Raw genomic sequence first — 230,686 nt, 5'->3', positions numbered from 1 at the left:
CCGGAGGAGGAAAACAGCATCAGCGCCTGGGTGAAGCAGATAGAAGGCTCCTGCTATATCTGTAACCGGTTTGCAGATACCTATGACAGATATATGGATACCTTTTTCTATATGTATAAGAGGGATGAGGAATTCCGTAAGAAGATAAAGGAAGGCAAGGGGTTCTGCCTGCACCATTTCGGGGATCTCTGCGAAGCCGGGGAAACCAGGCTTTCTGATAAGGAGAAAAAAGAATTTTATGACGATATGTTTGCTCTGATGGAGCGCAATATGGAAAGGCTTCAGGAGGATGTCAACTGGCTGGTAGAGAAATTTGATTACCGGAATAAGGATGCCGACTGGAAGAATTCCAGGGATGCTGTACAGCGCGGCATGCAGAAGCTGAAGGGCGGATACCCCGGGGATCCCGTTTATAAGATGAATAAATAAAGGATCCCAAGGATAAAGCTTGTGAAAATACCGTAGAGAATGACGGGACCGGCAATCGTAAAGATCTTGCAGCCGATACCAAAGACCTGCCCTTCCTTCTGATATTCAATGGCAGGGGCAGCAACGGAATTGGCAAACCCGGTGATAGGTACAAGGGCGCCGGCACCTCCAAATTTTACAAGAGGGGCATACAGGCCAAAGCCCGTTAAAAGGGCACTGACAAGGACAAGACTGATGGAGCAGAAGCTCCCGGCCATGTCCTTTTCCATTTGCAGGGTATTTTTTGCGTAATCAAGGAGCAGCTGCCCCAGGGTACAGATGAGCCCGCCGGTCAGAAATGCCTTCAGCATCTGTAAAATTAAATTGTGACAGGGGGTAACCTTTTTTACATAACTGGCATAATCCTTTTCCAGTGAGAGCTGTTCTTCTGACTTCTTTTCTTCCATAGCGATTGATCTCCATAATATTCATTTGTATTTCAGTATGTGCATTTTTGTAAAAAATATGTAAAGGAATATTTAGCTTAACTTAAGATTCTGGAAAAGAATGTGCCTTGTAGATTAACAGGGCAGATGCTACAATGATAGAAACAAATGAGAAATGAAGGTTAACTGGTATGGTCAATTTTGCGGGGATGGAATTTATATTCTATTTTTTTCCTGTTTTTTTACTGATATATCATCTGATCCCCATAAAATATAAGGATGTAGTTCTGCTTCTTGGCAGTTATCTTTTCTATGCATCAGGGGATCTGAAATATGTTCTTCTGCTTCTTTTGCTGACTCTTTGTAATTACTTTATGGGACAGCAGATCCATAAGCTTTCCGAAGGCTATAAAATGCATAGCTGGCAAAGGACAGAGAGGAAAAAAAAGCTTGCGTTCATTATCAGTCTGGATGTCACAGTGCTTCTTGTTTTCAAGATGCTTGCGGTTTTCGTGGACAGCAGCCTGTTTCCTCTTGGACTCAGCTTTTACCTGTTTAAGATGATCTCCTTTCAGGTAGATTATTACAGAGGGGAGATTTTCGAAAAGACATCATTCCTGTCAGTTGCTGTGTATTTTTCCCTGTTTCCCCAGGTGATCTCTGGTCCGATCATGCGCTATAATGAAGGAACTGAGCCGCAGAACAGAATTTACTGTCTTTCACAGCTTGAGGACGGCATGAAGTATTTTGCAGCGGGACTTGGCATGAAGGTACTGCTGGCAGACCGGCTGGCGATTCTGTGGAATGATCTGCAGATGATCGGCTATCAGAGTATTTCAACGCCGCTGGCATGGCTTGGGGCAGCAGGCTATTCCCTACAGTTATATTTTGACTTCTGGGGTTATTCCCTGATGGCATCCGGTATACTGGTATGTCTGGGCTTTGATTTTATTGAAAACTTTCATCATCCTTATGCATCAGGCAGTATAGGAGAGTTTTACCGGAGATGGCATATGACACTTGGGAGGTTTTTCAGGGATTATGTGTATATTCCGCTTGGAGGAAGCAGATGCAGGAAGAATAGGTTGATCCTGAATCTTATGATCGTATGGCTGATCACGGGACTGTGGCATGGAAACGGGCTGAATTACCTGCTGTGGGGCGCTGTGCTTGGTCTGTTTATCATGCTGGAAAAGCTGTTTTATGGGGAAAGGCTGAAAAAGCTTCCGGTGCTCCGGAATCTGTATGTTCTGTTTCTGATCCCGTTGACGTGGGTGATTTTTGCGATCACAGATCTGCACCAGCTTCTGATTTATTTTGGCAGGCTTTTCCCGGTATTTGGCGGCACAGGCATTGCAGTGAATACTGGAGATTTCCTGAAATATGCAGGAACCTATGGAAAGCTTTTCCTGGCAGGTGGACTGCTCTGTATTCCGGGTGTTTTTGATTTCCTGGAAAAGCACAGAAAGAATCCGTTCGTGATCGCAGGACTTCTGCTGATCTTCTGGTATTCGGTTTATTTTATGGCAAGCAGTGGAGAAAATCCATTTTTATATTTTCAGTTTTAAGGTGAGCAGGGATGAAACATTTGAAGGAAAGTCCGTTTTTCTTTTTGCTTTTGTTGTCGGGTATTTTATTTACCATACTGGCAGCGATCGGGAAAAATAACATATACCGGGATCAGCAGTATCATCCGGAAAAGGGACCGCTTCTGTCGATTCTGTTTACTGCCATGAATGAGGACATTTATCCCTGGCAGTTATTTACAGACGGGCAGGCGGTTGAGACAGAGGGCAGTGCTGCCAATCCGACAGAGGATAACCAGAATGGACAAAACGAAGGCCAAGCATCTGAAAGCGGTCAAAACACCGATGACACCTCTGACAGTGCAAAAGATACAGGTGAAGGAAACGACACAGCTTCTGGCAGTGATTCCGCAGCAGGAAATAGTACTGTCAGTGGAAATAACGCTGCACAGGAAAAGGAAGATGATGCTGCCGGTGGTATGCCACAGGAGGAGCCACCTTACGGTGAGAACAGACCGGAGCCTTTAAGAGGCAGTACGGAGGAAGAGTATTTAAGCCATATCTCAGCCGATATTTATGGAGATGCAGGAGTGCAGAAGGCTGCAGAATATCCTTTTGTGGCGGTAGATGAGAGCTACTTTGATGATGCCCTGTTTATCGGTGATTCCAGAACGGTCGGGCTCCATGATTATACAGATCTGTCGGAGCATGCGGATTTTCTCTGTAAGACATCGCTGACGATCTATAAGGTACTGGATGAGAATTTCAAGGACATGGGAACAGTAGAAGAGGTTCTCAAGAAAAAGCAGTATGGAAAGATCTATATCATGGTTGGTATCAATGAGCTTGGAAGAGGAACCACAGAGGATTTCATGGCAAAGTATACGGAGGTCGTGGACACGCTGCATGAGTGGGATCCGGATGCCAGGATCATCATTCAGGGCATTATGAAGGTGAGTAAAAAGAAGGATACAGAGGATAAAGTCTTCAATAACAGCAATATAACAGGAAGAAATCATGCCATTGCCACGCTGGCAGATAATTATCATATCTTTTATATTGATATGAATGAGGCGGTCTGTGATGAGGAAGGAAATCTGAATGCGGAATATACCCATGATCAGATCCATCTGCTTGGTATGTACAATGACCTTTGGAAGGATTTCCTGATGACGAAGGGAATCAGCGGATAGAAGGTACCGGAACTGCAGGATTTGTATTTCCGTGTATAAAAACCTCCAGATCAGAAAAACTACTAGAAAAGTAATTTGATCTGGAGGTTTTTTATGGACAGCTGGAAAGGTGCATTTTTTGAACAGGGAAGGCAGAGCATTAAAATTCCTGTGCCGGTTTATATCAGGGCAAGTGCCAGTATAGCAGGGAGCAAGGAGGGAGATGGACCCCTTGGCGATCTGTTTGATATGGTTGGAGTAGATGATAAATTTGGCAGTAATACATGGGAAGAAGCAGAAAGCACTCTGCAGAAGGAGACACTGCAGCTTGCCATAGGGAAGGCAGGGCTCAGTGGTGAGGATATCCGTTTCCTGCTTGCCGGGGATCTTTTGGCACAGTCCATGGCAAGCAGCTTTGGCCTTGCATCCTTCCAGATCCCGCTGATCGGCTTGTATGGAGCCTGTTCCACCTGTGGACTTTCCCTGGCCATGGCTGCGGCCCTGATTGTTGGCGGAATGGCACAGTATGTGGCCAGTGTGACATCCAGTCATTTTGCCAGTGCAGAAAAGGAGTTCCGTTACCCGCTTGGATATGGAAATCAGAGACCCCTGTCAGCCACCTGGACAGTAACGGGAAGTGGTGCCTTTATCTTGAGCAGCCTGAAGGGGAAAAAAGACAGAGCAGTGATCACAGGGCTTACGATAGGAAAGATCGTGGATCTTGGGATGAAGGATTCCATGAATATGGGAGCATGTATGGCACCGGCAGCATCGAGCCTAATCTGTCAGCATTTTGCAGACTTTGGAAGAACACCGGAGGATTATGACCAGATCATAACAGGTGATCTTGGCCTTGTAGGCCAGCGGGTGCTTCTGGATATGCTGGCTGAGAAAGGCTTTGACCTATCCGGAAAGCATATGGACTGCGGCATTGAGATCTATGATGAGAAGCAGGATGCCCACGCAGGAGGAAGCGGCTGTGGCTGCAGTGCAGTGGTACTGTCAGCGCTGATCTTAAAGAAGCTGGAGGAGGGCGAATGGAAAAGGGTGCTTTTTGTCCCTACAGGAGCGCTTTTAAGCAAGACCAGCTTCAATGAAGGCAAAAGCATACCGGGAATTGCCCACGCACTGGTGCTGGAGAGATGCTCGTAAGGGTGCTGGAAGGGAAAACGGAATGAAGAAAACAGGAAAGGGTATTATAAAACGTGTAGGCACCAGTCAAAATGGACATTGGGAAATACTCATGATACAATAAGTTCAGATACGAATCGAGCTGTATCGGAAAGAGGACTTATATATTGAAAAAAGCAGGAAAAAGAATCGGAATTATCATACTGGTGATTCTGCTGATCGTGGCAGCTTATCTGGTCTATGTCATGGTGTCCTATCACAGGCTGCCGGACAAGCTGACTCTTGAGGTCAACAGAACAGGGAATCAGGCAGCCTTTGAGGAGGATCGTCAGGTAGAGGTTGGAAAGTATTACTGGATCATGACCTATAATATTGGTTTTGGGGCTTACCGGAATGACTACAGCTTCTTTATGGACGGGGGCAGGAGCTCCTGGGCGAAGGACGAGGAGAGCGTGACTGCCGGCATCTGTGGAATGGGAGATATCGTAAATACAGTTAATCCTGATTTCGTGCTTATGCAGGAGGTAGATATTGATGGAACCAGATCCTATCATGTGAATGAGCTGGAGCTGATGAATCAGTTTGTGACAGGCTATTATTACACCTTTGCTGAGAATTATGATTCTCCATTTTTGTTTTTCCCGCCGTGGGAGCCTCATGGTGCCAATCAGGCAGGAATCGTGACCTATTCGCGCAGCGAGATCACAGATACGATGAGAAGAAGCCTTCCTATTTCCCAGTCCTTCAGCAGGTTCCTGGATCTGGACAGATGCTATTCCATTTCAAGGATCCCTCTGGAAAACGGAAAGAGCCTCTGTCTTTATAATGTACATCTTTCTGCATACGGGGCAGATGCTTCCGTCAGGGACGGACAGCTTGCCATGCTCTACGAGGATATGAAAGCAGACTATAAGGAAGGAAATTATATCATCTGTGGCGGTGATTTTAACCATAACATGAAACAGACTGTTATAGAAAATACGGATGAATGGGCACAGCCCTTCCCGAGGGAATCACTGCCGGAGGGCTTTAGGCTTGCCATTGACTCTGCCAAGGCAGAAGACATAGAGCATAACAGCTGCAGGGATGCAGGAGAGCCTTATCAGGAAGGACAGACACAGACCTATACCCTGGATGGATTTATTGTTTCTGACAATGTTGGCGTAAATTATTATACCAATATGGACTGGCGTTATGAGCTTTCTGACCATGATCCGGTATTAATGCAGTTTATGCTTCTGAAATCAGAATAAAAGAAGAGAAAAATGACATACTAGTCTTCAGAAAAAGGAAGGTAATGGTATGTCATCAAAGGTTTTATATTTAAAAGCAGAACAGAATGTGGAGGTAATGCAGGCACAGGTATGTGTAAAGGACATTGCCTCCGTTTACTGTTCTGACAGTAGCATCACTTCCAAGGTGAAGGCACTTAAGATTTATCAGTTTCAGGAGGAGAAAAGAAAACGACAGGTGATCAGCATTCTACGTGTGATCGAGCTGATCGAAAAGGAATGCCCGGCCGTTACAGTGGAGAGCGTAGGAGAAAATGCAACATTGATCGAACTGGTCAATGCGGGCCGACACAAAACCATGGCGCAGACGGTCAGACTGATTTTTGTCATGCTGATCAGTTTCTTCGGAACAGGCTTTACTATTATGGCATTTCACAATGACATCAGCATCAACAGGCTTTTTTCCAGGGTATATGAACAGGTCATGGGATATACGCCGCAGGGATATACCATTCTGGAGATTGCCTATTCCCTTGGACTCGCAGTAGGGATCATCATATTCTTCAATCATATTGGGGGCAGACGGCTGACAAAGGATCCCACGCCGATCGAGGTGGAAATGCGTGTATATGAAACAGATGTCAATAAGGCACTGATCGAAACGGCAGACAGGGAGGGCAAGACCATTGATGCTTCCTGATCAGATCCTTCTGGGGATATTTGGGTTTTCCTTTGGCCTGCTTTCCTCGGCAGGGGTATTTACCGTGCTTTCTTCTGTAGGGCTGATACCCAGGTTTGCTGGAAGGATGCATGTGGCAGATAAAGTATTTGCGCTGGAGGAGGCAGTGATTCTTGGCACGGTTTTCGGGTGCATTGCCAGTGTGTTCCCGGACTGCCTTCAGGCAGGAAGCTATCTGCTGTCCAGGGAACCCTTCGGGGAAGCTACAGCAGCAGTAGTCAGAGTGGCTGGAACAGTGTTTCTATGCTTTTACGGATTTTTTTCGGGGAGCTTTATCGGATGCCTGGCATTTGCCATTGCGGAGATGCTGGATTCCATTCCCATTTTTGCAAGGAGAATGGGGTTCCGGCATGGTCTTGGGATTGCCATAGCGGCAGCTGCTTTTGGTAAGCTCCTTGGCAGTCTGTTTTATTTTTCCAGACAGATCTTTCTGTCCGGGATGTAATAGTATTGAAAAAAGCAGAAAAGTTGATTAAAATGGATGTGCACATGTAAAGGAGGTGTGGAGATGCGTTCTATGGAATTCAAGATGGAGCGTCCGGGACTTTTGAAGGAAGGCGATCAGATCACAGTGACAGAGGGTGTTCTGCCAAGTAATTACTATTATACGATAGATCCTTCCCTTGCAATGTCACCCAATATTCCTTTCCGTGAGAGACTAAGGACAAGAGAAGGACGTGTCAGCGCTGTCATCCAGAATGAAAGAGGCTACTACGTCACCGCAGAATTTGATGAGTAGAGAAGGAGAGAAAAACATGTTACAGAAGATTTCAACAGATAAGGCACCTGCAGCGATCGGACCCTATTCCCAGGGAATTATTGCAAACGGTATGTTATATGCATCCGGTCAGATTCCGATCATTCCATCTACAGGAGAGCTGGAGACAGGGGATATCATTGCACAGGCAAAGCAGGCCATCGAAAATGCAGGAGAGATACTGAAGGCAGCAGGCACGGATTATGAGCATGTGGTAAAGACCACCTGCTTCCTTGCGGATATGGCAGATTTTGCAGCCTTCAACTGTGTATATGAGAAATACTTTACCGGGAAGCCGGCAAGAAGCTGTGTAGCCGTAAAGCAGCTTCCGAAGAACGTGCTCTGCGAAGTAGAAGTGATCGCCGCCCTGGAAGATTAAGTGATGACGGAGAAAAATGTGATTCTGATCGGGATGCCGGGAGCAGGCAAGAGTACCGTTGGGGTGGTGCTTGCCAAGAAGCTCGGGTATTCCTTTACTGATTCTGACCTGGTGATTCAGGAACAGACAGGAAGGCTTCTCTATCAGCTGATCGAGGCATATGGAGAAGAGGGATTTCTTGAAATTGAAAATAAGATCAATGCCACGCTTGTTCTGTCAGGTCATGTGATCGCTACAGGAGGCAGCGTGGTATACGGAGAAGAGGCCATGGAGCATCTGTCAGAGATCGGATGCGTGGTGTATCTGAAGCTTTCCTATAAGGAGCTGACAGAACGTCTTGGGGATCTGCATAAAAGGGGTGTGGTCCTGAAGGAAGGATATACACTGGAAGACCTTTACCGGGAAAGAGTTCCGCTCTATGAAAAATGGGCGGATATCACCATCACCTGTGATGGAAGGAATATCCGGGATATTGTAGAGGAGATCAGTGAAAAATACTTGAAGGAGTCATGGCAGCAATGAAAAAAGGTTCACTGAAAAGCAGTCTGTTTCTGTTTCTGGCAGCATTTATCTGGGGTGTTGCCTTTGTCGCACAGAGCGTCGGGATGGATTACATGGGTCCCTTCAGCTTTAACGGAGCCAGATTTATCCTTGGCGCCCTGGTATTGTTACCGCTTGTAGCCATAAGAAGGCAGAAGGCCATAAAGGAAGGAAAGGAAGGCGCACCCTTTGGGGTTACGCTGAGGGGTGGTATTCTCTGTGGTATTGCTCTTGGCAGTGCGGCACTGTTCCAGCAGTTTGGAATCATGTATACCACAGTAGGAAAGGCAGGATTTATCACTACACTGTATATTATTCTGGTGCCGATCGCCAGTATTTTCCTTGGGAAAAAGGCCAGTGGAAAGGTATGGATCGGGGCGGCTCTGGCAGCTGTCGGCATGTATCTGCTCTGTATGACAGAGACACTAAAGCTTTCAAGGGGAGATCTGCTTGTATTTATCTGTGCCCTGATCTTTACCGTACATATTCTGGTGATCGACCATTTTGCAGAAAAGGTGGATGGCGTGGAGCTTTCCTGTCTGCAGTTTCTGGTAGCGGGTGTGATCGGATGGAGCGGAGCCATTTTATTTGAACATCCTGTACTGTCTGACTTTATAGCAGGCATCGTACCGCTTGCCTATGCGGGAATTTTATCCTGTGGCGTGGCATATACGCTGCAGATCATAGGGCAGAAGGATCTGGATCCTACAGTGGCATCCCTGATCCTGAGCATGGAATCTGTATTCTCCGTTCTGGCAGGCTTCGTGCTCCTGCACCAGACACTGAGCCTGCAGGAGCTGTCTGGATGCATACTTGTATTTGCGGCAGTGATTCTGGTACAGCTGCCGGATAAAAAGAAAAAATAAGGATATGCTATATTCCAGCAGAAAGTGTTCCGGGTATGTGTCCGGGAAGTACCGGATGGAGATACGGACAGAAAGGATTTCAGGTATGGAATATAGCAAAGCATTTCTTATAGGTGGAGGGATCTGTGCCCTTGTGCAGATCCTGATGGAAAAAACAAAGCTGATGCCGGGAAGGATCATGGTGCTGCTGGTATGTCTTGGAGCAGTCCTTTCCTTTTTGGGCATTTATGATCCCTTTGTGGAATTTGCCGGTGCCGGGGCATCAGTTCCGCTTCTTGGGTTTGGACACGTTCTGATGAACGGAGTAAAGGAAGCCATAGGTGAGGACGGGATCATGGGATTATTTACAGGGGGCTTCCGGGCCGGAGCAGCAGGCTGCAGTGCAGCATTGATCTTCGGATATCTGGCAAGTCTCATTTTTAAACCGAAAATGAAAAAATAAGACAGGGAGGCAGCTACACATGATAAAGGAAAGGCTTGGAAAACTTAGAGAAGTGATGAAACAGGAAGGCGTGCAGTGTCTTGTGATCCCCACCTCAGACTATCATAATAGTGAGTATGTCAGTGAGTATTTTATGGCAAGAAAGTACTTCAGTGGCTTTACCGGATCGGCAGGGACACTGGTGGTAGCAGAGGATCAGGCAGCACTTTTTACGGATGGACGCTATTTTATCCAGGCAGCCAGAGAGCTTTCTTGCAGTGATATCACACTGATGAAAATGGGTGAGCCCGGTGTGCCTGCGGTGAAGGACTATATAAAAGAAATCCTGAAAAAAGGGCAGAAGCTTGGCTTTGACGGCAGAGTGGTCACAGCCGGAGAGGGAGAAGCGTACGAAAAGCTGGCAGAGGCTGCAGAAGGACGGGTCGTGTATGACAGAGATTTCTGCGGCATGGCATGGGAAGGAAGAACGCAGCTCGCCTTTACCCCTGTATATCAGCTTTCTGAAGCCTATAGCGGAGAGTCCTGCGAGGGCAAGCTTGCAAGACTTCGTGAAAAAATGAAGGAGAAGGGGGCAGAGATCCATTATCTGACCACGCTGGATGATATCGCATGGCTGTTTAACCTCCGTGCGGATGACGTGGAAAGCTGCCCTGTGCTCCTTTCCTATGCGGCGATCACAGAAACAGAAAGCTATCTGTTTGCCGGGGAGAAGGCATTTTCAGAGGAGATCAGGGAATATCTTGCGAAGAACCATATTATCCTAAAGCCTTATGAGAGCTTTTATGATTTTGTGGCAGCAAGAGGGATGGAAAATAAAGAGGAGAAGATCCTCGTGTGCAAGAACCGGATCAATTACCGGCTGTTAAAGGAGCTTCCGGAGAAGAGACTGATCGACAGTCCAAATCCTACCACGAGGATGAAGGCCGTCAAGAATGAAACGGAGCAGGAAAATCTCAGGAAGGCACATCTGATGGATGGCATTGCCGTGACCCGTTTTATGTACTGGCTGAAGAAGAACGTCGGAAAGATCCCAATGGATGAGATCAGTGTGGCAGAGCATCTTAAAAGCCTGCGGGCACAGAATCCTTCCTTTATAGAGCCAAGCTTTGAGACTATCAGCGCTTACGGAGACAATGGTGCGATCATTCATTACAGCGCAAAGAAGGATGCCTGCAGTACGATTCAGGCGAAAGGCATGCTCATGGTAGACAGCGGCGGTCATTATTATGAAGGAACGACAGACATTACAAGAACTTTTATCCTGGGAGAGATCACAGAGGAAATGCGACAGCACTTTACGCTGGTAGCAAGGGCGGTCATGCGCCTGAAGAGCCTTCGGTTTCTGAAGGGCTGCAGGGGAACCAATCTGGATCTGGCAGCCAGGGAGGTTTTCTGGCAGCAGGGACTGGATTATAAGCACGGAACCGGTCACGGGGTAGGTTATCTTCTAAATGTCCATGAAGGACCAAACAGCTTCCGGTATAAGGAGCTTCCAGGCAGTGATAATGACTGGGAGTTTGAAGAGGGAATGGTGACGACAGATGAACCCGGTATTTATATAGAAGGAAGCCATGGCATCCGTACGGAAAATGAGCTGCTCTGCCGGAAGGGTGAGCAGAACGGATATGGTCAATTCATGCACTTTGAGGATCTGACCTATGTGCCCATTGACCTTGACGGTATCGATCCTGCGGCTATGGAAGAAAGTGAAAAGAAAACACTGAATGCATACCATAAATCAGTATATGAGAAGCTGTCTCCTTATTTTGAAGGGGAAGAGCTGGAATTCCTGAAGAAGGCAACAAGGGAAATCTGACCCGGCCGGAGGATGGAAGCGCCGGAGGAAAGAAATCAGATCTTTGCTTGACGGATATCTCTTTTTTTGATAAGGTTGTATCTAAAGGATTTTTCGGGGAACGGGATTCATACTCCGGGAAATCAGTAAATACATACGGAGGAGATTGAGATGAGTAAAGCAAATGTAACTGTCGGAGATTCAGGTATCTTCGATGCAAAGCAGCTTGGCGTTCCCAAAATGCTGATTCTTGGTGTACAGCATATGTTCGCAATGTTTGGAGCAACAGTTATCGTTCCCGCACTGACAGGTCTGGATGTTTCCACCACACTGTTATTCGCAGGACTCGGTACACTGTTGTTCCATTTTTTAGCTAAAGGAAAGGTACCTGCATTCCTGGGATCCTCCTTTGCCTTTATCGCAGGCTATGCAGCGATTGCCCCTAACGGAGAGAAGGAGCTTCTCCCTTACGCCTGCTTTGGTGTTGCCTGTTCCGCTGTCCTGTATCTGATCCTGGCAGCACTGATCAAGGCCTTTGGAACCTCCAAGGTTATGAAATTCTTCCCACCTATTGTAACCGGACCTATTATCATTGCCATCGGTCTGAACCTCTCCCAGTCAGCGATCAATAACTGTGCAGCTAACTGGTGGATTGCAGTACTTGCCATTGTTGTGGTCATTGCCTGCAATATCTGGGGGAAGGGCATGATCAGGATCATTCCCATTATCATGGGTGTTGTCGTATCCTATGCAGTCGCAGCCGTAACCGGAAATGTGGATTTCACACCGGTAAAGGAAGCAGCATGGATCGGTTTCCCGATTCACTATGAAAGCACAGTATTCTCTGTTTTAAAGGGTGGAGATACTTCCCTGCTGATCACAGCAGCTATTACCATCATGCCGATCGCACTGGCTACCATGGTAGAGCATATCGGTGATATGTCTGCGATCTCATCAACCGTAGGCAAAAATTATATCAAGGATCCCGGACTTCACAGAACACTTCTTGGAGATGGTCTTGCAACCATGCTGGCTTCCCTGTTCGGTGCACCAGCCAATACAACCTATGGTGAAAATACCGGTGTACTTTCCCTGACAAAGGTTTACGATCCCGCAGTGATCAGGATTGCTGCTGTGTTTGCCATTCTCTTCTCCTTCTCACCGAAGATCGAGGCAGTCATTTCCTGTATGCCGACAGCAACACTGGGCGGTGTTTCCCTGGTACTTTATGGTATGATCTCTGCAGTTGGTGTCCGTAACGTAGTTGAGAATCAGGTGGATTTCGCGAAGAGCCGTAACGTGATCATCGCTGCTCTGATCCTGGTGCTTTCCATTGGTATCAACTTCAGTGCAGCAGGAGCGATCTCCTTCAGCATCGGCGCAGTCACAGTAAATCTTTCCGGTCTTGCTGTAGGTGCACTGACAGGTATCATTCTGAATGCAGTCCTTCCGGGTAAGGATTACACGTTTGATGACGACGAGCCCTCTGATACCGGTGTAAACTTCGAGGTATAAGAAGCGGATACAGACAAAAAAGCCTTCCTTAGGCGGTACAAATTAGGGATTTTATATCTTTAAGAAAATCGGCATAGTTTAGTGATTACGATTACTGGACTATGCCGTTTTTATTGATGGGATGTCGATGTTTGAAATTCGCCGATACAATTCCAGATGATTTTGATTTTTTGAACTCTATGACTATCCACACGTTCTGCCTTGTACACGATAATCTTTTCTACAAACTCTCTGATAATCTCTGCGTCAAGCTCCTGAATATCAGTATATCGTCTTACCAGGTCTAAAAAGTGTTTGGTATTAAGAACTATATCTTTTTCTGTTGCAAGCTGTGATTTAAGATCTGCAATACGTGCTTCAAGCTGTTTCTGATCATTCTCGTAGCTGACACTCATTTTAGAGAATCTCTCGTCAGATATTTTCCCTCTATATTATCCTCATAGAGCTTTTGAATAATGGTATCAAGCTTTGAGATACGAGTGGTTGCCTGCTCCAGTTCACGTTTGCCCTCACGCTGGCTTTTATTTAATGCTGTTGCAGATTTGCTCATTGCCATTTCCACTAACTCATCTTCATGTTCTCTGGCATAAGCAGGAATGCGTCTGATTTCATCCAAAAGGACTTCCTCAACGACCACATTTCTTATCTGATGGGAAGAACATCCGCCTTTTATCTTACGGTATGTGGCACATACAAAATGCTCCTTGTCATGCTCCCATCCTCGATGCCTTACCTGATAGAGCTTTGCTCCACAATCTGCACAAAAGAGCATTCTGGATAAAACTGGCATTTCTCCCATAGGAGTGAGCCTTCGGCGTCCTTCACGGATACTCTGTACAATATCAAAGGTTTCCTGGTCGATAATAGCTTCGTGATGATTCTCAAATATCTGCCAATGTTCAGGGGCATTTTGCATCTGTTTCATTGACTCAATATTTGTCTATTATTTACTTTGATTGGCTATGACTCTCTGGCGATGGAGCAGGGCCTCCGTAGAAGGATTTTCATTAACTACACCATAACTTTAGCACAGACAGATATAGAAGTCAGTATAAAATCTCACATAATGTTATAGAGAATGATAAAAATATGTAAAAAGCAGTTTCATTTTCTCACTTTTTGTGCTAATATATTCTTTGTGTTTTATGTGATTATAGGAGAAATGACATGTTTGGAACACGATTAAAAGAATTACGTAAGAAAAATGGATATACACAGGTTACTTTAGCGGAAAAATTAGGAGTTTCCGAAGGCACTATCGCTATGTGGGAAGTAGGTAAGAGGAAGCCTGATTTTGAAACGCTTTGTACACTATCGGAACTATTTGATGTTCGGACGGATTATATATTAGGGCAATCGGATGATGCATCTTCTGCTACACTATCAGCGGAAGCTATTGAAAAATTAGGAAAATGGTCAACAGAGGATGAACTGATGGATCTTATTAAGCTCTATCTTTCAATAGATGATTATGGTAAGCAGACTGTGGATTATTTAATAAAAACCGAAGCCGAAAGGTGCAGAAATCAGGGAACATCTGAGGATGTAAGTGGAATAGATATTATGGTCACTTTCAGGTCATAACCCCCTATTGCATTTTGCGATTTTGCACACGATGGGGAACGGCGGTTCTACGCTAACTATATATAGGATTAGATGATTTTTACAATGAAGTAATAGATAGACACCTATCAAATACTTTTGAATAGTTTTTTTGAAAGGAACTACATCATATGGAACAAAAACATGATATCGTCCTCTATCAGATAGATGATACCAATGTCTGTGTCAGTGTATATTTTGAAAATGAGACATTCTGGCTTACCACAAAGGCTATGGCTGAGCTGTTTGGTGTCAAGTCTCAGGCTATCACAAAGCACTTGGGAAATATCTATGAAGAGGAAGAATTAACTCGTGAGGCAACTTGTTCCAAAAAGGAACAAGTTCAAATTGAAGGTGGTCGTGAGGTAAAACGTAATCTTGATTTCTATAATCTTGATGCAATTATTGCCGTAGGCTACCGTGTAAATTCAAAAAAAGCGACTAAATTCCGCCAGTGGGCTACCAAAACACTGAAAGAATATATTACAAAGGGCTTTGTGCTCAATGATGATATGCTCAAGAACGGAAAACCTTTTGGCAAAGATTACTTTGACGAATTGCTGGAGCGTATCCGTGAAATCCGTGCCAGCGAGCGCAGAGCTTATCAGAAAATCACAGATGTATTTGAACAGTGCAGCTATGATTATGATAAGAATAGCGAAACCACAAGAGCCTTTTATGCATTTGTGCAGAATAAGCTTCATTTCGCCGTTACCGGTCAGACTGCTGCTGAGCTGATATTTGACCGCGCCGATGCAGAAAGGCCTACTATGGGACTAACCACATGGAAGGATGCTCCGGATGGCAAGATATTAAAAAGAGATATTGTTGTTGCTAAGAATTATCTCAATGAGAAGGAAATGTCCCGCTTAAACAGGCTTGTTACAATGTTCATTGATTATGCTGAGCTTATGGCTGAGGATGAGATTCTCATGAGCATGCAGGACTGGGTAGATCAGACCAATCAATTTTTAAGCAACAACAGGCGTAAGGTTCTTGAGGGTAAAGGAAGAATATCCCATGAGCAGGCTATCGAAAAGGCTGCAAAGGAATATGATATCTTCCGTGTGCGTCAGGATCAGGAATATGTATCAGAATTTGATAAACAAACCGAAAAATATTTCAAGGGTGAATGGTAAACAGCCGAGGTGGTAACCTTTCGTTACTGCCTCGGTTGCAATTCTTAGCTGCCATAGTGCTACCTCCGATTTAGATTTTCTTTGCTTCATACCACTTGAAAACGTTATTTATAAATATTCTCTAAAAATCCCTTAGTAGCACCGCCTTTTCTGGGAGGCTGTTTTTGTGTTAGAATAGAGAACAGTAGATTACATACAGAAAGAGGCAGATTATGAAACAATTACCGGAAGTAAACCAGGATATCAGGAGCAGGCTGAAGGATATTACCTGCTTTGCCCTAGATATGGATGGAACCGTTTATCTTGGCACGAAATGGATCGAGGGTGCCGTGGACTTTTTGAAGGCAGTGGAGAAGGCTGGAAAGCAGTATATCTTCCTGACCAATAATTCCTCCAAGGGGCCTGAAAACTATGTGGAGAAGCTGGCAGCCATGGGACTTATTGTGACAAAGGACAGGATCGTGACCTCCGGACAGGCGACAATTTCCTATCTGAAGAAGCACTATCCGGGAAAAAGGGTGTATCTTCTTGGAAACGATCTTCTGCAAAGGGAATTTCAGGAGGAAGGGATCCTTCTTGCAGAAAATGATCCGGAGGTGGTCGTGACAGGCTTTGATACCTCGCTGACCTATGAAAAGCTGTGCAGGGTCTGTGATCATGTCAGGGCAGGGCTTCCTTATATTGCAACCCATCCAGATTACAACTGTCCTACGGAGGATGGCTTTATCCCGGATATCGGCTCTTTTCATGAACTGATCCATGCATCGGCGTTCCGCTACCCTGATCATGTGGTAGGCAAGCCCAGTGGGGATATTATGGACTATCTGGCCGGACGCGCAGGAACCTCCAGGGCAGAAACAGCTATGGTGGGGGATCGTTTATATACGGATGTGGCAGCAGGTGTCAATAACGGTTATACCGGGATACTGGTGCTGAGCGGTGAGGCAACATTGGCAGATGCAGAAGAAGCTGAGGTCACACCGGATCTGATCTTTACCTCGGTGAAGGAGATGATCCCTTTTTTATAGAAAGGTGCAGAAAAAATGGCATTGCAGTTTTATTTTGGCTCTTCCGGAAGTGGAAAGAGCCACAGGCTTCACAGAGATATCATCACATGGGCGGAAAAGGAGCCGGGACGCAGCTTTCTGTTTCTGGTTCCCGATCAGTTTACCATGCAGACCCAGCTTGACCTGGTGAATGCCAGTAAGAAAAAGGGGATCATGAACATTGATGTACTGAGCTTTGGGAGACTGGCCCACAGGATTTTTGAGGAAACCGGTTTTACAACGGAAACGGTACTGGATGATACAGGAAAGAGTCTGATCCTCAGGAGGATCGCCGAAAAGCACAGGGAAAATTTAAGCGTGATCGGAAAGAATCTGAACCGGATCGGCTATATCCATGAGGTAAAGTCAGCTCTGTCAGAGTTCATGCAGTACGGTCTGACACCGGAGGATGTGGACGGGCTTGCCGGATTTGCAGGAAGAAGAGGAACCCTGTCCGGGAAGCTGAAGGACTTAAGTGAGCTTTACCGGGCTTTTCTTACCTGTAAGGAAGGAAAATTCATAACGACGGAAGAAACGCTGGAGCTTCTGACAAGGGCAGTGGAGCAGTCTGCCATTATCAGGGACAGTGTGATCATATTTGATGGCTTTACAGGCTTTACACCGATCCAGAACCGGCTGATCCAGCGTCTGATGGAGCTGACCGAAAGAGTCATCGTTTCCATAACAATCGATATTTATGATGACCCCTACAAAATGGCAGGGGATCAGGAGCTGTTTTATCTAAGCAAAAAGACGGTCCGGGATCTTTGCAGGCTGGCAGAGGAAGCCAGTGTAGAGAAGATGGAGGATGTCTATCTGAAGGAAGAGCCGGTATATCGTTTTTTACAGAACCCGGCACTGGCACATCTGGAGAAGAGTTTGTTCCGGTATCCTTTTGCCCCTTTTGCAGGAGAAACGAAAGCGCTGCAGCTCTCAGAATGTCTTTCTCCGGCAGGTGAAGCAAGAGCTGTGGCTGAAAAAATCCGTGAGCTGGTACTTTCTAAAGGGTACAGCTACCGGGATATTGCCGTTATCGTAGGCGATATGGAAACCTATGGAGATTATCTGGAACGGGAAGGGGAACGGTATGAGATCCCTATGTTCATGGACAGGACAAGGGGACTTCTGCTGAATCCCTTTATTGAATTTATAAGGAGCAGTCTGAAAATGGTGCTGACGAACTTTTCCTATGAATCAGTATTCCATTATCTGCGGAGCGGACTGGCAGGTTTTGAGGAGGAAGAGGTCGACAGGCTGGAAAATTATGTAGTTTCCCTGGGAATACGGGGAAGGAAGAGCTATCAGGAGGTCTTTGTCAGAAAAGGAAAAGGGATACCGGAAGAAAAACAGGCGTTATTTCTAGCTGGACTGAATGTAACAAGGGAAAAACTGATGCTGCAGATGATGCCCCTGCTTGAAAAGCACAGAAGTGCCGGGGAATATGTCAGAATGCTGTATGATTTTATTGTGCAGGCAGATATGGCAGCAAAGCTGGCGTCCTATGAGCAGTGGTTCCAGGAGAATGGAAGACCGGAAAAGGCACGGGAATATGCCCAGGTATACCGGTTTGTCATGGAGCTTTTAGAGCAGATCGAGGCGCTTCTAAAGGATGAGGAAATGTCTTTGCAGGAATTTACAGATATTCTGGATGCCGGCTTTGCCGAGATCGAGATCGGGATCATTCCGGGCAGTGTGGACAGGGTTGTCGTGGGGGATACCCAGAGGACCCGGCTGAAGCAGGTGAAGATTCTGTTTTTCCTTGGCGTAAATGATGGAAATATTCCAAAGAGTGGTCAGGGAGGGGGTATCATTTCCGATATTGACCGGGAATTCCTGCAGACCTCCGGCATTGAGCTGGCGCCTACACCAAGGCAGGAAATGTATATCCAGAGACTGTATCTTTATATGAATCTGACGAAGCCATCAGAGCGGCTGTATCTGTCCTATGCACGCTGTGGCAGTGACGGAAAGAGCATCAGGCCTTCCTATCTGATCTCCCTGATCGAGAGGATGTTTCCGGGTATTCATAAGGAATATCCGGACATGGTTACTTCAGTGACAGAAAGACTCTGCGGACCAAGGGACGGACTGCTTCTGCTGGCAGAAGGCCTGCAGGCATACAGGGAGGGAAGACGGGAGCATGAAAAGGAAACAGCAGCACTTCTGAAGCTGTACCGGCAGAGTGAGGATTACAGGGAGCTTGCAGAAGAGATGACAGAAGCGGCCTTTGCAGGATACTCGCATTCACCGCTCTCTGAACAGGTGGCCAGAGAAATTTACGGCACTATGCTGCAGAACAGTATCAGCCGTCTGGAGCGGTATGCAGCGTGTGCCTATTCCCATTTCCTGCAGTATGGGCTGCAGCTAAGGGAGCGGGAGGAATACAGCTTTGAACCGGCAGACCTTGGAAATATATATCATATGGTGCTGGAGCGTTTTGCAGGAAAACTTGCAGAGCATGGAAAAACCTGGTTCAATTTTGATGAAACAGAAGCAGATGCCTGGCTGAAGGAGGCTCTGCTGGAGAGCACAACCTCTTATGGAGAAACGATTCTTTACAGTAACGCCCGTTATGAATATATGACGGAACGGATCCTCCGGATTTTGAGGAGAACGGTCAGGACATTGAAGACACAGCTTCTTGGTGGTGCCTTTGTGCCTTCTCATTTTGAAATGTCATTTCAGAGAGTAGAGGATCTGGATGCAGTAAATATTGCCCTGTCAGAGCACGAAAAGATGAAGCTGAAGGGAAGGATCGACAGGATCGATACCTTTGAGGATGAGGAGCATGTTTATGTAAAGGTGATCGATTATAAGTCCGGAAACAAAAAATTTGACCTGGCAGCCCTGTATTACGGACTGCAGCTCCAGCTTGTTGTTTACATGAATGTTGCTGTGGAAATGGAGAAAAGGAGGAATCCGGGGAAGGAGGTAGTACCGGCAGCCCTTCTTTACTATCATGTGGCTGACCCCCTGGTTAAGGAGGAAAAGGAGTTGTCGCCGGAGGAAATAAATGACCGGATGCTGAAGGAGCTGCGGACAACAGGAATTGTCAGTGCAGAGGAACCGGTGGTGAGCCTTCTTGACAGAACCCTGTCCGGAAAATCCCTGCTGATCCCGGTAGAGCGGAAAAAGGATGGCAGCTTCTCTGCCTCCTCCAGTGTGGTATCAAAGGAGGATTACGAGGTGATCTCCGGTTATGTAAATGAGAAGATCAGACAGTTCGGACGGGAGATCCTTTCCGGGAATATGGCTGTCAATCCCTGCGAAATGGGACAGGGAACAGCGTGTACGTACTGTGCATACAGGAGTGTCTGCAGCTTTGATGAGAAGCTGCCGGGCTATCAGGTCAGGGAGCTGAAGGATGAGGGCAGAGATGCCATTATGGAAAAAATGAGGGAAGCTATGATGCAGGAAAAAGCCGGAGACAGATCCGGGAAGGGAGGAGAGCAATGGCAGTAACATTTACAGAGGAGCAGCTTAAGGCGATCACTCTCCATGACCGGAATATCCTGGTATCAGCGGCTGCAGGAAGCGGTAAGACAGCGGTGCTGGTTGAGAGGATCATACGGATGATCACCAGGAAGGAAGCTCCGGTCGATATTGACAGGCTTCTGGTGGTGACCTTTACCAGTGCTGCGGCGGCAGAAATGAGGGAGAGGATCAGCCTTGCCATAGAAAGGGCGCTGCTTGAGGATCCGGAAAATGAGCATCTGCAGAAGCAGAGCACTCTTCTCCACAATGCAAAGATCACGACCATTGACAGCTTCTGTCTCTTTGTGGTCAGGAATAATTTTAACGATATCGGGCTGGATCCTGCCTTCCGGATCGCAGATGAGGGTGAGCTGAAGCTGATGAAGCAGGATGTGCTGACAGAGCTTTTGGAGGAATGGTATCAGGAAGGCACAGAAGAGTTTCATGCCTGTGTGGAATATTTTACCGGAGGAAGCAGTGACAGGGCTCTCGAGGAATACATAGGAAAGCTGCATGGCTTTGCCATCAGTCATCCATGGCCGGAGGAATGGCTGAAGGAACGGGAAGAGGATTATAAAATAACAGACGTATCAGGACTGAAAGCCCAGGAATGGGTGGAGTATTTGTTAAATTATGTTTTAACATGTATAAGAGAAGACGCTGACAGGCTGCGTGAGGCGGTGAGGCTGGCAGAACAGCCATCAGGTCCCTGGTATTATGGTGAAATGCTGGAGAGAGAGGTGGAAATGCTGGAGGCTGTGGCCGGAAGGGACAGCTATCAGGCACTCGGAGAGGCTTTTTCCAGGATTCATTTTGACAGGCTGCCGGGGAAAAAGGATGACAGTGTGGATCCGGTCATCCGGGATCAGGCCAAGGAGATCCGGAATGCAGTCAAAAAGCAGATCGATGAGCTGCAGGAGAATTTCTTCCTGCTTCCGGCAGAAACAGTGATCCGCAGAATGCAGGAGGCGTCAGGACCGGTCAGGACACTGCTTGCACTGACCATACAGTTCCTGCACCGGTTTGAGGAAAAAAAGAGACAGGAAAATGTGATCGACTTCAGTGACATGGAGCATATGGCACTGCAGATCCTGCTTCAGAGAAAGGAGGATGGAAGCCTTGCTTCCACACCGGCTGCCAGGGAGTACCGGCAGTTTTTTGCTGAGATCCTGATCGACGAGTACCAGGACAGCAATCTGGTCCAGGAGCTGCTCCTTAAAAGTGTTTCCGGAGAGGAAGAGGACGCATTCAACCGGTTCATGGTAGGAGATGTCAAGCAGAGCATTTATAAGTTCAGACTGGCAAGACCGGAGCTTTTTATTGAAAAATACACCTGTTATTCTAATGATGACTCAGTGAGACAACGAATTGATCTGCATCAGAACTTCCGTAGCAGAAAAGAGGTTATCACCAGTATCAACCATGTATTTGAGAGGATCATGGGAGAAAGGATCGGCGGGATATCTTATGATGATGCGGCGGCTCTGTATCCGGGAGCTGTTTATCCGGAAGGGGAAGGGTATGGAACAGAAATCCTGCTGACAGAGAAGGATCAGAAGGGAGGACTGTCAGGCAGCGGATCAGAAGCGGTCATGATTGCTTCCCGTATCCGGGAGCTGCACAGGACACTGCAGGTACAGGACAAGGAAAGCGGCGGCCTCCGTCCGGTGAAATACAGTGATATGGTGATCCTTTTACGTGCTGTTTCCTCAACAGCAGAGGAATTCAGAGGAATCCTGGAGAAGGAGGGAATTCCGGCCTATGTGACATCACGGACGGGATATTTTCAGGCGGCTGAGGTACGGGAGATCCTGGCACTTCTGCAGGTCTTAAACAATCCCATGCAGGATATTCCGCTGTTTGGAACAATGAAATCCTTCTTTGGAAGATTTTCAGAGGAAGAGATTGCCGGGATCCGTGTGGCAGGGGAGCGTAGCAGTCTTCTGTATGAGGATCTGGTCAGGGGGGAGCAGGACGAAAAGGTTTCCGGTTTCCTTAAGAAAATCAGACGCTGGCGGAGAATGGCAGTGTATACCCCTATCCATAAGCTGATCCAGAGCATTCTGACAGAAACGGGGTACCTTGAGTATATCCAGGCAAAGCCTGGCGGAGACCAGAGAAGAGCCAATGTGGAAATGCTGCTGGTACGGGCGGCAGCATTTGAGAAAACAAGCTATTACGGACTGTTTCATTTCCTTAGGTATATGAAACAGCTTGAAAAGTATCAGGTCGATTATGGAGAAGCGGATGTACTGGATGAAAATGCAGATGTTGTCCGGATCATGAGTATCCATAAGAGTAAAGGACTGGAGTTTCCGGTCTGCTTCGTGGCGGGACTTTCCCACCGCTTTAACAGGACGGATATGAGCGGAAGCCTGATCCTGGATGTGGATATGGGAATCGGTGTGGACTATGTGCAGAGCAGGGAGCGGATCAGCAGCAGGACACTGCGGAAAAATGTGATCGCAACAAAGCTGAAGCTGGAAGCCTTGTCAGAAGAGATGCGTATTTTGTATGTAGCCATGACAAGAGCCAGGGAAAAGCTGATCCTGACAGCAGCGGTGTCTGACCTTGAGAAGCTAAAGAGTGCGATGAAACAGAGAGAACCATATGAAAAGGTGCCCTTTTCCGTGCTGGCATCGGCAGGCTCCTTCCTTGATTTTCTCCTTCCCTGCTTCAGGGCAGATGAGGTAACCTTTCTGGGCAGTGAAGAGCTGTTTACGAAGGAAGTGGAAGAAACCATACGAAATTATGACAGTAAACAGGAGCTTCTATTGTCCAGTGTGGATAATGAGATTATGACAGAAATGTCACAAAAGCTAAACAGAGCCTATCCCCATATGGAGCTGCAGCATCTCATTGTGAAGACGACGGTGTCAGAACTGAAAAAAGCCGGGATGGGTCATTTATCAGAAAGGTCAATCAGCGAGCTTTCCGGTGGTATGGCAGAAGGGAGAGAGGAGGGCTTTACAAGAGAGCTGTTTCCGCAGCCTGAGGTTACTCCTTATATTCCATCCTTTATCAGGGAACAGGAAACCATGTCGGGAACAGACCGAGGAACAGCCTACCATAAGGTCATGGAGCTGCTGGATCTTGCAGGGGTGCTGGCGTGGGAAGAGAAGATGGAACAGGAAGCTGCTTCGGGTGCAGGAGCAGATCAGAAGCAGCTGGGTGCGCAGCTTCAGGCGCTGTGTGAAAGCGGAAGGCTGAAGCAGGCAGAAAGAGATGCGGTGGCAGACCGCAAGATAGAGGCTTTTCTGAATACTGCCCTTGCCAGAAGAATGGCAAGGGCACAGCAGGCAGGGAAGCTTTACAGAGAGCAGCCCTTTGTCCTTGGACTTCCGGCAAACAAGCTGGGAGAGGATCTCCCGGAAGAAGAAACTGTGCTGATCCAGGGAATCATAGATGTTTTCTTCGAAGAAGAGGACTATATCGTGGTGGCTGATTATAAGACAGACCGGGTAGAAACATCAGAAGAACTGATCCGGCGGTATCAGGTGCAGCTTGATTATTATGCACAGGCACTTGAGCGTCTTACCGGAAAGCAGGTGAAGGAAAAGCTGATCTATTCCTTTGCCCTGTCAAGGGAGATCCGGCTTTGATGATAAGGCCGTCAGTGCAGGGATTCTAAAAATTTACGGATATAAGGAAGAGCAGCACCACAGGCAATCGGTATGCCGGCACAGGAGGCAGCGGATATAAAATGCCGGTCAGTTGGAAATGCACTCGCCTTTTGGATCTTTGATAATAATAGATCAATATCATTGTCTGTAATATAAGGAGCAATACTGCCACCGAGAATTACGTCATAATCAATAACCATGTGGAGATTATCTATTGCAATGGTCAGCGCAGAAAGATAAGAGAGCCAGCGTTCTTCATAGCTGTGCTCTTTTTTTCTCAGATGAAGGAAAAAATCCTCAAGAGTTTCATCCCCCTCAAGAAGGGCAGAAACAGAGCAGCAGGTTTCCATACATCCGCGCTTGCCGCAATAGCAGGGCTTTCCGTCTGGTATAATTGTCATATGTTCAAAAACACCACTTTTTAATTCACAACCCTTCAGAAATTTTCCATTTACGATAAGAGCACCACTCAGATTTTCCCGTATATGAAAGAATATTGCATTTTTCTTTTCCGGCTGCTGCCATAGCTCCAGGGTAGCTGCGGCCTCAGCATCATGGATCATTGTGCAGGGAAAGGGCAGATATTTGGAAATGGCACGTACGGTCAGACCGGTACAATTTAGGATTTTTCCATAGGTAACTGTTTTTCCATCCGCAGAGATCAGTCCCTGCAGTACGATACCGATACCCAGAATAGAAGAAGATGGGTATGCAAGTGAAGTCAGGAAATGAGTCAGCTTTTCACCCAGCAGTTCAAAATAATCCGGTGTATTGGAAAAGGGAACAGCGTATTGGATAGTGTGGAGCAGGGTTCCTCTCAGGTCAATAGCTGCCATGGAAAGCGTATTAAGACGGATTTCAATTCCGATGGAAATCCGGGCATCATAGATACAGGATATAATCTGCGCCTTACGTCCGCCTGTAGAAGCGAAGGAGCCATTTCTTTCGATCAGACCAGAGGCTTCCAGACTCTGCAGCTGCTGGGATACCGTTGGTAAGCTGAGCGTTAGCTGGTATGCAATGTCCTGCTTGGAAATACGTTGTGTTTTGTAGATCAGCTCATATACCCGCTTGCGGGTTATGGGATTTGGTTGACCATTCATAAGGTAAAAGCTCTCTTTCTAAAAATTATACCAATGCTTTGTTCAGGATAACACATCCTGTTACAAACAGCAAGCTTTGTGTATAGTGCACAAAAAAATATATATTTTTTTTGATTATATGTCATTGACTAATAAAAAATGTTCGTATAAACTTATAACATAAACTTTTGCAAAACGAATTTGCAAAAGCAGTTCACAAAAGCGGTTCAAAAAAAGGAGGGAAGCGAGTGGATACAGCAAGAGAGTTACCAAAAAAGATGAAAGCAATTGTTGCTTATGCACCGGGCGATTACAGATTTGAGGTCGTGGATACCCCAAGAGCAGGAGAGGGTGAAATGATCCTGAAGGTAGAAGCCTGTGGGATCTGTGCAGGTGATGTGAAGGCCTTCCATGGTGCAAAGAGCTTCTGGGGCGGTGATGGAAATCCTCCCTACATTAAGGCACCTATGATCCCTGGCCATGAGTTTGTTGGCAGGGTTGTGGAAATTGGTGATAAGGTCAAGGGAAACTGGAAAATTGGAGACAGAATCTGTCCTGAACAGATTGTTCCCTGCGGCGAATGCATGTTCTGTAAAACCGGAAGACACTGGATGTGTGAAAAGCACGATCTTTTTGGCTTCCAGAATAATGTAAATGGCGGTATGGCTGAATATGTACGTCTGACGAAGGAAGCGCTTCCATATCTGGTACCCGCAGATATGCCTGTTGAAAAGGCTGCTCTGATCGAGCCATATGCATGTGCATTTCATTGTGTGGACAGGGCACAGCCAAAGACGACAGACTTTGTGGTGCAGTCAGGAGCAGGAACACTGGGACTCGGAATGATCGGAGCCCTGAGACAGGCAAATCCTAGGTGCCTGGTAGTTTTGGATATGAACGATGAGCGCTTGAAAAAAGCAAAGGAATTTGGGGCGGATATCGTCATGAATCCGGGAAAAGAAGATGTGGTGTCTAAGATCAAGGAGATGACAGGCGGATATGGCTGTGATATCTATATTGAAGCAACCGGACATCCATCCAGTGTACAGCAGGGACTGGATTGTATCCGTAAGCTGGGACGTTTTGTTGAATTCTCTGTATTTGGAGAAAAGGTATCTGTGGACTGGAGCATCATATCTGACAGAAAAGAATTGGATCTTCTTGGTGTACATCTGAGTCCCTACTGCTATGACACGGTGATCGAATGGATTGACAATGGGAAGCTGCCGACTGCCGGAGTGGTAAGTCATAAATTCCCGTTAGAGAAGTGGGAAGAAGGATTTCATCTGGCACAGACCGGAGAAGATGGAGCAATGAAGGTTGTTCTGGTACCGGGAATGGAGGGATAGTATGCAGAGGATTCTCAATGATCCGGACAATATTGTAGACGAGATGCTGAGCGGCTTTCTGAAAGCAAATAGTGATATAGTAGAAGCCACGGAAAATAAGCGGGTTGTTAAAGCCAGATGCAAAGGCGAAGGAAAGGTTGGCGTGATCACCGGAGGCGGCTCCGGACATAAACCGGCATTCATTGGTTATGTTGGAGAAAATATGTGCGATGCTGCAGCAGTTGGTGAAATCTGTTCTTCCCCTACAGCAGTTGCCTTTCTGGATGCGGCCAAATGTGCAGATCAGGGAAAGGGAGTAGCCTGTCTCTATGGAAATTATTCCGGGGATAACATGAATGTAAAAATGGCTGTGAAAATGGCACAGAAGCAGGGCCTGACGATAAAGACAGTGATTGCCAATGATGATGTGGCCAGCGCTCCTAAGAATCAGAGAGAAAAGAGAAGAGGAGTTGCCGGGGAGATCTTTATGTGGAAATGTGGCGGTGCCAAGGCTGCAATGGGCGGTTCACTTGACGAGGTGATCAATGCAGCACAAAAGGCAATTGACCATACGAGGAGTGTTGGTATTGGTCTGACACCATGTACACTTCCGGCGGTGGGACATCCTAATTTTGAGATCAAGGATGGCACTATGGAGGTAGGGATAGGACACCATGGAGAGCCTGGAATAGAAGTGTGTGAGCTGGAAACGGCTGATAAAATGGCAAAGAGAATGACAGATATCATCCTGCCGGACTATCCTTTTGAAGCAGGTGATGAGGTTGCAGTGCTGATTTCCGGGCTTGGGGCGACACCGGTAATGGAATTGTATGTATTATACAATGAGGTGGAAAAGCTTCTGCAGGAAAAAGGAATTGCAGTCTACAGAGCATATGTGGGAAATTATTTTACATCATTAGATATGATGGGTGCAACGCTTACATTAATGAAGCTTGATGAGGAATTAAAGGAGCTCCTTGATATGCCTGTTAATACAGTAGGATTGAAGCAAAAAGGGAAGGAGAAGGGATGAAAGCGTTTCATAACAAGGATGGAAAGCCTGTTCTGATGAGGATGGTCAGTGGAATTAAAGAAAATAAGGATTACCTCGGTGAAATTGACGGCCTGATCGGAGACGGTGACCATGGGATGAATATGAATAAAGGCTTTAGCCTGTTTCAGCAGCGGTTTGAAAAGGAAACGTTTGATCTGAGTGAAGGCCTGAGAGAGCTGGGGATGATCCTGCTTAATGAAATCGGCGGTTCCATGGGTCCGATCTATGGAACTGTATTTATGGCAATGGCAGATGAAGCAGACGGAAAAGATGAGATTACAGTTTCAGATCTGTACCAGATGCTGGATCAGGCGAAAAAGGAGCTGGAAGAGCTTGTTGGAGCAAGAACAGGAGATAAAACGCTGATGGATACACTGACACCTGCAGTGGCAGCTTTGGAAAAAGCCGGCCAGGAGGGTGCGGATATGCAGACTGCCCTTGTACAGATGAAAAAGGCTGCAGAGAGTGGAAGAGATTCCACGAAGGATATGATAGCAAAATTCGGACGTGCCAGCAGACTTGGGGAACGGTCAAGAGGTGTACTGGATGCCGGGGCTGTATCCTGCTGTATCCTGCTTCAGAGCTTTGCAGACGGTATAATGGAGGTGATCGGGTGAAACTTGCAATTGGCTGTGATGAAGCAGCATATCAGCTGAAAAAGACGATAATGGAGCATTTGTCTGATATCGGTGTTGAATATGAGGATTACGGAGCGGCAGAGGGAGAAACTGTTTTATACCCGGATATAGCAAGGAAGGTAGCTGAGGCAGTGGCAGAAGGAAAATATGAACGGGGCATTCTGGTTTGCGGAACTGGAATCGGAATGGCTATTACGGCCAATAAAGTCCCGGGGATACGGGCAGCAGTCTGTCATGACCCATATTCTGCAGAGAGAGCCAGAAAAAGCAATGACGCACAGATCCTCTGCATGGGAGAAAGAGTGATCGGGAAGGAGCTGGCTAAATGCCTGGTTGATATCTGGCTAAAAGCAGAGTTCTCTGGCGGAGGATCACTTCCCAAGGTGAAACGGATCGGAGAAGTGGAACAATACTATTTTGACAAAGTAAAAAAACAAGTATCTGATTGACATTTTCTGTAGCGTGGAATATACTATGGTTAAGAAATGAAATTAAATTTCAAATAATGAAATTCAAAAAAACAAGTGAGGTGAAGGTATGAATTATCATATTTTGGATTCGCTAGATTTAAGGGCATTTGACAACAGGGAGAAGGATTATGGGGTACATAATTATTTGGAAACACTGGGATTTGTTCCAGATGCTGTTACTCTGCTGGAATGCTCTGTAGAACAGGTTCATTCCTATAACGGGATCATTGATAATGCGACAGTGCCTTACCTGTGGACATGTGAAAGAGAAATGCCGGGCGGTAATGTCTGGAGCCAGAGGCAGCTGTACGGATTGGTAGAGGAACTGCATAAGGCAGGAACCAAATTTTTCTTTGGTGCACTTGCCCAGCCGAATATACATGATGAATACAATACCAGAGCAGAATGGCTTATGGAGCATGCGGATGAATATGATATTTTCATCATGACAAGGGATGGCGGTTCCTTACGGAATAGTACAGGATCCATTAATCCGCTGAGAAGGCTTCCAGATGGACGCTACTATGAAGATGTATTTCTGGAAGATCTGATCAGATATCTGGAGGATTTTCATATGGATGGCTTTCTGGCAGGAGATGGCTGGTGCGGTCTTGGCGTTATGCTGAAGGATGGGGATTTCCATCCGGATATGATCGATCAGTTTGAAACCTGGTCAGGAATAAAGGTTAAGGGTGAGAAGACGTCTGAACAGGCAGACTTTATCTGGAATGATCCCGGGAACCGGTCACTTTGGATGAAGTTTTATGCGCAGAGGTGGGCTTCTTTCTTTAAAAAAATGAAACAGGGATTGGAAAAGCATGGAAAAGAATTTGTTTCCATGGATCCCTGGGCAAGAGGAGCTGTAGATGCAATTTATGACTACGGTGTGGATTATAAGCTGTTGTCCGAAAGCGGTGTGGGTGCAGTCTGCATCCAGGCAAGAGAGGAAAACTGGGGACACAGAGGCGGTGAGTGGCTGTATGTATGGGAAGCTGGTGAAATTGTCAGCTTTGTGACAAGCAGGGCATATGCACCGGATCTGCATCTGTACTGGGCAATTGCCACCTGCAATGCACCGGAGCACTGGATTGCAGTTAAGGATATGCCAAATGCGCTGGAGAGACAGTCATTATCACTGCCAAGTACAACCTTTATCAATGAGGAAGGAAATTATATCCGCGCAACAGAGGGACTACAGTTTATTTTTGGAACAGACCTGGAGAAGCAGGACTGGAAATTCCTGAAGGACAGATGGGATATAGGATTCGAAGAACCCATTCTGAAAACAAACGGACCTGTGCTTGTATTTTCAGATGCAGTGTATCAGTATCATTTGGACAGGGGAGAACGGTGGGAGCTGACAGCTCCGGGATTAAGAGCCATTATGGCAGGTGCATCGATCCACTGTGCTGTTAACAGTAAGAATCTGAAGAAAAGTAATGCAGACGGATACGTTCTTGTCAATCCTATGGGAATCACCAACGAAGAGGTTGAGGCACTTCTTGAGAAGAACAGGCAGGGAGCCGGGATCGTTGTGATCGGAAATACCGATAATGAATATCTGATCCGTGAGCTGGGACTGAAAAGAGCGGAAGCGAAGGAAGCTGACTGTCTCTGTCTGGATCAGAAAGCAATAGAGAAATATTGGAAGGGCATTGACTGCGATGCACTGGCCTGTGTAAAGGATGGTAAGTTTGTAGAACAGGTTGTTTCTGTAAAGCCGGTTTATAACACCAGAAGCAGAATGGAAGACAAGGCACTGTTCCAGGCAGTAGATGCACAGGTACTGATAGGGCTTCAAACAGAAGCTGGGATTTATGCAGGTACAACGATAAGGGAAACAGGGGAGAATACAGGATTACGAATGTATGTAAGCCGTTCCTATGAATGGCCAAAGACCCTGGCAAGATGGAATTTTAAATTCACAATGAGGAGCTTTGCGGAAGAATTACCGGATGATGTAGATAGATTGAATGCACATTTAATGAACAGGGTATGTGGAAATATTGCCCATGCGTCGGAAGGACAGATTTATCAGTATGAGATACATGAGGATGGCACGCTGCATATCGGGCTTGGCAATATGGGAAATATGTTTTATGGAAAGCCGGTATTATACGTGGAAGACGATATCTGTTTTCATGATGATTATGCAATTCAACGATATACACCGGGCGGGTATATCCATTTTGACACAACATTACACACGATAAAGGTGGAGGTACCACCGTTAGGCAGTACACATGTGAAGCTTAAAAGAAAATAAATAAAACGACAGTCTACATGAACTGTCACACAATCAAAGGAGGTATGGTTATGAAGAGAAAAATGAAAGCAGTAGCGGCTTTGTCACTTGCAGCAGTAATGCTGCTTGCAGGGTGCGGCAGCAGTAAGGGTACACAGGATGGAGGAAGCGCAGCAGCAGCAGACACAGCAGCAGACACAGCAGCAGACACAGCTGAGCAGCAGGCAGGTACAGACACAGCAGCATCCGATTCAGGAGAGAAGATAGTTATCCGTGTTGTCGGACCTATGGAAAATGAAAATGATACAACAAATCCTGTTACCAAGCAGACAGTCAGAGGTTACTATGTGATCAAGGAGTTATATGAGGCAGAGCATCCTAATGTAGAGCTGCAGCTGACAGGTATTCCGTGGGACAGCTGGCAGGCAAAGCTGACAACAGTAGCGGCAGCAAACCAGGTTGACGTTGTTGTACATGGTGCAAGTATTGTGGATATAGTAGAAGATCTGACACCTTATGCGGAAAAGGACGGAGAGTTCCTGGATGGACTTTTACTGAAATATTCCTACAGAAGAGCAGATAAGTCCAATTACACAAAATTGGTTCCTACCGGTATCCCGATCACAGCGGCAGCAACATCTATTATGTATGATAAGAAGATCTTTGATGATTATGGACTTGACTATCCTGATGAGACATGGACATGGGAAGATGTGCTTGATGCGGCAAAGAAAATGACAGGTACAGATCCGGTGACTGGTGAGCAGACATATGGCTATTATATTGACGGTGCAAGCAGTGACTGGATAGGACGTTCCCTGATCGGCTACTATTTTTCAAAGGATACTAAGGTAATTGAATATGCAGACAAGCAGATGGATACGAAGGTGAACTATACCTCTCCCGAAGCACTGAAGGGCTTCGAATTCGTAAATGAACTGGCAAAGACATGTCCTAAGGGCTTCCTGGAAGGACGTGGAGCAGAAAACTTTGGAACAGAAAATAATAATATTGCTATGTGGTATTCACAGAACCTGGTATCCAATTACCAGAAAACAGAAAGTCTTGGTCTGACAGACCGTTATGGCTATGCATATTCCCCGGTACTGGAAAATGGACGTGAGGGCTGGGCAAACTTTACCGGTGACTGGAATATGGCAATTGCAAAGAATGCACAGAATAAGGAAGCATGCTGGGAATTCATCAAATGGATGGCAACAAATCAGGACATTGCAGACTGGTGTTGGGAAAGCGGTAAGATCCCGAATAACAAGGAGGCTATTGAGCGGTTATCAGCTGAAAATATTCCTTTTGCAGATGTATTCTTCAATACACTGGCAGCAACACCCGATAACTTCACTATTTTTGCAAGTGATTATGATGATGCATTCCTTGGAAGTTCCAATTCATTCAAGGCAAATGGACTGTCTGCGATGTTTGCAGGTGATCTGACACCAGAGCAGGCTGCTGAAAATATTCAGGCTGCTTATGAGGAACAGGCGGCATCCTATCAATAAAGAAACAAAAATGGAGCAGGGCTTTCACCGTGTGTGAAAGCCCGCACATCCCAGACAGAAAGGGAGAGATTGGATGAATAAAAAAATTGGATCTCGGAATTTTGGAAAAAATGTTTATAAATGGAAAAAGAATCTGATCTGGCTGACTTTTCTGTTACCGACATTTATCTGCCTTCTGATTCTGACTTATATCCCAACGATCAAGGCTGTGAATTACAGCTTTCACGATGTAAATGTGATCGGGGAAATACAGAGTAATGTGGGTTTCCAAAATTATAAGGTGCTGCTGGAGAGCAGCGGCTTTCGAAAATCGATACTGAATACATTGATTCTGGCATTGATGTCATTACTGGCAATCCCTTTGGGATTTGTGATTGCCTGTGGTGCAAACGGGGTAAGGAATAAAAAGGCACAAACGGTATTCCGGCTTGGATTCTATATGCCTAATATTATAACAGGAGTCAGCATCGTGCTGATCTTCCAGTACATATTACAGGTAGACAACGGACTGATCAATCTGGCGCTTTCTAATATCCTTGGTAAAAAAATAGAGATTGGCTGGTTATCAGATCCTTCTCTGACCAAGGTAGGGGCAAGCATTATCCAGATATGGACTACACTTGGTTATAACATGCTGATCTGTCTGGCAGGGCTTCAGTCTATCCCTACTGAGCTGTATGAGGCTGCAATGATGGATGGTGCAGGCAGCTTCCGGAGATGGCGGTATATTACGATACCACTTATGCGTAATAATTTCATCTTTCTGTTTATAACAGGTATTATCAGCGGCTTCAGCAGATTTACCGATTTGTATATTTTGTCAGGAAATTCGTCATCCGGTAAGCCGGCAGGATCCTTACAGACGATATTGATGTATATATATCAGTACAGCTTTGAAAATCCGAGCTATGGATTGTCCTGTGCCGGAGCGGTTATCTTATTTATTATTGTATTTACGGTTACTGCGATTAACTTAAAGGTAACGAAAACGATTTAGGGGTGCTTGCGTATGAAGAAGAAAAAGATATTTAGTCAGGCTGTTTTAATAACGATATTGGGAGCGGCACTGGTAATCGTACTGATTCCGATTTTTTGGGCAATTTCCATGAGCTTTGATGCAACGACCATAGACGTGGTACCCAATCCACCCCGGTTTATTCCTAAGGAATTTTCTGTCTTTAATTATAAGTATGCATTGGAGGCAATTCCAATTGCCCGTTATTATATCAATACATTTTTGCTGACACTGATCAACACAGCGATATCTGTTTTTACTGCAATGGCTTGCGGTTATGCTTTTTCCAAGGGGAAATTTCCTTGTAAGGGAATTCTGTTCCTCATGGTTCTGGCGGTCATGATGATCCCGTTTGAAGTGCGTATGATTCCTCTTTTTTTACAGTATCGTGATTGGAATATGCTGGATACATGGTGGCCGCTGATCTTAGGTTCCTTTGCATGGGCATATGGGATCTTTCTGGCAAGACAGTTTATCGACAGTATACCGGATTCCCTGAGGGAATCAGCATCCATTGACGGTGCGGGAGAATGGTATATCTTTTTAAAGATCATTCTTCCTTTATGCGGACCGGTCATCGCAACGCTGGTTATTTTCCAGGTTGTGAACCAGTGGAATAATTTCCTTTGGCCGTTAGTTGTTGTTTCAAATCCTAAAAAACAGGTCATATCCGTTGGTCTTGCTATGTTTAATGCTTCAGAAACCGCAAGATATCTGGGACCCAGACTGGCAGTTTCCGTGCTTGGTGCAATACCGCTTATGATCGTGTACCTGTTTTTACAGAAATATATCGTACAGAGTGTTATGTTAAGCGGCGTAAAGGAATGATAAGGAGAACAGGATATATGAGACAGTTGAAGCTGAATAAAAGTGGAATTATAATACCTGTCATGTCTCTTGGAACATGGGCCTTTGGTGGTGATGCGATCTGGGGAAAGACAGATGAAATGCAGGCAATTGATACAGCACGGAGAGCTGTGGAAATGGGGATAGTACAGATTGATACTGCTCCTGCCTACGGAATGGGAAAAAGTGAAGAGATTCTTGGAGAGGCTTTGAAGGGGATCAGGGATAAGGTTATCCTTTCAACCAAATGCGGACTGAGCTGGGATGAGGGAAATATAGGACAGCTGCATGTGGAAAGAGACGGACACAGGATTGTAAGAAATCTGTCAGCAAAAAGCATCAGAAAAGATCTGGAGAATAGCCTGAAACGGTTAAAAACAGAGTATATTGATATTTACTATGTGCATTATCCGGTATTTGGAACATACGCTGTTCCTGTAGAGGAAACGATGGATGAACTGAACCGGATGAAAAAGGAAGGAAAAATCCGTGCAATTGGAGCTTCAAATATGAATCCGGAGGTCCTGAATGAATACTGTACTTATGCAGATATTGAGATCATTCAGGAAAAATACAGCCTTTTAGACAGAAAGGTGGAGGAAACGCTGTTACCGGTATGTCAGGAAAGAAAAATCCTGTTACAGGCTTATTCTCCCCTGGAGCAGGGTGTGCTGACAGAGCAGTTCCGGCAGAAGCGGGATACACCGGATCAGAAGAGATTTGTCAATAAGCCATGGGGAAAGAAGGAGTGTCATGAGAGGATGCTTCAGATGTTTGATTCGTGGATGGATCTCTGTGAAAAGTATAACTGTCAGCTGGAGCATCTGGCAATAGCATGGATCTTAAAGCAGCCAGGAGTAAACATTCTTTGTGGAGCCAGAAAGATCACGCATCTTGAAAGCAATATCAAGGGAGCAGAGATTGCTTTGACAGAAGAAGATGCTGAAAGGATCCGCAGGGATGTAGAGTCTTTTTTATGATGAGGGAAACAATTTGACCAATATTAAACCAGCCAGAAAAGTGACAGAGGCAAATCAGTCATCTGAAAAATTACTGACATTGATCGAATTATTATCTACATGGTCGGAGCCGGTAAAGCTGCAGAGCTTAGCCAGTCAGGCATCTATGAATGTCAGTACAACATTGCGCTTTTTGATGGCTCTTGAAAATAAAGGATATGTGGTTCAGGATGATACGGGCAGATATTCGCTGACGTACAAGCTGTGTGGAATAGCGAATAATATTAAAATACATACCAGTATCAGGAATATCTGCCTGCCCTTTATGAAAGAGGTATCACGGTATTTCGGAGAGACAGTCAATCTGTCTGAAGAAGAAAATATGTCAGTTGTGTATCTTGAGGTGATACAGTGTGAGCGGCAGGCTTTATGCACAACGCAGAGAATCGGAAAAGTAGCGCCTTTATACTGCACAGGTGTTGGAAAGCTTTTCATGCTGAATCATCCATGGGAGAAATTGTGCGATTATTACGAGAAAAATAAGCCTGTTAAATATACTGAAAATACATGTACAACCATGGAAGAGATTTTTAATAAAAGGGAAACAGCCAGAGAGTGTGGTTATTCTATAGATGATGAGGAATGTGAAATGGGAATGCGCTGTGTGGCTGTCCCGATCAGAAATTATACAGGCGAGATCATAGCCGGACTCAGTGTCAGCGGACCGACGACTAGAATGACACTTGAAAATATTCAGGAAAAGGTTCCCTATCTGCTGGAAATTTCAAAAAAGATATCCAGAAGACTGGGGGCAGAAATATAAGAGGAGATAGCAGAATGAAGATTGTTTTATTAGAATCGTTGTCAGTTTCAAAGGAATGCATGAAGAAATATACAGATATGCTCGTGCAGGAGGGACATAGCTTTCAGTGTTATGAAAGAAATGATGATCCCGAAGTACAGATACAGGAGATCGGGGATGCAGATATCGTTATGATTGCCAATATGCCATTAAGCGGTAAGGTAATTTCTGCCTGTCCGAACCTGAAATTTATTGATGTAGCATTTACCGGAGTGGATCATGTGGATCTGCAGGCAGCTAAAGAAAAAGGGATCGCTGTCAGCAATGCTTCCGGATATTCAAATGAATCTGTGGCAGAGCTTGTACTTGGCATGATGCTTTCTCTCCTGAGAAATGTACCGCAGGTAGAGGAACGCTGCAGAAAGGGAATGACCAAGGATGGACTGGTAGGAAGAGAACTTAAAGGAAAAACAGTAGGTGTGGTAGGAACCGGAGCAATCGGTTCCAGGGTTGCAGAGCTTTGCCATCTGTTCGGATGTGAGATAGCAGCCTATGATCTGTTCCCGAAGAAGAATGCACCGGAATATTTACATTATGGTACCCTGGAAGAGGTGCTTTCAAAATCAGATATTGTGACACTGCACTGTCCTTTAACAGAGGATTCCAGAAATCTGATCAATCAGGACAGAATTGCACAGATGAAAAAGGGAGCGATTCTGATCAATGCGGCAAGAGGACCTATTGTGGATTCAAAGGCACTGGCAGATGCCCTGAACAGTGGTTATCTGAGAGGTGCCGGGGTAGATGTGTTTGAAATGGAGCCGCCTCTTCCCATGGATCATCCTCTTTTACACAGCATTAATACAATTGTTACACCCCATATTGCTTTTGCATCAGACGAATCCATGGAGATCAGGGCAGAAATTGTATTTGAGAATATCCAGAAATGGATGAATAAGGAACAGGTGAATATCATACTTTAAGTTGCGATACCGGGGCTTTCACCCCGCCATCATTTATATCTCTCAGTATTGGAAAAGCAGTCAACTCCCCCTTGACTGCTTTTTCCTGTGATGTGATCATTTTCGGTGTGATCATTTTACAGGTATAAGGAATTGACAAACAGAATGATGTGATTTATTGTATTGTTATCGCTAGGGGAGCTAACGCTGAGATTGAATCGGAAGTCTGATTCTAACCCTCATCACCTGAACCGGATAATACCGGCGTAGGGAAGCAGTTGAAAGCCCCTCCTGTGACCATTTTTACAAGGAGGTTTTTTTATGTCAAACTTTATTAACACTGAGGATGGGTATTTTTCCCTGACTCAGACAGGAACAATCTGTATAGGAGTTCTGATCGTTCTGCTGATCGTTCTTTCTGCATTCCTCAGGAAAAGGCCAGTTGAAGGAGAACACGAGAAGAAAGAGAAAAAGGGCTTTTCAGCCAGACAGATCGTGTTCTGTGCAGCAGCACTGGCGCTTGGATTTGCCACTTCCTATATTAAAGTGTTTTCCATGCCCTTTGGAGGATCTGTTACTCTCTGTTCCATGCTTTTTGTAGTACTGATCGGTTACTGGTATGGTCCTGAGGTGGGACTTATGTCCGGCTTTGCCTATGGTTTCCTGGAATTTGCACAGGATGGAGGCAGCTATATCCTTTCGCCCATGCAGGCATGTATGGATTACATTTTTGCCTTCGCAGCGCTTGGGCTGTCCGGATTCTTTTACCAGAAAAAGAATGGACTGATAAAGGGATATATTTTGGCGATTCTGGTAAGAGGCCTGTTCCATACAATTGGCGGCTACTTATACTGGATGGATTATATGCCGGATAATTTCCCGAAGTCGCTGGCAGCCATTTACCCGATCGTTTATAATTATTCCTATATCCTGGCAGAAGCTGTGATCACACTGATCGTAATTTCCCTTCCACCTGTGAAGAAGGCACTTGCCAGAGTCAGGATGATGGCACAGGAATAAAAATTGTTTCTGAGAATCAAAGATAAAGCGGAGCTGTCGTACGAGGGTGCGGCAGCTCTTTTATTACAAGGTATCATTCAGTAAAAATACCTGCGAATGTCAAGCTTCATTGTATTTTGAAGGTTTAGAAAAACTGTACATGTGGCATACTTCAAAGTAAAATGAAGTATGTTTGAAGTGACTTTGAAGTTGACTTTGAAGTAATCTTGAAGTAATCTTGAAGTAACAGAAGCAGGAGGTAAGCAGATGTATCTGGAAGAGATTGTGGAAAATGTACAGTTAGAAAATGATAAATTTGAATGTAAGAGTGTCCTCAACCGGGAGGATGTTGTAGGCTGGCTGAAAAGTATTGCTGGATTTGCAAATGCAACTGGCGGCGATTTTTATATCGGAGTGGAAGATAAGACAAATAAGTTGATAGGATTTGATCGAAAAGATGCTGATAATGAACGTAATTATTTTAATAATCAGGTGAATGAGCATCTGACTCCCAGACCGCAAATGAAGATTTCATTTGTTCGATATGAAGCAAAAAGTGGAGAACGGTTTATTATTCATGTATCAATTCCGGAGTCCGTGGTCAAACCAATTATTTTAAAATATAAAAATATTCCATCTATTTTTATGCGGAGAGATGGCTTTACCAATGGGGCAACTTATGAAGAAATTATTGAAATGAGTATAAAAAGCAGGAATACACAGTATGATCTTCTTGTTTCTGATATTCCATATGAGCCGGAGCAGTTTTCTGTTTTACAGACGTTTTATCAGGAGCACAATAATGGAAAAGAGCTGAAAGAAAAATTCCTGAAATCCATTGGATTTTATAATGAGGAAGGTTTTCTGTTAAATGGAGCGGTATTGTTTAAAGATGATTATCCGGGGTCCAAAACGGGAGTTCAGTGTTCGGTTTTCGCAGGCTTTAATAAAGGAAGTGAACGAATCATAACCATTAATCGTTTTCAGGGAAATGTGATTGCTACCATTCAATATATGATGGACTTTGTAAATCAAAGAATGAATCATTCCATGATAAAGCTGGATAATGTAAGAAAAAATATTGACTCTTATCCGCAGCGAGCCTTATTCGAAGGAGTAATTAATGCGGTGGCTCATCGTGACTACTATCTGGATGGAACGCAGATTCAGGTAGATATGTTTAAGGATCGTCTGGAGATATCTTCGCCTGGAGGTTTTTACAGGGGAGAAAAGCTGGGAAAGACTTATGATCTGTCCGGAATTATTTCAAAGCGAAGAAATGAATTGATTTCCAGTATTCTAGTTGCCTGTAATGTAATGGAGGCTGCCGGTACAGGATTTGATAAAATTATTGAAGAGTATAAAGAGGCAGATGAAGCACATAAACCATATATTTATTCTTCTTCGGATCATTTTACATTAGTATTGCCGGATCTTACTTATGAAAATGGAGTAGAAGACAGTAAAGTACCGGTGCTGACATTTGCACCGGTTCCTGGCGGAACAGAAATGGATGAAAAGGTTTTATCCTTCTGTTATCATCAGGCTCGTAAAGTATCGGAAATAGCAGAATATTTGAAAGTCAGTGATTCCACCTACCTTCGGAAAAATGTACTGGGTAATCTGGAAAAGAATGGATATCTGGAAAAGAGCAGACTTTCACGTGCCATGTTTTATAAGACCAATCCGGAAATGGTGGAAATAGTCTGACCGGTGGGAGAAAAGAGTCTGTTTATGAAGGCGATAGAAAGAGAGAAGACAGATCCTGCATCCGCGATAAATTGGAGTTGTGGTAACGCTTATCCAGGGTGACATCAGCAAGGAACCAGTCCGGCGGCAGAAAAGCATCTGCCATTTCCTCATCAGGAAACTCCACCTCTGCAATGATAAGTGGTGCAAAAGGTGCTTCAAATACATCCAGCTCTATGGTAAGGGATGGTGTACTTTCAGGCTGATATCCTTTCCGGAAGGATGGCTCTGAAATGGGAAACAGATAACGCTTTTTGGTAATGATATTGCCATCTGCTTTGGGAAGCAGATGCTCATAGGCCTCTCTGGTCAGGGGAAGATTGTATTCTTCTCTTGCCATGAGGCCTTTTCCTTTGTAAGTAAGATAATAGTCATCATCCTGACGGCGGATCCGGATGACCGGATCGGTATTCAGGTAAGCCTGCTCAATGAGAAGACAGGTGTGGTTGTCAAGATCCGCCGGCAGTTCTTTGATCGTAAATTTGCGTTCGATTTCCATAAAATAGTACACTCCTGAAATTTTTGACACGCAGCCATGAAAGTAAACCCAGCTGAAAAGGATTTCCATGCTGTGGCTTCTTACAGTCAGTATACAGGAATCGGGAGGAAGAATCAATTCACTGAATTCCGATTTGGTAAAAACGGGCGGCTTTTTTGCATGGATAGACAGAAAGGAGGCACAAAAATAACTACAAAATTTTAGCGTTCAAATTTGTGCAACTTTAACGAAAAGGAGGATCGTAAATGGCCGCCGCTATCCCGGGAATGTGCTTTTTGTGCCTACGGTGTCCGGCGGTATCCATCCTACACAGAAGCCCGTGGAGCTCTGCGAGTACCTGATCCGCACCTACACCCGCCCCGGAGAACTGGTCGCGGACATTTGCGCGGGCTCCGGCACAACCGCGATTGCGGCCATCAACACAGAACGCCACTTTGTATGCTTTGAAACGGCCCCGGCCTTTTATGCCGCTGCCAGTGAGCGCATCCGTGCAGCCCGCAATGAAATTTAGCAAATTGGAAATCAATAAAATTCGTGTGTTGTAAAAACTGCTGTTGAATTTTACAGCAGATTGGGATATACTATGGGTGAAAGGAGTTGAGCAATATGCCAAATATCAAACCCATTTCCGATCTGCGAAATTACAGCGATGTGCTGCATGATGTGGCTGTTGGTGCTCCGGTTTTTCTGACAAAGAACGGGCGCGGCAGATATGCAATTCTCGATATGCAGGACTTTGAAAAGACACAGGCAACCCTCCGGCTGATGAATGAACTTGCGAAAGGCCGAAAATCTGGTGAAGAGAAAGGCTGGCTGACATTGGAAGCTGTGGAGAAGAACCTCGGGATTGTCAATGAATAATTTGCATTTATCCGAAGAAGCCCAGAATGATCTTTTAGAAATCAAAGCCTATATTGAGGAAGAGTTACTAAACCCATCCGCAGCATTGGCAACCGTAAGTCGAATTACAAAGAGTCTCCGCATTTTACAGAACCATGCGCAGGCTGGAGCTCCGCTATCTTCGATTGCGGATATAGAGAGCGATTATCGCTTTATTGTAAGCGGCAATTACATTAGCTTCTACCGTGCTTACGGCAGCGAAGTTTTTATTGACCGTATTCTCTATGCCCGCTGCGATTATATGCGGATTTTGTTCGGAGACAGTACAACAGATGAATAAATGACAAACCATTGAACCGCTTGTAGAAATACAGGCGGTTTTTTCATGTGCAAAAGAAGCGTGAAAAAATAAAAAAGTATTCTATCATTTACGCCGATCCCCCTTGGCGCTACTCGGCTAAGAAAGTACAGGGCGCGGCGGAAAATCATTATCCCACTATGAGCATTGAGGAGTTATGTGCGTTGCCTGTGGCTGATCTTGCAGCCCCGGACAGCGCACTCTTTTTATGGACCACTTTCCCGCAGCTCCCGGAGGCGCTCCGGTTGATCGAGGCTTGGGGCTTCACCTATAAAAGCGTTGCTTGGCTTACGTTCTCTGGTGTGCTCCCTTACGGTAACTGTTTTTTTCGCTTCAGAGGAAGACTTTTCTTCACGGGGAGTTTTCTCACTCCTGACACCAAAGAACTGACGGCGGAGTTCTTCCAGAGTTTCTTCAAGATTCGCCTTTAGGCTTCGCAGTTCGTCAACCATCTGGCGTAACTCCTTTATGGTTGCCTCCTGTTCCTGGATACGGGATGCCTGCGTCTCTATGATCATTTTTAAAAGTGCATTTTCATCTGACACTGACATCCTTGTACCTTCTTCCTAAACTACTATAAGTATCCCTGACGTTGAGAACCTGCAGATTTCCGTAGCCTTTGCCGGCTTAAGGAGATCTGCAGGTTTTTGCTTTAGAAAACCTTCATAAAACATTCACAATTCATTTATTGGAAACAAAACGCAACAATGTTATAATATTACAGTAGTCAGTGCACGGAAAGGAAGGAATATAAATTTCCGGAGTGCTGGTCTGACAGAATGATTACATAGAAAAGAAGGTTGAAGAGTATGAACCGTATAGGGGTATTTTTTGCAGAGGGTTACGAAGAGATCGAGGCACTTACGGTAGTGGATCTGCTTAGAAGGGCAGATATCCGGGTGGATATGGTTTCCATTACAGCAGAAAAGACAGTGAAAGGATCTCATGGAATTGCAGTTGGAATGGATCAGGTGCTTTCTGAAGCAGATTTCGGCGCATTCGATGGAATCGTGCTTCCGGGCGGTATGCCGGGAACGAAGAATCTGGAGCACTGTGAGGAGCTGATGAAGCAGGTAGATGCTTTTATGAAGGACGGAAAGCTGGTCTGTGCGATCTGTGCAGCACCCTCTATTCTTGGACACAGAGGACATCTGCAGGGTAGAAAGGCTACTGTTTATCCGGGAATGGAAGGAGAACTGACCGGAGCCGAGTGGGTCGCAGACAAGGCTGTCACAGACGGAAACATCATTACTGCAAGAGGAATGGGCTGTGCCATTGCCTTCGGACTTGCGATCATAGAGAAGCTCAAGGGAGAGCAGGCAGCTGATGAGATGGCACAGAAGGTTGTATACCAGCTGTAAAAACAGAAGAGATAGATAATTGGGGATAATACAATATGAATATTTTATTTTTTCTGACACCCAAAAATGAGGTGGCATATATCCACGACACAGATTCCCTGCGTCAGGCACTGGAAAAGATGGAGCATTATGGGTATTCCGCAGTGCCTATCATCAGTGAAGACGGACAGTATGTGGGAACACTGACAGAGGGAGATCTGCTCTGGTGCATTAAGGAGCAGAAAAATCTTTCTGTAAAGGAATCGGAAGATATTTCTATTATGAGCATCAAAAGAAAATGGGATAATGAACCGGTGGATGTGGATGTAAACATGGAAGATCTGCTGAATAAGGCAATGAATCAGAATTTTGTGCCGGTGATTGATGACAGAAAGCGTTTTATCGGTATTATTACCAGAAAGGATCTGATCCAGTATCTGTGCAAGAAGCTGGTGACTGTACAGCTTGAAGCCGGCGGTATGAGTATTGGTCAGATGCAGCCTGGTAAAATGGAAACGAATCGGAGATGAGGGGAAATGTATAATCAGTTAACAGAAAAGGACATTCAGGCCATGGAGGCAGAGATAGAGGACAGAAAGCTGAATGTCAGGCCAAAACTTCTGGAGGCTGTCAAGGAAGCAAGAGCGCAGGGTGACCTGAGTGAAAACTTTGAGTATTATGCAGCAAAGAAAGAAAAAAACAAAAATGAGAGCAGAATCCGTTTCCTGGAGAGAATGATCAAAACAGCCGAGATCATACCGGATGATTCCGGAGAGGATGAGATCGGAGTCAATACCAGAGTTACGGTACAGTTTGAAGATGACGGCAGTGAAGAAACCTATAAGCTTGTGACGACCATGCGGGGTGATTCCCTGAACGGACTTGTGAGCGTGGAATCGCCCATAGGGAAGGCTCTGCTGAAGCATAAGGCCGGAGACCGGGTTTATGTGGAGATCAACAAGAATGCCGGTTATTATCTTATTGTTAAAAAAATAGAAAAAAATCCGGATGAAGAGGAAGAAAGACTCCGGGATTTTTAAGGCAAAACTTACCAACATATTTTTTTCAGCAGCGTAGATACTATGAACAAGATAAGTGATACGAAAGGCTTTGAATGAAGAAAACTTCAGGATAAGCAGCGTAAGAGCTTATCTTGAAGAATAGATAGCCGAAAGGCGGAAAAATTATGGAGGTAAAGAATATGGCAAGCAAATCTTCTAATAAAGTAGAAGTTCCTGAAGCAAAAGCTGCTATGGATCGTTTTAAGACTGAGGTTGCCTCTGAACTTGGTGTGAGCTTAAAGGAAGGTTACAATGGTGACTTAACCTCTAAGGAAGCCGGTTCTATCGGTGGCGAGATGGTTCGTAGAATGATCAAGAAGCAGGAAGAGCAGATGAAGTAATCATCTGACAGATAAGAGAAAAGAATGGCCCGTCTGCAAATGCAGGCGGGCTGTTTTTGTCTAATTAACTGACAGTGTCAGACTTTTTGAATTACATAAAATGATTTCAGAAGGTTTTGGATTGTAAATGAGAAATTTTGACTAACTGTGCAGGCTGTCGTCAGTTGTGGCAGGCTGTCATAAAATGATATGATGAAATGGAGGACAGAGGTCAGACACTGTGCCCTGTATACAGGCAGTTTTGTGACATCTTTGTTCCGAACATCATATATATAATTAAGAAAAGAGGAAAAACATGAATCAGGGAATTGTATGGGCGTTCATGGGAACCGGTTTTACCTTTTTGATGACCGCTTTTGGCGCCAGTGTTGTATTCATATTAAAAAATGATATGGGAAAAAATCTGCAGAGAGCATTTCTGGGGTTTGCGGCAGGAGTTATGATCGCTGCTTCTGTCTGGTCATTACTGATCCCGTCTATTGATCAGGCATCCGGTATGGGAAGGTTTGCCTTTGTTCCGGCAGCAGGGGGCTTTGCACTTGGCGGTATTTTTCTGATGCTGCTTGACATGATGATGCCGCATCTCCATCTGGGGGAAAGTAAGGCAGAGGGTGTTCCCTCCTCCTTCAGAAGGACAACGCTGCTGATCTTGGCAGTGACCCTGCATAACATACCGGAAGGAATGGCGGTAGGTCTTGCCTTTGCCCTGGCAGCGCAGCATCCGGAGGATGCATCCCTGTATGCAGCGGCTTTTGCCCTGGCTGTGGGAATCGGCATCCAGAACTTCCCGGAAGGAGCAGCAATTTCCCTGCCCCTCCGTCAGGAAGGCATGAGTAAGGGAAAGGCTTTTCTGTATGGCAGTCTGTCAGGACTTGTGGAACTGATCTTTGGTGTCGGGATCACGATGATCGCAGGGGTGATCACACCATACATGCCATGGTTTCTGGGATTTGCGGCGGGTGCCATGATCTACGTGGTCGTGGAAGAGCTGATCCCGGAGGCCAATCAGGGAGAACATTCCAATCTGGGAACTGTTGGTGTCATGGTTGGATTTCTCATTATGATGGTGCTGGATGTAGCACTGTCATAACAAAAATTTAATAAATATGGGTATTTTCAGGGTATAATTATAAAAATAAAATACCAGAAACTAAATAAGGACTAAAACATTTATAAAATAAAGGATATCATATTGACCTTACAGCGGTCATCTGATATCCTTTATTCAGTTTCAAAGATTCTGAATTCCCGGAGAGATATGGAACACCGGGAATCATTTCAAAACACAGACAGAATTTACGGAAAGCAGGGAAACAGGAGCTTTCTGTCAGACTGAGCCGATAGCAGGCTCGAAATTCATTTGGTTTAAGAGAATAAGAGGGGTGAGCTTTCATGGATACCTTGGAGAGAGACATATCCGGGCGCAGAATGGTTCTTTTTCTGTCTGCAGGAAAAGCGTTTACAGAGAAGGAGATCTGTTTTGCGGTGGGGGAAAATTATACGCTGCAGATACCGGCAGAGGAGCTTCTCCTGACAGAGTCTTTTTTTCTCTTCCTGAGGCAGAAGGAAGAGGGAGTCCTGGAGATGAACGGGAAAATGGCAGGAGAAGAAAATCCGTGTATATTGCAGACAGAAGCAGGTGAGGAAGTACTTGTGGTTCTGTATGGGAGGAGAAGAAGCCTGGACTTTGGAAAACGGATTTTCCTGTCAGGGGGACAACGTGTACATATTGGCAGAAATTATAATAATGAAATGGTATATCGCTGCTTTTCTGGAATAGAGCCGGTTCATTTGTCACTGCAGGAGACAGAGGAGGGATTGCAGGCAGAGATATGTTCTGGAGCAGAAGGCAGTCAGTCTGGATGTACTGGCAGGGTTTACAGGGAAGGAATGCTGCTGAAGGGGAGAGAAATTTTGCAAAGTGGGGAAACGATACGGCTTCTTGGACTTTCCATTCTGTATCTGAAAGGATTCCTTTTCTGTTTTTCTGATTTTGGCACATTGCGGATTTCCCTATTTGAAGAAGAGAGACCTGCACTGGAGACTGGCAGGAGAGAGCAGTTCCGGAACCGGGATTTTGGGGAAACAGATGGACTGGTTATGAAGAGCCGGGAGGAGTGGACGGTAACAGGTGGGGAGCTTAAGCTGGAACTGCCCGAGAAAGAACTGGCACAAAGCAGGCAGCCGTTGTTTCTGACAATTGGTCCTTCCATGACCATGATCCTTCCGATTCTGATTACGACACTGCTTGCCGGACGCCTTCAGGCAGAAGGTGGAAGTGGTACAGGCTTTTTCAGGACAGGACTGCTGATGACAGGTATTTCTTCCATAATGACGGTACTGTGGGGTCTTCTTGGGTATCTGTACCGAAAGGGGTATGAAAGCAGGGAAAGAAAACGAAAGCGGAGGGAATATCTTTCTTATCTGCAGGAAACAGAAGAATATCTGCAGGGTCTGATGGAGCAGAACCGGAGAGCCATGCTTCATAATGCACCCTCTGGAAGGGAATATCTGGAAGAGGGAAGTATGTCTGCAGGTGGGAGCATTTATGCAGAACAGTACTCGTTTCTGAGGCTTGGACTCGCAGACATGGATTCTCCATATCAGGTGAAGCTGGATGATGACAGGGGGCGGAAGCAGGCAGAGCTTTATCACAGAGCACAGAAAATGGCAGAGACCTATCAAAAAATAGCAGCAGTTCCGGCAGGCTTTGATTTCCGGAAGGAGAGGGTAGTTGGGTTTACTGGTGAGAGAGGATATGACACGCTGTGGCAGGCTCTTTTGCAGCTTGTTGCCTGTCATGATGAAAAAGAGGTAAGGATTGCCTGCTTTTATCAAAAAGAAAGAAGGCAGGACAGGGTGTTTGCTGCGGGAATCCGATGGCTTCCGCATATCTGGACGGAAAACGGGAAACGGCGGTTTCTGGCAGGTGATGAGCAGGAGGCAGGAGAAATCCTTCCGGAGATAGGAAGATTTCTGACAGAAAAGGAAAAACAGAAATTTTTCCTGCTGCTGATCCTTGAACCGTCACTGGTGTGCAGCGAAGATATTTACGAAAATCTGTGCCGTAAGGAAGAGGAGGAAACAGCAGTCTGGTTCCTGGCCAGAGGGCGTGAGGAATTGCCGGCCGCCTGCCGATGCTTTGTCAGAAATGATTGCAGAAGCAGGGAAATCCGATGGATGAAGGAGAAGGAAAGAAGGATTGAAAATATTGTATTTGACCAGGATGATCAAGGCACGATCAGCAGATATATGAGGAAGATGTCACAGAACACCAGTGGCAGAAGAATACAGGATGAGATCCCTGACAGAATTTCCTTCCTGGAACTGTATGATGCGGAGAAAGCAGAGGACCTTTGCTGTGACAGGCGTTATCGGGAGTACCGGGTACTGGAGAGACTGAAGGCGCCGGTAGGTGCCGGGAGCAGGGGCAGAAGGATTTATCTGGATATTCATGAAAAATATCATGGTCCCCATGGACTTGTGGCAGGAACCACAGGCTCAGGGAAAAGCGAACTTTTGCAGACATTTCTGCTGTCCCTGGCAGTGTCCTTCAGACCGGATGAGCTTTCTTTTTTTATTATTGATTATAAGGGTGGCGGCATGGGAAGAGAACTGCAGGAACTGCCGCACTGCACAGGCCTGATCTCCAATCTTTCCGGTGGGCAGATCCACAGGGCACTGGTGTCAGTGAAAAGTGAGAATAGAAGAAGACAGAGACTGTTAAAAGAGGTGGGGGTCAGCCATGTATCTGATTATGCAGCGCTGTACCGGGATGGGATTGTAAAGGAGGCGCTGCCGCATCTTCTGATCGTTGTGGATGAGTTTGCAGAACTGAAAAAGGAAGTGCCGGAATTTATGCAGGAGATCATCAGTGTTTCCCAGGTAGGAAGGAGCCTTGGCGTGCATCTGCTGTTGTCTACGCAAAAGCCGGCTGGGACTGTGGATGACCGGATCTTCAGCAATACCGGGTTCCGCCTCTGCCTGAAGGTCGCTGACAGGCAGGACAGTATGGATATGCTGAAAAGACCTGAGGCAGCATATCTGACCGGAAGTGGCAGATGTTATCTCCAGGCAGGAAATCAGGAGGTGTTTGAACTGTTTCAGACCGGTTATGGAGGAGAGAGCTATGAAGAGACAGCAAGGAAGCAGGCACAGGCAATGATGGTTACAGAGACCGGAAAACGGATCAGAAAAAGAGAAGGGCAGAGGAAAGCGGCTGAAACACAGCTTCAGGCGGTGATCCGGTATATCAGGAATGTGACAGAGAGAAAAAAGATTATGGGAAGTTGTCAGCTGTGGATGCCGGAGCTCCCGGATAAAGTGGATCTTCTGGAATTGCAGAGCTTGCAAAGGGAGGAAAAGAAAGAGAGCGGACAGGAATGGAGAAAGGGAAAAGGGAAAGCCGGGGAAAGACTTCCGGCAGAATATGTTCTTGGCCTTGTGGATGATCCACAGAATCAGTGTCAGTTCCCACTTACCTATCGCCCGGAGACAGATGGAAATCTGCTTTTGTGTGGCATGGCAGCTACCGGTAAAAGCACATTTTTACAGACGATATTATACCAGCTTGCCGGACAATCATCCGGAGAGACCTGTTTCCTTCTGGTATCTATGGATAACCTTTCTCTCAGCTGCTTTCAGAATATGCCAGGGTGTCTTGCTGTTTTGAAGGATGCAGAAAATATGGAGAGTTTCTTCTATCATACGGAGAAGCTGTTCCTGGCAAGAAAAAAGGAACTGGGCGGGATGAACTATTGGCAGTACAGAGAGCGCCATGATCAGTTTCTGCCATTGCTGTTTCTGCTGATTGATGACTATGGAAGCTTCAGGGAACTGACAGGTGACCGGTTTCAGGAGCTGATCGAAAAGATGGCAAGGGAAGGAAACAGCTGTGGAATTTATCTGATTCTGACAGCTGCGGGAGCTGGCAAGGGAGAAATACAGGGAAGACTGCAGGATCAGTGTAAGACGACATGCTGCCTGGAGATGAGTGATGTCCTTCAATATGCAGAGGTACTTCGGAAATACCATATTGATGTTTATCCGAAAGAAAACTGTAAGGGAAGGGGGCTGTGCCGGAGAGGGGAAGATGTGCTTGAGGTACAGTTTGCACTCAGCAGAAAGAATGTGGATGATTATGGCAGGATAGAAGAAATCCGGCAGCTCTGTCAGAGAAAAAACAGTGAGCAGCAGGGAAAATGGGAAGGAGAGAAGCTTCCGTATATCCCGGAAGAAGCAACATTCGAAGGAATGTACCGTGATGTGTTTACGGAAGGTATGGTATGGATCGGATACGATCAGAAAACAGCAGAAAAAGTGGCACTTCCAACTGGAAAAAGCAATTTCTTCCTAATATCGGGAACTGTCAGAAGCGGCAGACGGACGTTGCTTTGTGGTCTGATTTATGGAATGCTGAAAACCGGGGGAAACGCGGCACTTTTTGAGGGACAGGCTAAGACAGATGGCATGTTTTCTTTTGAAAAGGAAGAAGGAGGGACATTGTACAGTATTTCGACTGTGACAGAACTGGGGGACTGGCTTGCAGGAGAAGGACAGCGGAGGAAGTATCTTTGTATTGCTGATCCAGAAGGCTTTCAGAGACTTCTGACAGAGGCAGAGCGGGATGGAAAAAATATATGCAGATCACTGGAAGAGGCCTGCCTTGAAGGAATGCAGATCCTGAGTATATTTCAGACGGGACAGGAGATGAGTCTTTGTGCAGGCTGGCTCTATGAGAAGCATAAGGCATCATCCTGTGGTATCCACCTTGGAGGAAATGCCGGGAGCCAGAGACTGCTTTCTTTTCCAGATCTGTCATATAGCAGGCTGAACCAAAAGGAGAGAGCGGGAACCGGGTATCTGACGAAAGACGGGCATACTGTGATCGTGAGATTACCACAGGAAATCAGGGAGGAAAAGGATGATTCTGGTAGAGGTACAGGTGCCGGTGTTGAACCGGCGTTACGATTTTGAACTGGATGAGGAAAGCCTTGTAGCAGATCTGACAGAGCTGGTGGCAGAACTGATACGGGAAAAGGAAGAACTGACAGGAAAAACGGAGAAGCATTGTTTTTATGTGTGGGAGCAGGAGCGGATCCTTAGGGAGGATGAGACACTGGAGCAGCAGGGTGTCCGGAATGGAAATATATTATATCTGATCTGAAAAGAGGATGTAGGAAAAGGAGAAGAATGTGGAGAATACGGATTTTCTGTTTGATGCAGGAAAATTAAAGGGGATTCAGAATGAAATTTATGAGCAGTCCACCATGCTTTTTGATCTTCTGTTTCACCTGCAGCAGGAGCTGGATGGGATAAGCATCAAATGGCAGGGGAATGCAGCCACAGCATTTATGGGAGAAATACATATCTGGTGGGAAGCCTCATATCATCAGGTGGAGCGGCTGCAGGAAGTGGGAAAGCTGCTTTCGCAGGCGGAAGAAAGGGTGCGGCTTTGTGAGGAACAGGTAAAGCAGGAAACAGGAGGATGGTTTGGCTGAGGAAAAGGAGCTTTATGTAGTCAGCGCACAGCTTCAGGCATTGTCAGAGAAGCTGGAAGGAATGCAGAGGACTGCGGCAGGGTGCTGTGACATGCTGGATCAGAAGGCGGCAGAGTTGGAGAACTTTTTTGCAGGCAGGGGAGGAGCTGCTTTGCAGAAGCATTTCCGGAGGGAAACAGAGTGCTGCAGAGAAGAAATGGAAGGTCTGCATGACTATGCAGAAAGACTTCAGAAAATAGCAGCAGAATATGAAGCTGCTGAGAAGGAGAATCGGAATGGGGCAGAAGGAACTTAGCATTCACTTTCAGGAAATGGGAGAATTAACGGATGAACTACAGGGAATTGCAGAGGAAATAAAAAATCTGATACAGGGGAAGGGAGAGGAGATCCTTACCTGTCTGCAGAGCAGCTGGAGGGGAGAAGGAGGAGAAAAATACAGAAGGAAGGAGGGAGAACTGCTTGACGATACACAGCAGATCGCCATAGTCTTCGGGAAAATTTCACAGGAACTGAAGGAAATGACAGAAAAGGTATATGAAGCTGAAAAGAGTAATGTATTGCTTGGAAAGCTCAGAGAATACTGGTAGAAAATGGGAGGAAAACGGTATGGCAGTAATACGGGTAACAGCAGCAAGATTAAGAAGTGTGGCAGACAGTCTGCAGGAGATGAATGCACAGTTTAGGAGCAGAAAACAGGAGCTTACAGAAAAGGAGCAGGCGCTCGCTTCTATGTGGGAGGGACAGGCAAAGGAGGCTTTTCATCAGGCATTTATCAGGGATGAGCAGCAGATGGAGGCTTTTTATACCCTGATTGCAAGGTATGTCCAGACTTTGCTGGAGATCGCAGCACGATATGAACAGGCAGAGGCAAGGAATGCAGAAATTGCGGGAAGCAGAAGCTATTAACAGAAAGAAAGAGGAAAATGGATATGGAAGGAATTTTAAAGGTAACACCGGAGCATCTGCTTCAGACATCAGGGGAATTTAATAATATCGGCGGACAGATCCGCAGTCTTTCAGAGGAAATGCTCTCTTTGATCCGGGGGCTTTCAGCAGTATGGGAAGGAGAGGCTGCTGCCGCCTATGGAAGCAAGTTTGACGCACTTTCACCGGATATGGACAGACTTTACCGGATGGTACAGGAGCATGTACAGGATCTGCAGGAGATGGCCGGAGAATATCAGAAAGCAGAAAGTGGCAGCCTGGAGCAGGGAAGCGGACTGGAAAGTGGTATCATTGTGTGATGTTGACGGAAGAAGAGATCAGTATGGTACTGAACACCTATATGTATATGAATTATAAAGAGGCAGAGGATGGCATGACACTGCGGGAAATTCTTGAGGAGGTGCAGAAGCTTCCGGAGTATCAGGAAGGCGGCAGATATTATGGGGAATACAGTGTGGTTTCAGAGGCTGCCGGAGATGACAGGGTCGGTGAAATGGTGATCGGCAGCCAGAGCCATCTGATGGGCTTTGATGATGGTACCTGCGCCTGTACTTTTTCTTCGAAGGAAAACGATGAGGTATATGTGGTATACCGGGGAACCGGTGATGGAGAATGGCCGGATAACGGGCTTGGCATGACCAGGGAAAAAACACTGCAGCAGGAACGGGCGCTGACATATTTTGAGACTGTGGTGGAAAAGGAGGGCTATCAGGAAGGGAACAGAGTGATTGTCACCGGACATTCCAAAGGAGGCAATAAGGCACAGTATGTGACCATGACGACGAGCTATGACGGAGTAGTATCTGCCTGCTACAATATAGATGGGCAGGGCTTTTCGGAAAAGGCAATTGCCAGATGGAAACGCTCTTACAGTGATCATGAATATGAGGCAAGACGAAGTAAGATCACAGGAATCTATGGAGAAAATGACTATATTCATGTCCTTGGAAGATCCATTGTCAGGGAGGATCAGACATATTACGTGAAAACACCGGTAGCAGTGGAGAACTTTGCGGGGTACCATGATATCAAGTACATGTTTGCCGCTCCAGGGAAGGAACAGGGAGAGAAAACCAGCATGATATTTTCAGGGAGTAAGAACAGCTATGTGGCAGAGCCTGGGCTTCTGCTTGCCTGTGCAGCAGCATTGTCAGCAGAGGTTATGAAGATGCCGGAGGAAAAACGGGATGGGGCAGCAGCGGTACTGATGCAGCTTATGGAATTATCCGGGAAGAAGAAACGGGGACAGAATGGGGAGGTTCTGACGAAGAAGGATGTGGAAGATTTTTATGGAGCCGGAATACCGGTGATCCTGAAAAGCCTGCTTCTGACAGAGGAGGGAAGAAGTGTGTTTTTCAGGCTTTTTCAGGGGAGAAATCTGGAAGCAGAGATGGAGGGCAGACAATTTGTGCAGATAGAGAAAGGGGGCTTTGACAGAGCACTCATGGTCTCGGAGGAGCTTCTTGCTGGTTTGTCTGACTGCTTCGAGCGGCTTGAACGTATACAGAAGCAGATCCCATTCTGGTTCCGGCTTGGAAGTGCAGTGGATAACCGGATCGTGATGCAGATGAATTTCCTTGACGGAAAAAAGAGGGAGCTTGTGAAGATGAAGGAAAAGCTGCAGGAAATCAGGGGGATTTATGACAGAATGGATAAACAGATGGAGGAAGAAATGGCTTTGTGATAGAATGAATCTATATGAGAGTTCAAATGGGGGAAATACCTATGAAGATAGAAACAAGATACATTTCTGGCAGACAGGCTGATACGAAAACAGTGCTGTTTGGAAAAGCTATGGAATTGCCGGTGTGCTTTTACGGGGAAGAAGGTATTGCGATCATCCCTCCTTATGAAGACAGAAAAAAAATCGAGACAGAGCTGGAAAAGGCGGCAGCAGGAAATGCTCTGGCAGCAGGGATCGCCCTGGATATGATGTTTGATGAAAAGGGAAACTATCTGAAGACCACAGGCGGTATGGCAGGACCAAAGACTGCGGAAGATCTGCAGTACCTGCAAAGCTTTGCCGGACAGGTGGGAATTCCCTTTTTGGTAAAAGGGGTATTGAGTCAGCGGGATGCCTATCAATGCCTGAAAGCCGGTGTGTCGGGGATCATTCTGTCAAGACCGGTATGGTTGAAGAAAAAGAGTATTTCGCCCATGGAAGTGTTGCCGGAGATCCTGAAGGTGACAGCCGGGGAAATACCAGTCCTGGTGGAAATGGATCATGCAGATATGACGGATGTATTTACTGCGATAGCGCTTGGTGCAGATGCAGTCTGCAGAAAACTGCTTCAGGGAGGAGACAGGAAGGAGATATTGCATTCCATGCAGGACGAACTGCGCTGTCTCATGTCCGTAGCAGGCTGCAGTGATCTTTCCCATATGGACAGCACTGTTATCTGGAAGCGTCAGAAGGAAGAGGGCTCAGCATTGGCAGATCAAGAAGCGAATTATTTTTGACCTTGCGGCGGTATTCACTTGGTGTACAGTTCAGGTATTGCTTAAATACTTTGTTAAAGTAACTGGCATTGTTAAAACCAACATAGAAGGCCAGGTCGGAGATCGTCTGGATACCGGGCAGTCCCTGCTGCAGAAGGATAGCGGCCTGGAAGATCCTGTATTTGATCAGATATTCTACCGGAGTGATCTGCAGTGTGCGCTTGAAGCAGCGGCAGCATTCGCTTTTGCTGATATGGATAGCACCTGCCAGATCATCCAGTGTCAGTGATTCCCTGTAATGCTCCTCAATAAAAAGAATAATATCCTTTACGCGTACTTCATCAAGAGAGGTGGTAACCGAAACAGAAGAAGCATGGCCGGCTTCCGGAACCGTTTTGTCAGTGAGCATTTTCCAAAGCTGGCAGAGGCAGGACTTTGTGGTAAGCTCGTAACCATACTGACAGGTGATGTTTTCCTCAATGATCTGGTCTGCAAGGTGTTTCAGGCTGACGTGCCATTCATCCTGGTCCAGCAGAGGTACAAAACGGAGAGACGGGGAAGAAAAAACAGGTGCCAGGTATTTATTTGACATAGTTGTATTTCCGTATCCAAACAGAAAAGAAGCATGAAATTTCAGGGAATATGCAAGACAGTGCATATTTTCATCACAAAGATGCAGGGAGTGCATAACATTTCTGTTGATCAGAACACCCTGTCCCATATGAAGACGGACGCATACGTCATCAGCAAAAAAATCAGCTACACCGGAACGGACCATCACGATTTCAATTTCCGGGTGCCAGTGCCATCTCACCATATGCATAAAAAGATCATGGATATCTACAGAAAATAATTGTACGGGGTAGCCAATTTCACCGTTTTCATTTTTGGCATGATATCCGCCTGGCGGAATCTTTGTCACTCTTTCCTGCATGGGAAGCCTCCTGACAAATAAAACAAGATATTTCCATTCTAATATAAAATTCCTGTGAAAGAAAGCAGAAAAACGTAAGAGTTTATATCAGGAGTCTGTGTCAACGAGCTTCCTTCTGAGAGCTTCCTGCATAAGATAAGAAAAACGAACAGGAAATATATGGAAAACCAGAAGCTTGAGAATGTATTCAGTCTGTCACTGGCAGTTTCAGAAAAGGAACGGGAACGGTCAGCATTTCTTTCAGCCGGCTATGATGAGGAAACGAGGGAATGGGAACTTATCGTGAAGTATCATGGAAGCTTAAGCCGGTACGCCAGTGAGAAGATCCGGATTGAAGAGCTGATCGCCGGGTATGCCATTGTAACGCTGCCGGAAACCATGATAGAAGCCTTTTCAGAGCTGGAAGAGGTGGAATATATGGAAAAGCCGAAACGTCTTTATTTTGAAACGGTGCAGGGAAAGCGGGCTTCCTGTATCACAGGAGTTACAGTAAGACCGCCCTATCTGACCGGCAGGGGCGTGCTGATCGGGATCGTTGATTCCGGTATTGACTATACCAGCGTGGAATTTCAGAACCGGGAAGGAACAAGAATACGATATCTGTGGGATCAGACGAAAAAATCCGGATCCATGGAAGAGAAGCCACCGGCTGGTTTTGTAAAAGGAGTTGAGTATAGCCGGGAGCAGATCAACGAGGCACTGCGAAGCCGTGAGCCGGAGAAGGTGGTTCCGAGCTATGACAGAAGCGGTCACGGCACCGCCGTAGCTGCGATCGCAGCAGGGGGAGGCAATCTTTACGATGGGGCACTTACTGGCGTAGCACCAGAGAGTGAGCTGTTGATCGTTAAGCTCGGCAATTCAGGTACGGAATCTTTTCCAAGGACAACGGAGCTGATGCGGGCATTGACTTATCTGGTCAGGAAAGCAATTGAACTGCAGATGCCGGTTGCTGTTAATGTAAGCTTTGGAAATACCTATGGAGCACATGATGGTACATCCCTTCTGGAGCGCTTCCTGGATAATGTTGCAGAGATCGGCCGGTGCAGCATCTGCGTCGGAAGCGGAAATGAGGGGGCAGCAGGCGGACACAGAGCAGGATGGATCGCAGAGGGAGAAACACAGAGAACAGAGTGGAACGTAGGAACCTATCAGGCTTCCCTTTCCGTGCAGCTTTGGAAGGAATACAGTAATCCCTATGAGATCGTACTGATGTCACCATCCGGTGAAAAAAGGCAGCTGGATGACAGGAAGGAAGGGGCGGAGAGCTTTCTGATGGATGGCACCAGAGTACTTGCCTATATAGGAGTACCTTCGCCCTATTCAGTGAATCAGGAAATTTGGCTTGAGCTGATTCCGGAAGAAGATACTTATGTAAAAAGTGGTGTCTGGGCAATAGAGATCAGGGCGCTTGGTGGAAATCCAGGAACCTATGATCTTTATTTGCCGTGCAGCGTAGTGCTAGGAGCTGCGACCAGGTTTTTTTCTTCCTCACCAGAGAAGACATTGACGATTCCATCTACTGCTTATAAGGTGATCACAGTAGGCGCTTACGATGCGGCATATGAATCCTATGCGGATTTTTCAGGAAGAGGCTGTTGCTTTTCGGATCAGAAGGGATTGTTCGCAGGAGGAAGCGGCAGCATAAAGCCGGATCTGGCTGCACCCGGGGTCAATGTACAGACGCTTGGACTGAATGGGGAGACCAGAATCGTGACAGGAACTTCCTTTGCGACACCCTTTGTGACAGGGAGCGCTGCTCTTCTGATGGAATGGGGGATCGTGCAGGGAAATGATCCCTTCCTCTATGGAGAAAAAGTCAAGGCATATCTCAGAAAAGGAGCAAGGCCTCTGCGGGGGGAGGCGGAATATCCAAATGACCGGGTAGGCTATGGCAGGTTGTGCCTGGAAAGTAGTCTGCCAGTAGTGGAAAGAAATATATAAAAATGTTGCAGAGAAAATGATAATAGGAACCATTACTCACTTGTTGATTTATCCATATGGGTATTATATAATGATGACAGATTAATGAGATAAATGTGAGCGAGGTTATAATGATAAATCAGGAAGTGCAGTCAGATAAGAAAAGTAAAAATATAATAGGTATTGTACAAAGCTGTCTTATATTGATACTGGTAGTTCTTATTATTTGTATGATGATACAGATCAGCAGGCTGCAGGGGACAGCGCGTGTAATAAATTATGCAGGGTTGGTACGTGGAACTACACAGCGTGAAGTGAAGCTGGAAATCACAGGAAACCAGGATGAAGAGCTGATCAACTATCTGGACGATATTCTGAGTGGGTTAAGATATCAGGATGGTCATTATGATCTTGTAAGGCTATACGATAAGGAATATCAGGAAAAATTGCAGATTCAGAGTGATTACTGGGATAAATTAAAAATAGAAATTGAAGCAGTAAGAAATGTGGGATACGAAAATACAGATATTGTCAATATGAGTGAAATATATTTTAAGATGGCGGATGAAACTGTATTTGCTGCAGAAAATTACTCACAAAGGATTGCTGAAAGGATCCGTACCATAGAGCTTCTGTCAGCACTTGATATGCTGTGTCTGGTGATATTGGTTATTATACAGACGATGGCGGCAATGAAGATGGCAGTGAAAAATAAGCTGTTAGCGCAGGAGGCATATACAGATGCCCATACCGGACTGCCAAATAAAAGAGCCTGTAAGGAGCTCCTTATTAATAAAGAGATAATAAAAGAGCCTACAGCATGCATAATGTTTGACCTTAATAATCTGAAAACTGTTAATGATACAATGGGACATTCGGCGGGAGACCAGTTAATAATGAATTTCGCCAGGCTTTTACGCAGCGTGATCCCGGAAAAGGATTTCGTAGGAAGGTATGGCGGAGATGAGTTTATGGCAGTTATATATCATACAAGCAGAACGGAGGTTGAGGAAATATTAAAATGCTTATGCGAAGAAAAAGACAGAATAAATAGTAATGAAAACCAGATGCCAGTCGACTATGCGTGCGGATGGGCATTATCTGCCGACGACAGGACGTATACAATGCAGATGTTAATGGATAAGGCTGATTCTGATATGTATGCAAATAAACAATTATATAAGAGAGATAACTTTATTGACAGAAAGGAAAAATCACTATATAATCCTTATTAAGAACAATTCCTAATAAGGAGAGTTGATGATCAGTAGAAGAAATACCATTCAAAAGGATCTGGTACGAAATGCTGTATATGAGATGAAAAGACATGTTACGGCAAATGAAGTGTACGAATCTATTAAGGAAGCATATCCTACAATTGGAAAGGGGACTGTATATAGAAACCTTGATATATTGGTAGAAGAAGGTGCACTGAGAAAGGTTGAAGTACCGGATGGACCGAACCGATATGATTTTACATTGAAAAACCACTATCATGTCAGGTGTGTAAAATGCGGCGAGGTATCAGATGTGGATATGGAGGAATTGCCAGCCATGCTGGAAAGGATCCATGACACTCATGGAGTAGAATTTTTGGATTATGATATTTCATTTAGAGGTATCTGCTCAAAATGCAGGAAGGCGTTCATGTAAGAAGCTGGTATCAGATTTTAGAAAACAGCAGAGAAGAAGGAGGTAAGGTAAATGACGGTAAAATATTATGTATGTAATCACTGCGGTAACATTATCGAAAAAGTGAAAGACAAGGGTGTGCCTGTAATGTGCTGTGGAGAGGCTATGCAGGAGTTAAAAGCCGGAGTGACCGATGCAGCAGTCGAGAAGCATGTGCCTGTATATACAGTGGATGGCAATCAGGTTCATGTTGTTGTCGGAGAGACAAAGCATCCTATGCTCGAAGAGCATTTTATTGAATGGATCACATTAAATACCAATCAGGGTATTTATAGAAAGCAGTTAAAGCCAGGACAGGAGCCTGCAGCAGATTTTTGCCTCTGCGATGGTGAACAGGTAGAAGAGGTATATGCATATTGCAATCTTCATGGATTATGGAAACAAGGAGGACAGACTAATGTATGAAATGAAGCCGGAATATTATATCGGAATAGACATGATAGATGAGGAACACAAGCAGCTGTTTAAATATGCAGACGAAGCATATGAACTGCTCCATGATGAGTTTACACCGGATAAATATGACAGAATTGACGCAATATTAAGACAACTCCACGATTATACAGTAAAGCATTTCACGGATGAAGAGCAGTATATGGAATCTATCCATTACAAGAAATTATTTACCCAGAAAATCCAGCATCAGGAATTCATACATAAGCTTGAAGAATTTATGGATCATCATAATGATGATGTAGAAGATCAGGATGATCAGATCATGGGTATTTTACAATACCTCACAGAGTGGCTGATAAATCATATTCTGCATGTTGACGGACAGATCCCCAAGGGTTGATATTTGATATAGTAAGAAAAGTTACAAAAAGCAGAGAAACTGTGCATTCTCTGCTTTTTTACTATATATTTTTCTCTGCTCAAGGGAAGATGATCCTAACTCTGCTTTGCCCTTGCTTTTTTTCTTTTTATGATACGAAGTACAATGAGCAGGATCAGCAATACACCTGCTGCAACACTGCAGAATACGGGAAGCAGGGAAGCAGGCCGCTCCAGACAGGCGAAGATAAATTCCTGCTTGTCCACATTGAATACGTAGTAGCTGCCATCGATATAACCGGAAACCGGAATGAAAGCACCATTATCGTAGATCTCGATTTCCGGATTTTCAATGTCATCAGGAATCAGGTACCTGACTGTGAAAGGACCGGTTCCGTTCAGGACGCTGATCTTTTTGCATTCGGCCTTTGTTTTGGAATCCTCCGGATAAGCGTCGATATCGGTCAGAAGGAAGCGGTCGCCTTCTTTAAAGGTACCCTCTATCAGAGCCAGTGCCTTCCCGTTGTCATCCTTTTCCGAGCTTGCCAGTGTGCTTAAGTATTCCGTGTAAACAGCATTGATCGTCTGGTCAAAGGTGAGTGAGGAAGTGTTGAAATCCTCCCATTTGCCGGCATAACCCTTCTTTTCCGGAACCTTGGGGAGCTTTGTGGGATCAAAGCTTTCGCCGTAGGAGAGGGTGACTGTTGTAACCAGTCTGTCATCTGCCATAAAGGTCAGTGTAATGTTCTGGTAGATGACAGGAAGATCATCAAAGCACAGGAAGCTGCCATAGGGAAGAGGCTGGGCCTTTTCTTCATAGCTGATTCCATCAATACCGGCAGGACAGCCTTCAACAAAGTAGTTTTCACTGATATCATCATTGACATCAGCCTTACCAGCAATAGAACCAAGATAATTGGTACCCTCGGTGATTTCGATCATGCTGTAGCAGTTTTTGATGGACTTGCCGCTTCCGGCAATTCCACCAATCTGATTTTCACCGGAGAGGGCACATTTTGCACTGCTTTCCCGGATCGTGGAATCAGAGAAACCGGCGATACCGCCGACCATATCACCGCCTTCACTGGTAACATCGCCGTCCCCAATACAGGAAATGACGCTGCCAAGCACCATATTGCCGACGATACCACCGATGCAGTCCTTTTTGCCGGTGATGACACCTTTGTTTTCAGATTTCCGGATGACGATACGCTGCTGATAGCGGAAATTCATGGATGTAGTATTAAGTGTGATATCGTCTTCGGGATCCAGATCGTTTTCACGTGACATGGAGCCGGCGATACCGCCTACATTCAGGTCACCATAAATCTTCCCCTTATTCTGACAGTTCATAACCTTGCCAGTAATATCAGTTTCCTTATCTTCATCAGAGATATCAGTCACAAGTTCATCGGGATCTGTCACATCGTCATCTGCAGTGGTGATGATATTGCCAATGACATTCAGCTCATCTGTAATAGCCTGGAAGTCATCCAGAAGAAGCTGGGATTTGCTGTCTACCATATTATTCAGTGTCCGGCTTTCAGAAATAATAGAAGAAAAGCCGGAGCTTAATGCGGTATGCCAGCTGTCGATCCTGGAGCTGAAAATAGAAGTACGGTTACTGATGGTATTCTTCATGCTGTCAAGGGCTGAAGAAGTACTGTTATAAACGTTATCCTGCAGCTTGTTCAGTTCACTTTCTGCTGCATCCTTGTCAAAGCTATAGTCTGAAATCTGAGGAAGTGCAGAAGGATCAATGGTTGGTACTCCTGAAGGCCATGCCAGGGGACTTCTGGTAGGTTCTGGTGTCACAGTGGGGGTAGGGGTTGCTATAGGAGCAGGTGTTGTGGCAGGAGAGCCGGGATCCATCATCCTGACAGTGACAGGTACGGGCTGGCTCATTGTTGTTTCCGTGGTGTAGGAGCCTGTTTCGCTTTCCAGACTGTCATTGTTACCAATGCTGCCTGCACGGGTTCTACCGTTGCCCTGAACCGGTGTTGCAGCAGGTGTTGCAGTAGGTGCTGCAGTTGGTGTGGCGGTAGGTGTGGCAGTCGGAGTCGCAGTTGGAGTGGCATTCGGATCCGGGGTTCCTTCCGGAGTCGCAGTGGGACTTGGACTTAAAGTGGGAATGGAATCCAGAAAGTCTAATGAGATCGGCTTTGGAGTCGGCAGGGATGACAGATCCGTCAGCTCGGAAGTAAAGGAGCGCATGTCATTGCTGGCTTCATTTGCAATACCATCAGCAGCCCGCTGGGTGGATTCCACTGCGTCAAGCAGCTTATTTAACTGAGCATTCAGGTCTGTGGAGGTACCGCTGGCATCATCATTCATCTTTGTAACAAGATCATGCAGCTTATTCAGTTCGGTATGCAGCTTATCAAGAGTATCCTCGTTGTAAAGCATTTCGCTGCTGGGTTCCATCTGCCCGGCAATCCCGCCGACATCCTTACGCCCATGAAGCACACCGTAGTTGATACAACCCTCGATATAGCCCATCTGGCTTCCGGCAATTCCACCGACATTGTAGCCAACGTGCTGATATCCGACAGCACCATTATTGACGCTGGCACGGATGATGCCTGTATTACTTCCGGCAATCCCACCGATATCCGTTACACTGGTTACGTTTTCAGTGGAGAGAAGATCATCAACAGTCAGCAGGGAAATATCGAGATCCCCTTCTTCTACAGTGGTATTGACACTGGCACGGTTAACACAGCTCAGAATAGAGCCGGCGTTAGTCCCGGTGATGGCACCGATCCGGTGATTACCATAAACAACACCCTCAGAGAGACATTCACTGATGATACCGGTGACATCATTATAGCCGGCAATCATACCGATATCATCGCCGCCATTTAAATTACCGGCAGCATGGCATCCGCTGATGATACCCTTGTTATGGCCAACAAGCAGAGAAAGACCGTCATGGCTGCTCTTAGCTGTAGCAGAGCCGTTGACACGGAGATCATAGATCTCACCGCTTTCCTGAAGATAACGGAAGAGGCCGGTATTGTCACTTCCTGCATCATTGGTAAAGCCCTTGATGGTATGTCCATTGCCGATGAAAATACCGCCAAAGGAGGGAACCGGGGTGAAGGTGGCAGTGCTGAAATCCAGATCATTGTCCAGAACGAAGATTTTTCCCTTTGACCAGGAATCGATCACACAGCTTTCAGCCATATCCTGAAATTCCTTCAGCGAAGTAATATGGATGGCATCCTCCAGGGAAAGATCAGAAGCCTCTGATTCTGAAGAGATATCCACGCCGTTAAAGGGAGTGGGAGAGACATCCGGGTTCGCTGAAGTGATCTCTCTGGCATCTGCAATAGTTCCAAATACTGGCTGAATCAGACAGAAGCAGAGAAGGAGGACAAAGGCTGTTGCATATCTGATCCACTTACCTGTTTTCTTCTGATTATTCATGGGAAACACTTCCTTTCTCATTATGTTCAATATCTTTGTTTGTGCCGGGCTCAGTATTTTCGTCTGTGCCGGGTGCTGTTTCAGACGGTGTGCCGCCAGAGGGATTTTCCTCCAGGCTGGTTGCCTCACCGGAGAGGATCGTGGCGTTCATGCTTCCACGGATAATACCGTTGAAGCTTCCTTCTACCATACCGTTGACCTGGCCTCTGATGATACCGGATACACGGGTGGCACCCGTAAAGGACTGTGGTGTGAGATTGATCCTGCTCTTCAGCTCGAAGCTGGTCTTTTCAATGATAAAGTCACCAAGTACCAGGATCTGTGGCAGGACGCCAAGTACCAGGATGATGGAAATAATGGTACCACGGCTTAAGCAGGTTCCGATCGCTGCGATGATCGGATTGGTCGTCATGACACCGATCAGGGCACCGGCAGCAGCCAGAATACTTCCCGAGGTAAAAATGGTTGGGAAGGACTGGTTCAGGGTAACGATGATCGCTTCCTTGGGCGGCATGGACTGTTTCAGATCCTTATAATGGCTGGAAATAACGATCGCATAGTCAATATTGGCACCCATCTGGATGGAGTTAACGATCAGGTAGCCCAGGAAGTACAGCGGTGAATCCTGGAGATAAGGGAAGGAGAAGTTGATCCAGATACTTCCCTGGATGACCAGAATCAAAAGTACAGGTAATCCTGCCGAGTTAAAGGTAAACAGCAGGATAATGATTACAAACAGGGCAGACAATACGCTGATCAGCATATTATCCTGGCTGAAGGAAGATGACAGGTCATAATCACTGGTGGAGTTACCAACGACATAAACAGAAGCATCATCATAGTATTTATCAGCCTCCTGATGGATGACCTTCAGGAAATCAAAGGTTTGCTGGCTTTCCTCCGGAAGGTTCAGATAGACGACAAGCCTGGTCCAGTCATCTGTTTTCAGCTGAAGCTTTGCCTTTTCAAGCTGATCGAACAGATCATCCAGGGTATCCTGGATATCACCCTCCAGGGTGATATTTCCTTCTTCCATCTGATCCTTTAAAAAGAAGAACATGTCAAAAAGTGGAACCTTGTATTTTTCAATCCCGTTTATGATCTGGCCATACTGGTTATTATTGACGGCATAGGCTGTATACAGGAGATTTGCCACCTCATATTCCACACCGGAAAGCTCAGAAAATTCACGTGGATTCAGGGCATCCGTCAGGTAATAGCCGTCCATGGCCTCCACACCGGCAAGACCAGTCGTTGATTTGACCTCCGTATGGCTTTCAAGATCCTTCAGCAGGGCACTTTCTGATTCATAATCACCGGAAGGGACAAGCACAGCTACCATATTGTTGGTGCCGAAAGTATTTTTGATCTTCTGGTAGGCAATCTGGCTTTCATTCTGCTTGGCGGTGGTCAGATCCGTATAGCTGTAACAGTAAGGACACTTGTTCGCAAAAATACACGCTACAACTGTAATGGCAACAAATAACGGAGGAACTATGAATCTTGTTTTTACGTCAAACTTTCCTACAACAGTGATAGGAGGGATCAGGTTTTTATGCTTGGTCTTATCGATCAGATTACTGAACAGCATCAGAAGACCGGGCATGAGGGTAAATACGGAAAGAAGGCTCATCATGATCGCCTTGATCAGGACAACTGCCAGGTCGCGGCCGATCAGGAAGTGCATGAAGGCCAGTGCTGCAAGACCGGATACAGTGGTCAGGGAGGAGGATGAAATCTCCGGGATCGCTTTGCTTAAGGCAGCAATGCAGGCTTCTCTTGCCGGTTTAGTTTCGTGTTCATCGCTGAATCTATGACAGAGGATAATGGCATAGTCGATTGCCAGTGCCAGCTGCAGTACTACAGTAACCGAATTGGAAATAAAGGAAATGGTACCGCACAGGAAGTTGGTACCCATGTTCATAAGGGCAGCTACACCGAAGGTGGCGATCAGTACGGGAACCTCCGCATAGGCTCTGGAAGTCAGGGTCAGTACTATGACGATAATGATAGCGGCAATGACAACAATAACCTGCATTTCGCTTTGCAGTTCGGCGGCAGTATCGGAGCCAACCTCCGAATTTATGTAGGTATCATAGCCGGACAGCTTATCTTCAATCTCGTGGATCGCATTGACACTGACCTCGTCTGTGGTAGTTCCGTCAAAGGTAACATCAAACAGGGCAGAAGAATTTTTGTAGTGATCCTCTGTGTTGTCAAATACGGCGTCAGTGACGCCATCGATCTCCCTGAGCTCCTCAGCAAGCTCTTCTCCTTTTTCATAGGAGATGTTGGAAACCATGACCCGGGCAGTACCATAGGTGACAAACTGGTCATTCATGATCGTCAGTCCCTGCCTGGTCTCGGTCGAATCCGGCAGGTAGGTTGTGATATCATTTTCAACCTTGACCCATCCATTTGCGATAATACAGAAAATAATGGCAAAAATATAAAGCAGGAAAAACAGGTTCCGTTTATCAACGATAAAGGTTGCCACCTTTTCCATGGGAGTTGCCTTATTCTCTCCAGTCTCGTTCATGTGAAATCAATCCTTTCTTGTAGGTGCTTAATTAGTCTATTTTTTAACAAAAAGAATTATAGGCTTCTTTTGCTGAATAGACAATAAGCAAAAAGGCGCAGATGATAAAAAACTATTAAAAATTTATGTAAGGATTTGTAAGCGTTTGACTTTGGAGAAGCTTCTTATTATAATCAATTTGTGCCATTTAAGATAAATGCACAGAAAGAAGGAATTATCATGACGAAAATTGATATTGTATCCGGATTCCTGGGTGCAGGAAAAACTACATTAATAAAGAAGCTTTTAAAAGAAGCCCTTGCTGATACAAAAACAGTTCTGATCGAGAACGAATTTGGTGAGATCGGAATTGACGGCGGGTTTCTGAAGGAATCCGGTATTGAGATCAAGGAAATGAATTCAGGATGTATCTGTTGTTCCCTCGTAGGTGATTTTGGAACATCCCTGAAGGAGGTGCTGAAGACCTATGCACCGGAGCGTATTCTGATCGAGCCTTCAGGTGTTGGCAAGCTTTCTGATGTTATGAGGGCAGTACAGAATGTCATTGATGAAAAGGATGTTGTACTGAACAGTGCAGTAGCTGTTGTAGATGCCTCCAAGTGCAAGATGTACATCAAAAACTTCGGAGAGTTTTTCATTAACCAGATCGCACATGCAGGAACCATTATCCTGAGCCGTACCGGCAATATTTCAGAAGAGAAGCTGAATACCTGTATTGCTCTGATACGTGAGCATAATGACAAGGCAACGATCGTGACAACTCCCTGGGACGAGCTGGATGGAAAGGATATTCTGGATACCATCGAGGGAGCTAAGGATCTGGAAGCAGAATTATTAAAGGAGATCATGGAGCAGCATGAGCATGATGAGGAGGAAGAGCATCATCACCATCATGACCACGATCATGATCACGAGCATCACCACGACCATGATGAGGATCATGACCATGAGAATCACCATGATCACGAGCACGAGCATCATCATGAACATGATGAGAACTGTACCTGTGGCTGCCACGATCATGACCATCATCACCATCACCATGCGGATGAAGTATTTACAAGCTTTGGCATGGAAACAGCAGCAACCTATACAAAGGAAGATATTGAAGAGATCCTGAAGGCACTGGATGATGAAGAAACCTATGGCATCGTACTGAGAGCCAAGGGTATGGTTGCAGATAAAGAAGGCGGCTGGATCTACTTTGACTATGTTCCGGAAGAGAGCAATGTCCGTGCAGGCAAGCCTGATGTGACCGGCAAGTTCTGTGTGATCGGCTCCAAGCTGAAGGAAGATGCTTTAAAGAAGCTGTTTGAGAGATAAACCGGAAGAGAGGAAATACTATGAAGCCCGTATATATTATCAATGGATTTCTGGAAAGCGGAAAGACAGAATTTATATGTTATACACTGGGACAGCCTTATTTCCGGATCAAGGGAAGCACCCTTCTGATCGTCTGTGAGGAAGGAGAGAATGAATACAGTCAGGAGCTTCTGTCAAAAACAAAGACGGTTATGGAAGTGATCGAGGATGAGGAGGATTTCAATCCTTCCCATCTTCAGGAGCTGGAAAAGAAATACAAGCCGGAAAGGATCATCATTGAGTATAACGGTATGTGGAACTTCAAGAATATGAAGCTTCCCTGGTACTTTACCGTAGAGCAGCAGATCACGATTATTGATGCATCCACCTTCCCAATGTACTATACCAATATGAAATCCCTGCTTGCAGAAATGCTCCGGAAATCCGAGATGATCATTTTTAACCGTTGTGACGGTATTGAGGATCTAAGCTCCTATAAGAGAAATGTAAAGGCAATCAATCAGCAGGCAGATATCATCTTTGAGGATGCCAATGGGGAAGTCAATCAGATTTTTGAAGATGATCTGCCCTATAAGCTGGATGCGCCGATCATTGAGCTGGATAATGAAGGTTACGGTATCTGGTATCTGGATTCCCTTGATAATCTGGATCGTTATATTGGAAAGACCATCCAGTTTGTGGGTATGGTAGTAAGACCAAAGGATTTTCCCAAAGGATACTTTATCCCGGGAAGAATGGCGATGACCTGCTGTGCAGAGGATATGGCATTTCTTGGCTTTGCCTGCAAATATGACAAGGCAGATACCCTGACAGAAAAGCAGTGGGTCAAGGTAACAGCCAGAGTAGAGAAGGAATATTTCTCCGATTATGAGGGAGAAGGACCGGTGCTGCATGCCATCAGTGTAGAGCAGACAAGGCAGCCTAAGGAGCCGGTGATCAGCTTTACCTGAGAAAATGAGAGGGAGATAAGGATATGTACCATTATACTGCCATACAGTGGTTATTTTTCTTCTATTTTTACTGTTTCTTTGGATGGGTTTTTGAATCAACCTATGTTTCCATCAAAAGCAGGCATTTTGTAAACAGAGGGTTTATGAGAGGCCCTTTCCTTCCTATCTATGGAAGCGGTGCAATCATGATGCTTGTAGTTTCCATGCCGTTTCAGGATAATCTTATCCTGACTTATCTGGCTGGCTGCGTGGGAGCAACGCTTCTTGAACTGGTGACAGGCATGACAATGGAGGCACTTTTTAAAGTCAGATACTGGGACTACTCTAACCAGAAGTTTAATTATAAGGGACATATCTGTCTTTCCTCGACCATAGCGTGGGGATTCCTGACGATCTTTATGACGCAGTTCCTGCATAAGGGAGTAGAAAAGCTTGTGTTATCCATTCCCTATAATATACTGACGATCCTGACGGTAGTGCTGTCGGTTTATATTGTGGCTGATTTCACACTTTCCTTCAAGGCTGCTATGGATCTGAGAGATGTCCTGATCGGCCTGGATAAGGCAAGAGCCGAGATGGAGAAGATCCAGAAGCGTCTGGATGTGCTGATCGCAGTGGCAAATGATGAGAGAGAAACCAGAAAGCTGGAGAGAGAAGAACGCGCTGATGAGTGGATGGAGAATCTGGAGGAGAGGTTTTCAAAGGTCAGGGAACATCTTACCACAAATCCTGGAGCCTTTATGGACAATGTGAAGGATGAGCTTGCAGAGCTCCGCAGTAAGTATCTGGTTGAAAAGGAGCATCGTCTGCAGTTTGACCGCCTGAAGGATTTCTATCAGAGAAGCCTCATCAAGGGAAATCCGGGTATGTATTCCAGAAAATTTAATGAGGCTCTGGAAGAATTGAAGAAGGCTGTGAATGAAAGAAAGAACAAGTAAGATTTTGGAATAAATAAAACTTTTCAAAAAAATAAAAAAATTTTAAAAAGCTATTGACGAAACCCGCAGAGGATGATATTATACCATTTGTGACGTGAGTCAAGCGGAAGTGTCGGAACTGGCAGACGAGCAAGACTAAGGATCTTGTGAGCATTGCGCTCGTGTGGGTTCAAGTCCCATCTTCCGCATAAGAAAACCTCAGTATTTACTGGGGTTTTTCTTTTTTGTGGTGTGTTTCATGTTGCATTAAGGAAGTATACAAAGCCAATGATCCCCTGGGACTTTATGGATATAACTGCGCGTATAATCATTATGTATGATTCGAAGGTGTATCCCTACGGAGGTTAGAGCAAAGATAAAGGGCAAGACCGCAGAATATAAAGAGTTCTGCAATGCCTGTGGAGTACCGGCAGCTACAAGCAGGCTCAGATATGAATGCGGCACATCTGACCTTAAGAAGCAATCTGCTACAATGAATATAGCGAAAGATAAAAGAAATCTTTAAGTATAGTGGCTCAGTTGCATGATAAGGAAATTAATGCGAAATAATATTTTTCTGATTATGGAGATAAGGTGGCAACATGAAGTATAAGCATATTGTTTTTGATATTGACGGTACTCTGATTGATACGGAGTATGCTGTGTTACATTCCTTGCAGGAAACTATAAAGGGATTGTCCGGGAGAGAGATGCCATGCTCTGAACTAAGATTTGCCTTAGGGATTACAGGGACAGACGCTTTGAAAAAACTTGAGATAAAAGACACTTCCTATGCGTTAGAATTATGGGATAAAAATATGCATAACTATACAAATACTATTAAAGTATTTGACGGAATCAGTGAATTATTGAAAAATCTTCTGAGTCTGGATTATGAAATGGGGATTGTCACATCAAAGACAAGGGAAGAATTTATACATGATTTTTGTCCGTTTGGTATCAGTCATTATTTCAAAACGATCATATGTGCAGACGATACACAGGAACATAAACCCAGTGCCGCACCAATTTTGAAATACGTGGAATTATCAAAAACAGATCATAGTAAAGTGCTTTATATCGGAGACAGCAAATATGACAGTAAATGTGCGGAAAATGCGAGAATTGATTTCGCTTTGGCAGTATGGGGCAGTCATAATAAGCACATAAAAGCAGATTATTTTTTGGAAAGACCTGCCGACCTGTTATCTGCTATCACTTCAGAGAAATTGTATTGGTAATGAAAGACCGGACGAAAATGAATTCAGTGTTTTCAAGGTATAGCAGACAGGAGAGGAGAAATCATGGGAAACGAAGCAGGACAATGGATCATGTACGGTGTGGACTGGGATGATCCGGAGTGTATCCACACGGTGGAAGAAGCAGCTATATATATTAATGAAGTCGGATTTCTGCCGCTGTTTAAAAATGAGATTCCGGGCTTTTCCCTTGAGGAGAGAACTGTGCCGGAATACTGGTGGTGCGATGATCCGGAAAGAGATCCATGGATGTGGAGAACCATCATTGCCAGAAAGCATGATATCGTCTATGGCAAGTTTTTTGATAAAAAGGCAGGCTTTATTTCCAGACAGTGGCTGCCTGTATTTGCCAACTACCGCAGGGATGGTTATGACTTTGATGCTCTTTATGAGGATGGGAAAGCTCCAAATAAGCACAAGAAGATTATGGATAATTTTATGGAAGACAAGGAAGATGCCGAGATCTTTTCCAGCGTCCTGAAGAAGCAGGCAGGCTTTGGAAAGGACGGGGAGAAGGGCTTTGATGGAGCGATCGCTTCCCTCATGATGCAGATGTATCTCTGTAACTGTGATTTCAAAAAACGTGTGAATAAAAGGGGAATGGCATATGGCTGGGACGTGGCGGTATATTCATCTATAGAGCATATTTTTGGATATGACTACGTGACATCCTGCTACCGGGAGGATCCACAGGAATCCTGGAACCGGATCGTGAACCATATACATGAGATATATCCCATTGCGACGGATCAGCAGATCAGGAAAGTGCTGAAATAGGATTTATGAAGCTATAAAAGGAGCCTCTGGCATTTTGTGGATCATTCACAAGGTCAGCGGCTCCTTTTATTATGTACTATATTCATTTGGGAGATAGTGTGCATCGGTTAGATTCTTTCAGCGAAGCTCTTATAATACTCAGAACAAAACTCATTAATTCTCTCAATAATCTTTTTCATAGTTTCCACCATACCCTTTCTGTGACAAGTGAATAACTGCTTTTCAAGTTTCCTTATGGGGATCAGGCCTGACTTCCTTTTGATGATTATAATGTAACATATTGCTTTTATAATGTGAAATACATATAATAAATATATTATAATACTTAAAAGGTATTGTGAAATTCGGAGGACAGATGAAGAGGGAACAGATATGGAGTTAAGACACATCAGATATTTTAAGGCAGTAGCAGAAGAAAAGAACTTTACGAAAGCGGCAGAGAAGCTGGCGATTGCACAGCCGCCCTTGAGCCGGCAGATCCAGGATCTGGAGGCTGAGCTGGGAACACCCCTTTTTATCAGGTCGCCGCATAAGGTTACGCTGACAGAGGAGGGCGAGCTGTTTCTGCAGTATGCTTCCCAGATTCTGGATCTGGTGAACCGGTCTGAGGAAGAATTGAAGGAGATGAAGGAGGGACTGCAGGGAACCCTTTATATTGCTTCCGTGGAAGGCTGTGGACCGAGGCTCTTTGCAGAATGGATCGCCACCTTCCAGAAGAAGCACCCACATGTACAGTATAATCTCTGGAATGGGAATACGGATGATGTGAACAGCCGGGTAGCGAAGGGACTTTGTGAGATCGCCATGATCACAGCTCCTTACAATACGGAAGAATTTCATGTGCTTCCCGTATATGAGGAACCGTGGGTGGCAGTGATCCAAAAGGGGCACCTGCTGTACTCAGAGGAAAATGCGCCCGTAAAGCCGAAAGAGCTTCTGCCCTATGATCTGCTGATTCCTTCCAGAGAGTCCAGAAAAGGGGAAATTGATAAATGGTTTGAGAAGACGGGACAGATGCCGGTGATCCGTGGACGGGTAGCCCATATGATGAATGCCTATGAGCTGAGTCTGCATGGAGTTGGGATCTCCATTTATCCTGCATCCATCTCTGCACTGATCCGGGACAGGGATGTGTGCGTGCGGCAGGTGGATCATCCGGATGCACATGCCTCCTATGCTCTTATATGGAAGAGAAACCATACCTTGTCACATGTGGCAGAGGAATTCATCCAGTCGGTACAGGAGATATCGCTGCTTACAAGGGGGATCACAGAACTGAAATAAATCTGATTTTGTAAAGCCCTTAACAGGCAGGAGGGATGCCTGTGAGTATAATAAGGGACAAGAAAAAGATTGTCAGTTTGACAATGGAGAGGAGTTCATCTATGAAATTAATATCAGACAGACTGAAAAACGGTGAAAAGCCTATAGGAACCTTTTTGAATCTGGGATCCCAGACGGCGGCAGAGTGTGTGGCGATCGCAGGAATGGATTACTTTATCGTAGATCTGGAGCACAGTCCCTTTGGCCTTGCAGAGGCAGCGGATTGTATCAGAATGGCGAAGCTGAAGGGGATTTCTCCCCTTATCAGAATACCGGAGATCAGCAGAGCCAATATTTTAAAGCACCTGGATGTGGGAGCAGAGGGTATCATCATTCCCGGTCTAAAGACCAGGGAGGAAGCAGAAAAAATTGTGGAATATGGCAAGTATACACCACTGGGAAGCAGAGGCTTCTGTCCTACCAGAGTCTGCGAGTTTGGATATGGAGATGCCTTTGCAAACGGTATTCTGGAATATACCAGAAAGACCAATGAAGAGACAATGCTGATCCCTCAGTGTGAGACGCTGGAATGCCTGGCAGACATTGAAAACATTGTATCAGTAGAAGGAATCAGTGGTATTTTTATCGGACCCTTTGATCTTTCCCTTGCCATGGGAATCCCGGCACAGTTTGACAGACCAGAATTCAAGGAAGCTATTACGAAAGTGCTTACGGTATGCCATGAAAAGAATAAGCCGGTATTTATCTTTGCACCGAATAAGGAAACAGCAAGGCTCCGACTGGAGCAGGGCTTTGACAGTGTGACCGTGAATGGTGATCTGAATGTCATGACAGAAGCTTATATGGAGATCGTAAAGAGCATCCGGGCATAAAAGAGTATAAAACAGAGACAGAAAATCAGGGCTTCCAAAGTGTGATCCACTTCAGAAGCCCTGATTTATTTTTCCTGCAGGGAGCACTTATGCTTTTTCCTGATACTCCTTTAAGATCTGCTTCATGGCAGCAGCTGCAGTCTGGCATTGCTGCATGGTTCCGATGGAAATACGAGCCTGTGCGAAGTCACCACGGATGTGGATACCAAAGCTCATCAGTTCAGCCGCAAATTCACGGGGTGGGATAGAAGGCTTAAAGAAGATGAAGTTGGAGGAAGAAGGCCATACACGAAAGCCCATGTCCTCCATTTCCTTTGTCAGGTATTCCCGGCATTTTCTGTTGTTTTCAATAGTCATCTTAATAAAGCCCTGATCATCAAGGGCAGCTTCTGCGCCAAGAAGACCGACTCTGTTGCAGCAGAATCCGGTAGCTGTGATACCAAGATAGCCGATGATCTCAGGATTGGAAAGGATATAACCGATTCTGGCACCTGCCATACCATAGATCTTGGAGAAGGTACGGATCACAATCAGGTTTCTGTCATCTGCGATCTGGGAGATCATGCTCTTATAGGAAGGATCCTCGATAAAATCAAAATAGGCTTCATCTACAACGAGAACCACATGGGAAGGAAGGGAATTCATGAAGTCGATCAGATCGGTATCCTTGCAGATGGTTCCTGTGGGGTTATTGGGGTTACAGAGGAAAATAACTCTGGTTTTGTCTGTGATCGCATCGGAGATAGCCTTGAAATCAGGAACATAATCATCACCCATGGGGATATCCACCAGTGTGCCACGGTTCTTTTTGATAATGTTGTAGTAGTTGGGATAGGTAGGGGAAGTAACGATCGCTTCTACACCCTCACGGATCAGGATTTCACCGATAAAGCCAAGAGCGGAGGTAGCACCCTGGGTAACCAGTACGTTTTCAGGCTTCAGTCCATGCAGGGCAGCTAACTTCTTACAGAGGCTTGCGGCTTTGATATCAGGATACCGGTTAGAGATATCAACCTGTTTTTTCATCTCGGCTGCAGCCAGAGGTGAGATACCAAAGGGGTTTTCATTCTTGTTCATTTCATAAATTTCGGTAATTCCAGGACGGAGACTTTTTACCGGCTCTCCAAGACCGAAGTTATAAGGCGGTGCCTGTCTGACAAAATCACTGACCAAATCTTTAATCATAATGTTTTCCTCCTTGTGTCTTTTGATGTTAACGTATTTATAGCACAGAGGAAAAAGAAAAAATGTTAACTGCTTTACAAACAGAAAAATCCGTCACAGGTCATCCAGTACACAGCGGTAAATGGCTTCGATGTCCTTTACATAGTAATAGCCTTCCTTCTTTTTCAGAATGCCCTGCTTGACCATCTGGGAAAGAATATTGGAAACGGACACTCTGGAAAGACCGATCAGTTCGCCGATTTCCTGATGGGTAAAGGTGATGTTGATCAGCCGCCCTTCCTTATAGGGAGTGGAATATTGGTTGACAAGATGATAAAGGGCATAGCCAACCCTTGCCCTGGAGCTGCCAAAGGTGATCAGCCTGATCTGTGAGATCAGGGTGCGGACAGTTTTGGTGAGCATGGTCATGACATACTGACAGAAATGGATGTCTGTATTCAGAAGATCTGTGAAATGGCTCTTTGGGATCAGCTTGACGATGATGGTGTCGGAAACACCAATCGCATAGCAGCAGTTTGGCATGCAGTCAAGAGCGGAAAGCTTGCCAAAGATAAAACCCTTATCGGCAATGAAAATATCCTTGGCATCACCATTTGGATTGTCAATGGAAAGACATACCCGTCCCTCACAGAGAAGATACACATAATCAGAGTTTTCCTCCTGGCTGTAAAAAATGTGTCCCTTCTTATAGGTATGGGCAGGATAAGATGAAAAAAACTGTTTATCATAATCGGTGTTTTCAGAAAGCCAGGGAGAAGCCTGCAAAAGCTGAGGCTGTTCTTCCTGCCCGGAGGCTGGTGTCTGTATCATAAGTAAGATCTCCTGTTATTTTTATATTGGGATTATAACATGGTTTTGTGACAGCTTTATGATAAAAAGAAAAAATATTTTGAGATGTAAAGTACTTTACATTTTTTGGGAAAGAAATCCTGTATTGTAATGATCAAAGAAAAACAAAGGCGTTTATCTTCAAAGGATAAGCGTCTTTTTTGCGTCGCAAAGAAAGCTAAATGAAGGGAGCAAATAATTATGGAAAAAAAAGAAAAACACACACTTGAATTTTATGGAACAAATTATCTGTCCTTAGCACCATTGATCGCATTTGTATTTTTCTGTATCTTATTCTTTGTCATATATAAGGATTTTGAGATGGAAGCGATCTGCATGGGAGGCTTTGTTTCCCTGATTGTGGGAAGCCTTCTGGCGAAGAAAAAGGGTGATTACTGGAATGCAGTTGTAAAGGGCATGTCTTCTGAAATGATGAACACACTGGCACTGATCCTTCTGGTAGTCGGAATATTTGGCAAGATGATGACAAGAGCCGGGGTTGCAGAAGGCTTTGTATGGATCGGTGAGCAGATGGGGCTGAAGGGCGGCGCTTTCGTAGCATTTTCTTTCATTGCAACCTGCCTGCTTTCTACTTCTACAGGTACATCCATAGGAACATTGTTTACGGGATTTCCTATTTTATATCCCTCAGGTATTCTGCTTGGAGCTAATCCGGTGATGCTGGCAGGCGCTATCTTAAGTGGTGCGATCTTCGGTGATAATGTGGCACCGATTTCTGATACTACGATCGCTTCTGCTTCTTCACAGGCATACACTCGAAAAAAGGGCTGTGCAGATATTGGCGGTGTTGTTGCTTCCCGTATGAAATATGCACTGGTTGCAGGTGCGTTGGCAGTTGTCTGCTTTGCACTTTTTGGAGGAAGCGGAAGCACCAGTGAGCAGGCAGCAGAGCTGCTCAGTCAGTACAGCGATCCGAAAGGTCTGATCATGCTGATCCCTGTTGTGATCCTTCTGACAATCGCAGTGAAGACACAGAACATTTTCGTAGCATCTACCTGGGGCATCATCTCAGGAAGCATCATTGGTATTATTTCCGGAACATTGGTTCCCGGGGATGTGATCAGTATGCAGGACGGCGCTCTTTCAGGCTTCTGTATTGATGGTATCAAGAACATGCTGGGAACAGTTGGTTATCTGTATGCAGTAGCAGGGGTGATCGGTGTCCTGAATGAAAGCGGCACCATGGAAAAGATCATTGAGAAGCTGGTAAACAGTAAGCTGAACAAAACAGTTGTCGGTTCTGAAATTATCATGGGAATTGGCATCATGCTGACATCTATCTGCCTTGGTTCTGCCAATGGCCCGGCCATTATCATGTTTGGCCCTATCGCTGATGAGATTGGAAAGTCCAAGGGACTTCATCCATATAGAAGAGCAAATCTGTTGGATGGTTTTGCAAGTACGCTGCCGGTTATTATTCCGGTAACAAGCTCCTTTATCTTTATTGCAGTATCATGTGTGGAAAGTGCAGCGGCAGAATATGATTTTATTTCTGTGATCAGTCCTGTATCCATTGCAATATCTACACTGCATTGTATTTTCCTGTTTGTAGTATTCTGCGTGGCAGTCTTTACCGGCTGGGGCAGAAGATACGAAGGACCGGATGGCAGGCCTGTGAAAAAGGAAGCTGCTGCCATAGAAGAAAATTATGTACATGAATCATAAAAAGAGACCGGGTGATATATGCTCTAAGTGACTTCTTAATCATGATTTTGTCATGGTTAGTGAAGCAATCACTTAGAGCATTTTTGTTTCAGGAGGTACAGCCATGAGAAATGAAAAAATTACCCCACTGTACGAGCGCCTGAGCCGGGACGATGAGTTACAGGGCGAGAGCAACTCCATATCCAACCAAAAACAGATGTTAGAGGATTTTGCCCGCCGGAATGGGCTGCCCAACCCTACGCACTTTACCGATGATGGTATCTCAGGCACCCGTTTTGACCGCCCCGGATTTTTGGCGATGATGGAGGAAGTGGAGGCAGGGCGTGTAGAGGCAATCGTCATCAAGGACATGAGCCGGTTAGGACGCGACTATCTGAAGGTCGGTCAAGTTATGGAGGTTTTGCGGCAGCGAGGCGTTCGTCTGATTGCCATCAACGACGGTGTGGACAGTCTGAAAGGCGATGACGATTTTACCCCGTTCCGCAACATCATGAATGAATTTTACGCCCGTGATACCAGCCGGAAAATCCGATCTGTGTTTAAGTCAAAAGGCATGAGTGGCAAGCACCTGACCGGCACTGTGATTTACGGCTACTTATGGAACGAAAAACGGGAGCATTGGCTGGTAGATGAGGAAGCTGCCGAAGTGGTACGCCGTATATTCTCCCTCACGCTGGAGGGATATGGGCCTTACCAGATCGCCTGCAAATTATCCACAGACCGGATTGAAATTCCTGTCGTACACCTTGCCCGCTTCAACGAGGGTGTGAACCGTTCAAAGCCGGTCAAAGACCCCTATGGGTGGGGATCATCTACCATCGTGAACATTTTGAAAAAACGAGAGTATTTAGGGCATACCATCAATTTCAAGACCCGCAAGCACTTTAAGGACAAGAAAAGCCACTATGTTTCTGAGGACAAATGGACGATCTTTGAGAATACCCATGAAGCCATTATCGACCAGCAGACCTTTGATTTGGCGCAGAAAATCCGCAGCAATGTACGGCGTTATCCAAACGGCTGGGGCGAAGCGGCTCCCCTCACAGGCTTGCTCTATTGTGCCGATTGCGGCGGCAAGATGTATGTCCACCGCACCAACAATGGCAAGCGGGTTTCTCAATATACCTGTTCCAATTATACCAAAGTTCCGTGTGGGACACTATGCCCTACACAACACCGTATCAATGAGAGTGCTGTCCTGACATTGGTTTCCGACACGCTCCGGGCTATCGCTGAATATTCGAGAAATGACCGGACGGAATTTATTCACACTGTTCAGGAGACGCAGGTTGCTCAACAGAGTGTCGATATATCGAAAAAGCGCAGGCGTCTGGCTGCTGCCCAAAAGAGAGCCGGAGAACTGGAAAAACTGATTTGCAAAATCTATGAGGACAACGCCCTCGGCAAGCTGCCGGATGCACGATATAAGGCGCTTGATGCACAGTATGCCAAAGAGCAGGACGCACTTGAGATTGAAATTGCAGAGCTGGAAAAGGCTGTTACCGGCTATGAGCAGAGCCAGAAATCCGCAGAGAAATTTATAGCCCTAATTGATAAGTATGAGAATTTTGACACTCTGACAAACACCATGCTCAACGAGTTTGTAGAGAAAATCCTTGTCCACGAACGCGCCCGAAAAGGCACCCAGGACACCACGCAGGAAATTGAAATCTACTTCAATTTTTTAGGGCGCTATATCCCACCATCCTTACAGCCGGTTCCTTTAACCCCGGAGGAACAGGAAGAACTGCGGAAAAAAGAAGAACGCAAGGACAGGCTTCATCAGAATTATTTGAAGCGGAAAGCCAGCGGCGCACAGAAACAGTATGAGGACAAAATCAAGGCGAAGAAAAAAGCGGAAATGGACGCTAAGAAAGCCCTGATCCGGGCTGAGGATATGAAAAAAGGTGTTTTTTCTACTATCGGTCAGCTACCAAAAGAAGAACCGCGCAAAGGCAGCATAGCAGCCAGCGCAGCAGTCTAATCATCACGAAGTAAAGGAGAATGAATATGAGTAAGTTGACTTACATTCGTTGTGGAGATTATGATATACCCAACCTAAAACTTTCTGAACAGCCGGAAACTTCTATCGGCAAGTACGGCAGAATGCGAAAATCCTACCTAAAGGAACATCGCCCCATTCTCTACAACCAACTGCTGATGAGCGAGAAGCTGTATCCACACCTGTTAGAGATTGCCCGGACAGCGCAGGAGCGTGTGGAAACCATGTTGCCTCACATGATGGAGACTGCGGGTGTCACGGAAGAACTGAAAGCCTGTGACCCTATGCGTTGGGTGGGGCTGATGAACACATTAACGGCACAGATTGAGGAAATTTTAATCAGGGAACTGATTTGCAGCTGAATGGGAGGTGCGGGAAATGCTGACCTTTGAAAAGATTTTGAAAGTGTTTCAGGCATATCTGGATGATGATCCACTGTATGAGGTGGTTCAGACCAGCCACGGTTATACATTGATGGCATGGGAACCCCACCGGAATGACTGGTACAGCGCTGAAATACAGAAAACCCCGGAGGATTTACGGAACGCTTTGTTGGGTACATACGCCAACTTTCTGGAAGATAAGATTACTGGAAATGACCGTGACCTGACTGTGACAGAAACCGGAGAAATCCAGCAGAGGTGCCGGGAACTTTGGGAAAAGTGCAGGGAAACATGATACAGAAACGCCAGAAGGAGGCCGCGATTATGCGTCCTCCTTCTGCTTCGCAGTCTGTTCCATTTTGAGCGCCCCGTCAATGGCACCTTCCACGATAGGCAAATACTGTTCCGGGCAGAGTTTCAACTTCTGTCCGACCCGCTGGCGCAGCTCGCTTTCCTCTCGCATGACCTCTGGATTGAAATATCTCTCCATCGGCAGGCCGCAGATTTTTACAAGCTGTATGATAACCGGCAGGCTGGGATCGTGCCCTCGTTTTCAATGTTGGCAAGATACCTGGTATCAGTATTCACCTTTTCGGCTAAATCTTTTCGTGCAAGGTTCTTCGCCTTCCGTGCTTCTTTTACATCCGCACCGAAAGTTTCAAAACCGGGGCAATCTTCGATTTTTGCCATATTGCATCATCCACATACATTCTATATTTCATAGTCTGCCTGTGGAATGTTGCGATATGTGCTTGTTCTAAACTTTATATTTCATATTACCGATTGAGCAATATATCCGAGCTTAATAGCTTTTGTTATCATCTCAACGGTAGAGCTAACTTGCAATTTTTCAAAAATATGTTGCAAATGATTTGATACTGTTCGTTCACTAATAAAAAGCTGTTCAGCGATTTCGCGGCGCCTGACTCCTGATGCAACCAATTCGAGAACTTTTCTCTCCCCGTCTGTCAGTTCTTCTATAAATACTTCTTCCCGTGGGAAGTGCGTTGCCCCATCTTTGATGGTCAATAAAATGTGCAATAACTCATCTGGTTCTACATCCTTACTGATAAACCCTCTTGCACCGATCCTCTTTGCTTCTTTGCGATAAACAGGAAGATTATAGCCAGAGAGAATGACTATTTTTTGATCTGGAAAACGCTCCAACAAATGTTGTGTGAGCATTAAACCGTCCTCGTCTGCCAGTCCTCCTAAGTTAATGTCAATCAGTAAAATATCTGGTAGTTCTGTGGCAATCTGTTTTTCCAAATCTTGAATATCCTTTGTACTGGAAAATTGCTCAATCTCTGGATTATCACACAGGGCAATCGAAAGACTCTTGGCAAAAAGTATATGGTCATCGACCAACAAAATTTTCATACGAATCACCTCCGTTCATAGGCATAGAAATGACAACTGCCGTTCCGCCACCAGTAGCGGGTTGGATGTTCATAGTGCCATCTAATAAACTGACCTGTTCCCCAATAGAAGCAAGCCCCTGATGTGAACCTGACTTATAAGTGAACGGTTTGAACCCTATACCATTATCCGTCACCTTTAGGGTAATGCGTCCGTCCTCCTGCATCAGCAGAACATCGATTGTCGTCGCGGAGGAATGTTTTAACGCATTTGTCACCAGTTCTTTTATCATTCGATAGATGAGTACATTATATGGCTCTACAAGAAATACATCTTTATCGCAGTCCAAACAAATATTTGCAGAATGGTTTTCTTCCATTGAATCAAGCAGATTTTGAATATTCTCCTTTAAGGTCAGACTTTTTACCAGATTTGGATGATAAGTCTGCATTTGAAAACGGATGGAAGCATTTAATTCTGTCAACGTATCGAGAAGTAACCTCCTTATCTCTGGCTGCTCTGCTTTACATAACATGTTTTTGATGGAAAGCAGGTTTTGCAAAATATTATCGTGCAAATAGTTGGAAAAATCTTTTTTTAAGTTTTCTTCCCGTTTAATCTGTTCCAGTGAATAGGCGTAAAAGTGCTGACGATCTGTGGGGTTATTATAGTCGGTCGGCTGTCTGCAAATCCGCACATACAAAAGGATATTGTAAACCTGTGCCAGCAGAACCACCATGTAAACACTCATCAAAATTGCCATAAGTGGGATTTGAAAAAGATATGCCATTCCAACAAGTCCAACCAATCCGACAAAAACCAGAGCAACGATATATCCCCCTGACAGCGTTAAAAATTGTACCTGCTGTGGATGGTATTGGAACACGATACTATGAATACATACAAATGCCAGCATAACGGGGATGTAGCTCCCCATGCTTGCCATATATTCCGCTTCCCTGTGAAAAACGAAAAGGTATATTACAAATGGAATTACTACAAGAGCCAGTGGAAAAAGCAGACGTTTCCTTTGACTTTTCAGCACAAAGACAATTCGTTTTCTCTGTATGATACCAACGACAGCAAGAGCCAGTGTCGAGATAAAAAATTGCAGTTGGTAGGCTGTGAAAAAAGCCCTGTCTGAAAAGAAGAAGCAAATAATTGCTGTTACGCAGGAAATTTTCAAAAAAGCAAGCAGCGCTTTTTGCCCCCGATAGGCGGAACTCTGAAATAAAAATGTCTGTATGAAATATGCTGACTGATAAAAACAGACAGGCAACAACAGCATGGAAACCGCTTTGGATATTGGCCGGAAATCAAACAGGTACAATAAGAATTGCCAGCCCAGCAACAATAACAATAAGGAAAAGTGGTTCAGAACCTTATTACATTTTACATTCTTATATGAGATATACGCGGCGTCAAAAAACAAGAGCGACAAAGATAGAAAATGAACAAGGTAATTGCTTTCTATATAATGTCCGTTGTACGCTATAAAGCCGAGATAAATGATCACGGCAAATTGATTCAACACACAAATAATCTGTCTTGAGAAATATGTGCTTTTCGTATTTTCCACCCCCATTCCTTTTCTAATATTGTACTGTCCTTTCCCAATGAGTTCAAGGTTACTATTCTAAAATATTTTTGAATAAACCAACGGCTGACACCAATGAAAGTGCCAGCCGCCGCTTTATATCAAGGCAATTTTATAGCAGGAACGTTTTGTTAGCTGGTAATAGATAGCATAGATAATGGAGAAGATCGCCACCGCCAAAAGGATCGGCGCAACAACGGCACTGTTCCGTCCGAGTAGATCGTCCATCAGTGCAGACTTATAACAAATCATCGCAAAAATGCTGTGCAGCGATCCAATAACATAGGGAATACCGTAATAAATCTGTATCTGCCGACGCACACATTTTTTAATCATTGTGTGACTATATCCCATTTTCAGCATGATTTCATAGTCCGGTTTGTCATAGGTTACGGACGAAATATTTTGAAAGTAAAGAATACTGCCCGTAGCAATCAAGAAAATAATCGTAGTAAAACAAATTAGCAAAAAAGTGGAACTTGCATCGCGGACAAAGGTACTTTCTCTTTGCCATGCGCTTGCCAGATAAATGTTGTCCGGCATAGACGCTTTCAAAGCTGTGTAGGCAGTTTCATTAGAGCGCATTTTTTCACCATTAATACTGATAACCGAAACTCTATCTATGGTACTGTCACGCATTTTTTGATAAAGGTTATCCGACAAAATCAGCGTTCCAACACTGTTTGAAAAGCCAATAGGATTATCAATGCTTGTCTGTTTTACTGTTACATCGGCTATTCCTGTTCCAAAGTCCAGACGATACGAGGCTCCCATGTCAGAATGTTCATGGTCTGGATAGTATTTGATTAAAATGCAATCCGTATCTGATAATTCTGGAATATCCGTTTTCTTTCCCTGCTGAGAAAGCAGGGTGGCATAGTCTGTCCGGCTGATACATTCAAATCCGGGAATACGCCCCTTATCTTCACTGATACTGTATTCTGTCGGCAGACGATCAGAAGTTGCTTTTACTTTGAAAATAATCGTTTCATAAACTTCGTATTCCTGTTCGTCGCAAGCCTCCTGTAAAGCCTGCAAAGAGATTTCCTTTTCCTGCTCATTTGTCACTCGGTATTCAATGGCAGAGGGGATAATGCGCCGGAAAGATTGGTATGGATACCACATAGAAAGAACCGTCGAGCCAAAGACCGCCAGCGTCCCCGCTGTCAGCAGAATCAGCAGAATCAGTGATTTCGCATTAGAACGGATGCGGTGCATAAACTTTGGCACTACAATAATGGTATCTTCATGGTAAAGTCTGCTTTTTTTCTGCCGGATTTTCTGACAGACATAGGGTAGGAATGAGTACATAAACAGAATCGTTCCTGCCACAACACAAAGAAGTGTCAGCATGGCAATAGGAGAAAATCCAATGGTATTCCACAATGACTGCTTTCCCCGCATAATGTCCAATGCAAGGCCGTACCCTGCGCTGAGAAATCCGACACCCAATATCGCTGTTATTGCATGGGGATGGATCGGTTTTTCCGTTTTCTTTTCCAGTCGCACCAAATCAAGCAGGGTAGATTTTCGGAGCAGACTTGCGTTAGAAAGTATAAGTGTAATCAGCACGACGATTACAAAGGAAAGGATTGCCTTTACTGCTGCCGGGTAAATTAGAGGGATTGCGCTTTGATCTACGGATATTCCCAAAAGGGTCACAATCCCGGCGATTACGATTTTGTGGAGAATACTGCCAGTCAGAATTCCAAGAATCATACCGCCAAAGCAGATCATTACATTTTCAAAGATCAGTAATTTCAATATAGTTGATTTTCGATACCCAAGTAGCGAATAAATCCCTAATTCTCTCATACGTCGCCGCATAAAAAAACTATTGGAATAGAACATATAAAAAATGACAAATGCCATGATGAATACTGCTACTGTCCGGCACATGGTTTCCACTCTGCCATCCGAAGATATTTTTTCCATGATGATCTGGTTCATGGAAAATGAAGTAAAGCAGAAGTAAATCATCAAGACAAAAGAAACGGAAAAAAGGTACAGGGAATAAAACGAAAAGTTCCGTTTTAGATTTTTTAAGGCGATTGCGGATAATTTCATGTTGCCACCCCCCTTAACGCTTTTCGTCCTGTCTGGCGGCTTCTTGCATGATTTCCTCATAGAATTCACGGCGTTCCCTGTTACACCGTTTCAATTCGGAAATGATATGCCCGTCCTTAAAGTACAAAATGCGATCTGTATAGCTTGCCGCATACGGGTCATGTGTTACCATTAAAATTGTTGTTCCTAAAGCCTGATTGACTTCTGAGAGGGCAAAGAGCAGTTCCGTTGCTGAACTGCTGTCCAATGCCCCGGTGGGTTCGTCTGCAAAAATTAACGGCGGGCGTTTTACCATTGCACGAGCCGCCGCTACACGTTGCCGTTGACCGCCAGACAATTCACTGGGATATTTTTTCAGCTGTGAAGCAATTCCGAACAGTTCCGCAAGCTCCATCACTTTTTTATCAATCGTCTTTGCGCTTTCGTGGAGCAAAGTCAAGGGAACTGCAATATTTTCCTGCACAGTCAGACTGTCTAACAAAAAATACTCTTGAAAGATAAAGCCGAGATTATTCTTACGAAAATCGGCTGCCTGTGTTTGACTAAGCTCTTGAATTTTTTTCCCTCCCATGCGGATGCTGCCGCTTGTAGGAATATCAATAGTGGATAGCACATTCAAAAGCGTTGTTTTGCCGGAGCCGGAAGCTCCCATAATACCGAGAAATTCACCCTGCATTACTTCAAAAGAAACATGATCCAGTCCTGGTTTCGGCTGGTTTGGATAGATTTTGGTGATGTCTTTTACTTCTAATAGTGTACTCATTATTGATCGCTCCTTTCAATGTACACAAGCAGTATATCGAACACAGTAAAAAAGTGCATGAGTAAATCACGCAGAAAACATGCATGATTTACTCATGCTGGATTTGTCGTTCCTTGATATGATATTCATAAAATAGAAAAAGTCATATCTGTCGGACGGCGACAAAAGAAAAAGCCGTCGCACGGCAGAGATAATTACGGAGGATGGGAAAAGAGAAAACATGAAAAAACATCTTAAATTATGCGTAATAAGCTCAATATTTTTTGCCCTACTCGTTTATTTGATCTGGGGTAATACAGCGTTGACGGTAAGTAACATAAAAATTTCAAGTAGCCGTATTCCTATCGCATTTTCCGGGTTCCGAATAGCACAAGTATCAGACCTGCACAACGCAGAATTTGGGAAAGGCAATAGAAAGTTGCTGGAATTGTTATCAGAAAGCAAACCGGACATTATTGCAATAACGGGGGATTTAGTGGACGCAGGGCATACGGATATTGGAGTAGCTCTTGATTTTGCAAAAGAAGCGGTTAAGATTGCGCCTGTCTATTATGTAACAGGGAACCACGAAGCAAGCCTGTCACAGTATGATGAACTCAAAATAGAACTTAAAACGATTGGCGTAATTGTGCTTGAAGATGAAGCTGTACAGTTAAAACACGACACAGAAGAAATAACGCTTATTGGACTTTCTGACCCTGATTTTACCATAAAAGGAGATATATTCGGAGAAGTCCCGGCTATGGTTAGTACAAAGCTGAATAATCTTGCTGATGATGAAAATAGCTACACCATTTTGCTGTCGCACCGGCCAGAATTGTTTGAAAGCTATGTACATTGCAATATTGATTTGGTTTTAAGCGGACACGCACACGGTGGTCAATTCCGTTTGCCATTTATCGGCGGGTTGATCGCACCCAATCAAGGGCTATTTCCACAGTATGACGCAGGGCTATATACAAGTGGCAATACAAATATGATTGTTAGCCGTGGATTAGGTAACAGCATTATTCCCATCCGTTTTAACAATCGCCCGGAAGTTGTTGTAATTGAACTTCTCAGTATAGAGTTATAAGACCAATTTATAGAGAACCGAATCAGAAAGCAATCTGCCGCGCGACGGCAAAAGAAAAAAAGCCGTCGCAGAGCAGACACATTTTCACGCGCCTATGAAACGGCGGCTTTGATTTTCAGAGCCGCCGTTTCTTTGCGTCTACACAAACCAATGACGACTTGCAGGGACACGGTAGCCGATTGGAGGTTATTTTGCCGTGTCCTTTTCTCTTTTTCGCAGTATTCATGATCTGCACCAGCTAAAAAAAGCCTGTTCCCAGCAGCGGAGCAATGCGGTCAGAAGTATGCACTATACCATGTAACTAAACAGCAAAATATACTCTATTACGCTCGTATAGCTTTCTGCTGTCCGGGCGCTTTTTTGTCCCTATGGAGCCGGAACATCGGGTCAGCATGGCCCGAACTTTATCCCCGGTGCCGCTCCCCGCCGCCTCATTCAGATTTACCAAAAAAATCTGAATGGAGGAAAGGCAGATGGAAGTTACCATCAATTATAACGGACAAGCTATGGCCGTGGAGGTCACGCTGGAAGTCTATGAATTTCTTGACCGGGCCGATCACAAAACGGAGAACCTGTTCCATGAACAGCGGCGGCATTGGGATGGCCGGGAGTTTGACGAGTACATCATTACCACCGAGGGCGTAGGAGCCTACGGCGAAACACCGGAAGAATACTTTTGCCGCATGGAAACGCTGCATGAGCTGATGGCTGTTCTGGACACCTGCACCGAGGCCCAGCGCCGCCGGTTCCTGCTCTATGCGCTTGAGGGACTGAGCCTTGCAGAGATTGGTGTGCTGTACGGCTGCTCCAAAGTGGCTGTTTATCAAAGTGTGGAGGCGGTCAGAAAAAAATTTATAAATTTCTTTGAGAACAGGCTTAACGAATGACCTGTTTTCTGGCTACCAAGTGAAAGGGATCATTTCCCTTATCTCAGCGAGGGGCGGACAGCGGACGAGCTGCCCGCCTCTCCGATTTTCAGGAGGTAAGCCTATGAAAACAATCAATCTGCGGTGGATGTATCCCCACTATCGGCATGACGAGTTTGTGGATGTTACGGACGAGGTATGGGCAGCGATGTATCAGGCCCAGCGGGAGATGGAGAACTATGAGCGTCGGAAAGTCTACCACCGCGCCTACTACTCTCTGGACGCATACAGCTGGCTGGAAAATTACGCACTGGAACACAGCAGATCGCCGGAAGATATTTTGCTGGAACGAGAAGAAATGACCACCCGCCTGCACCTGATTGCAGCTCTGCCGGTGGCTCTGGCTCATGCCACTCCGACACAGGCCCGCCGTGTTCACGCCTACTATATTGCCGGTATCAAGCAGCCGGAAATCGCCCGGAGAGAGGGTATCCATAGCAGTAAGGTCAGCGTTGCCATCCACCGGGGGCTGCGGAATATGCGCCGCTGCTATGATGACCTTTTTCAAACAGAGTGAGGGCGTGCCTATGCAGACCATCAATCTCAAACAATATTATCCATTTTGCAAAGAGGACATTTTTGTGGAGGTGTCCGATGAGATCGTCGAAGCGTTTCTTCTGGACAAGAGAGCCGAGGCCGCCAGAGATCGCAAGATGTTCCGGTATAAGGCGTTTTATTCCCTCGATTGTAACGATGGAATCGAAAATGCCGCCATCGGCTGGGCGCAGCCATCGCCGGAGGACTACCTGATAGAAAAAGAAGAATTAGCCGAATACGAAGAATTGATACGGCGATTGTACGAAGCCATTTCTTCCCTGCCGCCTATGCAGGCTCGCCGTGTCCATGCCCGCTATATGCTGGGTATGAAAGTGAAAGATATTGCCGCAATGGAGGGTATCACGCCATCACAGGCGGGAAAATCCATCCATGCCGCACTGCGGAGGCTGCGCCGGTACTTTGCTCGACAGAAATGGACGGTCAATCTATGAGTATTTCCAAAGAAAAGAGGTGCCTGACATGAACGAAAAAATTACAGCCCACCCCCAAAAAGAAGAACGGGAGAAAGTCCTGAAGGAGATTCGGCAGCTTGAAAACCGAAAGAAGATTTGGGAGAACAAGCAGCGGAACGAAGAACGCAGGGTTCGCACCCGCCGCCTGATTGAGCGTGGAGCCGTTTTGGAGGGCATTTTCCCGCTGGCTCCCGACCTTTCCGGCGCGGAGGTCAAAACATTTCTGATTGCCCTGTCCCATCTTCCGGGGGCTGCGGAATTGACTGCAAACCTGCCAAAATCCGGGGACACGCCATAAGTCCCTTGTTTACAAGGGCGCACTTATACACCGTTGCCGGTGCTGTGCGCCCTGCCGGGGGCGTTGCGTACTTCGTCCACGATGGGAAGCTATGCTCCCCAACCCCCTTGTGCGCTCTGCGCAGCCAGACACCCACTTTGCGTTTGTCCGGCTCCACAGAGCCTGTTATCCCCTCACTGAAAGGAGGTGTTCCCCATAGATTTCTGTCATATCCCCATCAGTATCATCAAGCGCAGCGCAGGCCGTTCTGCTGTTGCCGCAGCTGCTTACCGCAGCGGAACCAAGCTGACAAATGAATGGGACGGCATGACCCATGATTACACCCGGAAGGGCGGCATTGTTCATGCGGAGATCATGCTGCCTGCCTACGCCCCGCCGGAATTTGCAGACCGTTCTATCCTCTGGAACAGCGTGGAGCAAATCGAGAAGGCAAGGGACAGCCAGCTTGCCCGCGAGATTGAGGCAGCTCTGCCCCGCGAACTGTCCAGAGAACAGCAGCTTGCCCTTGTCCGGTCCTATGTGAAGGACAACTTTGTGGACAAGGGGATGTGCGCCGATTTTGCTATCCATGACAAGGGAACCGGCAACCCTCATGTCCATATCATGCTGACGCTCCGGCCTCTGAAAGAAAATGGACAGTGGGGCGCAAAGTGCCGCAAGGCATACGATCTGGACGAGAATGGACAGCGTATCCCGGATGGGAAAGGCGGCTGGAAAAATCATCGTGAGGATACAACCGATTGGAACGATAAAGGAAATGTGGAGATTTGGCGGGCAGCGTGGGCAGCCTACACCAACCGGGCGCTGGAATCTGCCGGTAGACCGGATCGCATTGACCACCGCAGCTACAAGCGGCAGGGCATTGATAAAATCCCCTCTGTCCATCTGGGGCCAGCCGCCAGCCAAATGGAAAAGCGCGGTATCCGCACCGACAAGGGAGAAGTAAACCGGCAGATCGCCGCCGACAACAAGCTGCTGAAAGAAATCAAAGCCCGCATTACCCGTCTTTATCGCTGGTCGAAAGCCGAAACGGAAAAACCACAAACACAGCAAAGCAGCTTGACCGCCTTGTGGGAGGCCCAGCAGCAGTTGGACGCTCCCCGCACCCGCACCGGCAAAATCCGGGCTTTGCAGGAAAGCGCTGCACTATTCAGCTTTTTGCAGGCAAACGGCATCCAGTCTATGCAGCAGCTTCATGAAAAAATCGCTGATATGAACAGATGTTACTATGACCTGAGGGGAAAGATCGTCAAGGCTGAGCGCCGGATCGCCATTCTTACCGAACGCGGGGAGATGTGGGAACAGTACAACCAGTACAAGTCCATCCACAAGCAGCTTGCCAAAGTAAAGCCGGAAAAACGGGAACAGTTTGAACAGCGCCACAGCCGGGAACTGATTCTGTATGACGCAGCGGCCCGGTATCTGAAAGAACTGAAAGACAGAGGCGAGGGGATAACCCCGAAGGCATGGCAGCGGGAGATCGACCAGCTGGCCGCTGGAAAGCAGACGGACACGCTTGCCATGAAATCCATGCGGGAGGATTTGAAAGCAGTGGAACGGCTCCGCAAAACCGCCGAGCAGCTGTCCAGACAGGAACGGGACAATTCTCACGACCGGGAGCCGGAGCGGTAAGGGCTACCGCGTTTCACGACATACTTTTGCACACAGAAAAACCGCCGTACAGGTTTCCCCATACGGCGGCAGACTGTTTATTTGCCGAACAAGTCGCTGTGTGTGCCGGTGCGGGCCAGCGTCAGCACCAGAACATCATCTTCTATGCGGTAGACAAGCAGCCAGTCCGGGAGAATATGACATTCCCGATGGCCTGCCCAATCGCCGGACAGGTCATGGTCACGGTTCTTATCCGGCAGCGGTTCGCCCATTGCCAGCAATGCTACGACCTGCTCCAGCAGCTCGATCTTCAAGCCACGCTTGATGGCTCGTTTGTAGTCCTTTTTGAAACTGGTCGTGTACTTGACGGTATATTTGGTTTTTTTCATCTTTTCAGGTCAGCAAACAACTCGTCAAGGTCATTGTAGCCCTTTACAGACGGGTCTTTTGCAATCCTTTCCGCTTCCAGCATGGCAGCAACCGTTTCTTTGTTCGGCTGTTCCAGCCTTACTTCAAAGGGAATGCCACCTTCACGAAGCGACTGGCGCACAAAGATGTTAAACGCCGTAGTCAGGTTCATGCCAAGTTCAGTAAACAGTGCGTCCGCCTGCGCTTTCAAATCTGCGTCCATGCGGATACTGATGTTTGTGGTATTTCCAGCCATACGATCAACCCCTTTCTGCTGGCAATTATAGTATATGCCATTTGCACGAAGAAAACAATATTTTGCACGAATATTTAACAATAAATTCATTCAAGGAGGTTACCGGCTTTATGAAAGAAATCATTTATGAAGAACGACAAGACTGAACCTATCCCCGTCATGGATTACCGCCAGTACCGCAGAGCGCGGAGGCTGGTGCATGAGTGCTGTAACAACATCGACGGAAACTGTATCGCCCTGGACGATGGGGAGGAATGTGTCTGTGTCCAGTCTATTTCCTACTCCCTGTTGTGCAGGTGGTTTCGGGCGGCGGTATTGCCGCAGGATAAGGAACTGGAAACGGCACTGTTCCACCGGCTGAATGCGAAGAAGTGCGCCGTATGCGAGGCGCTGTTTACCCCCGGTTCCAACCGGGCCAAATACTGCCCGGAATGTGCCGCACGCATGAAGCGGATCAACGCCGCAAAGCGCAAGCGGAAACAACGGGAGAAATGTCACGCTTTAGGGGCTGAAAAACCCTTGTAAATCAAGGATTTTTTCGAGGGTGTCAAAGGCAGGCTGATAGATTTATCTTCCGACCACTAAAACGGTCTTAAAATGCGTACAGAATCCCAAGAGAAACCCCAAGGAGGAACCCTATGTCAGACAACCGAAAATATTATTACCTGAAACTCAAAGAAAACTATTTTGACGATGATTCCATCGTGCTGCTGGAAAGCATGCAGGATGGTGTGCTGTATTCCAACATTCTGCTCAAGCTGTATCTGAAATCGCTGAAACATGGTGGACGGCTTCAACTTGACGAGGACATTCCTTACACGGCGCAGATGATCGCCACCATCACCCGCCAGCAGATCGGCACTGTGGAGAGAGCCTTGCAGATCTTTTTGAAGCTGGGCCTTGTGGAAGTGCTGGACAGCGGCACATTCTACATGAGCAACATCGAACTTTTAATCGGCCAGTCCTCTACCGAGGCTGAGCGAAAGCGGGCTGCGAGGCTCCAAAATAAGGCGCTTTCTGCGCTCCGGACAAACGGCGGACATTTGTCCGACATTCGTCCACCAGAGATAGAGATAGAGTTAGAGAAAGAGATAAAGAGAGAGATAGAGAAGGGACACCCCGCCCACGCCTATGGCCGTTACCAGAATGTTTTCCTGACGGACGGGGAACTGGCAGACTTACAGGACAGCTTTCCCACTGTATGGGGCCAGTACATCGAAAAGCTGTCCGAGTACATGGCTTCTACCGGCAAGCGTTATCAGAGCCATGCAGCCACCATCCGGCGCTGGGCCGGTGAGGACGCTAAAAAAACGATCACACCCTCACGCAACCGGGATTACAGCGTAAAGGAGGATGAAACTGTATGATTAAGATTACCGCAGAAATCCGGGCGTTCATCGACAAGGCAGCCGCCGGTATGGAACTGGCCGGGGACGAGTATATAGATCCGGCAGACGGCCTCATTCACTGTAAGAGGTGCGGCGGCCAGAGGCAGACCGTTGTGCCATGCTTTGGGAAACCCGGCTACTTCATGCCCCGCTGTATCTGCCAGTGCCAGCGGGAGGCCGAGGAACAGCGCAAGGCCGCCGAGGAACGGCAGCGCCGCATGGAGCGTATCAAACGCCGAAAGGCACAGGGCTTGCAAGACCGTTATCTGTATGACTACACATTTTCCAATGATAACGGGCAAAACCCATTGATGGACAAGGCCCGCGCCTATGTGGAGAACTGGAAGGAGGCATATAAAAACAACACCGGCCTGCTGTTGTTCGGGGATGTGGGAACCGGCAAGTCTTTCTTCGCCGGATGTATTGCCAACGCTTTGCTTGACCAGGGTGTGCCGGTGTTGATGACGAACTTTCCCACCATTCTGAACCGCCTGACCAGGATGTTCTCTGAGGACAGGGCCGGCTTTATCGCCAGCTTTGATGAGTACGACCTGCTTATCATTGACGATCTGGGTGTAGAGCGCAGTACCGAATATGCTATGGAGCAGATGTTTTTCGTCATCGACAGCCGCTATCGCAGCCGCAGACCCATGATTATCACAACAAACTTGAAACTGTCCGAGCTGAAAAACCCGCCTGATCTGACCCATGCCCGTATTTATGACCGTATCCTAGAACGGTGCGCCCCGATCCTCTTTGCCGGGAAGAACTTCCGGGAGGAAAACGCCGGGGCCACTAGGCAGGCGGCAAAAGACATTGTAAACAGTAAGCACGATTGATTTTTTACCGGGCGGCACAGACCCGTTCGGAGAAAGGAGCGCCATGAACAAAGAACCCCGTACTATGCAGGTGACAGACGCCGCTACTGCGTCCAGAGCGCCGAAAAACACGCCAGCGATGGTAAAGAAAATCGGCAAGACAACCTACAAGGTTCATGTCCATTTCAGCAATACCAGCACAGAAACCATGAGCGATAAAATCAAGCGTATGCTCAAAAATGAAATTCAGCAAATGTGACAGACTGATAAACGAAGCAGCCTTGTGCTAAACTGATGATGGTACGCACCAAAATTTTTGTCAAGGAGGACACGAAAATGCTTTACACAGAAAAAGAGAAGCATGAAATTGAACGAGTAAAGGAGGTCTTTGCGGAACATCTGCGGCAAAGCCCTGATTTTGAACTGCTCTGGTCGGACAAGGTAGGCTATGTCTGGCTGACGATTAGTGTCAATCCGGTCTATGTGGATACCGGTATCAGAATCGAATCAGCCGCCGATCTCTGCGGCAGGTGTTTGGATGATGTTGCTACGGATGTTTTATATATGACAGGCAACGATCATGCACTGGAAGCAGCCGATCCGCTGGAATTGGCCGAAATCAAGCAGCGCTGGGAGCCATATATCAACCAGCTGCCAGACTATGCGTATCTCTGCAAAGACCTGCTGAACGGAAAAATGTAATCTATCAAACGAGATGTCAGGAGCCATACGTTGCTTCTGGCACCTTTTTTGTAGATTTTTTGTGAATTTGATTAAAAAGTCCTTGACAATTTGTCTCTGGATCTGCAGAACCGAAAGGGGCTGCAGATCTCGTTTTTCTTCTTGCCGGAGCAGATCTTTTTTCTTGCCTGTGGTGCCAGCATGGTGTACTCTTAATACAGAATCCCTGCATGCCTTGTGGCGTATGCAGAGCGGAAGGATGAAGGACATGAAGGTATCATACATTGACCACAGCGGCTTTCTGGTGGAGACCGGGAGGTGTTATTATCTGTTTGATTATTATAGGAAGAAACTGCCACAGCTTGACTGTAAAAAGCCCATTTTTGTATTTGCCAGCCACAGGCATCCGGATCATTACAATCCGGAGATATTTACTCTGCTGCAGGAAATGGGGATGGAGCAGGTGACAGCGGTTCTTTCGAAGGACATTTCCCGGAAAAAGTATCCGGATGCAGAAGCTTACAGAGGAAATCTGTCTGTTGTGACTGTGAATTTTAATGGAGCTTATGGACTGCCCTGTGAGACAAAGCTGTATACCTTTCATTCCACAGATGAAGGAGTGGCATTCCTGCTCACGTGTCCGGAAGGGGTGCTGTATCATGCGGGGGATCTGAATGACTGGGTCTGGGAAGGGGAACCGGAAAGGGATAACCGCCAGATGACAGGAAGCTACCGGCATGAGATCAATCTGATCGCCGGCCTGCTGCAGGATAAGGGAATACCGGCAGTGGATCTTGCTTTTGTACCCCTGGATCCGAGGCAGGAAAAGGATTATGACAGAGGTCTGCTGTATTTTCTGAAGAAGATTCCGGTAAAGCAGGTATATCCCATGCATTACTGGGGAAACAGTGATGTGATCGGGCAGTTTCTCCGGGAATATCCGGAATACACCGGGATCATACAGGATACGGAGACAGCCGGGAAGGAAAAAGCTTAAAGGAAAGGAATCAGAATATGAAATTTAAAATGGTACACGAGAACTATAATGTGGCAGATCTGGACAGATCCCTTGCTTTTTATGAAAAAGCACTTGGACTTACAGAAAAAAGAAGGATTAACGGAGAAGGCTTTATTATTGCCTATGTGGGAAATGCAGAGAGTGATTTTGAGCTGGAGCTGACTTTTGTCAAGGATCATCCCCAGAACTATGATCTTGGAGAGTGCGAATTCCATCTGGCATTCAGGACAGCCGATTTTGAAGCAGCCCATAAGCTTCATGAGGAAATGGGATGTATCTGCTTCGAAAATCCGGAGATGGGAATTTACTTCATTACTGATCCTGACGGATACTGGCTTGAGATCGTACCGGAGAGATAAGAAGACAGGCGGATATCCGTTGTTTATGAATAAGAGATATCAGATTTATGGCCGGGAGTCCACAGGGATTTCCGGCCTTATTTGCGTGGAAAAGGGGATAGAAGATTGCCACCGTAACGGTGGCAACATAGCAGAAAAAAGAATGCTATAATGAGCACGAAAGAAAAACAGATGATATAAATTTCAGGCAAGCAGATTGGAGACCATTACCATCAGAAGAAGTAAAATGAATACAAGAGCAAAGTCAAGTAGCAGGATTCCAATCAGTTTGGCCAGTCTGTTAGAAGAACTACAAAGAGGTATGAATTTCTGGATGCACATATAGTTACAGCTTCCGGCAATGACAGAAAGAAAAATCAGCAGCGTAAAAATCCTTTCTGCAATAAGAGCAGAAAAACTGCTGACAGTTTTGGAGGTCAGCGTCAGAGACAGCCAGAACACCATAAGATAAACGGGAATGGCGATGAGCATATGCCATGGTGTAAGAGTACGAAAACCGGGAGGGAGTATGGAAAAACGTTTTTTTGTGTAAGCAGATGAATTTTCATCCGGCTCGGAAATGGACAGACGGGAAAGCTTCTTCTGCAACTGTGTAACGGAAGAAAACCTTCTGGCAGGATCCAGTTGTGTACAGGTATCAATGACAGAATCAAATTTGTGAGATGGTACGGAAAGAGAAGTATTTAGTGTACCAAGAAGTATACCAATGGCATAAATATCTGTCTGGGGCGAGGAAGAACCAAAGCCGTACTGTTCGGGAGCAGCATATCCCTGGGTCCCGAGAAGTGCAGTGTCTGAAATCTGCCCTTCTGTATAGTATTTTGCGATATTAAAATCCAGAAGCACAACATGGTCATAAGCGGTGATGACAATATTTGATGGTTTGATATCACGGTGAATGACTGGGGGATTCAGGGAATGGAGTTTTTGAAGGATCGTGCAGAGCTCGGAAATATAATGGTAAATGGCAGTTTCAGAAAGACATCCGGAATCTATTTTATCCTGTAGAGTATCACCGGAGATATATTCTTCTACTACAGTAAGAATATTGTTGGTTTCCTGCAATTCTATGATTCTTGGCACTCCGGTAATCGGGTGATCTTTAAGAGCCTGAAATACAGAGAGATTGTATCTGGTAAGAAATTTTCTTACATATAGTTTATCTGTCTCTTTGTGACGGACAAGGTACACGTGATGTTCTTCGTTTAATGCTGTGATATTATGATAACAGGAAAGGAACAGTTGGTTTTTAAAATCCATAGGATAAAACTCCTTTGACATAAATTATATTTATTATACCAGATGGGAGAATTTTATGCGTAAAAAAAATACACGGGAACTGGAGAATATTCTGGAGGGTGCCCATACAAAAGATTTTGCCATATTTTATGAAAATAACAGGGAAAGCATGATGACGGAACAGGAATCTTTTCCGGTGTATATGAAAAACATATTCAGGGAAAAAAAGATGACACAGCAGATGGTTTTTCTGAAAGCAGATATTCCGGAAAGATATGGGTACAAGATATTGTCAGGAGAAAAGCATACAAAGCAGAGGGATACGATCCTGAGGATCTGTTATGCAGCGGAGCTGACGCTGGAGGAGACACAGGAGGCACTGAAAAAATACGAAATGCCGCAATTATATGCCAAAATGCCAAGAGATGCGCTGCTGATGATCATATTTAATGAAAGACCTGGCAGCATTATTGATGTAAATGAACTGCTGAAGCGTAATGGTCTGGAACCACTGCGTACAAGCGGGTTCAGTGAATAAGAAAGAAAGGGGGGATTTACTATGGGAGATAAAGGAAAAGCAGTAGCGGTTATGGCAGGCCTAGTGGCCGTTTCAGGAGTTGTCTTTGCCGGTGTGATTCTTGGTGCAATTACAATGTGGAGTCATAACAGACAAATACAGGAAGCCGGGAAGCAGCCAGATGCCGTAGTAACAGCAGAAGCTTTAGATGTGGGAGATGGAAGTATCGAAGGAAACAGTGCAGTGCAGACCGAGAACAAATCTGAAAAAGATGGGCAGTCTGCTGACACTGGAAGTTCAGAAAACGGAGGAGAAAACAAGGCAGGAAATAAAAGTGGACCTGTAAGCATTGAACCACAGCTTTTACTGGATCAGAGCGGAGTGACTATAACAGCGCAGAAATATGTGACGGATGACTTTTGGGGTGATGGAATTCAGATTTTAATAGAAAACCATTCGGGCCGCAATGTGACAGTAGGATGTACAGCCTTGATTGTCAATGACTATATGATTTCTGATCTGTTTGCGGTAACTGTAGCAGACGGAAAGAAGGATCAGTCAACAGTCTATTTCCTGAGCGGTGAACTGAAGGCAGCAGGAATAGAAATGATCGGGAAAATAGAGATCTATTTCCATATTTACGACAGTGATTCGTGGGATAATATTTATGATTCAGAATGCGTAACAATTAAAACTTCAGCTTATGATTATATGGACAGTACACCAAATGACATGGGACAGGAATTGTATAATGCAGGAGGAATCAGGATCGTCGGAAAAGAAGTGGATGAAAACAGTTTCTGGGGTACAGCAGTGCTGCTATATATAGAAAATAACTCGGGAAGAAATATAGGAGTTTCCTGTAAAGATCTTTCAGTTAATGATTATATGATGACACCACTTCTGGCGAGTACGATCTATAGTGGAAGAAAATCTATTGATGATATTACTATTTTTTCTTCGGATCTGGAAGAAAATGGGATCACAAGGGTAGAATGGATTGATTTTTCGCTTCATATCTACGACAGCAATACGTATGGAACGATTGTGGATACATCGCCAATCAGAATAAATACACAGTAAAAATAATATGAGAAAGCAGTACCTGCAAGGTACTGTGAGAAGGAGAAAAGAGCATGAAAACATGGAAGTTAGTATCAGGAGTTTTGTCAATTATTTTATTTTTTGTTGTAGCACTGCAGTCCTGTGCCGCAGGCATGGTAAATGCAATGGAAGCAAATGGGGGATCATCTGGTTCTGCTGGAATTTTGGTTGGAATACTGATGCTGGCAGGTGGAATTGTGTCAATAGCATCCAGAAATGCAATCGGGAATGGTGGAAATATAGCGATTTTGATTCTTTTTGGACTGGCCGCACTTATAGGATTGGCAGGACATGGAAATTACAGTGATCTTGTAATCTGGTCTTTCTGGTGCCTGTTGAATGCAATTCTTGCTGTGATAGCAATGGTGAAAAACAGATAGAAACGGACATGATAATGCTGAATCATCCAGGAACTGGTGACACAAATAAGCCAAGATCCGGCGGCAGATAGGTGAACAGGAGGAAGCACACCAGAGTAATAATGACAGCTGTCCACAGCGGGATCAGAAAGGGAACTCCCCTGCAGGACAGAGTAAGGCAGTATGTCCGGATGAAAGCGACCAGAACGGCAATTACAAAGGTAGTAATATCAAGTGCCATATAATTTTTGCCGAGGATTCCGGAATAGGTATAAAACAGTACCGGGATCAGGAAAGTGCCGGAGAGAATGCCGGCAGGCAGTGCCGAAGCGAGGCAGGGATAGTCCTCTTTCAGCCTGCTGTACAGGAAAAGGGCATAGAGAAGCATGGGAAAAAAGATAAGCTTCATATGCTCCCAGGTAGATTCACTGACCGGGAAGAAAAAGCCGATGATGAAGTTCTGCAAAGACCAGTCATACACAAAATGAGCAAGACTTCCGGTGCCCAGAACAAAAATTATTCCAATGAGAGTAAAACGTTTTAAAGGATTCATAGAAGCAGTATATGAAGCTTACAGTAAAAAGATACATTTTGCGTGAGCCCATATGGTTTCTCATTTCAGCAAAAACAGTTACAGGATTAGAATGAGCAATAAGCATGCTTTATCACTACTATGTTGTGGTTTCACATGCGGTGGGGCATGAGAAGAGAATTGTGAGTGTGGTGCCCCAGGAATAGAAAAAGAGAGCAGTGAAAAAGGATAAACGGGGCACAGAAAAGAGAAAAAGAGCCAGGTGTCCCGATGAGATCAGTAAACGGGATAAAGAAAAATACGCCGCAGGGAATGCGGCGTATTTTTACGGGTGATTGAGAAAAATTGGACGCTGGCCGGCAGAGTAATCTGCCAGCCAACCCATAAAGCCAATATCTTATTTACATCATACCGTCCTTGATCACATTGTGGTCACGGAGCAGTTTCTCTACGACAGTACCCTTTACTACATGGAGCAGAGGCTTCTTCAGTGCATTTAACGGGCCGGGAAGCTCGATCTCCAGAGGAGACATACCATCCATCAGCTTGACACTGCTGTCCAGGAGCTCTCTGATATCATAAACGCTGCCCCATACCTCCGGAACACCTCTGTCAACACCAAGCAGGCCGTAAACAGCTTCCATAGCGGTTCTGACAGAATATTCTGTAGTGAATACGGTATCTCTGGGAGTCTGTGCAAACTGGCCAAGGAATGCGAAGTTTACGCAGCCATCCGGGATGACATCAGGACGGTCACCGGCAGCTCTTGGCATGAAGAATGCGGTAATGTAAGGCATCATGGTCGGGACGCAGACTGCACTGTGCTCAGCCAGTTCAGCGATTTCCTCTACCGGAACACCAAGGTGATACAGCCACTCCTCAGTGATCTCCTTACCGGTACAATCCTTCATGGGCTTCTTGATATAGTCACCGGGTACATCTGTAAACAGACCATATACCCATACACAGACTTTTTCCTTGTCCTGAGTCTTGAACTGACCCTGACGGTTGATCGTCCAGCTCAGCAGCCAGCTGGAATCCTTGCAGCTTACGATGCCGCCGGTAACAACCTTGCCGGTTCTGGGATCACGCTTGCAGATATTGGTGATATAAGGAATGATCTTGTCATCCAGTGTAGTAACAGTTGCGGATTCCCAGTTGGTCTTGGAAACATCGGAACAGAACTTTTCAGGATGTCCGAAGGATGGATCCTGTGCGGCGATATTCTTCCAGAGACTCCAAACGCCGCTGGTACGAACCTCAGCGTCTCCGTTGGGAGCGTGGTTCTGATCACCATAAATAGTGCCCTCTGTGCAGCTTCCATTGGTAACAAATACCAGGTCATTTTCGGTAAGGACGATACCCTTTTCCACACCGTTTACTTTGCATTCAATGGCTTTGGCAACCTTCTTGTCATCCTTGATGTCAAAGATAACGTTGGTAACCTCAGTATTAAACTGGAAGTCAACACCGGCAGCCTCCAGATATTTCTGCATGGGCAGGATCAGGGACTCATACTGGTTATATTTGGTAAATTTCAGTGCACTGAAATCAGGGAGCCCTGAAATATGGTGAATGAATCTCTGGAAATAGAGCTTCATTTCAAGGGCACTGTGCCAGTTCTCGAAAGCAAACATGGTTCTCCAGTATAACCAGAAGGTAGAATCAAATACTTCCTCATCGAAAACATCTTCAATAGTCTTGTCATAAAGATCCTCGTCCCTTGTCATGAACAGCTTCATGATCTCCATGCAGCCCTTCTGGCTCAGATTGAACTTGCCGTCTGTATGGGCATCCTGGCCACGGTTCTCGGTTGCACGGCAGAGAGAGTAGTTGGGATCCTCTTTATTTAACCAGTAATATTCATCCAGGACAGAAGCACCGGGAATCTCGAGGGAAGGAATGCTGCGGAACAGATCCCACAGACACTCGAAATGGTTCTCCATTTCACGGCCGCCTCTCATGACATAGCCTCTGGAAGGATCAAAGATACCATCACAGGCACCGCCGGCGATATCCATAGCCTCAAGAATATGGATGTGATCTCCCTCCATCTGGCCATCCCTTACAAGGAAGCATGCTGCTGCAAGAGAAGCAAGTCCGCTTCCTACGATGTAAGCGCTCTTTTCGTCTACGCCATCGGGCTTCTTCGGTCTTGCAAAGGCCTCGTAGTTACCATTGGAATAATAAATTCCTTTACTGTTCTTGTCATACCTGCCAAGCTCGGTATTACGGTATTCCTTTTTGGCAGCAGCAACAGATGCTGTTCTCTGCTTTTTTGCAGCGCCTGCCTTGCGGCCCTTTGATGCAATGGCTACAGCGCCTGCACCTGCGGCAAGAGCTGCCAGTCCAAGTGAAATATTTTTCTTTCCTGACATAATAAAAACCACCTTTCTCTTTATCCGATAGATTTAAAGCTGCTTTTTTGTTTCTGTGAACTTATAGTATGTGTTTTTTGAGGGAATTCCAATCAGCAAAAAACAGGGAGTGATAAAAATTTTATCATTGAGTCTATTTTGTAAAAAAATTGCCAAAGATGGAGGTTTGGTAGTATAATTGCCGGACTGGGAAAAATATTGATTTTAGTTGAGAGAAACAAAATGAATCAGATGAAGCTTATGGAAAGGAGCAGCTTAAAATGCTGCTGATGGTGATCTTTTAGTATGTATTCTTTATTACTTGCTGTGATTTATCTGGCATTTATCAGCCTTGGACTTCCGGATGCACTTCTTGGGTCCGGCTGGCCGACAATGTATACACAGCTGCAGGTTCCCTTCTCCTATGCGGGGATCATTTCCATGATCATTTCAGCGGGAACCATCGTTTCCAGCTTTTTTTCAGACAGACTGACAAGGAAATTCGGAGCAGGACTGGTGACAGCGGTCAGTGTCCTTCTGACAGCAGGAGCCCTGTTTGGGTTTTCGGTATCAGATTCCTTTTACCTGTTATGCATTATGGCGATTCCCTATGGTCTTGGTGCCGGCGCAGTGGATGCGGCACTGAACAACTATGTGGCGCTTCATTATTCCTCCAGGCATATGAGCTGGCTTCACTGCTTCTGGGGTGTCGGGGCAGCAGCAAGCCCTTATATCATGGGCTTCTGCCTTGGAAAAGGGCTTGGCTGGAGCCGGGGATACTTCAGTGTATCCATGATTCAGATTGTGATCACGGTGATCCTGTTTATCAGCCTGCCGCTCTGGAAATCCCGGACGGATGAAAAAGAGGGAGGCACAGAACCGAAGTGCGCAGAAGCAGAGCAGAAGCAGACAGATCAGACCAAAGCCGCGCCTTCGAAAGCCTTGAGCTTCCGGGAAATCCTGCGGATCAAGGGTGCACCGTACATATTGATCACCTTCTTTGCCTATTCTGCCATGGAGACGACCACAGGACTCTGGGCCAGCAGCTATCTGGTGCAGTACCTTCTGATGGAACCGGAGAAGGCAGCAAAATTCGCTTCCTTCTTTTATCTGGGAATCACAGTAGGAAGATTCCTGTGCGGATTTGTGGCAGACAGGATGGGAGACAAAGCACTGATCAGACTGGGAGGCGGTATTGTCGGAGCCGGTATTCTGCTTGTGCTGATCCCGTTTCCGGTGACGACGCCGGCGCTCCTTGGACTGGTGATCATTGGATTTGGCTGTGCACCTGTCTATCCGGCGATCATCCACTCTACGCCGTTTTATTTTGGCAAGGAGAATTCTCAGGCGCTGATCGGCATTCAGATGGCCTGTGCCTATGTCGGAAGTACCTTTATGCCGCCGCTGTTCGGAACACTGGCAGCAAGGATCGGCATCTGGCTGTATCCGGTAGTTCTGCTTGTGTTTGAGGTGCTGATGGTATTGACCTCAGAAAAATTAAACCGGATCCAAAATGGATCCGGTACGGAGTAGACAGAATAGAAATTGTTTTTGGGAAAGGACTGCATATTAAAAATGCAGCCGCCTTCTTACAGCTTCCCGGAGCCGCTGCCTTGACAGGATCGTCAGCAGTGTAATGGAGATCACAGCACACACAGTCAGGACGATAGCAGACCATGTAAGCCGCATGGGTTTTGTGAAAAAATGCTCGATCAGAAGCTCAAGCCCCATGCAAAGCAGAGCGGTTTCTACGAAAAAGTAAAGCGTTGTCGTCAGATAGGATACCCGAAAATGCTTCATCAGGATCGCAAATATTTCGCAGAGGATCGTGCATAATCCAACAATGGGAACCGCAAGGGCAAAGAACCAGTGCTGATCCGCGGTCGTAAAGCTGATCAGATACAGGTAAAAGGCAATACCCGCACCGTCAAGGGCAAGAGATAAGTACATGGGCAGATGCAGCGTGGTGATCGCCGGAAGCAGCACGATAAAGAGCAGCAGGCAGGCACCGATGATAAAAAGGGACCAGAGGCTGCCGGTAAAAACAAGGAGATTTAATAAAAGGCAGCTGGCACTGGTAGCTGTCAGGATAATGCCGATCAGAAGGGTAAAATCCCGGCGCTTTACAGTATCCACCTCTCCCCGCTGCTCCGGGAAGGGAGGAACGGCATCTGCGATCCTCTTAAGTTCATTTGGATTGATGACAGGGGTATTGCACAGGGGGCAATGATCCAGGGAACTGTCCAGCTCCACCCCGCAGTTTACACAGTATGACATGAAAAACTCCTTTCATTTAAAAACGGTTACTTTCTATTTTTACATGGATTCCGTCCTGCACCAGCTTACGGAAAAAGTACCGTTCCACATCTGCTTCTACGATACAGCTTGCAAAGTTGATGGTAAGGGTATCCTCGAAGCTGACGATAGCACAGTTGGTTCTGGAGGAAAAGGGCTGTCCCATATAAATATCCATGCGGTCAATATAAGGCTCCATATTTTCAGGAACCCTGATAGCTCCCATGTTGGTAAGTCCGGCAGAGGAGCTTTTGTCCTGGATCCGGGAATAGAACTGCTTCACCACGTAATCCTTGATAAAAAGCGGTGTGATGCGGATCAGGGGATTGCGCTTGGTATTGGCATTTGTAGTGATATCACCACGCAGGAACTTTTCGTTAATATAATAGCGCATATAGTGATGCACCTGACTGACGATCTCATCAAAGCTGTACTCTCCAAGCCTTGGATCCACACCGGGATAGATCATGGTAATAAAGTTGCGCAGGGTCTTTGATGGAAAGAAGCGGCGCAGGTTTACCGGCATGGCAATCTTTACCGGCTTTAAGTGAAGCGGGTGATCATCCTTCTGCTTCTGAAGCAGGGCATAAAGGAGTACAGCGTTCAGGTATTCTGTCAGGGATGCCTGATAGCTTTTGGCAACCTTCATGACTTCAGAAACGGACATGATGCCATCAATGACATGGAAGGTATAAAAAGGCTCTTTGGTACCGCGTACACGGTAGGCCTTTGCACCGGTGCGCTTCGGGCAGAGCTTCGAATTGGCATAGCGCATATAGGCATCCTCAAACTCTTCAGCAGGCGGCGTTTCGTGGATATCCTTTACAAAGTAACCGCAGTCGATCTGGTGTCCGAGAAGCCGCAGATATTCAGCTGTGATGGTCTGCAGCACATACATGCCGCCGCTTCCATCGCCGAGACTGTGATGAGCCTCCAGTGAGATCCGGCAGTTATAATAATAGATACGGATCAGATACCGGTTCCCGGCCTTGAAGGGCATGGGCATACAGAAATTCCGGATGTCCTCCCGGACAAAGGGACCTGGCCGCTTATTGGGTTCTAAGTACCGCCAGAAAAGCCCTTTACGGATGGCAGTCTTATAGGTAGGAAAGCGGACAAGGCTGGCATCCACAGCCTGCTGCAGGATATCCGGACGTATGGGCTCCTTCAGTACGACAGAAAGCCGGTAGACCGAAGAAAAGTCCCTGCGCTGCAGGGTCGGGTAGACGATAGCAGAAAGATCCAGCCGGTACCAGATCTTTTTGGCGGCACCTGCGGTATGCTTTCTTTCTTGTGATGGAGCTGTATGTGAAGCTGTAGTAGTTTCTTTGTTCAAAGGTATAGACTCCTGACTATTTTCATATTATGCTAATTCTACCACAAAAGCTTAAAAGAAGGAGAAAAATTTATGGCAGCAGGAGAAAAAAGAAAAAATATCAGATTATCTGAAGAAAATGTGAATTTCCGGATGATGAATCTGATCCGGAAGGTACATGGTATGATAGATGATCCTGATATAGAGAAGCACAGACATTCCCAGAACCAGGTGGGAGCTCTTCTTGGCAATCAGAAGGATGTGCTGATCACACCGGTAAAGATAAAGGACATGGAAGCCGAGTGGGTATGTGCCAACCGCGTCCACATGAAAAAGTACGTGATCCTGTACTGCCATGGCGGCGGATATTCAACTGGCAGCAGGATCTATGCGAGGACACTGACAGACAAGCTCGCACAGTCTACCTCCATGGATGTGCTCTGCTTCGATTACCGGCTTTCTCCGGAAAATCCCTATCCGGCAGCTCTTGAGGATGCCCTGAAGGTATGGGATTACCTGATGCTGTATGGTTATGGGGCAAGAGATGTGATCATTGCAGGCGATTCAGCAGGCGGCAATCTGGCACTTTCCCTGACACTGAAGCTAAAGGAGGAAGGAAGACTCCTGCCAAGAGGACTGGTATTGCTTTCACCCTGGACAGACCTGACTTCCTCAGGTAAGAGCCATGAAAGCAGGAAGGAAGTAGATCCGGTACTGGATGAGGATTATTTAAACAGAATGATCCAGAATTATGCACCGGGCATGGAGCTGACAGATCCGCTGATCTCTCCGTTATTTGGAAATTTTGAAGGCTTTCCGCCTACGTACATCCAGGCAGGTGATAATGAGATCCTGCTCAGTGATTCTGTGTCACTGCATAAGAAGCTGGTTGCAGCAAATGTGTCTGTCAGGATGAATGTGTACAAAAGAATGTGGCACGTTTTCCAGATGTCACCCTTAAAGGTATCCTATGAGGCCATGGAAAAGTGCGCTGAATTTATTTATGACATCTGCCGTTAAAATAAAAAAGGAAATCAGAAGCTTTCGCAGAATAATCTATAGTAGACACAGGAAATACGAGGAAGCATATGAACATTCGAGAAAATCTGGAACAGCTGGAACAGGATAATTTAAGTCCCTACGCAGCACACAGCCGGGATTCCAGGGGACGGCTCCATCCGGAGGAGCAGTGCGATATCCGTCCTGTCTATCAGAGGGACAGGGACAGGATCCTTCATTGCAAGGCGTTCCGGAGACTGAAGGATAAAACACAGGTCTTTCTTTCACCGGAAGGTGATCATTACAGAACAAGACTTACCCATACATTGGAGGTATCGCAGAATGCCAGGACGATCGCCAAGGCTCTTCGGATGAATGAAGATCTGGTGGAGGCGATTGCCCTTGGCCATGATCTTGGACACACTCCTTTCGGACATGCTGGAGAGAGGGCGCTGAATGCGGTCTGCCCTTACGGCTTCAAGCACAATGAACAGAGTGTACGGACGGTAGACATTCTGGAAAAGGGCGGACAGGGCTTAAATCTTACCTATGAGGTACGGGACGGCATCCTGAACCACCAGACGGCAGGTATGCCCATGACGTTGGAAGGGCGTATTGTCAGACTGTCCGATAAGATCGCCTATATCCATCATGATATGGATGATGCGATCCGTGCCGGGATCCTGACAGAGGCAGATGTGCCGAGGGAGATTGGAGAAGTGATTGGCTTTACCACAGGGGAGAGGCTGGATCATTTCATCCATGATATCGTAAGCACCAGCTATGGGAAGGATGACATCATGATGTCACCGCCGGTAGCGGAAGCCATGAAAAAGCTGCGAGCTTTTATGTTTGAACGTGTCTATAAGAATAAAGAAGCAAAGAGCGAAGAGGGAAAGGCAGAGATGCTGGTGCAGACCCTTTACAGCTATTATCGTCATCATCTGGAACTCCTGTCGGAGGATATGATCGGACTGATCAACCGGGGAGAACCGGAAGAAAGAGTAGTGTGCGATTACATAGGAGCCATGACAGACCGTTTTGCCATAGCTAAATATGAGGAGATCTATATTCCCAGGTCCTGGCATATCTGACAGGGACAGGAAGCAGTGTGATCGCAGAGAAGCAGGGATGGTTACATGTATTATCCGGAAGAAGTAATCGAAGAAATACGGATGAAAAATGATATAGTGGACGTGGTTTCCGGGTATGTGAAGCTGCAGAAAAAGGGGAGCAGTTATTTTGGACTGTGTCCCTTTCATAATGAGAAGTCACCTTCCTTTTCCGTTTCCCCAGGCAAGCAGATCTATTACTGCTTTGGCTGCGGGGCAGGAGGAAACGTGATCTCCTTTGTCATGCAGTATGAAAACTATACCTTTCAGGAGGCTGTGAAATTCCTGGCTAAGAAGGCAGGGATACAGCTTCCGGAAGCAGAATACAGTGAGGAAACCAGAAAGAAGGAGAACAAAAGGGCAAGGCTCCTGCAGGTAAACAAGGAAGCAGCGACCTACTTCTTTCATCAGCTCCGCAGTGAAAACGGCAGGGCAGGCTGGCAGTACCTGAAGAAAAGGGAGCTGTCAGATGAAACGATCCGGAAGTTCGGGCTTGGCTTTGCCAATATGACCAGTAATGATCTGGTGAAATTCCTGAAAAGCAAAGGCTATGAGGATGAGGTGATCCGGGATGCCGGGCTTGCCACCTTTGATGAGAAATTTGGCTTCCATGACAAATTTTGGAACAGGGTCATGTTTCCTATCCAGGATATCAACCACAGGGTCATCGGCTTTGGCGGAAGAGTCATGGGGGATGGCAAGCCAAAGTACTTAAATTCACCGGAAACACCAGTGTTTGATAAGAGCCGGAACCTTTACGGACTGAATATCGCAAGAACGGCACGGAAGAACCAGATCATTCTCTGTGAGGGCTATATGGATGTCATTACCATGCACCAGGCGGGATTTTCCCAGGCGGTGGCATCCCTTGGAACGGCATTTACAGAAGGACAGGCTTCCCTGCTGAAGCGCTATACAGACGAGGTGATCCTTTCCTATGACAGTGACGGGGCTGGTGTGACAGCAGCACTGCGGGCCATCAGCATCCTGAAGGAAGCCGGGATGACGGGAAGGGTGCTGAACCTGGAGCCTTATAAGGATCCGGATGAATTTATCAAGAACTGCGGTCAGGAGGCCTTTCAGAAGCGGCTGGACGGGGCAGAGAATACCTTTTTCTTTGAGATCAGGATGCTGCAGAAGGATTATAACATGCAGGATCCGGAATCCAAGACGAAATTTTACCGGGAGATCGCAAGAAAGCTCTGCGGATTCTCAGAGGAGGTAGAGCGTGAAAATTACATTCAGGCGGTAGCACAGCGCTATCAGATCAGTGTGGAAAATCTGCGCAGACTGGTGCTTTCCTATGCCATGCAGACAGGCTATGCACAGCCGGTAGAAAGGCCAAAATCCGGAATACGGAAGAAGAATACAGCAGAAGAGGGCGTCAGAAGAAGCCAGAGGCTGCTTCTGACGTGGCTCACCGATATGCCCTCCCTTTATCCAAAGATAAAGAAATTTATTACACCAGAGGACTTTACCGAGGAGCTTTACCGGAGGGTGGCAGAGAAATTATTTGATCAGCTTGAACAGAAGACAATGGATCCTGCCGGGATCATTGGCATGTTCGAGGAGGAAGAGGAGCAGCGTATGGCTGCCGAGGTGTTCAGCACGAAGCTCACGCAGCTTTCGAACAGACAGGAGAGAGAAAAAGCCTTCCATGATATTGTTCTTGCAGTGAAGGAAAACAGCTATGAACAGTATCTTGCTGGCTCAGGAAGTGATGTAAATGCGTTAAAGGGTGTGATCGAGGGCAAAAAAGCACTGGAAGAACTTGACAAAACGCATATTTCCATAGAGGAAAGCTAATACTTTTACTATATTTTCAGGAAGGATGGAAACCCATAATGGATGAAAACACACAGGCAAAATTTGATGAGAAACTGAAAGGCCTCTTAGCAGTTGCCAAAAAAAAGAAGAATGTTCTAGAGTATCAGGAGATCAATGATTATTTCGCAGACATGGCCCTGAATGAGGAGCAGTTTGATAAGATCATGGAAACCCTGGAGCAGAACGGTGTTGATGTACTGCGTATCACAGAGGATGATGATGTGGATGATGAAGAGATCATTCTCTCTGATGAGGATGAAGTGGATATGGAGAACCTTGATCTCTCTGTGCCGGATGGTATCAGCATCGAGGATCCTGTCAGGATGTATCTGAAGGAGATTGGTAAGGTACCGCTTCTTTCAGCCGAGGAGGAGATCGAGCTTGCCAAGAAGATGGAGCAGGGTGACCAGGATGCAAAGAAACGTCTGGCTGAGGCAAACCTTCGTCTAGTTGTCAGCATTGCCAAGAGATATGTGGGAAGAGGAATGCTGTTCCTTGATCTGATCCAGGAAGGGAACCTTGGTCTGATCAAGGCTGTTGAAAAATTTGATTACCGGAAGGGATACAAGTTCTCCACCTATGCAACCTGGTGGATCCGTCAGGCTATTACGAGAGCAATCGCAGATCAGGCAAGAACGATCCGTATTCCCGTGCATATGGTAGAAACCATAAACAAGCTGATCCGGGTATCCAGACAGCTGCTGCAGGAGCTTGGGAGGGAACCTACCCCGGAGGAGATCGCAGAGGAGATGAACCTGCCTGTTGAGAGAGTCAGGGAGATCCTGAAGATCTCACAGGAGCCGGTTTCGCTGGAAACACCTATCGGTGAAGAAGAGGATTCCCATCTTGGTGACTTTATCCAGGATGATAACGTGCCCGTGCCGGCAGATGCCGCTGCCTTTACCCTGCTGAAGGAGCAGCTTGTAGAGGTACTCAGCACACTGACAGAAAGAGAGCAGAAGGTCTTACGACTCCGCTTCGGACTGGATGATGGACGTGCAAGAACCCTTGAGGAGGTTGGCAAGGAGTTCAATGTCACAAGGGAGCGTATCAGACAGATCGAGGCCAAAGCACTAAGAAAGCTCCGCCATCCCAGCAGAAGCCGCAAGCTGAAGGATTATCTGGATTAAGCCATGAATACTGGAAAAAACGGATTATCCAGGAGGCTGCAGGCGGTTGCTGATTTGGTTTCTCCCGGGAAAAGGGTCTGTGATGTCGGCTGTGACCATGGCTACGTCTCCATTTATCTGATAGAAAGTGGAAGGGCAGATGCCGTGCTTGCTATGGATGTCAACAGAGGGCCTCTGGAAAGAGCCAGGATCAATGTGGAGAAGCATGGCCTTACCGGTTACATAACACTGAGACTGTCAAACGGGCTGGGTGCCTACAGGACAGGTGAGGCACAGAGCCTTGTTATTGCAGGAATGGGCGGCAGACTGATGCAGTCCATTCTGACAAAGGATAAAGAAAAGACAGAGGATTTTGAGGAGCTGATCCTGCAGCCCCAATCGGAGCTTGCTCTTTTCCGGAAATTCCTGCGCACAGAAGGATATACGATCGTGCAGGAGGAGATGATCCTGGAGGGTGGGAAATTTTACCCCATGATGAAGGCACGAAAAAAGCCGGTATATGGAATATGCCAGGCAGAAGGATGTGTCAGTGCAGGAGATGGCGGCCAGCAGCAGAGTGGTCTTCCAGATGGCATTACAAAGGAGCTGGCCGATGCCTTTGGTTCCTGCCTGCTTGCCAAGAGAGATCCGGTGCTGTATGAATATATTTTCAGGCAGAAGGAAGATATCCTGAGACTGATCCATGCCATGGGAGGACAGGAAGAAAGTGAGCGGTGCAGGAAGCGGAGAGAGGAATTAAAGGCAGAGCTTTCACTGCTTACACAGGCAGAGCGCCTGTATCAATAAAAAGGGAGGATTCTTTGAGATGGCAAAGATTACCATAGACGGGGTTACCGGAGAATACCCGGATGGAATGACCTATGAGGAGATTGCGGATGCCTATCAGGACAGGTATGAGAATACCATAGCACTTGTCCTGGAGGACGGTAAGATACGGGAGCTGATCAAAACAGTGCATAAGGACTGTACCCTTTCCTTTCTGACGCTGAAGGACAGCATTGGCCACAAGGCATATGTAAGAACGGCAGTCATGGTACTGCTTCGGGCGGCAGCAGATGTGATCCCGGAAGCAAATATCAAAGTGGAATTTGCCATTGGCCCCGGTTATTACTGTGATGTACGCATGGAAAAAAAGCTGACAGAGGATATGGTAAAGCAGATCCGGACAAGAATGCAGGAACTGGTAGATGAAAAAATCCCGATCACCAAGAAGACCTATTCTATTGATGAAGCCAGGGAGATCTTCAAAAAACAGAAGATGGAGGACAAGGGAAAGCTGTTTAGGTATAAGAGAAGCTCCTTTGCCAATGTATACTGCCTGGATGGCTACTATGATTACTATTATGGCTTTATGCTGCCAGATACAGGCTACGTGAAATATTTTGACCTGATGCTGTATGAAAAAGGACTGTTGCTGCTTTTGCCGGGGATGGATGCTCCCTGCATGCTTGAAGTGTTTGGTCCCAGGGAAAAGCTGTTCCGGACGTTGAGAACAGCCTCACACTGGGGAGAAATGATGAATATTGATTCTGTAGGCGACCTGAACGATACGATCTGTGCAGGGGAAATGAATGATATGATCCTGGTACAGGAAGCACTGCTTGAGCGCAGGATTGGCGAGATCGCGGAGAATATTGTAAAAAAGGGCAATGTGAAGTTTGTCCTGATCGCAGGACCTTCCTCCTCCGGGAAAACTACCTTTTCCCACAGACTGTCCATACAGCTCCGTACCTATGGAAAAATCCCGCATCCGATCGCACTGGATGATTACTTCGTGAACCGTGAACTGACACCAAGGGATGAGAACGGAGATTATAATTTCGAATGTCTGGAAGCTATTGATGTAAAGCAGTTCAATGAGGATATGGAACGGCTTCTGCGCGGAGAAAGGGTTGAACTTCCCACATTCAATTTCAAGACAGGGAAGAGAGAGTACCACGGCAGATATAAGCAGCTTGGAGAAGAGGATATCCTGGTCATTGAGGGGATTCACGGGCTGAATCCGGAGACGACCTATTCCCTTCCGGATGAGAGTAAATTCAAAATTTATATCAGTGCCCTGACAAGCCTGAACCTGGATGAGCATAACCGCATTCCGACGACGGATGGGCGTCTTCTCCGCCGGATGGTGAGAGATGCCAGAACAAGGGGTGCCAGCGCCAGAAGAACTATCGAAATGTGGCCCTCTGTCCGAAGGGGCGAGGAAAACTATATTTTCCCGTTCCAGGAGGAAGCGGATGAAATGTTTAATTCTGTACTGATCTATGAGCTTTCTGTACTGAAGCAGTATGCAGAACCGCTCCTTTACAGTATAGAGCCGGGAGAACCGGAATATTATGAGGCCAAGAGACTGCTGAAATTCCTGGAATATGTACAGGGGATTGACAGTCAGAATGTGCCGAGCAATTCGATCTGCCGTGAGTTTATCGGTGGGAGTTGCTTTCCGGTCTAAAATAAGTTATAGTAAATAAATGTATCAAGTAGGACAAATGGTCGCGGCTGTCTTTATGACAGGTGAGGAAAGTCCGGGCTTCACAGGGCAGGATGCCGGATAACGTCCGGTGGAGGCGACTCCAAGGAAAGTGCAACAGAAATGTACCACCGTCATGTCATGCATGACGGCCAGGGTGGAAGGGCAGTGTAAGAGACTACCGCCTGTCTGGTAACAGACAGGGCACATGTAAACCCCATCCGAAGCAAGACCAAACAGAAAGCGTTTGAACCGGCCCGGTGAGCTTTCAGGTAGGTTGCTTAAGACTGCTGGCAACAGCAGTATTAGATAGATGACCATTCAACGACATAACCCGGCTTATCGTCCTGCTTGATATTTTTATCCATTCAGGAAGCTTTTAAAAGAGGAACCCATGAGGAGATTATTTTCAGCTCTTTTTCCCTGTATTCTATTGCTGCTGGTACTGCTGGCGGCTTTTCAAGGCAGAAACTCATCTGCAGCACTCTCAGAAACAGAACTGGAAAACAGAATATGGCAGCTCTCTGTGGTGCTGCTGGGCGAAAACGCAGAGGGAAGCGGCTGTATTTATGGATATGATGAAGAGAGACAGGCGCTTGTGATCATCACAGCAGGACATGTACTGAAGGAGCTGCAGGGCAGCATAGAGGTCAAGCTTGCAGATGGTACGGTGCTGCCGGCTGCTTCTTCTCTCGCAGCGGAAGAATGTGACCTGGGATATGTGTATCTTCCTTATGAGAAATTGCCAGAAAAGGAAAAGGCATACTTTGAAAAAGAAGCAGACGGAAAATTCGGGGAATTTCTGCAGATCAGGGAGAGCAACAGCCTTCAGAAAAATGATGCTTTCCATATGACGGATAAAATCAGCACAGGAGAGTGTTCATTTGTTACCGGGTATGTGGTAGATCCGGACAGGTATCTTGAGGAGTTTGGCTGTGAAATGATCTATGCAGATGGAGGCGCTGTGCCTGGCATGAGCGGCAGCGGGATGTTTGATGATTCGGGCAGGCTTATAGGAATTCTGTGCGGTGCCACAGAACAGTATGAGCTGGCAGGTGTACCTGCAGAAAGGATAAAGAAATACAGGCAGTAAAAAATCCGGCTCACATGACGGTATGAGCCGGATCATTTATTATTCTATATGATATCCAAAGAACTAAGCCATCTTGTTGACAGCCTGAGCTAAACGGGATACTTTTCTGGAAGCTGTATTCTTGTGATATACGCCCTTGGAAGCAGCCTTGTCGATTGTGGTTGTTGCAGCAACAAGTGCGCTGGCAGCAGCAGCCTTATCGTTTGCTTCGATTGCAGCATTTACCTTCTTAACAGCAGTCTTAACACCAGACTTGATCGCCTTATTTCTTTCAGCCTTAGTTCTGTTGACTAAAATTCTTTTCTTAGCTGATTTAATGTTAGCCATGATTCTTACCTCCTATATAAAATCATCAGTTGCCATGATGTTTCATTAAAGCCGGAGACACGGACGTCTTAATGCAACACACACGCATATTATTGTAGCTGGAGAGGAGCAGTCTGTCAATAGATTTTTCAGAGAAATTGCATGAATCTGCATAAAAGTGCACATACTGAAGGCACAGAAAAGTCTGTATGAGAAAAACAGGACAAAACAGGCATAAAAAGGACGGATATTTAGATGGGCAGCTTTAAGATCAGAACCGATCTGGCACTGGAGGCCAGAGAGAATGCGGAGGAGGAAGCGGAATCACTTTCCGGTGTTTCAGTAGAAGAAGTTTACCATGAGGACAGTGAGGTGCGGATCACAAAAGTCAGCATCACATCGAAAAACAGTGCGAGGGCACTTGGAAAACCCATGGGAACCTATATCACATTGGAAGCGCCGGCTATGACACAGCAGGATGAGAATTACCATCAGGAAATTTCCGGTGAGCTTTCCATGCAGCTTAGAGGGATCATACCTGAGCTGGAAAAGGAAAGCTCGATCCTGGTGGTAGGGCTTGGAAACCGGGATGTGACGGCTGATGCCCTTGGACCTAATGTGGTGGATAATCTGACAGTGACAAGGCATATGGTAAAGGAATTCGGAAAGGCAGCCTATGGAAAGGAACGCATGCATGTGACCAGTGCCCTGATTCCGGGAGTTATGGCAAAAACGGGCATGGAATCTGCTGAGATCATAAAAGGTGTTGTGGAGAAGACAAAGCCGGATGCAGTGATCGTGATTGATGCGCTGGCAGCCAGATCCATAAGGAGACTGAACCGGACAGTTCAGATTTCGGATGCCGGGATCCATCCGGGTTCAGGAGTGGGAAACAACAGAAATGTGATCACCAGGGAAAGTCTTGGTGTACCGGTGATCGCCATTGGCGTGCCGACGGTAGTAGATGCTGCCACGATCGTGAATGATGCATTTGCAAAGCTTTCTGGCGGGGAAGGCAGGGAATGGATGAGAATGCAGGATTTTCCGGAGGGATTTTCTGAATTGTATAATATGTATGTAACCGGCAAGGATGTGGATTATGAGATCAAGCAGATCAGTCATATTATCTGTGATGCCATAGAAGGAGCACTGGATATGCAGGCATGAATGTCCGTTTTCCGGCATATATTTCCCTGTGGAGAGAATCCGTATGTCAGGGAAATGGAAAAGGAAAGCACTGCTTACTGCAGGAATTATCATACTGGTTTTGGGACTGCTGATACAGGGAACTGCAAGGAAAAACGGAAAAGAAAAAAGTACTGGCGGCAGGATCATGGAAGGTCTGGCAGAGGCTGCTATGGAAAGGGCACTGGCGGACTCCTGTCTTCTGCCTTTTTTTCTGGAACAGGGGCAGGGGACACTGGAAGATGACAGCCCGGCAGGAAAGGCCGTGGAAGAGATGTTCCCTCTCTATACCTATACGTTTCATGAGGTGCAGGAAGGGGAGGATGAGGATCAGAAAAATATAGATGAAGAAAATCTGGATTATGGGGAAGGTGCATTACATATTGACAGTGATCTGATCGCCAGGATGCAGCAGGAAAATGATGGATATCAGGAAAATATGGATCAGGCAGAAATATCAGAAGAGAATGATCAGGAAAATACAGACAAGGAAGAGGATACGGATATCGGATCACAGGGAGAATCTCAGCAGGATGATGGCCTGGATGAGGAGAAGGCGTTTGAACCTGCGGCATTTCCGGCGTATTCCTATGACTGGTCTGAGAAATGGGATTATGAGAAGCTGGTTTCGAACTTTTATGCCATAGACGGTACGACTGGTCTTGACAGCTCCTATGTTGGGCTGGATCAGCTTCTCTATCAGGATATGTCGATCACAAGGTCTTTGGAAGGACCGGATATCCTGATCTATCATACCCATTCCCTTGAGGACTTTGCAGATTCTGTGCCGGGGGATCCGTCAACCACGATTGTCGGCGCGGGTGAGAGGCTTACGGAGATCCTGCAGGATACCTATGGTTTTTCCGTACTGCATGACATAGGAGGGTATGATGTGGAGGCAAGAGATGAGGCCTATAATAAATCGCTGCCAGCCATCGAACAGATCCTTGCGGAAAATCCAACCATCCAGGTGGTGATCGACTTGCACAGGGATGAGATGAAGGAAGGAAAGAAGCTGGTCATGGAGCTGGATGGGCGGCCGACAGCCAGGTTTATGCTTTTTAACGGTATGAGCTATCTGAGGAACAAGGGGAAGATCGCTTATCTGGAAAATCCGTATCTGCAGGAAAATCTGGCATTTTCCTTCCAGATGCAGGTGGCAGCCAATGAGTATTACCCGGGTCTTGCCAGAAAGATCTATCTGAAGGCTTATCGTTATAATCTGCACCTCTGCCCGAAGAGTCTTCTGGTCGAGCTGGGTGCACAGACCAACACGGTAGAGGAGATCATGAATGCCTGTGATCCCCTGGCTCATATCATTTCCATTGTTTTGAACGGCCAGATGTGATATGCTGATAAATGTGCAGCCATGGCTAAAAAGGGGCTGCTGACGGCACAAGGAGGTACTTATGACACATATCGACCAGAGTAAAATCAGAAATTTCTGTATCGTGGCACATATTGACCACGGTAAATCCACCCTGGCAGACAGAATTATAGAGAAAACAGGACTGCTGACCAGCAGGGAAATGCAGGCACAGGTTCTTGACAATATGGAGCTGGAACGGGAAAGAGGCATCACGATCAAGGCCCAGACCGTCAGGACCATTTATACAGCAAAGGACGGAGAAGAGTATATCTTCAACCTGATCGACACACCAGGCCACGTAGACTTTAACTACGAGGTGAGCAGGAGTCTGGCAGCCTGTGACGGTGCTATCCTTGTTGTGGATGCGGCGCAGGGAATCGAAGCACAGACCCTTGCCAATGTATATCTGGCACTGGATCATGATCTGGAGGTTTTTCCTGTTATCAACAAGATCGATCTGCCAAGTGCAGAGCCGGAGCGTGTGAAGGAGGAGATCGAGGACGTCATTGGCCTTGATGCTTCTGATGCACCGCTGATCTCTGCCAAGAACGGGATTGGGATCGATGAGGTACTGGAAGCAGTAGTGCACAAGATCCCGGCACCTACAGGCGATCCGGATGCACCGCTGAAGGCGCTGATCTTTGATTCCCTGTATGATTCCTACAAGGGAGTTATCATCTTCTGCAGGATCCGGGAAGGACGTGTGAAAAAAGGAACCAATATCCGCATGATGGCTACCGGCGCAACAGCAGAGGTAGTAGAGGTTGGCTATTTTGGGGCAGGACAGTTTATCCCCTGTGAGGAACTTAGTGCAGGCATGGTAGGCTATATCATGGCATCTATCAAAAATGTCAAGGATACCAGAGTCGGCGATACGGTTACTGATAATGACAGACCCTGCAGTGAACCGCTGCCCGGTTATAAAAAAGTAAATTCCATGGTGTACTGCGGCGTGTATCCGGCGGACAGCTCCAAATATCCGGATCTCCGGGATGCACTTGAAAAGCTGCAGCTCAATGATGCTTCCCTGAATTTTGAGCCGGAAACCTCCATTGCTCTTGGATTTGGTTTCCGATGCGGCTTCCTTGGACTTCTTCATCTGGAGATCATCCAGGAAAGACTGGAGAGAGAGTACAATCTGGATCTGGTGACCACAGCCCCCGGTGTTATCTACAAGGTGCATAAGACAGACGGAGAGGTGATCGAGCTGACCAACCCTTCCAATCTGCCGGATCCGGCATCCATTGAATATATGGAAGAGCCTATTGTTTCTGCTGAGATCATGGTAACGACTGAATTTATCGGATCCATCATGGAGCTGTGTCAGGAGAGAAGAGGCAGATATCTTGGCATGGAATATATTGAGGAGACAAGAGCACTGCTGAAATATGAGCTGCCTTTAAATGAGATCATTTATGACTTTTTCGATGCCCTGAAGTCCAGATCCAGGGGCTATGCGTCCTTTGACTATGAAATGAAGGGCTATGAGCAGTCTGATCTGGTGAAGCTGGATATTCTGATCAACAAGGAAGAGGTGGATGCCCTTTCCTTTATCGTACACAGTGACAGCGCTTATGAAAGAGGACGGAAGATGTGCGAGAAGCTGAAGGAGGAGATCCCAAGGCATCTCTTTGAAATCCCCATTCAGGCAGCAGTAGGCGGTAAGGTCATTGCAAGGGAAACAGTAAAGGCCATGCGTAAGGATGTTCTTGCCAAGTGCTATGGCGGCGATATTTCAAGAAAGAAGAAGCTCCTGGAGAAGCAGAAGGAGGGAAAGAAGCGTATGCGCCAGATCGGCAACGTGGAGATCCCTCAGAAGGCATTCATGAGCGTACTGAAGCTGGATGAAAACTAAGCGGCCATTAAGTATTTATATTCATATTCCATTCTGCGTACGGAAATGTCTCTACTGTGATTTTCTGTCAGCACCGGCATCCGGGGAAACGATGGAGGCTTATGCTTCCTGTCTTTGCCGGGAGATAGAGGCAGCAGGAAAGCTGTATCCGGATCATGAGGTGCGGACAGTATTCTTTGGCGGCGGCACACCGTCCATTCTGAAAAAGGAACGGATCTGCCAGATCATGGAAGCTCTGCGCGGAGCCTTCAGTCTGGCAGAGGATGCGGAGATCACGATAGAGGTGAATCCGGGAACTGTGGATGCAGACAAGCTGGCTGCGTATTATGCTGCCGGTATTAACAGGCTGAGCATCGGGGTGCAGTCCCTGCAGGAAAATGAGCTTCAGGCACTTGGCAGGATCCACAGTACAGAGGACTTCTTCCAGACATACAGCATGGCTATTAAATCAGGATTTAATAATATAAATGTAGATCTTATGTCTGCCATACCGGAGCAGACGCTGGAATCCTGTCAGGATACGTTAAGACAGCTTCTTTCCCTGGACAGACCGCCGTCACATATATCGGCATACAGCCTGATCATTGAGGAAGGAACGCCGTTTTACGAGAATACACCGGTATTGCCGGATGAAGAAATGGATCGGCTATTCTATAAAATAACGAATGATATTTTAAAAACCGCCGGATATCACAGGTATGAGATCTCCAATTATGCCAGGGAAGGCTGCGAATGCCGGCATAACCGGGTTTACTGGGAGCGGGGGGAATATCTTGGCTTTGGTATCGGGGCAGCGTCACTGATGCAGGAAACAAGATTTTCAAATATACGGGATCTGCAGACGTATCTGAAGCTCCTTTCTGGGGAAGCTGCAGATAGGCCTCTGACAGGACAGCTGATGGAACACCTCAGACAGGAGGTCAGTCATCTGACAGAGCGGGAGCAGATGGAAGAGTTTATGTTCCTTGGACTCCGCCTGACAGAAGGGGTTTCCAAAAAGCACTTCTTTAAGACCTTTGGAAAGAAATTTACGGACGTTTATCCGGGTATTTCGGAGAAGCTGATCAGGGAAGGACTTCTTGTGCAGGAAGGAGACAGATTAAAGCTTACAGAGCTCGGACTGGATGTCAGCAACCGGGTGATGGCGGAGTTTCTGTTTGATTAAAAGACCAGGCAGTTGCAATCAGAAAGTGAAATTTGTATAATTAGTTTTGTGGAAAGGCACTGCAGCGCCTTGGAAGTCATAGAATAATAAAAATGACTTTGGGGGCGCCCTTTTTGAAAACATTCAGTCAGCCATTGACCGCTTCGGAAGAGGCCTATTATTTACGACTGTTAAAAGAGGGAAGCGGCGAAGAAGCTATGAGAGCAAGGAATATCCTGATTGAAAGGAATCTGCGCCTGGTGGCCCACATTGCCAAAAAATATCAGAATGTGGATGAGGACATGGAGGATCTGATCTCCATTGGGACGATCGGGCTGATCAAGGCAATTTCCTCCTTCGATGCCGTCAGGGGGAAGCTGAGTACCTACGCTTCACGCTGCATTGATAATGAGCTGCTTATGCTTCTCAGATCCAGAAAAAAAACGGCAAAGGAAGTTTCGCTCTATGATCCCATTGGTACAGATAAAGAAGGAAATGAAATCAATCTGCTGGACGTGATCGAACAGGAGCAGACAGATGTCACGGATCAGATGGAGCTGTGTGAAAATACCGGACGGCTCCGTATTCTGCTTTCTACAGTTCTGAACGAGAGGGAAAGAGAGATCATTTATCTGAGGTATGGTCTTCTGAATGGGGAGGAAGTTACACAGCGTGAGATCGGAGAGATGCTTCATATATCCAGAAGCTATGTCTCACGAATAGAAAAACGTGCGTTATTGAAACTGAGGGAAGGGTTTGAACATGGCTACGATTAAAGAAATGCTTGCAATTGCAAAGGATGCGGGGGCATCCGATCTGCATATTACAGTAGGAGTACCGCCGAAAATGAGAGTGAACGGCCAGCTGATCACCATGGATTTTGAAAGGCTGCTGCCACCGGATACGGAAGCCCTGGCAGATGAGATCATGGATCCGGTCCAGCGGGCGAAATTCGAGGAAAAGGGAGAGCATGATATGTCTTTTTCTATTCCTGAGCTTGGAAGGTATCGTGTCAATGCCTATAAGCAGAGGGGGTCTGTGGCAATCGCCCTGAGACTGGTAGGAACAGAGGTACCTTCGCCGGAGGTCCTTGGTGTACCCGCATCTGTCATTGACCTTTATCAGAGAAAAAGAGGACTTGTCCTGGTAACAGGCCCTACCGGAAGCGGTAAATCTACCACACTGGCGGCTATCATTGACAAGATCAACAATAACAGGGAGTGTCATGTGATCACGCTGGAAGATCCGATCGAGTATCTTCACCGTCATAAGATGTCCATGGTAAACCAGAGAGAGATCGGACTGGATTCCCAGAGCTATGCCAATGCCCTCAGGGCTGCACTCCGTGAAGATCCGGATGTCATTCTGGTAGGAGAGATGCGTGACTTTGAAACAATCAGTGTTGCCATTACGGCAGCGGAGACAGGACACCTTGTTCTGTCTACCTTACATACTATCGGGGCAGCCAGTACCGTAGACCGTGTGATCGACGTCTTCCCACCCCATCAGCAGCAACAGATCCGTGTACAGCTCGCCAATGTACTGGAAGCGGTTATTTCCCAGCAGCTGATCCCGAAAGCGGACGGCAGGGGACGTGTGGCAGCATTTGAGGTACTTCATGCCAATCATGCAGTGCGGAATCTGATCCGTGAAGGCAAATCCCACCAGCTTATGAGCGTCATGCAGACCAACCGGAAGGCAGGCATGATCGCTATGGATGAGGCCATTGCACAGCTTTATTACGAAGGCAAGATCGACAGAGAGATGGCGATCCAGTTTGCACAGGATCCTGACGGCATGGAAAATAAAATATTCTGATCCGTTGAAACCAGATACGGAAAGTGATTCTGGAAACAGGTCGTGAAAAGAACCGGATTTCCACTCTTGACAGATATTCGAAAATCAGATACAGTAAATGCAATCAATACAGTGATTACATTTACTGTATCTTTTTTATATCAAATAATACAGAAAGACTGACATGTGGCAGGCTTTTTGTATTCCTGACAGCAGAGAAGAGAAAATTTTTGCAGATCTGCTGTTTCAAACCGGGATCTCCATTTCAGATCCTGAATATTTCAAATTTTCACAATCATTTTTATTCACAGAGCAGTATATCTATCTGAAGAAAAGGAGGTTTTTTTGTACAGTACAATTTTATCGGGAACGGTGCTTGGCATGGAAAGCTGTCTGGTACAGGTGGAGGTGGATCTTTCTGCGGGACTTCCGTGCTTTATCATGGTCGGGCACCTGTCGGGGGAAGTACGGGAATCCGCAGAACGTGTCAGGATCGCGCTGAAAAATAACGGGATACACCTTCCTGCCATGCATATTGCAGTGAACCTTTCACCTGCTGATGTCAGGAAGGAGGGAACGGGCTTTGATCTGCCGGTTGCCCTGGCTGTACTGACAGCAATGGAGAGGCTTACAGAGAAAGAGACAGAAGGAATGATGATCCTTGGAGAGCTTGGACTGAATGGGGAGATACGGAAGGTGCGAGGCATACTTCCCATGGTCGGGGAAGGTCTGCGGGCGGGGATCACAAGGTTTCTTGTGCCGCTTGAGAATCTGCAGGAGGCAAGGCTGATCGGAAAAGGACGGATCGCAGGTATAGGCAGTCTGACAGAAGCTGTTGAATATTTAAAAATGAGCGAAGCAGAACAGAAGGAATGGGAAAATAAATCTATCCGGGAACTTATGACAGAAAAACAGGATGATCTTCTGCAGGGAAATGAGACAGAAATGGATTTTTCGGAGGTGTCTGGACAGGAAAGCGGCAAGAGAGCGGCAATGATCGCAGCAGCCGGATTTCATCATCTGCTTTTCTGCGGACCGCCGGGCTGTGGCAAAACCATGCTGGCAAGGAGGATCCCTACGATCCTGCCGCCTCTTTCGGAAGAGGAGAGACTGGAGGTTGCTTCTGTTTACAGCATAGCCGGACTTCTCGATGGAACGCGGGCATCCTCAAGAAGGCGTCCCTTTGTCAGTCCTCATCATTCCCTGACACCGCAGGCTCTTGCGGGAGGCGGTGTGCGTCCAAGCCCTGGCGTGGTCAGTCTGGCACACAGAGGGGTACTGTTTCTTGATGAATTGCCGGAGTTTTCCAGAAAGACACTGGATCTGCTCAGACAGCCACTGGAAGACAGGAAGATACAGATTACCAGAACCCGGGGGAATGTTACCTATCCTACAGAATTTATGCTGGTAGGGGCGATGAACCCCTGTCCCTGTGGCTACTTTCCGGACAGAAACAGGTGCCGCTGCACGCCGTATGAGATCCATAAGTACATTTCCCATCTTTCCGGGCCGATCCTGAACCGGATCGATCTGCAGGTCCGGCTAAAGGAAACGGAATTTTCCGTGCTGCGGGATCCGGAGAACAGAAAAAGAGGGGAAAGCAGTGAAGGCATGAGAAATATGGTGATGGAAGCAAGAAGCCGGCAGGACTTCCGGTACCGGGACACAGGGATAAGGTTCAATGCACAGCTTACAGCAGGAAATATCCGCAGCTTCTGTAAGCTTGGTAGAAAGGAAGAACAGGTACTGGAACAGATTTATACTTCCATGAAGCTGGGAGCAAGAGCCTGCCATAAGCTACTGAAGGTGGCAAGAACAATTGCGGATCTTACAGGCAGTGAGATCGTGAGGAAGGAGGATCTTCTGGAGGCAGCCTGCTACTGTCAGGGACAGGAGTGAAAAGGAATTAATACATATGAAAATAACGAAGAAGGAGGAGCCATATCTTTTCTGGCTCCACAATATACCGGAGCTTTCGGAAAAAGCGGCTGTGCTTTTGCTGGAGAACTGTGAAAGCCCGTCACAGATCTACCGGATGAGCAGGCAGGAGCTGAAGGAAAAGCTGATAGGCTGGGGCTGGCGGGATAAGGTGGCAGAAAGAAAGGCCGAGGCTTTTGAGCAGTTTCGGAAGGAGTGGAAGCTGGAACAGGCCTTTGAGGAGCTGCAGAAGAAACAGATCCGTATGATCACGGTTTTTCACAGGGAGTATCCAAGGAGGCTGTTTGCCATGGCAAGCCCGCCCATGGCACTTTACTGTATGGGGGAACTACCGAAGGAAAGGGACTGTACGGTAGCGGTGATCGGTGCCAGAGACTGTTCTGAATATGGAAGCTATGCGGCTTTTGCATTTGGGGAACGGCTGGGAAGGGCTGGAATCCGGGTAGTCAGCGGCATGGCGAGAGGGATTGATAGTATTGCACAGAAGGCGGCACTTGATGGCGGTGGAAGAACCTATGCTGTACTTGGGTGCGGCGCAGATGTCTGCTATCCGGCATCCCAACGGGGACTTTATGACAGGATCTGTGTACAGGGCGGTGTGATTTCCCCTTTTGTACCGGGAACACCGCCGAAAAAGCAGCTTTTTCCTTACAGGAACAGCATTGTGGCAGGTCTTTCAGATGCAGTCCTTGTGATAGAGGCCAGACAGAAAAGTGGTACCTTTATTACGGTAGATATGGCACTGGAACAGGGAAAGGATGTGTATGCAGTGCCGGGGAGACTGACTGACCGCCTCAGCGATGGCTGCAATCTTCTGATCCGGCAGGGCTGTGGTGTGGTACTGTCTCCGGAAGATCTGATCGCAGAGCTTGTGATGCTGAAAAACAGGGGGAATGGCAGTGACAGGACAAAAGACCTGCAGAAGAAACGAAGGCGGCAGGAGCAGGATAAGCAGATCAGCGGGCAAATGAGCCTTGAACTGTCAGCGGAGGATGGGATACTGGGACTTCTTGATCTGGAACCAAAGTCAGCGGATGCCCTGTATGAGTCAGCAAGGCAAAAGGGAATGAAGCTGACTATGCAGGAACTGCTGACAGAGCTGATTGGCCTGTGCATAGAAGGAAAAGCCAGACAGGTATCCGGCAACTGGTTTGCCAGAGCAGTTGCGTATTCTGAATGAGATGGTATAATAGGGAAGAATATGGATTTACAGAAAAAGACAGACAGGGGTATAGATAGGTATGGCATTGTTTGGAAAAAGAGTACGGATCGGAGATCTGCTGCTTTCACAGGGAATGATCACACAGCAGCAGCTTGATACCGCACTCTCGGAGCAGAAGATCAGAAAGACGAAGCTGGGGGAAACGCTGATCGCACTTGGATATGTGTCGCAGAAGGATTTCTCTGATGTCCTGAGCAGGCAGCTTGGCGTAGAATCAGTAGACCTCCGGAAGGAGGGACTGCAGGATGCTGCGATCCGTCTGGTACCGGAGGATATCATGAAGAAATATGAACTGGTACCCTTTGCCATAGATGAGAATAATTCCAATATCCTTAAGATTGCCATGTCGGATCCCATGTATCTGCCGGCGATTGATGATGTCAGCCTGATCACAGGTATGGAGGTTGTGCCTTATTTTGCACCGACCGCCCAGATCGCCATGCAGATTGACCGTATGTTTGGTAAGAAGCAGGCGATGGAGGCAGCAGCCCAGTATCAGCTGGAGCATGCGGATGAGCTGAGAGAGGAAGAAGAGAGTGCATCCAACGCAGAAGTAGACAATGCACCGATTGTAAAGATCGTAAGGACTATGCTGGAGCAGGCGATCCGTCAGGGAGCCAGTGATATCCATATTGAACCACTGGAGAGAAACCTGCGGATCCGTTACCGTATTGACGGTGCCCTGCGTGAAGTGATGGATTACAACACCACACTCCTGCCGGCTATGGTAGCCAGGGTCAAGATCATGTCAGGACTTGATATTTCCGAGAAGAGAAAGCCACAGGACGGCCGGCTGACCCTGCAGGTGGATAACCGGGAATATGATGTCCGTGTTTCCGTGCTTCCTACTGTATTTGGAGAAAAGACGGTTATGCGTCTCACCGCCAAGGATGGTCTTTCCAGAGAAAAGAAATATCTCGGCCTTACACCGGAGGATGAGGAAAGACTGGATGGTATCCTGAAAAATCCTCATGGAATCATTCTGGTAACGGGACCTACCGGAAGTGGTAAATCAACGACCTGTTATACTGTTCTGAGCGAACTGAACCGTGAAGAGGTTAATATTATCACCGTAGAAGATCCTGTGGAAGCCAATGTGGATGGTGTAAACCAGGTGCAGGTAAATGTCAAGGCAGACCTGACGTTTGCCAATGCCCTGCGTTCCATTCTCCGTCAGGATCCGGATATCATAATGGTCGGAGAAATCCGAGACGGAGAAACAGCCGGCATCGCCGTTAAGGCTTCCATTACCGGACACCTTGTTATTTCCACACTGCATACAAATTCAACAGCAGCATCCATTACCCGTCTGATCGATATGGGTGTGGAACCCTACCTGATCGGTGATTCTGTAGTGGGTATTATTGCACAGCGTCTGGTAAGAAAGCTCTGTCCAAAGTGCCGCAAGGCAAGAGAGGCTACAGATCAGGAAAAGAAGCTTCTGATGGTGCCTGCAAGCATGCCTCAGACGGTATATGAACCGGTAGGCTGTGAAGACTGTGGAGGCATTGGTTACAGAGGACGTACTGCGATCTATGAGATCATGCCGGTTACTGCAAAGCTCCGTAACCGGATCCATGATAAAGTGACAGCTGATGAACTGCAGGAAATTGCTGTTTCCGAAGGAATGAGTACACTTCGTATGGCAGCAGCCAAAAAAGTCAAGGAAGGTATTACAAGCTGTGCTGAAATGATCAAGGTTGCCTATGATTATGAAGCAGATTAAAGAGAAGAGGACAGGGGAGCAGAAGCAAAATGGCTGAATTTCAGTACCGGGTGATCACCCCGGAAGGAAAAGAAAAAAAGGGCACCATGGAGGGGAAAAGTATAGAGCAGGTTACCGGTGTCCTGAAAGCACAGAAAAATGTTATCTTAAGTGTATCGGAAGCCAGTCTGATGAGCAGAGATATCAATTTTTCTCTGGGAGGCAGGGTAAGTGCCAGGGATTACAGTATTTTCTGCCGGCAGTTTGTCAGTATCATCAGTGCCGGTGTCAGCATCATCAATGCGCTGGAAATGATGAGGGATCAGACTGAAAACAGAACGCTGAAAAAAGCGCTGGGTGAAGTATATGAAGATGTGTCAAAGGGTGAATCCATGGCAGGAGCCATGAAGAAGCATTCCAAGGTATTTCCAAGCATGCTCTGCAATATGGTAGAGGCAGGAGAGGCTTCCGGAAGCATGGAGGTTGCCTTTGAGCGTATGGCGGTACAGTTTGAAAAAGAAAACAAACTGAAACAGTCAGTAAAAAAAGCCATGATCTACCCGATTGTACTGTTAGTAGTTATGGTTGGCGTTCTTTTCCTTATGATGATCTGGGTTATCCCGAATTTCATGGGAATGTTTGCGGAGCTGGATACAGAGCTGCCACCGATCACGCAGGCAGTTGTAAATATGAGTGATTTTGTAATAGCCAAATGGTGGCTGATCCTTTTGGTAGTGGCAGCAGCGATTGCTTTATTTAAGGCTTATGCGGCAAGCCCGTCGGGTAAATTTGTACTTGGCGGCATTGCACTGAAAATCCCCGTTTTTGGAAAGCTCCAGACAAAGAGTGAGTGTGCCAGACTGGGAAGAACCTTATGTACACTGCTTGGTGCCGGAGTGCCAATGATGGATGCGATCGAGATCACAGGAAGATCCATGGAAAATGTCCACTATAAAAAGGCCATGATGGATGCCAAAGATCAGGTTATGAGAGGTATGGCACTGTCAAGACCACTAAAGACCTGTGGACTTTTTCCTCCGATGGTAGTACATATGGTATCTATTGGTGAAGAAACCGGTAATATTGAAACTATGCTGGAAAATGTAGCCAATTACTACGAAGATGATGTACAGGTGGCCACAGAGCAGGTTATGGCACTGATGGAGCCCATGATCATCGTTGTCATGGCAATCGTAGTTGGTGTCCTGATCATGGCGATCATGCAGCCTATGCTTACCTTATATGAATCGATCGGTTAAGCCGTCAGGCGTTCCGGATACTGTGTAACCAGGGAGGGAAAATGGAGACTTTTTATTATGAAGTAGTCAGTATAAATGGTGACTATGCCAATTTGAAACGTACCGATATTGAAAGTGATGAGCTGAAGCTGGTGGCAAGGGCACTGCTTCCACCTGAGATCCAGGAGGGCAGCAGGCTTAAGTATGAGTGGCTCAGCTATCAGATGATCTGAAATTAGAAATAAAACATAACAAACAGATGAAATAAACGAAATAACGTTTATTGACAAACGAAAACTTCTATGATATTTTGAAATCAAAGCATAGAAGTTTTCTTTTTTTACAGCTTGTTTTAATGACATTTGTAAAGGATGTCAGAGACGGTTTCATGCTGATGCTGGAAACAGGCTGGTCTACAGGGAATCTTCCCTTCTGAATGATCTGTCAGAAATCAGAAAAGTCCGTGCTTTTATCCCAAACATGAAAAGCAGAGGATCCTGTCTGATACTGATGGACTGTATATTTTTGAAGGACAGTCCTGCATCCATTTTATACCTGGTGGATCTTCTGGAGAAAAGGAGGAGATCTATGGGGAAGGATGCAATATGTATGGAGGAATTCCTGCAGGATAAGGAGCGGTTTGCAGATCTTTTTAACGGGAGCCTGTTTCTGGGGAAGCGGGTGATACTTCCGGAGGAGCTGCTGTCAGCCTCTGAAAAATATGCAGAGCAGAGAGAAAAAGAAAGTCCTCTGCAGAAGAAAAGAAGAGAACGGGATGTGAAGATGTATTTATCCTGCGGCACACAGCTCCGGATCCTGGCAGTGGAAGCGCAGAAATATGTGGATTACAGCATGCCGGTGCGCTGTATGAACTATGATGCACAGGAATATATGAAGCAGCTCCGGGAGCTTCAGCAGAAGAACAGCAGGCTGATCCTGGAAAAGAAGGTAATGACGACTACGGCAGAAAGACTTTGCAGGGTGATGAAAACAGACCGTCTGCATCCGGTTTATACCATGTGCCTGTATTATGGAAGGGAGCCATGGGATGGACCGAGAGATCTCTGGCATATGATGAGCTTTGAAGCTGCAGGGAGAGGATGTGAGGACAGTCTGCTGTTCAGGGATTATCCGATGTGGCTTGTCTGTGTCAATGAACAGACAGATCTGAGTCACTATCATACGGATATCAGGGAAGTGTTTCAGATCCTGAACTGTCGTGGAAACAAACAGGGAATTCTGAATCTGCTGCAGGATAAAGCCTATGGAAACCTGACGGAAGAAACATGGGAGACGATAGCGACACTGACAGACTGGCCGGAACTATTAAAGAAAAAGAAGAGGTATCAGAAAACGGAAGAGGAAGGAGAAGGATACGATATGGACAGTGCATGGAAAGAGATACTGGCAGACGAGAGAGCCAGAGGGAGAGAGGAAGGAAGAGAAGAAGGAAGAGAAGAAGGAAAGACCTCAATAATCCAAAATATGATCAACCGGAATTTTTCGGATAAAGATATCAGGGCAGCAGTGGAGTGCAGACAGAAAACAATCGACGAGATAAGAGAGAAAAATGCCTGTAAAATGGCAGAATAGGAAAAATGATACAGCAGAATGTAAAAAAATCGAAGAAAATGCTAAATCAATCTGTACATTATGACGATAAAGTGATAGAATGAAAAAGAATTAAGCGGAATTATGCGATAAATAACATGTTCTGCTAAAAAGGAAAAAGGAGAGATAGTTGTTATGAAGAAACAAAAGAGTATAGGAAACAAGGGATTTTCCTTAGTGGAGCTGATTATTGTAATTGCCATTCTGGCAATTTTGGTTGGTGTATTGGCACCAAACCTGTTAAGATATGTTGAAAAGACAAATGTATCAGCAGATACACAGCTTGCAGATTCTGTTAAAACAGCAATTACAACAGCTATGATGGATCCTGCTGTTATTAATGCTAACGAAGCTACATCTTCTGTAACAACATTTAATGACGCTCACAAAACTGCTGATGCGTTATCTACGGGCTTAACTGGAGAAATGCTTAAATCAGTCAATGTTACCCTTGGATATGCTGATAGCCAGTCTGCGGCTGATTTACAGAAGAGTCTTATATCTAAGCTTAAATCTGCACATGCTACCGATACAGCTATTAATGTACAGATAATAGGATCAAATTCAGTGACTGTAACAATTACTAAAACGGATGCATCTGCAGGAAAGAAGACAGATGGCACTGCAACACCGATAACCGTACAATAGTAATTTGCCATGATCAACCTAATCTTATTTCTTATGGTATTCCTTTTCGGAATTACCATTGGAAGCTTTTTGAATGTATGTATATACAGGATTCCAAGGAAAGAAGATATCGTTTTAGAACGTTCCCACTGCATGAGCTGTGGGAACGTTTTGAAGTGGTATGAGCTGATCCCGGTGATCAGCTTCCTGATACAGGGTGGGAAATGCAGAAGCTGCAAGACAAAGCTTTCCATGCAGTATCCTCTTATTGAACTGGCAAACGGACTGATTTATATCTGGATCTTTGCTGTAAAGGGTTTTGAACTGGAAAGTGTACTGTTTTGTGCATGTGCATCTACTCTGATAGTGATCAGCATGATTGATTTCAGAACCTACGAGATACCTTTTGGATGTAATCTGGTTATTCTGGCTCTTGGTGCTGTCCGGCTTATATTAGACCTGCCACATTGGTACGACTATGTGATAGGTTTTTTTACTGTCAGTGGGATTTTTATGATTATTTACTGGATCACCAGAGGCAATGGAATCGGCGGCGGTGATATCAAGCTGATGGCGGCAGCAGGTCTTCTGCTTGGGTGGAAGGAGATCCTGCTTGCACTGGTGATCGGATCCGTAGCGGGATCTGTCATTCATTTGATATTGATGAAGGTACAGAAAAAAGACAGAGTGCTGGCATTTGGACCATATCTTGCACTGGGAATTTTCGTTGCAATGTTATATGGGAATGCTATAATAACATGGTACTTACGTCTGTTTTTTTAGAACAAAGACGGGAAATGACGGACGGTTGAATGTCCGGATGCCCGTAAAGATATTTATATGTAGGAGAAACAGCTCAAAACACAGAAGAAGGGAGAAGAGTTATTCATGGGAAATATACTCTCCGTATTAATAGAAAACAGTGATATGAGGATCTGCGAGATTGCCAAAAGCGGTGCTGCGATCACTGTGAAAAATGCTTTTCAGGTGGAGCTGCCATCCGGCACAGTAGATGATGGTGTTATTGTAGACGTGGAAGCTGTCGCAAAGGTACTGTATGCTGCACTGAAGAATAATAACATTAAACGTGGAAAGATCGCTTTTGTCATTACTTCAAGAAAAATCGCAAATAAGGAAGTAACCCTTCCTTATGTAAAGAACGAAGCCAAGATTGAAGAAATGATCAAAGCTAACATAGAAGACTACTTCCCGATGAATAATCTGGAAGATTATATTATCCGGCATACGGTGCTGGAAACAGTAGAGAGTGCCGAAGGAAAGAATAATAACATTCTGGTAACAGCGGTGCAGAAGCAGATGGTAGAGGAATATTACCGACTGGCTTCCATGTTGAAAATGCCGGTGGAAACAGTCGATTATTATAATAACTCTCTGTACCAGCTTCTGAGAAAGCAGCTGACGCAGGGTGTTGTACTGGCTATCCAGATGGACGAAAATGCAACCATGGTCAGCATCATGCGGGACAAGGTGCAGCTTTTCAAAAGATCCATACCTTATGGAAAGCAGACTATTATCAGAAATCTGGCTGAATTTAAGAGCATAGACGAGGAAGAGGCAGAAGCGATTCTGTCAGATCCAAGAAAACTGGGTCAGGAGCTGACACCGGAGGAATACAGTGAAGTGATCCGCGATTTCTCATCTTCCGTAACAAGAATGGCAGAATTCCATACCAGCAGGAATCCTGGTACTGTGATCGAACAGATCCGGCTGATGGGAACCGGAATCAATCTGATCGGCTTTACTGAGATCCTTGGCAAGGAGCTGGGACTTGAGGTAGTGACCATCAAAGAGCTGAATGGAGTAAAGATTGCCAAGAAGAATCTGCACGGACTGAATTATGAGCTGCTGGCTGACTATCTGCCGCTTCTTGGAAGCATGATGCAGTCCCTGAATTTAAAGGCAGGGGAAGAAAAGAAGGGAACCGAAAGCTACACAGTTTTTTATGTAATATTGATTTTGTCTGCTGTTAGTGTATTGTCGGCAAGTGGGTTTTTCTTTTATATTTACCATGTGCAAAAGGGAGTGAAAGCAAATCTGGAGCAGGAAATCGCCAATCTGTCACAGGTGGAAGAAACCTACAGTGATTACCTGGATAATCAACAGAAGTATGAGCTGCTGAAACAATATTATGATGGAACTGTAAATAACAGTGAGCAGTTATATCAATTGATTCTTGATCTGGAACAGGTTATGCCAAAATCGGTTGGCATTAATACGTTTACAATAACCAATGGAGAGATTAGTATGACCTGCATGGCATCTGGAAAAGAGGCAGTTGCAGATTTCGTGATTGAGTTAAAAAAGATCCCATATGTGTCTGATGTGAGAGTAGAGAATATTACAGATACTTATGATGAATTCTCACAGGTGACATCAACATTTAATCTGTCTTTCAACATCAGTGTTATAAATGACGAAGAAGCAGAAGGGGGCAGCGAAGAATGAAATTAACTTCAAGAGACAAAAAACTATTGTTATTATTGGCTATCGTAGCGGTGCTCTTCCTGCCATACTTTTTTGTTATTCAGCCATTAATGGAAAAAAACGAAAAAATAATATCAGAAATTACAGAACTGCAGAATCAGAAAAGCTATCTGACAGATTTGAAGCTGAATGAAGCAGCTTATCAACAGCAGACAGAAGAGCTGGCAACGGAAACCCAGAATCTCCTTGATATGTTTCCTTCTGAGCTGCCCCAGGAAGCAAGCATTCTGTTTATAGATAATACAGAAAAGAAGATACCGATAAAGCTGCACCAGGTCACCTTTGGAGAAGATGTTGCTGCCCAGATCACATCGACAGCAGAGGAAGAACAGATAGATGCAGTGGAAGCGGAAATTGGTGATGTGACAGATGACCAGGTTATACAGGAGGTTACGGATACAACATCAATATCAGACGGGCTTTCAGGCATCTATACGGAAACACAGTTTTCCTTTGAGGCAGGATATAAAGAGTATAAGGATTTTCTGAATTATATCCAGACTTATTCAGACAGAATGGTAATTTGTAATATGACAGCCACCTATACGATTGATGCTGTCAATGGTAATTTTACTATGCGCCAATATGCGATCACAGGTGAGGACAGGCCGCCAGTTAATGTCCTTGAACCAAATTTGATGCATGGAACTACCAATGTATTTATGCAGGCAGCAGGACTTGGCAGTGATACTAAAGAGGAGGCAGCGTCTGATTTCTTTCTTATGCTGAGTCAGCCGGGAGCCGACGTGGAATCTTTTATCGTCGGCAGGTCAGAAGATCCATCAGAAGAAACATATTTAACTTCCAATGAAAATACAAGGCAGGAAGTAACCATCGAATTTGAAGGAGAAGAAGGAGAGTACAGAGCCTATTATAAGATAGGTAAGAAGAATTATTCAGATGAAGGCGTGGTATTTGCCCCTGATGGTGCTATTAATCTTGAGATTATCAGTTCTCCAAGGGTCGGTGATAAGGATAAAGTTGCGGCTAAGGTAAATGTTGTGAATAATACGGATCTTACTGTAAACGTAAAGGTGACTGACGAGGATGAAGAAAATCCCAGGGTCAGTATTATGGGAAAAACTGGTGTGATCCAGATTGAGGAATAAAAATACAGAGGGTACATGAAAACACTGGAAAACTGGAAGCAGAAAGCAGGAAAACAGAATAGTGGAGGATTCAGCCTGGTAGAGGTACTGGTATGCATTGCTATCCTGGCTATTATTTCTGTTCCTATTTTAGCAGGGTTCAGGACGTCCATGTACTACACTAACCGTGCACATAAAACGCAGACAGCGACCGCATATGCACAGAGCGTACTGGAAACAGTCAAAAGCACAGAGGTTAAAGAATTTGTCCAGCAGATAGAGAATGCAACAGATGCCGATGGCAATCAGACAGGAAGTGTAGAGGAAAGTGTAGATACTTCACTGCAGGCAGAATTTAACGGTGATACTGCATATACAGATGAGTTTTTTAAAACAATCCGGTGTAAACAGAAAGATATTGATATAGGCGGGAAACTATATGATATGGAAGTAGTTTTTAATCCTACAGGCTACAGCCAGAAGAAGGATGATCCTGCATTTTCCAATACGGCAGCAAATGATGCAAATGTGTATGCGGTGAGCAGTGTGGATGATGTGAATGGAATGTTATTTCCGGTGATCGCAGATGAGATCAATCAATATGAAGGTACAGGGTCAGAGCCTTCAGCAGCATTATATAATTTGAGAGAACAGCTTAAAAAGGATCAGTATGTGGATGGAGCGCCAAATAGTACGGAAGTGATAGCTCAGCTGCTGACTATATACAATAACCTGACTAAACAGGTTGTGGTCACGATTGATGGAGGAACATCCGGAATAACAAAGAATCATGGAAGTGACTCTTATTATCAGGACAGAATCAGAGTAAGCTGTGATGTGATTTATGAGTCTGAGTATGAGGGGACACCGTTAAGCCTGAAATATAATGCGTATAGTGGTTATTATGGACTTTCCGGAAAAGAAAGCACAGACGAAGACGGAAATATAAAAATAGAAAGCTGGGAAAAGGGCGGTAATATTTATATATTTGCCAAAGCCTATCAGGATCAGTATTTCAGAGTAAAAGGACAGGGAACAAAACCAAAAGCAAATGAGGTTGAAATACGGAATAATTATAGTGGACAGGGTAAATTAAACGTCTGTCTTGTACGGGGCTATTATTATGATTTGGATGCAGCTAATAAGATCACGGGGCAGTGGGGATTGAATTTTAATAATGTTGTTGTGGATGGAACCGGATATTCAAGTATTCCTGAAAGTACATCCCTGACAGGTGAACGGAGTACAAGCAAGACTTATTTTCATACGAATATAAAAGGAATGATAACAGATGTTATTCTTAAAAATGGGGATTTTGAACAGACGATAGGAAAAGAAAAGCCATCTATGAGATGCTATGAAGTAACCATTAAACTGACAGAACAGGAGACGGGCAGGACAGCGGCGGACATATCAACAACCAAAGAAACAAAGTGACAGGATACAGTGATGAAAAACAGGAATAAAAAAAGGGCAAAAATAAATAATGCAGGGTCTACTTTGATCACGGTTCTGGTTGGGGTAGGCTTTTTGTTGATTCTTGCGGTAATTACGATAACGATAAGCACGGCGAACCTTCATATGAAACAGATTGAGTACAGGATGAAGGATAATTTCTATGCAGACGAGCAGGTACTGGATGATGTTTATAATGGAATTGGTAAGGTGACGGCAGATTGCCTGTCAAAAGCATATGCAGATGTTCTTTCCCAGGTATCGGACGCAGGCGGGAAGGCGGTGTTTAAAACCCAGGATGCTGCATACCGATCCTTTTCCCTGCAGTTTATCAATGGGTTAAAAACGATATTGCCTGTATGCAGTAAAGATGATGGGGATCTCACAAATTATAATAGACTGCTTGCAAAGCTGAATTCATATATCACGCAGAAAATATCACTTGATGGAACAGGTGCCTATAATACAGAGGTAATAGAATTTTCCAGGACAGAAATACTGGATGAAGACGATAATGTGTGGACAGATGGAATCGGGGCAAAGCTGCCTGCAAAATACATTTTCAGAGATGTGGTTGTTAAATACAGACAGGCAAATGGAAGTGAAAGTGCAGGATATACAGCTAATGGTTATGAGGCAACAATTACAACAGATATTGTAATAGAGATTCCTTATATCAGTTTTTTTCAGGATTCTTCAAGAATACTGGATTATGCATTAATTGGAAATAAAGGTATTTATTTTGATTCCTGTAGCAGCAGGCAGATAGAAGGAAATGTTTATGCAGGGATTAATGACAGTGAGACAGAGGAAAATAAGAAGAAATACCGGGATGAGGATGTATATGGCGGTATTAACATATATAATTCGGGGGTAAGTTTTAACAGTAATTATCTGATTTCCAAAGGGGATATCAATGTAAGAAATTCAAACCTTACTGTTGGAAATCTTGAATCTGCGGCAGATACACAGTTATGGGCAGAAAGTCTCCGTACAGTAGAAAATATTAACAGAAATGCGGCAGAAGAGGCCAGCACTGTTGTTATAAATGGAAATAGCTATATCGCAAATGATCTGGAATTGAATGCCAGAAAGAGCAGTGTGACACTGAAAGGTACCTACTATGGCTACAATAATGGAGTATTTTCCAATCAGGAAAGTAAGAATTTATTGAAGCGTAATGAAAATAATCCAGTAGAACACACACAGAGCAGTGCATTGATCATTAATGGAAATGGATCAACACTGGATCTTGGCGGATTGGACACGCTTGTAGTTTCAGGAGTGGCTTATATAGATCTGCAGTCTCAGGCTTATACCGGAGAAAATATCAGAAATAATGGTGGAACTTCTGCAGGTATTATAGAGGAATACGCCACGGGTGAATCACTGGCATTAAAAAGCAATCAGTATATGTATCTTGTTCCGACAAGCTGTCTTCTAACGACAAATCCTGTAAAAACATCAGAAAAGCCGGCAGAAATCTGGAATGCAGAAACACAGTGGTTTGGTACAACCAAAAAATATGTCATGGAATCGATTCCTTATATAGAGAAAGAAGTGATCAACCGCACAACAGGAGAGTCTTATACTTATTTTTATCTGAAGTTTCTGGATGGAAAAAGTACAGAATACGCAAATCTGATATTAAATATGAAGGATCCTGAAAACGGGCTGACAGATATGGATGCAGCCATAAAGGCAAAACTTGGATATGATGGGTTCACCGATGAAGAATTAATCCAAATCTGGAATGTCAAAAAGAGTCTCCAGAATAAGGCGCTCAGTGAAAATGTGAAGCCGACGATCACCCTGGCAGATAGTACAACAGCGAATATTTATACAAGAGGTGCAGTAACCAAAATAACGGATGACAGTCTGACATCAGAGCTGCCAAAAGAGGAAAATTCACTTTCGGGAGAATATATAAGGAAAGTGGAAAGTAATCTTGTAAAGCATTATAAGTATTTATATGCAGAGCTGGATCCCAAAACTGATTTTTCGATGACGTCGGATTCATTGCCAACATTAGTGGACGACAATATTGCAGCAGATGCACCGGTATCCAAATATGTAGATTTTACCGGGATGGTAAATTCTTTGACGCCGGATCCGTATAAATGTGGTTATTATACATACCTGTATAAAGGAAATCATTCAGTAGATCGTAATGTTAGAGGAATTATTCTCTGTGATGGTGATTTAACAATTAAAGGTGGGGTAAATGTAGAGGGATTAGTGATTGCTAGCGGTAAAATTATTATTGAAGGAAATGGTGAGATCATTGCAAACCGTTCCATCGTCCAGGCTATCCTCGATGAGGAAAGAACAGAGGAAGAAAAGAAGAAAAGCGAAACAGAAAGAAATATGAAATATGCCAGTTCCTATTTGCTGGACTTCAAATTAAAGAGTGAGGATTATACCGGAAAAGATTATACAGACAGGACAAGCAGTACAGAATATACAGATTATATCAGCTATCAGAATTGGAGAAAAGGTGGGGAATAACGCTTTGCCTGAAGTAAGTAAGAATAAAAATCTTGGAATGACACTTGTAGAAATTCTGGTTGTAGTTGCCATACTTGCTATTATGGTTGGTGGAGCTGGAATTGGGATTTCATTACTTTACAGCAGAGATTCAGAAAAATGTGCGAAAACAATTAATACCATGCTGGAAACTACCAGAATGTCATCCCTTGCAAGAGCAGAAAAATTTAACCTTGTGCTCGACAGTGAAAATAATGAATGCAGGATTGAGACAGGTGAAGAAAAAGCAGAGCTGCCGTCGAAGGTAACACTCTCTTTTTCTGCGGAAGGCTGTGATCTGTCTGGCTGCAAGGTGCTCGAAGTCGAATTTGATAAATCAACGGGCAGGGTGAAGAGTGTTGTTGCTGATTCTGTTTCACAGGATCTGAAGTCATTATCACTGATCAGAATTCATGCAGTGGGCCAAAACGGGAAGAAGGCATCAGTTGTACTTGTGATTTCAACAGGAAAACACTATGTGGAATATGGAGACTAGACAATGACAAAGGACAATAAGGGATTTTCTCTGGTAGAGCTTTTGGTTGCGCTTGCGGTCAGCTCTATTGTGCTTACTGCTCTGGGATACATGATCATAACAGGTTTAAAGCTTTACGGCAGAAATAACGCACACGTAGAAGTACAGAGTGAAGCCCAGACGGCTATGAATCTTATATTGGATAATATTATGGAGGCTCGGGGAATCTGTATAGTGAATCCGGCAACAGGTGACAATACGGATTGTATTTTGCTTGGTGATATTATTGTTGAAGACAATATGGGAAATTATGATGTATATTTTGCGGGAAATGCTATTATTGCAGATTTGGACAGCCTCGGTGATAATGGTCAGCCGATAAAGGAAATGTATCTGGTATCTTTTCCTAATACAGATTATTCAGACAGTACAGAGCACAGTGGATATGCAAAGCTCGTAAGCGGATTTTCTCCTGGTGAGGGAAAAATGGGGGAAGCTGTAAATCAGGCGAGGATAGAAGTACGGGACTATGTGAAAAATACGGATATAAAAAGCAGAACCAAGTGGCTGCTTGCACATTATATAACAGGCTGCAGAATTGAAGCTGATGGGATAGACCGGAATTACTATGAAGAGACGGTCTATTATGAAAATGGTGGGACAGAAGTGAATTATTATTATAAAGAGCCTGTTAAAATTGATGTAAAGATATCGCTGGAATATGATTATGGCAGCGGAAAAATTACAAAAGCTCTTTCTGACAGTGCGGTTATAAGAAACAGAATGGATAATGTATACGTGGGACAGAATGGATCAGCAAATGAGTACAAGAGGAAGAAATAAAAAGAACATAGGAATATGGATCTCAGTGATCAGTCTGATTCTGGTAGCTGCAGGAACTGCCGGTATTTCAGCAGCTTTACGTCTTGAGGAGAAAACGCAGACGGAAGCAGCTGATACTGTAGAAAATGTAACATCTGAGACAAATGCTGTAGTTACAGAGAAGAAGGGAGCTTTACGATCCTTTGTGAATCAGACGAAAACGGAAGCGGAGCCGGGGGATAACAGAGATGTCTTCAGAATTATTGAAGTGATCCCACATGAGGCATGCTCGGTATTTCCTTATATGATAGACTGGAAAACTGAAAAAGGATATGACCAGAATACACCGCTTGGATATGATGGAATTCTGCTGACCGCGCAGTTTACGGGTGGTTCATATGGTAGCGGGTTAAATATGTTTTCCTATCCGAATGTGAAAACGAGAGACAGCAGACCGTTTACTTATGTAGAAGAGAAATATCAGAAAGAATATCTTGACAGTCTGGAGGATTATCAGAAAGAGTTTGCTACTCAGTATGATACAAGCAGAGGGAGCAAGTGGTTTCGGAAAACGAAAAATGAGTCTGCACTGGTTTCAGAATTATATGGATATTTTGAATATGTAGGAGAAGGAAAAGGGCTGTATTACCTAAATACAAGTCAATTAGCAGAACAAAAGAATCCAGGGACAACAGTGTATGGTATTCACTATGAAATCCAGGCTGTACCGAGAAAAGGAACAGAAAACGCCAAGGGATATATGTATGCCTGTGATCCGGCATATTATTGGTCAAAGGAAAGCACGAACAGCTCAAAGCCGGATTATAAGGGAAACAAAGTTGTGGGACTGACAGACTATAATTATAGTCTGAAATTTCAAAAGACAGATGACGGTGAATATACAGCGGATAAGATTGCGTATAATCCGGCTGGCGGAGAAGGCTATGATTATGATCTTATAATAGTGCCTGATAAGATTAATAGCTGGCAGGGAGGATTTTATTACAAAAAGGCCGGGAACTATGAAGTAGGCACTTATCAGGAAGCTGGCGGCGGAAGCTATGTCAGATATAACGATGTGAAGAAGACTGACGGACTGGAAAAAGCAGATGCTGCTCTGGGGGCAGGATATTTTCTCCTGGATAAGGACAATACATATTCGGAAGTTAAACGGTATGAGGTAACTTTTAAACAGGCAGATCATGGCAAGGGCTGTTATAATGCAGCTACACCGGATTCATGGACAGCAGCAGATACCAATTATTACTTTGCGTATGCAGGAGCAGGAAAAGGAGAGTATAAGGTAACATTTCTGTATGCACCATCTGCAAAAGTAAAATACAGTGCAGAGCTGCAGGAAGTGACAACAAATCAGGGAGAGTATGCCCTTGCAACTACTTCAACTGATGGCAATGGAAAAGCAAAATATGGTAAGGATAAAGGTGCAGCCGGGGTCTCATATGATTATGCAGAGGTGATCATTAATTTTGATGCATTTGCAGAAAATGAAACAAAACAGTATCCGGTAAAAGATGCACCGGAGACATGGAATGGGAGAAGCGGTGTAACCAGCGGAAGATATGGATATGCAGATGAAGTAGGTGGATGGGTATTCGTTCCGATAGAAAAGGCCGGAGATATGAAGCAGACCTTTTTGAAGAATGTATTGACTGATACACAGGGAACAAACAGTAATAAAGATATTTATTTTAAACCGGGTGACAGAATATATGTAACCAATCAGCAGAGAACCTATCGCTATTATTGCCAGGATGGACTGCAGAACAATGAATGGTTTAAGCTTTTGTGCTATTCATCTAATCCGCTTGATCAGGATCAGCCCTATACGACTATGATAGATGGTGTCGGAATTGATTTTGATAAGACCATGAATGAGAATCTGAGTAATGAGGTTACTAAGCAGCTGTTAAATGCCTTTGATGGTCAGTTCAGGATTGAGATTATTCAGATGACACCTGAAAAGCTGACGCCTGATGATGTAAGAAGCGCGGATCTGATCTATATTTCCAATCAGGAAGGCATTAATATGATGTCCTCGAACTGGAATACGATCAGCAGACTTTTGCCAGATGAAGACCTTCCGGAATGTAATTGGAATACGTATTGTCCATGGTCGGAAGGACAGGATTTAAGCTCCGATACACTGATGACACTTTATGATGAGTGCATCTATGAAAGAAACAGGGCATTGATTGTCTGCCATTCAGTGATCAATGGTGATGCTGGCATTAATAGAAATCTGACGAAGCTGTATTACATGATGAATTTCTTTGATGAAGCATTGAGCTGGGCATATTTTATGCCAGAGCAGTATCCTGATGCAGCCAATGAAAATTACAGTCGAATCAGGATCGCGGATAATTATAGAACAGCAACAGTAGATGTTTATAAAGGGGGTGAATGGGGTACTTTTAATAATGTTTTTCTAGAAGAGTCTGTTTATGCAGATGAAGGGCAGGAAAATGAGACTGAGCCTGAAGGATTGTCTGAGGAGGAAATTGCAGAGCAGGCAGCAGAATACCCACAATATAATCTGGAAAGCTGGAAACCGGAATATTTTCAGGTATGGTCAACATGGTCTCACAGCTCGGTGGTAGAAGGTTTTGGTTATCAGGATGATATTGGCTATTGGGCCAATATTGTACAGGAAGGAGAAACCAAGCTTACAGTTAAGTATTACATTGATCCCATGTTTATGAGTGCTACGACTAAGGATAATATATGGAAGATCCTTAGAAACAGAAAAGTAGATAATGCACGAATTGTGGTAGAAGTTACTAATGGAGAAATGACCAGTGAAACGATACCAAGAAGAGTAATCTATGCAGATGAATTTGATCCGGAATCCTTTGATATTGACTATAAGGTAATGCTGCTGGGAACAGGTAAAAATCCTTCTGTATTACAGGATATTACACTTACCTTTGAGGATGGCTCTCTGGCTGGTAAAGGAGCAGATCTGGAGTATAATGTAGAGAATGTAAATAATGTACGGCATGGTTTTACCCTGGACGGTTCTTCAGCTGGAGAACTGAACCCTTCGGTCACTATGAGAAAGGTGACAATTACTGCGACGGATAATAATGGAAAACAGGGAAGCACAGAGGTTTACGTTATCGTCCGTGAATCCTTCATGCTCAACTGACCTTCAGCACCATATATAAGTACTATTAAATAAGAAGAAACCCGTGCAGTGATACCGGGAACTCCTGAATTTGAAGGAGTTCCCGGTTTTTTGTATTCAAGTATTGTTTTACTCGTGTTTATAAACTTTTTACTTGCAACCGCAGAAAAATGGGTGTATAGTCTTTGACGTTAACATTTTTAACTATAAAGGGGAAAAGAATTTCATGGCAAAGTATCTGGTAATTGTGGAATCACCGGCGAAGGTGAAGACAATAAAGAAGTTCCTGGGGGAGAATTATACGGTCACGGCAAGCAACGGACACGTCCGTGATCTGCCAAAGAGCCAGCTTGGGATTGACGTGGAACATGACTACGAGCCAAAGTACATTACTATCCGTGGTAAGGGGGATATCCTTGCAAATCTGCGCAAGGAAGTGAAAAAAGCAGATAAGATCTATCTCGCAACGGACCCTGACCGTGAGGGGGAAGCTATTTCCTGGCATCTGTACATGGCATTGAAGCTGGAGAATAAAAAGGTATACCGTATTACCTTTAACGAAATTACTAAAAACGCAGTAAAGGAATCCCTGAAGAATGCCAGGGAGATCAATATGGATCTGGTAGACGCACAGCAGGCAAGAAGAGCACTGGACCGGATGGTTGGCTACCGGATCTCACCGCTTCTCTGGGCGAAGGTAAAGAGGGGCTTAAGTGCCGGGAGAGTACAGTCAGTGGCACTGCGCATCATCTGTGACAGAGAGGATGAGATCAACAATTTTATTCCGGAAGAGTACTGGACACTGGACGCATCTCTTTTCGTAGAAGGAGAAAAGAAGCCGCTGATCGCTAAATACTATGGCACGAAAGACGGTAAGGTAAACATTACCTCCAGAGAAGAGCTGGATAAGATCGTGGCAGAGCTGAAGAATACAGAATTTAAGATAAGCGAAGTGAAAAAGGGAGAGCGTATAAAGAAAGCACCTCTTCCCTTTACCACATCTACCCTGCAGCAGGAGGCCAGCAAGGTGCTGAATTTTTCCACACAGAAGACGATGCGCCTGGCACAGCAGCTCTATGAAGGAATTGATATCAAGGGCAGCGGTACTGTGGGTGTGATCACCTATCTGCGTACCGATTCCACCAGAGTATCTGCAGAAGCAGAGGTCATGGCGGAGAAATATATTGAAAAGAATTATGGAAAGGATTATGTATCTGCACCGGCAGAAGGAAAGAATAGCGGACAGAAGATCCAGGATGCACATGAAGCAATCCGGCCTACCGATCTTGACAGAACTCCTGCACAGCTTAAGGATTCTCTTTCCAGAGATCAGTTCAGACTGTATCAGCTGATCTTTAGACGGTTCACCGCAAGCCGTATGGCGCCGGCCAGGTATGAAACTACCTCTGTGAAGATTGATGCGGGAGAGCACCGCTTTACTGTTGCAGCATCCAAGGTCGTATTTGAGGGCTTCATGAGTGTCTATACAGAGGAAGATGACAAGGAAGAAAGCAATACCCTGATCAGGGGAATTGATACAGCATCAAAGCTGACACTGGATGAACTGCTGACGAAGCAGCACTTCACACAGCCGGCACCCCATTATACAGAAGCATCACTGGTACGTGCACTGGAAGAGCTTGGGATTGGGCGTCCGAGTACCTATGCTCCTACGATCACCACGATCCTTGCAAGAAGATATATTGTAAAGGAAAACAAAAATCTTTATGTAACAGAGCTGGGAGAAGTGGTTAACAACATGATGAAGGAGGCATTCCCGAGTATTGTGGATGTAAACTTCACAGCCAATATGGAGGCTCTTCTGGATGGAGTGGAGGAGGGAAAGGTCAACTGGAAAACAGTGATCTCCAACTTCTATCCGGATCTGGATGAGGCGGTAAAGAAGGCTGAGAAGGAGCTGCAGGAGGTACAGATCCAGGACGAAGTATCAGACGAGGTCTGTGAACTCTGCGGACGGAATATGGTGATCAAATATGGTCCCCATGGAAGATTCCTGGCATGTCCGGGATTCCCGGAGTGCCGCAATACCAAGCCCTACTACGAGAAGATCGGTGTAGCCTGTCCAAAATGCGGCAAGGATATTGTCCTGAAGAAGACCAAAAAGGGCAGGAAATATTATGGCTGTATTGATAATCCGGAATGCGATTTTATGGTGTGGCAGCGGCCTTCCAATGTGAAATGTGAGCGCTGTGGATCCCTGATGCTGTATAAGGGGAATAAGCTGGTATGCTCCAATGAATCCTGTGGATTTGTCACATCGGTTCCTAAGGGTGAAGCTCAATAGTCAGAAAATAAATAAAAAATTGGAAAAGTACATGAAATTATGCATAATTCCTGTGAAGTGCATTGAAACTCGAAGCCATATGTGCTAAAATGACGATAGCAATGCGGTATAGAGGAAATTTTTGCGATGACGGTATTTTTTGCCGATGGAGGGACTTAGCATGAGTAGTGTACAGTTGCTGGACAAGACCAGAAAGATTGGGAAGCTTCTTCACAATAATAATTCGAGTAAGGTAGTTTTTAATGATATCTGCAAGGTGTTATGCGAGATCCTGAGTTCAAATGTCCTGGTGATCAGCAAAAAGGGAAAGGTGCTTGGTGTAGGAGATGCGCCCGGTGTTGATTCCATCACTGAGCTGATCGTGGATCAGGTGGGCGGCTTTATTGATGCCCTGTTGAATGAGAGGCTTCTTGCCATTCTTTCCACCAAGGAGAATGTGAATCTGGAAACGCTTGGCTTTGACGCTGAAGAGGTGAAGAAATTCCAGGCGATCATCACACCTATAGAGATCGCAGGAGAGAGACTGGGAACCCTCTTCATTTACAAGTGTGACAGGCAGTATGATATTGATGATATCATTCTCTGTGAATACGGAACTACAGTCGTGGGACTGGAGATGCTCCGGGCAGTCAATGAAGAAAATGCAGAGGAGACACGCAAGCTGAATGTGATCAGATCAGCGATCGGAACCCTTTCCTATTCTGAAATGGAAGCCATCGTTCATATTTTTGAAGAGCTTGATGGTATGGAAGGCATTCTGGTGGCCAGCAAGATCGCAGACAGAGTAGGGATCACCAGATCTGTTATCGTCAATGCACTCCGCAAGTTTGAAAGCGCAGGTGTCATTGAATCGAGATCATCCGGCATGAAGGGTACCTATATCAAGGTCCTGAATGATATGGTATTTGATGAGATCGAGAAATTAAAGGAACAGAACATGAAGTAGATCAGTGACAGGACGTCACATATTTTCGTAAAAGGACTTGCGGCTGGCCAGGATATCTCGCTCGGGGTGGGTCTTTTTTACTAGATGAAATATACATTTCTACTTGTGCTCTCCAATAAATAATTTATAATAAAATAGGATAGGGAGAGTGTGGGATAAAGGAGGAATCCAGATGATCAATACCAATGTGTTTGATTATGTGAATGTTTTAAACAAGGCGGCGGATGCAGCATGGACAAGGAATGATGTGCTTGCCAATAATATTGCTAATATGGATACACCCGGCTATAAGAGACAGGATGTGGATTTTGAATCACAGCTGAAGCAGGCTATGAGGAGCACAAGGTTTAAAAGTGTGGATGCCAGGGTGGGTGCCATCAATGATACAGAGCTGGAAACAAGGGTTTATACGGATGCTTCCGGCTTTTCTTACAGACTGGATGGCAACAATGTGGATATTGATACAGAAACAGCCAGGCTTGCTGAGAACCAGATCAGGTACAATGGACTGGTACAGAGCATGAATGAAGAATTTACCAACCTGAAAATGGTGATGAAATAAGAGCTTCCATATTTTCACCCCGCTGTGGGTGAAGGAGGATACAGAAAGGAATGAAGAACACACATGAGTATTTTTACATCCTTTGATATTAATGCTTCCGGAATGACAGCCCAGCGTTACCGCATGGACGTGATCTCTGAGAATGTGGCCAATGCAGACACGACAAGGACAGAAGATGGAACACCCTACAGACGTAAGGTGGTTACCTTTCAGCAGAAGGGGGAAAAGGTGGGAAGCTTTTCCTCTGTTTTTGGAAAGGCAAGTGATGCCTATAAAGGACAGGGTGTCCGGGTAAGCAAGGTGTCACAGGATACCTGGACAGAGATGATCAAGGCATATGATCCGTCCCATCCGGATGCAGATGAGAATGGTTATGTGACATATCCGAATGTAAATATTGTTACGGAGATGACCAACCTGATCGATGCCAGCCGCTCCTATGAGGCGAATGCTACTGCATTTAATGCCAGTAAGACCATAGCCATGAAGGGTCTTGAGATGGAACAGTAGTATTAAGAAACAGAGGGAAGGATACATAGAAAATGGATATTACGTCATTAAGAAATATATCTTCAGGAGCAGTAAAAAGTGCTGCTGATACATATCTGACAGAGCTGAGGAACGGACAGGACATACAGGAGGATGAAGCTTTTGGAAGCCTTTTTGACAAGGCGGTACAGAACCTGAATACCACCAATGCCTATCTTTCTGATGCCGAGAATGAAAAAATAAAATGGGCACTTGGAGAAACAGAAAATACCCATGATCTGACCAATGCCCTGCAGAAGGCTTCTACTGCGCTGTCCTACACGGTAGCTGTGAGGGACAAGTTCCTTGAAGCATACAAGGAAATCATGCAGATCCAGATCTGACAGAAAAGTAGGAGTGAATCATGCAGGAAAGATTACAGAAAATACTGAAAAACATACTGGATTGGTGGAACAAGTTTTCCACGAAACAGAAGACCTTTATCGTTGCAGCAGCGGCGGGCGTGATCATAGCGGTGGCAGTGATCGCTTCTGTCCTGACAAGACCACAGTACGTATTACTGCTTCAGTGTGACACGACAAAGGAAGCCTCTGAGGTATCAGATCTTCTGGACGAACAGGGACTGGATTATAAGGTATCAGATGATGGCTACCGGATCCAGATCAACAGGAAACAGCAGTCGCAGGCAAACCTTCTGCTTGGAGCCAATGATATCCAGGCGGCAGCCTATACCATTGACAATGTGACGAGTGGCGGCTTCAGTACGACAGAAGCAGATAAACAGAAGCGTTATGAGCTTTATCTGGAAACAAGACTGGCGGATGACTTTATTTCCATGTTCAGTGCCATCAAGAGCGCAAAGGTGGATCTGAATATCCCGACAGATGATGGTACCCTGATCGCAGAAAATAAGGATACATCGGCGTGGATCCTGCTGGAGCTTGACGGTGAGTTTACCACAGATAATGCGGCTTATCTTGCCAAGGCAGTATCAAAGGCTGTCGGGAACGATACTGATGAGAATGTCGTGATCCTGGATACTGATGGAAATATGCTTTTTTCCGGAGATGACAGCTACAGCGCTTCCGGCACAGCAAGCTCCCAGCTTGGTGTGAAAACGCAGTGGGAGACTGTAGTAAAGAATGAAGTAAGACAGGTTCTGCTTGGCACCAATGAATTTGACAAGATCGAGGTGGCGAGCAATCTTGATATTAATTTTGCAACCAGTGAAGAGGTTTACCATGAGTACTCTGCACCTGACGGAGCAACCCAGGGGCTGAAGAGCTCTGACAGAACCTATTCCTCGGAGTCCACCAATGATGGAGGCGGCGTCCCTGGTACAGACAGCAATGGTGACAGCACTGAATATGAATATCAGGATTCTGGCAACAGCTCATCGACAGTAGAAGAGACAGAGAATAACTATCTTCCCAATGAGCGGATCACTACTACCAATAATCTGCCGGGAGTAATAGATTATGATAATTCTACGATAGCAGTTACTGCGATCAGCTATAATGTAGTGAGAGAAGAGGATGTAAAGGCACAGGGACTCCTGGATGGTATCAGCTGGGAGGAATATAAGCTTGCCAATGCACAGGGCTCCAGGATCACGGTAGATGATGATATCCTGGATGTGGTATCCAAGGCAACAGGCTTCCCGGCTGCCAATATTGCCTTTGTAGCAAGGACAGAGAATGTGTTCTTTGATAAAGAGGGACTGAATATCAGCGCCTCCAATATAGTACAGATCATTCTGATCATTATCATTCTCGCCCTGCTTGCTTTTGTAGTGCTGAGGAGCATGAGAGGCGAAAAGGCTTCGAAACAGCCGGAGGAGCTTCCGGTGGAATCCCTTCTGCAGTCACAGCCTGAGATAGAGCTGGAAGATATCAGTGCGGAAGAGAGCTCCGAGACCAAGAAGCTGATCGAAAAATTTGTGGATGAAAATCCTGAGGCCGTTGCCAACTTGCTGCGTAACTGGCTGAATCAGGAATGGGGTTAACAATATGAGCAGATATCCGGACGATAAGATGTCAGGTGTACAGAAGGCAGCGATCCTTTTGATCGCCCTTGGACCAGAGAGGTCTTCTTCTATATTTAAGCATCTGAAGGAAGATGAAATTGAAGAGCTGACACTTGAAATTGCAAATACACGGAGTATTACGCCGCAGATCAAGGAAGACGTGATCAACGAATTCTATGAGATCTGTCTGGCACAGCAGTATATCGCAGAAGGTGGTATCGGTTATGCCAAGGAAGTCCTTGAGAAATCACTTGGTGCAGATAAGGCAATGGATGTGATCGGCAAGCTGACAGCGTCCCTGCAGGTAAAGCCTTTCGAATTTGTGCGGAAGACAGATGCTTCCCAGCTGCTGAATTTCATTCAGGATGAGCATCCTCAGACGATCGCCCTGATCCTGTCCTATCTGCCGGCCGGACAGGCAGCGATGATCATATCAGCACTGCCGCCGGAGCGGCAGTCCGATGTGGCAAAGCGTATTGCCATGATGGACAGAACAAGTCCGGATGTGATCAAAGAGGTGGAAAAGGTGCTGGAATCCAAGCTTTCGTCACTGGTCAACCAGGATTACACGATCATTGGCGGTGTAGACGCAGTGGTAGATATCCTGAACACGGTAGACCGTGGAACAGAGAAGCATATTATGGAAACACTGGAGATCGAGGAGCCGGAGCTGGCAGACGAGATCCGGAAGAAGATGTTCGTATTCGAGGATATCCTGCTGCTTGATGACAGGGCAATCCAGAGAGTTCTTCGTGATGTGGACAATAATGACCTTGCCCTTGCACTTAAGGGCGCTAATGAGCAGGTGCAGACAGCTATCTTCAACAACATGTCCAAGCGTCTTGCAGTTATGATCAAGGAAGACATGGAGTTCATGGGTCCTGTCCGTATGAAGGACGTGGAAGAGGCACAGCAGAAGATCGTAAACATCATCAGAAAGCTGGAGGATTCTGCCGAAATTGTTATTTCCAGAGGCGGAGGAGACGAGATCGTTGTTTAAGAATTTGTATAAATCCGGACTGATCCATATGGACAGTGAGGACAAACGTATCATAGACAATAATGCACTGGCTGAAAAGAAGCTGGACAAGGTGCTGCACAGTGCGTCTTTTCAGAGTACTGCTGAAAGCAGTGCGCAGGAAATATCAGGAGAGCCAGAGGATACAGAAGTGGTAGATGCACTTTTGAATGACACTGGTCCTGATTCCCAGGAAGAAGAAAAAAATGCGCTGAAGCAGGAAATCGAGGAAGCCAGGAATGAGCTTGAAAAGATCAGGTCACAGACGGATGAGATGATCGCACAGGCGAAGGAGCAGACTGCGGAGATCCAGAAAAAGGCCTATGAGGAAGCCAGAGAAGACGGCTACCGGGATGGGGAACGCCAGGGAAGGCAGGAAGCAGAGGCTGTAAAAGCGGAATACCAGCAGAAGCTTAAGGAGCTGCAGGCTGCCTTTGAAAAGGAAGAACGGGAGCTGGAACCCCGGTTCATTGAGGCACTGACAGGAATTTATGAACATATATTCAAAGTCGATCTTTCAGACTATCATGAGCTGGTGACCACACTGCTTTGTAATACCATGCAGAAGATCGAAGGGTGCAGGAATCTCCTGATCCATGTATCCGGAAATGATTATAAGAATGTGAAAGAAAATAAGGAACGGCTTCAGAAAGAGGCGGGTGGAAGCACAGTATCTGTTGAAATTGCAGAGGATAAGACACTTTCTGCCGGACAGGCCATGATCGAAACAGAAAACGGAGTATATGACTGCAGCCTGGATACAGAGCTTTCTGAACTTACGAGGAAGCTGAAGCTCCTTTCCTATGAAGCTTTGAAGTAGAGGTTTTAAAAGAAGTGGAACTGACCATTGATTGGGATAAATATAACAAAGTACTGCAGGAAGACCTTTTCAAGGTAAGAGGAAGGGTTGTAAATGTGGTAGGTCTGACGACAGAGTCGAAGGGACCCCAGGCAAAGCTGGGAGATATCTGCCTGATCTCCTCCCGGAATGGAGGAACAGAGGAAAAGCCGGTTCAGGCGGAGGTTGTCGGCTTTAAGGAAGGAAAGGTCCTGCTGATGCCCTATGATAAGGTAGAGGGCATCGGACCGGGAAGTGTCGTAGAGAATACAGGGCATGCCCTTACAGTAAAGGTATCAGAGGAGCTGCTTGGAAAAACACTGAACGGCCTTGGCAGGATGGAAGGGGAGCAGCTGCATGGCGGCATTGACTACCCGGTAGAAGCACCACCGCCGGATCCTATGAGCCGTAAGATCATCTGTGATGTACTGCCGCTTGGTGTGAAAGCAGTAGATGGACTGATCACAGTCGGCAAGGGACAGCGTATCGGGATCTTCGCAGGCTCCGGTGTTGGCAAATCGACCCTTATGGGTATGTTTGCCAGAAATACAAAAGCAGATATCAACGTCATTGCACTGATCGGAGAACGTGGACGTGAGGTGCGCGAGTTTATAGAGAGGGATCTCGGGGAAGAGGGCATGAAGCGGTCAGTGGTCGTGGTTGCCACATCCGACAGACCGGCGCTTGAAAGAAAAAGAGCAGCCCAGACTGCGACTGCGATCGCAGAGTACTTCCGGGATCAGGGAAAGGATGTCCTTCTGATGATGGACTCCCTGACACGTTTTTCCATGGCACAGAGGGAAATCGGGCTGGCGAGCGGTGAGCCGCCGGTATCCAGGGGATACCCGCCAAGCGTATATTCTGAAATGCCAAGACTGTTAGAACGGGCAGGCTGTTCGGACAGGGGATCTATTACCGGACTGTATACCGTGCTTGTAGATGGTGATGACTTTAATGAACCGATCACGGATACAGCAAGAAGCATCCTGGATGGTCATATCATGCTGAACAGGAAGCTGGCCCATAAGAATCATTATCCGGCTATTGATGTGCTGCAGAGTATATCAAGATGTATGAGCCAGATCGCAACAAGGGAGCATAAGCAGCTGGCCGGCAAACTGAAGAATGTCATGGCAACCTATAATGAGGCAGAGGATCTGATCAATATTGGCGCTTATAAGGCGGGGAGCAATCCTGAGATTGACTATGCGGTCAGCAAGATCCAGGAGGTAAATGCCTTTCTGCAGCAGGATGTCAATGACAAATTTACCTTTGAAGAAACGATACAGCTGCTGGAGCATATTTTTGAAGGATCCTGATAATTATGGCAAAGTTTATTTACCGGATGCAGAGCATCCTGGACATCAAACAGAAGCTGGAAGAACAGGCCAAAAATGAATTTGCAAAGGCAAGACTGCAGCTGACGCTGGAGGAAGATAAGCTGCAGAAGCTGAAGGAAAGAAAAGATGCTTATGTGGAAGAAGGAAGAAAACTCCGGGAAAGCGGACTGAATGTAAGAGATATCCTGGAAAACCGGGATGCCATAGAGAATATGAAGAGGCTTATCACAGCCCAGCAGAGGGCTGTGGAAAAGGCGGAAAAGGTGTTGGAGGAGGCCAGGGAAAAGCTGACGGAAGCAATGAAGGAAAGCAAAACCCAGGAGAAACTGAAGGAAAAGGCCTTTGAAAGCTTTATGAAAGAAGAAAATGCCAGAGAATCCAAGGAAATTGATGAACTGGTAAGCTACACCTATGGACAGAAAAGAAACAGTGGAGAATAAAATATGCCGTTGGATGATGAAATGACACCGGATGACGCCAAAACTGAAAAAAAGCGTCTGAAGGATGAAAAGAAAAAACTGAAAAACGAGCAGAAGGAGCAGAAAAAGCTGGCCAGGCAGAAGGCGAAGGAAATTGCAGGACGTGAGGCTGAGCTTGAAGAGGACGATGATGGAAACCAGGGATCTGTATTTGCAGTTACCTTTGTGATCGTGCTGATCTGGGTAGCGATCCTGTGCCTGATCGTCAAGCTTGATTTTGGCGGATTCGGAAGCAATGTGCTGACACCGGTTTTAAAGGATGTGCCGGTCTTAAATCTGATCCTGCCAAAGAATACAGATGTCGCCGTGGATGAGAGCGACAGCGGCTCTTACGGAGGCTACGACAACCTGAAGGACGCTGTAGATTATATCAAGGAGCTGGAGCTGGAGCTGGAACGTGCCAAGTCGGCAGAGACGACCAGCACAGATGAAGTAAAGGAGCTTCAGGCTGAGGTAGACAGACTGAAGACCTTTGAGGACAGCCAGGTAGAGTTCCAGCGGATCAAAACAGAGTTTTACGAAGAAGTAGTTTATTCGGATAAAGGACCGGGGATCGAGGAGTATAAGAAGTATTACGAGGAAATCGATCCTGCAGCCGCAGAGTACCTGTATAAGCAGGTCGTACAGCAGACGGAAGAAACAGACGAAGTCAAGAATTACGCCATGGCCTATTCGTCCATGAAGCCCAAGGAAGCGGCAGCTATCTTTGAGGCAATGACGGATAATCTGGATCTGGCTGCCCGCATCCTGAATGCCATGGAAGCGGAAGACAGAGGAAAGATCCTTGGCGTCATGGATCCTGAAGTGGCAGCTAAGCTGACCAAGATCATGGATCCTGAATCTTAAGAAAACGCCTGTTTTTACCGATATATTTTTGTACCTTGATAAAAAGTCTGAAGGGACTAATAGAGAATGGAGGAATGTGAATGACAAGCACACCTGTAAGAAGCTCAGACTCTCTGATGAATCTTGTGGGAAAGACAGCGCAGACAACATTCTCAGGTATCAAAAATGCAGGAGGCACAAGCTTTGGTGATGTCATGGGAAAGACATCTGGCAGCAATGAAACAGCTGCTGCAGCGCAGAATGTGAAGAAAACCGGAAATACGGGAGAGTCCATCAGGGACAAACTTGGATCAGCCGGTAAGAGCACACAGACACTGAAGCCAAAGAATGGTGTAAAGGAAGAAAAGGACACCGGTGCTCTGGAAGATGCAGTGACAAAGGCAGGACAGGAGCTGGCAGCCAGTGTGGCCAGGGAGATGAACGTATCAGAGGCAGATGTTGAGGCTGCCATGGACGAACTTTCTCTTACACCGGCAGATCTGTTAAATGCAGAGAACCTGACTGAGCTTATAGTAGCACTTTCAGGGGCGGATGACTCCATGGCTCTTCTGACAGATGAAGGTCTGTATGATAACGTACAGAATCTTCTGATGCAGCTTTCCGATGTGAAGGAGGGGCTGATGGAGGAATTTTCCTTAAGTCCGCAGGAGCTTACGCAGAGCCTTGCAGAACTGCAGGAGATACCTGAACAGGTGACAGAAAATGTCACAGGAATGAAGAACACAGAAAACACAGTGCCGGAAGAAAATGTACGGACTGCAGATGTTCCGGAAGAAAGCGCCAGAATGGATGGGACTATAACCATTCAGAAGGAAGGTATGACAGAAGAAGCAGTTTCTGAAAAGCATACCGGAGAACATACATCCCACGAGGATGGAAAACAGGAGACTGGAAGCAGAGGACAGCACATGGGAGAAGCAGCCCCGGTGCATAATAATGTTCTTTTGCAGAAGGAAACAGAAGCACCCCTGCAGATGCAGGAAAGTGCAGCGTATGCGGAAAGCAGTACGCAGACACAGGAGATTATGGATCAGATCATGGATTACATGAAGGTACAGTTAAAGCCGGAAATGGATCAGCTGGAAATGCAGCTTCATCCGGAAACACTGGGAACATTGAAGATCCAGCTTGTGTCAAAGGGCGGTGAAGTGACCGCGCATTTCCAGGTACAGAATGAAAGTGTAAGGGCAGCAATTGAAAGCCAGATGACAGTTCTTAAGAATACCCTTGAAGAACAGGGTGTGAGGATAGAAGCTGTAGAGGTGACTGTAGAGAGCCACGCATTTGAAAGCAATCTGTACAAGGGACAGGACAGAGGAAATGAAAACCTCTATCAGGATAAGAAAAAAGCAAGAAGACGTCTGAATCTGAATGCCTTATCGGATGATTTCGAGGAGACGGCAGAGGAAGAGGAGCGTCTGGCAGCAAGCATGATGAAAGCAAATGGCACGACGGTAGATTATACCGCATAGGACGTGCAGAAAGGAGTACATAACAGATGGGCGTCAGCGCAGTAGTTAAAAATGGTGAGATCCAGGAAACCGCATCCCAGTCTTCCGTAAAGCAGGCCACCACATCCAAGAATGGAATGGATAAAGAAGCGTTCTTACAGCTTCTGGTAGCACAGATGAAATATCAGGATCCCCTGGAGCCTACCTCAAACACGGAATATATTTCCCAGTATGCAACCTTCTCACAGGTAGAGCAGATGCAGAATATGTCAGCTACACTGGAATTATCAAGGGCATCTTCCATGGTAGGAAAGCAGGTACTGATCCAGACAACGGATTCTGCCGGAAATACCAAGGAAGTACAGGGCATGGTTGAGTACGTGAAGTATGAAAACAACAAGGCATATGTTTCTATTGATGGTACCTTATATTCTATCGATGATGTGTCTGCAGTGATAGGCCAGGATTATCAGGATGCAGTTGATCTGGCACAGCTGTTTATTAAGACACTGTATGACCTGCCGGATGTTTCTGAGCTCACGCTGGAGCATAAGGACAAGGTTGAGACTCTCCAGAAGGCTTATAATGCCATGACAGATTACCAGAAGAGCTTTATCCCGGAAAGTGATGTGAAAAAATTGCAGAGCTATATAGACAGGATCACGGCACTTAAAGAAGAGAATAAGACTGAGAACGGCGATAAGACAGAAGGCGGAGAAGGGTCTGAAGGAAAGGATCCTGCAGGTAAGGATACTGGGAAAACCGAATAACAAGGATGCAGATTCCACTCAGGGAGGAGAACAGGATGAAAGTGCAGGATAGCGGATTCCTTTCCCTCAGACAGGTGCAGGATCAGTACCTTTCCGGAACCGGACAGTTAAAGAAGGGGCAGGAAAGGAACGGTGTTTCCTTTCAGGATATCCTGAATAACAAGCAGGAGGAAACACAGACAGTCAGATTTTCCAAGCATGCGGCAAGCAGGCTGGCAGACCGTCAGATCGAGCTTTCCAGAGGGCAGCTTGACAGACTGCAGGAGGGAACTGAAAAAGCACAGCAGAAGGGAATTAAGGAGTCATTAGTGCTGGTAGACCAGCTGGCATTTATTGTTAATGTTCCGAGCAGCACCGTAGTGACTGCCATGGACAGACAGGATGCCACAGAAAACATTTTTACAAATATTGATGGAGCCGTTATTATTTAAACAGCCGGACCTTACGGGGGCTGATGTTCCTGACTGACAGAGGGAACAGAAGCGGCTTACACTAAAGGAGGTCATTTTTCCTATGATGAGATCATTATATTCTGGTGTTGCGGGTCTTAAGACCCATCAGACCAGAATGGACGTAATTGGTAATAATATTGCAAACGTAAATACCACAGCTTACAAATCACAGTCTATGACATTCAGTGATCTGATGTATCAGACCACACAGGCTGCATCCGGTGCCAATCCGACAACCGGAGTAGGCGGTATCAACGCAAGGCAGATCGGTCTTGGTGCCAAGACAAGCGCGATCAAGACAGCGATCACAACTCAGGGTGCTTCCCAGACAACAAACGATCCCTTTGATATCATGATCACGGGGGATTCGTTCTTTATTGTAAACAACGGACAGAACAATTATTTCACAAGAGACGGTTCCTTCTACGTGGATGGCGCTGGAAATCTGGCAATGACCAGTACCGGATACAATGTCATGGGTTGGAAGGTAGACCCTAATGATGCATCTGCGATCAAGCAGGACACTGTATCCGCCCTCCGGATCATGACAACAGAAAACATGACATATCCTCCGGAAGCGACCAAGTCAGCAAGGATTTCCGGTATCATTGATAAGAATGATACTAATGTCAACGCTGCAGCCGGAAAGATCATGAACCTGGAGTTCTATGATAATCAGGGCTACAAATATACAGCAAAGCTGAGTGTGCACTCCACAACAACAGATGGAACCTTTACAGTACAGCTGGATGATATCCTGGATTCCAAGGGAAAGACGGTGCTGGCTGACAAGACAAAGGCAAGCCTGCAGCAGAATAATACGAATGTTACAGCCCCCGTGCTGGAGTTTGATCTAAAGAATGGCTCCTTCAAGAATGTGGGAACAGCAGGAGGAACAGAAAGCACACTGACGCTGCACTTTGATACGGGAACCTTCCCGAGCTTTACTGATATCACTATTGATTTTTCAAAATGCTCCAATCTGAACAACAACGGTTCCTCCACTGTTTCTCCGATCCGCGGAGATGCCAAGGGAAATGGCGCCGGACGTAAGGTAGGGGAAATGAGCGGGATCGAAATCCAGAAGGATGGAATGATCTATGCAAACTATGATAATGGCTGCTCCAGGCTTCTTGGACAGATCGCAGTAGCAACCTTCGCAAATGCGTCCGGTCTTGCCAAGGAAGGGGATAACCTCTATTCTGCAACACAGAACTCTGGTGATTTCGATGGTATCGGAAAAGATATTACAACTGGCGGCGGCTATATGAATACCGGTGTCCTTGAGATGAGTAACGTGGATCTTTCTTCTGAGTTTACGGAAATGATCACAACCCAGCGTGGTTTTCAGGCAAACAGCCGTATCATCACCGTATCAGATACATTACTTGAAGAACTGACTAATCTGAAAAGATAGGGTCAGACAGTAAACCCTGACAACAGAGGAAACAGTCCACTGAAGTGAAGCTTAAAGATAGAAATCTGGGGGAATCGGGGAGCCGGTTCCTTCAGATGTTTTGGAGGAAAAGCAGCAGTGATAGAGGTAACTAAGATCAATGGGACTAAAGTATTAGTAAATCCGGATCTGATCGAAGTTGTTGAAGAAACACCGGATACTGTGGTATTCTTTACCACGGGCAGAAAAATAATTATAAAAGAAAGTAGACAAGAGATAAAAAATCTTGTAAAATCTTATAGAAAGGAAATTTTTGCACATTAACGCAAAAACAGGTATTAATCGTGGATTTAGCGTCTCTCTTAGGGCTGTTATTATGTTTTGGAATGTGTGCCTTCGGTATGATACAGAGTGCCGGCCTTGCACATATTAACCGTTATCTGGATCTGCCGTCAATGATCATCACATTTGGCGGTTCATTCTTTGCGATCCTGATGGGATCGACACTGAAGGATTATATCGGCGGACTGAAGAGCTTTACCCTGATCTTCAAGGCTCCTGATCTGGATGCGAAGTCCATGATACAGAAGATCATAGATCTTTCCAATGTTGCCCGTAAGGAGGGATTGCTTTCCCTGGAGGAGGCAGCAGGTAATCTGGATGATGATTTCATGAAAAAGGGCATCCTGCTTATTGTGGATGGTACTGATCCGGATCTTGTAAGAGGAATCATGGAAACGGAGCTGATCAGTATTGAAGACCGCCATAAGAAGAATATTTCCTTTTGGGAGGATCTTGGAGCCATGGGTCCTGCCTGGGGTATGATCGGTACTCTGATCGGTCTTGTAAACATGCTTTATGAAATGGATGATCCTTCAGCAATCGGACCGTCCATGGCGGTAGCACTTATCACGACATTGTATGGATCCCTGCTTGCAAACTGGATCTGTACACCTGTTGCAAGCAAGCTTAAGACAAATAACTCGGGAGAGATCATGATGAAGGAGATCATGATCGAAGGTCTTCTTTCTATTCAGGCAGGAGAGAACCCGAGAGTCATAGAAGAGAAGTTGAAGTCCTTCCTTTCACCTGGTGACAGGATCATGCAGGAGGGTGACAACGGAGGTGAAGAGAATGGCTAAGAGGAAGCAGGAAGAACCGCCCAAGGGCGCCCCTGCGTGGACGTCGACCTTTGGTGATCTGATGAATCTTTTGCTGTGCTTCTTTGTAATGCTGTTTTCCATGTCTACCATGGATGCCCAGAAATTTGAACTGCTGGCAGCGTCCTTTAATCAGACGTTCAGCATATTTTCGGCAGGTGCATCTGCAATTGGTGACGGACTTCTGATCTCAAATGGTGTCAGTCAGCTGAATGAGCTGGATAATTATATTAACAGCACTGGCAGGGATGCGGAAGGAAATGTGATCCCGGATGATCTGGAATCAGCAGCAGATGCCATGGAACAGGCGAAGCTGGAAGCTTCTGAGGAGCTTGCAGAGAAGATCAGCGAGACGCTTCAGGAAAAGAACCTAAATAGTGAGATCGATGTGGAATTTACATCCCAGTATGTGCAGCTGACACTGAATGGAGCGATACTCTTTGACTCCGGAAGTGTCAAGCTTAAGGAGGAAGCACTTCCTATCATGAACCAGGTGGGACTTATTTTGCAGAAGTACAGTCCTGGTGTGATTGAAATAGAAGGACATACGGACAATGTGCCGATGTCCGGAGCGAAATACTCCAATAATGATGAGCTTAGTGATGGACGTGCACTTTCGGTATTTTATTATCTGGTGCAGAACACCACACTGGATCCGGCGATGATCAAGCACTCTGGCAGAGGGGAATATGATCCTGTTGCTGATAACTCTACCGCAGAAGGAAGAGCGAAAAACAGACGGGTCGAGATCAAGATTTATAATGAACTCAGCTCTTACTGATATAAAGGGGACTATAAACAATGAAAAAAAATCTGATATCTATCGTAATTCTTGCACTTCTGATTGTAAATGTCGTGCTTTCCGCTGTGACACTGATAAGTGTGACCGGAACCAATAAGAAAACGGCAGCACTTGTGGGAGATATCGCAGCAGCGATCTCCATAGATCTTGGAGAGGATGGCAGTGAAGAAGAACAGGAAACAGTTCCTATGTCAGATGTTGTAACATATGATATTGCAGATCTGACGATCCCTCTTGAAAGTACAGATGGTGATACGGCGAACCATGTTGCTGTGATTACTGTGACCTTTTCCATGAATTCGAAGGACAAGGATTATAAGGCATATGGTGATCTGAGTACAAGAGAAAGCCTGATCAAGGGTGAGATCAATGATGTTGTTTCTTCCTATACGCTGGAGGATATCAAGGTCAGCAGCAGCGAGGTGGAGCAGCAGATCCTTGAAAGAGTACAGAAGATGTTTGACTCCAAGTTCATATTTAATGTAACGTTGAGCAGTGCACTTTATCAATAGCACACAGATGTGGGACTGAAGAATGGATGAAGGAGGTGAGCTTCTGTGGGCGAGGTACTGTCTCAAAGTGAAATAGACAATCTGCTGGCTGCACTCAGCACCGGAGAACTGGATGTTGACCAGATGCAGGAGACAGGAGATAAACAGGTTAAGGACTATGATTTCAAGAGACCTGCGAAGTTCTCCAAGGAGCATCTGCGGACACTTGAAATTATTTATGAGCATTATGGAAGACTGCTGTCGACCAATCTTCCGGTTTATCTGCGGAAGAATATACAGGTGTCGGTGAGCAGCTCTGAGACTGTTACATTTTCGGAATTTACTAATTCGCTTTCCAATCCGGTCATTTTGGGGATTGTAGATTTCCAGCCGCTGAATGGAGATATTATCATAGAACTGGCATCCAATCTTGGATTTGCCATGATAGACAGAATGCTTGGCGGACAGGGACAGCCGCTTGATAAGGCCAGGGACTTCTCAGAGATAGAGATGATCATTCTGGAAAAGTTGATGGTTGTCTGTATGCAGCTGATGAGGGAACCATGGAAGAATGTCATTGATATCAATCCGGTAATGGAGAGGATTGAGACCAATGCACAGTTTGCACAGGTGATCGCGCCAAGTGACATGATCGCGATCGTAACGATGAATGTCAAGATCGGAGACGTGGAAGGACATATGAATGTCTGTCTTCCCTTCTTTACGCTGGAAGATGTCATGGACAAGCTGAATACGAAGTACTGGTTTTCTACCATGCAGAAGGAAAGCACTGAGAATTACAGTGAAAGTCTGGAAGCTATGCTGAAAAGGGTAGATGTTCCTGTCAGGGCTGTACTTGGAAAGAGCCTTGTATCAGTGAATGATTTTATAAACCTGCAGCTGGGAGATGTGATCAGGCTGGGAACAGGAGTTGCTTCAGAAATGGATGTATATGTAGGAAATATCAAGAAGTTCACGGCACTTCCTGGTTCAAACGGTGATAAATATGCTGTTCGGGTCATGTCGGTGATCAGAGAGGAGGAGTAGGAACGCATGGATGGAATGTTATCGCAGGATGAAATAAATGCACTGCTTAGTGGGATGGATCTTTCCAAGGGTGCAGATGGCGATACCACAGCGGATCCTGCAAAGACAGGAGATGCCGGGGAAGCAGAAAATGCTGCAGCAGATGACAGTACGAAAACAGAAGGTGCAGGTACTTCGGGATCAGAGATCAAATCAGATCCGATTGATGAAAACCTGTTAAGTGATACAGAGAAGGATGCTATTGGAGAGATCGCCAATATCAGCATGGGGTCTTCTGCAACAACACTGTATTCGTTGGTAAACAGAAAAGTGAATATTACAACCCCAGTTGTTGAACTTGCAAACTGGGATACGGTGACTAGGGATTATCAAAGACCGTGCGTCTTTATTCAGATCAGATATACATCAGGACTTGATGGCTCCAATATTATGATACTCAAGGAGCATGACGTTAAGGTGATCACAGACCTGATGATGGGAGGAGATGGAAGTAATACAGATGGTGAACTCGGAGAGCTACATCTGAGTGCCATTTCCGAGGCGATGAACCAGATGATGGGATCAGCGGCCACTTCCATGTCAACGATGCTTGGGAAAATGATCGATATCAGTCCCCCGGAAGCAACCAGGATCGATCTGCAGGATTTTAAATTTGGTGGAGACATTGCAGATTTCCTCTCACATACTTTTGTAAAGATTTCTTTCCGGATGCAGATCGAAGATCTTGTAGACAGTACGATCATGCAGCTTTATCCGATAGAATTTGCGAAGAGCCTTTATGAAACATTTATATCCACGCAGGATTCCGCACCGGCACCAGCCACTGCACCGGCAGCACCGGAACCAGCGCCATATGTGCCGCCGACAGCAGCTGCTCCGGCAGGAAGCGTGAATCCACAGATGGGCACACAGCAGATGGGTGCGGCACCTGGCTATGGAATGCCACAGATGGGCATGGCACCCGGTTATGGAATGCCGCAGATGGGTACGATGCCTGGCTATGGAATGCCACAGATGGATATGAGCCAGCAGCAGAGCATGAATATTCAGCCTGCACAGTTCCAGAACTTTTCCGGTGCCACAGGACAGGGGCAGATGCCCGGTCAGGAGAATATCGGTCTGATCATGGATGTACCGCTGGAGGTTACCGTAGAGCTTGGAAGGACGAAGAAATCCATTGCCGAGATTCTGGATTTTGCACCGGGTACGATCATCGAACTGGACAAGATCGCCGGAGAGCCGGTAGATGTGCTGGTAAATGGAAAATTTGTAGCTAAAGGTGAAGTTGTAGTAATCGAAGAGAGTTTTGGTGTCCGCGTAACGGAGATCATTAAATAGAAAAGTATAGGAGAAAAGTTATGGCAAAGAATATTTTAATTGTAGACGATGCAGCATTCATGCGTATGATGATTAAGGACATTCTGACCAAAAATGGTTATAATGTTGCCGGAGAAGCAGAGAATGGAGCAAAGGCTCTTGAAAAATACAACGAGCTGAAGCCCGATCTTGTTCTGATGGATATCACGATGCCGGAGGTAGATGGCATTCAGGCACTGAAAAATATCAAGGCAGCAGATCCTTCTGCACAGGTTATCATGTGTTCAGCAATGGGTCAGCAGGCAATGGTTATTGAGGCTATCCAGAGTGGAGCCAAAGACTTTATTGTAAAGCCGTTCCAGGCAGATCGTGTACTGGAGGCAGTAAAGAAGGTAGTAGGATAATATGCTTCTGACAGGTATGGACAGAACGGATGGGTTTTTACAGTTTATGACAGTACTGATCCTGTTCGTCTTTGTCCTTGCGGTCACCTGGCTGACTACGAGATGGATCGCAGGGTACCAGAAGACAAAGGCGGCAGGGTGTAATCTTGAAGTGATTGAGACCATGCGGGTTACCGGAAATAAATATCTGCAGATTGTACGTGCAGGTGAAAGATATCTGGTCATTGCAGTGGGAAAAGATGAAATTCATATGCTGGCTGAATTGTCCAGAGAAGAGATCCAGTTCCATGAAAATGGTAACGGACAGAATCTGAATTTTGGTGACATACTGGAAAAGTTTAAAAAACAGAACGCAAAAGAGGATGACTGAGTTTTGAACCGCATGAAAAAGTTTTTCCATGCAAACAGAATAATGAAAATCATATGCCTGCTGCTGACGGTGGGCATATTGTCTATTATCCCTTCTTCCAGTGTATATGCAACAGAGGTGGATTCCCACCTTACGGGCAGTACAGAGGAAAGGACGAATATTGAAGAACCGGGAACGGCCAGCACTCCTGACGAGCTTTCGGAACTGAATATTGCCAATACGATGACAGTTACCTATAATAATGGAAACGGACAGGTGAGTGGATCCTTAAGGATTCTGATCACACTGACGCTGATCGCACTGGCACCAACCCTTCTGATCATGCTTACCTCTTTTACGAAGGTACTGATCGTTCTGCATTTTACAAGGTCGGCTTTAAATACCCAGACAGCGCCTCCGAATCAGGTGTTGATTGGGTTAGCTTTATTTCTGACCTTTTTTATTATGCGTCCTTACATGACACAGATCTATGAGGAAGCGGTTGTCCCCATGGAGCAGGGTGAGATCGACCAGCAGGAATTTTTGGAAAGAGGGATCCAGCCACTCAGGGAATTTATGTATAAGCAGACACAGACAGAGGATGTGGATGTATTTATGGATATCAGCGGTGACAGCTGGGAGAGCGGGGCGCTGGATGATATTCCGTTATCAGTGCTGGCACCGGCCTTTATGGTGGGACAGCTAAGGGAAGCGTTTATCATTGGCTTTATTATTTATATACCGTTTATCGTGATCGATATGGTGGTATCATCAGCATTGATGAGTATGGGTATGATGATGCTGCCGCCTACAACGATATCCATGCCGTTCAAGATCCTGCTGTTTGTACTTGCAGACGGATGGAATCTGATCATAGTGAATCTGGTCAGGACATTCAAATGATGGAAGGAGCATAAGCAATGAGTATTGATGACGTTACGGCAATTGCCAGCGATGCCCTGTTTCTTGTGATCAAGGTATCAGCGCCGATTCTTCTGGTGTCTTTGATCGTGGGGCTTCTGATCAGTATCTTTCAGACAGTAACATCGATCCAGGAACAGACACTGACCTTTGTACCCAAGATACTGGCAGTCTTTCTGTCCATTATCGTGCTGGGAAACTGGATGCTTACGCAGATAACAGAATTTATGAACAGACTGTGGTCTAATTTCAGTCTGTATACCAGGTAGGATATGATAGATTACAGTTTCAGCTATGGTGATCTTGAATTATTTCTTCTTATTTTTGTCAGGGTTGCCAGCTTTGTCTATATTGCACCATTCTTCAGTATGAGCAATACGCCGTCAAGAGTGCGTGTGGGACTTGCTTTTTTTATATCGGTTCTGTTATATCAGACAGGACCGGAGCAGGAGGCTGCATATGATACACTGACAGGATATACCATTATTGTTATGAAAGAGGCAGTAACCGGATTCCTGATAGGCTTTGGAGCCAACCTCTGCACGGCGGTAGTATCCTTTGCGGGGCAGATTGCAGATATGGAGATGGGGCTTTCCATGGCCAGTCTGTTTGACCCTGCTACCAAACAGCAGACGACGATTACCGGTGTATATTACAATTATATGGTATTGCTTCTGCTCATGATCTCCGGCATGCACAGATATCTGCTGAAAGCACTTGCTGAGACTTATGAACTGATTCCCATTAATGGAGCGGTGTTCCATGACGATGCACTGCTGCAGGCACTGATCACCTTTATGGGAGATTATATTATCGTAGGCTTCAGGATCTGCCTGCCGATCTTTGCAGTGATGATTATCCTGAATGCTGTGCTTGGCATTCTTGCCAAGGTGTCACCGCAGCTGAATATGTTTGCAGTTGGTATCCAGATGAAGGTGCTGGTGGGTTTCTGTGTGCTTTTTGTAACAACGGCGATGCTGCCGGATGCGGCAGGCTTCATTTACGAACAGATGAAGCGTATGGTTGTCAGCTTTGTCAGGGTAATGAGTGCATAAAAGGAAAGCTCTATGGTTTTAGAATATAATCTGCAGTTTTTTGCAAAGGATGGACCAGGCGGGGAAAAGACAGAAGAGCCTACCGCCAAAAAACTGGAAGATGCCAGAAAAGAAGGACAGGTAGCCAAAAGTAAGGAGATAGGAAATGCTTTTGGACTGCTTGCCATGTTCATACTGCTAAAGGTATATGTGGGAAGTCTCGGGGAAAATATGGTAGACTGTTTCTCCGGTATTTACAACCAGATCCCGGATGCAATCACCATGTATGGAGGAAAGATCCCGGTAGCAGCGCTTTTTGTCCTGCTCCATACGGTCATCCTGAAGACGCTTCTGATGCTGGCTCCTGTTTTTCTGATTGGAGTAGTAGTTGCAGTTGTATGTGATGTGGTACAGGTTAAGTGGAAGCCTACCAGCAAGCCTCTGCAGCCAAAGTTCAGCAAGCTCAATCCCATATCTGGATTTAAACGTATTTTTTCAGCAAATGCACTGATCGAGCTTCTGAAATCCATAGCTAAGATCGGCATTATATGTTATGTTGTCTACAGCTACATGAAGGATAAAATAGCAGGTGTTTTTCTACTGTATGATATGAGCCTCAATCAGGCGATTTCGCTGGTGGGAGAAACTGCCATTGATGTGGGGATCAGGATCTCTGCTGTCTATATGGTGATCGCTTTTCTGGATTATGCATATCAGAAGCATAAGTTTAAAGAAGACATGAAGATGACCAAGCAGGAAGTCAAGGATGAGTATAAGAATCAGGAGGGAGATCCACAGGTCAAGGGTAAACAGAAGCAGAGGATGCAGGAAGCGTCCAGAAGACGTATGATGCAGCAGCTTCCGGAAGCAGATGTGGTCATTACCAATCCGACTCATTATGCGGTGGCGATCAAATATGATCCTGATAAATACGATGCGCCTTATGTCATAGCTAAAGGAGAGGATTTTCTGGCACAGAAGATCAAGGAGATCGCCAGAGAGCATGATGTGGAGATCGTAGAGAATAAGCCGCTTGCCAGAATGCTGTATGCTAACGTGGATATTGGGGGACTGATCCCACCGGAGCTTTATCAGTCGGTGGCAGAAGTACTTGCGTTTGTATATCATCTGAAGGGTAAAGCATAAATAAAAGGAAAGGAGAAAAAAGATGAAGAAACAGGATCTGGCAGTTGCAGCATATCTGGTTGCAGCCTTTGTAATGATGATCATACCAATCCCGAGCTGGCTTCTCGATATTCTCCTTGCCTGTAATATAGCTCTTGGTTTTACGATCCTGTTTACGGCAATGTTTGCCAAGGAGGTTCTGGATATGTCATTCTTTCCGACCATCCTTCTGTTCACCACGATATTCAGGATCGCCCTGAATATTTCTTCCACAAGACTGATTCTGACAACGGGGGATCCTGGTGAAGTGGTCCAGACCTTCGGTAATTATGTCGGAGGCGGTGACCTGATCGTAGGTGCGATCGTTTTCCTGATCCTTATCATTGTCCAGTTTATGATCATCAATAAAGGTTCTGAACGTGTGGCTGAAGTAACAGCACGTTTTACTCTGGATGCCATGCCCGGTAAGCAGATGGCGATCGATGCGGATCTGAATACCGGTGCAATCAATGATGCAGAGGCCAAGAGAAGAAGAGATAAGATCCAGGAGGAGGCAAGCTTCTTTGGCTCCATGGATGGTGCTGTGAAGTATGTAAAGGGAGATGCCACGGCAGGTCTTATTATTACTGCAGTCAATATTGTGGGCGGTATTGCCATGGGAGTCCTGAGACGTGGAATGGACTTTAACAACGCGTTAAATACCTATACGATCCTGACAATCGGTGATGGTCTGGTCAGCCAGATCCCGTCTCTGCTGATCTCTCTGTCAACAGGTATTCTGGTAACAAAGGGCTCAAAGGATGCCGATTTTGGTGCAGTGCTGATCAGACAGGTGTTTGGAATACCCAAGGCGTTATATATAGTAGGGATCATTATCTGTACCCTTGGTATCGTGACTCCTTTCCCGACACTGATCTTCCTGACTCTCGGACTGGTATTCATTGTCTGTGGCCGTGTGATCGCCGGAGAGATTGAAACAGCCAGGATTGAGAATGAGGTAGACGAGGAGGAGATCGCAGCAGAGGAGATCAGGCAGCCTGAAAATGTCAACAGTCTGCTGCAGGTAGATCCTATTGAGCTGGAATTTGGGTATGGCATCATCCCCCTTGCTGATGTGAATCAGGGTGGTGATCTGCTTGACCGTGTAGTCATGATCAGAAGACAGATCGCACTTGAGCTTGGTACTGTAGTGCCGATCATCAGACTGCGTGACAATATCCAGCTGAACCCGAACCAGTATATTATCAAGATCAAGGGAATCCAGGTTAGTGAAGGTGAGATCCTGTTTGATCATTATATGGCCATGAATCCCGGTTATGTAGAGGAAGAGATCACAGGTATCCCTACCTTCGAGCCATCCTTCCATCTGCCGGCTATCTGGATCACAGAGGGACAGCGGGAAAGAGCAGAGAGTCTTGGCTATACCGTAGTAGATCCGCCGTCCATTATAGCAACGCATCTGACAGAGATCATCAGACAGCATATTTCAGAGCTCCTTACCAGACAGGATGTACAGAATCTTGTTAATAACCTGAAGGATACCAATCCTTCACTGGTTGAAGAGCTGACACCAAAGCTGCTTGGCCTTGGCGAGATCCAGAAGGTGCTGCAGAATCTCTTAAAGGAGGGAATTTCCATCAGGGATCTGCTCACTATATTTGAAACACTGGCGGACTATGCACCTTCTACAAGGGATACAGATATTTTGACAGAGTATGTGAGACAGAGCCTGAAGAGAGCAATCTCCAGCAAGTTCTTCCCAGCTAATGAAACCACCAGTGTAGTGACGCTGGATCCGAAGCTGGAGCAGGAGATCATGGCAAGCGTAAAGCAGTCAGAGAACGGTGCATATCTGACGCTGGATCCCGAAAAAACGAAGGCGATCATGAAGAGTGTTGGGGATGAGATTGCCAAGCTGGAAAACCTGGGCAAGAATCCGATCATTGTAACATCTCCCATTGTAAGAATGTACTTTAAGCGTCTGACTGAGGATTATTACAGGGATCTGATCGTAGTATCCTATAATGAGATAGAGAATAATGTTGAACTGCAGTCGGTAGGAATGGTGACAGCATGATAATAAAGAAATTTCAGGCAAAAACAGAAAATGATGCAGTAGAAGCTGCAAAAAAAGAACTGGGAAGCGCAGTCGTGATCATGAATGTGCGCAAGGTAAAACGGAAAGGACCTTTTGGATTCCTGCTTCCACAGCTGACAGAGGTCACGGTGGCTCTTGAAGAAGAAAGCGAACAGAAGGTGCAGTCACTGCGAAAGAATACAGACACCCAGAATGGTAATGCTGTAAAAGCAGAGAAAACAGCAGAGAGCCGGCATGTGGCGGAAGGAGATCCTCAGGGACAGAAGGATTTTGAAAAGCAGCTGGAAAACAGTGTGATCGAAGAGAAGCTGGACAGTCTGCACAGTCTTCTGGAGCAGCAGCTGAAAAAGCCTGAGGAAGAAACAGAAGAAGCGCCAGAAGAAGAGATAAAGGAAGATGAAATGTCCCGATTTATCAAACTGGTATACAATACCATGCTGGATAATGAAGTGGATGAAAAATATGCAAACCTGATCATTGATGAGATGGAGAAGAACAACAAGCCGGGAACACCGTTTGATCATGCACTGGCGGATGTCTATCAGAAAATGATACTGAAATTTGGAAATTCACAGGAACTGACAGAAAGCCAGAAGGGACCAAAAGTTGTGTTCTTTATCGGACCGACCGGTGTTGGCAAGACAACAACCATTGCCAAGATCGCAGCAGAATATCAGCTTGATAAAAAAAAGAAGGTAGCTCTTCTGACAGCAGATACATACAGGATCGCTGCGGCTGAACAGCTTCGGACGTATGCCGGTATTCTGGAGGTACCCTTCAGAGTCATTTATTCCGCAGAAGAGATCAGCCAGGCAGTCCGCGATTTCCAGGATTATGATTATATCATGGTGGACACAGCAGGACATGCCCACCAGAATGAAGATCAGAGAGAGATCATAAAGGGACTGATCCATGCAGCAGATGGACTGACAGATACAGATGTATTCCTGGTTCTTTCTGCTACAACAAAATATAATGACCTGAAGAAGATCGTGGATGCTTACCGGGAGGTAACTGATTACAGACTGATCTTTACCAAGCTGGACGAAACAGAGGAACGGGGTAATATGTTCAATATCAGGCTTTATACAGGAGCAGAGATCTGCTACGTTACCTGCGGACAGAATGTACCGGATGATTTGGAAAGCTTTAATCCACAGAAAACAGTAAAGCTGCTGCTTGGCGGCAGAAAAGACGCAAGAAAGTAATGAGACTGGAAAAGGTATGAATTGAATGAGAGGTAAGGAATGGATCAGGCACAGCAGTTAAGAAATATCATAAAGGCGAATAATATAGCAAAGCCTGAAGCAAGAGTGATCACAGTGACCAGTGGTAAGGGCGGTGTGGGAAAATCCAATACGGCAATTAACCTGGCGATCCAGTTTCGTAAAATGGATAAGAAGGTGGTGATCCTTGATGCGGATTTCGGACTTGCCAATATAGAGATCATGTTTGGAACAGTTCCCAAGCACAATTTCTGTGATATGATATATCAGGGAAAGAGCATGAAGGAAATTATCACCTGGGGTCCTATGGATGTGGGATTTGTTTCAGGGGGCTCCGGGATAGCGGGACTTTCCAACCTGGGTAAGGAATATCTGACTTATATCATCGGAAACCTGAGGGAGTTAGATTCTATTGCAGATGTGATCATTATAGATACAGGAGCGGGGATCTCCGATTCCGTGCTGGAATTCCTGGTAGCCAGCGGAGAGATCCTGCTGGTGACGACACCGGAGCCCACTTCTATTACGGATTCCTATTCCCTGCTGAAAGCACTGAGAAGGCATCCTGACTTTGAAGAACAGGCAGTCAGGATCAAGATGGTCGCTAATAAAGTGTCCGGACAGGAGGAGGGAAGGATCCTGTATGACAAATTAAATTCCGTTGTAACCAGATACTTAAGCCTTTCTATGGAATACCTGGGAGCAGTGCCGAACGATACCCATTTAAGCAGGGCGGTCATGCAGCAGATGCCGGTTTCCCTGCAGAATCCGGGAGCGCCTTCAGCACTTGCTTATGAGGAGATCGCAGCAAGGCTGATGAATGTGGAACTAAACAGAAATGTGGCAAGACGTGGCATGGCAGCCCTTTTTGCACATATGATAGGCAACAAGAAAAATAGAGGTCAGGGGGAGAACTGATGCTGTCAAAATATGTGGTTCCGGGAAACAGAGTGGAGATTCAGTCCGCCGGACGGGTAAAATTCACAGGAGAAACAGAAAAAAAGAAGGTTTATCAGACTACTGTATATGATGTAGTATCAGAGGATCGTCTGGAGATCTATATGCCTATGGAAAAATCAAAGCTGATCCTGCTTCCGGTAGATGAAGAATTTGATCTGTATTTTTATACAACAAACGGACTGTATCAGTGCTTTGCAAAAATTATAGACAGATACAAGACAGACAATAAATATCTTCTTCTGCTGGAGCTGACCAGTAACTTAAGAAGATTCCAGCGCAGAGAATATTACCGTCTCAGCTGTGCACTGGAAATGAATGCAAGGAGTCTGCAGAAAGAGGAGATAGAGGCAGTTGAACAGAATAATAACTATCTGGTACCGGGACTTCCGCTGACCCGCAGCATTATTGTTGATATCAGTGGCGGTGGAATCCGGTTCGTAGGAGACTATGCTTATGAACAGGGAAGCCTGATCTGCTGCAAATATCATCTCCTGATCGACGGAAAAGATAAAGAGTACACACTGATCGCAAAAGTGATCGCTGTCAGGGAGCTGGATGAGCACCGGGGGCTATACGAGCACCGTGCCCAGTATATCAATATCGATACCATGGAAAGAGAAGAGATCATACGGTTTATCTTTGAAGAGGAAAGAAAGCACAGAAAAAGAGAAAAAAACATAGAATGATCACTTTGCACCCATGTGAAGCAACTGGCGTGATATAATATAAGCAATAATCAACAGGAAAGAGAAAAAAGATGAGAATGAGTGTAAAGAGTACCGGCAGTAAGGCAGTAGCCATAGCCAGTTCTACCGGTGGACCCAAAGCGCTGCAGAGTCTGATCCCGTTTCTTCCGGCAGAGTTAGATGCTCCTGTATTTATTGTACAGCATATGCCTGCAGGTTTTACAGAGGCATTGTCTATCCGGCTTGACCAGCTTTCAGGACTTTCTGTCAAGGAGGCAGCAGAGGGTGATGCCGCCGAGAAAGGACATGCTTATCTTGCCAGAGGCGGAAGACATATGGAGATCAGAAAAAAAGCAGGAAAAGAAACGCTCCATTACATGGACGAACCGCCAAGAGAAGGGGTGAGGCCCTGTGCCAATTATATGTATGAATCCCTGATGGATAGTAATTATGATGAGATTATCTGTGTGGTGCTTACCGGAATGGGAGCAGATGGCACAGAGGGGATCAGACATCTCAAAGAAAAAAAGAAAGTTACCGTGATTGCACAGGATGAGGAAACGTGTACGGTGTATGGTATGCCAAAAAGCGTTGTCCAGGCACAATTGGCGGATAAAATATTGCCACTGACACAGATTGCCGGTGAGATTACAAAGAACGTGGGGGTAATTTAAAATGGATGTTAATCAGTACCTTGGTATTTTCCTGGATGAATCAAGAGAGCATCTGGAAAGCCTGAACACACAGATCATGAATCTGGAGCAGAACCCGGAGGATGCAGATACGATCAATGAGATCTTCCGTGCAGCACATTCCCTGAAGGGAATGGCAGGCACCATGGGTTATAAGAGGATGCAGAATTTGACTCATGATATGGAGAATGTTTTTACAGAGATCAGGAACGGATCCCTGAAGGTCAATTCCAACCTGATAGATATCCTGTTCCAGTGTCTGGATGCGCTGGACGAGTATACCAATAATATTCAGGAAACATCAGATGAGGGGACGAATGATAACAAGCCTCTTATAGAACAGCTGAATGAGTTCCTGAAGGAGGGCAAATCTGATGCCCAGATGGAAGAGCAGAAGAAGGAAACGAAGGAAGAGTCGCCAAAGGCAGAAGAGGGTACCGGCCGCAGCTGGGAGCAGATCTCACTTGGAGATCCGGAAAAGCATGTGATTGCCACGGCAAAGGAACAGGGAAAGCAGGTCTATGGTCTGACGATCCGTATACAGGAAACCTGTATTCTAAAGGCTGCAAGAGCATTTCTTGTTTATAAGGCAGTGGAGGAAAAGGCAGAGATCATTGTCTGCAATCCTTCTGCACAGGATATAGAGGATGAAAAGTTTGACCTGGAGTTCAGCCTGATCATAATCTCCGACCAGCCGCTTGAAGAGATCATCAAGGCTGCGGAGAATGTATCCGAGATTGCTTCCGTTGTCGGCGATGTGATCAATATTGATACATCAGTGAAAGAGGAGCCGGAGGAAAAACCGGCTGTAGTGGCAGGAAAGCCGGAAACCAAGCCTGCAGCGGCACCACAGAACAGTGCACCAGTTAAGCAGCAGACAGATAAAAAGGGTGGAAAGCCGGTAGTGAACAGGACTGTCCGCGTTGATATTGAGAAGCTGGATGTGCTGATGAACCTTGTCAGTGAGCTGATCATAGCCAAAAACTCACTGGTATCTGCTTCCAGCACAGAAGGAGCGACAGGTGCAGGCTTTAATGAGCAGATTGAATATCTGGAAAGTGTAACCACGAACCTGCATGAGTCTGTCATGAAGGTTCGGATGGTTCCCATTGAAAGCGTAGTCAGCAAGTTCCCGAGAATGATCCGTGAGCTGTCCAAGAAGCTGAATAAGAAGATGGAACTGTACATGACAGGTGAGGAAACAGAGCTGGATCGTACTGTGGTGGATGAGATCGGGGATCCTCTGATGCATCTGCTCCGTAACAGCGCGGATCATGGACTGGAATCAGCAGAGGTACGTGCAAAGAGAGGAAAGCCGGAGGTTGGTTCTATTTTCCTGGATGCTTATCAGGATGGCAACAATGTAGTCATCGAAGTAAGAGATGACGGTAATGGTATTGATACAGAGGCTGTCAAACAGAAGGCGATCGAAAGAGGAGTGATCACACCGGAGCAGGCCGATAGCATGAGCGAGAAGGATATCATTGGATTGCTTTTCCATGCAGGCTTTTCTACATCCCAGAAGGTCACCGATATATCTGGAAGAGGTGTCGGGCTTGATGTCGTGAAGTCCAAGATCGAATCCTTAAGCGGTGAGGTAGAGGTAAAATCCAAGCTTGGAGAAGGAAGCACATGGATCATCAGACTGCCGCTGACCCTTGCTATCATCCAGGCACTGATGGTTATTGTCGGTGGTGAGAAGTATGCGATCTCTCTAGGCAGTATCCAGACAATTGAGGACATCAATCCGGCTGAGATCAAGCTGGTTGGAAATAACGAAGTGATCAACCTGAGAGGAAATGTGATCCCACTTGTCAGACTGAGCAAAGAACTTGATATTGAGAGTCAGAAGTCTCCGGAAGAAAATATGGTAGTCGTTATTGTGAAGAAGGGCGAGAAGCTGGCGGGGCTGGTTGTGGATGAGCTGATCGGACAGCAGGAGATCGTTATTAAATCACTTGGCAAATATATTAACAAGTGCAAGATCATCAGCGGTGCAACCATTCTCGGTGACGGCGAGGTAGCACTGATTTTGGATGCCAATGCACTCATTTAGAACAGGGGGATTTAGAAGATGGATCAGTTAAAAACAATAGAAACAGCTGAAGCAGCAGAAGAAGCAGCAGCAGCACAGTATATCGTTGTGCGGCTTGGCGAAGAGCAGTATGGTATTGATATACGATATGTAGATAATATTGTCCGTATGCAGCATATTACAAGAGTTCCCAAGGTAGCATCCTATATCAGGGGAGTAATCAATCTTCGTGGAGAAGTGATTCCTGTGATGAGCATCCGGTTAAAGATGGGTCTTCCTGAGGATGTTGAGGTCAAATCTACAAGGATTATTATCCTGAAGCATGAGCAGCATGGAACAATCGGCATCATTGTGGATGAAGTAAAGGAAGTGGTAACACTTACTACTGACTGTATTGAAAAAATGGCGTATGATGGAAATGAGAATAAGAGTCATTTTATTTCCGGCATTGGAAAAAACGGAGAAGAGCTGATTTCCTTACTGGATCTGAATTCGGTCTTACTTGAAAAATAAAGCATAATCAGTTAGGAGAGTTTCATGAAAAATCTTAATATGGACGAATTAACGAACCAGTACTACGATGTGCTGAAAGAGCTTGGCAACATCGGTGCAGGAAATGCTACGACCGCACTTGCACAGATGATCGGATGCAAGGTAGATATGTCTGTTCCCAAGGTTCAGCTGCTTGATTTTAATAAGCTTGGAGAACTGGTTGGCGGTGAAGATGAACTGATGGTAGGTATTTATCTCCAGGTAGAGGGCGATATTGAAGGAAGCATGATGTTTATCCAGAAGAAGGTCTCTGCAGCCCATCTTGTTAATAAGCTGATGTGTGGCATGCTGGGTGTTACAGAAGATGAGATTACCAGCCATGAATTTGGCGAAATGGAATGCTCTGCGATCAAGGAAGTAGGTAATATCATTACCGGTGCATATTTAAATGCACTCTCTTCCCTGACAGGGCTGAAGATCTATCCTTCTGTACCACAGCTTGGAATAGACATGGCAGGGGCGCTTTTAAGCGTGCCTGCAGTTGAGTTTGGATTATATGCCGATAAGATTCTTCTTGTGCAGACACAGTTCTCAGATGCAGTAGAGCTGGATGGTTATTTTATACTGATACCCGATATGGAATCTTATGAAAAGATTTTGACAGCACTTGGTGTGATGTAGGGTAAAGGAGATTCTTTTGCTATGGGTGAAGTATATAAGGTAGGAATGGCGGATATGGCAGTCTGCAGTGGAGATGATGCTGTTACCACGCTCGGGCTTGGTTCATGCATCGGAATTGCGATCCGGGATCCGGGGACAGGAGTTGGCGGATTGGTACATATTATGCTGCCTGACAGTAAAGAAATCAGAAATAATACCAACAGACCCAAATTTGCAGATACCGGAATTGAAGACCTGGTAGATGCAATTGTGAAAAAGGGTGGAAACAGGAACCGTCTGGTAGCCAAGATCGCCGGCGGCGCACAGATGTTCTCCTTTGGCAGCGGTAATGAAGCCATGAGAGTAGGGGACAGAAACGCAGCGGCCAGCCGGAAGAAGCTGAGTGAACTGAAAATCCCGCTCCTTTCAGAGGATACCGGAGAGAATTATGGCCGGACAGTTATTTTCTATCCTAAAACGGGGGATTATGTGATTCGGGCAATCGGTAAGCCGGAGAAAACAATATGAGTAATAAAAAGCTGTTTGCTCCTTTTCTGATGCTGCTTGCAGGGGCAGTGGTATCCATTGTCATGTTCTTGAGTGATTATGACATGACACAGCGGCTTACCATATTGCTTCTGTCAATGCTGTTCTTTTATTGTGTGGGCCTTTTTATCCAGAAGAAAATGGTAAAGTTTTTGGATGAGATCCAGAAAAAGGAAGAGACACAGAAGGCAGAAGAAGGAGAAGTCATAGAAAAAGAGGCTAAGAAGGAAGAGGCTGAAAAGGAAGAAAAATAGTCTATGGCTGAGGAAGAACTGTATCGGAGGTTACCATGGACGAAGCAGCAAGAAACAGGCTTTTTGAAGACTATGCCAAAAACAGGTCACCAGAAATACGGGAACAGATCATACTGGAATATGCTCCGCTTGTAAAGCTGGTGGCAGGACGGCTCAGTATGTATCTTGGATACAATGTAGAATATGATGATCTGGTTGGATATGGGGTATTTGGTCTGATAGATGCCATAGATAAATATGACAATATGAAGGCTGTCAAATTTGAAACCTATGCCAGCCTCCGGATCAGGGGAGCAATACTGGATCAGATTCGGAAAATGGACTGGATCCCGAGAACGATCCGTCAGAAACAGAAAAAAATAGATGCGGCCATGAAGGCCATTGAAGCTGAAAAGGGCAGAGCGGCAACAGATGAGGAAATTGCCGGGGAGCTTGGTATTTCAGCGGACGAATATACTGGCTGGCAGTCACAGATGAAGATAACAGGGGTGGTATCGCTGGATGAATTCCTGGAGGGGGGAAGTGAGGTTCCTTCCCTGCAGAGTACCCAGCATCGCTATGACGAGCCGGAGGACGTGATCGAAAAGGATGAACTGAAAAAGAAGCTGGCAGAGGCACTGGAGCTTCTGACAGAAAAAGAAAAGAAGGTGATCCTTCTTTATTATTATGAGGATCTGACATTAAAGGAGATCAGTAATATCCTTGCGGTATCAGAGTCCAGAATTTCGCAGCTGCATACACGTGCACTGCAGAAAATGAAAGCTAAAATGGGAAATTATATGGGGATCTTTTCCCGGTAGCAGAGGCTTAGCATTTTCAGGAGAGCTGATACAGAGGTAGTGAGAGGGGACGGGTATTGCTATGAAAAATGGGTATTTCCAGCTGGTGTGTGGACCGCAGGGAACAGGACTTAAGGTCTTTGCACCAAAGGACGGTGGGGAAGCTGTCAATGTGAAAGAGGTTATGGAGTATCTGACGAGAAACCAGATTCCTTATGATACGCCTGCGCTTTCAAAAGGGTTACAGAATGCAGCTGCATCAAGACAGGAGATATATCTGCTTATGCTGAACAGGGAAGCCTGCAAAGAGGTAAATGAAAGCTACAGCCTGCTTGCAAGTGAAGACCGCATGAGCGTGATTGTCAGATTTTATCCGGCATCTGAGAATGGAGAGAGCCTGAAGCCGCAGGAGCTGATCCGGGATCTTACTTTTAAAAGGATCACTTATGGTGTGCGCAGGAATGAGATCTTTGACTTCCTTTCGCATGTCAGATACTGTACAGACCTGCAGGCTGCTACTGGAAAAGCACCTAGAAACGGATCTGATGCAAGGATAGAATATTATTTCCAGACAGACAAAAAGGCAAGACCCACACTGAAAGAAGACGGGAGTGTAGATTTCTTTCATCTGAATACAATTAATCACTGCAAAAAAGGAGATGTCCTTGCAAGACTCTATCCGGAAGACCGGGGAGAGGCAGGATCTACTGTATATGGAGAAAAGATTCCGCCAAGAGAAGTAAAGGCGGGTGTCCTTCATTATGGGAGAAATATTTCCATTTCCGAAGATAAGACAGTGCTGACGGCAGAGACAGACGGGCATGTCATGCTGGTAGAAGGATCTGTCTTTGTATCAGATGTACTGGAGGTGGAAAATGTGGACACCTCTACCGGAAATCTCGACTATGAAGGTAGTGTCAGGATCAATGGAAATGTCTGTGCCAATTTCGAGGTCAGGGCACGAGGAGACATAGAAGTAACAGGTATCGTAGAGGGAGCCGGACTGTTTGCAGGTGGTAATATCATCATAGCAAGAGGTATGAACGGCATGGCAAAAGGAGAGCTTCAGGCCGGTGGAAACATTGTAGCCAAGTTCCTTGAAAATGCCAGGGTATCAGCAGGCGGCAGCGTTTCCACAGAATCGATCCTTCACAGCAGGGTAACTGCAGGAACACAGATCGTAGTTACAGGTAAGAGAGGATTTATTACCGGAGGAAAAGTATGTGCTACCAGCCTGATTCAGGTCAAGACGCTCGGGTCTCCCATGGGGACGGATACGGTTGTAGAGGTGGGAATGGATCCACTCAAGAAGGCAAGACTGCAGGAGCTTCAGAAGCAGGTGACAGAAAGCAGCAGGATGATCGCACAGATCCAACCAGTTCTGGCAGCATTGTCAAAGAAGATGGCACAGGGTGTAAAGCTTCGGCCGGATCAGCTGAAGGGTTTTCAGGAAATGGTGCAGCAGGAAAAGCAGCTTAAGGAGATCGTAGCTAATAATAATGAGGAACTGACAGGCTTACAGTCTGTCCTGCAGGAGAGCAGCGGTGCAAAGGTAGAGGTATCTGGCGAGGTATATGCTGGAACGAAGATATGTATTTCGGACGTTTCTCTTGTTGTTAAGGAAAGTATGCGTCACTGCAAGTTTAAAAAAGAGCAGGGCGATGTAAAAATGTCTGCTTTATAGGGGACAGAAGGAGTGCCTATGACGATTAGCAGAGTAGAACTGCAGGGGCAGATCACCAGAGCCCAGGATTTTACAGCAATCAAACATCAGGAAGACAGCAGAGGGTTTGTTGAGCAGGCCAATATCCATCAGAAAACAGAGCAGAAGGTTGAAGTGAAGGCTCGTCAGGTACAGCATGGCGACAAGGCTGAGAATGAGGGAAAACGATTTGATGCCAAGGATAGTGGAAACGGCCATTATTATGGAGATGGCGGCAAAAAGCGCAAAAAGCAGGAAGAAAAGAAAAAGCCGTCTGCAGGCGGCTACGGCGGCTTTGACATAAAAATTTAAAGATACAGGTGAGAACATGAATACAACAGAACTGATTTTGCTGATTGCAGGTGCCCTGGTATTTACCATCAGCTTTTTAATTCCTACAGGAAAGAAGGAGAAAAAAGAGGAGGGGGTAGAGGTCAGGATACCGGAAGAAGAGCTTCGGGAGAAAATTGAGGGTGAAGTCAGGGAAGCCCAGCAGAAGATAAATGATATTGTAGAGGAAACTGTGAAATATTCCATGGAAAAGACAGAACGTGTCATGGAGAAAACAAGCAATGAAAAGATCATGGCAATTAATGAATTTTCAAACACGGTTCTGGAGCAGATCGGCAAAAACCATAAAGAGGCCGTTTTCCTTTATGATATGCTGAATGACAAGCATGATAAGCTGAAAAATACAGTCAGTGAGGCCATGACAGTAGAAGGGAAACTGAAAGAAGAACTGGAGCAGGCGAAATTCAGTCCCATACAGGCGGAACGGGTTACGGTGCTTCCGGATCTGACTGCAGAGAGTGGAGCAGGGGCAGTGGCACTTGAAGCCTCCGGTATGGCAGAAACAGGCGCTGAAGCAGGAAATGCCAGAAAAAGGAAGAGTGCAGATGGGGCGGCAAAGGAGCCGGCAAGAAAACGGAAGCCCTCACCTGCAAAGACCAAAGCAGAGGAAGCCGCACAGTCAGAGAATCAGGCTGACAGAAAAGAGACTGCAAAGCATGTAGATGTGAGTATGGCAGCAGCCGGTAAGAACGGCAGCAGAAATAATAATGAAAAGATCAGGGAGCTTCATAAGGCAGGTAAGTCCAATATGGCAATTGCCAAAGAGCTTGGACTAGGTATCGGGGAAGTGAAGCTGGTGCTGGATCTGTTCGCAGATACGTAAAGGCACAAAGGAGAAGTTTTACATGAAATTAAAATACTATCTGAGAGGACTTGGCATTGGTATTCTGGTAACTGCTGTTATCATGGGTGTTACGCAGGGAAGCAGAAAGGAAACACTGTCAGACCGGGAGATCAGGGAAAGGGCAGCCGCCCTTGGTATGGTAGAGCCTGGAAATTCCCTGGCTGATCTGGAAGCGGCAGAAACACCAGCAGCAACAGAGATACCGGAAGCGGCAGAAACACCAGCAGCAACAGAGACACCGGAAGCGGCAGAAACACCGGCAGCAACAGAGACACCGGAGGCAGCAGAAACACCGGCAGCAACGGAAGCACCGGCAGCGACAGAGACACCGGAGGTGACGGCCAGACCGACACAGAAGCCTGCAGAGGAAGAGGAAGGAAGCTCTTATACATTTGAAATCCAGGCGGGGGACAGCTCCTATCAGGTGGCTTACAGACTGCAGCAGGCAGGACTTGTGGCAGATGCCAGGGACTTTGATAATTATCTGTGCTCCAAAGGATATGACAGAAAACTCAAAACAGGATCATATGAAATTCCGGAAACGGCAACGGAAGAGGAGATCAGTGAGATCCTGTGTGGCAGATAACTGGAAGATAAAGGAAAATAAAAATGCGGAAAATCTGGCTGAATTTGCGAAAACCCTCTTGAAAAAAGAGGGTTTTAGTGCTATACTGTGCCAGTATGACTATAAAGCATGTGTATCAATTTCCTGCCGGTGCCCTTGACGCAGGGTAGGCAGCTGAGCGGAAGATACGCAGAAGCGCAACCAAATGGAGGTAAAGACATGAGCGTTATTTCAATGAAGCAGTTATTAGAGGCAGGTGTTCATTTCGGACATCAGACAAGAAGATGGAACCCCAAGATGGCTCCTTATATCTTCACAGAGAGAAATGGTATCCACATTATCGACCTGCAGAAGTCTGTAGGAAAGGTTGATGAGGCTTACAGAGCAGTATTTGAGATCGCTGCACAGGGCGGAACCATTCTTTTCGTAGGTACCAAGAAGCAGGCTCAGGACGCTGTTAAGACAGAAGCTGAGCGTTGTGGTATGTACTATGTAAACGAGAGATGGCTTGGCGGTATGCTTACCAACTTCAAGACTATCCAGAGCAGAATTGACAGATTAAAGGCAATCGAGACCATGTCTGAGGACGGTACTTTTGATGTTCTTCCCAAGAAGGAAGTTATCGCTCTTAAGAAAGAGTGGGAGAAGCTGGAGAAGAACCTTGGCGGTATCAAGACCATGACAAGAATTCCCGATGCTATTTTCGTAGTAGATCCCAAGAAGGAAAGAATCTGCGTACAGGAAGCTCATACACTGGGAATTACACTGATCGGTATTGGTGATACCAACTGTGATCCTGAAGAGCTGGATTACATTATTCCTGGTAATGATGATGCTATCAGAGCTGTTAAGCTGATCGTTTCCAAGATGGCTGATGCTGTTATCGAGGCAAATCAGGGTGAGGAAGCTGTTACAGAGGAGCTTGCTCAGGCAGCAGAGGGAACAGAAGCTACTGATATCGAAGAAGTGGCAGATGCAGAATAATTAAAGCAAACAGATTCAGGAGGAAATAACGATGGCTAACATTACAGCAGCTATGGTAAAAGAGTTAAGAGAAGCTACCGGAGCAGGTATGATGGACTGCAAGAAGGCTCTTAATGAAACCGATGGAGATATGGACGCAGCCGTTGAGTTCTTAAGAAAGAACGGACAGGCTAAGGCAGAGAAGAAGGCAGGAAGAATCGCAGCAGAAGGTCTTTGCTGTGTAACCTTAAAGGATGACAAGACAGCAGCAGTTGTTGAAGTTAACTCTGAGACAGATTTCGTTGCAAAGAATGAAGAGTTCCAGACATTTGTAAAGGCAGTTGCAGAGCAGGCAGTAAACTCTGACGCAGATGACATGGAAGCATTTATGGCAGAAAAGTGGAATGCAGATCCTTCTATCACTGTTAAGGAAGCTCTGGTTGCCAAGGTTGCCAAGATCGGTGAGAACTTAAATATCAGAAGATTTGAGAAGATCGTTGCTGATAACGGCTGTGTCGTATCTTATGTACACGGTGGCGGAAGAATCGGTGTTGTTGTAGAAGCACAGACAGACGTTGTAAATGATGCTGTTAAGGAAGCACTTACCAACGTAGCTATGCAGATCGCAGCACTTTCTCCCAAGTATGTATCTACAGCAGATGTATCTGAAGAATACAAGGCTCATGAGAAAGAGATCCTGATGGCACAGATCGCTAACGATCCCAAGATGGCTGGAAAGCCTGAGAAGGTTATCGAGGGTGCTGTTGTCGGACGTCTTAACAAGGAACTGAAGGAGGTTTGTCTCCTCGAGCAGCCTTACGTTAAAGCTGAAGATGGCAAGCAGACTGTAGCACAGTACCTTGCACAGGTTTCCAAGGAAACAGGCGCTAATCTTTCTGTTAAGAAATTTGTTCGTTTCGAAACAGGTGAAGGTCTTGAAAAGAAAGTTGACGATTTCGCAGCAGAGGTTGCTGCACAGGCAGGTATGTAATCCGTTCTGAATAAAAGAAGAACAGTGATGAGGCCCGGGAGTTTCATAGATAGTGTTTTCCCCTGTCTGTGGAATAACCGGGCTTCTTTCTTTTTAGTCAAGGTAAGGAGTTTTTGATTATGGTAAAATATATTGCAAAACGAATTGGTCTTGCAATCGTGACAATCTGGGCGGTGGCAACCATCACCTTCTTTCTGATGAATCTGGTTCCCGGTGGTCCGTTCCTTTCTGAAAAGGCAATCAGTCCCCAGGCAACAGCAGCGTTGGAAGCAAAGTATGGACTGGATAAGCCGCTCTTCCAGCAGTATCTGACATATATCACAGATGCACTGCATGGAGATTTTGGTGACAGCTTAAAGCAGAGAGGCCGTACTGTTATGGATATCATTAAGATGAAGTTCCCAGTGTCTGCAAGAGTCGGCGGTGTATCTGTACTGGTATCCCTGATCCTTGGAGTGCCGCTTGGCTGTATTGCTGCCCTGAAGAGAGGGAAGTTTGCAGACAGTCTGATCAGTGTGGTGGCAACCTGTGGTATTGCGGTTCCCAGCTTTGTTATCTGTACACTTCTGCTGTATTTCTTCGGAGTTAAGCTGCAGATCCTTCCAACCATGGGATTGACAACAGCAAAGCATTATGTGATGCCGGTCATGGCACTGGCTTTTTATCCAACAGCCTATATTATGCGTCTGATGCGTTCTTCCATGCTGGACGTACTGGGGCAGGACTATATGCGGACTGCAAAGGCCAAGGGACTTGCGGGAGGCAAGATCCTTTTCAAGCACGCACTCCGTAATGCGATCCTTCCGGTTATTACCTATGTGGGTCCTCTTCTGGCTTATACGGTAACAGGAAGCTTTGTAGTAGAGAAGATTTTTACGATCCCGGGACTTGGCGGTGAGTTTATCGCAGCCATTAACGGACGAGATTATACACTGATCATGGGGACAACGATCTTTCTTGCCACACTCATTATTATTATGAATGTTGTGGTAGATATTGTTTACAAGCTCGTAGATCCCAGAATTAAATTAAAGTAAGGAGCAGACCCCATGAAAGAAAATCCAATCAGTTTTCAATTAAAATTAAAGCCTGAAGATTTTCTCCCGGCAACAGAGGAAGAAAAGCAGAGTCAGGTGATCATGCGTGAGAGTGTCAGCTTCTGGAAGGATGGCGGACGTCGTCTCCGCAAAAATAAGGTGGCTATGGTAAGCCTTGTAGTGATCATTATCATCATGATCTTTTCCTTTGTGGTTCCTTCCTTTTATCCTTATTCCTATAAGGAGCAGATCAAGGGAGCAAACAACCTGCGCCCCATGCAGTATTCTGCAGAGGAGCAGGCAAGGATCGATGCCGGTGAAAAGGTATTCCCTCATGTCTTTGGCACAGACAAGATGGGACGTGATTACGCCATCCGTGTCATGATGGGAAGCCGTATTTCTCTGTTAGTTGGTCTGATCGCAACAGGGATCATCCTGATCATCGGATCCATTTACGGATCTGTGGCAGCCTTCTTTGGAGGCTGGGTGGATCTGGTCATGATGCGTATTGTTGATATTATATACACGATTCCGGATATCCTGCTGATCGTACTGTTATCCTTTGCACTAAAGGATCCCCTGTCCCGGCTGAAGAATGTAGCAGGCTTTGCCTGGGTAGGCATAGTAGGTGAAAACCTGATCAGTATTTTTGTTGTATTTGCCCTTTTATACTGGGTAGGTATGGCGAGAATGGTCAGAAGCCAGGTCCTGATGCTGAAGGAAAGTGAATATGTAACAGCAGCAAGGGCACTCGGCGTAAGCAATGGAAAGATCATCAGAAAGCATCTGCTGACCAACTGTATCGGTACTCTGATCGTTACCACTACACTGCAGATCCCCTCATCCATTTTTACAGAAAGCTTCTTAAGCTTCCTTGGTATGGGTGTTGCCGTACCGCTTCCGTCCCTTGGCTCCCTTGCCAGTGACGCAATCAACGGTATGAATACGTATCCGTATCTTTTGTTTATTCCGGCTCTTTTGATCAGCTTGATCATTCTGAGCTTTAACCTTTTCGGTGATGGTCTTCGGGATGCATTTGATCCCAAGCTGAAAAATTAATGCAGGAGGGAGAGAAAATGGCAGAATATCTGGTAGATATTAAAAATGAAAGACTTTCCTTTTTCACACCTGCTGGTGAAGTAAAGGCATTAAATGATGTGTCCATTCATCTGAAGGAAGGCGAGGTGCTTGGCATTGTAGGAGAAAGTGGTTCCGGTAAGTCTGTAACAGCCTACAGTCTGATGGGGCTGACGGCATATCCCGGTAAGCTGATCGGCGGTAGTCTGCAGTTTAATGGACATGAGATCGAGAAAATGAGTGAGAAGGAAATGAGAAGGATCCGTGGAAATGAAGTATCCATTATTTTCCAGGATCCCATGACCAGTCTGAATCCGGTATATACCGTAGGCAATCAGATCATGGAAGTGATTCTTCTCCATACAGATAAGAACAGAAAGCAGGCCAGGGAAAGAGCCAAAGAGCTGCTTACCCTTGTTGGTATCAATGAGCCTGATAAGAGATTAAAGCAGTATCCTCATGAGCTGTCCGGTGGTATGAGACAGAGAGTCATGATCGCTATGGCACTTGCCTGCAAACCAAAGCTCCTGATCGCAGATGAGCCGACAACAGCACTTGATGTGACCATACAGGCACAGATCCTGGAGCTGATGATGGAACTGAAGGACAAGCTTGGCATGGCGATCATCATGATCACCCATGACCTTGGCGTGGTTGCCAGCATGTGCGAGAGGATCGCAGTTATGTATGCCGGCAGGATCGTGGAATACGGTACTACAGAGGATATCTTCTACGATCCGAAGCATCAGTATACCAGGGGACTGATCCGTTCCATTCCGAGAATTGACACAAAGGAACATGAAAGACTGGTTCCCATTGAAGGAACACCCGTTGACCTTCTGAACCCGCCTGCAGGATGCCCGTTTGCACCGAGATGCGAAGCATGTATGAAGATCTGTCTTCGTGAAATGCCTCCGGTAACAAACTTTGATGAGGTGCATTATACCCAGTGCTGGCTGAATCAGAAGGAAGAGATGGAGAAGGGAGCAGCCAATGAGTGATACATTAGTTCAGGTAGAACATTTACAGCAGTATTTTCCGGCAGGGGGATACGGCAAAAATAAAAAATATATCCAGGCGGTAGATGATGTTTCCTTCACCATTGAGAGGGGAGAAACGCTGGGACTTGTTGGTGAGTCAGGCTGTGGCAAGACCACTACAGGACGTACCCTCCTTAGGCTTTATGAGCCTACCGGCGGACGGTTTATTTATGACGGTGATGTGATCTTTGATGTAGAAAAGAAGATCAAGGTGGATATGCTGCCTTACCGTAAGAGAATGCAGATCGTTTTCCAGGATCCTTATGCCAGTCTGGATCCCAGAATGACAGTCGGTGATATCATCGGGGAAGCCATTGACGTACACAAGATGGCGGCAAACAAAAAAGAGAGATATGACATTATTATAGAAATGCTTCGCAGGGTCGGATTGAATTCTGAGCATGCAAACCGTTATCCGCACGAGTTTTCTGGTGGTCAGCGCCAGAGAGTCGGTATTGCGAGGGCACTGGCAGTGAATCCGGAATTCATTGTCTGTGATGAACCGATCTCTGCACTGGATGTTTCCATTCAGGCACAGGTCATCAATATGTTTGAGGATCTGCAGGAGCAGATGGGGCTGACTTACCTGTTTATTGCCCATGATCTTTCTGCAGTAAAGCATATCTCCAACCGGATCGGCGTTATGTATCTGGGAAGAATGGTGGAGCTGGCTGACAGCTATGAGCTGATCACAAGACCTCTTCATCCCTATACGAAGAGCCTGATCTCCGCAATCCCTATTGCCGACCCGAGAAAGGCCAGGGAAAATAGACGTATCGTGCTTGAAGGAGATGTTCCAAGTCCTTTAAATCCCCCTTCAGGATGCCGGTTCCGTACCAGATGTCCCTATGCGGATGAAACCTGTGCTGCGGCTGCTCCCGAGTGGAAAGAAATTGAAAAAGGACATTTTGCCGCCTGCCATCATATTGACAAGTGTAACTAAATATGGTAACAATATAAGAGTTATTATTTATTATAGGAGGAAGTATTATGAAAAAGAGAGCACTTGCACTCGTTCTCACAGCTGCCATGGTTCTTGGCTTAACAGCCTGCGGCGGAAGCTCCAATGGAGCAGCAACTGATTCTGCAGCAGACGGACAGACAGCTGGAACAGAGACAGAGGCAGAAGCCCCTGCTTCTGCAACAGGTGAGAAGATCTTATCCGTACAGGTAGGACCTAATCCTGAAACCATTGATCCTGCTTTAAACAGCGCTGTTGATGGTGGTAACATGTTATTACATTCTTTTGAATGCCTTCTGGCAGTTGATGAAGATGGTCAGCTGATACCCGGACAGGCAGAGTCCTATGAAGTATCCGAAGACGGACTTACCTGGACATTCCATTTAAGAGAGGGTCTTAAATGGTCAGATGGTTCTGATTTAAATGCAAATGATTTTGTTTACAGCTGGAAGAGAGTATGCGATCCTATGGTAGCTGCTCCCTATGCTGAAACTGTACTTTCCATGGTAGAAGGCTATGACAAGGCAATTGAGGGTGATCTTGACGCCCTTCAGGTAGTTGCTTCTGATGACAACACTCTGGTTGTTACTCTGAACACTCCCTGCTCCTACTTCGGAAGCCTTGCAGCATTTGCTACCTTAAGCCCTGTTCAGCAGGCAACTGTAGAAGCAAATGGTGATGCATGGGCAACAAGTGCTGAGACATACATCAGCAATGGACCTTTCTATGTATCTGAGTGGGTTCCCGGATCTTATATCATGATGACTAAGAACCCTTACTACTGGAATGCTGATGCAATCAAGCTTGATGGTATCAAGTGGAACCTGATCGAGGATTCCAACGCTGCATACAGTGCATACCAGACAGGTGAAGTCCAGATGATCAAGGATGTTCCTACAGAAGAGATCCCTACCTTAAAGGACAGTGCTGATTTCTATGTAGATCCTATCATTGGTACCTATTACCTCAGCATGAACCTTGAAAGAGATGCATTCAAGGATGCAAAGGTACGTAAGGCATTAAGCCTTGCTATTGACCGTGATTATGTTGCAAATACCCTGATGCAGGGAACCTATTCACCTGCAGACAATCTTCTAGGAACCGGCTGGATCGATATGGACGGAAAGCAGTTCAAGGATAATGCAAACGGTGGTAAGTCTTATATCGATGTTACCAACTATGAAGCAAATCTGGAAGAAGCCAAGCAGCTTCTGGCTGATGCCGGTTATCCGAATGGGGAAGGCTTCCCGACCATCACATATACAACCAACGATGCCGGTTACCACAAGGTAGTTGCTGAATATTTACAGCAGGCGTGGGCAGAGATTGGTATCGACCTTCAGGTAGATATCGTTGAGTGGGCTTCCTTCACACCTATGCGTCGTAACGGTGATTTTGATGTTGCACGTAACGGCTGGGTAGGAGACTACAGTGATCCTTCCAATATGCTGGATCTGTTCTACTCAACCAATGGTAACAATGATGGTAAGTTCACCAATGCAGACTACGATGCAGCTATCGATCTTTCCAGAACAACACTGGATGCTGACGAGCGTTCACAGGCTCTCCATACAGCAGAAGACATTCTGATGGAGGAAGCTGGATGTATCCCTGTTGCATATTACAACGATTTCTGGTTACAGAGTGACAAGATCACAGGATCCTGGCATTCACCTTACGGATACTGGTACTTCATGTACGCAGATATCACAGAATAAGGCAGACTTACAGGCTTACAGATAAGGTAAGATAATTCTGAGGGCAGACTCAAATGGTTACTTGAGTCTGCTCTCTTTTTGTGTTAAACTATAAGCAAATCGTGTTAAAGGAGCAGATGGCATATGGAAGAGTCGGCCACCCGCAGAAAGCGGATCAACCGCCTGAAGAAGATGATCCTTGGCGGAGTTATGATGGCTGTACTTATTCCTGTGACAGCGAGTATTATACTGAGTGTCCGGGCGCATCAGCTATCCGACAGGATCAGACAGCAGGAAGCTGTTATCCAGGAGCTGGAGGATGAAAATAAAAATCTGGCAGGAGCTTTCTTGACAGAAACGATAGAAGAATCCGAAAGAGAAGCTTTGCAGGAAGAGCAGGACGCAGGGACACCGGCAGCCGGAGAGGAAGAAGAGGGTCAAAAAAAGATTTACCTTACCTTTGATGACGGACCGAGCAGTAATACGGATGAGATCCTGGATATCCTGAAGGCCTACGATGTGAAGGCAACCTTTTTTGTAGTAGGGAAGACGGATGAAGCTTCCAAAAAGGCATACAGAAGGATCGTAGAAGAGGGACACACGCTTGGCATGCATTCCTACAGTCATTCTTATGCGGATATTTATGATTCTGAGGAAGATTTTCAGACTGATATGAAAAAGCTGCAGGAATATCTATATGAACTGACCGGTGTATGGCCAAGATTTTACCGTTTTCCGGGAGGAAGCTCCAATACCGTGAGTAATATAGATATGCAGAAGCTGGCAGACTGGCTGACGGATCAGGGGGTCACTTATTTTGACTGGAATGTGGCATCGGGGGATGCAGTCAGCAGGGAGCTTCCGGCAGAGACACTTCTTGCGAACTGTCTTGCAGGCATCAGAAATCAGCAGAGCTGTGTGGTACTTATGCATGATGCAGCAAATAAAGATACGACGGTGGAAGCCCTGCCGGAGATCATTTCAGAAATCCGTCTGCAGGAGGATGCTGTTTTTCTGCCTATTACAGATGACACGGTACCTGTGCAGCATACTATTAAAGCACAGACAGAAGAAAGTAATTGATTTCAGTTACGAATCATGAAGATACAAAGAAGCGAATGGAGGACTTACCAATGGGATTTTTCTCAGATTTAAAGGATGATTTATCACAGGCAGTCAATGAGCTGATGCCGGAAGAGGGAGCTGAAGAGGCAGAAGCAAAGAAAAACGCGGAAGCAGAAGAGGCGGCCGATGATGGCGCAGATGCAGTCCGGGAAACAGAAAAAGCAGAGGAAAGCAGTACAGTGAACGGTTTTGATGCGGATCTCGGGGCAATGCTTGATAATGTAGATAATCTTTCTGCTACGAAGGAGTCTGCTTATACACAGCCGGCAGAGAAAGCAGAGATGCCGTCTTCCTCCGGAAAGAGACCCAGTGATGAGGTTTCCACACTGACTGAGAGCATGATCATCAATGGTAATATTGCAACCGAGGGTGCACTGGATGTCAGAGGAAGCATTGTTGGTAATGTGGAGGCTCTTGGTAAACTGAATATTACAGGTACCATCCAGGGAAATTCCCAGGCAGCAGAGATCTATGCAGAAGGAGCCAAGATCACAGGAGAACTGAAGAGCAGTGGCTCTATCAAGGTAGGACAGAGTACAGTCATCATCGGAAACCTGTATGCAAACAGTGCTGTGATCGCAGGTGCGATCAAGGGTGATATTGATGTGAAGGGACCCGTTGTCCTGGATTCTTCTGCTATCGTCATGGGGGATATCAAATCCAAATCTGTACAGATCAACAATGGTGCCGTGATCGAAGGTATGTGTTCACAGTGCTATGCAGAAGTAAATCCGACCTCCTTCTTTGAAGAGATCAAGAAAATGAAATAGGCGGTGACTGGTATGAAGAGAATTTTGCTTAAGCTGAGTGGTGAAGCCCTTGCTGGTGACAAAAAAACTGGCTTTGATGAAGAAACAGTAAGAAAGGTGGCACTTCAGGTTAAAGAGCTGACAGACAGTGGGATTGAAGTGGGTATCGTAACCGGTGGCGGTAATTTCTGGAGAGGCCGTACGAGTGAAAATATTGACAGGACCAAGGCTGACCAGATCGGGATGCTGGCGACTGTCATGAACTGTATTTATGTTTCTGAGATCTTCAGAAGTGTTGGTATGAAGACAGCCGTGCTGACACCCTTTGAGTGCGGATCCTTTACCAAGCTTTTCTCCAAGGACAGAGCCAATAAATATTTCAGCAGGGGAATGGTCGTGTTCTTTGCAGGCGGTACCGGACATCCATATTTCTCTACTGATACTGGTGTTGTACTGAGAGCCATTGAAGTAGAGGCAGAGGTCATTCTGCTTGCCAAGTCTATCGATGGTGTATACGATAAGGATCCCAAGACAAGTCAGGATGCAAAGAAGTATGACAGCATCACAATCGATGAGGTGATCGAGAAGAATCTGCAGGTGGTAGATATGACAGCTTCCATTCTGGCAAGAGACAACAAAATGCCCATGTGGGTGTTTGGATTAAATGAAGAGAACAGCATTGTGAATACTGTAAACGGCAAATTTACAGGAACCAGAGTAACCGTATAGGGAGGACAAAAACCATGAACGAAAAGATCAAAATATATGATGAGAAAATGCAGAAAACAATCGATCATCTGGAAGCAGATTATCAGGGAATCCGTGCAGGACGTGCCAATCCTCACGTACTTGACAGACTGAGGGTTGATTATTACGGAACACCTACTCCGATCCAGCAGGTAGGAAATGTAACCATTCCGGAAGCGAGGATGATCCAGATCGCACCCTGGGAAAAGAGCCTGATCAAAGAGATCGAAAAAGCGATCCTTGCATCTGATATCGGTATTACGCCTTCCAATGATGGCTCTGTGATCCGTCTGGTATTCCCGGAGCTGACTGAGGAACGCAGAAAGGATCTGGTAAAGGAAGTTAAGAAGAAGGCAGAGGAGTGCAAGGTTGCTGTCAGAAATATCAGAAGAGACGGTAATGAAGCATTCAAGAAGATCGCTAAAGAAATTTCCGAGGATGAAGTAAAGCAGTTAGAAGAAGAACTGCAGAAGATCACGGATAAGTATATCAAGGAAGTAGATAAGCTGACAGAAGCCAAATCAGCAGAAATCCTTACGGTATAAGCCGGTCAGGCTGGCAGCAAAATGAACAAACATAAAATAGAGTCCGTTTTCCGGGCTCTGTTTTTTAAGCAGGAGGAAATATGGCAGAGCAGCAAAATCTAAAAATGCCAACTCATGTGGCAATCATTCTGGATGGCAATGGCAGATGGGCAAAGAGCAAGGGAATGCCGAGAAACTACGGACATGTGCAGGGAGCCAAGACTGTGGAAACAATCTGTGAGGAAGCCTACAAAATGGGGATTTCCTATCTGACGGTTTATGCTTTCAGTACAGAAAACTGGAACAGGCCAAAGGACGAGGTGGATGCCCTGATGAAGCTTCTTCGTAATTATTTGAAAACCTGTCTGACTACTGCAAAGAAGAACAGGATGTGTGTCAGGATCATTGGGGATAAGACCAGACTGGATCCGGATATCCAGAGGCGGATAGAGGAGCTGGAGGAATCTACGAAGGAAAATGACGGTCTGCATTTTCAGATCGCCCTGAATTATGGTGGCAGGGACGAGATACGGAGAGCCTGTCAGAAGATCGCAGAAAAGGTGAAAAGTGGAGAACTGGATCCTTTGAAAATTACAGAGGAGCAGATCGGAGACGCACTTGACATGGGAGGGATCCCGGATCCGGATCTGCTGATCCGTACCTGTAATGAGCAGAGAATTTCCAATTTCCTTTTATGGGAATTAGCCTATACGGAGTTTTACTTTACACCGGTGGCATGGCCCGATTTTTCAAAAGAAGAATTGCAAAAGGCAGTGGAAGCATATAATCATAGAGACAGAAGATACGGCAGGATAGAGGAGGAGTAGTCCATGTTTAAAACACGTTTGATCAGCAGTATCGTGCTGGTAGTGCTTGCCCTTGTGGTAATACTGACGGGCGGCTATCTTCTGGCAGCTGTGCTGCTATTCCTTTCCCTTACTGCATACCGTGAACTGATGAAGGCCTGCGGTCTTACGGAAAAGGGAAAGCCTTCCGGTCTGGAGATCATTGGTTATACAGGAATTGTGGCTTATTATCTCGTAATGGTCTTTACAAAGCAGGAGGAAGAAATGCTTCTTCTTGTTCTGATCATGATACTGATTGCCTTTATGTTTCTGTATGTGCTTACTTTTCCGAAGTTCCACGCAGATCAGATCATGAGTTCCTTTTTCAACGTGGTCTATGCGCCGGTCATGCTGTCCTGCATATATCTGGTAAGGACGCTTCCCTATGGAAATTATTCCGTATGGATGATCTTTATCAGCTCCTGGATCTGTGACACCTGTGCTTATGCTGTGGGGATCGTGATCGGTAAGCATAAGATGGTGCCAAAGCTGAGTCCCAAGAAATCTATAGAAGGAGCCATTGGAGGTGTCCTTGGTGCCGCGATCGTAGGCGGGCTTTATGGGTACTTTGTGGTAGAGCCGGTGATCACGGAGCAGAATGTGACATGGGTCTTTGTATTGATCAGTGCAGCAGGTGCAGTGATCTCCCAGATCGGGGATCTGGCTGCTTCCGCGATTAAGAGAAATCATGATATCAAGGATTATGGCAAGCTGATTCCTGGGCATGGCGGCGTTATGGACCGCTTTGACAGTGTGATCTTCACAGCGCCCATGATCTATCTGCTGCTGGAAATTCTGCTGAATGTCTGATATGCTTCCGGTAATTCTGTTGAATACCTGATAAAGAGGAAATAAAATGGATAAGATAAAAAGGATAGGAGTACTGGGTTCTACCGGTTCTATCGGAACCCAGACGCTTGAAATCGTAAGAAATAATAAGGATCTGCAGGTTACTGCCCTGGCAGCGGGAACCAGTGTCACCCTTATGGAACAGCAGATCCGTGAATTTCTGCCACAGCTTGCTGTTATGTGGACAGAAGAGGCAGCCAGGGACTTAAAGGAGAGAGTGGCAGATCTTCCGGTGAAGGTGCTCTGCGGCATGGATGGGCTCCTTACCCTTGCTGCCATGGAGGATATGGATATTCTGGTAACAGCGATCGTGGGAATGATCGGTATCCGTCCTACCATTGCCGCTATTTCTGCAGGGAAGACCATTGCCCTTGCCAACAAAGAGACACTAGTCACAGCAGGACATATCATCATGCCTCTTGCCGCAGAAAAAAAGGTTCCGATCCTGCCGGTAGACAGCGAACACAGTGCAATCTTCCAGTCTATGAACGGAGAAAACAGAAAGCGTGTCAGCAAGATCCTGCTGACAGCCTCCGGTGGACCCTTCCGCGGAAAGAAGAGAGAAGAGCTTGCAGATATTACGGTAGAGGATGCCTTAAAGCACCCTAACTGGTCCATGGGAAGAAAGATCACAGTGGATTCTTCCACCCTTGTCAATAAGGGACTTGAGGTGATCGAGGCCAAATGGCTTTTTAATGTGGAGCCGGAGAATATCCAGGTTGTAGTGCAGCCGCAGAGTGTGATCCATTCCATGGTAGAGTACGAGGATGGCGGTATTATGGCACAGCTTGGCACGCCGGATATGAAGCTGCCGATCCAGTATGCGCTGTTTTATCCTGACAGAAGGCCTCTGCCAGGGAAGAGACTCGATTTTTACGAGATGAAGAGTATTACCTTCGAAAAGCCGGATACGGATACGTTTCTGGGACTTCCGCTGGCCTATAGAGCCATTCATGCAGGTGGAAGCATGCCTACCGTGTTTAACGCAGCCAATGAGAGGGCAGTGGCTCTTTTCCTTGATAAGAAGATCCGTTTCCTGACGATCTATGATCTGATCCAGGGAGCTATGGAAAATCATAAGGTTGTAGAGAATCCCAGCGTGGAGCAGATCCTTGAGGCAGAAGCAGAGGCACATGCATTTGTAGAAAGTCACAGGAGGTCATAATTTAAGTTGATCGTTTCTATTATTTTATTTATTATCATATTCTGCGTGCTTGTTGTTTCCCATGAGCTTGGACATTTCCTGATCGCCAGGAAAAATGGGATCCACGTGGTAGAATTTTTCATTGGAATGGGACCTTCCCTGATTTCCTTCGAAAAGGGAGGAACGAAGTATTCCCTGAAGCTATTGCCTATTGGTGGTGCCTGTGTTTTTGAAGGAGAAGACGGGCAGAACATGGGAGAGGAGCAGAGTGAAGAAGGAGAAGGTTCTTTCCAGAAGGCCAGTGTAGGTGCCAGATTCGCCACGGTGCTGGCAGGTCCTGTGGCAAACTTTGTGATCGCATATCTTTTTGCGCTGATCATTGTATGGTTCTGTGGTGTCATGATGCCGACTATAAGCAGTGTTACAGAAGGCGGTGCCGCTGAGGCAGCAGGACTTCAGGAGGGGGATGTGATCACACGGATCAACGGAGAGAAGATCCATATGTGGGAAGATATCCGCCTGGCAGCGCTGATAGGACAGGGCGGCTCCATGACCATTGAGTACGAGAGACAGGGGGAAAAGGATGAAGTGATCCTGAATCCTGTTTATGATGAAAATGGAGATACGTGGTACATTGGAATTATGGGAGGCACAGATCTGAAAATCTGTACAGTTCCGGAGACCTTCCAGTATGGCTTTTATGTACTTGAGTATACTGTTAAGGCTACAGCTAAGAGTCTTGTTATGCTGGTAAGGGGACAGCTGTCTGCAGACGCAGTATCAGGTCCGGTGGGAATGGTACAATACGTGGATCAGACCTACGATGCGGTAAAGGATTATGGAATGTCCAATGTAATCATCAATATGGTGAATATCGCCATGATGCTTTCTATCAGCCTTGGTGTTATGAATCTTCTGCCGCTTCCGGCACTTGATGGCGGACGTTTGGTATTTTTGCTGGTAGAGATGGTACGTGGGAAGCCGGTACCGCCGGAAAAGGAAGGATTAGTGCATTTAGGCGGAATGATCGCACTTATGATCCTGATGGTCTTTGTTCTGGTAAATGATATATCAAAACTGTTGTAGATAAAATAACGAAAAACAAAAAGAATCCTGTACAGAATTACCAAAATGTACTTTTTGGCTGTTTTGTACAATGGATTCTTTTTTTATTCTGTACTATACTGGATCACATCTGAAGAATCTTTTTATTCTTTTATTCTACAGGAACGCTGGGTTCAGACAGCATTCAGGTAATTTTCCAGGGAAAGAGGTCGTTTTATGGAGGTTATGTCCGGGTTTTACTGGGATAGCGGAAAAAAGGAAATTAATCAGGACTCTGTCCTTGTTGAGCAGGTTAATACAGGAAAGGGACGGATTCTGCTGGCAGCCGTCAGTGATGGGATCGGTGGACTGCCGGCAGGAGAGGTTGCAAGCGGATTCCTGATGGAACGGCTTCAGCAGCATTTTTACGAAGAGATCCTTCCTCTGATCAGGAAAGGGAAAAGCTCTAAGAAAATCAGACATAGTTTTTTCAGGTGTCTTTATGAAACCGTGGGGATGCTGCAGAAATACGCTGACAGCCGGGAGATATCCCTTGGGGCAACGCTTTCTGTGCTTCTGCTTATGAAAAGAAGGTATCTGATCCTGCATGTGGGGGACAGCAGGATCTATGAGATCAGAAAAAAGAGGATCAGACAGTTGACTGAGGATCACAGAGGGGAAGGAAATATTCTGACGAGATGTATGGGAAGCTTTCCCATGTCAGAGGTATATGTCAGATTTGGAAGATATCATAAAAAAACAGGGTTTCTTTTATGCAGTGATGGATTTTGGGGCAGGGCCGCAGAGGAGCTGCTCCTGGAAATGCTGGATCCATCTGAGATCCTTACAGAGGAACAGATTCAGAAGCGGCTTTCTGAAATTGGAAGCTATGGAAAGAGACAGGGGGAGAGGGACAATCTCTCAGCCATTTATGTACTTTTGAAAAGGGAGGAAGAAGGATTTGAGGGAAATTCTTTGTAATAAATATGAGGTATTGCGGACGATTGCAGAAGGCGGCATGGGATGTGTTTATCTGGTAAAGGATCTTCACCTGAACAGGCTTTGTGCGGTGAAGGTCAGTAAGGGAAGAGAAGAACAGAAAAGGTCATTTGCTATTGCAGAAAAAGAGCTGCTGAAGCGTCTGACACATCCGGGTCTTCCTGCTATTCTGGACTTCTTTGAGGAAAAAGGAAATTTCTGTATTGTCATGGAATATGTGGAAGGAATCACACTGGAGCAATATATCCGTAAATTTGGAGCGGTCAGGGAGGAGATGGCAGTGAACTGGATGCTGGCTCTATGCGACGTCATGTATTACCTGCATTCCCAGAATCCACCTGTTATTTACCGTGATCTGAAGCCTGCCAATATCATAATACAGCCGGACGGGCATCTAAGGCTCATCGACTTTGGAGGAGCATTCCTGTTTGGAAGCGGAAATGGGAGGGAGCAGTTTATGCTGGGAACCCTCGGATACAGTGCACCCGAACAGTGGATGCATGGCCGTACGGGAAAGGCAGCGGATATTTACAGTATGGGCGCTGTTCTGCATGAAATGCTGACGGGTGTCAGAGCCGGGGCATATGAAAAGGAGAGATATCCAGTCAGGGAGTATGACAAAGGAATATCGGAGGGACTGCAGCGTGTTACAGAAATCTGCCTGAAGAAGCGTCCGGGGGACAGGTACCAGAGCACGGAGGAACTGAAAGAAGCACTTCTTTCCTGCAGGGAAGGAAGAGGGCAAAGATACCATTTCCCGTTAAAAAAAGGAATTGCCATGGTGTTTACCTGTCTTGTGGCAGCATCTGCAGTTCTGCCACTGCTTAAAGGTGTGCCAGAAACAGAATTCCCGTTTCCATTTCTGCAAAGACCATGCATTTTTCTGGCAGCGGATATACTGTATCACCGGATCGCATTTGGAAAGTCAGGGAGGAAGCAATTTATCAGGAAGAGGGAAAAGAGTATTCTTCTGAGCGAGAAACCATTTCCGGGAATGTATGTGGCGGGTTTCCTTCTGGCCTTCCTCCTGGGTGTCTGTTTCCAGCCGGGATATGAGAGTACAGTGATGACAGTGCAGGCAGCACAGAAAGAACGGACGACGCAGATGGTGCATGCAGACGGCGAAGACACAGGAGAGCTTTTTGTTGAGATGAGGGATGAAAAGGGGAGAAAGCTGCTTTTACAGGAGGGTGCCAGTCTGCCGGTAGAAAAAAGAGTCCGATTTGAAATTTCAGGGGAGAACCTCCCGGAAGGAACGGTTTCTCTGCAGCTTTTGGCAACAGAAGCAGATGGACAGATACGCAGAAGCCGGATTTTTCTTCTTGAAAATGTTTAGCATATCACATATCATGGAAGAAGAGATTTAATCACGTGGGAGGTCATTATGTTCACCAGAGAGCAGACAAAAACCGTAGCAATAGGAGACAGGATCATAGGAGGAGGAAATCCTATTCTGATCCAGTCCATGACAAATACAAGAACTGAAGATGTGGCAGCTACTGTTGCCCAGATAAAGGAACTGACCAGGGCTGGCTGTGAGATCATCCGCTGCACCGTACCGACGCTGGAAGCAGCTAAGGCGATCCGTGAAATCAAAAAACAGATTACCATTCCATTGGTAGCAGACATTCATTTTGATTATAAGATGGCAATTGCTGCTATGGAGAACGGAGCCGACAAGATCCGGATTAATCCCGGAAATATCGGTTCAGAAGAAAAAGTAAGAGCTGTGGTAGAGACTGCAAAGGAGCGGAATATTCCGATCCGCGTAGGTGTAAACAGTGGATCTCTCGAAAAGGAGCTGGTGGAGAAATACCATGGTGTTACTGCAGAGGGGATCGTGGAAAGTGCTCTTGATAAGGTACATATGATCGAAGATATGGATTATGACAATCTGGTGATCAGTATAAAATCATCAGATGTCCTTAAGTGTGTCAGGGCACATGAGCTGCTTTCAGAGAAAACAGATCATCCCCTTCATGTGGGAATCACAGAGTCAGGAACCCTGATCAGCGGAAATATCAAGTCCAGCATCGGATTGGCACTGATCTTAAGCAAGGGGATCGGTGATACGATCCGGGTTTCCCTGACCGGTGATCCGGTGGAGGAGATCAAGTCAGCAAAGCTGATCCTCCGGACACTTGGACTTCGCAAAGGCGGAATCGAGGTTGTTTCCTGTCCCACCTGTGGAAGAACCAGGATCGATCTGATCGGGCTGGCCAATCAGGTAGAAAAACTGGTAGCAGATTACCCACTGGATATCAAGGTAGCTGTCATGGGCTGTGCGGTAAATGGCCCTGGTGAAGCGAAAGAGGCGGATCTTGGTATAGCAGGAGGACTTTCTGAAGGTCTTCTGATCAAAAAGGGTGAGATCATCAGGAAGGTACCGGAGAAGGAGCTTCTGGCGGCGCTTAAGGATGAGCTGGATCATTGGCAGAACTAAAGAAACAGAGGTAAGGTATGGGAAAACAGTTTTTTGAGGTATTTCCTAAACTGAAATTAGATCAGAAAAATCAGGATCTGTTTGAACAGACTGAGATCGAAAAGGTGACCACGACAAAGAGCAGGGAGCTTATCAGGGTCACCTTTCTTTCCCGTCATCTGATCCAGAAGGAAAATGTCCTGAAGGTTGAAAACGAGATAAAAAAGCAGTTTTTCCAGGATTATACAGTCAGGGTAAAGCTGTATGAAAGGTTCCAGCTTTCAGGTCAGTATACGCCGGAGAAGCTGATGGAGCTGTACAGGGACAGCATTCTGCTTGAACTGAAGAATTACAGTCCGGTAGAATATAATATTTTCAAAGGGGCAGATATTTCCTATCCTGACGAGAGGGAGATCCATCTGACCATTGATGATACGGTTCCGGCAAGAAGCCGGAAGGATGAACTGATCCGTATCCTGCAGAAGATCCTTAATGAAAGGTGTGGATTTGCAGTTCATATTACAGCAGCTTATAAGGCAAAGAAGACCGGTAAATATAAGGAAGAGGATGAGCTTCAGATCGCCAGACAGGTAGCAGAGATCACGGCGAGAGTTTACGGCAGTAAAGACGGACTGTCTAAAGGAGATATGCAGCCAGTGATGACAGGCACCGGTACAGAAGGTAAGCCAGGAGATGTGGAAGTGAAAGCAGGGACACCGGAGATGAAAGCATCTGGAAGACCTTCCGAAGGTGCACCCGGAAAACAGGAGTTTAAAAAGGGTGAATTCAAAAAAGGTGACTTTAAGAAGGGTGATTTTAACCGGTCTGTAAAGCGTTCTGATAATCCGGATGTGATCTATGGACGTGACTTTGAAGAAGAGGCGATACCCATTGAAGAAATTATCGGAGATATGGGAGAGATAGTGATCCGTGGTAAGATCATCCGTTATGACAGCCGTGAGATCAAGAATGAGAAGACCATTCTGATGTTTGATGTGACAGATTTTACCGATACCATGACGATCAAGATGTTTGCCAGAAATGATCAGGTGAAGGAGATCACAGCAGAGATGAAGGCAGGAGCCTTTGTCAAGCTGAAGGGTGTGACCATGATCGACCGGTTTGATAATGAGCTGACTATTGGATCTATAGCCGGTATTAAGAAGATCCCGGACTTTACAACATCAAGAAGTGATACCAGTGTGCAGAAGAGGGTGGAGCTTCACTGCCACACCAAGATGAGTGATATGGATGGCGTATCCGAAGCCAAGGATATTGTAAAACGTGCCTATAAATGGGGACACCCGGCGATTGCCATTACGGATCATGGGGTTGTGCAGTCCTTCCCGGATGCCAATCATGTGTGGGAGGATCTGTGGAAGGCAGAAAAGGCAAAGCGGATCGAAGCAGGTGACCCGAATCCGGATAAGCAGGATTTCTTTAAGGTCATATATGGAATGGAAGCCTATCTGGTAGATGATCTCAAGGAGATCGTTACCGGAGATGAGGGACAGGATCTGAATGCAGATTTTGTCGTATTTGATATCGAGACAACGGGATTTTCTCCTGTGAATAATAAGATCATAGAGATTGGTGCAGTTAAGATCCAGCAGGGAGAGATCACAGACCGGTTTTCCGTTTTTGTGAACCCGGGAGTACCGATCCCCTTTGAAATAGAAAAGCTGACCAGTATCAATGACTCCATGGTTATGGATGCCCCTCCCATTGAGGTGATACTGCCACAGTTCCTGGATTTCTGCCAGGATGCTGTGCTGGTAGCGCATAATGCCAATTTTGATATGAGCTTTATCATGGAAAATGCCAAAAGACAGGGGCTTTCACGTAAGTTTACCTTCGTGGATACACTGGGAATTGCCAGAGTGCTTCTGACACACCAGGCCAAGCATACACTGGATGCAGTAGCAAAGACACTTTCCATCTCGCTGGAGAATCATCACCGTGCTGTGGATGATGCAGAGTGTACGGCTCATATTTTTTTGAAGTTTTCAGCCATGCTGAGAGAACGGGGAGCGGACACTCTTTCCAGAATCAATGCCCTTGGGGAATCCAGTCCGGATATCATCAAAAAGCTGACCAGTTATCATGCGATCATCCTGGCAGAGAATAATATCGGGAGGGAAAATCTGTACAGGCTGGTTTCGGCTTCCCATCTTCAGTATTTTAACAGACATCCCAGGGTGCCAAAGAGCCTTCTTTTGAAATACAGGGAGGGTCTTATCCTTGGCAGTGCCTGTGAGGCCGGCGAGCTGTACAGGGCGCTTCTGGATGGCAAGGCAGAGGAGGAGATTGCCAGGATCGTGAACTTTTATGACTATCTGGAGATCCAGCCTCTTGGCAATAATCACTTTATGATTGATTCTCCCAAGGTTCCTGCAGTAAACAGTGAAGAGGATATCATGGACTTTAACCGCAGAATCGTAGCACTTGGAGAAGAGTTCAACAAGCCTGTGGTGGCAACCTGTGATGTCCATTTCCTGGATCCGGAGGATGAGGTCTACCGGAGGATCATCATGGCAGGAAAGGGCTTTGATGATGCTGATAACCAGGCGCCGCTGTATCTTAGGACAACAGAGGAAATGCTGAAGGAGTTTGAATACCTTGGCAGTGACAAGGCAAGGGAAGTGGTGATCACCAATACCAATAAGATTGCCGACAGAATCGATGTCATGAGTCCGGTAAGACCGGACAAGTGTCCGCCTGTCATTCCGGACAGTGATAAGACACTGACGGAGATCTGTTACAATAAAGCACACGAGCTGTATGGCGAGGAGCTGCCAGCTATCGTAAAGGATCGTCTGGACAAGGAGCTGCACTCCATTATCAGCAACGGATTTGCGGTTATGTATATCATTGCACAGAAGCTGGTGTGGAAGTCTGTGGAGGATGGTTATCTGGTAGGCTCCAGAGGATCGGTAGGATCCTCTCTTGTGGCATTCATGGCTGGTATTACAGAGGTTAATTCCCTGAGCGCCCATTACCGGTGTCCGAATTGCCACTATTATGATTTTGACTCCCCGGAGGTAAAGGCCTTTGCCGGAAATGCCGGGTGCGATATGCCGGATAAGATCTGTCCGGTATGCGGAAAACCCCTTGTAAAGGATGGATTTGATATTCCCTTTGAGACCTTTCTTGGATTCAAGGGAGACAAGGAGCCGGATATTGACCTGAATTTCTCTGGAGAGTATCAGAGTAAGGCTCATAAATATACAGAGGTTATTTTTGGCGCCGGACAGACATATCGTGCCGGTACAGTAGGAACCCTGGCAGATAAGACGGCTTATGGTTATGTGAAAAATTATTATGAGGAAAGGGGAAAGAGGAAACGTTCCTGTGAAATCAACCGGATCGTGCTCGGATGTACCGGTGTCAGGAGAAGTACCGGTCAGCATCCAGGCGGTATTATCGTGCTGCCTGTGGGAGAGGATATCAATTCCTTTACGCCGGTGCAGCATCCGGCAAATGATATGACGACAGATATTGTCACGACTCATTTTGATTATCACTCCATTGACCATAACCTGTTAAAGCTTGATATTCTCGGCCATGATGATCCTACCATGATCCGTATGCTGCAGGATCTGACCGGGATCGATCCGACTACGATTCCACTGGATGATCCGGGTGTTATGTCTCTGTTTCAGAATACCAGTGCCCTTAGGATCACACCGGACGATATTGACGGGTGCCCGGTAGGCTCTCTTGGAATCCCGGAGTTTGGTACAGATTTTGTTATCCAGATGCTCCTTGATACCAAGCCCAAATGCTTCTCTGACCTGATCCGTATTTCAGGACTTGGTCATGGTACCGATGTATGGCTTGGCAATGCCCAGACACTGATCCTGGAAGGCACAGCGGATATTTCACATTGCATCTGCTGCCGTGATGATATTATGATCTATCTGATCAATAAGGGGGTAGACAGTGCCCTTTCCTTTACCATTATGGAGAGTGTAAGAAAGGGTAAGGGCTTAAAGCCGGAATTCGAGGCAGCCATGAAGGAAAAGGATGTGCCGGACTGGTATATTGCTTCCTGTAAGAAGATCAAGTACATGTTTCCAAAGGCTCATGCGGCGGCCTATGTTATGATGGCATGGAGAATCGCATATTGTAAGATCAATTATCCGCTGGCATATTATGCAGCCTTTTTCTCCATACGTGCCAAGGCCTTCTCCTATGAGCTGATGTGTCAGGGTATGCAGCATCTGAAAAATGTCATGGCGGATTACAAGAAGAGAGAGGATACCCTTTCCCAAAAGGAACAGGCGTCTTTAAAGGATATGAAGATCGTTTTGGAAATGTATGCCAGAGGCTATGACTTTATTCCGATCGATATTTTTTCAGCCAAGTCCAGAAGCTTTCAGATCGTAGATGGTAAGCTGATGCCTTCCTTAAACAGTATTGATGGGCTCGGAGAAGCTGCGGCGGATGCCATTGTGGAGGCTGCAAAGGATGGACCATTCCTGTCAAAGGATGACTTCCGGCAACGGACCAAGGTGTCCAAGACGATTGTGGAGCTGATGGATTCCCTGAACCTTCTCGGCAAGCTGCCGGAGTCCAATCAGATCAGTCTGTTTGATTTTGTATGATGACGGTTCAGCTGCTGTCCGTGGATTGTGAGGAATTGAAAATGGGAATTACAGAGTTGTTTGTACTGGCAATCGGATTGTCAATGGATGCATTTGCTGTATCGATCTGTAAGGGCTTGTCACTGGGGAAAATCAGCTGGAAGCACATGTGCATTGCAGGCGCATGGTTTGGCGGCTTTCAGGCACTGATGCCGCTGACCGGGTATTTTCTGGGAAGCTTTTTCACAGACATGGTTACGAAGTATTCACATTGGATCGCCTTTGTTCTTCTGGCGTTTATTGGGGTGAATATGATCCGGGAGTCAAAGAGTGAGGAAAAGGTAGACAATTCCATGACTGTGAAGTCAATGTTGCTTCTTGCAATTGCAACCAGCATCGATGCACTGGCGGTAGGTGTTACCTTTGCTTTTCTTGAGGTAAATATCATTTATGCGGTTCTGTTCATCGGAACGATCACGTTCTTGTGTTCAGCGGCCGGAGTCAAGATCGGAAGCCTGTTTGGACTGAAATATAAGGCGAAGGCAGAGGTCTGCGGAGGAATTATTCTGATCGTGATCGGAGCGAAGATCCTGCTGGAAGGACTTGGAATTTTATAAACAGAAGCTGGAAAAAGGCATAGTCACTAGTGCGGCTATGCCTTTTACTTCTAATTTTCTCTCTTTTTACCAAAGAAGAACAGTGCGACAGTTCCAGGACCTGTGTGGCTGCCGATCGTAGCACCGATAGGGTAGATCTGCACCTTGCCGTCAAGCTTTGGAAATTCGGCTTCAATGAGATCAGCAACAGCTTTGGCATCGTCCATGCTCTCAGACTGGCTGATAAAGCATTTGCCAGTATAATCAGTACCGTTGTCTGCATTTTCTCTCATCAGATCAACGATCCGTCTGATCACTTTTTTCTTGGTACGGATCTTTTCCCTGGGGATCAGCTTCCCTTCATTACTTACATTTAAGAGAGGACATATGTTCATGATCGTTCCGATAAAACCGGCTGTTTTGGAAACACGGCCTCCCCTGATATAGAAGGTCAGATCAGTGGAGAAGAACCAGTGGTGGATACGAAGCTTGTTTTCTTCAATCCATGTATACAGGTCATCAATGTTCATTCCTTCGTCACGTCTGTCAGCAGCGGCGTCAACTAAAAGACCATAACCGCTGGAAGCAGCAAGAGAGTCGATCACATAAATCTTCCTGTCTGGGTATTTCTCCTGCATTTCGTCCCTGGCTATACAGGCAGAATTATAGCTTCCGGAAATACCGGAGGAGAGGGTAAGATGGATCACATCTTTTCCCTGGGAAAGGGATTCTTCAAACAAATCTTCATATTCCTTGACGGGAACCTGAGAGGTTTTCGTGCCTTCACCGGCAACCATGCGGCGGTATAGCTCTGCCGGGGGAACGGAAGTTCCAAGATCATCGAGATATTCAGTGCCTCCAAGTTCAAAATGGAAGCAGACATATTTAATATCACGTGTGGTAAAGTATTCTTTTGATAAATCTGCTGTGGAACAGCAGCTCAGTACGTAATCAGCCATAGTCTAAGTAAGCTCCTTTCAGTTACATTAACACATAAAGTGTAACATATTCCCTGGTACATCGCAAACAGTAGATGAAAATCTGAGTAGAAACTCTGAGGGGAAAACCAGCAGATCAGTCTGTCTGTATTGTTACACAAAAAAAGCACTGAAATCTCTTTCAGTGCTTTAGCAGCTCGTAGCGGAATCGAACCGCTGATTCTGCCGTGAGAGGGCAGCGTCTTAACCGCTTGACCAACGAGCCACAGGTACTCACGTACCGTACTTGCTTATATTACTATACTTAGAAGAATAATGCAAGAGGAAATTACAAAAAAATATAAAATTTTTTGAATCTCACAAATTAACAGGAAAAATATAATAATTAGACCAAATCAAGCAGCTCCCGGGCAAGGCCATCGTGGTTATTATCCAAAGCAGTGACCATGGTAGCAGCTGCTTTGACATCATCAGAGGCATTGTACATGGCGATACCGATCCCGGCTGCCTCGATCATGGAAATATCATTTTCCGCATCCCCTGCAGCAATAGACAGCAGCGGACTGATATTTAAAAGCTCGCAGAGCTTTCTGACAGCAGCTCCCTTGCCTGAAGCAGAGGGGAAAATCTCCAGGTAGTTATTATTGGAAAATACCATGGTGATCTGTTCCTGCTCAGCCCACGACGAAAGATCCCTGACAAAGGCTTCCAGCTCTTCATGTCTGTCAATGGCGATCACAAGACACTTGCAGGCACCACAGTCCCTGATCTCATGGAGATCCTGGCTGAAGATGACAGGGGTCTTGATCGTACGCTGATAAAAGTGCAGCTCCTCATCATCGCAGGGAGAGAGGATATTGGTATCGCTGTAGGTATGGAAGTGGAGACCATGCTGGCTGGCAGCTTCCCGGATATGACATACCTGTTCATAGGTAAGCGCAATCCGGTAAAGTGTCTTTCCAGTATCGCATTCCACGATCTGGCCGCCGTTATAGCCGATCAGATACATTCCCGGGTAATCTAGGTGCAGGTATTCCTTTACGCTGCGGACACTGTTGATATCCCGGCCGGAGCAGAGCACAAGCTTGTTGCCGGCTTTTGTAAAGGTATCCATGACCTCTCTGGTATAATCGCCGATCTGTTTTTCCTTATTTAAAAAGGTACCGTCCAGATCGGTAAAGAGTATTTTATTTCTGTGGAAAGCCTCCGGATGGGCTTTCATTTCCGCATGCTTTCTTTTCAGGTTCACAAGAACCTCCTCCGGGATAAACAGCCTGCCATAACCGGTAGCCAGATCAAGGCCGGGCTTGGCACTGCCGTGAAAATCGGAGCCACCGCTGATACAGAGATCATACCTTTCAGCCAGCCGGCGTATTTCCCTTTCCTCGCTGGGAGCATAGGTACTGTAAATGGCCTCGATCCCGATAAGGCCGACTTCCTTCAGGGAAGCAACGAGCTTATCAAGGCGGGCGCTGCTCATATGATACAGAATTGGATGCGCCAGTATGGGAATACCGCCTGCCTTCAGGATGATTTCCACAGCCCGCATGGGTGTGATCTTTTTCCTTGGAACAAAGCAGGGGGCGTTGTCACCAACATAGCGGTCAAAGGCCTCCTTCAGGCTTTTAACATAGCCGTGGGAAAGCAGATATCTGGCGTAATGGGCTCTGGTAATGACACTGCCCGGAAATTCTGAAACCAGTTCTTCATAAGTAATGGCAACGCCATGCTCCTGAAGCCGTCTGCACATTTCCTGATTCCGCATGATCCTGCCATTGACAAAGTTTACCAGCCTTCTCTGAAAGAAGTCACTCTTATAGTCCAGATACAGGCCTATGATGTGGATATCCCGTCCCTCATATTCAGAAGAAAATTCGATGCCGGGAATTACTTCAATGGGCTTGCCTGCCGCAGCCGCAATGGCTTCATCAATACCGGCGGTGGTGTCGTGATCTGTCAGAGCAAAGGCAGAAAGTCCCTTTTCTATGGCATGTTCAACCAGTTCGGAAGGGGTATAGCTGCCATCGGATTTGGTGGAATGTACATGTAAATCTACAATATTCATAAAAGCTTTTAGTTATCCTCTTCGTCTTCGTCCTGTTTGGTATAAACTGTTCTCTTTCTGGCCATTTCATCACTTGCCAGATATTCGTCGTAGGTAGTGATCTTGTCGATCAGGGTTCCATTTGGAAGGATCTCCATAATACGGTTTGCGGTTGTCTCGACAAACTGGTGGTCATGACAGGAGAAAAGAGCCACGCCGGGGAATTTGATCAGTCCGTTGTTCAGGGCAGTGATGGATTCCATGTCGAGGTGGTTAGTTGGCTCATCCAGGATCAGGCAGTTGGCACCGCTGATCATCATTTTGGAAAGAAGACATCTTACCTTCTCACCTCCGGAGAGAACCTTTACCTTTTTCACACCGTCTTCTCCGGCAAAAAGCATACGTCCCAGGAACCCACGGACATAGGTAACGTCCTTGATGGGAGAGTAGCCGGTAAGCCAGTCTACGATCGTATAATCATTGTCAAATTCTTCTGTGTTGTCCTTGGGGAAGTAAGCCTGGGAAGTGGTAACTCCCCATTTGTAGGTACCTTCATCCGGCTCCATTTCACCCATAAGGATCTTGAAAAGAACGGTTTTGGCCTGTTCATTTCCGCCTACAAAAGCGACCTTGTCATCGTGTCCGAGGATAAAGGAAATGTGATCCAGTACCTTTTCGCCATTGATGGTCTTGGTCAGATTGTCAACAGAAAGAACTTCATTTCCGATTTCACGTTCCGGACGGAAATCAATATAAGGATATTTTCTGCTGGAGGGTCTGATCTCATCCAGCTCAATTTTTTCCAGTGCACGCTTACGGCTGGTAGCCTGCTTGGATTTACTTGCATTTGCAGAGAAACGGGAAATAAATTCCTGCAGCTCCTTGATCTTTTCTTCCTTTTTCTTGTTGGCTTCCTTCATCTGCTTGATCAGCAGCTGGCTGGATTCATACCAGAAATCGTAGTTTCCGGCATAGAGCTGGATCTTGCCATAGTCGATGTCTGCGGTATGGGTACATACCTTATTTAAGAAGTAACGGTCATGGGATACAACAATGACTGTATTTTCAAAATTGATCAGGAATTCCTCAAGCCATGCAATCGCATCCAGATCCAGGTGGTTTGTAGGCTCGTCGAGAAGAAGGATATCCGGATTTCCGAAGAGGGCTCTTGCAAGGAGAACCTTTACCTTTTCATTACCATTCAGATCCTTCATCAGGGAGTAGTGGTACTCTGGATCAATACCAAGACCGTTTAACAGGGTAGCGGCATTGGATTCTGCCTCCCAGCCGTCCATTTCTGCAAATTCAGCCTCCAGCTCGCTGGCACGGATACCGTCCTCATCGGAGAAATCTTCCTTGGCATAGATGGCATCCTTTTCCTTCATGATCTCATAAAGGCGTTCATTTCCCATGATAACAACATCCATAACAGGATATTCGTCATATTTAAAGTGATCCTGCTCAAGAACGGAGAGACGCTGTCCTGGTGTGATCACGATTTCACCGTTTGTAGTTTCAAGCTGTCCGGAGAGGATCTTTAAAAAGGTAGACTTTCCGGCCCCATTGGCACCGATCAGTCCGTAGCAGTTGCCTTCGGTAAATTTGATGTTTACATCTTCAAATAATGCTTTTTTTCCAACTCTGTAGGTTACATTGATTGCCTGTATCATATCAAAACCTCATTTTCTTTCATAACTGTTGATAAAGTCACCTTATTCATTATACATAAAAATGCCGGATTTTCAAGGAAAATAAGCACTGGAGGGAATTTTTCTTTTCTGTTCCAGACAGGACAGAGTGATTTTTCTGCACTGAGATAAAATGGTTATGCAAGAGGAAAAAAGAGTTGACAGACAACCTGTATTTTGATAATCTGTAAACATAAAAGAATCTGTTTATCTTTTTACTTTTAACTGTGCATATCGCACACTTGGCAGTTTCTGTCGCATTACACATATTTTTATCATGAATAGGGCAGGAAGTGTGAAGAATCTTTTGGCAGACTTCCTGCAGAAGGGAAGGTATATGACAAAAGAAAAACAAAGAATTAATGCAGAGGAGGTTGTTTCCAATCTCAGTGATTTTGCTCTGTTTCTGACTGTTATGAAGAATAGGGAGGCCTATAGAAATACACTGAGTATTATCATGGATGAGCCGGAAATTGAGATTGAACAGGTCAAGGTGGAAGAAGTTATTTTGAATAAAAGTGGTAAGAGGGCAATCCGTCTGGATGCATGGGCAAAAACAAAAGATCAGAGGATTTTTGATATGGAAATGCAGAATGAGGGACATCAGGATTCTATGCCAAAGAGATCCCGGTATTATCAGGGAATGCTGGACAGGCCGCTTCTCAGATCAGGGAAACGTACCAGATACAGGGATTTGCCATCTACAACGATTATTTTTATTACGCAGGAAGATATTTTTCAAAAGGATTTAGCCAGATACACATTTACAGAGCAATGCGAAGAAGTGGCAGGACTGAAACTGGATGATGGCATCACTAAAATATTTCTGAACATGACCAGTAAAAAAGGTTCCCCGGAGCTGATCAGTCTGTTACAATATATGAAAAATACGGATATAGATAATCCGGAGATTGAAGTGAAAGATGAAAGACTGTTGGAACTGGATCGGATTGTGAATGAAGTGAAAGAATCGGAAGAGTGGGAGGCAGTAAAGATGGATATTCTGGACGTAGGAATTCAGCGGGGAATGGAACTTGGACGCAAACAGGGCATCATAGCATTAATTGAGACCTGCCATGAGTTTGAACACACGAAAGAAGAGACAGTTTCTTCTATTATGAAGAAGTTTGAACTGTCTGAGGAAACAGCAAGGAATTATGTAGAAAAATACTGGAAGGAATGACCATGAATTAGGTAAAGAGGGAAAGACACACAAAGGTGAGACTTTCCTTTTCTTTATTTAGAGATAAATGAGATTTTCATTTTCCCAGATGGTTTCTGCATCGAGATCCAGATCATCCGATCATGATATGCCGTAGCCACCCTGATCAACTTTCAGCTTGGAAGAGAGGACAGGATCAGAGGGCAATATCTGAAATTGTGGAAGAGACTGAAAAAGATCCTGCAGATTATACTGGATAATTTCACCAGTAAGAAAAACAGCTTGAAATAGGGCTACCTTAACCCACTGGCTTTAGACGGTGGGATAAGGTAGCCTAAAGTGGTGGCTTGTGCTATACTTGCGTTATGGGAACATGGTCTATAATTGATGTTTCATGGTATGAGCTGACAAGACAGTTAGGGTATAAGGCAAAATGGAATGGCAGGAAATACATCAAAATAGATACATTTTATGCCAGCAGTCAAATATGTTCTGCTTGTGGGTATCAGAATTCGGACACGAAAGATTTGTCGGTGAGGACATGGATATGTCCGAAATGTGGAGCGGAACATGACAGGGATATCAATGGTGCAAAAAATATACTGGCAGAAGGACTAAGGCAAATAGCATAAGAAAAAGTAATAAATAGGGCAGGGACTGCCCGAATTAACGCCTGTGGAGATAGTAGGTTACGAGGTCGATTGAAGCAGGAAGCCCATTGGCTTAAGACAATGGGTAGTTCACTTTTATAAGTCAAAGAAAAAAGTTAATGAAGTTTGGATTAAAAAAAATACTTTTGAGTTAAGTAAGATTATACTTTATAAAAATATTATATAAGGGAGTCTGAATATGAAATTAAATTACAAAAGAACCGTACTCATTGGTCTTGCCTTTCTCTCCATCTGTGCCTTCTGGCAGATGTATGACAGCATTATCCCGCTGATCCTGCAGAATACCTTTGGTATAGGGGAGACACTGACAGGAGCCATCATGGCAGCAGACAATGTACTTGCCATTTTCCTTCTGCCTCTTTTCGGGGCACTGTCAGATAAGACAGATACAAGGTTTGGCAGGCGTATGCCGTTTATCGTAACAGGAACTGTGCTGGCAGTGATCTTTTTAATGCTTCTGCCAATTGCAGATCGACAGGTCAATGTAGTGCTGTTTATCGTTTCGCTTTTTGCCCTGCTGGTTTCCATGGGATTATACAGGTCACCTGCAGTCGCACTGATGCCTGACCTGACACCTAATAAGCTGCGAAGCAAGGGCAACGCCATCATCAATCTGATGGGTGCCGTAGGCGGCGTTTACACCCTGATCATGATCAAGCTTCTGGTAGGAAAGGGTGACAGACCGGACTATATGCTGCTGTTTGTCAGCGTGGCAGCACTGATGGTCATTTCCGTAGGAATTCTGGTGATCACGATCTCTGAGAAAAAGATCGAGGCAAAGGTCGCAGCCGAGATCAAAGCCTATGAGGACAGCACCGGGCTTAAGGTAGAGACTGAGGATACGATCGAGGAAGAACAGCTCCTTGAAGCTGAGAAAAACAGCAGTGATGAAAATAAGGGAAAGACAGTGAAAATGCAGATGTCCCCGGAGGTAAAGCGCAGTATGGCATTTCTTCTGACTTCCATTTTCCTCTGGTTTACTGCCTACAATGCCGTAACAACAGCCTTTTCCCGTTATACGAAGGTAGTATGGCACCTGGAAGGAGGCGGCTTTGCTGACTGTCTTATGGTAGCTACGGTGGCAGCGATTTTAAGCTATGTGCCGATCGGAAATCTGGCGGGAAGGATTGGCCGGAAGAAAACCATTCTTGTAGGAATCGTACTGATGAGTATCTGTTATTTCGCTGCGATCTTTGTTGGTCAGTATCATGGACTGGTCAATGTGGCCTTCGCCGTGATCGGTATTGGCTGGGCAGCGATCAATGTCAATTCCTATCCCATGATCGTTGAGATGAGTAAAGGCAGTGATATCGGTAAATTTACCGGAACCTATTATACATTTTCCATGGCGGCACAGATCCTGACACCAATCCTTTCCGGATTCCTTCTGGAAAATGTTTCCTACAGGACACTGTTCCCTTATGCTTTTGTGTTCTCAGTGCTTGCCTTTATCACCATGGCACAGGTGCGGCACGGGGATGCCAGACCTGATAAAAAGAAAAGTCTGCTTGAAAATTTTGACGTAGATGATTAAGATGGAGTCTGGGACGAAAGTCTTAAGACAGGAAAGGAAAAATCCAATTACAGTAAGATAACTGGACAGCATAAGAAGAATGACAGCAATATACGTGATACTGATTGTGGCAGCCGTGCTGGTGCTGCTGTATTTCCTGATGATCATGCCAAGGCTCACAAGGCAGCAGGACTGGAAGCAGTTCCCGAAGGTTTATTATGCGCACAGAGGTCTGCATGACAATCATACAGAGGCACCGGAAAACTCCATGGCAGCATTTAAAAAGGCTGTAGCAGCAGGATACGGGATCGAACTGGATGTGCAGCTTACTAAGGACAGGATCCCGGTAGTATTTCATGATTTTACCCTTCAGAGGGCGACAGGAAAGTCGGGGAAGGTATGCGAATATACCTATGAAGAGCTGCAGGAATTTCCACTGTTTGAAAGTGAAGAGAGGATCCCCAAATTTGAAAATGTACTGGCAGTAGTAAACGGAAGGGTGCCGCTGATCGTGGAGATCAAGCTGGAGTGGATGGATCTGATGGTCTGCACACTGACGAACCGGGCACTTGCGGATTATAAGGGTCAGTACTGTATCGAGTCCTTTAATCCACTGGCACTGATGTGGTACCGCCGTTACCGGAATGATGTACTGAGAGGCCAGCTTTCTGATGGCTTCCTGAAGACAGGGGAGTTTAAAGGACCATTATATTTTATCCTGCAGAATCTGCTCTTAAACTGGATGACCAAGCCGGACTTTGTAGCTTACGATCATAAATATGCAGATAACCTGTCAAGAAGGCTTTGCAGAAAGTTGTATCATAACATGGCAGTGGCATGGACGATCAAGAGCCAGAAGGAGATGGAGGAAGCAGAGAAGAGCTTTGATATGTTCATTTTTGATTCCTTTATTCCAAGAAGAAAGCGTCCCAAATAAAAACAGGGTAAAGGCAGAGCAGAATTTTGACAGCATATGTCAGATTTGTGCAAATTTAATAAAAAAGAGTGCAAAACACCCTTTTCCATGGTATAATTTACCTATCAATGCAGTCGCTGGGGAGCTGCGTATATCCAGCAGCTCTGGTGAACTGTAAATATGGGTGATTAAGGGAGATTACTATGGGAAAATGGGTGTATTCTTTTGAAGAGGGGAACGCAGGCATGCGCAATCTTCTTGGAGGAAAAGGTGCTAATCTGGCAGAGATGACCAATCTTGGCCTGCCGATTCCGCAGGGCTTTACGGTGACGACAGAAGCCTGTACCGATTACTATGCCAGCGGCAGACAGATTTCTGATGAAGTCAGGGAACAGATCTTTGCCGCACTGAGCGAGCTTGAGAAAAAGCAGGGAAAGAAATTCGGAGATACGGAGAATCCGCTGCTTGTATCTGTGCGTTCCGGTGCAAGAGCATCGATGCCTGGTATGATGGACACGATCCTGAACCTTGGACTTACTGATGTGGCAGTAGAGGGCTTCGCAAGGAAGACAGGCAATCCCAGATTTGCCTATGATTCTTACCGCCGTTTTATCCAGATGTTTTCAGATGTTGTTATGGAGATTCCAAAGTCCTATTTTGAGAGAATACTGGATGAGATCAAGGAGGCAAAGGGAGCTAAATTTGATACGGATCTGACAGCAGAGGATTTAAAGCAGGTGATCGTCCGCTTTAAGACTGTCTATGAAGAAAAGATGGGCAAGGCATTTCCACAGGATCCGGGAGAGCAGCTCCTGGAGGCTGTAAAGGCAGTATTCCGTTCCTGGGATAATGAAAGAGCAATTGTTTACCGCAGAATGAACGATATTCCGGGAGACTGGGGTACTGCAGTCAATGTACAGGCCATGGTATTCGGAAACATGGGCAATACCTCCGGAACCGGTGTTGCCTTTACCAGAAATCCTTCCACTGGTGAAAAGGGAATTTACGGCGAGTACCTGATCAATGCACAGGGAGAGGATGTTGTAGCCGGAATCAGAACACCGCAGCCGATCACAAGGCTGGAGCAGGATCTGCCGGAATGCTTTAAGCAGTTCATGGAGATCGCAAACAAGCTGGAAGACCACTACAGAGATATGCAGGATATGGAGTTTACCATCGAAGACGGCAGGCTGTTCTTCCTGCAGACAAGAAATGGAAAGAGAACCGCTCAGGCAGCACTTCAGATCGCCTGTGATCTGGTAGATGAAGGCAAGATATCACCTGAGGAAGCAGTTCTTCGGATTGAAGCGAAATCACTGGATCAGCTTCTGCATCCTACCTTTGATGCCGAGGCACTGAAGGAGGGTACTGTGATCGGACAGGCGCTTCCTGCATCTCCCGGTGCGGCAGCAGGAAAGGTGTATTTCACGGCGGCCGAAGCCAAGGCAGCCCATGAAAAGGGAGAAAGAGTGGTACTGGTCCGTCTGGAAACCTCACCCGAAGATATCGAAGGAATGCATGCGTCAGAAGGTATCCTGACAGTCCGTGGTGGTATGACAAGCCATGCTGCAGTCGTAGCAAGAGGTATGGGAACCTGCTGCGTATCCGGCTGTGGTGATATCAGTATCAATGAAGAAGATAAGGTATTTGAGCTGGGCGGACACGTTTATCATGAAGGAGATTATATTTCTCTCGATGGTTCAACCGGCAAGATCTACGATGGTGATATAGAGACTAAAGAAGCGTCCATCAGTGGCAACTTTGACCGTATGATGAAATGGGCAGATTCCTTCCGGAAGCTGCAGGTAAGAACCAATGCAGATACACCAGCGGATGCTGCCAATGCTGTGAAGTATGGCGCAGAGGGTATCGGACTCTGCCGTACAGAGCATATGTTCTTTGAAGAGGACAGAATTCCCAAGATCAGACAGATGATCCTGTCAAGAACCCTGCAGGAAAGAGAAAAGGCATTAAATGAGCTGATTCCTTATCAGAAGGGAGATTTCAAGGGCTTATATGAAGCAATGGAAGGAAGACCGGTTACGATCCGTTTCCTGGATCCCCCACTTCATGAGTTTGTTCCTACAGAACAGGATGATATCGATGATCTGGCAGTAAAGATGATGATGACTGCGGAAGAAGTACAGGAGATCTGTGATTCCCTGCATGAGTTTAACCCGATGATGGGACACAGAGGCTGCCGTCTCGCAGTAACCTATCCGGAAATCGCAAGAATGCAGACAAGAGCGGTTATGGAGGCTGCAATCGAGGTCAGGGCAGAGAAAGGCTACGATATAGTGCCTGAGATCATGATCCCACTAGTAGGAGACAGGAAGGAACTGAAATTTGTCAAGGATGTTGTGGTAGAGACCGCAGAGGCTGTGAAGAAAGAGAAGAATTCCGATATCCAGTATCACATCGGTACTATGATCGAGATCCCAAGAGCTGCACTCCTTGCCAATGAAATTGCAGAGGAGGCAGAGTTCTTCTCCTTTGGAACCAATGACCTGACACAGATGACCTTTGGCTTCTCCAGAGATGATGCCGGCAAGTTCCTTGGTGATTATTATAAGAACAAGATCTATGAATCTGATCCTTTTGCAAGACTGGACCAGAAGGGGGTAGGACAGCTTGTTCAGATGGCAACCGAGAAGGGCAGAAGTACCAGACCTGATATCAAGCTTGGTATCTGCGGTGAGCATGGGGGAGATCCTTCTTCCATCGAGTTCTGCCATAAGGTTGGACTTACCTATGTATCCTGTTCACCTTACCGTGTGCCGATAGCCAGACTCGCAGCGGCGCAGGCTGCTATTAAACAAAAGTAGGCTATCGTCCCGTCAGTGGAAAACTGAACAGACCTATCGTATGTACGGTGAGGATGCTCGTCATCCTCACCGTATTCTTATTATTTGCATATACTTTGACTATTTTATATGCAGAAAGCGTTTAATAGTCCTTGCTCAGCAGAAAATCCGCCAGATGCACGATCTTGACACCGTTGATGTTGCCTGCGGCCAGTTCGTCCATCGTCACCACATATTTCGGGTAATGGTCTTTGATTTCAAGCAGGTTTGCGACTTCACGGTCGGATTCCTCCGGCAGATTGCGGCACACCTGCACATAGATCCGCTCGTCCCGCCGCACGGCCACGAAGTCGATCTCCTTGGTTGCGTTTTTGCCGATATACACATCATAGCCCTTCCACCGAAGCTCGAAGTATACGATGTTTTCCAGCATTGCGGCAACGGATTTTGGGTTGAAGCCCATCATGCAGTATTTGAGGGAAGCGTCCTCAAGGTAGAACTTCTCCTGCGTTTTGAGGACAGTCTTGCCCTTCATATCGTACCGCTGGCAGCGGTAGATCACGAACGCCTTTTCCAGCCATTCCAGATAATTATAAACTGCTTCCACCGAGAGGGAGCGCCCTTCGCCTTTCATAAATTTCACGATGGCGTTGGCAGAAAAAGTTTTTCCGACATTCTCCACGACATACTTCACCACACGGTTGAACAGGTCAAAGTTCGTGATATTGTGCCGCTTTGTGATGTCACTGGTGATAACGGAATTGTAGATGCCCTCGACGATCTGATAGGATGAACGCTCATCGAAATTTCCGAGCGCAACGATGGGGAAACCGCCCATGCGGATATATTCGTTTAAAAGCTCTTTTGGCGTGCGGCCGCTGTCCTTCTTAAACTCCAGATATTCGTCAAAGGACAGCGTAAAGACAGGGATGGAGATATAACGCCCCGTCAGATAGGTGGAGATCTCACCGGACATCAGCTTGGAATTGGAGCCGGTCACATAGATGTCGGTATTGGCATCCTCCAGCAGAAGATAGTAGCGTTCACCGTCGGTCATTTTCTCTTTAATGTCACGATACATCTGCTTAGCTGTCATGCTGTCGTCCAACTCTTCCGAGGTATAGCGCAGATGGATCACATGGTCTGACGCAATGCCGCTGCCGAGCAGATCGTCTTTTAACATATCCAAAATGGTCGATTTCCCGCAGCGGCGGATTCCGGCAAGAACCTTCACCAGCGGAACATCCCGATAGGTTTTCAGTATATCCAAATAGTAGGGTCTGCTCTGCACCGCTTTCGTCGTACTTATATCGCTTTGATTTTTTTGAAATACGCCACGGCATTGGTATGTCCGCGGAAGTAGATGTGCTGCCGCTCCATGTCCTCCATTTGGAGGGCAAGGTTCAGATAGTCTACATACGCCCGATGCTCCTCTGCGGTCATGCGGATCTCGCCGCTGCCCTCTTTCATGTTGTCGATGACGGGGTATTGCGTTTTCAGCTTGTCCATACGGTCGGAAAGTATATTGGTGAGAATATGAAGAGCCGTATGTGGGAAAGCCGCACTTACGGTTCTGTGAGGGGCTTACATGTGGGGTGTAAGTCTACTTGACTGTTTACTTGACGAGGAAGAACGAGAACCCTTGCTTGAGACATTTGACGGTGGCTTATTTTTGTTCTATACTTCAAGTAAGTGGAAACTAACTGTGTGGCTCGATATGGATAGAAGGTGGGATCATGGTATTCAAAACAATAGGTGACAAATCAAATCCAGTTATCCTTTTTTTTCACGCAATGGGGGTGACTGGGGAAAGCAGCATGCCAGTTGCAGAGAAAATGGCAGATGAATTTTATTGCGTTATGCCGACGTCAACAGTGTATTTGTTCCGGGCAGAAATATCGCAGTAAAAAAGACGAGGTACAGCAAATTATACGATTCCTGGGAAAGCAGGGAATCAAAGAGATAGAACTTGTAGTTGCATCTTCAATTGGTGCAGATCTTGCAATGGCATTCCTGACAGATGCAAAAATACCAGTGAAATATATATTTTTTGATGGCGGACAGTTTGCGCAGATCGGAAAGGGGACTCGCAGGATTATGGTTCCGTTTTTATATCTGGTAATTAAAAGCTTGTACTGGTCAAAAGGAAAAACATTGAAAAAAATCATGTGGTGCGATGACGAAAAAATCAAGCCTTACTTTATAGCTGCGGGAAAGAATCTGACATATGGAAATCTGAGAAGGCAGTTGACAGACAGCCTGGAAGATAAACCACTTCCGAAGCTGTCAGAAGAATTGCAGAAACATACATTCTGGGAGTTCGGAAGTAAAGAAGAACATTTTAAATACAGAAATGCAGTTATGCAGACCTATATATACGGTAATTTTCCGGTTTTTGAAGGATTCAACCATATGCAGTATCAGATCTGGGAGCCGGAAGGATTTGCGAGAATGTTGGAAACGATTATTGAGACAGGTAGATTACCCAACCCGGTTGTTAAGAAGGCGTAGAAAAGGAGAAACTGATAATGGTTATTCTTACAGAGCAGATAGAGATTCCGGCTTCCTATGAGAAAATGGAGGCATGGATCACTAACTTTGAGGAAGAGTTTGTGAAATGGAGTCCCTACCATATCGAATGCAATCTCTATAACGGGAACTATCAAGTGGGAAACAAGATCCGCTTCCGCGAGATTGTTATGGGGCTGGACTATGATGTTACAGGCACGATTACGGAATGTGAACAGGATGAGATCCACTGCCGCATTGTATTTCGGAGCGACAAGAAGACGGCGTTTATCACCTTGGAAGGGAAAAAAACGAAACAGGATGTCATTTTTCTCACACCGAGGCTTTCGGCATGACCACGCCGGCAATTGGGGCAATCATGAACTTCCTGATTTTCAAGGTGTTTTTCAGGAAAAAGGCGAACTGGCAGTTTATACGAGATGATATGATTTTGGATAACAGGTATTTATACGAGATTCTGACCGAAGGAAAATATCCGGAAAGAATCCCACTGGACAAACTGCTGGCAGAATGTGAAACTTGAAAAATAAAACTGCGTCATAGAATTGGTAAGCCATATGCTTCGAACACATGAGTCATATGATGTTAGAATATTGTGGAAAGGGAATTAAATATTTTATAAAATCAGAGAAAGAATTCCCAGAAGAATGTGCCAGAGAGCGTGTGATCATAGGACAGGAATGCATAAAGTGGATCAAGGAAGTGTGGTAAACGCAGGAGATAGTAATATAGATGATAATCCCACGATATGCGAATATTGGGTAGGATTGTGGGAGTGCGTAGCACGAAGCAATCCGTAGGTATCAAAGTCGGAGGCTTTTGACCCAGACATCATTCCATACGAAAATAAAGAGGGGGAAGACCTTGTTGCATAGAAATATTGAAACACAGAAGTATAGTTATTCAGGATTATATACACCATGTTACAGAAAATTTGATTAATATGGTCATATACAGGAGGTAAATAAATAATGAAAGCACATAAATATTGGTCAATTGGAGCAGTAGTTACAATGGTTGGAACTTTTTATACCGGATATAAAGGGTTAAAAGCAGCACACAAATACTTTGCGTTTGGTTCTCTGATATGCATGATGATGGCAGTTTATTCTGGACATAAAATGATTTCAGGCAATAAGAGGACAAGAAAACAGATGGAAGTGAAAGAAGTGGAGGAATAATGTATGTTAGAAGTAGGAACAAAAGCACCGGACTTTGAATTGCCGGATCAGACTGGAGAAATGCATAAATTAAGCGATTATGCAGGCAAAAAAGTGATTTTATATTTTTATCCAAAGGATAATACACCGGGATGTACGAAGCAGGCATGTGGTTTTTCTGAGCGTTATCCTCAGTTTACTGAAAAAGGTGCGGTCATCCTCGGAGTAAGTAAGGATTCTGTAGCCTCTCACAAGAGATTTGAAGAAAAATATGGACTGGCATTTACGCTTTTAGCAGATCCGGAGCGTAAAGTTATTGAAGCATATGATGTTTGGAAAGAAAAGAAAAATTATGGAAAAGTTTCCATGGGTGTGGTAAGAACAACATATCTTATTGATGAACAGGGAGTTATCATCAAAGCCAATGATAAAGTCAAGGCGGCAGATGATCCTGAAAACATGCTTAAGGAACTGCCATAATGAAGATTATATTGTCACCTGCAAAAAAGATGATTGTAGATACTGATAACATAGCACCGGTTGAACTGCCGGCCTTTATTGATAAGACAGCAGAGATATTGAGCTGGATGAAAAGCAAATCAAAAGAGGAACTGAAAATGATCTGGAAATGTAATGACAAGATTACAGAGCAGAACTTTAACAGATTGGGAAATATGGATCTGTATAACATGCTTACTCCGGCTGTCTTATCATATGAAGGAGTTGCTTTTCAATATATGGCACCATCCGTATTTGAAGACAGACAATTTGAGTATATACAAAATCATTTGAGAATATTGTCTGCGTTTTATGGAGTTCTGAAACCGATGGATGGAGTGACACCTTATCGTTTAGAAATGCAGGCAAGGGTCGGAATTGGAGATACAAAAAATCTGTATGAGTACTGGGGAAACTTGTTATACCGTTCGGTAATAGATGACAGCAGGTTTATTATTAACCTGGCATCAAAAGAATACTCAAAATGTATAGAAAAGTATCTGTCACCACAGGATAGATATATTTCGATTATATTTTGTGAATTATCTGAAGATAAAATGGTAACAAAAGGTACATATGCCAAAATGGCGCGTGGTGAAATGGTCAGATTTATGGCAGAAAATAATATTGAAAATCCGGTGGAGATTCAGAAATTTGACAGACTTGGATATTGGTTTCGGTTTGATTTATCATCAGATTCAGAATATGTTTTTGAACGCAAAATGAATAATGATTTAAATTAAAGATGGCATATAACAATGTCGGAAAACCTATATTGTTATCTTTTATATCAGGATCAGCCAGACAAGCATGGAAGCCATCGCAGCAATATGTAAAGTACCGATGATCCGAAATGGAAACAGCAGGATAAATATCGGTAATATGGTGAAAATAACAGCCCAAAGCGGAAATGCTGCGGTACCGGTAATGATAGCCACAATCAGCGTAATAACAAAAAGGAGATAGGCAAGATAGCAGCTCTTTGTGATCGGCGCACTGTTAAAAAGATCAAGCATCAGACCATGCGCTTTTGTATCGCGACCGAGTTTGAGAAATACATATTCCGTCAGGGCATATTTTACGTGATGCGCAGTACCAAGGACAATAAAAAATGCAATAGATACAAACAGGATGGATCCGTAACGTCTGGAGTGTCCATATATGTAGGCACTCAGTGAGAAATACCCGAGAAACTGCAGAAACAGGGAGAATGCACCAAGGATGGCAGAACGCATGGGTATTTTTGGGGATACACCCTCCAGAAGGTGAGCCATTTTTTTCTCATTAGTGAGATCTTTGAAATTTTCCAGTTTCAGCTGTCCATTAGGAAAAATAGACAAAATGCGGTCGCAGTACATATTACATGTATGACCGATGATTCCAAGCAGCAGCATGAGTTTCAGAATTGTAGAACTCATAGAATTCACCTCCGACAGAATATAGGTAGTTTTTGACACTACCTGAAAGTACAAGGGGGAAAAGCAAATGAAGATCTACGAATATGGTAATCAGAACAAGTCGAAAATCCTCTTGATCCATGGGATGTGGATGACACACGAAATGATGCTGCCGTATGTAGATCAGTTGATGGATGATTATCATATCATTGCGCCAGACCTGACAGGACATGGGAATGATAAAGGCAGGTTTGAATCAGCGCAAAAGGAGGCGGCAGAGATTACAGACTGGCTGATGCAGAATCAGATGAAAGAGCTTGCACTTGTTTTCGGAGTGTCGCTTGGCAGCGTGATTGCAATGAATGTGATCTCCCATGAAGAACTTTTACATACGCACTGTGCTGTTATGGAGGGGGCTTCTCTTACATGCTTTTATGGTGTGGAATGGCTGTTTCGGGCGATGTTCCGGGAAATGAAAAAGCGTCCGGAGACAATCGCCAATCTGTATGCCTCCATGCAAGACTGGATGCAGATGTACAGCAGAAGCTTTTGGACACGATGGCGAATACGGATAAAGAGGAGCTTTTCAATCTGGTACATGCCTGCAATAGCTATCCGTTTGAAGAATGCCCGCTTTCGCCGGAGTTGCAGCGACACCTATTTTTTTGAATTCGGGAACCGAGATTCTCATCTGGTCTGTCAGAAAGCAATCAGAAAATATTATCCCGAAGCGAAGATCACAACAAGAAAAGGCTATGGACACTGTGGCTACATGTTTGCGCACGGGAAGGACTATGCAGCGCTGTTGCGAAGCTATATGGAAAAGGAAAAATGAGACCACTGCGCTTGCGAACGTTGGTGGATTTGGCTGACAACAAAAAGGATGTGGGTTATGAAGGAGAGAGTACATCTTTCCATGTTATAATGTGAAAAGATAAATGCGAAACATGCTAACACTAGTAGATATTTTATAGTCTACGAAGCGTAGAATCCGCATATATTCACCATTCTCTACGTTCCGTGGGTGTGAAACATCTACTTTATATACTATTCTGAGGTCAGAAAGGAGGAAAACAATGGATCAGGTAAAAATTGGAAAGTTTATTTCTGATGAAAGAAAGGCAAAAGGGTATACACAGAAACAATTATCTGAATTGTTGGGAATCAGTGATAAAACAATATCGAAATGGGAGTGCGGAAACGGTTTTCCGGAAGCGTCACTGCTGTTACCATTGTGTAATGAATTAGAAATAACAGTAAATGAACTTCTGACCGGCGAGAGAATTTCTCAGCAAAATTATAAGAAAAAAGCGGAGGAAAATATGGTGAATATGATTAGAGAAAAGGAAGAGAATAAGCAAAAAATATTATTAACAACAATTATTGGTGTAATATCAACAATTACGTTTGTGACGTTACTATTAGTGGTTTGTTTTTACACAGATGTGATTGCATTACCAATTAAGATTGTGCTAATGATTATTGCGTTAAGTGTGTTCGGTGTTGGATTATATGTTGCAATGTGGGGAGACAGGAAGATAGGATATTTTAAATGCAGGAATTGTAATGAACTGTTTACTCCAACATTTATGCAATATAATATGGGAATGCATTTATTAAGCACAAGATACTTAAAATGTCCTCACTGTAAGACAAGAACCTGGTGCAGGAAAGTCATGACCAAGGAGTGATAATCAAATCATATAGATAGAGTATGGCAACAGCAGGTTGCTTTTCGGAACATGAATTTATCTATATGATATGGTTATGGAGGTGACGACTATGGAAACGAAAAATATTATTTTGAAGCTTTGTACTGAAAGAGGAATGTCACAGGACGAGCTGGCAGATAAAATTATGGTAACAAGGCAGGCAGTATCACGTTGGGAAAATGGTGTTTGAGTTATAATAGGACCAAGTTAGATGAAATCCAGTAAAATCAAGGGGATATGCCTAATTTAGTCCTTATTTTTATACCATTTTAATCGGCAGATAAGGCAGCGCTGACAAATTAAACCGAAATTCAAACACAGCACAAGCAATTCAGGAGTCATGACCTGAGTGTGGTTCGTGCACCCAAGTGAGGTGACAATTTAATAGTTTTATTTAGGTAGGACTAAAGCACATAATTTTGATTACTGTTATGAGGAAATAGAGAAGAATCTGGGGAAGATGTATGACCCGATTGTGGGTATAGATGTACTCGATAACTGGGATGAGATAACAAGTGTGGTCAATAGATAAGCTGTATTTATTAAAAAAGCATTCTGAATTTCTCGTAGAACTTTTGTACTATATATGCTATAATGTTGAAATAAATTTGGGTTAAGGTTTATACATATATAAGCAAAAGGAGGAGCGTAGCTTGAGTCATTTACCATTAAACATTCGTGTCCCAATCGAGGAAGATAATCCCAGCATTATTCGTATGGAAGAAAAGTGCATAAAATGTGGTATGTGTAAGGATATATGTACCAGCCAGATTGGTGTGCACGGAACATACACATTAGAGCAGACCTGTGGGGAGGCAGTATGCATCAATTGTGGGCAGTGTGCCAATGTGTGCCCGGTAGACAGTATAACGGAAAAATATGAATATAATCATGTAAAAGAGGCAATCAAAGACCCGGATAAGGTTGTAATAGTCAGCACATCCCCTTCAGTAAGAGCAGCACTTGGCGAAGAGTTCGGTATGCCAGATGGCAGCTTTGTACAGGGTAAGATGGTGGCTTTACTCAGAAAGCTTGGAGTTAATTTTGTTCTTGATACAAACTTTGCAGCCGATTTGACAATTATGGAGGAGGCAAGCGAGTTAATAGAGCGAGTTACTAAGAACACCGCACCTTTGCCACAGTTTACCAGCTGTTGTCCAGCCTGGATAAAGTATGTAGAGACATACTATCCTGAGATGATTCCTAATCTCTCAACAGCAAAAAGTCCAATTGGAATGCAGGGACCAACAATTAAGACATTTTTTGCTAAGAAGAAGGGAATTAATCCAGAGAATATTGTTAATGTGGCACTTACACCATGTACGGCAAAGAAGTTTGAAATTCGCAGAAATGAAATGAACGCTGCAGCGAAATATCTTGGAATTGATGACATGCGTGACATGGATTATGTTATCACTACAAGAGAACTGGCAAAATGGGCCAAGGAAGAAAATATGGATTTTGCCAGTCTTTTAGATAGTGATTATGATGATTTCATGGGCGAAGCTTCTGGAGCTGCTGTTATTTTCGGCAATACCGGTGGTGTTATGGAAGCGGCGCTGAGAACAGCATACGAATATATTACAAAAGAGAAATCTCCAGAACAGCTTTTGAATTTTACACCTGTAAGAGGTTATGATGGTGTTAAAGAGGCAACTGTAAAAATTGGAGAGCTGGATGTAAGTATAGCTGTCATTTATGGAACTGCTAATGCGGGAAAAGTAATTGAAGAAATAAAGAACGGAAATAAACAGTATCATTTTGTTGAAGTTATGACGTGTCCGGGAGGCTGTATCGGAGGCGGTGGACAGCCAAAGAATGTTATGAAGGACAAGGATGAAGTCAGAAAAGCAAGGATTCAAAGCCTGTACACGAAGGATGAGGCAATGATTATCAGAAAGAGTCATGAGAATCCTGATATTAAAAGAGTATATGAAGAATTCTATGGGGAGCCATTAAGTGAGCTGGCTGAAAAAATGTTACACACTTCATATGAAGACAAGAGCGAAATATTAAATAGAAAAGGAGATAAAGAAATGGGTAAATGGGTATGTAGTGTATGTGGATATGTACATGAAGGAGAGCAGCCACCGGAGCAGTGTCCAGTATGTAAGCAGCCGGCATCGGCATTTAAGAAAGAGGATGCAGTATCATCAAAGAGCAAATATGCAGGAACAAAGACAGAGAAGAATCTCTGGGAAGCATTTGCAGGAGAGTCACAGGCCAGAAATAAATATACATACTTTGCTTCTGTAGCAAAGAAGGCCGGATATGAGCAGATTGCAGCATTATTCTTACAGACAGCTGAGAATGAGAAAGAGCATGCCAAGCTTTGGTTTAAGGCGCTAGGAGAGCTGGGGGATACAGCAGAAAATCTTTTACATGCAGCTGAGGGTGAGAATGCTGAGTGGACAGACATGTACGAGAGAATGGCTAAGGATGCAGAGGAAGAAGGATTTACTGAGTTAGCAGCACAGTTTAGAGGTGTTGGAGCAATTGAAAAACTTCATGAAGAGAGATACCGTGCATTGCTTAAGAATGTAGAAGCAATGGAGGTATTTAAAAAGAGTGGAGTAACTATGTGGGAATGCCGAAACTGTGGGCATGTAGTTGTAGGACTTGAGGCACCAGAGGTTTGTCCGGTATGTAATCATCCACAGGCTTATTTTGAAGTAAGAAAAGAGAATTATTAATTAGTCTTTTGAGAGCAGTGTATTCATAAATTATTGCATTGCTCTTTTTTATTGTCTCCTTGGTTTATTCAGAGTAAACTTAAAATAAGATTTATGAAAAAATCAATATTGCATTGGCTTTTTCAGGAGTCGCATTAACATTAATGCTAAGTGCATTTGATATATCGACAGCAGGATTATTTGTGTCTGGACTTAAAGTGTGGCAGTTGGTACTAACAATCATTGAAATAGTTTGTTCCATAGGAAGTATTATTATGGTGCTAATTGCCACGGTGTGGTTTCTCATTTTATTACATGGAAGGACTGTAAAAGTCTTTAAAAGTGAGGACATCATAGACAAGGATATACACAAAGAAAAAAGTGAGTTTGCTGCTGTATGGGTTATGGATAAATACACAAATGCAGTGGGTGAAATGAGAGAAATTATACATAAAAAACAGAAGTCATTTGATAAAGCAATTGTTATAATAATTGTTGGAATAGTTATGTATGCAGTATCAATTCTTCTGCAAAAAGGAGGCTTTTAAGTATGAGCGATTCATCAATGGATGCAATCAAAAATGGGACAAAGTTACCTACTCGTCCCAATAATGATGCATCATCACATAAGCCTGTTGAATTGAATCTGCTCTCTGCAAACAGAAAGATTGTAAATATGTCATTCGTTCTGAATTTCTATCAGAAGGATGCAGTAAGTGATAACAGAAGCCAGACAAATTATCTGCTGTATTTTACAGATTCAAATGGTGTGCAGATTAGTGACACACAGAAGATTATTGCGGACAAGGTAAGCACGGATGGACAGGACAGAACTTTCCGTTGCAGTTTCAACTTGAAGTCACAGGCATATAGCAAGACAGAAAGTTATTACTTAAATATTGTGGAAGAAAGTAATGAGGTTCCACCACAGAAGGAAGAATTCCATATCGATATTGCATTTGCTGTAGATAGTTTCGACTTCTTCAGTTAATGCAAGATTGGAGGTGTTACGAATGGAGCAGATTGAAAGCTCTAGTGAAATTATAAAAGAAGGTGAGCAAGATGGAACTGTTTAAGAAGAAAAGCGTGTTGCAGTCTTATGACAAGGAAAATAAGAAGCCTGTAATCAAAGCCAGCATTTGTAGTGGCGAGCAGGTTGCTGGATTTAAGGATATACATACAGGTAAGATAGAAGAGGTTATGCTGATAAAGAGTTCAGCAGATCTTGAAAAATTTAAGTCTATGTATGGAATAGATGAAGAAATAGCAAAGGAATACTGATATGAATATACAGATATTTGGAACTAAGAAATGTAACGATACGAAGAAAGCAGAGCGTTTTTTCAAAGAGCGTGGCATCAAGTATCAGTTTATAGATATGAAGGAAAAAGGCATGAGCAAAGGAGAATTTAATTCTGTTGCTCAGGTCAATGGCGGTCTGGACAATATGATCAACTGGGATGGCAAAGATAAAGATTTACTTGCACTCATTAAATATATTGCTGATGAGGACAAGTTGGAAAAAGTACTTGAGAATCCGCAGGTAATCAAAACTCCGGTTGTAAGGAATGGAAAGCAGTCTACACTTGGATATCAGCCGGATGTCTGGAAAGGATGGAGTTAATGATAAAGAAAATAGTAAAAGATCCATTATTTCTTGCACAGAAATCTGTGGATGCGACAGATGCAGATAAACAGCTGGTAACAGATTTGCTTGATACGCTACGCGCTAATCTTGATCACTGCGTAGGTATGGCTGCAAATATGATAGGCGTTAAGAAGAATATTATCGTTGTGGCAGCAGGACCATTTCAGTTTGCAATGATTAATCCGGTGATTACAAAGAAGTCCGGAGCTTATCAGACAGAGGAAGGATGCCTGTCGTTAGAAGGCGTTCGTCCATGCACCAGATACCAGGAGATAGAGGTGGATTATCTTGACCAGAGCTTTAAAAAGCAGCATGGGAAATATTCCGGCTGGACGGCACAGATAATTCAGCATGAGATTGATCATTGCAATGGAATAGTAATATAAAGTACGGATAGGCAGCTTCCTGAAATGCGAGAGGAATATTTTAATGAGCAGAGCAGATAGAAGTTATAAAGATTTAAAACAAAAACAGAAAAGTGCTATTGCTGATAAAACTTATAGGATGTATTTAAAGTTTTACCTTGTAAACCAGAGAATGCCGACTGATACTGAAAAGGACAGCATTTGTAGAACACTGTTTACATCAGTATATGCTCTTGCTCCAAGAACAGAATATGATGAGTTCTGTAAGATTGTGGATAAGCGTGAAGCTGGTTATAAGGAGCGTATATTAAGGGATATTCAGAATGGCATTACTCCTGAAAAACTGAATATGAAAAAACATAAGAAAACTCCAGAGGAAAAGGCAGCTGTTTTGAAGATGAAAAGAAAACAGCGGAGAGCAAAAAGGAAAGCTATAAATAAGCAGGCAGTCGAAAATAACATAGATCAGGATGACACATTTTTTTACATAGCAGGGTATACTTCTGGTGGAGCACCATATGGAGTAACCTGGGAAGAAATGGGACTGGAACCATGGCAGGAATTAGAAGAGGAGTAATGAAGTGTACATAATAAAAACTATACAAGGCGATATAACTAAAATTAAAGATGTGCAGGCAATCGTTAATGCAGCCAATAATTCACTACTTGGAGGCGGAGGTGTTGATGGTGCCATTCATCGTGCAGCTGGACCGGGACTTTTAGCTGAGTGCAGAACACTTCATGGCTGTGAGACAGGAGCGGCAAGGATTACGAAAGCCTATAATCTACCTTGCGACTATGTAATACATACAGTAGGACCGATATGGTGTGGTGGTAGAGATAAGGAAGAAAAACTTCTTGCAAACTGCTATTTTAATTCCCTGAAGCTGGCAATGGAGAATGGAATTAGAACAATTGCATTTCCATCTATATCAACCGGAGTATATAGTTTTCCTGTAGAACTGGCGGCAAAGGTTGCAGTAAAGACAGTTAATAGATTCCTCCAGGATAATCTGGACAGCTTTGATTTGGTGGAATGGGTATTATTTGATTCTCATACAGAGTCGGTGTATGAAGCAGAAGTGGATAAGCTATATGAGTAATAGTAAAGTAATTTTCGAGGTAAGTGATAGATTTAAGGATAGGAAATAGATGAAGAAAAATGTAGAATCCATTTTTCCGTATGGAGCGGAAATATATAACGAAGGTCAAATTAATGGAAAAGGATTTGCTGTAGTTGCTGAGGAAATTCAGAAACTTGCAGAACAGACAAAAAAGCGGTAGATGATATCGGAAAAATTGTAACAGAATCGGTAAAAAATACGGATGGTGCAGTATCTGTTATGGAACAGAGTGTAAGGCTCACAGAAACCGGAATGTGCAGTATTCAGAAAGCCGGTGATTCTACAGCTATGATTACAGGAGCTAATGAGCAGATGACCAGACAGATTATGGAAATGGATAAGACGGTAGAAAATATAAGAATTCACAGCAGTGAAGTGGCATCATCCATGGAGCAGGTAAATGTCAATACACAAAGCAATTATAAGGCGATTGAACATGTAACTGCAGCGACACAGGAAAATAGTGCAGGTGCAAAGGCTATAGAAGATATGGTTGTGAGAATAAGGACATTAGCTATGGAATCGGAAAGGAAAGATGCATGAGAGTAACGGAAAAACTTGTAAATAGTCCAGAAGAAGAGGGGGTGACTCTTGAGTACATAAGGCTTACAAAGGACTTTGAAGAGATAAAAGAATATGTGAGGCATAAAGGGGACACTCTGACAGGATATAGGCAGACCAAGGAAAAAGTATCTGTCAGAATAGAGGATGTTCTGTATTTTGAGACTGTGGATGGTCTGGTGTTTGCATATACTGTGGATAGTGTTTATGAAATTAAAGGCAGACTGTATCAGGTGGAAGAAAAGCTCAACAACCACTTATGTAGAAATGCTTGCAAAAGAACTTAAAAACAGAGGGTTATATAAGGATGAACTGACAGAAGATTATATAAAAAATTTCATCATGGCAGCACCAATATATACTTGTCATTGACATGTATGTATAAAGTGATATACTATAAACAAGTTTATAGTAAACTGATTCATAGTATCGGAGATTTTATATGCCAAGTAGTCCAAAAATAAAAAAAGAAGATATGCTGCAGGCTGCACTGGAGCTTGTTTCAAAAAATGGATATGCCGCTCTTAACATAAAAGCTGTAGCCGGGGAACTGGGATGCTCTACAGCACCGATTTCATGGCAGTTTGGTGGAATGGATGGATTGCGTGAGGAATTGATTCCTTTTGCGGAGCAGTATGTGGAGGATAAGTATTACAGTCGGAATGAAAACGAACTTGCAACATTCGAACAAAGAGGAAAAGGAACCATTGACTTAGCATTAGAAAATCCTAATTTGTTTCGTTTCCTTTACATGGGAGAGCGAAGCCAGCTACTAAGTATAGGCTTCGAGTTACAGACGAATAATCAGGATGCCGCTAATGTGTATCAGGAGATGGCAGAACTGCTTGGGATTACACCAAAACAGGTAATGGATTTTGCGATGACAATGATGGTGTATACACAGGGGATAGGAACCCTTATTGCATCAGGAATCGTCAATGATACGAAAGAAAATATGTATCATATGCTTCATAATACAGGTATGACATATTTAAAAGGCTTAGGTGTGAAGGATAGCACTTTATGGGATTTATCAGGAGGTGACAGGTCAGATGAAAGCAATAGTAACGGATAAATGGATACTATGTCCGGTATGCGGTGCAAAGACACGGACGCAGATACTGGATGATACGGAGTTAAAACATTTTCCGCTGTTTTGTCCAAAATGTAAAGAAAGCTTTATATCAATGTAAAGGATGGATTCTATTAAAAAAGGTAAATCCAACGTATACTGCGTCATTTAAGGAAAGATGAAACAAAAGGAGAAGATATGGAATCAGATATCATTAAAATCAGTCATCTGAATAAAAGCTTTAGCGAAGTAAAAGCGGTAAATGATTTGAGCTTTCGTGTGAAAAAAGGAGAATTGTTTGCGTTTCTTGGAGTAAACGGTGCAGGGAAAAGTACAACCATTTCCATTCTCTGCGGATTGCAGAAAAAAGACAGCGGAATGGTTCAGGTAAACGGAATAGAAACTGACAAAGCCGGCGCACAGACAAAAAGAATGCTTGGTGTTGTGTTTCAGGATAGCGTACTTGATAAACCGCTTACGGTGAAAGAAAACCTAAAGAGCAGAGCTGCTTTATACGGCATTACAGGAAATGCCTTTGATAAGAGATTACAGGAGCTGGTCGAGATTCTGGATTTTGACGAGTTTTTAAACAGACCTGTAGGTAAGCTGTCGGGAGGTCAGAGAAGAAGAATTGATATTGCCCGTGCATTATTGCACAGACCGGAGATTTTGATTCTTGACGAGCCTACTACAGGGCTTGATCCGCAGACAAGGCAGTTAATCTGGAATGTTATCGAGAAGCTTCAGAAAACAGAAAATATGACAGTATTTCTAACTACACATTATATGGAAGAGGCTGCTAATGCCAGGTATGTTGTAATTCTTGACAAAGGAAGTATTGCAGCGGAAGGTACACCGTTTGAACTTAAAAATGATTATGTACAGGATATAGTGTCTGTTTATGGTGTTTCCGAAGATGAAATAAAGTCATTGAACAGAGAATATAAAAAAATACGTGACGGATATCAGTTAAAAGTAAGAAATACGAAGGAAGCAACGAGACTTATTGTAGAGCATCAGGACTTATTCACGGATTATGAAGTAGTAAAAGGCGGTATGGATGATGTATTTCTTGCAGTCACAGGAAAGAAGCTTGGAGGTGAACGCTGATGAGAACAGTATTGGCATTAATGAACAGGAACAGGAAACTGTTTTTTAAAGATAAAGGTATGTTGTTTACGTCAATGATCACACCCGTCATTCTGATTGTTCTGTACGCTACGTTTCTTGCAAAGGTTTTCAGAGATTCTTTTACAGCTGCGATTCCGGATATGATTACAATTTCGGATAAACTCATTAATGGAACCGTGGCAGCACAGCTGACAGCATCACTTATGGCAGTGAGCTGTATCACTGTAACGTTTTGTGTGAATCTGACTATGGTGCAGGACAAGACAAATGGAACAAGGAAGGATTTTAATGTTTCGCCTGTCAGCAAAAGGAAAATTTATTTGGGATATTTTCTGTCAACAGTAGCTAATTCTTTGATGGTCAATGGACTTGCGTTTGTATTATGCCTGGGATATCTGCTTAAAATGGGCTGGTATATGAATACAGCAGATGTATTATGGGTTTTATTTGATATGATATTGCTCGTTCTGTTTGGAAGTACGCTTTCAAGTATCATTAGCTTTCCATTGACAACACAGGGACAGCTTTCGGCTGTGGGTACAATTGTCAGCGCAGGTTATGGTTTTATATGTGGAGCTTATATGCCAATTTCAAATTTTGGTTCAGGTCTTCAGAAGGCACTGTCTTATCTTCCGAGTACATATGCCACTTCATTGATCAAGAATCATATGCTTTATGGAGTGTTCAGAGAGATGGAGAGAAAACATTATCCGGATGAAATAGTTGAAGCGATAAGAAACACTCTTGATTGCAATCCGGTATTTCATGGAAATGTGGTAAGTGTAAATCAGATGATCGGCATTATGATGGGAAGTATAGCTGTATTTGGAATTATTTATTATTTTGTTACATTGCTGCCAGATGGTGAAGGCAGACGATAGGAAATATTGTTTTTAGCGGGTGAAAGCCTAGTGTTTTAGCTGATGACACGATAGGTGTCGCTTATGTGACAGCACGATTCTTACTATTTTTCGTAGTATATGTTACCTTCCAATCAGCCAAGCTCTGCTTGTTTCAAGGACAGCAATATCGAAGTGGGAATCGGGAGTTTCCCATAGTTAAAGATACCACACCAAATATGATGAACCCACGCTTATACACTACCAGCTATAATAAACCGCAAGGACAGCAATTTGATGATACTGCTGTCCTTTCTTTTATAAAATTGCAGTACACATAAAAAAGCTGTAAAATGATAAATATATTTGTCCTTGTAACAATTCTCGGACATTTGCCTGTTATACTATCTGCAAAAAGCAAAGGAAGTGAGAATATGGAGCAGATTTTAATTGTCGAGGACGACAGTTTTTTGAATAAGATGTTAGACTATAACCTGACCGCAGACGGCTACGGCGTGACTTCTGCCCTAAATGCCAGAACCGCAGCCGAAGCCATCCGCCAGCGGGAATTTGATTTAGTGCTGCTGGACATCAACCTGCCGGACGGGAACGGTTTTGAACTGTGCAAGCTGATAAAGCCCCAGCACCCGGACACCATCGTAATATTCCTGACCGCCAACGATCAGGAGAGCGACCAGATACGGGGCTATGAGGTGGGCGCGGTGGACTACATCACAAAGCCCTTTGTGATTGGGGCCTTGCAGCGGAAAATCAAAGCCATGTTCGCCATGCTGGAACACCACAAACCGGCCAAGGA

Annotated in this window: 231 protein-coding genes, 2 tRNA genes, 1 other RNA gene, 2 pseudogenes and 1 riboswitch (1 of these 237 cut by a window edge); of the genes and pseudogenes, 204 read left to right on the top strand and 32 right to left on the bottom strand. The window is 45.4% G+C overall.

The window, feature by feature from the left end; translation table 11 throughout:
* On the top strand, nucleotides 1-429 hold the 3' portion of the coding sequence (locus OCV77_RS04635) for a DUF6062 family protein (protein WP_262573734.1). 333 nt of this gene lie to the left of the window's left edge; only the last 429 of its 762 coding nucleotides appear in the window; the start codon falls outside the window, past its left edge; the stop codon is at nucleotides 427-429.
* Here OCV77_RS04635 and OCV77_RS04630 read toward each other — a convergent pair.
* Entirely contained in the window at nucleotides 411-875 is a 465-nt protein-coding gene (locus tag OCV77_RS04630) for a SpoVA/SpoVAEb family sporulation membrane protein (protein WP_118797491.1), read from the bottom strand. The two genes, OCV77_RS04635 and OCV77_RS04630, sit on opposite strands and share 19 nt — an antisense overlap.
* A 170-nt stretch (nucleotides 876-1,045) precedes the next feature.
* Between OCV77_RS04630 and OCV77_RS04625 the strand changes: the two genes are divergently transcribed.
* From OCV77_RS04625 to OCV77_RS04565, 13 genes are all read left to right on the top strand, one after another.
* Complete coding sequence (locus tag OCV77_RS04625; protein ID WP_262573731.1) at nucleotides 1,046-2,422, top strand: MBOAT family O-acyltransferase; 1,377 nt, start codon at nucleotides 1,046-1,048, stop codon at nucleotides 2,420-2,422.
* An 11-nt stretch (nucleotides 2,423-2,433) separates the two neighbouring features.
* Nucleotides 2,434-3,573, top strand: coding sequence for a GDSL-type esterase/lipase family protein (locus OCV77_RS04620; protein WP_262573728.1), 1,140 nt, complete (start codon nucleotides 2,434-2,436; stop codon nucleotides 3,571-3,573).
* Between the two features lie 93 nt (nucleotides 3,574-3,666).
* Entirely contained in the window at nucleotides 3,667-4,704 is a 1,038-nt protein-coding gene (locus OCV77_RS04615) for a stage V sporulation protein AD (RefSeq protein ID WP_262573726.1), read from the top strand.
* A 146-nt stretch (nucleotides 4,705-4,850) separates the two neighbouring features.
* Nucleotides 4,851-5,936 (top strand): endonuclease/exonuclease/phosphatase family protein, encoded by a 1,086-nt coding sequence (locus OCV77_RS04610; RefSeq protein ID WP_262573723.1) that lies wholly within the window; start codon nucleotides 4,851-4,853, stop codon nucleotides 5,934-5,936.
* Nucleotides 5,937-5,985: 49 nt separating this feature from the next.
* Complete coding sequence (locus OCV77_RS04605) at nucleotides 5,986-6,615, top strand: stage V sporulation protein AA (RefSeq protein WP_262573719.1); 630 nt, start codon at nucleotides 5,986-5,988, stop codon at nucleotides 6,613-6,615.
* Nucleotides 6,605-7,099, top strand: coding sequence for a stage V sporulation protein AB (locus tag OCV77_RS04600; protein WP_262573876.1), 495 nt, complete (start codon nucleotides 6,605-6,607; stop codon nucleotides 7,097-7,099). Before OCV77_RS04605 ends, OCV77_RS04600 begins: the two co-directional genes overlap by 11 nt.
* Nucleotides 7,100-7,162: 63 nt before the next feature.
* Entirely contained in the window at nucleotides 7,163-7,393 is a 231-nt protein-coding gene (locus OCV77_RS04595; RefSeq protein ID WP_262573717.1) for a hypothetical protein, read from the top strand.
* Nucleotides 7,394-7,409: 16 nt separating this feature from the next.
* Complete coding sequence (locus OCV77_RS04590; RefSeq protein ID WP_262573715.1) at nucleotides 7,410-7,790, top strand: RidA family protein; 381 nt, start codon at nucleotides 7,410-7,412, stop codon at nucleotides 7,788-7,790.
* A 3-nt stretch (nucleotides 7,791-7,793) separates the two neighbouring features.
* Complete coding sequence (locus tag OCV77_RS04585; protein WP_262573712.1) at nucleotides 7,794-8,312, top strand: shikimate kinase; 519 nt, start codon at nucleotides 7,794-7,796, stop codon at nucleotides 8,310-8,312.
* The gene (locus OCV77_RS04580; protein ID WP_262573710.1) at nucleotides 8,309-9,196 is read left to right on the top strand and encodes a DMT family transporter; all 888 of its coding nucleotides are present in this window, start codon (nucleotides 8,309-8,311) and stop codon (nucleotides 9,194-9,196) included. Before OCV77_RS04585 ends, OCV77_RS04580 begins: the two co-directional genes overlap by 4 nt.
* 85 nt (nucleotides 9,197-9,281) lie before the next feature.
* The gene (locus OCV77_RS04575; protein ID WP_262573874.1) at nucleotides 9,282-9,638 is read left to right on the top strand and encodes a SpoVA/SpoVAEb family sporulation membrane protein; all 357 of its coding nucleotides are present in this window, start codon (nucleotides 9,282-9,284) and stop codon (nucleotides 9,636-9,638) included.
* 19 nt (nucleotides 9,639-9,657) lie between these two features.
* Complete coding sequence (locus OCV77_RS04570) at nucleotides 9,658-11,454, top strand: aminopeptidase P family protein (RefSeq protein WP_262573708.1); 1,797 nt, start codon at nucleotides 9,658-9,660, stop codon at nucleotides 11,452-11,454.
* Between the two features lie 150 nt (nucleotides 11,455-11,604).
* Nucleotides 11,605-12,948, top strand: coding sequence for a uracil-xanthine permease family protein (locus tag OCV77_RS04565; protein ID WP_262573706.1), 1,344 nt, complete (start codon nucleotides 11,605-11,607; stop codon nucleotides 12,946-12,948).
* 110 nt (nucleotides 12,949-13,058) lie between these two features.
* On the opposite strand, the gene OCV77_RS04560 is transcribed toward OCV77_RS04565, so the two are convergent.
* Nucleotides 13,059-13,343 (bottom strand): DUF4368 domain-containing protein, encoded by a 285-nt coding sequence (locus OCV77_RS04560; protein WP_262573704.1) that lies wholly within the window; start codon nucleotides 13,341-13,343, stop codon nucleotides 13,059-13,061.
* Nucleotides 13,340-13,873, bottom strand: a complete 534-nt coding sequence (locus OCV77_RS04555; protein ID WP_262573701.1) for a recombinase family protein — start codon at nucleotides 13,871-13,873, stop codon at nucleotides 13,340-13,342. Before OCV77_RS04555 ends, OCV77_RS04560 begins: the two co-directional genes overlap by 4 nt.
* A gap of 242 nt (nucleotides 13,874-14,115) precedes the next feature.
* Here OCV77_RS04555 and OCV77_RS04550 point away from each other — a divergent pair, with 242 nt between their 5' ends.
* The 5 genes from OCV77_RS04550 to addA all read left to right on the top strand — a co-directional run bounded on the left by OCV77_RS04550 (nucleotide 14,116) and on the right by addA (nucleotide 23,811).
* Nucleotides 14,116-14,532 carry a helix-turn-helix domain-containing protein gene (locus tag OCV77_RS04550; protein ID WP_262573699.1) on the top strand — a complete coding sequence of 139 codons (417 nt, stop codon included), beginning with the start codon at nucleotides 14,116-14,118 and terminating at the stop codon, nucleotides 14,530-14,532.
* A gap of 149 nt (nucleotides 14,533-14,681) precedes the next feature.
* Nucleotides 14,682-15,689 (top strand): virulence RhuM family protein, encoded by a 1,008-nt coding sequence (locus tag OCV77_RS04545; RefSeq protein WP_262573698.1) that lies wholly within the window; start codon nucleotides 14,682-14,684, stop codon nucleotides 15,687-15,689.
* Nucleotides 15,690-15,901: 212 nt separating this feature from the next.
* A complete protein-coding gene (locus tag OCV77_RS04540) occupies nucleotides 15,902-16,717 on the top strand; it encodes an HAD-IIA family hydrolase (RefSeq protein ID WP_118797505.1) in 816 nt (271 codons plus the stop codon).
* Nucleotides 16,718-16,732: 15 nt separating this feature from the next.
* Complete coding sequence (gene addB, locus OCV77_RS04535; RefSeq protein ID WP_262573697.1) at nucleotides 16,733-20,197, top strand: helicase-exonuclease AddAB subunit AddB; 3,465 nt, start codon at nucleotides 16,733-16,735, stop codon at nucleotides 20,195-20,197.
* Complete coding sequence (gene addA, locus OCV77_RS04530; RefSeq protein ID WP_262573695.1) at nucleotides 20,188-23,811, top strand: helicase-exonuclease AddAB subunit AddA; 3,624 nt, start codon at nucleotides 20,188-20,190, stop codon at nucleotides 23,809-23,811. The genes addB and addA overlap by 10 nt, the downstream gene beginning before the upstream one ends.
* Nucleotides 23,812-23,822: 11 nt before the next feature.
* Here the strand turns inward: addA and OCV77_RS04525 are convergent, their stop codons facing one another.
* Complete coding sequence (locus OCV77_RS04525; RefSeq protein WP_262573693.1) at nucleotides 23,823-24,935, bottom strand: ROK family transcriptional regulator; 1,113 nt, start codon at nucleotides 24,933-24,935, stop codon at nucleotides 23,823-23,825.
* A gap of 257 nt (nucleotides 24,936-25,192) precedes the next feature.
* On the opposite strand from OCV77_RS04525, the gene OCV77_RS04520 reads away from it, so the two are divergent.
* The 13 genes from OCV77_RS04520 (at nucleotide 25,193) to OCV77_RS04460 (ending at nucleotide 39,459) form a co-directional block, all read left to right on the top strand.
* A complete protein-coding gene (locus OCV77_RS04520; RefSeq protein WP_262573873.1) occupies nucleotides 25,193-26,263 on the top strand; it encodes an alcohol dehydrogenase catalytic domain-containing protein in 1,071 nt (356 codons plus the stop codon).
* A 1-nt stretch (nucleotide 26,264) separates the two neighbouring features.
* Nucleotides 26,265-27,275 (top strand): dihydroxyacetone kinase subunit DhaK, encoded by a 1,011-nt coding sequence (locus OCV77_RS04515; RefSeq protein ID WP_262573690.1) that lies wholly within the window; start codon nucleotides 26,265-26,267, stop codon nucleotides 27,273-27,275.
* Entirely contained in the window at nucleotides 27,272-27,913 is a 642-nt protein-coding gene (gene dhaL / locus OCV77_RS04510; protein WP_118797510.1) for a dihydroxyacetone kinase subunit DhaL, read from the top strand. Before OCV77_RS04515 ends, dhaL begins: the two co-directional genes overlap by 4 nt.
* Nucleotides 27,910-28,383: a ribose 5-phosphate isomerase B gene (gene rpiB / locus OCV77_RS04505; protein WP_262573686.1), complete on the top strand. Its 474-nt coding sequence runs from the start codon at nucleotides 27,910-27,912 to the stop codon at nucleotides 28,381-28,383. The genes dhaL and rpiB overlap by 4 nt, the downstream gene beginning before the upstream one ends.
* 88 nt (nucleotides 28,384-28,471) lie before the next feature.
* Entirely contained in the window at nucleotides 28,472-30,670 is a 2,199-nt protein-coding gene (locus tag OCV77_RS04500; protein WP_262573684.1) for a hypothetical protein, read from the top strand.
* A 50-nt stretch (nucleotides 30,671-30,720) separates the two neighbouring features.
* A complete protein-coding gene (locus OCV77_RS04495) occupies nucleotides 30,721-32,166 on the top strand; it encodes an extracellular solute-binding protein (RefSeq protein ID WP_262573682.1) in 1,446 nt (481 codons plus the stop codon).
* Nucleotides 32,167-32,239: 73 nt separating this feature from the next.
* Complete coding sequence (locus tag OCV77_RS04490) at nucleotides 32,240-33,163, top strand: carbohydrate ABC transporter permease (RefSeq protein WP_118797514.1); 924 nt, start codon at nucleotides 32,240-32,242, stop codon at nucleotides 33,161-33,163.
* Nucleotides 33,164-33,175: 12 nt separating this feature from the next.
* On the top strand, nucleotides 33,176-34,009 hold the full coding sequence (locus OCV77_RS04485; RefSeq protein ID WP_118797515.1) for a carbohydrate ABC transporter permease: 834 nt from the start codon (nucleotides 33,176-33,178) through the stop codon (nucleotides 34,007-34,009).
* A gap of 17 nt (nucleotides 34,010-34,026) precedes the next feature.
* The gene (locus tag OCV77_RS04480) at nucleotides 34,027-35,007 is read left to right on the top strand and encodes an aldo/keto reductase (RefSeq protein WP_118797516.1); all 981 of its coding nucleotides are present in this window, start codon (nucleotides 34,027-34,029) and stop codon (nucleotides 35,005-35,007) included.
* Nucleotides 35,008-35,020: 13 nt separating this feature from the next.
* On the top strand, nucleotides 35,021-35,809 hold the full coding sequence (locus OCV77_RS04475) for an IclR family transcriptional regulator (RefSeq protein ID WP_118797517.1): 789 nt from the start codon (nucleotides 35,021-35,023) through the stop codon (nucleotides 35,807-35,809).
* Nucleotides 35,810-35,823: 14 nt separating this feature from the next.
* On the top strand, nucleotides 35,824-36,771 hold the full coding sequence (locus tag OCV77_RS04470; RefSeq protein WP_118797518.1) for a 2-hydroxyacid dehydrogenase: 948 nt from the start codon (nucleotides 35,824-35,826) through the stop codon (nucleotides 36,769-36,771).
* Nucleotides 36,772-36,934: 163 nt separating this feature from the next.
* Nucleotides 36,935-37,040, top strand: a riboswitch (TPP riboswitch).
* 31 nt (nucleotides 37,041-37,071) lie between these two features.
* On the top strand, nucleotides 37,072-37,770 hold the full coding sequence (locus tag OCV77_RS04465; RefSeq protein WP_262573677.1) for an energy-coupled thiamine transporter ThiT: 699 nt from the start codon (nucleotides 37,072-37,074) through the stop codon (nucleotides 37,768-37,770).
* Between the two features lie 246 nt (nucleotides 37,771-38,016).
* Nucleotides 38,017-39,459, top strand: coding sequence for an ATP-binding protein (locus tag OCV77_RS04460; RefSeq protein WP_262573676.1), 1,443 nt, complete (start codon nucleotides 38,017-38,019; stop codon nucleotides 39,457-39,459).
* 22 nt (nucleotides 39,460-39,481) lie between these two features.
* On the opposite strand, the gene OCV77_RS04455 is transcribed toward OCV77_RS04460, so the two are convergent.
* Nucleotides 39,482-39,997: a CYTH domain-containing protein gene (locus OCV77_RS04455; RefSeq protein WP_262573673.1), complete on the bottom strand. Its 516-nt coding sequence runs from the start codon at nucleotides 39,995-39,997 to the stop codon at nucleotides 39,482-39,484.
* 244 nt (nucleotides 39,998-40,241) lie between these two features.
* On the opposite strand from OCV77_RS04455, the pseudogene OCV77_RS04450 reads away from it, so the two are divergent.
* The 4 genes and pseudogenes from OCV77_RS04450 to OCV77_RS04435 form a co-directional block, all read left to right on the top strand.
* Nucleotides 40,242-40,508: pseudogene (locus OCV77_RS04450) on the top strand (DNA methyltransferase); the annotation flags it as partial.
* A gap of 95 nt (nucleotides 40,509-40,603) precedes the next feature.
* Nucleotides 40,604-40,858, top strand: a complete 255-nt coding sequence (locus OCV77_RS04445; protein ID WP_262573671.1) for a type II toxin-antitoxin system prevent-host-death family antitoxin — start codon at nucleotides 40,604-40,606, stop codon at nucleotides 40,856-40,858.
* A complete protein-coding gene (locus tag OCV77_RS04440) occupies nucleotides 40,851-41,177 on the top strand; it encodes a type II toxin-antitoxin system RelE/ParE family toxin (protein ID WP_262573872.1) in 327 nt (108 codons plus the stop codon). Before OCV77_RS04445 ends, OCV77_RS04440 begins: the two co-directional genes overlap by 8 nt.
* A 68-nt stretch (nucleotides 41,178-41,245) precedes the next feature.
* Nucleotides 41,246-41,485: pseudogene (locus tag OCV77_RS04435) on the top strand (MT-A70 family methyltransferase); the annotation flags it as partial.
* On the opposite strand, the gene OCV77_RS04430 reads toward OCV77_RS04435, so the two are convergent.
* Nucleotides 41,402-41,746, bottom strand: coding sequence for a hypothetical protein (locus OCV77_RS04430; protein ID WP_262573886.1), 345 nt, complete (start codon nucleotides 41,744-41,746; stop codon nucleotides 41,402-41,404). The pseudogene OCV77_RS04435 and the gene OCV77_RS04430 sit on opposite strands and share 84 nt — an antisense overlap.
* A gap of 258 nt (nucleotides 41,747-42,004) precedes the next feature.
* On the opposite strand from OCV77_RS04430, the gene OCV77_RS04425 reads away from it, so the two are divergent.
* The 14 genes from OCV77_RS04425 (at nucleotide 42,005) to OCV77_RS04360 (ending at nucleotide 53,842) form a co-directional block, all read left to right on the top strand.
* Nucleotides 42,005-42,556 carry a DJ-1 family glyoxalase III gene (locus OCV77_RS04425; RefSeq protein ID WP_262573670.1) on the top strand — a complete coding sequence of 184 codons (552 nt, stop codon included), beginning with the start codon at nucleotides 42,005-42,007 and terminating at the stop codon, nucleotides 42,554-42,556.
* Nucleotides 42,557-42,591: 35 nt separating this feature from the next.
* Nucleotides 42,592-43,065, top strand: coding sequence for a CBS domain-containing protein (locus OCV77_RS04420; protein WP_262573668.1), 474 nt, complete (start codon nucleotides 42,592-42,594; stop codon nucleotides 43,063-43,065).
* Nucleotides 43,066-43,071: 6 nt separating this feature from the next.
* Entirely contained in the window at nucleotides 43,072-43,575 is a 504-nt protein-coding gene (locus OCV77_RS04415; protein ID WP_118797526.1) for a GreA/GreB family elongation factor, read from the top strand.
* A 161-nt stretch (nucleotides 43,576-43,736) separates the two neighbouring features.
* Nucleotides 43,737-43,937: an alpha/beta-type small acid-soluble spore protein gene (locus OCV77_RS04410; protein ID WP_118797690.1), complete on the top strand. Its 201-nt coding sequence runs from the start codon at nucleotides 43,737-43,739 to the stop codon at nucleotides 43,935-43,937.
* 295 nt (nucleotides 43,938-44,232) lie between these two features.
* Entirely contained in the window at nucleotides 44,233-45,027 is a 795-nt protein-coding gene (locus OCV77_RS04405) for a ZIP family metal transporter (RefSeq protein ID WP_262573664.1), read from the top strand.
* A 302-nt stretch (nucleotides 45,028-45,329) separates the two neighbouring features.
* Nucleotides 45,330-49,913 carry an FtsK/SpoIIIE domain-containing protein gene (locus OCV77_RS04400; RefSeq protein WP_262573661.1) on the top strand — a complete coding sequence of 1,528 codons (4,584 nt, stop codon included), beginning with the start codon at nucleotides 45,330-45,332 and terminating at the stop codon, nucleotides 49,911-49,913.
* On the top strand, nucleotides 49,861-50,103 hold the full coding sequence (locus tag OCV77_RS04395) for an EsaB/YukD family protein (RefSeq protein ID WP_262573659.1): 243 nt from the start codon (nucleotides 49,861-49,863) through the stop codon (nucleotides 50,101-50,103). Before OCV77_RS04400 ends, OCV77_RS04395 begins: the two co-directional genes overlap by 53 nt.
* Before the next feature lie 28 nt (nucleotides 50,104-50,131).
* Nucleotides 50,132-50,437, top strand: a complete 306-nt coding sequence (locus OCV77_RS04390; RefSeq protein WP_262573657.1) for a WXG100 family type VII secretion target — start codon at nucleotides 50,132-50,134, stop codon at nucleotides 50,435-50,437.
* Nucleotides 50,430-50,732, top strand: coding sequence for a hypothetical protein (locus OCV77_RS04385; RefSeq protein ID WP_262573655.1), 303 nt, complete (start codon nucleotides 50,430-50,432; stop codon nucleotides 50,730-50,732). The genes OCV77_RS04390 and OCV77_RS04385 overlap by 8 nt, the downstream gene beginning before the upstream one ends.
* Nucleotides 50,713-51,024 carry a WXG100 family type VII secretion target gene (locus tag OCV77_RS04380; protein WP_262573653.1) on the top strand — a complete coding sequence of 104 codons (312 nt, stop codon included), beginning with the start codon at nucleotides 50,713-50,715 and terminating at the stop codon, nucleotides 51,022-51,024. The genes OCV77_RS04385 and OCV77_RS04380 overlap by 20 nt, the downstream gene beginning before the upstream one ends.
* Before the next feature lie 19 nt (nucleotides 51,025-51,043).
* Entirely contained in the window at nucleotides 51,044-51,343 is a 300-nt protein-coding gene (locus OCV77_RS04375; RefSeq protein ID WP_262573651.1) for a WXG100 family type VII secretion target, read from the top strand.
* A 23-nt stretch (nucleotides 51,344-51,366) separates the two neighbouring features.
* Nucleotides 51,367-51,681 carry a WXG100 family type VII secretion target gene (locus OCV77_RS04370; RefSeq protein ID WP_262573650.1) on the top strand — a complete coding sequence of 105 codons (315 nt, stop codon included), beginning with the start codon at nucleotides 51,367-51,369 and terminating at the stop codon, nucleotides 51,679-51,681.
* A complete protein-coding gene (locus OCV77_RS04365; RefSeq protein ID WP_262573871.1) occupies nucleotides 51,681-53,066 on the top strand; it encodes an Mbeg1-like protein in 1,386 nt (461 codons plus the stop codon). The genes OCV77_RS04370 and OCV77_RS04365 overlap by 1 nt, the downstream gene beginning before the upstream one ends.
* A 41-nt stretch (nucleotides 53,067-53,107) precedes the next feature.
* Complete coding sequence (locus tag OCV77_RS04360; RefSeq protein WP_262573648.1) at nucleotides 53,108-53,842, top strand: alpha-hydroxy-acid oxidizing protein; 735 nt, start codon at nucleotides 53,108-53,110, stop codon at nucleotides 53,840-53,842.
* On the opposite strand, the gene OCV77_RS04355 is transcribed toward OCV77_RS04360, so the two are convergent.
* Nucleotides 53,778-54,755, bottom strand: a complete 978-nt coding sequence (locus OCV77_RS04355; protein WP_262573647.1) for an AraC family transcriptional regulator — start codon at nucleotides 54,753-54,755, stop codon at nucleotides 53,778-53,780. The genes OCV77_RS04360 and OCV77_RS04355 overlap by 65 nt on opposite strands.
* A 159-nt stretch (nucleotides 54,756-54,914) precedes the next feature.
* On the opposite strand from OCV77_RS04355, the gene OCV77_RS04350 reads away from it, so the two are divergent.
* From OCV77_RS04350 to OCV77_RS04330, 5 genes are all read left to right on the top strand, one after another.
* The gene (locus tag OCV77_RS04350; RefSeq protein WP_262573646.1) at nucleotides 54,915-56,696 is read left to right on the top strand and encodes a S8 family peptidase; all 1,782 of its coding nucleotides are present in this window, start codon (nucleotides 54,915-54,917) and stop codon (nucleotides 56,694-56,696) included.
* 110 nt (nucleotides 56,697-56,806) lie between these two features.
* Nucleotides 56,807-57,910: a GGDEF domain-containing protein gene (locus OCV77_RS04345; RefSeq protein WP_262573645.1), complete on the top strand. Its 1,104-nt coding sequence runs from the start codon at nucleotides 56,807-56,809 to the stop codon at nucleotides 57,908-57,910.
* A gap of 25 nt (nucleotides 57,911-57,935) precedes the next feature.
* Nucleotides 57,936-58,328: a Fur family transcriptional regulator gene (locus tag OCV77_RS04340; protein ID WP_118797540.1), complete on the top strand. Its 393-nt coding sequence runs from the start codon at nucleotides 57,936-57,938 to the stop codon at nucleotides 58,326-58,328.
* Between the two features lie 51 nt (nucleotides 58,329-58,379).
* Complete coding sequence (locus OCV77_RS04335; RefSeq protein WP_118797541.1) at nucleotides 58,380-58,772, top strand: desulfoferrodoxin family protein; 393 nt, start codon at nucleotides 58,380-58,382, stop codon at nucleotides 58,770-58,772.
* Nucleotides 58,765-59,163, top strand: coding sequence for a bacteriohemerythrin (locus OCV77_RS04330; RefSeq protein ID WP_118797542.1), 399 nt, complete (start codon nucleotides 58,765-58,767; stop codon nucleotides 59,161-59,163). The genes OCV77_RS04335 and OCV77_RS04330 overlap by 8 nt, the downstream gene beginning before the upstream one ends.
* A 95-nt stretch (nucleotides 59,164-59,258) precedes the next feature.
* Here the strand turns inward: OCV77_RS04330 and OCV77_RS04325 are convergent, their stop codons facing one another.
* Both OCV77_RS04325 and OCV77_RS04320 read right to left on the bottom strand, forming a co-directional pair.
* Entirely contained in the window at nucleotides 59,259-62,570 is a 3,312-nt protein-coding gene (locus OCV77_RS04325) for a hypothetical protein (protein WP_262573641.1), read from the bottom strand.
* Nucleotides 62,563-65,109, bottom strand: coding sequence for an efflux RND transporter permease subunit (locus OCV77_RS04320; RefSeq protein ID WP_262573639.1), 2,547 nt, complete (start codon nucleotides 65,107-65,109; stop codon nucleotides 62,563-62,565). Before OCV77_RS04320 ends, OCV77_RS04325 begins: the two co-directional genes overlap by 8 nt.
* A 219-nt stretch (nucleotides 65,110-65,328) precedes the next feature.
* Here OCV77_RS04320 and OCV77_RS04315 point away from each other — a divergent pair, with 219 nt between their 5' ends.
* The 8 genes from OCV77_RS04315 to OCV77_RS04280 all read left to right on the top strand — a co-directional run bounded on the left by OCV77_RS04315 (nucleotide 65,329) and on the right by OCV77_RS04280 (nucleotide 72,491).
* A complete protein-coding gene (locus OCV77_RS04315) occupies nucleotides 65,329-66,432 on the top strand; it encodes a GTP-binding protein (protein WP_262573636.1) in 1,104 nt (367 codons plus the stop codon).
* Nucleotides 66,433-66,452: 20 nt separating this feature from the next.
* On the top strand, nucleotides 66,453-67,382 hold the full coding sequence (locus OCV77_RS04310; protein ID WP_118797548.1) for a TIGR03943 family putative permease subunit: 930 nt from the start codon (nucleotides 66,453-66,455) through the stop codon (nucleotides 67,380-67,382).
* Nucleotides 67,383-67,405: 23 nt separating this feature from the next.
* A complete protein-coding gene (locus tag OCV77_RS04305) occupies nucleotides 67,406-68,320 on the top strand; it encodes a putative ABC transporter permease (protein ID WP_262573633.1) in 915 nt (304 codons plus the stop codon).
* 103 nt (nucleotides 68,321-68,423) lie between these two features.
* Nucleotides 68,424-68,508: transfer RNA gene (locus OCV77_RS04300), tRNA-Leu, on the top strand.
* A 393-nt stretch (nucleotides 68,509-68,901) separates the two neighbouring features.
* Entirely contained in the window at nucleotides 68,902-69,540 is a 639-nt protein-coding gene (locus tag OCV77_RS04295; RefSeq protein ID WP_262573630.1) for an HAD family hydrolase, read from the top strand.
* A gap of 63 nt (nucleotides 69,541-69,603) precedes the next feature.
* The gene (locus OCV77_RS04290) at nucleotides 69,604-70,335 is read left to right on the top strand and encodes an AlkZ-related protein (RefSeq protein WP_262573628.1); all 732 of its coding nucleotides are present in this window, start codon (nucleotides 69,604-69,606) and stop codon (nucleotides 70,333-70,335) included.
* A 372-nt stretch (nucleotides 70,336-70,707) separates the two neighbouring features.
* Nucleotides 70,708-71,619 (top strand): LysR family transcriptional regulator, encoded by a 912-nt coding sequence (locus OCV77_RS04285; protein WP_262573626.1) that lies wholly within the window; start codon nucleotides 70,708-70,710, stop codon nucleotides 71,617-71,619.
* A 101-nt stretch (nucleotides 71,620-71,720) separates the two neighbouring features.
* Nucleotides 71,721-72,491, top strand: coding sequence for an HpcH/HpaI aldolase family protein (locus OCV77_RS04280; RefSeq protein WP_262573624.1), 771 nt, complete (start codon nucleotides 71,721-71,723; stop codon nucleotides 72,489-72,491).
* 87 nt (nucleotides 72,492-72,578) lie between these two features.
* On the opposite strand, the gene OCV77_RS04275 is transcribed toward OCV77_RS04280, so the two are convergent.
* Nucleotides 72,579-73,676, bottom strand: a complete 1,098-nt coding sequence (locus OCV77_RS04275) for a pyridoxal phosphate-dependent aminotransferase (protein ID WP_118797560.1) — start codon at nucleotides 73,674-73,676, stop codon at nucleotides 72,579-72,581.
* A 93-nt stretch (nucleotides 73,677-73,769) separates the two neighbouring features.
* On the bottom strand, nucleotides 73,770-74,486 hold the full coding sequence (locus OCV77_RS04270; protein WP_262573622.1) for a Crp/Fnr family transcriptional regulator: 717 nt from the start codon (nucleotides 74,484-74,486) through the stop codon (nucleotides 73,770-73,772).
* A gap of 219 nt (nucleotides 74,487-74,705) precedes the next feature.
* Between OCV77_RS04270 and OCV77_RS04265 the strand changes: the two genes are divergently transcribed.
* The 4 genes from OCV77_RS04265 to OCV77_RS04250 all read left to right on the top strand — a co-directional run bounded on the left by OCV77_RS04265 (nucleotide 74,706) and on the right by OCV77_RS04250 (nucleotide 78,870).
* A complete protein-coding gene (locus OCV77_RS04265) occupies nucleotides 74,706-76,190 on the top strand; it encodes a Na+/H+ antiporter NhaC family protein (protein ID WP_262573620.1) in 1,485 nt (494 codons plus the stop codon).
* A 103-nt stretch (nucleotides 76,191-76,293) separates the two neighbouring features.
* Nucleotides 76,294-78,174 (top strand): recombinase family protein, encoded by a 1,881-nt coding sequence (locus OCV77_RS04260; protein ID WP_262573618.1) that lies wholly within the window; start codon nucleotides 76,294-76,296, stop codon nucleotides 78,172-78,174.
* A 26-nt stretch (nucleotides 78,175-78,200) separates the two neighbouring features.
* On the top strand, nucleotides 78,201-78,554 hold the full coding sequence (locus OCV77_RS04255) for a TnpV protein (RefSeq protein ID WP_117950536.1): 354 nt from the start codon (nucleotides 78,201-78,203) through the stop codon (nucleotides 78,552-78,554).
* 16 nt (nucleotides 78,555-78,570) lie between these two features.
* Nucleotides 78,571-78,870 carry a hypothetical protein gene (locus OCV77_RS04250; RefSeq protein WP_117531888.1) on the top strand — a complete coding sequence of 100 codons (300 nt, stop codon included), beginning with the start codon at nucleotides 78,571-78,573 and terminating at the stop codon, nucleotides 78,868-78,870.
* Between the two features lie 27 nt (nucleotides 78,871-78,897).
* On the opposite strand, the gene OCV77_RS16885 is transcribed toward OCV77_RS04250, so the two are convergent.
* The 6 genes from OCV77_RS16885 to OCV77_RS04225 form a co-directional block, all read right to left on the bottom strand.
* Nucleotides 78,898-79,038 (bottom strand): hypothetical protein, encoded by a 141-nt coding sequence (locus OCV77_RS16885; RefSeq protein ID WP_465245908.1) that lies wholly within the window; start codon nucleotides 79,036-79,038, stop codon nucleotides 78,898-78,900.
* A 44-nt stretch (nucleotides 79,039-79,082) separates the two neighbouring features.
* Nucleotides 79,083-79,265, bottom strand: coding sequence for a helix-turn-helix domain-containing protein (locus OCV77_RS16880; protein ID WP_465245907.1), 183 nt, complete (start codon nucleotides 79,263-79,265; stop codon nucleotides 79,083-79,085).
* Between the two features lie 81 nt (nucleotides 79,266-79,346).
* Nucleotides 79,347-79,955: a response regulator transcription factor gene (locus tag OCV77_RS04240; RefSeq protein WP_317246615.1), complete on the bottom strand. Its 609-nt coding sequence runs from the start codon at nucleotides 79,953-79,955 to the stop codon at nucleotides 79,347-79,349.
* A complete protein-coding gene (locus tag OCV77_RS04235; protein ID WP_262573609.1) occupies nucleotides 79,933-81,513 on the bottom strand; it encodes an ATP-binding protein in 1,581 nt (526 codons plus the stop codon). The genes OCV77_RS04240 and OCV77_RS04235 overlap by 23 nt, the downstream gene beginning before the upstream one ends.
* Nucleotides 81,514-81,627: 114 nt before the next feature.
* On the bottom strand, nucleotides 81,628-83,430 hold the full coding sequence (locus OCV77_RS04230) for an ABC transporter permease (protein ID WP_317246618.1): 1,803 nt from the start codon (nucleotides 83,428-83,430) through the stop codon (nucleotides 81,628-81,630).
* 181 nt (nucleotides 83,431-83,611) lie between these two features.
* The gene (locus OCV77_RS04225) at nucleotides 83,612-84,361 is read right to left on the bottom strand and encodes an ABC transporter ATP-binding protein (RefSeq protein WP_173721881.1); all 750 of its coding nucleotides are present in this window, start codon (nucleotides 84,359-84,361) and stop codon (nucleotides 83,612-83,614) included.
* A 220-nt stretch (nucleotides 84,362-84,581) separates the two neighbouring features.
* Between OCV77_RS04225 and OCV77_RS04220 the strand changes: the two genes are divergently transcribed.
* The 6 genes from OCV77_RS04220 (at nucleotide 84,582) to mobQ (ending at nucleotide 89,302) form a co-directional block, all read left to right on the top strand.
* On the top strand, nucleotides 84,582-85,436 hold the full coding sequence (locus OCV77_RS04220) for a metallophosphoesterase (protein ID WP_262573605.1): 855 nt from the start codon (nucleotides 84,582-84,584) through the stop codon (nucleotides 85,434-85,436).
* A 473-nt stretch (nucleotides 85,437-85,909) separates the two neighbouring features.
* Nucleotides 85,910-86,323 (top strand): RNA polymerase sigma factor, encoded by a 414-nt coding sequence (locus OCV77_RS04215; protein ID WP_262573602.1) that lies wholly within the window; start codon nucleotides 85,910-85,912, stop codon nucleotides 86,321-86,323.
* A gap of 103 nt (nucleotides 86,324-86,426) precedes the next feature.
* Nucleotides 86,427-86,879, top strand: coding sequence for an RNA polymerase subunit sigma-24 (locus OCV77_RS04210; protein ID WP_262573599.1), 453 nt, complete (start codon nucleotides 86,427-86,429; stop codon nucleotides 86,877-86,879).
* A 10-nt stretch (nucleotides 86,880-86,889) separates the two neighbouring features.
* Nucleotides 86,890-87,351 carry an RNA polymerase sigma factor gene (locus OCV77_RS04205; protein ID WP_009296689.1) on the top strand — a complete coding sequence of 154 codons (462 nt, stop codon included), beginning with the start codon at nucleotides 86,890-86,892 and terminating at the stop codon, nucleotides 87,349-87,351.
* A gap of 28 nt (nucleotides 87,352-87,379) precedes the next feature.
* Nucleotides 87,380-87,670, top strand: a complete 291-nt coding sequence (locus tag OCV77_RS04200; protein ID WP_262573594.1) for a DUF3847 domain-containing protein — start codon at nucleotides 87,380-87,382, stop codon at nucleotides 87,668-87,670.
* A gap of 186 nt (nucleotides 87,671-87,856) precedes the next feature.
* Nucleotides 87,857-89,302 carry a MobQ family relaxase gene (mobQ, locus tag OCV77_RS04195; RefSeq protein ID WP_262573591.1) on the top strand — a complete coding sequence of 482 codons (1,446 nt, stop codon included), beginning with the start codon at nucleotides 87,857-87,859 and terminating at the stop codon, nucleotides 89,300-89,302.
* Between the two features lie 77 nt (nucleotides 89,303-89,379).
* Here mobQ and OCV77_RS04190 read toward each other — a convergent pair whose 3' ends face one another.
* Both OCV77_RS04190 and OCV77_RS04185 read right to left on the bottom strand, forming a co-directional pair.
* Nucleotides 89,380-89,670 (bottom strand): type II toxin-antitoxin system YafQ family toxin, encoded by a 291-nt coding sequence (locus tag OCV77_RS04190; protein WP_151165515.1) that lies wholly within the window; start codon nucleotides 89,668-89,670, stop codon nucleotides 89,380-89,382.
* Nucleotides 89,667-89,945, bottom strand: coding sequence for a type II toxin-antitoxin system RelB/DinJ family antitoxin (locus tag OCV77_RS04185; RefSeq protein WP_005924829.1), 279 nt, complete (start codon nucleotides 89,943-89,945; stop codon nucleotides 89,667-89,669). The genes OCV77_RS04190 and OCV77_RS04185 overlap by 4 nt, the downstream gene beginning before the upstream one ends.
* A 126-nt stretch (nucleotides 89,946-90,071) precedes the next feature.
* Here OCV77_RS04185 and OCV77_RS04180 point away from each other — a divergent pair, with 126 nt between their 5' ends.
* The 7 genes from OCV77_RS04180 to OCV77_RS04150 all read left to right on the top strand — a co-directional run bounded on the left by OCV77_RS04180 (nucleotide 90,072) and on the right by OCV77_RS04150 (nucleotide 94,209).
* Nucleotides 90,072-90,470: a cysteine-rich VLP domain-containing protein gene (locus OCV77_RS04180; RefSeq protein WP_262573579.1), complete on the top strand. Its 399-nt coding sequence runs from the start codon at nucleotides 90,072-90,074 to the stop codon at nucleotides 90,468-90,470.
* Between the two features lie 113 nt (nucleotides 90,471-90,583).
* Nucleotides 90,584-91,312: a phage replisome organizer N-terminal domain-containing protein gene (locus tag OCV77_RS04175; protein WP_262573577.1), complete on the top strand. Its 729-nt coding sequence runs from the start codon at nucleotides 90,584-90,586 to the stop codon at nucleotides 91,310-91,312.
* The gene (locus OCV77_RS04170) at nucleotides 91,309-92,172 is read left to right on the top strand and encodes an ATP-binding protein (RefSeq protein ID WP_262573575.1); all 864 of its coding nucleotides are present in this window, start codon (nucleotides 91,309-91,311) and stop codon (nucleotides 92,170-92,172) included. The genes OCV77_RS04175 and OCV77_RS04170 overlap by 4 nt, the downstream gene beginning before the upstream one ends.
* Nucleotides 92,173-92,215: 43 nt before the next feature.
* The gene (locus tag OCV77_RS04165; protein WP_238726051.1) at nucleotides 92,216-92,410 is read left to right on the top strand and encodes a transposon-encoded TnpW family protein; all 195 of its coding nucleotides are present in this window, start codon (nucleotides 92,216-92,218) and stop codon (nucleotides 92,408-92,410) included.
* 77 nt (nucleotides 92,411-92,487) lie between these two features.
* Nucleotides 92,488-92,853 (top strand): hypothetical protein, encoded by a 366-nt coding sequence (locus tag OCV77_RS04160; RefSeq protein ID WP_262573571.1) that lies wholly within the window; start codon nucleotides 92,488-92,490, stop codon nucleotides 92,851-92,853.
* Nucleotides 92,854-93,100: 247 nt separating this feature from the next.
* Entirely contained in the window at nucleotides 93,101-93,829 is a 729-nt protein-coding gene (locus tag OCV77_RS04155; protein ID WP_262573569.1) for an MBL fold metallo-hydrolase, read from the top strand.
* A gap of 17 nt (nucleotides 93,830-93,846) precedes the next feature.
* The gene (locus OCV77_RS04150) at nucleotides 93,847-94,209 is read left to right on the top strand and encodes a VOC family protein (RefSeq protein ID WP_118797563.1); all 363 of its coding nucleotides are present in this window, start codon (nucleotides 93,847-93,849) and stop codon (nucleotides 94,207-94,209) included.
* A 183-nt stretch (nucleotides 94,210-94,392) separates the two neighbouring features.
* Here OCV77_RS04150 and OCV77_RS04145 read toward each other — a convergent pair whose 3' ends face one another.
* Entirely contained in the window at nucleotides 94,393-95,469 is a 1,077-nt protein-coding gene (locus tag OCV77_RS04145; protein ID WP_262573565.1) for a serine/threonine protein kinase, read from the bottom strand.
* Between the two features lie 55 nt (nucleotides 95,470-95,524).
* Between OCV77_RS04145 and OCV77_RS04140 the strand changes: the two genes are divergently transcribed.
* Genes OCV77_RS04140 through OCV77_RS04130 form a run of 3 tightly spaced genes read left to right on the top strand, consistent with a single transcriptional unit; the run spans nucleotide 95,525 to nucleotide 97,449 of the window.
* Nucleotides 95,525-95,986 (top strand): hypothetical protein, encoded by a 462-nt coding sequence (locus OCV77_RS04140; RefSeq protein ID WP_262573561.1) that lies wholly within the window; start codon nucleotides 95,525-95,527, stop codon nucleotides 95,984-95,986.
* A 21-nt stretch (nucleotides 95,987-96,007) separates the two neighbouring features.
* Nucleotides 96,008-97,048: a hypothetical protein gene (locus OCV77_RS04135; RefSeq protein WP_262573560.1), complete on the top strand. Its 1,041-nt coding sequence runs from the start codon at nucleotides 96,008-96,010 to the stop codon at nucleotides 97,046-97,048.
* 53 nt (nucleotides 97,049-97,101) lie between these two features.
* Nucleotides 97,102-97,449 carry a hypothetical protein gene (locus OCV77_RS04130; RefSeq protein WP_262573558.1) on the top strand — a complete coding sequence of 116 codons (348 nt, stop codon included), beginning with the start codon at nucleotides 97,102-97,104 and terminating at the stop codon, nucleotides 97,447-97,449.
* Nucleotides 97,450-97,471: 22 nt separating this feature from the next.
* On the opposite strand, the gene OCV77_RS04125 is transcribed toward OCV77_RS04130, so the two are convergent.
* Nucleotides 97,472-97,981 carry a DUF6512 family protein gene (locus OCV77_RS04125; RefSeq protein WP_262573556.1) on the bottom strand — a complete coding sequence of 170 codons (510 nt, stop codon included), beginning with the start codon at nucleotides 97,979-97,981 and terminating at the stop codon, nucleotides 97,472-97,474.
* A gap of 380 nt (nucleotides 97,982-98,361) precedes the next feature.
* Nucleotides 98,362-100,338: an oleate hydratase gene (locus tag OCV77_RS04120; protein ID WP_262573553.1), complete on the bottom strand. Its 1,977-nt coding sequence runs from the start codon at nucleotides 100,336-100,338 to the stop codon at nucleotides 98,362-98,364.
* 285 nt (nucleotides 100,339-100,623) lie between these two features.
* Between OCV77_RS04120 and OCV77_RS04115 the strand changes: the two genes are divergently transcribed.
* Nucleotides 100,624-101,850 carry an MFS transporter gene (locus OCV77_RS04115; protein ID WP_262573551.1) on the top strand — a complete coding sequence of 409 codons (1,227 nt, stop codon included), beginning with the start codon at nucleotides 100,624-100,626 and terminating at the stop codon, nucleotides 101,848-101,850.
* A 36-nt stretch (nucleotides 101,851-101,886) separates the two neighbouring features.
* Here the strand turns inward: OCV77_RS04115 and OCV77_RS04110 are convergent, their stop codons facing one another.
* Nucleotides 101,887-102,594: a DUF6320 domain-containing protein gene (locus tag OCV77_RS04110; RefSeq protein WP_262573548.1), complete on the bottom strand. Its 708-nt coding sequence runs from the start codon at nucleotides 102,592-102,594 to the stop codon at nucleotides 101,887-101,889.
* A gap of 16 nt (nucleotides 102,595-102,610) precedes the next feature.
* On the bottom strand, nucleotides 102,611-103,948 hold the full coding sequence (locus tag OCV77_RS04105) for an alcohol acetyltransferase (RefSeq protein ID WP_262573546.1): 1,338 nt from the start codon (nucleotides 103,946-103,948) through the stop codon (nucleotides 102,611-102,613).
* A gap of 72 nt (nucleotides 103,949-104,020) precedes the next feature.
* Between OCV77_RS04105 and OCV77_RS04100 the strand changes: the two genes are divergently transcribed.
* The 8 genes from OCV77_RS04100 (at nucleotide 104,021) to OCV77_RS04065 (ending at nucleotide 112,558) form a co-directional block, all read left to right on the top strand.
* On the top strand, nucleotides 104,021-104,947 hold the full coding sequence (locus tag OCV77_RS04100; protein WP_262573545.1) for an alpha/beta hydrolase: 927 nt from the start codon (nucleotides 104,021-104,023) through the stop codon (nucleotides 104,945-104,947).
* Nucleotides 104,948-105,015: 68 nt separating this feature from the next.
* Nucleotides 105,016-106,020 (top strand): deoxyguanosinetriphosphate triphosphohydrolase, encoded by a 1,005-nt coding sequence (locus tag OCV77_RS04095; protein ID WP_118797568.1) that lies wholly within the window; start codon nucleotides 105,016-105,018, stop codon nucleotides 106,018-106,020.
* Nucleotides 106,021-106,065: 45 nt separating this feature from the next.
* The gene (gene dnaG, locus OCV77_RS04090) at nucleotides 106,066-107,844 is read left to right on the top strand and encodes a DNA primase (RefSeq protein ID WP_262573542.1); all 1,779 of its coding nucleotides are present in this window, start codon (nucleotides 106,066-106,068) and stop codon (nucleotides 107,842-107,844) included.
* A 38-nt stretch (nucleotides 107,845-107,882) separates the two neighbouring features.
* Nucleotides 107,883-108,995: an RNA polymerase sigma factor RpoD gene (gene rpoD / locus OCV77_RS04085; RefSeq protein ID WP_118797570.1), complete on the top strand. Its 1,113-nt coding sequence runs from the start codon at nucleotides 107,883-107,885 to the stop codon at nucleotides 108,993-108,995.
* A gap of 3 nt (nucleotides 108,996-108,998) precedes the next feature.
* Nucleotides 108,999-109,781: a class I SAM-dependent methyltransferase gene (locus tag OCV77_RS04080; protein WP_262573539.1), complete on the top strand. Its 783-nt coding sequence runs from the start codon at nucleotides 108,999-109,001 to the stop codon at nucleotides 109,779-109,781.
* Nucleotides 109,782-109,800: 19 nt separating this feature from the next.
* Complete coding sequence (locus OCV77_RS04075; RefSeq protein ID WP_262573536.1) at nucleotides 109,801-111,447, top strand: nucleoside kinase; 1,647 nt, start codon at nucleotides 109,801-109,803, stop codon at nucleotides 111,445-111,447.
* A 25-nt stretch (nucleotides 111,448-111,472) separates the two neighbouring features.
* Nucleotides 111,473-111,823, top strand: an RNA gene (gene rnpB, locus OCV77_RS04070) — RNase P RNA component class A.
* Between the two features lie 36 nt (nucleotides 111,824-111,859).
* Nucleotides 111,860-112,558 carry a S1 family peptidase gene (locus OCV77_RS04065; protein WP_262573533.1) on the top strand — a complete coding sequence of 233 codons (699 nt, stop codon included), beginning with the start codon at nucleotides 111,860-111,862 and terminating at the stop codon, nucleotides 112,556-112,558.
* A gap of 63 nt (nucleotides 112,559-112,621) precedes the next feature.
* On the opposite strand, the gene rpsT is transcribed toward OCV77_RS04065, so the two are convergent.
* On the bottom strand, nucleotides 112,622-112,885 hold the full coding sequence (gene rpsT, locus OCV77_RS04060) for a 30S ribosomal protein S20 (protein ID WP_118797574.1): 264 nt from the start codon (nucleotides 112,883-112,885) through the stop codon (nucleotides 112,622-112,624).
* Nucleotides 112,886-113,119: 234 nt separating this feature from the next.
* On the opposite strand from rpsT, the gene gpr reads away from it, so the two are divergent.
* The 83 genes from gpr (at nucleotide 113,120) to OCV77_RS03645 (ending at nucleotide 201,446) form a co-directional block, all read left to right on the top strand.
* Nucleotides 113,120-114,031 (top strand): GPR endopeptidase, encoded by a 912-nt coding sequence (gene gpr / locus OCV77_RS04055; protein WP_262573529.1) that lies wholly within the window; start codon nucleotides 113,120-113,122, stop codon nucleotides 114,029-114,031.
* Between the two features lie 43 nt (nucleotides 114,032-114,074).
* On the top strand, nucleotides 114,075-115,397 hold the full coding sequence (locus OCV77_RS04050; protein WP_262573526.1) for a stage II sporulation protein P: 1,323 nt from the start codon (nucleotides 114,075-114,077) through the stop codon (nucleotides 115,395-115,397).
* A gap of 61 nt (nucleotides 115,398-115,458) precedes the next feature.
* Nucleotides 115,459-117,273: a translation elongation factor 4 gene (gene lepA, locus OCV77_RS04045; protein WP_262573523.1), complete on the top strand. Its 1,815-nt coding sequence runs from the start codon at nucleotides 115,459-115,461 to the stop codon at nucleotides 117,271-117,273.
* Nucleotides 117,263-118,438, top strand: a complete 1,176-nt coding sequence (hemW, locus tag OCV77_RS04040) for a radical SAM family heme chaperone HemW (protein ID WP_262573520.1) — start codon at nucleotides 117,263-117,265, stop codon at nucleotides 118,436-118,438. The genes lepA and hemW overlap by 11 nt, the downstream gene beginning before the upstream one ends.
* Nucleotides 118,439-118,551: 113 nt before the next feature.
* Nucleotides 118,552-119,193, top strand: coding sequence for an RNA polymerase sporulation sigma factor SigK (gene sigK, locus OCV77_RS04035; protein WP_118797579.1), 642 nt, complete (start codon nucleotides 118,552-118,554; stop codon nucleotides 119,191-119,193).
* The gene (locus OCV77_RS04030; RefSeq protein WP_262573516.1) at nucleotides 119,180-120,235 is read left to right on the top strand and encodes a type IV pilus twitching motility protein PilT; all 1,056 of its coding nucleotides are present in this window, start codon (nucleotides 119,180-119,182) and stop codon (nucleotides 120,233-120,235) included. Before sigK ends, OCV77_RS04030 begins: the two co-directional genes overlap by 14 nt.
* 324 nt (nucleotides 120,236-120,559) lie before the next feature.
* A complete protein-coding gene (locus OCV77_RS04025) occupies nucleotides 120,560-122,113 on the top strand; it encodes a YifB family Mg chelatase-like AAA ATPase (RefSeq protein ID WP_262573514.1) in 1,554 nt (517 codons plus the stop codon).
* A 16-nt stretch (nucleotides 122,114-122,129) separates the two neighbouring features.
* Complete coding sequence (gene dprA / locus OCV77_RS04020; protein WP_262573512.1) at nucleotides 122,130-123,332, top strand: DNA-processing protein DprA; 1,203 nt, start codon at nucleotides 122,130-122,132, stop codon at nucleotides 123,330-123,332.
* Between the two features lie 61 nt (nucleotides 123,333-123,393).
* Nucleotides 123,394-125,100 (top strand): GspE/PulE family protein, encoded by a 1,707-nt coding sequence (locus tag OCV77_RS04015; RefSeq protein WP_262573511.1) that lies wholly within the window; start codon nucleotides 123,394-123,396, stop codon nucleotides 125,098-125,100.
* A gap of 29 nt (nucleotides 125,101-125,129) precedes the next feature.
* A complete protein-coding gene (locus OCV77_RS04010) occupies nucleotides 125,130-126,338 on the top strand; it encodes a type II secretion system F family protein (RefSeq protein WP_262573509.1) in 1,209 nt (402 codons plus the stop codon).
* Nucleotides 126,339-126,379: 41 nt separating this feature from the next.
* Nucleotides 126,380-126,550, top strand: a complete 171-nt coding sequence (locus tag OCV77_RS04005) for a chorismate--pyruvate lyase (RefSeq protein ID WP_262573507.1) — start codon at nucleotides 126,380-126,382, stop codon at nucleotides 126,548-126,550.
* Nucleotides 126,551-126,905: 355 nt separating this feature from the next.
* Entirely contained in the window at nucleotides 126,906-127,910 is a 1,005-nt protein-coding gene (locus OCV77_RS04000; RefSeq protein WP_262573505.1) for a hypothetical protein, read from the top strand.
* 153 nt (nucleotides 127,911-128,063) lie between these two features.
* On the top strand, nucleotides 128,064-128,576 hold the full coding sequence (locus tag OCV77_RS03995; protein ID WP_262573503.1) for a prepilin-type N-terminal cleavage/methylation domain-containing protein: 513 nt from the start codon (nucleotides 128,064-128,066) through the stop codon (nucleotides 128,574-128,576).
* Between the two features lie 9 nt (nucleotides 128,577-128,585).
* A complete protein-coding gene (locus OCV77_RS03990) occupies nucleotides 128,586-129,338 on the top strand; it encodes a prepilin peptidase (RefSeq protein ID WP_262573501.1) in 753 nt (250 codons plus the stop codon).
* A gap of 105 nt (nucleotides 129,339-129,443) precedes the next feature.
* Complete coding sequence (gene pilM, locus OCV77_RS03985; protein ID WP_262573499.1) at nucleotides 129,444-131,021, top strand: pilus assembly protein PilM; 1,578 nt, start codon at nucleotides 129,444-129,446, stop codon at nucleotides 131,019-131,021.
* On the top strand, nucleotides 131,018-132,169 hold the full coding sequence (gene gspM / locus OCV77_RS03980; RefSeq protein ID WP_262573496.1) for a type II secretion system protein GspM: 1,152 nt from the start codon (nucleotides 131,018-131,020) through the stop codon (nucleotides 132,167-132,169). Before pilM ends, gspM begins: the two co-directional genes overlap by 4 nt.
* Before the next feature lie 15 nt (nucleotides 132,170-132,184).
* Complete coding sequence (locus OCV77_RS03975) at nucleotides 132,185-133,585, top strand: type IV pilus modification PilV family protein (protein ID WP_262573494.1); 1,401 nt, start codon at nucleotides 132,185-132,187, stop codon at nucleotides 133,583-133,585.
* Nucleotides 133,586-133,597: 12 nt separating this feature from the next.
* A complete protein-coding gene (locus OCV77_RS03970; protein WP_262573492.1) occupies nucleotides 133,598-136,111 on the top strand; it encodes a hypothetical protein in 2,514 nt (837 codons plus the stop codon).
* Nucleotides 136,112-136,115: 4 nt separating this feature from the next.
* On the top strand, nucleotides 136,116-136,625 hold the full coding sequence (locus OCV77_RS03965; RefSeq protein ID WP_262573491.1) for a pilus assembly FimT family protein: 510 nt from the start codon (nucleotides 136,116-136,118) through the stop codon (nucleotides 136,623-136,625).
* 3 nt (nucleotides 136,626-136,628) lie between these two features.
* On the top strand, nucleotides 136,629-137,447 hold the full coding sequence (locus tag OCV77_RS03960; RefSeq protein ID WP_262573489.1) for a PilW family protein: 819 nt from the start codon (nucleotides 136,629-136,631) through the stop codon (nucleotides 137,445-137,447).
* The gene (locus OCV77_RS03955) at nucleotides 137,425-140,592 is read left to right on the top strand and encodes a hypothetical protein (protein WP_262573486.1); all 3,168 of its coding nucleotides are present in this window, start codon (nucleotides 137,425-137,427) and stop codon (nucleotides 140,590-140,592) included. Before OCV77_RS03960 ends, OCV77_RS03955 begins: the two co-directional genes overlap by 23 nt.
* Nucleotides 140,593-140,797: 205 nt before the next feature.
* The gene (topA, locus tag OCV77_RS03950) at nucleotides 140,798-142,876 is read left to right on the top strand and encodes a type I DNA topoisomerase (protein ID WP_262573484.1); all 2,079 of its coding nucleotides are present in this window, start codon (nucleotides 140,798-140,800) and stop codon (nucleotides 142,874-142,876) included.
* A gap of 160 nt (nucleotides 142,877-143,036) precedes the next feature.
* Complete coding sequence (gene codY / locus OCV77_RS03945) at nucleotides 143,037-143,822, top strand: GTP-sensing pleiotropic transcriptional regulator CodY (RefSeq protein ID WP_118797598.1); 786 nt, start codon at nucleotides 143,037-143,039, stop codon at nucleotides 143,820-143,822.
* A gap of 172 nt (nucleotides 143,823-143,994) precedes the next feature.
* Entirely contained in the window at nucleotides 143,995-144,384 is a 390-nt protein-coding gene (flgB, locus tag OCV77_RS03940) for a flagellar basal body rod protein FlgB (protein WP_118797599.1), read from the top strand.
* Between the two features lie 63 nt (nucleotides 144,385-144,447).
* A complete protein-coding gene (flgC, locus tag OCV77_RS03935; protein ID WP_262573482.1) occupies nucleotides 144,448-144,894 on the top strand; it encodes a flagellar basal body rod protein FlgC in 447 nt (148 codons plus the stop codon).
* A 32-nt stretch (nucleotides 144,895-144,926) separates the two neighbouring features.
* On the top strand, nucleotides 144,927-145,256 hold the full coding sequence (fliE, locus tag OCV77_RS03930) for a flagellar hook-basal body complex protein FliE (protein ID WP_118797601.1): 330 nt from the start codon (nucleotides 144,927-144,929) through the stop codon (nucleotides 145,254-145,256).
* Between the two features lie 20 nt (nucleotides 145,257-145,276).
* A complete protein-coding gene (locus OCV77_RS03925; protein WP_262573481.1) occupies nucleotides 145,277-146,878 on the top strand; it encodes a flagellar M-ring protein FliF C-terminal domain-containing protein in 1,602 nt (533 codons plus the stop codon).
* A gap of 4 nt (nucleotides 146,879-146,882) precedes the next feature.
* Complete coding sequence (fliG, locus tag OCV77_RS03920) at nucleotides 146,883-147,899, top strand: flagellar motor switch protein FliG (protein ID WP_118797603.1); 1,017 nt, start codon at nucleotides 146,883-146,885, stop codon at nucleotides 147,897-147,899.
* Nucleotides 147,892-148,737, top strand: coding sequence for a FliH/SctL family protein (locus tag OCV77_RS03915; RefSeq protein ID WP_262573479.1), 846 nt, complete (start codon nucleotides 147,892-147,894; stop codon nucleotides 148,735-148,737). Before fliG ends, OCV77_RS03915 begins: the two co-directional genes overlap by 8 nt.
* A gap of 20 nt (nucleotides 148,738-148,757) precedes the next feature.
* On the top strand, nucleotides 148,758-150,074 hold the full coding sequence (fliI, locus tag OCV77_RS03910) for a flagellar protein export ATPase FliI (protein ID WP_317246617.1): 1,317 nt from the start codon (nucleotides 148,758-148,760) through the stop codon (nucleotides 150,072-150,074).
* Between the two features lie 5 nt (nucleotides 150,075-150,079).
* Nucleotides 150,080-150,535, top strand: coding sequence for a flagellar export protein FliJ (fliJ, locus tag OCV77_RS03905; protein ID WP_262573475.1), 456 nt, complete (start codon nucleotides 150,080-150,082; stop codon nucleotides 150,533-150,535).
* A 3-nt stretch (nucleotides 150,536-150,538) separates the two neighbouring features.
* Nucleotides 150,539-151,420: a MotE family protein gene (locus OCV77_RS03900; RefSeq protein ID WP_262573474.1), complete on the top strand. Its 882-nt coding sequence runs from the start codon at nucleotides 150,539-150,541 to the stop codon at nucleotides 151,418-151,420.
* A gap of 80 nt (nucleotides 151,421-151,500) precedes the next feature.
* Nucleotides 151,501-152,892 carry a flagellar hook-length control protein FliK gene (locus tag OCV77_RS03895; protein WP_262573472.1) on the top strand — a complete coding sequence of 464 codons (1,392 nt, stop codon included), beginning with the start codon at nucleotides 151,501-151,503 and terminating at the stop codon, nucleotides 152,890-152,892.
* A 26-nt stretch (nucleotides 152,893-152,918) separates the two neighbouring features.
* Nucleotides 152,919-153,641, top strand: a complete 723-nt coding sequence (locus OCV77_RS03890) for a flagellar hook assembly protein FlgD (protein WP_262573471.1) — start codon at nucleotides 152,919-152,921, stop codon at nucleotides 153,639-153,641.
* Between the two features lie 35 nt (nucleotides 153,642-153,676).
* Nucleotides 153,677-154,072, top strand: a complete 396-nt coding sequence (locus tag OCV77_RS03885; protein ID WP_262573470.1) for a TIGR02530 family flagellar biosynthesis protein — start codon at nucleotides 153,677-153,679, stop codon at nucleotides 154,070-154,072.
* 82 nt (nucleotides 154,073-154,154) lie between these two features.
* Nucleotides 154,155-155,510, top strand: coding sequence for a flagellar hook protein FlgE (locus tag OCV77_RS03880; RefSeq protein WP_262573469.1), 1,356 nt, complete (start codon nucleotides 154,155-154,157; stop codon nucleotides 155,508-155,510).
* A gap of 117 nt (nucleotides 155,511-155,627) precedes the next feature.
* Nucleotides 155,628-155,813: a flagellar FlbD family protein gene (locus tag OCV77_RS03875; protein ID WP_118797609.1), complete on the top strand. Its 186-nt coding sequence runs from the start codon at nucleotides 155,628-155,630 to the stop codon at nucleotides 155,811-155,813.
* Between the two features lie 20 nt (nucleotides 155,814-155,833).
* A complete protein-coding gene (locus OCV77_RS03870; protein WP_262573468.1) occupies nucleotides 155,834-156,631 on the top strand; it encodes a motility protein A in 798 nt (265 codons plus the stop codon).
* On the top strand, nucleotides 156,624-157,430 hold the full coding sequence (locus OCV77_RS03865; RefSeq protein ID WP_118797610.1) for an OmpA/MotB family protein: 807 nt from the start codon (nucleotides 156,624-156,626) through the stop codon (nucleotides 157,428-157,430). Before OCV77_RS03870 ends, OCV77_RS03865 begins: the two co-directional genes overlap by 8 nt.
* A gap of 20 nt (nucleotides 157,431-157,450) precedes the next feature.
* Nucleotides 157,451-157,963 carry an SPFH domain-containing protein gene (locus OCV77_RS03860; protein WP_118797611.1) on the top strand — a complete coding sequence of 171 codons (513 nt, stop codon included), beginning with the start codon at nucleotides 157,451-157,453 and terminating at the stop codon, nucleotides 157,961-157,963.
* A 45-nt stretch (nucleotides 157,964-158,008) separates the two neighbouring features.
* Nucleotides 158,009-158,989, top strand: coding sequence for a flagellar motor switch protein FliM (gene fliM / locus OCV77_RS03855; protein ID WP_118797612.1), 981 nt, complete (start codon nucleotides 158,009-158,011; stop codon nucleotides 158,987-158,989).
* Between the two features lie 6 nt (nucleotides 158,990-158,995).
* Nucleotides 158,996-160,327: a flagellar motor switch phosphatase FliY gene (gene fliY / locus OCV77_RS03850; protein WP_262573464.1), complete on the top strand. Its 1,332-nt coding sequence runs from the start codon at nucleotides 158,996-158,998 to the stop codon at nucleotides 160,325-160,327.
* A gap of 20 nt (nucleotides 160,328-160,347) precedes the next feature.
* Nucleotides 160,348-160,710, top strand: coding sequence for a response regulator (locus OCV77_RS03845; RefSeq protein ID WP_118797614.1), 363 nt, complete (start codon nucleotides 160,348-160,350; stop codon nucleotides 160,708-160,710).
* A gap of 1 nt (nucleotide 160,711) precedes the next feature.
* Entirely contained in the window at nucleotides 160,712-161,080 is a 369-nt protein-coding gene (locus OCV77_RS03840; protein WP_118797615.1) for a flagellar biosynthetic protein FliO, read from the top strand.
* Nucleotides 161,081-161,092: 12 nt separating this feature from the next.
* Nucleotides 161,093-161,962, top strand: coding sequence for a flagellar type III secretion system pore protein FliP (gene fliP, locus OCV77_RS03835; protein WP_118797616.1), 870 nt, complete (start codon nucleotides 161,093-161,095; stop codon nucleotides 161,960-161,962).
* Between the two features lie 17 nt (nucleotides 161,963-161,979).
* A complete protein-coding gene (gene fliQ / locus OCV77_RS03830; RefSeq protein ID WP_118797617.1) occupies nucleotides 161,980-162,249 on the top strand; it encodes a flagellar biosynthesis protein FliQ in 270 nt (89 codons plus the stop codon).
* Nucleotides 162,250-162,252: 3 nt separating this feature from the next.
* Nucleotides 162,253-163,035 (top strand): flagellar biosynthetic protein FliR, encoded by a 783-nt coding sequence (fliR, locus tag OCV77_RS03825; RefSeq protein WP_118797618.1) that lies wholly within the window; start codon nucleotides 162,253-162,255, stop codon nucleotides 163,033-163,035.
* A 12-nt stretch (nucleotides 163,036-163,047) separates the two neighbouring features.
* Nucleotides 163,048-164,160 (top strand): flagellar biosynthesis protein FlhB, encoded by a 1,113-nt coding sequence (gene flhB, locus OCV77_RS03820; RefSeq protein WP_262573461.1) that lies wholly within the window; start codon nucleotides 163,048-163,050, stop codon nucleotides 164,158-164,160.
* 22 nt (nucleotides 164,161-164,182) lie between these two features.
* The gene (flhA, locus tag OCV77_RS03815; protein ID WP_118797620.1) at nucleotides 164,183-166,216 is read left to right on the top strand and encodes a flagellar biosynthesis protein FlhA; all 2,034 of its coding nucleotides are present in this window, start codon (nucleotides 164,183-164,185) and stop codon (nucleotides 166,214-166,216) included.
* Nucleotides 166,213-167,445, top strand: a complete 1,233-nt coding sequence (gene flhF, locus OCV77_RS03810) for a flagellar biosynthesis protein FlhF (protein ID WP_262573460.1) — start codon at nucleotides 166,213-166,215, stop codon at nucleotides 167,443-167,445. Before flhA ends, flhF begins: the two co-directional genes overlap by 4 nt.
* A 39-nt stretch (nucleotides 167,446-167,484) precedes the next feature.
* Complete coding sequence (locus OCV77_RS03805; RefSeq protein WP_262573459.1) at nucleotides 167,485-168,381, top strand: MinD/ParA family protein; 897 nt, start codon at nucleotides 167,485-167,487, stop codon at nucleotides 168,379-168,381.
* Complete coding sequence (locus tag OCV77_RS03800; RefSeq protein ID WP_118797623.1) at nucleotides 168,381-169,109, top strand: flagellar brake protein; 729 nt, start codon at nucleotides 168,381-168,383, stop codon at nucleotides 169,107-169,109. The genes OCV77_RS03805 and OCV77_RS03800 overlap by 1 nt, the downstream gene beginning before the upstream one ends.
* A gap of 71 nt (nucleotides 169,110-169,180) precedes the next feature.
* A complete protein-coding gene (locus OCV77_RS03795; protein WP_262573458.1) occupies nucleotides 169,181-169,783 on the top strand; it encodes a CheB methylesterase domain-containing protein in 603 nt (200 codons plus the stop codon).
* A 1-nt stretch (nucleotide 169,784) separates the two neighbouring features.
* Entirely contained in the window at nucleotides 169,785-171,857 is a 2,073-nt protein-coding gene (locus tag OCV77_RS03790) for a chemotaxis protein CheA (protein ID WP_262573457.1), read from the top strand.
* Between the two features lie 18 nt (nucleotides 171,858-171,875).
* Nucleotides 171,876-172,349 carry a chemotaxis protein CheW gene (locus tag OCV77_RS03785; RefSeq protein ID WP_262573456.1) on the top strand — a complete coding sequence of 158 codons (474 nt, stop codon included), beginning with the start codon at nucleotides 171,876-171,878 and terminating at the stop codon, nucleotides 172,347-172,349.
* 24 nt (nucleotides 172,350-172,373) lie between these two features.
* Nucleotides 172,374-173,009 (top strand): chemotaxis protein CheC, encoded by a 636-nt coding sequence (locus OCV77_RS03780; protein WP_118797627.1) that lies wholly within the window; start codon nucleotides 172,374-172,376, stop codon nucleotides 173,007-173,009.
* A 21-nt stretch (nucleotides 173,010-173,030) separates the two neighbouring features.
* Entirely contained in the window at nucleotides 173,031-173,516 is a 486-nt protein-coding gene (locus tag OCV77_RS03775; RefSeq protein ID WP_118797628.1) for a chemotaxis protein CheD, read from the top strand.
* A complete protein-coding gene (locus tag OCV77_RS03770; RefSeq protein ID WP_118797629.1) occupies nucleotides 173,513-173,788 on the top strand; it encodes a hypothetical protein in 276 nt (91 codons plus the stop codon). Before OCV77_RS03775 ends, OCV77_RS03770 begins: the two co-directional genes overlap by 4 nt.
* Before the next feature lie 35 nt (nucleotides 173,789-173,823).
* Nucleotides 173,824-174,588, top strand: coding sequence for a FliA/WhiG family RNA polymerase sigma factor (locus OCV77_RS03765; protein ID WP_118797630.1), 765 nt, complete (start codon nucleotides 173,824-173,826; stop codon nucleotides 174,586-174,588).
* A 61-nt stretch (nucleotides 174,589-174,649) separates the two neighbouring features.
* Complete coding sequence (locus OCV77_RS03760; protein ID WP_262573455.1) at nucleotides 174,650-176,251, top strand: DUF342 domain-containing protein; 1,602 nt, start codon at nucleotides 174,650-174,652, stop codon at nucleotides 176,249-176,251.
* An 18-nt stretch (nucleotides 176,252-176,269) separates the two neighbouring features.
* Nucleotides 176,270-176,581, top strand: a complete 312-nt coding sequence (locus OCV77_RS03755; protein ID WP_118797632.1) for a hypothetical protein — start codon at nucleotides 176,270-176,272, stop codon at nucleotides 176,579-176,581.
* A gap of 16 nt (nucleotides 176,582-176,597) precedes the next feature.
* Nucleotides 176,598-177,443 (top strand): DUF6115 domain-containing protein, encoded by an 846-nt coding sequence (locus OCV77_RS03750; protein ID WP_262573454.1) that lies wholly within the window; start codon nucleotides 176,598-176,600, stop codon nucleotides 177,441-177,443.
* 22 nt (nucleotides 177,444-177,465) lie between these two features.
* Nucleotides 177,466-178,050, top strand: coding sequence for a hypothetical protein (locus tag OCV77_RS03745; RefSeq protein WP_262573453.1), 585 nt, complete (start codon nucleotides 177,466-177,468; stop codon nucleotides 178,048-178,050).
* Nucleotides 178,051-178,248: 198 nt separating this feature from the next.
* Nucleotides 178,249-179,013: a 30S ribosomal protein S2 gene (gene rpsB / locus OCV77_RS03740; protein WP_118797634.1), complete on the top strand. Its 765-nt coding sequence runs from the start codon at nucleotides 178,249-178,251 to the stop codon at nucleotides 179,011-179,013.
* Between the two features lie 31 nt (nucleotides 179,014-179,044).
* Entirely contained in the window at nucleotides 179,045-179,983 is a 939-nt protein-coding gene (tsf, locus tag OCV77_RS03735; RefSeq protein WP_118797635.1) for a translation elongation factor Ts, read from the top strand.
* A gap of 119 nt (nucleotides 179,984-180,102) precedes the next feature.
* Entirely contained in the window at nucleotides 180,103-181,020 is a 918-nt protein-coding gene (locus tag OCV77_RS03730; RefSeq protein ID WP_262573452.1) for an ABC transporter permease, read from the top strand.
* Between the two features lie 12 nt (nucleotides 181,021-181,032).
* Complete coding sequence (locus OCV77_RS03725; RefSeq protein WP_118797637.1) at nucleotides 181,033-182,079, top strand: ABC transporter permease; 1,047 nt, start codon at nucleotides 181,033-181,035, stop codon at nucleotides 182,077-182,079.
* Between the two features lie 17 nt (nucleotides 182,080-182,096).
* The gene (locus OCV77_RS03720; protein ID WP_262573450.1) at nucleotides 182,097-183,098 is read left to right on the top strand and encodes an ABC transporter ATP-binding protein; all 1,002 of its coding nucleotides are present in this window, start codon (nucleotides 182,097-182,099) and stop codon (nucleotides 183,096-183,098) included.
* The gene (locus OCV77_RS03715) at nucleotides 183,091-184,080 is read left to right on the top strand and encodes an ABC transporter ATP-binding protein (RefSeq protein WP_262573447.1); all 990 of its coding nucleotides are present in this window, start codon (nucleotides 183,091-183,093) and stop codon (nucleotides 184,078-184,080) included. Before OCV77_RS03720 ends, OCV77_RS03715 begins: the two co-directional genes overlap by 8 nt.
* A 47-nt stretch (nucleotides 184,081-184,127) precedes the next feature.
* Nucleotides 184,128-185,816 (top strand): peptide ABC transporter substrate-binding protein, encoded by a 1,689-nt coding sequence (locus tag OCV77_RS03710; RefSeq protein WP_262573446.1) that lies wholly within the window; start codon nucleotides 184,128-184,130, stop codon nucleotides 185,814-185,816.
* A 123-nt stretch (nucleotides 185,817-185,939) separates the two neighbouring features.
* Entirely contained in the window at nucleotides 185,940-186,878 is a 939-nt protein-coding gene (locus OCV77_RS03705; protein WP_118797641.1) for a polysaccharide deacetylase family protein, read from the top strand.
* A 50-nt stretch (nucleotides 186,879-186,928) separates the two neighbouring features.
* A complete protein-coding gene (locus OCV77_RS03700; protein ID WP_262573444.1) occupies nucleotides 186,929-187,690 on the top strand; it encodes a polymer-forming cytoskeletal protein in 762 nt (253 codons plus the stop codon).
* Between the two features lie 12 nt (nucleotides 187,691-187,702).
* Entirely contained in the window at nucleotides 187,703-188,398 is a 696-nt protein-coding gene (gene pyrH / locus OCV77_RS03695; protein ID WP_262573443.1) for a UMP kinase, read from the top strand.
* A 14-nt stretch (nucleotides 188,399-188,412) separates the two neighbouring features.
* Nucleotides 188,413-188,961, top strand: coding sequence for a ribosome recycling factor (gene frr, locus OCV77_RS03690; RefSeq protein WP_262573441.1), 549 nt, complete (start codon nucleotides 188,413-188,415; stop codon nucleotides 188,959-188,961).
* 80 nt (nucleotides 188,962-189,041) lie between these two features.
* The gene (locus OCV77_RS03685; RefSeq protein ID WP_262573439.1) at nucleotides 189,042-189,767 is read left to right on the top strand and encodes an isoprenyl transferase; all 726 of its coding nucleotides are present in this window, start codon (nucleotides 189,042-189,044) and stop codon (nucleotides 189,765-189,767) included.
* Between the two features lie 3 nt (nucleotides 189,768-189,770).
* On the top strand, nucleotides 189,771-190,595 hold the full coding sequence (locus tag OCV77_RS03680; protein ID WP_118797646.1) for a phosphatidate cytidylyltransferase: 825 nt from the start codon (nucleotides 189,771-189,773) through the stop codon (nucleotides 190,593-190,595).
* A 55-nt stretch (nucleotides 190,596-190,650) separates the two neighbouring features.
* Nucleotides 190,651-191,799, top strand: a complete 1,149-nt coding sequence (gene dxr / locus OCV77_RS03675) for a 1-deoxy-D-xylulose-5-phosphate reductoisomerase (RefSeq protein WP_262573869.1) — start codon at nucleotides 190,651-190,653, stop codon at nucleotides 191,797-191,799.
* Between the two features lie 6 nt (nucleotides 191,800-191,805).
* Nucleotides 191,806-192,864: an RIP metalloprotease RseP gene (gene rseP / locus OCV77_RS03670; protein ID WP_262573436.1), complete on the top strand. Its 1,059-nt coding sequence runs from the start codon at nucleotides 191,806-191,808 to the stop codon at nucleotides 192,862-192,864.
* Nucleotides 192,865-193,059: 195 nt separating this feature from the next.
* The gene (locus tag OCV77_RS03665) at nucleotides 193,060-193,803 is read left to right on the top strand and encodes a PP2C family protein-serine/threonine phosphatase (RefSeq protein ID WP_262573433.1); all 744 of its coding nucleotides are present in this window, start codon (nucleotides 193,060-193,062) and stop codon (nucleotides 193,801-193,803) included.
* Nucleotides 193,784-195,157 carry a serine/threonine protein kinase gene (locus tag OCV77_RS03660; protein ID WP_262573432.1) on the top strand — a complete coding sequence of 458 codons (1,374 nt, stop codon included), beginning with the start codon at nucleotides 193,784-193,786 and terminating at the stop codon, nucleotides 195,155-195,157. Before OCV77_RS03665 ends, OCV77_RS03660 begins: the two co-directional genes overlap by 20 nt.
* A gap of 48 nt (nucleotides 195,158-195,205) precedes the next feature.
* Nucleotides 195,206-196,264 carry a flavodoxin-dependent (E)-4-hydroxy-3-methylbut-2-enyl-diphosphate synthase gene (gene ispG, locus OCV77_RS03655; RefSeq protein ID WP_262573431.1) on the top strand — a complete coding sequence of 353 codons (1,059 nt, stop codon included), beginning with the start codon at nucleotides 195,206-195,208 and terminating at the stop codon, nucleotides 196,262-196,264.
* 17 nt (nucleotides 196,265-196,281) lie between these two features.
* Nucleotides 196,282-200,850 (top strand): PolC-type DNA polymerase III, encoded by a 4,569-nt coding sequence (locus OCV77_RS03650; protein WP_262573430.1) that lies wholly within the window; start codon nucleotides 196,282-196,284, stop codon nucleotides 200,848-200,850.
* A gap of 41 nt (nucleotides 200,851-200,891) precedes the next feature.
* Nucleotides 200,892-201,446: a manganese efflux pump MntP gene (locus OCV77_RS03645; protein ID WP_262573428.1), complete on the top strand. Its 555-nt coding sequence runs from the start codon at nucleotides 200,892-200,894 to the stop codon at nucleotides 201,444-201,446.
* 50 nt (nucleotides 201,447-201,496) lie between these two features.
* Here the strand turns inward: OCV77_RS03645 and OCV77_RS03640 are convergent, their stop codons facing one another.
* The 4 genes from OCV77_RS03640 to OCV77_RS03620 all read right to left on the bottom strand — a co-directional run bounded on the left by OCV77_RS03640 (nucleotide 201,497) and on the right by OCV77_RS03620 (nucleotide 206,077).
* Entirely contained in the window at nucleotides 201,497-202,384 is an 888-nt protein-coding gene (locus tag OCV77_RS03640) for a DegV family protein (RefSeq protein WP_262573427.1), read from the bottom strand.
* A gap of 172 nt (nucleotides 202,385-202,556) precedes the next feature.
* Nucleotides 202,557-202,628, bottom strand: a tRNA-Glu gene (locus OCV77_RS03635).
* Between the two features lie 120 nt (nucleotides 202,629-202,748).
* Nucleotides 202,749-204,428, bottom strand: a complete 1,680-nt coding sequence (locus OCV77_RS16410; RefSeq protein WP_317246614.1) for a Cof-type HAD-IIB family hydrolase — start codon at nucleotides 204,426-204,428, stop codon at nucleotides 202,749-202,751.
* 8 nt (nucleotides 204,429-204,436) lie between these two features.
* The gene (locus OCV77_RS03620; protein WP_118797654.1) at nucleotides 204,437-206,077 is read right to left on the bottom strand and encodes an ABC-F family ATP-binding cassette domain-containing protein; all 1,641 of its coding nucleotides are present in this window, start codon (nucleotides 206,075-206,077) and stop codon (nucleotides 204,437-204,439) included.
* Nucleotides 206,078-206,432: 355 nt separating this feature from the next.
* On the opposite strand from OCV77_RS03620, the gene OCV77_RS03615 reads away from it, so the two are divergent.
* The 5 genes from OCV77_RS03615 to ppdK all read left to right on the top strand — a co-directional run bounded on the left by OCV77_RS03615 (nucleotide 206,433) and on the right by ppdK (nucleotide 213,182).
* Complete coding sequence (locus OCV77_RS03615) at nucleotides 206,433-207,278, top strand: Rpn family recombination-promoting nuclease/putative transposase (protein ID WP_262573425.1); 846 nt, start codon at nucleotides 206,433-206,435, stop codon at nucleotides 207,276-207,278.
* Nucleotides 207,279-207,622: 344 nt separating this feature from the next.
* Nucleotides 207,623-207,889 (top strand): RNA-guided endonuclease TnpB family protein, encoded by a 267-nt coding sequence (locus OCV77_RS16620; RefSeq protein WP_334307695.1) that lies wholly within the window; start codon nucleotides 207,623-207,625, stop codon nucleotides 207,887-207,889.
* A gap of 217 nt (nucleotides 207,890-208,106) precedes the next feature.
* A complete protein-coding gene (locus tag OCV77_RS03605) occupies nucleotides 208,107-209,462 on the top strand; it encodes an MFS transporter (protein ID WP_262573423.1) in 1,356 nt (451 codons plus the stop codon).
* Between the two features lie 79 nt (nucleotides 209,463-209,541).
* Nucleotides 209,542-210,378, top strand: a complete 837-nt coding sequence (locus tag OCV77_RS03600) for a glycerophosphodiester phosphodiesterase family protein (protein ID WP_262573422.1) — start codon at nucleotides 209,542-209,544, stop codon at nucleotides 210,376-210,378.
* Nucleotides 210,379-210,560: 182 nt separating this feature from the next.
* Nucleotides 210,561-213,182 (top strand): pyruvate, phosphate dikinase, encoded by a 2,622-nt coding sequence (gene ppdK / locus OCV77_RS03595; RefSeq protein ID WP_262573420.1) that lies wholly within the window; start codon nucleotides 210,561-210,563, stop codon nucleotides 213,180-213,182.
* 121 nt (nucleotides 213,183-213,303) lie between these two features.
* Here ppdK and OCV77_RS03590 read toward each other — a convergent pair whose 3' ends face one another.
* Both OCV77_RS03590 and OCV77_RS03585 read right to left on the bottom strand, forming a co-directional pair.
* Nucleotides 213,304-214,431 (bottom strand): ATP-binding protein, encoded by a 1,128-nt coding sequence (locus OCV77_RS03590; RefSeq protein WP_331488700.1) that lies wholly within the window; start codon nucleotides 214,429-214,431, stop codon nucleotides 213,304-213,306.
* Nucleotides 214,432-214,466: 35 nt separating this feature from the next.
* The gene (locus tag OCV77_RS03585; protein ID WP_262573416.1) at nucleotides 214,467-214,670 is read right to left on the bottom strand and encodes a DUF6664 family protein; all 204 of its coding nucleotides are present in this window, start codon (nucleotides 214,668-214,670) and stop codon (nucleotides 214,467-214,469) included.
* A gap of 315 nt (nucleotides 214,671-214,985) precedes the next feature.
* On the opposite strand from OCV77_RS03585, the gene OCV77_RS03580 reads away from it, so the two are divergent.
* The 5 genes from OCV77_RS03580 (at nucleotide 214,986) to yaaA (ending at nucleotide 218,091) form a co-directional block, all read left to right on the top strand.
* The gene (locus tag OCV77_RS03580; RefSeq protein WP_262573414.1) at nucleotides 214,986-215,672 is read left to right on the top strand and encodes a hypothetical protein; all 687 of its coding nucleotides are present in this window, start codon (nucleotides 214,986-214,988) and stop codon (nucleotides 215,670-215,672) included.
* A 17-nt stretch (nucleotides 215,673-215,689) separates the two neighbouring features.
* On the top strand, nucleotides 215,690-216,025 hold the full coding sequence (locus OCV77_RS03575; protein WP_262573413.1) for an SRPBCC family protein: 336 nt from the start codon (nucleotides 215,690-215,692) through the stop codon (nucleotides 216,023-216,025).
* 636 nt (nucleotides 216,026-216,661) lie between these two features.
* Nucleotides 216,662-216,871, top strand: coding sequence for a DUF6219 family protein (locus tag OCV77_RS03570; RefSeq protein ID WP_262573411.1), 210 nt, complete (start codon nucleotides 216,662-216,664; stop codon nucleotides 216,869-216,871).
* A gap of 3 nt (nucleotides 216,872-216,874) precedes the next feature.
* Nucleotides 216,875-217,330 carry a thioredoxin-dependent thiol peroxidase gene (bcp, locus tag OCV77_RS03565; RefSeq protein ID WP_262573409.1) on the top strand — a complete coding sequence of 152 codons (456 nt, stop codon included), beginning with the start codon at nucleotides 216,875-216,877 and terminating at the stop codon, nucleotides 217,328-217,330.
* Nucleotides 217,330-218,091 (top strand): peroxide stress protein YaaA, encoded by a 762-nt coding sequence (gene yaaA, locus OCV77_RS03560; RefSeq protein ID WP_262573406.1) that lies wholly within the window; start codon nucleotides 217,330-217,332, stop codon nucleotides 218,089-218,091. The genes bcp and yaaA overlap by 1 nt, the downstream gene beginning before the upstream one ends.
* Before the next feature lie 42 nt (nucleotides 218,092-218,133).
* Here the strand turns inward: yaaA and OCV77_RS03555 are convergent, their stop codons facing one another.
* A complete protein-coding gene (locus OCV77_RS03555) occupies nucleotides 218,134-218,766 on the bottom strand; it encodes a DUF6796 family protein (protein WP_262573404.1) in 633 nt (210 codons plus the stop codon).
* A 67-nt stretch (nucleotides 218,767-218,833) separates the two neighbouring features.
* Here OCV77_RS03555 and OCV77_RS03550 point away from each other — a divergent pair, with 67 nt between their 5' ends.
* The 19 genes from OCV77_RS03550 to OCV77_RS03460 form a co-directional block, all read left to right on the top strand.
* Entirely contained in the window at nucleotides 218,834-219,580 is a 747-nt protein-coding gene (locus OCV77_RS03550; RefSeq protein WP_262573401.1) for an alpha/beta fold hydrolase, read from the top strand.
* A gap of 241 nt (nucleotides 219,581-219,821) precedes the next feature.
* Entirely contained in the window at nucleotides 219,822-220,436 is a 615-nt protein-coding gene (locus OCV77_RS03545) for a helix-turn-helix domain-containing protein (protein ID WP_262573398.1), read from the top strand.
* Nucleotides 220,437-220,527: 91 nt separating this feature from the next.
* On the top strand, nucleotides 220,528-220,647 hold the full coding sequence (locus OCV77_RS03540) for a helix-turn-helix transcriptional regulator (RefSeq protein WP_262573396.1): 120 nt from the start codon (nucleotides 220,528-220,530) through the stop codon (nucleotides 220,645-220,647).
* A 463-nt stretch (nucleotides 220,648-221,110) separates the two neighbouring features.
* The gene (rbr, locus tag OCV77_RS03535) at nucleotides 221,111-223,150 is read left to right on the top strand and encodes a rubrerythrin (protein ID WP_331488699.1); all 2,040 of its coding nucleotides are present in this window, start codon (nucleotides 221,111-221,113) and stop codon (nucleotides 223,148-223,150) included.
* Nucleotides 223,151-223,239: 89 nt separating this feature from the next.
* Nucleotides 223,240-223,677 carry a Pycsar system effector family protein gene (locus OCV77_RS03530; protein ID WP_465245909.1) on the top strand — a complete coding sequence of 146 codons (438 nt, stop codon included), beginning with the start codon at nucleotides 223,240-223,242 and terminating at the stop codon, nucleotides 223,675-223,677.
* Nucleotides 223,678-223,679: 2 nt separating this feature from the next.
* Nucleotides 223,680-224,120, top strand: a complete 441-nt coding sequence (locus tag OCV77_RS03525) for a hypothetical protein (protein WP_262573391.1) — start codon at nucleotides 223,680-223,682, stop codon at nucleotides 224,118-224,120.
* Nucleotides 224,121-224,191: 71 nt separating this feature from the next.
* The gene (locus tag OCV77_RS03520) at nucleotides 224,192-224,410 is read left to right on the top strand and encodes an aspartate dehydrogenase (protein ID WP_262573389.1); all 219 of its coding nucleotides are present in this window, start codon (nucleotides 224,192-224,194) and stop codon (nucleotides 224,408-224,410) included.
* 1 nt (nucleotide 224,411) lies between these two features.
* Nucleotides 224,412-224,753: an arsenate reductase family protein gene (locus tag OCV77_RS03515; protein WP_055216175.1), complete on the top strand. Its 342-nt coding sequence runs from the start codon at nucleotides 224,412-224,414 to the stop codon at nucleotides 224,751-224,753.
* Entirely contained in the window at nucleotides 224,753-225,163 is a 411-nt protein-coding gene (locus OCV77_RS03510; protein ID WP_262573386.1) for a peptide deformylase, read from the top strand. The genes OCV77_RS03515 and OCV77_RS03510 overlap by 1 nt, the downstream gene beginning before the upstream one ends.
* Nucleotides 225,164-225,206: 43 nt before the next feature.
* Nucleotides 225,207-225,719: a hypothetical protein gene (locus tag OCV77_RS03505; RefSeq protein WP_262573384.1), complete on the top strand. Its 513-nt coding sequence runs from the start codon at nucleotides 225,207-225,209 to the stop codon at nucleotides 225,717-225,719.
* A gap of 4 nt (nucleotides 225,720-225,723) precedes the next feature.
* The gene (locus tag OCV77_RS03500; RefSeq protein WP_262573381.1) at nucleotides 225,724-226,245 is read left to right on the top strand and encodes an O-acetyl-ADP-ribose deacetylase; all 522 of its coding nucleotides are present in this window, start codon (nucleotides 225,724-225,726) and stop codon (nucleotides 226,243-226,245) included.
* A gap of 49 nt (nucleotides 226,246-226,294) precedes the next feature.
* Entirely contained in the window at nucleotides 226,295-226,426 is a 132-nt protein-coding gene (locus tag OCV77_RS03495; RefSeq protein WP_262573379.1) for a hypothetical protein, read from the top strand.
* A 59-nt stretch (nucleotides 226,427-226,485) separates the two neighbouring features.
* Nucleotides 226,486-226,809, top strand: coding sequence for a hypothetical protein (locus OCV77_RS03490; protein ID WP_262573377.1), 324 nt, complete (start codon nucleotides 226,486-226,488; stop codon nucleotides 226,807-226,809).
* Nucleotides 226,806-227,114 carry a LytTR family transcriptional regulator DNA-binding domain-containing protein gene (locus OCV77_RS03485; protein ID WP_262573376.1) on the top strand — a complete coding sequence of 103 codons (309 nt, stop codon included), beginning with the start codon at nucleotides 226,806-226,808 and terminating at the stop codon, nucleotides 227,112-227,114. Before OCV77_RS03490 ends, OCV77_RS03485 begins: the two co-directional genes overlap by 4 nt.
* A gap of 155 nt (nucleotides 227,115-227,269) precedes the next feature.
* The gene (locus tag OCV77_RS03480) at nucleotides 227,270-227,902 is read left to right on the top strand and encodes a TetR/AcrR family transcriptional regulator (protein WP_262573375.1); all 633 of its coding nucleotides are present in this window, start codon (nucleotides 227,270-227,272) and stop codon (nucleotides 227,900-227,902) included.
* Nucleotides 227,880-228,020, top strand: a complete 141-nt coding sequence (locus OCV77_RS03475; RefSeq protein WP_262573374.1) for a cysteine-rich KTR domain-containing protein — start codon at nucleotides 227,880-227,882, stop codon at nucleotides 228,018-228,020. Before OCV77_RS03480 ends, OCV77_RS03475 begins: the two co-directional genes overlap by 23 nt.
* 77 nt (nucleotides 228,021-228,097) lie before the next feature.
* The gene (locus OCV77_RS03470; RefSeq protein ID WP_262573373.1) at nucleotides 228,098-229,009 is read left to right on the top strand and encodes an ABC transporter ATP-binding protein; all 912 of its coding nucleotides are present in this window, start codon (nucleotides 228,098-228,100) and stop codon (nucleotides 229,007-229,009) included.
* Nucleotides 229,009-229,911 (top strand): ABC transporter permease, encoded by a 903-nt coding sequence (locus OCV77_RS03465; RefSeq protein ID WP_262573372.1) that lies wholly within the window; start codon nucleotides 229,009-229,011, stop codon nucleotides 229,909-229,911. Before OCV77_RS03470 ends, OCV77_RS03465 begins: the two co-directional genes overlap by 1 nt.
* Before the next feature lie 392 nt (nucleotides 229,912-230,303).
* Nucleotides 230,304-230,686, top strand: a 383-nt coding sequence (locus OCV77_RS03460) for a response regulator transcription factor (protein WP_262573370.1), incomplete at its 3' end; no start/stop codon positions are given.

Source organism: Suilimivivens aceti (assembly GCF_025567405.1).
In the GTDB taxonomy this organism is placed as follows: domain Bacteria; phylum Bacillota; class Clostridia; order Lachnospirales; family Lachnospiraceae; genus Suilimivivens; species Suilimivivens aceti.
The sequence above is the reverse complement of the archived record's forward strand: the minus strand, read 5'-3'. Positions and strand labels throughout refer to the sequence as shown.

Excerpts from the sequence above, each read along its gene's own strand:
- fliG (WP_118797603.1), top strand. The coding sequence starts at position 146,883 with ATGAGCAGATATCCGGACGATAAGATGTCAGGTGTACAGAAGGCAGCG.
- OCV77_RS04335 (WP_118797541.1), top strand. The coding sequence starts at position 58,380 with ATGACGGTAAAATATTATGTATGTAATCACTGCGGTAACATTATCGAA.
- OCV77_RS04415 (WP_118797526.1), top strand. The coding sequence starts at position 43,072 with ATGTATAATCAGTTAACAGAAAAGGACATTCAGGCCATGGAGGCAGAG.
- OCV77_RS03570 (WP_262573411.1), top strand. The coding sequence starts at position 216,662 with ATGAAAGCACATAAATATTGGTCAATTGGAGCAGTAGTTACAATGGTT.
- OCV77_RS03780 (WP_118797627.1), top strand. The coding sequence starts at position 172,374 with ATGAAAAATCTTAATATGGACGAATTAACGAACCAGTACTACGATGTG.
- OCV77_RS04470 (WP_118797518.1), top strand. The coding sequence starts at position 35,824 with ATGAAGATTGTTTTATTAGAATCGTTGTCAGTTTCAAAGGAATGCATG.
- OCV77_RS04420 (WP_262573668.1), top strand. The coding sequence starts at position 42,592 with ATGAATATTTTATTTTTTCTGACACCCAAAAATGAGGTGGCATATATC.
- OCV77_RS03715 (WP_262573447.1), top strand. The coding sequence starts at position 183,091 with ATGAGTGATACATTAGTTCAGGTAGAACATTTACAGCAGTATTTTCCG.
- OCV77_RS03925 (WP_262573481.1), top strand. The coding sequence starts at position 145,277 with ATGCAGGAAAGATTACAGAAAATACTGAAAAACATACTGGATTGGTGG.
- OCV77_RS04210 (WP_262573599.1), top strand. The coding sequence starts at position 86,427 with ATGAAAACAATCAATCTGCGGTGGATGTATCCCCACTATCGGCATGAC.
- OCV77_RS04190 (WP_151165515.1), bottom strand. The coding sequence starts at position 89,670 with ATGAAAAAAACCAAATATACCGTCAAGTACACGACCAGTTTCAAAAAG.
- OCV77_RS04100 (WP_262573545.1), top strand. The coding sequence starts at position 104,021 with ATGGCAGCAGGAGAAAAAAGAAAAAATATCAGATTATCTGAAGAAAAT.
- topA (WP_262573484.1), top strand. The coding sequence starts at position 140,798 with ATGGCAAAGTATCTGGTAATTGTGGAATCACCGGCGAAGGTGAAGACA.
- OCV77_RS04265 (WP_262573620.1), top strand. The coding sequence starts at position 74,706 with ATGGAAAAAAAAGAAAAACACACACTTGAATTTTATGGAACAAATTAT.
- OCV77_RS03730 (WP_262573452.1), top strand. The coding sequence starts at position 180,103 with ATGGTAAAATATATTGCAAAACGAATTGGTCTTGCAATCGTGACAATC.
- OCV77_RS04130 (WP_262573558.1), top strand. The coding sequence starts at position 97,102 with ATGAAAACATGGAAGTTAGTATCAGGAGTTTTGTCAATTATTTTATTT.
- flhB (WP_262573461.1), top strand. The coding sequence starts at position 163,048 with ATGGTTTTAGAATATAATCTGCAGTTTTTTGCAAAGGATGGACCAGGC.
- flgC (WP_262573482.1), top strand. The coding sequence starts at position 144,448 with ATGAGTATTTTTACATCCTTTGATATTAATGCTTCCGGAATGACAGCC.
- OCV77_RS04565 (WP_262573706.1), top strand. The coding sequence starts at position 11,605 with ATGAGTAAAGCAAATGTAACTGTCGGAGATTCAGGTATCTTCGATGCA.
- OCV77_RS04445 (WP_262573671.1), top strand. The coding sequence starts at position 40,604 with ATGCCAAATATCAAACCCATTTCCGATCTGCGAAATTACAGCGATGTG.
- OCV77_RS03640 (WP_262573427.1), bottom strand. The coding sequence starts at position 202,384 with ATGGCTGATTACGTACTGAGCTGCTGTTCCACAGCAGATTTATCAAAA.
- pilM (WP_262573499.1), top strand. The coding sequence starts at position 129,444 with ATGGGAAATATACTCTCCGTATTAATAGAAAACAGTGATATGAGGATC.
- OCV77_RS03495 (WP_262573379.1), top strand. The coding sequence starts at position 226,295 with ATGAAGAAAAATGTAGAATCCATTTTTCCGTATGGAGCGGAAATATAT.
- OCV77_RS04135 (WP_262573560.1), top strand. The coding sequence starts at position 96,008 with ATGGGAGATAAAGGAAAAGCAGTAGCGGTTATGGCAGGCCTAGTGGCC.
- OCV77_RS03900 (WP_262573474.1), top strand. The coding sequence starts at position 150,539 with ATGCCGTTGGATGATGAAATGACACCGGATGACGCCAAAACTGAAAAA.
- OCV77_RS04350 (WP_262573646.1), top strand. The coding sequence starts at position 54,915 with ATGGAAAACCAGAAGCTTGAGAATGTATTCAGTCTGTCACTGGCAGTT.
- OCV77_RS04580 (WP_262573710.1), top strand. The coding sequence starts at position 8,309 with ATGAAAAAAGGTTCACTGAAAAGCAGTCTGTTTCTGTTTCTGGCAGCA.
- OCV77_RS04290 (WP_262573628.1), top strand. The coding sequence starts at position 69,604 with ATGGGAAACGAAGCAGGACAATGGATCATGTACGGTGTGGACTGGGAT.
- dhaL (WP_118797510.1), top strand. The coding sequence starts at position 27,272 with ATGAAAGCGTTTCATAACAAGGATGGAAAGCCTGTTCTGATGAGGATG.
- OCV77_RS03600 (WP_262573422.1), top strand. The coding sequence starts at position 209,542 with ATGACAGCAATATACGTGATACTGATTGTGGCAGCCGTGCTGGTGCTG.
- OCV77_RS04495 (WP_262573682.1), top strand. The coding sequence starts at position 30,721 with ATGAAGAGAAAAATGAAAGCAGTAGCGGCTTTGTCACTTGCAGCAGTA.
- OCV77_RS04015 (WP_262573511.1), top strand. The coding sequence starts at position 123,394 with ATGGCATTGTTTGGAAAAAGAGTACGGATCGGAGATCTGCTGCTTTCA.
- OCV77_RS03970 (WP_262573492.1), top strand. The coding sequence starts at position 133,598 with ATGAAAAACAGGAATAAAAAAAGGGCAAAAATAAATAATGCAGGGTCT.
- OCV77_RS04185 (WP_005924829.1), bottom strand. The coding sequence starts at position 89,945 with ATGGCTGGAAATACCACAAACATCAGTATCCGCATGGACGCAGATTTG.
- OCV77_RS04065 (WP_262573533.1), top strand. The coding sequence starts at position 111,860 with ATGAGGAGATTATTTTCAGCTCTTTTTCCCTGTATTCTATTGCTGCTG.
- OCV77_RS04515 (WP_262573690.1), top strand. The coding sequence starts at position 26,265 with ATGCAGAGGATTCTCAATGATCCGGACAATATTGTAGACGAGATGCTG.
- OCV77_RS04460 (WP_262573676.1), top strand. The coding sequence starts at position 38,017 with ATGTATCTGGAAGAGATTGTGGAAAATGTACAGTTAGAAAATGATAAA.
- OCV77_RS03975 (WP_262573494.1), top strand. The coding sequence starts at position 132,185 with ATGAAAACACTGGAAAACTGGAAGCAGAAAGCAGGAAAACAGAATAGT.
- OCV77_RS04430 (WP_262573886.1), bottom strand. The coding sequence starts at position 41,746 with ATGTCAGTGTCAGATGAAAATGCACTTTTAAAAATGATCATAGAGACG.
- OCV77_RS04380 (WP_262573653.1), top strand. The coding sequence starts at position 50,713 with ATGGGGCAGAAGGAACTTAGCATTCACTTTCAGGAAATGGGAGAATTA.
- OCV77_RS04170 (WP_262573575.1), top strand. The coding sequence starts at position 91,309 with ATGATTAAGATTACCGCAGAAATCCGGGCGTTCATCGACAAGGCAGCC.
- OCV77_RS04285 (WP_262573626.1), top strand. The coding sequence starts at position 70,708 with ATGGAGTTAAGACACATCAGATATTTTAAGGCAGTAGCAGAAGAAAAG.
- OCV77_RS03840 (WP_118797615.1), top strand. The coding sequence starts at position 160,712 with ATGCTTCTGACAGGTATGGACAGAACGGATGGGTTTTTACAGTTTATG.
- OCV77_RS03785 (WP_262573456.1), top strand. The coding sequence starts at position 171,876 with ATGGATCAGTTAAAAACAATAGAAACAGCTGAAGCAGCAGAAGAAGCA.
- OCV77_RS03960 (WP_262573489.1), top strand. The coding sequence starts at position 136,629 with ATGACAAAGGACAATAAGGGATTTTCTCTGGTAGAGCTTTTGGTTGCG.
- OCV77_RS04175 (WP_262573577.1), top strand. The coding sequence starts at position 90,584 with ATGTCAGACAACCGAAAATATTATTACCTGAAACTCAAAGAAAACTAT.
- OCV77_RS03765 (WP_118797630.1), top strand. The coding sequence starts at position 173,824 with ATGGACGAAGCAGCAAGAAACAGGCTTTTTGAAGACTATGCCAAAAAC.
- OCV77_RS04250 (WP_117531888.1), top strand. The coding sequence starts at position 78,571 with ATGCTGACCTTTGAAAAGATTTTGAAAGTGTTTCAGGCATATCTGGAT.
- OCV77_RS04075 (WP_262573536.1), top strand. The coding sequence starts at position 109,801 with ATGGCAAAGATTACCATAGACGGGGTTACCGGAGAATACCCGGATGGA.
- OCV77_RS04180 (WP_262573579.1), top strand. The coding sequence starts at position 90,072 with ATGAAGAACGACAAGACTGAACCTATCCCCGTCATGGATTACCGCCAG.
- OCV77_RS04220 (WP_262573605.1), top strand. The coding sequence starts at position 84,582 with ATGAAAAAACATCTTAAATTATGCGTAATAAGCTCAATATTTTTTGCC.
- OCV77_RS04520 (WP_262573873.1), top strand. The coding sequence starts at position 25,193 with ATGAAAGCAATTGTTGCTTATGCACCGGGCGATTACAGATTTGAGGTC.
- OCV77_RS03490 (WP_262573377.1), top strand. The coding sequence starts at position 226,486 with ATGGAACAGAGTGTAAGGCTCACAGAAACCGGAATGTGCAGTATTCAG.
- fliP (WP_118797616.1), top strand. The coding sequence starts at position 161,093 with ATGAAAAAGTTTTTCCATGCAAACAGAATAATGAAAATCATATGCCTG.
- OCV77_RS03575 (WP_262573413.1), top strand. The coding sequence starts at position 215,690 with ATGGTTATTCTTACAGAGCAGATAGAGATTCCGGCTTCCTATGAGAAA.
- fliJ (WP_262573475.1), top strand. The coding sequence starts at position 150,080 with ATGGCAAAGTTTATTTACCGGATGCAGAGCATCCTGGACATCAAACAG.
- OCV77_RS04540 (WP_118797505.1), top strand. The coding sequence starts at position 15,902 with ATGAAACAATTACCGGAAGTAAACCAGGATATCAGGAGCAGGCTGAAG.
- OCV77_RS03470 (WP_262573373.1), top strand. The coding sequence starts at position 228,098 with ATGGAATCAGATATCATTAAAATCAGTCATCTGAATAAAAGCTTTAGC.
- OCV77_RS04370 (WP_262573650.1), top strand. The coding sequence starts at position 51,367 with ATGGAAGGAATTTTAAAGGTAACACCGGAGCATCTGCTTCAGACATCA.
- OCV77_RS04320 (WP_262573639.1), bottom strand. The coding sequence starts at position 65,109 with ATGAACGAGACTGGAGAGAATAAGGCAACTCCCATGGAAAAGGTGGCA.
- OCV77_RS04120 (WP_262573553.1), bottom strand. The coding sequence starts at position 100,338 with ATGTCAGGAAAGAAAAATATTTCACTTGGACTGGCAGCTCTTGCCGCA.
- OCV77_RS04625 (WP_262573731.1), top strand. The coding sequence starts at position 1,046 with ATGGTCAATTTTGCGGGGATGGAATTTATATTCTATTTTTTTCCTGTT.
- OCV77_RS03750 (WP_262573454.1), top strand. The coding sequence starts at position 176,598 with ATGAATACAACAGAACTGATTTTGCTGATTGCAGGTGCCCTGGTATTT.
- OCV77_RS03845 (WP_118797614.1), top strand. The coding sequence starts at position 160,348 with ATGGCAAAGAATATTTTAATTGTAGACGATGCAGCATTCATGCGTATG.
- OCV77_RS04615 (WP_262573726.1), top strand. The coding sequence starts at position 3,667 with ATGGACAGCTGGAAAGGTGCATTTTTTGAACAGGGAAGGCAGAGCATT.
- OCV77_RS04550 (WP_262573699.1), top strand. The coding sequence starts at position 14,116 with ATGTTTGGAACACGATTAAAAGAATTACGTAAGAAAAATGGATATACA.
- pyrH (WP_262573443.1), top strand. The coding sequence starts at position 187,703 with ATGAAGAGAATTTTGCTTAAGCTGAGTGGTGAAGCCCTTGCTGGTGAC.
- OCV77_RS04225 (WP_173721881.1), bottom strand. The coding sequence starts at position 84,361 with ATGAGTACACTATTAGAAGTAAAAGACATCACCAAAATCTATCCAAAC.
- OCV77_RS03515 (WP_055216175.1), top strand. The coding sequence starts at position 224,412 with ATGAATATACAGATATTTGGAACTAAGAAATGTAACGATACGAAGAAA.
- OCV77_RS03485 (WP_262573376.1), top strand. The coding sequence starts at position 226,806 with ATGAGAGTAACGGAAAAACTTGTAAATAGTCCAGAAGAAGAGGGGGTG.
- OCV77_RS03760 (WP_262573455.1), top strand. The coding sequence starts at position 174,650 with ATGAAAAATGGGTATTTCCAGCTGGTGTGTGGACCGCAGGGAACAGGA.
- OCV77_RS03510 (WP_262573386.1), top strand. The coding sequence starts at position 224,753 with ATGATAAAGAAAATAGTAAAAGATCCATTATTTCTTGCACAGAAATCT.
- OCV77_RS04410 (WP_118797690.1), top strand. The coding sequence starts at position 43,737 with ATGGCAAGCAAATCTTCTAATAAAGTAGAAGTTCCTGAAGCAAAAGCT.
- OCV77_RS04575 (WP_262573874.1), top strand. The coding sequence starts at position 9,282 with ATGGAATATAGCAAAGCATTTCTTATAGGTGGAGGGATCTGTGCCCTT.
- OCV77_RS04465 (WP_262573677.1), top strand. The coding sequence starts at position 37,072 with ATGTCAAACTTTATTAACACTGAGGATGGGTATTTTTCCCTGACTCAG.
- OCV77_RS03665 (WP_262573433.1), top strand. The coding sequence starts at position 193,060 with ATGGAGGTTATGTCCGGGTTTTACTGGGATAGCGGAAAAAAGGAAATT.
- OCV77_RS03995 (WP_262573503.1), top strand. The coding sequence starts at position 128,064 with ATGAAGAAACAAAAGAGTATAGGAAACAAGGGATTTTCCTTAGTGGAG.
- OCV77_RS04305 (WP_262573633.1), top strand. The coding sequence starts at position 67,406 with ATGTACCATTATACTGCCATACAGTGGTTATTTTTCTTCTATTTTTAC.
- OCV77_RS04215 (WP_262573602.1), top strand. The coding sequence starts at position 85,910 with ATGGAAGTTACCATCAATTATAACGGACAAGCTATGGCCGTGGAGGTC.
- OCV77_RS04560 (WP_262573704.1), bottom strand. The coding sequence starts at position 13,343 with ATGAGTGTCAGCTACGAGAATGATCAGAAACAGCTTGAAGCACGTATT.
- ispG (WP_262573431.1), top strand. The coding sequence starts at position 195,206 with ATGTTCACCAGAGAGCAGACAAAAACCGTAGCAATAGGAGACAGGATC.
- OCV77_RS04000 (WP_262573505.1), top strand. The coding sequence starts at position 126,906 with ATGGGGAAGGATGCAATATGTATGGAGGAATTCCTGCAGGATAAGGAG.
- OCV77_RS04095 (WP_118797568.1), top strand. The coding sequence starts at position 105,016 with ATGAACATTCGAGAAAATCTGGAACAGCTGGAACAGGATAATTTAAGT.
- OCV77_RS04010 (WP_262573509.1), top strand. The coding sequence starts at position 125,130 with ATGGCTGAATTTCAGTACCGGGTGATCACCCCGGAAGGAAAAGAAAAA.
- OCV77_RS04360 (WP_262573648.1), top strand. The coding sequence starts at position 53,108 with ATGAAGATAGAAACAAGATACATTTCTGGCAGACAGGCTGATACGAAA.
- OCV77_RS04395 (WP_262573659.1), top strand. The coding sequence starts at position 49,861 with ATGATTCTGGTAGAGGTACAGGTGCCGGTGTTGAACCGGCGTTACGAT.
- OCV77_RS04160 (WP_262573571.1), top strand. The coding sequence starts at position 92,488 with ATGCTTTACACAGAAAAAGAGAAGCATGAAATTGAACGAGTAAAGGAG.
- OCV77_RS03720 (WP_262573450.1), top strand. The coding sequence starts at position 182,097 with ATGGCAGAATATCTGGTAGATATTAAAAATGAAAGACTTTCCTTTTTC.
- OCV77_RS04155 (WP_262573569.1), top strand. The coding sequence starts at position 93,101 with ATGAAGGTATCATACATTGACCACAGCGGCTTTCTGGTGGAGACCGGG.
- flgB (WP_118797599.1), top strand. The coding sequence starts at position 143,995 with ATGATCAATACCAATGTGTTTGATTATGTGAATGTTTTAAACAAGGCG.
- OCV77_RS04230 (WP_317246618.1), bottom strand. The coding sequence starts at position 83,430 with ATGTGCCGGACAGTAGCAGTATTCATCATGGCATTTGTCATTTTTTAT.
- OCV77_RS04345 (WP_262573645.1), top strand. The coding sequence starts at position 56,807 with ATGATAAATCAGGAAGTGCAGTCAGATAAGAAAAGTAAAAATATAATA.
- rpsB (WP_118797634.1), top strand. The coding sequence starts at position 178,249 with ATGAGCGTTATTTCAATGAAGCAGTTATTAGAGGCAGGTGTTCATTTC.
- OCV77_RS03615 (WP_262573425.1), top strand. The coding sequence starts at position 206,433 with ATGACAAAAGAAAAACAAAGAATTAATGCAGAGGAGGTTGTTTCCAAT.
- OCV77_RS03650 (WP_262573430.1), top strand. The coding sequence starts at position 196,282 with ATGGGAAAACAGTTTTTTGAGGTATTTCCTAAACTGAAATTAGATCAG.
- OCV77_RS04455 (WP_262573673.1), bottom strand. The coding sequence starts at position 39,997 with ATGGAAATCGAACGCAAATTTACGATCAAAGAACTGCCGGCGGATCTT.
- OCV77_RS03465 (WP_262573372.1), top strand. The coding sequence starts at position 229,009 with ATGAGAACAGTATTGGCATTAATGAACAGGAACAGGAAACTGTTTTTT.
- OCV77_RS04315 (WP_262573636.1), top strand. The coding sequence starts at position 65,329 with ATGACGAAAATTGATATTGTATCCGGATTCCTGGGTGCAGGAAAAACT.
- OCV77_RS04280 (WP_262573624.1), top strand. The coding sequence starts at position 71,721 with ATGAAATTAATATCAGACAGACTGAAAAACGGTGAAAAGCCTATAGGA.
- OCV77_RS03885 (WP_262573470.1), top strand. The coding sequence starts at position 153,677 with ATGAAAGTGCAGGATAGCGGATTCCTTTCCCTCAGACAGGTGCAGGAT.
- OCV77_RS04340 (WP_118797540.1), top strand. The coding sequence starts at position 57,936 with ATGATCAGTAGAAGAAATACCATTCAAAAGGATCTGGTACGAAATGCT.
- OCV77_RS04115 (WP_262573551.1), top strand. The coding sequence starts at position 100,624 with ATGTATTCTTTATTACTTGCTGTGATTTATCTGGCATTTATCAGCCTT.
- OCV77_RS03685 (WP_262573439.1), top strand. The coding sequence starts at position 189,042 with ATGGCAGAGCAGCAAAATCTAAAAATGCCAACTCATGTGGCAATCATT.
- OCV77_RS03545 (WP_262573398.1), top strand. The coding sequence starts at position 219,822 with ATGGATCAGGTAAAAATTGGAAAGTTTATTTCTGATGAAAGAAAGGCA.
- OCV77_RS04605 (WP_262573719.1), top strand. The coding sequence starts at position 5,986 with ATGTCATCAAAGGTTTTATATTTAAAAGCAGAACAGAATGTGGAGGTA.
- OCV77_RS03605 (WP_262573423.1), top strand. The coding sequence starts at position 208,107 with ATGAAATTAAATTACAAAAGAACCGTACTCATTGGTCTTGCCTTTCTC.
- OCV77_RS03705 (WP_118797641.1), top strand. The coding sequence starts at position 185,940 with ATGGAAGAGTCGGCCACCCGCAGAAAGCGGATCAACCGCCTGAAGAAG.
- gpr (WP_262573529.1), top strand. The coding sequence starts at position 113,120 with ATGGGCAGCTTTAAGATCAGAACCGATCTGGCACTGGAGGCCAGAGAG.
- OCV77_RS03805 (WP_262573459.1), top strand. The coding sequence starts at position 167,485 with ATGGATCAGGCACAGCAGTTAAGAAATATCATAAAGGCGAATAATATA.
- OCV77_RS04270 (WP_262573622.1), bottom strand. The coding sequence starts at position 74,486 with ATGATACAGACACCAGCCTCCGGGCAGGAAGAACAGCCTCAGCTTTTG.
- ppdK (WP_262573420.1), top strand. The coding sequence starts at position 210,561 with ATGGGAAAATGGGTGTATTCTTTTGAAGAGGGGAACGCAGGCATGCGC.
- OCV77_RS16620 (WP_334307695.1), top strand. The coding sequence starts at position 207,623 with ATGGGAACATGGTCTATAATTGATGTTTCATGGTATGAGCTGACAAGA.
- OCV77_RS04150 (WP_118797563.1), top strand. The coding sequence starts at position 93,847 with ATGAAATTTAAAATGGTACACGAGAACTATAATGTGGCAGATCTGGAC.
- OCV77_RS04405 (WP_262573664.1), top strand. The coding sequence starts at position 44,233 with ATGAATCAGGGAATTGTATGGGCGTTCATGGGAACCGGTTTTACCTTT.
- OCV77_RS04275 (WP_118797560.1), bottom strand. The coding sequence starts at position 73,676 with ATGATTAAAGATTTGGTCAGTGATTTTGTCAGACAGGCACCGCCTTAT.
- OCV77_RS03620 (WP_118797654.1), bottom strand. The coding sequence starts at position 206,077 with ATGATACAGGCAATCAATGTAACCTACAGAGTTGGAAAAAAAGCATTA.
- OCV77_RS04425 (WP_262573670.1), top strand. The coding sequence starts at position 42,005 with ATGAACCGTATAGGGGTATTTTTTGCAGAGGGTTACGAAGAGATCGAG.
- OCV77_RS04030 (WP_262573516.1), top strand. The coding sequence starts at position 119,180 with ATGGCTACGATTAAAGAAATGCTTGCAATTGCAAAGGATGCGGGGGCA.
- OCV77_RS03550 (WP_262573401.1), top strand. The coding sequence starts at position 218,834 with ATGAAGATCTACGAATATGGTAATCAGAACAAGTCGAAAATCCTCTTG.
- OCV77_RS03860 (WP_118797611.1), top strand. The coding sequence starts at position 157,451 with ATGAAAAAAAATCTGATATCTATCGTAATTCTTGCACTTCTGATTGTA.
- OCV77_RS04110 (WP_262573548.1), bottom strand. The coding sequence starts at position 102,594 with ATGTCATACTGTGTAAACTGCGGGGTGGAGCTGGACAGTTCCCTGGAT.
- addB (WP_262573697.1), top strand. The coding sequence starts at position 16,733 with ATGGCATTGCAGTTTTATTTTGGCTCTTCCGGAAGTGGAAAGAGCCAC.
- OCV77_RS03745 (WP_262573453.1), top strand. The coding sequence starts at position 177,466 with ATGAAATTAAAATACTATCTGAGAGGACTTGGCATTGGTATTCTGGTA.
- OCV77_RS04555 (WP_262573701.1), bottom strand. The coding sequence starts at position 13,873 with ATGAAACAGATGCAAAATGCCCCTGAACATTGGCAGATATTTGAGAAT.
- dprA (WP_262573512.1), top strand. The coding sequence starts at position 122,130 with ATGAAAATAACGAAGAAGGAGGAGCCATATCTTTTCTGGCTCCACAAT.
- OCV77_RS04365 (WP_262573871.1), top strand. The coding sequence starts at position 51,681 with ATGTTGACGGAAGAAGAGATCAGTATGGTACTGAACACCTATATGTAT.
- OCV77_RS04325 (WP_262573641.1), bottom strand. The coding sequence starts at position 62,570 with ATGAATAATCAGAAGAAAACAGGTAAGTGGATCAGATATGCAACAGCC.
- OCV77_RS03800 (WP_118797623.1), top strand. The coding sequence starts at position 168,381 with ATGCTGTCAAAATATGTGGTTCCGGGAAACAGAGTGGAGATTCAGTCC.
- OCV77_RS04490 (WP_118797514.1), top strand. The coding sequence starts at position 32,240 with ATGAATAAAAAAATTGGATCTCGGAATTTTGGAAAAAATGTTTATAAA.
- OCV77_RS04240 (WP_317246615.1), bottom strand. The coding sequence starts at position 79,955 with ATGAAAATTTTGTTGGTCGATGACCATATACTTTTTGCCAAGAGTCTT.
- fliQ (WP_118797617.1), top strand. The coding sequence starts at position 161,980 with ATGAGTATTGATGACGTTACGGCAATTGCCAGCGATGCCCTGTTTCTT.
- lepA (WP_262573523.1), top strand. The coding sequence starts at position 115,459 with ATGACACATATCGACCAGAGTAAAATCAGAAATTTCTGTATCGTGGCA.
- bcp (WP_262573409.1), top strand. The coding sequence starts at position 216,875 with ATGTTAGAAGTAGGAACAAAAGCACCGGACTTTGAATTGCCGGATCAG.
- OCV77_RS04050 (WP_262573526.1), top strand. The coding sequence starts at position 114,075 with ATGTCAGGGAAATGGAAAAGGAAAGCACTGCTTACTGCAGGAATTATC.
- fliE (WP_118797601.1), top strand. The coding sequence starts at position 144,927 with ATGGATATTACGTCATTAAGAAATATATCTTCAGGAGCAGTAAAAAGT.
- OCV77_RS03890 (WP_262573471.1), top strand. The coding sequence starts at position 152,919 with ATGGGCGTCAGCGCAGTAGTTAAAAATGGTGAGATCCAGGAAACCGCA.
- hemW (WP_262573520.1), top strand. The coding sequence starts at position 117,263 with ATGAAAACTAAGCGGCCATTAAGTATTTATATTCATATTCCATTCTGC.
- fliR (WP_118797618.1), top strand. The coding sequence starts at position 162,253 with ATGATAGATTACAGTTTCAGCTATGGTGATCTTGAATTATTTCTTCTT.
- OCV77_RS04125 (WP_262573556.1), bottom strand. The coding sequence starts at position 97,981 with ATGAATCCTTTAAAACGTTTTACTCTCATTGGAATAATTTTTGTTCTG.
- OCV77_RS04595 (WP_262573717.1), top strand. The coding sequence starts at position 7,163 with ATGCGTTCTATGGAATTCAAGATGGAGCGTCCGGGACTTTTGAAGGAA.
- OCV77_RS03475 (WP_262573374.1), top strand. The coding sequence starts at position 227,880 with ATGAAAGCAATAGTAACGGATAAATGGATACTATGTCCGGTATGCGGT.
- fliY (WP_262573464.1), top strand. The coding sequence starts at position 158,996 with ATGGATGGAATGTTATCGCAGGATGAAATAAATGCACTGCTTAGTGGG.
- addA (WP_262573695.1), top strand. The coding sequence starts at position 20,188 with ATGGCAGTAACATTTACAGAGGAGCAGCTTAAGGCGATCACTCTCCAT.
- OCV77_RS03990 (WP_262573501.1), top strand. The coding sequence starts at position 128,586 with ATGATCAACCTAATCTTATTTCTTATGGTATTCCTTTTCGGAATTACC.
- OCV77_RS16880 (WP_465245907.1), bottom strand. The coding sequence starts at position 79,265 with ATGGCAAAAATCGAAGATTGCCCCGGTTTTGAAACTTTCGGTGCGGAT.
- OCV77_RS03680 (WP_118797646.1), top strand. The coding sequence starts at position 189,771 with ATGTTTAAAACACGTTTGATCAGCAGTATCGTGCTGGTAGTGCTTGCC.
- OCV77_RS03520 (WP_262573389.1), top strand. The coding sequence starts at position 224,192 with ATGGAACTGTTTAAGAAGAAAAGCGTGTTGCAGTCTTATGACAAGGAA.
- OCV77_RS04255 (WP_117950536.1), top strand. The coding sequence starts at position 78,201 with ATGAGTAAGTTGACTTACATTCGTTGTGGAGATTATGATATACCCAAC.
- OCV77_RS16885 (WP_465245908.1), bottom strand. The coding sequence starts at position 79,038 with ATGCGAGAGGAAAGCGAGCTGCGCCAGCGGGTCGGACAGAAGTTGAAA.
- OCV77_RS04400 (WP_262573661.1), top strand. The coding sequence starts at position 45,330 with ATGGATACCTTGGAGAGAGACATATCCGGGCGCAGAATGGTTCTTTTT.
- OCV77_RS03585 (WP_262573416.1), bottom strand. The coding sequence starts at position 214,670 with ATGGACAAGCTGAAAACGCAATACCCCGTCATCGACAACATGAAAGAG.
- OCV77_RS04165 (WP_238726051.1), top strand. The coding sequence starts at position 92,216 with ATGAACAAAGAACCCCGTACTATGCAGGTGACAGACGCCGCTACTGCG.
- OCV77_RS03880 (WP_262573469.1), top strand. The coding sequence starts at position 154,155 with ATGATGAGATCATTATATTCTGGTGTTGCGGGTCTTAAGACCCATCAG.
- OCV77_RS04005 (WP_262573507.1), top strand. The coding sequence starts at position 126,380 with ATGGAGACTTTTTATTATGAAGTAGTCAGTATAAATGGTGACTATGCC.
- OCV77_RS03895 (WP_262573472.1), top strand. The coding sequence starts at position 151,501 with ATGACAAGCACACCTGTAAGAAGCTCAGACTCTCTGATGAATCTTGTG.
- OCV77_RS04375 (WP_262573651.1), top strand. The coding sequence starts at position 51,044 with ATGGCAGTAATACGGGTAACAGCAGCAAGATTAAGAAGTGTGGCAGAC.
- OCV77_RS04080 (WP_262573539.1), top strand. The coding sequence starts at position 108,999 with ATGAATACTGGAAAAAACGGATTATCCAGGAGGCTGCAGGCGGTTGCT.
- OCV77_RS04590 (WP_262573715.1), top strand. The coding sequence starts at position 7,410 with ATGTTACAGAAGATTTCAACAGATAAGGCACCTGCAGCGATCGGACCC.
- OCV77_RS04620 (WP_262573728.1), top strand. The coding sequence starts at position 2,434 with ATGAAACATTTGAAGGAAAGTCCGTTTTTCTTTTTGCTTTTGTTGTCG.
- OCV77_RS04500 (WP_262573684.1), top strand. The coding sequence starts at position 28,472 with ATGAATTATCATATTTTGGATTCGCTAGATTTAAGGGCATTTGACAAC.
- tsf (WP_118797635.1), top strand. The coding sequence starts at position 179,045 with ATGGCTAACATTACAGCAGCTATGGTAAAAGAGTTAAGAGAAGCTACC.
- OCV77_RS04355 (WP_262573647.1), bottom strand. The coding sequence starts at position 54,755 with ATGCAGGAAAGAGTGACAAAGATTCCGCCAGGCGGATATCATGCCAAA.
- rpoD (WP_118797570.1), top strand. The coding sequence starts at position 107,883 with ATGGATGAAAACACACAGGCAAAATTTGATGAGAAACTGAAAGGCCTC.
- OCV77_RS03865 (WP_118797610.1), top strand. The coding sequence starts at position 156,624 with ATGGCTAAGAGGAAGCAGGAAGAACCGCCCAAGGGCGCCCCTGCGTGG.
- OCV77_RS04485 (WP_118797515.1), top strand. The coding sequence starts at position 33,176 with ATGAAGAAGAAAAAGATATTTAGTCAGGCTGTTTTAATAACGATATTG.
- OCV77_RS03755 (WP_118797632.1), top strand. The coding sequence starts at position 176,270 with ATGACGATTAGCAGAGTAGAACTGCAGGGGCAGATCACCAGAGCCCAG.
- OCV77_RS04200 (WP_262573594.1), top strand. The coding sequence starts at position 87,380 with ATGAACGAAAAAATTACAGCCCACCCCCAAAAAGAAGAACGGGAGAAA.
- OCV77_RS03480 (WP_262573375.1), top strand. The coding sequence starts at position 227,270 with ATGCCAAGTAGTCCAAAAATAAAAAAAGAAGATATGCTGCAGGCTGCA.
- OCV77_RS04440 (WP_262573872.1), top strand. The coding sequence starts at position 40,851 with ATGAATAATTTGCATTTATCCGAAGAAGCCCAGAATGATCTTTTAGAA.
- OCV77_RS03700 (WP_262573444.1), top strand. The coding sequence starts at position 186,929 with ATGGGATTTTTCTCAGATTTAAAGGATGATTTATCACAGGCAGTCAAT.
- gspM (WP_262573496.1), top strand. The coding sequence starts at position 131,018 with ATGAAATTAACTTCAAGAGACAAAAAACTATTGTTATTATTGGCTATC.
- OCV77_RS03955 (WP_262573486.1), top strand. The coding sequence starts at position 137,425 with ATGAGTACAAGAGGAAGAAATAAAAAGAACATAGGAATATGGATCTCA.
- OCV77_RS03795 (WP_262573458.1), top strand. The coding sequence starts at position 169,181 with ATGAGAATGAGTGTAAAGAGTACCGGCAGTAAGGCAGTAGCCATAGCC.
- OCV77_RS04145 (WP_262573565.1), bottom strand. The coding sequence starts at position 95,469 with ATGGATTTTAAAAACCAACTGTTCCTTTCCTGTTATCATAATATCACA.
- OCV77_RS03710 (WP_262573446.1), top strand. The coding sequence starts at position 184,128 with ATGAAAAAGAGAGCACTTGCACTCGTTCTCACAGCTGCCATGGTTCTT.
- codY (WP_118797598.1), top strand. The coding sequence starts at position 143,037 with ATGAGTAGTGTACAGTTGCTGGACAAGACCAGAAAGATTGGGAAGCTT.
- OCV77_RS03645 (WP_262573428.1), top strand. The coding sequence starts at position 200,892 with ATGGGAATTACAGAGTTGTTTGTACTGGCAATCGGATTGTCAATGGAT.
- OCV77_RS04330 (WP_118797542.1), top strand. The coding sequence starts at position 58,765 with ATGTATGAAATGAAGCCGGAATATTATATCGGAATAGACATGATAGAT.
- OCV77_RS03775 (WP_118797628.1), top strand. The coding sequence starts at position 173,031 with ATGGGTGAAGTATATAAGGTAGGAATGGCGGATATGGCAGTCTGCAGT.
- frr (WP_262573441.1), top strand. The coding sequence starts at position 188,413 with ATGAACGAAAAGATCAAAATATATGATGAGAAAATGCAGAAAACAATC.
- OCV77_RS03505 (WP_262573384.1), top strand. The coding sequence starts at position 225,207 with ATGAGCAGAGCAGATAGAAGTTATAAAGATTTAAAACAAAAACAGAAA.
- OCV77_RS04310 (WP_118797548.1), top strand. The coding sequence starts at position 66,453 with ATGAAGCCCGTATATATTATCAATGGATTTCTGGAAAGCGGAAAGACA.
- OCV77_RS04630 (WP_118797491.1), bottom strand. The coding sequence starts at position 875 with ATGGAAGAAAAGAAGTCAGAAGAACAGCTCTCACTGGAAAAGGATTAT.
- OCV77_RS04585 (WP_262573712.1), top strand. The coding sequence starts at position 7,794 with ATGACGGAGAAAAATGTGATTCTGATCGGGATGCCGGGAGCAGGCAAG.
- OCV77_RS04570 (WP_262573708.1), top strand. The coding sequence starts at position 9,658 with ATGATAAAGGAAAGGCTTGGAAAACTTAGAGAAGTGATGAAACAGGAA.
- OCV77_RS03540 (WP_262573396.1), top strand. The coding sequence starts at position 220,528 with ATGGAAACGAAAAATATTATTTTGAAGCTTTGTACTGAAAGAGGAATG.
- flhA (WP_118797620.1), top strand. The coding sequence starts at position 164,183 with ATGAAGAAACAGGATCTGGCAGTTGCAGCATATCTGGTTGCAGCCTTT.
- dnaG (WP_262573542.1), top strand. The coding sequence starts at position 106,066 with ATGTATTATCCGGAAGAAGTAATCGAAGAAATACGGATGAAAAATGAT.
- yaaA (WP_262573406.1), top strand. The coding sequence starts at position 217,330 with ATGAAGATTATATTGTCACCTGCAAAAAAGATGATTGTAGATACTGAT.
- OCV77_RS04600 (WP_262573876.1), top strand. The coding sequence starts at position 6,605 with ATGCTTCCTGATCAGATCCTTCTGGGGATATTTGGGTTTTCCTTTGGC.
- OCV77_RS03770 (WP_118797629.1), top strand. The coding sequence starts at position 173,513 with ATGAGTAATAAAAAGCTGTTTGCTCCTTTTCTGATGCTGCTTGCAGGG.
- OCV77_RS03525 (WP_262573391.1), top strand. The coding sequence starts at position 223,680 with ATGAGCGATTCATCAATGGATGCAATCAAAAATGGGACAAAGTTACCT.
- rpsT (WP_118797574.1), bottom strand. The coding sequence starts at position 112,885 with ATGGCTAACATTAAATCAGCTAAGAAAAGAATTTTAGTCAACAGAACT.
- OCV77_RS04260 (WP_262573618.1), top strand. The coding sequence starts at position 76,294 with ATGAGAAATGAAAAAATTACCCCACTGTACGAGCGCCTGAGCCGGGAC.
- OCV77_RS04295 (WP_262573630.1), top strand. The coding sequence starts at position 68,902 with ATGAAGTATAAGCATATTGTTTTTGATATTGACGGTACTCTGATTGAT.
- OCV77_RS04205 (WP_009296689.1), top strand. The coding sequence starts at position 86,890 with ATGCAGACCATCAATCTCAAACAATATTATCCATTTTGCAAAGAGGAC.
- OCV77_RS03790 (WP_262573457.1), top strand. The coding sequence starts at position 169,785 with ATGGATGTTAATCAGTACCTTGGTATTTTCCTGGATGAATCAAGAGAG.
- OCV77_RS04525 (WP_262573693.1), bottom strand. The coding sequence starts at position 24,935 with ATGAATGGTCAACCAAATCCCATAACCCGCAAGCGGGTATATGAGCTG.
- OCV77_RS04480 (WP_118797516.1), top strand. The coding sequence starts at position 34,027 with ATGAGACAGTTGAAGCTGAATAAAAGTGGAATTATAATACCTGTCATG.
- OCV77_RS03725 (WP_118797637.1), top strand. The coding sequence starts at position 181,033 with ATGAAAGAAAATCCAATCAGTTTTCAATTAAAATTAAAGCCTGAAGAT.
- OCV77_RS04140 (WP_262573561.1), top strand. The coding sequence starts at position 95,525 with ATGCGTAAAAAAAATACACGGGAACTGGAGAATATTCTGGAGGGTGCC.
- flhF (WP_262573460.1), top strand. The coding sequence starts at position 166,213 with ATGATAATAAAGAAATTTCAGGCAAAAACAGAAAATGATGCAGTAGAA.
- OCV77_RS03555 (WP_262573404.1), bottom strand. The coding sequence starts at position 218,766 with ATGAGTTCTACAATTCTGAAACTCATGCTGCTGCTTGGAATCATCGGT.
- OCV77_RS04545 (WP_262573698.1), top strand. The coding sequence starts at position 14,682 with ATGGAACAAAAACATGATATCGTCCTCTATCAGATAGATGATACCAAT.
- OCV77_RS16410 (WP_317246614.1), bottom strand. The coding sequence starts at position 204,428 with ATGAATATTGTAGATTTACATGTACATTCCACCAAATCCGATGGCAGC.